We start from the raw sequence: 230686 nt of genomic DNA on the forward strand, positions 1-230686 counted from the left end.
CTCGACTATTTCAAGGCCAATCCCCAGTTCATCAAAGCGGCAAAGGACGAGGCTTTGAAGCATCTCAAAGCCGCCAAGGACGTCATCGCCGACACCAAGTACCCGTCGATCAACGCCGGCACCGTCAAAGCCTTGACCGGCGTCATCGACAAATACATCAAGACACTCTGAGTTCCAGACGTCGTCGGTATCGAACGGCTGCTTCGATGCCGCACCGGTTATCGCCATGATGAAATCATTGACGGGTGGATACGCAACTTGCCTATCCACCCGTCAGTTCAAATCACTCAAGTTCGGCTTGCGCCGGACTCTTACCGCGCCATTTCCAGCTCGCCTACGTCAAGGCGGTAGAGTTCACGGAACCGCTCATTGGTGCGGTAGAGCTCGGTGGGAGCACCCTGCATAGCGATCTTGCCGTTGTCAAGGAAGATGACCTTGTCGGATTGCTCGAGGCCTTGCAGATGGTGGGTGACCCAGAGCATCGTGCGGTCGCCTGCGGCGGAGAAGATCATCGACATCAGCTCGCGTTCGGTGATCGGGTCGAGGCCGATGGTCGGTTCGTCAAGCAAGATCACCGGGGTTTCCTTCAAAACGATGCGCGCGAGGGCGATGCGCTGGCGCTGGCCGCCAGAGAAACGTTGGCCAGCCTCATCGACTGAAGTGTCGATACCGTCGGGAAGCGCACGGACGGTTTCGTCAAGCTGCACGGCCTTGAGCGCCGCCCACACGTCCTCGTCGGTGGCGTCGGGAGCGCCCAGACGCACATTCTCGGCGATGGTGGAATTGAACAGGAACGCCTGCTGGTTGAGGTAACCGAAGACGCGGGCACGCTCGTCCTGCAATGCCGCGACGGGAATGCCATTGATGGTGATACTGCCTTGTTGCGGAACCAAATCGCCAAGCAGAAGCTGCAGAATCGTGGTCTTGCCTTCGCCGCTGGGGCCGAGCAACGCGACCTTCTCCCCCGCCTTGATATGCAGGGTGAAGTCATCGAGCAATGTTGGCTGGCCGGGGCCGTAGGCGAAGGTGACGTGGTCGAAGGCAATCTCCTCAACAGGCCCATTGAGCTTTTGCTGCTCGACAGGAACTTGCTGGCGCGCCTCGACGCGATCGGTAAGGTCGTTCAGGTGTTCGAGCGAATCGCTGTACAGCGGTATCTCGGCGGTGGCCTGGGCCACGTTGATGAAGCAATCGACCAGCGGGAAGACCGCAAGCACGATGGAGGCGGACCAGTCGGCGATGGATTTGGAGCCGGTCATGGTCAATCCCGCGCCGACCATCAGGCCGATGGCGATGACACCGAAAATGACCTGGATGGCGAAGTTACGCCAGCGTTCGAAGATCTTCTGTTGATCCTTGCTCTCCTGGATACGCCGGTATTCGTCGACGCCGATGGAGACAAAATCCTTGTCCTTGTGGGTGATCACCCAATCGCTCAGACCGAGATAGCTTTCGGTGACCTTGGTGTATTCCTGTGCCTGCTGTTGCTTTTCCAGCGCGAAATGGCCGGTCGAGAAACTCAGCGAAACCAGCGGGATGAGGATCAGCACCAGCGCCAGCATCACGAAGAGCAGCAAAGAGGAAACCCATGAGAAGACGCCCATGGCGATGGTAACGACGATCCAGAGGATATAGGCCACCACGGTCGGGAAAATGGTGCGCAGGTAGAAGTTCTCGAGGTGGTCGAGATCATCGGCCAGAAGACTCAGGACGCTGCCGGTACGCTCATGCTCGTTCAAGAACGCGGCATCCTTGGAAAGCGTGCGGTAAAGCTGCACACGCAGCTTGGAGATGACGTGCAGCACCCAGTCGTGGCTTTTGAGCTGTTCGACGTATTTGAACACGGGCCGGCCGATGCCGAAAGCGCGGGTCAGGACGATCGGCACGTAGACCATGAGGATGTTGTAGGGCATGCGCGCCGAACGGTTGATGAGGTAACCGGCGGTGAACATCAAGGCCGCGGCGCAGATGAAGGTCATCGATCCCAGGAAGAAAATGAAGGCAAGGGTACCCTTGTTTTCCTTCAAATACGGCCAGAACCAATGGTCGTTATTCCAGATTTTCAGGTAATCGCTCAGTTTCGACTTGTCTTTGGCCGAAGACGAAGACGATGACACAGCAGCCGTAGCGGTCTCGTCGCTGCCGCTATTGGCCTTGCCGTTCCGACCGTTCTCAGCTTTCAAGTTCTTCGCGACTTCCGTGTCCGGCGAGACTTCCATACCGTCCATAGCTTTCGTACCGGTTGTGGGCTTCGTGCTGGTTGAGACTTGTGTGCTGTCGTTTTCGTTCATGTCGGTTGGGTTCATGGTCGTCTTGGATGGGGTCGCGTTCGGATTGTCTTGCGATTCAGTTGAGATACTGGTCAATCTGGTTACCTCCCATCTCGCTGATCAGGCGGTCCAACGGACCACCCGCTCCGATCAGTTCCTTTGGTGTTCCGGATTCGACCACTTGGCCTTCGTCCAGCACCAGCACCTGGTCGACGTTCGCCAGCCAGTGCAGGCGGTGTGTGGCGAGGATGACCAGATGGTTCTCCATGATCGGCAGCAATGTCTTTTTGAGGTCGTATTCGGTTTCGATGTCAAGGTGCGCGGTGGGCTCGTCGAAGAGCAAGACCTCGCGGGACTTGTCGAGAAGGACACGGGCCAAGGCGATGCGTTGGGCCTGCCCGCCGCTGATGCCGCGGTTGCCCTCCCCTATCAAGGTGTCAAGCCCATCGGCAAGCTCCGCCAGCCACTCGTCCAAACCGGCTTCGTGGGCAGCGGCCTTGACATCTTCATCGTTGGCATCATTGACATAGAAACGGATGTTGTCGGCTATGGAACCGCTGAAAATGTATGGCGTCTGCGGAATGTAGCTGATATGACGCTGCCAGACTCGAACATTGAAATTATCGAGTCTGTGTCCGTCGAGTTCGATGGAACCGGCGTGTGGGATGTTGAATCCGGCCAGCAGATTGACAAGCGTCGACTTGCCGGCACCAGATTTGCCGATGACTGCGATCTTGCCATAACCTTTGAAACTCATCGAAACGTGATGCAAAGCATCAGGTTGTGTTTCGGCCTGTTCCACGATCGTGCCAGCACCGGCCTTCTTCGGCTCGACATCTTTTTCATCAGAACCAACTGAGGCATTCGAAGGAGCAGAAGCGGACTCAACGCTTGATTGCTGGTCTTGTGCAGCAACTTTCTCACCACGACCACGGCGCCTCTTGGACTTGGAGTCGCCGGAACCGTCAGGCTTCTTGCCGTCCTCACCTTCACGTTGCTGTTCCACGGCGTTCATGGCGACATTATGGCTGGCCACGCTTTGAACGTCATCGTCACCTTGCAGTTTGCTGCCTGCGGGATAGGCAAAGTCGACATCCTCGAGCTTGAGCTCGCTGTCGGCTTTCCAGCCGTCCCATTGGGTTTCGGTATCCTGCGGGGTTTCGGAGCTGTCGATGAAGCTCATGATGTCATGCAAGGCGTTCTTGCCGTCGAGCGTGGCGTGGTAGTTGTCGCCGAACTGACGCACCGGCAGGAAGTAATCAGGAGCCATAATCAGCGCGAACATAGCTGGGAAGAGCGGCATGGTGCCATTGACCAGTCTCAGGCCGAGGAACACGGCCATGATGGCAATGCCGAGCGTGGTGAACCAGTCGAGGGCGAAAGTCGAGGTCATAGCCACTTTGAGCACGTCGATGGTGCGTTTGCGGAAGCGTTCGCTGACGCTGTAAATCTCACCCTCGTATTCCTTGTCGACACCAAGCATTTTCAGCGTCGGCAGGCCGAGGATGCTGTCGACGAATTTGGTATTGAGGATGTTGAATTGGGCGTACTGCTTGTTGGAGCGGTCTCGGGCGGCGAGGCCCAGAATGACCATGAAGAAGATGATCAGCGGATACATCAGCAGCAGAATCAGTCCGCTGACCCAGTCCTGCCACCAGACGGCAATCAGGATGACCAAGGAGATCAGCATCATGTCGGTCATCTTCGGCAGGAGGATCTCAATATAGCTTTTGACCTGGTCGAGGCCGTCGATCAGCATCGTCACCGTCGAACCAGTGCCGCGCGAAGCCAACGCCTGCGGCCCCAAACGGAAAATCTTCTCCTGCAGCTGCGGGCGAATCTCACCAGCCACATACTTGCCGTATTTACTGGAGATACGTTGTTTGGCCACATCGCACAAGTGACGCAACGCGTAGAAGGCGAGGAATTCGATGGCCGGAGAGACCAGCGCGGAGACGGCATGCTGCTTCCAGATCTCGACCAGCCCGCGGGCCAAGCCATGGGCCTGTCCGACGATGCACAGCGCCTGCGCCAAGGAAAGCAACGCCAGAAGCCCCATGCGTTGCCGCACCCCGTCGAACCTGAATAGGCTTTTATCAATCACAGCCAATCCCCTACCTTATGGATATTCTCAAGACAAAGAAAGCCCGATGCTCTCGTGGCAATGAACATTATCGCATGTTCATGCCGCGCATGAGACATCGGGCATTGATTTCAGCTTCCCATTGGAAACGGATGTCAATCCGTTACTGCGCCAACGCCGCCTTGATGGAAGCCGGCGAATCGTCCGTGATCAGACGCTTGCGCTGGATGTAATACGACCAGACGAAGTAGACCAAGACGATCGGCAGCAGGCAGCACAGCACGATGGTCATGATCTCCAACGTGTACTGCGAAGACGAGGCCACATGCACGGCAAGGCTCTTGGCCGGATCGGTCGCGATCATCACGTTCGGGAAAAGCCCGTTGAAGATGAAGGCGATGATGCCGGCAAGGGTGACGCCAGAGGACACGAAGGCGAAACCGCCGCGCTTCTTGTATGCGGAGATATGGCCGCAAATGGTCGCGGCCAGGATGACCACGGTGATCAGAAGCGTGGACCAGGTGCGACGCTGGTAGAAATCAGTGAAGAAGAACGCCAGGATCACGAAGACCACAAGGGCCGGGTAGGCGATCCAGTAGACCTTCTTGGAAGTGTTGAGCATCCTCTCGGACGTCTTCTTGTCGAGCTTCAGGCTCAGGAAGTGCAGTCCGTGCAGGAAGCTGAAGAACACCACAGCCACGCCGCCGACGATGGAAAGCCAGTTGACCACGTCAAAGAATCCGGCGCGGACGTTGCCAGCCGCGTCCATCGGGACGCCCTGGATGACGCTGGTGAGCATCATGCCCAAGCCGAATGGCGCGATGACGCTGCCGGCAAAGTTGGCCCACTGCCAGACGCTGCGTTCACAATCTGTGACCGAATGGGCGGCGAACTCAAAGGAGACGCCACGCAGGATAAGGCCAACAAGGACAATGAAGAGCAGCAGATAGTAGCCGGAGAACAGGCTTGCGTACCAGAGCGGGAATGACGCGAACATCGCGCCGCCGCCGGTGATGAGCCAGACCTCGTTGCCGTCCCAGTGCGGGCCGACCGCGCGCATGTACAGCGCACGCTCGTCGCCGTTGTGGGCCAGAACGCGGGTGGCCATGCCGACACCGAAATCGATGCCGTCGAGGAAGAGGAAGATGGCGAACACCAGTGCGATCACAAAGAACCACAGCAATTGCAGGAGATTGTTGCCATCGATCAATGGCTTAGCGAGAAACTCGGTCATGCCAACGCCACCTTTCTAGTAGTCGCATGGGCACCTGCGGGAGCGACCTCCGGCACAGGTTCCGCCTTGGCGGCCTCGGGATCCGGCTCCGGCCCTTGATGGAGCACACGGCGGGAGTAGAAAATCATCACGCCGCCCATGAGGCAGAAGAGCAGGAAGTACACGATATTGGTGATCAGCAGGCTCGGGACGGTGGCCGTCGGCGAGACGGCATCGGCGATGGTCTGCAGGCCATAGACGATCCACGGGTAACGGCCGAGCTCGGTGATGAGCCAGCCACCGGTGGTGCCGACGAACGGCAGGTAGGTGCAGATGCCCAGGATCCAGAGCTTCCAGCGGCTGTCCGCCAGGGTGTTCTTGGACTTGCGGGTGAACCACAGCGTGCAGATCGCGAGGATCAGCACGGCGAAACCGACGGCGGCCATGAAGCGGAAGCTCCAGAACAGCACGTTGGCGGGCACGTAGTAGTTCGAGATCTCAGGATGGGCGATGCCGTTCTTGATGATCTTGCCACGCTCGCCGAGGAACTGCTGGTTCAGGGTGTTCATGCCCTGAATGGTGCCGCCATAGAGCTTGTGGAACGCAAGCAGGGAGAGCATGCCGGGAATCTCGAGGCCGGCGGCCGTGTGGCTGCCTTCGTTCATGAAGCCTACGACCATCCATGGCGCCGGGCTCTTCAGGTCCTCGTAGATGCCTTCGGTGGCGGCGAACTTCATCGGCTGGTCCTTGATGATCTCAAGGGTCTGCAGGTCGCCGGTGATGATGACGAGGATGGAGCCGATCAGCGCGATGATGGCGCCGACGCGGATCGAGCGGGTGAAGAAGGCGCGGTCGGCGTTCTTGTGCATGAAGCCGAAAGCGCTCATGCCGACCACGACCATGCCGCCGAGCATCAACGCGCCGGTGGCCACATGCGGGAACTCACGCCACAGCTGCGGATTGCCGATGACCGCGGCGAAGTTCGTCATCTCGGCGTGGCCCGTCTTCTTGTTGATGCCATAGCCCACAGGCCGCTGCATGAAGGCGTTGGCCGCGAGGATCCAGATGGCGGAGACCGTGGAGCCAAGCCAGGTCAGCCAGATGAAGATCACGTGCAAACCCGGCTTGAAGCGGTTCCACGTGAACATCCACACCCCAATGAACGTGGATTCCATGAAGAACGCGAGCAAAGCCTCAATGGCGAGCGGGGCGCCGAAGATGTCGCCCATGAAACGCGAGTAGTTCGACCAGTTCATGCCAAACTGGAATTCCTGGATGATACCGGTCACTACGCCAACAGCGAAGCCTAAGAGGAAAATCTTCCCCCAGAACTGCGCCATGCGCTTGTAGATGTATTTCCTCTTCGCTACGTATAACGTTTCCATAATGGCCACAGTAAACGCCAAGCCGATCGATAACGGCACGAAGAAGAAGTGGAAGACCGTCGTCATCGCGAACTGGAATCGCGACAACCCTAAAACAGTCATGTCAATCCTTTCTTCCCAATAATTCCTCTACTAAAAGGTATGGAATCAGTCACTTTCCAGCATAGTACGAATATCAGCCAACTCAAGCGCCGAACGGTCCGCGATCATCTTTTTGGCGACTGCGGCGAGCCATCCCTTGAGGTTCCAATGGCCCATCATGTCAATGGATGCAATACCGGTCTTCGGACCCAGAGAGCAAACCGTTCCCAGTGACTTGAAAACGAACTTCTTCGTGGTTCCCCCATTGATGAGGGCGACAAGATTGTCCGCGGCGCAATCGGCCTGGGCGATGGAGATCTGCGCCGTGGTCGGATAGAGGCGGCCATTGTCCGGATTCGGCACGGCCGAGACATCACCGACGAGGAACTGGTCCGGCTGTCCCTTGACGCGCAGGTCATCCTCGACGACCACACGGTTGCGCTTCTGGTCATAACCCGAGTCCGCGATGATGTGGCTTCCCTGCACACCCGTCGTCCAAATGATCGTACCAGCCGGGAACGCGGTGTCGTTGCTCATGACGGCGTCAGGCTTGACCTCGGTGATCGGCGTCGAGACATGGAAGGTGACGCCCTTGCCCTCAAGGAACTTCACACCCCAATCGGCGAGATTCTGGTTGAACATCGGCAGAATCTTCGGCGACGCCTCAATGCAGTCGATCTTGACCTGGTCAAGCGGGAACCCATATTCCTTGGCCAAATCAGGCAGACGGTAAACCAGCTCACCCAGATACTCGATGGAAGTGAAACCAGCGCCACACACCACAATCCGAAGGTCGTTGGCATCATGGCTGGTCTTGTAACGCTTCAACGTGTCCTCGAGGTGCTTGCGTGCGGCGAGCGCGGTGTCGACATCGATCAGCGGCCAGCCGTTCTCCCGGGCGCCCTTGATGCCGAACGTCTCGGACTCGAAGCCCAACGCGTTGACCAGATAATCGTAGGAAAGGGAATCGGAATTCTTGAGCTCCACTTTTTTGGCGTCCTGGTCGACCTTGGTCACCTCGTCGATGACGACCCGGACATTCTTTTTCTTGGCGAATACCTGAGCTACGTCAAACGTAATATCCGCTGGCTCCTTGGTACCGGCCGCGACCTCATGCAGCTCGGTGGATTGGTAGTGATACGGATTCTTGTTGACCAGAACGATCTGCGCATCCACCTTGGCAGCCGCCAGCCGCTTAACCATTCTCATTCCGGCGTAACCGGCGCCAAGAACAACGATTCTTTTCATAATGCCACCTTTTCCTAGTAATCCAAAGGACTGAACGGCAGCATAATGAGATAGACGCCGCCATTGCCTACACAACCCAAGATTATATTGTCAGCCGAACAAAAAACGTTTTTCGGCACTACAAAATCGACATGTCAGACGTTAATCGATGGTTTTTATGGTCAATGTCACACTTGCCACCACGCAGACTTCGTCATCGGCCCGTCAAAACGCAAAACAACACCTAAAAGATGGACCTGGCCTACGGTGCTACTTCCTCATGATGTCCGGCACATCCGTCAGCTCGGCGACGGAGCGGTCGGCGACCATCTTCTTGGCGGCCGAGGCCTTGGCGCCCTTGAGCTTCCAGTGACCCATCACGTTCACTTCGGCGATGCCGGTTTTCGGCCCAAGTGAGCAGAGCGTCCCCAAGGACTTGTAGACGAACTTCTTGGGTTCGCCGCCCTTGATGCGCGCCACGATGTTGTCGGCCGCGCAATCGGCCTGGGCGATGGAGATCTGCGCCGTGGTCGGATAGAGGCGGCCGTTGTCCGGATTCGGCACGGCCGAGACATCACCGACAAGGAATTCCTCGGGATGGCCCTTGACCGACAGATCGTCCTCGACGACCACCCGGTTGCGCTTCTGGTCATAACCCGAATCCGCGATGACATGGCTGCCATGCACACCGGTGGTCCAAATGATCGTGTGCGCCGGGAAGACAGTGTCGTTGCTGACCACGGCGTCCGGCTTGACCTCGGTGATCGGAGTCGAGACATGGAACGTCACGCCTTTGCCTTCAAGGAACTTCACGCCCCAATCAGCTAGCTTGGGATCGAACATCGGCAGAATCCTTGGCGTCGCCTCAATGCAGTCGATCTTGACCTGGTCAAGCGGGAAACCGTACTCTTCTGCGAGATCGGGCAGGCGATAGACCAGCTCACCCAGATACTCGATGGAAGTGAAGCCGGCGCCACACACCACGATATGCAGGTCGTTGGCATCATGGCTGGTCTTGTAACGCTTCAATGTTTCCTCGAGGTGGTTGCGGGCCGCCACGGCTGTGTCGATATCCAGTATCGGCCAGCCGTTCTCGTCGGCGCCCTTGATGCCGAACGTCTCGGACTCGAAGCCCAACGCGTTGACCAGATAGTCATAGGCAAGGGGGTTGGAGCCTTTCAGATCCACCTTCTTGGCGTCCTGGTCGACCTTGGTCACCTCGTCGATGATCACTTTGACGCTGGAATCGACGGCCTTGCGGATGTCGAACGTAATCTCGTCCGGCTGCTTGGTGCCGGCCGCGACCTCATGCAGCTCGGTGGATTGGTAATGGTATGGATTCTTGTTGATCAGGATGATCTGTGCGCCCGTATTGGCCTTGGCCAATTGCTTCGCGGCACGCATGCCGCCATATCCAGCACCAAGAATAGCGATTGTCGTCATCGTAACCCCCTCCATTGGGAATCGTTGCAAGACAAAGACACCTACGATGTGCCCTCACTTGTGAGACTTGTCTACACTGTCTAATTTATCCAACGCGGGCAACAAATTATGGTCGACTTGCATAATCAGATACATTTCTGCACAAAACGGTGGTGATTTCACTATATCGGACACAAAAACAAGCGCCGCATCGCGTTTCAGAATCTGTGAAGAAGTACCCCCCAAGAGAGTCGAACTCTTGTTGTCAGATTGAAAGTCTGGTGTCCTAACCGTTAGACGAGGGGGGCTAACAACCTAACCAGTCTAAAATACGAACCCGACGCGGGCAAGTGTCGGCGTGTTGGCAAAGGCCGGAGTCCACGCACCAACTAAGCCGCAAAACGCGGGACGGTTCAGATTCAGCAGAACAGCCCAGTAAATCTCGAATCACCCGCAATAAGTCTCCCATGAATCATTCATCCGCCGAATGAATCCACGCCCGTCGGGTTCCGCAACGATTACTTCGCCTGATAGGTGAAATCATGGATGACGCGCCCCGCGGCCAGTCCCTTCTTCTCGAAGTTCGTCAATATCCTGCCCTCGTACCGTTGCGATTCCTTGAAATCGGCATGGGGCAACGTCGCGGCCTTGTCAGCCGTGCCCTTGCCCACGTGCTCGGTCGGCAAGGAGACCGTAAGCGTCCCGGCATTGGTGAAATCATCGCGCCCGTCCATCACCTCGTGGACGTGCAAGGCGTAGTCCTCGATGTCGGTGGCGAGCCGCCAGACACTCCCCTTGCGCAGGGCCCGGTGCACGTCGGAGGCGAGCGCCGGCTGAACGAGGCGCCGCTTATGGTGCCGCATCTTCGGCCACGGGTCCGGGAAGAACGTCCAGACCTCGTCCGCCACGCCGGACTCGCTTGCCGCGAACAATTCCGGTGCGTTGATCTGGGCGATGCGCAGGTTGGAAAGGCCCAGCTTGCCGGCCCGCAGCATCGTATGGGCCACGCCAGGGTCATAGACCTCCACGGCGAGGAAGTTCGTTCCAGGACGGTTCTGGGCGGCCGCAATGACGTTCTCGCCCTGCCCCGTGCCGATTTCGATGACCAACGGATGGCTGTTGCCCCAAGTCTCGCCCACAAACGCCCGATCAAAGACGAATCCCGGCCTCACGTCGAGCAGGCCCGGGCCGGCATTGACGTCGAGCAGGAAATCCGGCGCATAACGCTGCCAGGCGCGCCTCAGCCGGTCGTCGAGGCGTCCGGTCCGCCGCACGAAGGAGAGAACTTGGTGGATTCTATGGTCGTTTTCTTGCACGGCAGTCAAGTCTAGCGGAGGGCTGACCCGAGAACTTCACTTTCCGCGCGTAGACTGGTCCACATGAACAGTAACGATTTCGGCGGCGACACCCCGCAAGGTTCCGGACGTGGGGATTCCCAATATTCCGGTCCGCAGCAAAACCAGAACCCGTCTTACGGCCAGGCACCACAGTGGCAGGAGCCCTCCTACCAGCAAAACGCCGGATATCAGGCACCTTATTCCTATAACGCGGGTTACGGCGCGCAGAACAACCCAACGCCGGATTATGGGGCATACGGCCCCATGTCGATGGGACCTCAAAACTATTACTCCCCTGAGCCATATCAAAAATGGAACACGATGTGCATCATCGGCTTCATTCTTTCGTTCTTCGTCCCCGTCGTCGGTCTGGTGCTTTCCATCGTCGCTCTGATCCAAATCAACCACAGCGGCGAAAAAAGCAAGGCGATGTCCATCGCGGGCATCGTCATCAGCGTGGTGTCGACGATACTGAGCATCATCCTCGCCATCGCCCTTGTGGCCGCGTTGGGCTACGGCGTCAGCCATTATGGCGACACCGACTGCCACGGCTCCGATTACAGCTCCAATCCTTTCAACGATGACGACGACCCGGATGACGACGGCGAGGACACCGGTTACACCTATTATCGCTACGATTCACCGCAAGACCACATCGTCACCTCCTCCGATCTCGCAATATCTTGGTGATTTTCTAATGCCTTCCATGGTGGATCGCACAAATCACTGTGCCTATAGGCGACACGCTGAAATGGCTCAAGGGTTGCGCTTGGCTGGAATCTGAGTAAGATTAACACACGGCTGCTTGATGAAAGCAAGCCACGGCTCCGTAGCTCAGTTGGTTAGAGCGCCGCCCTGTCACGGCGGAGGTCACCAGTTCAAGTCTGGCCGGAGTCGCTCGAATGGTCTAGAACCCGGTACGCCGGGTTTTTGATTATTCATGGCTCTGTAGCTCAGTTGGTAGAGCGAACGACTGAAAATCGTTAGGTCAGCGGATCGATGCCGCTCGGAGCCACCACTAGGTCTCGAAACCTAGTAATTCCAACGGTTTCGAGACTTTTTCGTTTTCTGGAATCTCCGCTATCAAATCCAACTCAGAAAATCCGTTTAATGCCACGTATCCATATCATCTAACAACAGTACGTTTTGCAATCCCCGCTCCTGAAGTGAAAGACCATAAGAGCAGTGAAAACACAGTTACGAAAGTAGCAACAGCAAGAACAGCCACAATTGCAGGCTGAATAACACCAGATCCTTGAGATGGGTAAAGGCGCAATGCGAAACCGGTATGAGCTTGGAATGGTTGTGTCAGTAGATTCGCCAATACAAGCATGATTCCGAAACCAAGTCCGTAGAATTGGCCGAACAGCGACATACCCAAGAGAATCAAGGCTATGTCGACGAATACATTGGCAAGAATAATCGGGATTGGCGCCTCTGTTGGACGGAAAGCGGCCACGAACGCGCCGACACCTAGTGGAATGGCCAGTGACATGGATGAGGCCAGAAGCGAGTGCAGGAACGAGCGTCTCGGTGCGAACCGTTCCCAAAAAGGCATACGAGATGTGAAAAGCACAAGGCTGGCCGTGATACAGAGTACACAGAGCAGTTCGAGCAGCGGGACGGTCATGACCGCCTGTCTGGTACTCTGAGGGCATCCTACATAGCCGGCACCAGTGTAGACGGGTTGTGACGAAGACGGATCCGGGAAACAGACATTGTCCACGTAAACAGGCGTGTACGAGATCGAATCAGGCAGGACGGCCGGAAACAGGGCAGTGCAAAACGTCGCGCAGAGAAGCATGATGATTGCTGCGATGCCATATCTGCCTTCAAGCCATGCCGGATGAAACGATAACGACTTTCCTGCCATCGGGATCCTCCCCCCCTACTTTTCATTCCGGCCTATTGAATCCGTCAGCACCTGTTCGGGAGTCAGAGTGCAGGTATCGAGGGCCGCTGCGTTGCGCTTGATGAATCCTTGCAATTGGCTGTCGGTTGCCGAGCCCAACGTCTTGATGGTCTTATCACCAGTTCCTTCAATGTAATACATGGACGACAATCCTGTGCCTTTGCTGCCATAGGCATGATCCCTCATGGCGATCGGCAGCTGACCCAATATGAATGCGGTCACGTCAGCCCCGTTTCGCAGTGTCTTCTGCTCGAAAACGGTTTTGCCGGCAGCCTGTGCACAACGTGCAGGCAAATATTGGCTGACGATGACCTGCATGACCATCGACAGGTCACTATAGTCACGGTTTTTCTGGGTGGCGGTATCGGTCATGATTTCAATCGCTTTGGTATTCGGACCGTTCATCGGAATCATGCGTTTGCCTTCATCAGTAATGTTCCATCGTTCCTGATTTGTTTCAGGCGTGAAAGCATTGCCAAGCAGCAAGTAGAGTTTTTTCGCCGGAACCCGCCCGCCGTTTATCTGATCAGCAGGCATCCATTGTAAGGCGGAACGCACATAGGCCGCATATCGGAGGTGATGAACCTGATCATCCGGATGTGAGCAGACCGTCACACCGGATTGTTCGATATCCTCACAGACCGGCGTAAACGGGTCCGTTCGCCGCCAGATGCCGATACCGGATAACGCAATCGAGAATCCCAACGCCACCGGTATCACGACAATCGCGCATATCGCCTTCGTCGCCGCGGCCCTGTGCCGAGTAATCGTGGATTGTGCCACATACAGACAGGCAAGAAGGCAGGTTGCCGCTACAGCCAAGAAGAACACGGTACGGACGATGAAGCCGGGAACGGACATCCGCAATCCCGGTTCGGCACCGATGCCGGAGTCGGAAACCGGCAACACTGCCGACAGACCACCTCCCCATACCCGCGGCGAAGTGGTGCCTTCCGGAACTTTTGGACGGACCGCAAAGAACCCGCCCAAGCACAACAGCGCCAATGCAATTCCCACGCCGGCTACAGACCATTTGCTGCCGGTCATCGCGCCTATGGCATAGCCAAGGCAACAGCAGACGAACAATACCGTCATGCCGCCAATAATCGGGAGCAGCGGGAACGGGCCGGGGGACACATTCATCGTCCTGATAATGGCAGGCAGACACGCGAGCGGATACGACAACGCACACAACAAACCGGCTTTGACCATCGGCACCACGTACCGGCTCGCACGCACACCTTTCCACAAGGGAGCAATCATGCTTTGCGAGCGGTATATCGCGCATGAAAGCCAGGCGCCATACACGCCGGCAAGCACATCCGAGAACACATGCATCCAAGACAAGTCAAGCTGCAAATGGGCGTTACTTACCCCTACCGTGCCCGCAGCGTCAAGAATGCCGTAGTTACGAATCCCCAGCATCAATGGATAGGCCATCATCAGCGCAAAGAACAATATCGTGCTAAAAAGCGGCAACGGCCACAGCAGGGCACCCGGATGGAACCGTTTGTGCCCAAATGAACGCGTCTCATTCATCGCGAACCTTCTTCGGATCGTCGGATTGCACCGGTTTGGAAACGGCCCCACCGCCTTGCCTACGCTCCGCATCCATCAATGCTTCATAGCCCAGTTCCCATACCGAGGCCAGCGCATCCGATCGTCCTTTACCACGAGCTGCAAGGTCATCCATATTCCCCTGCATGATGACTTGACCGTGATCCATCACAATGACCCGGTCGGCAACGGCCGCCAGATCCTCGACCATATGTGTACTCAACAGCACAATCTTCGTCTGAGCATAAACGTCCAAGAATCTGCGAATGTCAATTCTCTGCATAGGATCCAGACCAACCGTCGGTTCATCCAGCAACAGCACCGAAGGCTCGGTAACCACAGCGCACGCGATGCCTGCTCTTTGTCTCATACCACCGGAAAGACTGTGTACCGGACGCCGCTCCATATCGGCAAGCCCCACCAACGCAATTGCCTTGTGAGCAGTCTCATCCGCCATATCGTAAGACAGACCATGAGCCCACGCCGCGTACCGAACGTTGCGCAACAGACTCGAAGATTCCATCAACTCGAAACGTTGAGGCAGATAACCGATTCGTGGACGAGCCTTTTTTCTACCCTCGCCAGTAATGATGCTCTGCCCGTCTAAAAGGATTGCCCCACCCTGAGGCGTATCCAACGTCGAGAGCAGATTCATCAATGTTGTCTTACCGGCACCGTTAGGCCCCAACAAGCCAACAACCCCAGGCTGCAAAGAGAACGAAACATCATTCAACGCCTTGTGTCCGCCGTACGAAAAACAGACGTCCTCGACCCGAATCTCGGAAACCGAAACAGCAGCCATGCGATTTCATTCCTTTCAAATAACCTTCAACTCGAGCTCCACAACGCGCCCGGCATAAATGTCTATATAATTCAGGATAAAATACAAAGTTGGATAAAGCAATCTGGCGTAGACCTCTTCAATATCGCAAACCAGCCAATACAACGTCAAGCGCGCCACCATCTACCGCGTACTCGACAACACCAAAACAAAGACAAGGGGCAGAAGGAGGAAGTGCCCGACGCAGGTCGCCCTGCGCCGGGCCGGCCCTAGCTATCGCCTGCGGCACCTCCAGATGACGACCAGCCCGCAACCTACAACAATCACGAGCAGCACGTCCACCACCGCGTTGTCCGCGTTGGCCGCCAAAACGACGACCAACGCCACGATGGCCTGGATGGCCTCAGGATAGTCAGAACCCTTCCTATTCTTAGGCATGTTGGATACCTAACTTTCAATGTGGCCGCGCCACGACAGGCGCGGCGAGGTCGATACGGCCGAAAGGCCGCACGGTTGCATCCTGCGCAAACAGGACGCGACTGTCTCATTTTACTGCGAAAGAGGAATATCCCAAGCCAGGTGATATACTGTGCTTGTTGGTTGTGGCATCGCAAACCTTCCGGATCATTAGGCGGGCAATAAAGCTTTTACCGGGAGGGGTCACGATCAGCATTAGGCATTACGCCTAATCTTCAATGTGGCCGTCGGCCCCGATATCTGGAAACAAATACTGGGGCCGAGGTGTATCACATTCACATATCTCGATCAATAACCACTGATTAAGAGTAACCGAAAACAGCGCCACTGCCATCACCTGAACGCCCAGCATTTACTCAGCAGATTCAATAGCAAACAGTGAAAATCAAAAATAAATAATAGCAACCTTAATCTCAATTGGGAGAAGCTCATAGCAATTCATGGCACCCAGCAGTAACTCTTGAGAATCCTGAAAACTAAATCGTTAGGTCAGCGGATCGATGCCGCTCGGAGCCACCACTCAGGTCTCGAAACCAAGCAATCCCAACGGTTTCGAGGCTTTCTTGTTTCTCAGAGCTGTTTGGCTACCCAATCGACGATGTAGGGGGCGACGCCGTCGATCTGGTCGATGGCGATGTCGAAATCGCGCGGGCCGCCGTACCACGGGTCGACCAGGTCGATGTCGCTTTCGTGGCCCGGCGCGGGCTTGGGCAGGTTCGGGTCGAAGCTGCGGTAAAGGTGCACTTCCGGCTTCTTGTCCGCCGGCAACAGGCGCAGCAACCCCCTTTCGTGCGACCATGTCATCGGCAGGAACAGGTCGCTTTCGTCGATCTCCTCGGGGGTGATGCGATGCGCGAAATGGTGCTTGGGAATCTCGTAGCCGCGCTGGCGCAGCACGCGCACGGCACGCGGGTCGATTGGATGGCTGTATTCCTCATCGCTCACGCCGCTGGACATCACGCGCACCTTGTCGCCCAAACCGCGCTCCTCGAAGTTGGCGCGCAGGATGATCTCGGCCATCGGGGAACGGCAGATGTTGCCGGTGCAGACGGTCATGACGGTGTATGGATGGTTGGACATGGTACAGTATCTTTCTCCTATAAAACTACGAATGACGTCAATACAGCCATCATAACGAACCGGCCGTAATAGGCTTCATCGAACAAATCATACATAAATGTATTACATCGAATGTCAATGACATAACGCAGCCATCGTTACATACCCACTTGCACGCGACCTGTCAGACTTGATATCGATGTGCTTCAATTCGAAAAATGCAAACCCAACCACACGGCCTATGCCAGCAACCCGGCGAATCGGAAACCGCATCGCTCGAATATGAATGATGCGGACACAGCCGCTACAACGACCATATCCGCATCAAAGCTAAAACAACACCGACCGTTATGAGTTCTTCTGATAGGTGACGAAACGGAAGGCTTCGATGGCGCCTTCCTGCTTCGCCGGAGAGGTCCAGGAACCATTGTCCTTGACGCTCCAAGCCCCATCGCGCACCAACTCATTCATGTCGGGCGCGTAGGTGTCGGCGTCGAAACGGCCACGGATATAGGTGACGTAGGCCTTGTTGGCAAAGGGCATGATGGAATGGAAGAGCTGCGCTCCCCCGATCACCCAGATCTCGCTGCGGTCGAGGCCATCGTCGGGAATGGCTTCCTGACGCGCGTAATCGAGCGCCGCGTCGATGTCGTTGGCCGCCGTGGCACCGGCCGCATGCCAGTTCGGATCATGCGAGACGACGATGTTGTCGCGATTGGGCAGAGGACGGAATTTCGGATTAAGTGAGTCCCATGTCTTGCGTCCCATGATCACAGGATGCGAAACGGTCAACTCCTTGAAATGCTTCATGTCTTCGGCAAGATGCCAAGGTATCCCACCTTCGAACCCCATCGCACCCGGACGGCCTTGCATATCCTGCGCGCACGCCCAGATGAGATTCACCGAGAACGTCTTGACGACATCGTCCCCCCAGTCCTCGATGGCTGTTTGCCCGGCAATTCCGGGCTCGGGTTCGTGATAGCCGCTACGGCTACTGTCATGCTCCATTTCATGTACTCCTTGAATTAGGCAATGTATCCAGTCTAACCAACGGTTGAGACGCATTTCGCGCCGGTTGAAACCACATCTCAACCCAAGAATGTCAACATATCAATAAAGCGATCTCAGCCACTCCTGACGCGACCTTAGCTGGCACAAACAACAGCCCGCAACGCGTCAAACCGCAACCGCGCAAATGCCGCCACCACTTAGTCGGCAACGCGTTTTTCAGACCGCGACCGGTGCCTTGATGGCCGGGTGATGCTGGTAATTGACGATCTTGAAATCCTCGTACTGGTAGTCGAAAATCGAATCGGCCTTGCGGATCTCGATCTGCGGGTACGGGTAAGGTTCGCGCGAAAGCTGGGTCAGAACCTGCTCGATGTGGTTATCGTAGACATGGCAATCGCCGCCGGTCCAGACGAACTCCCCTGGCTCAAGCCCCGTCTGCTGCGCCATCATCAAGGTCAAAAGCGAATAGGAGGCGATGTTGAACGGCACCCCAAGGAACATATCGCAGGAACGCTGGTACAGCTGGCAGGAGAGCTTGCCATCGGCCACATAGAACTGGAAGAGAGCATGACAGGGCGGCAACGCCATCTGCTCGACCTCGGCCGGATTCCAGGCCGTGACAATCATGCGGCGGGAATCGGGATGGGTTTTGATGAGATTGAGCACATTGGAAATCTGGTCGATGGTGCGGTTCGGGTCATCTTTGGTCGGTGCAGGCCAGCTGCGCCACTGCACCCCGTAAACCGGTCCCAAATCGCCGTTCTCGTCGGCCCATTCGTCCCAGATGTGCACGTTGTGCTCCTGCAGCCAGCGCACGTTGCTCGAACCCTTGAGGAACCACAACAGCTCGTAGGCGATGCCTTTGAAATAGACCGTCTTGGTGGTCAACAGCGGGAATCCCTTGGAAAGATCAAAACGCATCTGACGGCCAAACAGGGAAATCGTGCCCGTACCGGTACGGTCGGTCTTGAGCGTTCCGTTGGTCAGGATGTCGCGCACCAAATCCTCGTATGGCATGGGGATGTCGGTATTGGGACGTGCGGGGATCTTATGACGAATTTCTTCAAGTTGTTCTCGGGTCAGCATAATCACTCATTCTAGCAACCAGTATCGGCCTTGCAATTCCCGAAAATGAACTTTTCTATGCAACAGGCCACATGCTTTCATTTCACTGATAGAAAAGGGACGGATTCGGATGTATCCTGTTTCGTCCACAAGTTCTGCAGAGCGAATATGCAAGGCGGTACTTGGGGATAGATTGGTAGGGACACGCCTTGAGTGCAAGGCACAAACGCGAGGAGGTACGCAATATGGCAAAGAAACTGTGGGTGGAACGCAACAAGGACGGTTCCTGGGACGCATTCAGCGACGAGGGCGCACATCTGAAGTTCGGGCATGGCAGGGGCCAGTTCAACCCCGGCGACCTGATGAAGGTGGCGCTGGCGGCCTGCGGCGCGCTTTCCAGCCAGATGACCATCGAGAATTCACTGGGCGAAGGCAAGGGCGCGAAGATCACCGTCGATGGCGATTACGACCGTGAGGCCGACGGCTACACCGCGTTCCGCGAGCAAGTGGTCGTCGACGCGCAAAGCGCCGGCATTCATGGCGAGGACGTCGAGAAGCTCAAGGACCGCGTCAAGAAGCACATCGACAAGTCCTGCACGGTGATGCACACCTATGAGGTGGCCACGCCAGTGACGATGGACGTCAAGGTGCTCACCAAGTAGCCCCCAACCACCATTACAAAAGAACGGTGCCAATTCCTTTTGCGAAAATCGGCACCGTTCTTTGTTATCCGAACGATAATCAGTTCTTGTGTTCCGGATCGATCGAGGACTCAATCTCCTCGGCGGCGGAGCTGCCAGCGGTTTTGACGGAGACCTGCTCGACGCCTGGGATGCCCTCGATGGCACCGTCGGAGCGGGACTTCTCGGCTTCCACGTACTTGCGCGGCACCACGAAGACCGGGCCTGCCGCATGCTGGATGAGGCCTTGGCTGGTGGAGCCGACCAGAAGGCCGGTGAACCCGCCCTTGCCGCGGGAGCCGACGACCACGATGTCGTGATCGTAGCTGGCCTTGGTCAAGGCGCTGACGGCGGATTCGGGAACGATGGTCTTGGTGATCTTGAGCTCCGGATGCGCCTGGCGAACCGGGGCGAGCTGGGTCTCCAGATCCTCCATATAGGAATCGTAAACGCCGTCCTCGTCGCTCACGCCCTGCAGGCCCGCCACGGCGTCGATGACGTCAAGTTCGGCGCCACGGTCGGCGGAAAGGTCGGCGGCGATCTGCAGCGCCTTAAGCCCCCACGGGCTGGAGTCGATGCCGACGGCCACACGCTTGATGGTGTTGTTCAGATGCATGGTCTTGCCATCATCATCGGTGTAAGGCACCACGATGATCGGGCAATAGGCGTAGGCAGGTAGCGAGGAACTGGTGGTTCCGAGCAGACGTTCGGCCAACCCGCCCTTGCCGCGGTTGCCGATGACGATCAGGTTGTAGTTGCGCGAAAGCTCGACGAAGACCGAGGACGGGTCGCCGGTGACGATGAGCGTTTGCGCTTCGACGCCCTGCTCGTCGGCGATGGCCTTGGCCTTGGAGAGAATCTCCTGCGCGTCGATGTGGGCCGCGTTGTCATCGCCCATCGACGTGTAGGTGGAATCGAACGAAACCGCCGCGTAGCTCGGCAATGAATAGGCGCAAACGATCTGCAGCGTCAACCCTGCGTGCTTGGCATAATTCGCCGCCCACCAGGTTGCCTTGTAGCTGGCTTGCGACCCATCAACACCTACCAAAATAGCCTTGTCGTTTACCATGGCTACCTCCTTGACATACATGAGGCCGATTCATAACGGCTCTTTCTCAAGGATACCAGCCTTATCACCATCGTGTAAATTCTGCGCTATATAAAAAACGCGCCCCGTGCTGGAACGCGTTCAAAAAAAATCCGGAATACTACAGAACCCTGCGGATGGAATATGGGCTGCCGAAGGCGTAGCGAACGGGGGTGTAAACCGTGCCCGCACTCGGATTGAGCGCATTGACCACCATGCCATTGCCCACATAGATTGCGGCATGCTCCGAATTGGCGAGGATATCGCCAGGCATCGCCTGGGAAATATCGGCCACGGCAAGGCCAGCGGAAGCCTGTGCGCCAGAACTATGCGACAGCGAGATGCCAAAATTGGCGAACACATACTGCACGAATCCTGAGCAATCCCAACCAGCAGGCGTGTTGCCGCCAAGCCTATAAGGCACCACACCGACGAACTGGTTGACGAAGGCGAGCAGGCTGGCGACCGATTGCCCGTTGGGAGGGGTTACGGTGAAATTCTGCGATCTCGAGGAGGCCAAAGGGTCACGCGCGGCGGAACGCGAAGCGGCCGCGGCGGCATCTGCGGCACGTTGCTGCGCCGCGGCGGCGTCCTTTTCGGCCTGGGACTGGGTTTGCGGCACATCGAGGGACTCGATGCCGCCCCAATTCGACTGGGCGTCGACATCGGTGGAAGTGGATTCCTTCAGCAAATCCCTACGCACGGTGTTGACCTTGCGGAACGAACGTGAGGATGTGACAGGATCGTTGTCTTCATTGGCAGCGGAAGCGATTGGAGAGAATGCTACCAACGCCGATGCCGTCAAGGCGACCGCCGCGATTGATGCACAAATCTTCGAAGGTTTCATCATTCCTTCATCCTATCAGATAGAGGAAACATTTCTGGGCCATTCCGCGACGGACGATATCGGAAAAACGCCACGTAAATCAGTGTGATAAACACCTGAAATCACGTATACGAAGTTCAAAGCCAAGACATGCCAAACCAAGCGTCAAAACACCTGACACAATAAAACGCTTGCTGCGGCTAACAACCAGAAGGACTCAGTAGTGGATGACCTGATGGGCCGCGACCTGGGCGGCGGTGAAGGTCCGGGAGAACGTCTTGCCCTGGAAGGTGACGCCACATTCGGAGGTGACCACCGAACCATCGGGATTGACCTGCTCGATGATGGCGACATGGCCACAAGTCGGGCTGGAACCATCCTGACCCGGCGCGAAGACCATGATATCGCCCGCATGACGGGCAGTGTTGTCGACCCAATAGCCCAAAGCACGCGCCGAGGCGGCCCACTGGCCGCCATTGCCCATCTGCGAGCCGGCGGGAAGGCCAAGCTGGTGGCGGCGGACATAAACCCACCACGTGCATTGGCTGAACGCATAGCCATTGCCGGAATCACCGGTGGCATGGTTGGGGTTGAAACCGGCTGGCAATATCGAATAATCCTGATCCATCAACGCCGCGATCTGGGGGTTGTTGGCAATCGACTTCGACATTGAGGACACATCCAACGACGTGTTGTCCGAACCCAGACTCCATGTGCCCTCACGCGACATGCTCTTGACACCAGGCTCCTGCAACGGGGCACGACTTTCCGAGCGCGAGGCCGCGCCTACAGGACGCAACGTGGAGGTGGTGGTCGTCTCCTCGCCGGACGCGAACGTGGGCCGGCTGGGGTTGCCCGACATCACCGCAGTCGCGGTGGCGCCCACAAGGGCGGCCAAGGAAACCGAGACCACAGCGGCATGGCGCCGGTTCTCGCTTTCGCGGGCCAGGCGGATGGAACGACGGGTTGGAGGAACGATCTCATTAAGTTTATCGACGACCTCCGGAGCCAGACCGACCATGGCGCCATTCGTCGCCACAGCCTGGGCCTGCCGCACGGCCTTGAGAGAGTGTGTCGCTTTGGCGGGTGCGAAAAGGGAGGCGACAATACCGGATTGACGCTTCGTACCTCTCCGTGCCTTATGCGCACCGTGACTCATAAATCAACTCCTTGCGGAAACTACGTAGTGGCAGATGCCTTGCCAACTTTACCGGAACAACACCGTAGCAATAAAGCCCTGAAAGTCACACCGCCACTTCTTAAATTCTGCTACCAGAATACTTCAACCTCGGATTTTCCGCCAGCGATTCAACCGACAATGACTGGAAAACCGCGGAATAATATTGCTTGTTCGGCGTGTCACATTTCCTTCACAAATAGACAATAATTATGACGATGCATGAAAGAAATTTTCGAATCCGGCTCTATGTTCCCACCCTTCACAATTTTCAAGCGCGCACGCGCTCACACTTGTGTGGAGACGACGATGAACGAGCCCGTCCCCTCGTCTGGGCCGATCTGGATGCGCCCATCGCTGGCGGGAACGAAAACCGCCTCCCCACCTTGCAGGACCCTGCCCTGCCCAGTACCGCTCACCCGCACGGATCCTTGCAGGCACACGACGATCCTCGGACCGAAATGCCGGGTGTACCGCGCGCCCAGCGTCACCAACTGGCCATAGCGACGGGTGAGACGCTCGACCATGGGCCAAGGCCTCCGGCCTGTACCGACACGCCCGTAGCTCAGCATGAACTCGTCGATGCGCGGCCGGTAGACGACCCGGTTGCTGAACATCGAGCCCAAGTCGCCCATCCAATTGACGCCCGGGTCGATGGGCGGCGACGGGGTGCAATCCAGGCTTTTCAAGACGTTGACGATGTCCTTGTGCTTGACCGTCATTCCGGCGCGCAGCACGTCGTCGGAATTGGTCATGACCTCCACACCGGTGCCGTGGATATAGGCGTGTGGCGTGCCAGCGGGAATGAAGACGGACTCTCCTTCGTCCAGCTCGAGCGGGTTCATCATCAGCAGCGCGAGCACGCTCGGGTCATCTTCAAACGCCTCGGAGGCGGCGAGCGCAAGACTGAAGGCGAGTTGCGAACGGTCATCCGAGACTTGAGAGGCGGCCTTTTTCAGCGCCGCGTGCAGACCGGGGACCTCGCCTGCCGTCACCGCGGCATGGAAGGCCCTGAAAATCCGTTTGTGGGAGTCCTGCCAGACCATGGAGGCCATAGGCATCATCGCGTCGGCCTCGGCGAAATCCTGGTCTGTGGCCGTGGAATTGATTGGTTGCGCGCCCTCGAACACGCCACGGGGCGATTGCGGGGTCAGCGCCTCGACCATACGGGAGGCCACAGGATGGTCGACCAGCGTGAGGTTCGCGAGCATGAACGCCGGCGAGGCGAACCCGACGCAGGCCTTGAACGGCTCCAAGGCGACCACCATCTCGTTCTTCGCCACCGGATCCTTGAAGGAACGGTCCGGGGCGTTTATGGGCTTGCGCTCGGCGTTTTCGGCGTTGAAACCGGCACGGGCGCGGAAATCGACGGGATGGACCTGCAGGGAGAGTGGAATCCTCGCGGAAATCACTTTGAGTAGGTACGGCAGCACCGGCCCGAATTCGCCCGAACACCGTGCGCCCAGCATGGATTGCGGGTCGCTGCGGATCAGGTCCGTCAGCGCCATCGAAGCCGTACCCGGTTGGGTGTTCCTGGTCTTGGGCAAGGTCGAATCCGGTTCGGCCGCGACCATGAATCGCTTGTGTCGCGGCTGTTTTACAGTTCCCTCTTCATCACCGGTATCCACCATCGAAGGCCATTGGGCATGGCCGCTGAACCACATCTCCGCGATCGGACCACTATCGATACGGGCTGACCCATCGACGCGCTCCTCCCCCACTGGCCCGGTTTGCCTGGCAAGCTCCGAGGAGAACATCTCCTGCAAGTGGGTATACGAGCCCCAGGCATACCGCTTGACGACCGGGTGAATCGAATACACTTGGCAGTGCTCCTTGTGGGATTGGTGCTTCTGTTCCGTCTGCCGCCTTGTGCAGACACCGGCTATCAGCTTACCGGTACCCCAAGGTTAACCCCAGCTACTAAAATCGCTGGTATGAAGTTCGCTCCGATCATCAACCCCGACGTGTGCAAGCCCGCGCCAAAACCCGTCCAGGTCGATTTGCGCAAGACCTTTGCCATCATCACCAGCTGGTGGGTCATCGCGTTGGTGGTGAGCGTCATCCTGTTGACTTGCGGATTCCACGTTTTGAAGGCCGTCATCCTCTGTTCCGCCGGTGTCATCATCGGCGTGCTGATGTTGGTTTGGGAGCATTACGATCGCTGGGATTACCGCAGGCTCGGCGCCAACTGACGGCAGGCGTGCCTCCTTCATCCCATTCATCACCACCTTATAGCTTTCACTATCGTAAATTTTATCCATCGTCAACCAAACCCAACGCATAACCGCCACATCCAACCACTACGAAAGAAGCTTATATGCGCGTCATCTACAACGAAGAACTCAAGGCGGTAGCCGACGATCTGGAAGACATGGCCACCAGGGTTTGCGCGGCCATGCACGGAGCCGGGTCGGCTTTGATGGACGGCGACATGGAAAGCGCCAAAACCGTGATTGACGGCGACGAGACCATCGACGCGCTGGAAAAGCGAATCCTCGACCAATGCGTGCGACTGCTGGCGCAACAAAGCCCTGTGGCCACCGACCTGCGCGTGGTCGTCGCCACGTTGCGGTTGGCGTCGACCATCGAACGCATGGGCGATCTGGCGCAGCATATCGCACAGACCGCGTACCGTGCGCGCCCCGCTTCCGCTTTGCCTCAAGACGAGAAGACCCGTCGGATTTTCGATTCGATGCGCGAGCTCCTCGATATCACCGCCGACAGGTTGCCGGAAATGCTGGCCGACCGGGACACCACGCTGGCCCAGCAGGTCATCGCCGACGACAACAAACTCGACGAGCTGCATCATCAAAGTTTCGAACTGGTGCTCGACGACTCATGGAAGGGCACCAAGCAGCAGCTCATCGATGTAGTATTGACCGCGCGGTTCATGGAGCGGCTCGGCGACCACGCGGTCTCCACAGCCCGCCAGGTGGTCTACATCGTCTCCGGCTTCGACCCGAGCAAGGAGCCCCAGGACCTGGACGAGGACTGATTACCGGAAGTCTTGAATTATTTCCATAGACGGTCCATTCCGACCCGCTTATAGCAATACGAAAAAGGCGAACCGCAACATCTGCGCGGTTCGCCTTTTCTATTGAAAGTAAATCAGGCTTACTTCTTGGCCTGGCCTTGTGCGGCCACGGCGGCGGCACCAGCGGCGGCGGCTTCGGGGTCGAGATACTCGCCACGAGGCTTGATCGGTTTCATGTTCTCGTCAAGCTCATAGACCAGCGGGATGGCCGTCGGAATATTGACCTTGGAGATCTCCTCTTCGCTCAAGCCGTCAAGCATCTTGACGATGGCGCGCAGCGAATTGCCGTGCGCGGCGATCAGGACGGTCTTGCCGCTCTTCAACTCAGGGACGATCTCGGACTCCCAATACGGGGTCACGCGCGTGACGACGTTGGCCAAGGCCTCGGTCTCAGGCACCGGATCGCCAGCGTAGCGCGGGTCGTTGTTCTGCGAGAACTTGTCGCTCGGATCGATCTCCGGCGGCGGGGTGCCGTAGGAACGGCGCCAGATCATGAACTTCTCGTCGCCGTACTTCTCGCGGATTTCGGACTTGTTCTTGCCTTGCAGGGCGCCGTAATGACGCTCGTTGAGCCTCCAGCTGCGCTTGACCGGGATCCAGAGGCGATCGGCCTCGTCCAGGGCATAGTTGGCGGTGTTGATCGCGCGACGCAGCAGCGAGGTGAAGACGATGTCGGGAAGGACGTTCTTCTCCTTCAAAAGCTGGCCACCATGCTTGGCTTCCTCGACGCCCTGCTCGGTGAGCGGAACGTCCACCCAGCCGGTGAACTGGTTTGTTTTATTCCATGCGCTCTGGCCGTGCCGGAGCAATACTAATTTATAAGACATAGTTTAATGGTAGGCGATGAATGGGACGGTTGAGCCAGGAAATTGTGAACGTTCACAATCACCAAGCCAACGCAAGCTCCGCGATGATGAAGATAAGAGCGAACAACAGCAGGGTCATACTGCACATCGGCAGAGCACGCACGAAATTCCCGACGTTGACGCTGTTAACCATATCGATGGCGATCTTGATGATGAGCAGGCCAAGAAGCAGCGCCAGCACCGTCAGGACCATGCGGATGATGCTCACACTGCCCGTGAACAATGCCAGGCTGGGAACGAAGGACGCCAGAACGTAGACCAGCGGATACAGCGCGAAGACCACGGTGAGGACCACCGAGAGCAAGTAGATGACGAGCAGCACCGTTTTCACCGTCTTCGCCCCGAGGATGACACCGAGCGTCATCTTGCCGCTGGCCTTGTCCTCCTCGACGTCGCGCAGGTTGTTGACCATGAGGATGGCGCAGGAATAAAGGCCGCAGAGCACTGAGCCGATGACGCCGGCGATGTTGATGCCGCCGGTGAGCACATATTGGGTGCCGAGCACCGCCACAAGGCCGAAGAAGATGAAGACGCCGACTTCGCCGTAACCGGCGTAGCCGTACGGATGCTTGCCACCCGTGTAAAACCATCCGGCGAGCAGGCAGAGCACGCCGAGGATAATCATCCACCAATGGCCGGTAAGCGCGATGGCTGCGAGACCGGCGAGGCAGGCGATCAGGGCGTTGACGCCCGCAGCGGCGAGCACTTGCTTGGGCGCGACCAGGCCTGAGGCGGTCAGGCGTTGCGGCTTGGCGGTCTGGAACTCGCTGGCGCCTCTACCGGCGTCGGTGCCGCGGATGCCGTCGGAATAGTCATTGGCGAAATTGACCGCGATCTGCAGGAACAGGGCGATGATGATGCAGAGCACGGAAACCAGAGCGAACCTGCCCGACGAGACGCCGACAGAGAAGGCATCGGAAGCCGTGGTCGTCGGCACCGCCGTGCATCCTTGAAGCTCGCTGGGTTTAGTCGTGCAGCCTGCGGCCGCCTTCGCCTCCAGAAGGCGGTAAGCCGCGACCACGCCGACCAGAACCGGCGCGATGGACGCCGGCAACGTTTTCGGACGAAGCCCGTTGATCCACAAATCCATGTTCTTCAATGCAATCACATCTTTCTCGATCGCTGTCGACCGGAATTCCCATATACCAGTAACTGTGCAACTTTAAAAACTATAGCAGTCCGGCCTCAACCTTCGCCTTACACCGTCTTATCACAAACGAATGTTGCCGGCCCATTGGCAGGCCGGCAACATATCTGCGTCAATTGATGGTGTTCAAGGCCATCACCACACATCACCCGGCAAGCACGCTTTGCACCAGAAATCATCCAGTGCGCAACATGGATGGACAATGGATTCATTGCCCGCCGCCCGGCTTTGCGGCGATCAGTTCAACGGTTTCACCAGCGGGAAGGTGATGGTCTCGCGGATGGTGGCGCCCGTCAGCGCGATCAGCAGGCGGTCGATGCCCATGCCCATACCACCGGCAGGCGGCATGCCGACGCCCAGGGCCTCGAGGAAGTCCTCGTCGATGTCCATCGCCTCGACGTCACCCGCGAGCGCGTCCTTGGCCTGGTCGACCAAGCGCTGACGCTGCACCACAGGGTCATTCAATTCGGAGTAGCCGGTCGCCAGCTCGAAGCCACGTACGTAGAGGTCCCACTTCTCCACAACGCCCTTCTTGGAACGGTGAGCCTTGACCAGCGGACTGGTCTCGACCGGGAAGTCACGCACGAAGGTGGGGACTTCGGCACCCAAACCTGCCTCGTAGAAGTGCTCCCAAAGGTGCTCGACCAGTTTGCCATGGTTCTCGACCTCGTCGCGCTCCACGCCGAGTTTGTCGGCGATGGCACCCAGGTGTTCCACGGATGTTTCCGGGGTAATCTCCTCACCCAGCGACTCGGAAAGCGAGTCGTACATGGAAATCTGCTTCCATTCGCCGCTGAAATCGTATTCGCTGCCGTCAAGCAACGTCACCTTGGTGGAGCCGAACGCGTCGATGGCGGACTGCTGGATGAGCTTCTTCGTGAGGGCCGCGATGGTGTCGTAATTGCCGTAGGCCTGATAGGCCTCGAGCATGGTAAATTCCGGAGCGTGCGTACCGTCGACGCCCTCGTTGCGGAAGTCGCGGTTGATCTCGAAGACGCGCTCGATGCCACCGACCAAGCAGCGCTTGAGGAAGAGTTCCGGCGCGATGCGCAGGTAGAGGTCGATATCGAAAGCGTTCATGTGGGTGATGAACGGACGAGCGGCCGCTCCCCCGTGCACCGTCTGCAACATCGGGGTCTCGACCTCAAGGAAGTCGTCCTTGGCGAACGTATTACGAAGCGAGGTGACGACCTTGGAACGCTTGCGAACCATGTCGCGGATCTTCTCGTCGGCGATCATGCCGATATACGGTTTGCGTGTACGAGTGTCCTCAGTGAGCTCCTTGTGCAACGCCGGAAGCGGCTGCAGAGCCTTGGCGGCAATCTTCCACTCGCTGGCGAAAACGGAAAGCTCGCCGGTCTTGGACGCGACGACGCGGCCCTTCAAGTAAAGGTGGTCGCCCAAATCGACAAACTGCTTGAAGGCCTTGAGGGAATCCGCGCCGATCTCCTTCTTGGAGATCATGCCCTGGATCTTGGTGCCGTCGCCCGCGGCAAGCTGCACGAAGCACAGGCCGCCGCCGTTGCGCAGGAAGAGCACGCGGCCTGCGATGGCGACCACATCCTGGGTCTCGTCGCCCGCATTGAGCTTGCCTTCGTATTTCGCGCGGACTTCCGGAATCGTGTCGGTGACCTCGACCACGACCGGATACGGCGCGACGCCGTCCTTCAACATCTGGGCACGCTTGGCCACACGCATCTGCACCTGTTCGGGCTGGCCTTCCGAGCCGAATTCTTTGTTGGTCGGGTCGATGGACTCGTCGAAGGACTTGCCCTCGTTGATGTTTTCGGCGATGGCCTCGTCCTGCTTGAGACGCAGTTCCGCACGCTCGACAGTGGACATTACCGGGGTCTCGGCCTCTTCTTCATTCCGGTTTTCGCCGGTTTCATTCGTTTCGCTCATAATCCCCGAGTGTACCGAGCAGCCGATACACGCCATTATTTTGCCGTCAAGTGACTAATAAAGCATGAATGCAAAGATGCATGCCGACACGCATGATGGACTCGTCGACGGGGTCGTTGTATCATGATTGCTGTTGTTCATCGGGCTGTAGCGCAGCTTGGTAGCGCGCTTCGTTCGGGACGAAGAGGCCGCGAGTTCAAATCTCGCCAGCCCGACCAACTAGAAACCCCTTGTTTTGCAAGGGGTTTCGTCATATCCGCACGTCCGCACACCTCAATGCCGCACCTTGTCTCCGCTGGCGTCGACGAGGGCTGACGTTGCCGGGAAGCTTTTCAGCCACGTCGCCCTCTGCCCTTATGAGGCCTCTGTTCCCTGCCACTGCACAGGAAACCAATCACCATGGGCGTCAGGAGAACCAGCTGGAACACGAACCGCGTCGGCGATGGGCGGCCTGGCCGCGAAAGGCTTTCGGCGCAGACGTAAAGGCTGGCAGCGGTCAGCAGCCACGGCAGACATTTGAGCAGCAGGCTACGGCCGGAAGCAATGGCACCGATGGTGTCGGGATCGCGCTTCCGCTCTTTCCGGCGCCGCCACAGGTAATACAATACGAATCCCGGCAGGACCGACGTCCACAACGCCATGAAGAACGGGATGTTGACGCCAGGCGTATCGACGATGATCCGGTAAAGCTGTTTGACCGTTTCGCTGGCTTCGGTGGGCGGGGTGTGCGGCTGAAGCAGGCCGTAAGTGTAAGTGGCGGTGTCGGAGGTGGTCATCGGCAGCATCACCACCGACATCGGCTTGGGAATCGGCTGATTCTTGACGCTGAAGGCATCGAAGGTCATCCATCCACTCTCCAAGCAGAAGAAGCCCTGAAGGTACGAATCGGGATGGCGCAGGCCGACATCCAACCACGCCTTGGCGAAACGCGAAACCGGCACCCGGCCCTTCACCGTCCAACCGATGGCCGGAACCGCAAGCCACGGGTCGTAATTCCGGCTGATCACGTCCCATGGATATTCGAGATAGGCGTCGACGATATCACGGTCCTCATCACTGATGTCGTCGGGATGGTCGTGCGCGGCGCGGGCCATCATCTGGATCGGCAGGGCGAGCGCGGCCTCCGGCGTGCCAGGCACCACGTTGAGGCGCTGGTAGGCGAATTTCGGCAAAGCCATGTCCACGATAACGAACAACACGACTCCGAGCGCCACGGCGGCCGCCTTGAGTTTCGCGGCGAACTTGCCGATAACCAACGCAAGCAGGCACAGCACGACGATATACAATCCCAGTTTCTTGGTCAGGGCCACCAACAGCCCATCCAGCGCGAAGGCCGTGACGAACCCAGGGCTGCGCATCAGCTCGAGTTTGCTGTCGACCAATTTGCAATACATCACCGCCCATGGGACGAACAACATCGCGCTCGTCGTGTCTTTGGCGATCGACATGACGCACATCGGCACCACAGGGAAGAAGCAGAAGAACGCGGCGAAAGCATGCAGGAGCCTGCGATTGAGGTCGGTTTTGGCGAGATAGGCCAACAACCAGGCGATGCCGAACGCGAAACCCACGGCTTGCAGGAGCGCGTAGACATACATGCCGATGTTGTAATTGTCGAAAAGCGCCTTGCCCAGCGACGCGAACCAACCATACAAATAGGTGTCAAGGAATGGATGGTGGTCCCATATCTTGCCGGTGTTCATGCCATAAAGCGGCATGCCATAATATTCGGCGATTTGATCGCCGGTATCGAAGTGGATCACTCCAGGAAACAGCAGGATGATATACGGCAGCCAGCAACACAGCAATACCGAGGCGTCGGCGGCAATCGCGGCGGGACGCTCTGTATAGCGGAAATGGAAATAACAGCGGACGGCGGCAAACCTGGACTTTTGCGCCGCTACAAGCCCGGAAGCGCTTTTGTCGTCATCCTCAGAAATACCATTCGGAGACTTGTTTTCAGCGGCACTTTCCCCGAAGCCGTCGAATACACGGGTCCTCACAAATTCCACACCGCGGTACACGACCATATATAACAGAGCAAAAAGCACGGCATAGCAGACCGATTGCAGATAAAGGTAGACATGGTCGAAAGGAACCCAACCGAACTGGGCGGCCTGGCTCGAACAGGCGACCATGAAGCCAAGCACAGCGGGAATCGCCAAACCCACTTTCGAAGGCCGCAGGAATTTTCGAAGCTTCGGCCACACGCTCTCGTCTGATTCGGCAGTGATTGGCAAACGTTGACGGACGTCATCATTCGCTACGCCATCACGCGATCTGGCCGCGACATCGGCGGATGATCCCCTAACCGGCAACATATCGCCGGATCGGCCAATTCCCTTAACCTTCACGCTGCTCCCCTGCCACTTTCGGCAAAGCCGTATCAAGACTTTCCATATATACGGTCAGTCTAGCGTGCGGCTTGTCGAAATACGGATTGCCTCGCATACGCCCTTCTGTACGCCATTCAACCAAAACCCATTGCTGTGATATAGCTCACATCGACATAACGCTTCCGATATCGTAACCGCAATAGACTTGGAATCAGCGGACACAAAGGAGCAGTCATGGACGACAATGCACACGGCAAGACGCCGGAAGAGCTGTTGCAGGCTTTTAGCGAGGCGCATTCTTCGGTTTCAGGGGAACCTGACGACGCCAGCGACCCGAACAACGCCACTGCGCCCACACCAAACGCGACATTCGACACCGACGAGTTTTTGAAGGGGCTCGATGCCCTGTTCGACGCGCACGAGGCCAAAGACAAGGCCGAACCGTACCTCAAACAGGCGATGGTCGACGCTGAGAACGCTGGCGATGACGCAGGGCTATTGACCGTGTTGAACGAGACGATGGGCTTCTACCGTTCACACGGGCGGCATGAGGACAACCAGTGGGTCATCCAGCGGGCGCTCGAACTGGGATTGAAGATGGGCATCGAAGGCACTGAGGCTTGGACGACCACGCTCATCAACGCCGCGACCGGGATGCGCGCGGCCAAGCGGTATGACCAGGCCGAGGACCTGTACAAACAGGCTCTGGCATCGGCGCAGAAGACGTTGGCGCCCACCGACCGCCGGATGGCTGCGCTGCACAACAACATCTCCATGCTCTACAGCGAGACCGGGAAACTCAAGGAGGCACAAGCGGAACTCGAAAAAGCGCTTGCCATTCTCAAGACTTCAAGCACCGACCCCGAGACCGATATCGACGTGGCCTCTACGCATACCAACCTTGCGCTCGTGTTGCTGCAACGGGCGACCGAAGCTGCGCAGGATGATCAGAATGGGCAACAGACCTCACCATCCACATCGACGCAATCGCAGAACCAAGCGGAATCAGGTGATGCGGCATCGTCCGAAACCGTCGATTCGCTGCTCGATCAGGCGATGAAGCACTCACTGAAAACGCTGGAAATCTACAAGAACGGACATCTTGAGCACAGCGCCCATTTCGCCTCGGCGTTGGCGGGATACGCGCAGGTCTGCTTTGCCGCAGGATTATTCGACAAGGCCATTGACTCTTATCGCAAGGCGCTCAAAGTCATCGAAGAATGCTATGGGACTGACACCGATTACTACCGAATCACCGCGGGAAACCTGGCACAGGTCGAGGAGACCGCAAGGGCGGCGCGGGAAGCATCCAGAAACGCAGACGAATCGGCGGCCAACGGCGCTGGCCTGGGTCAAGATGAGGGAAAAGCGGCAAATGAGGCTTCTTCCGCAAAACGGGATGAATCCGCGCAAACAGCCGGAAACACGACACACACCGCCAACAAGGCTGCCACCGAGAACAAACCAACTATTTCAGGTCTCAAACTCGCACGCGCTTACTGGGAACAATGCGGCAAACCGATGATTGAGGAAAAATACCCCGAATATCAGGGGCGCATCGCCGCCGGCCTGGTCGGGCATGGCTCGGAATGTTATGGATTCGACGATCAATATTCGCAGGACCACGATTTCGGACCTGGCTTCTGCCTATGGCTCACGGATGAGGATTATGCGGCGGTCGGCCAGAAGCTGCAGGCCGACTACGAGGCACTGCCACAGGAATTCATGGGCTTCGGTCCGCGTGAATCCACGGCGCGGGCGCAAGGTGGTTCACGGCGCACCGGCGTCTTCCGCATCGGCGACTTCTTCGCAGGTATCACCGGCTACCCTACCGCGCCCGCCGACGACAAGCCACACGAATGGTTGCTGCTGGACGAACCGACGCTCGCCGCGGCGACCAACGGCGAGGTCTTCGCCGACCCGCTCGGTGCGGTTTCCAAGACGCGGCAAGGTTTCAAGATGATGCCGGACGACGTGCGGCTTTCCTTGATCTCTCGCCGGCTCGGCATGATCGCACAGGCCGGGCAATACAACCTGCCCCGCATGCTCAAACGCGGCGACGGGGCGGCGGTATGGCTGTCCATCCGCGAATTCACCACCAACGTCTGCTCGTTCATCTTCCTGATCAACGAACCGATCCGCGCTGGATACATGCCGTATTACAAGTGGCAATTCGCGGCGCTGCGACGGCTTTCCGGAAGAATGTCAACAGTCTTACCTGACGTCTGCGAACAACTCGAAGTCATCCTTCGACTTTCCTCGGCGGCCTGCTTCGGCGGCGCCGGATTCGGCGAGGGCGGGAAGGGCTCCGCACCCGCTCAGGAACAGGTGCAATCCACCATCGAGCACATCTGCGGTGAAATCGTCACGGAGCTCAAAGACGAAGGTCTGACCAACAGCGACGAGGAATTCCTCGAGTGGCAGCGACCTTATGTCGAGGCGCATATCGGCAGCGATGATCCGGTATTACATAGCCTATAAGCCAACGCAATGAACAATCATCCGCAAAACCGCTAGAGTTGATACCAGATATTCACGGATGAACCGTAACGATATGCAAAGCAGGCATACCAGGAAAGAGCATCATGGAAGACAACGCAACACAGCAACGCACACAGGAAGACGCCACTTCCACGGACGACCAAGAGCGGCTCGATTTGCTGGAACGCGTGGTGAAGCACGAATGGGACCAGTTCCAGAAGACCGACAACGAGGGCGGACGCGCGGCCTGCCAAGGCAACTGGCCGACGTTCCACCAGATGCGTTTGAGCCAGTTCATGACCTGGCCCGTGCCGTTGCTCAAGAGCTATGCCGACGATCTGGACGAGGCGGACCGTGTCGACCGCAACCTCATCACCGAGAAGTACGGGCGCATGATGATCTCGACCTGGCCACAGGAATACCACGCCGATATCGAGCCGTACATCCCCGCACGTTCCGCCGAGCGCGTGGCAGAACAGGAGAAAGTCATCACGCAGCAATTGGCGTGGGCCGACGATTTCCGCAGCCGCTACCCCAAGCTCGGCCGTGAGATGCGGGTGCTGCACACGTCGGAGGACACCCACGAAAAAACGTCGTTCGAGACCTACCTGCGCGGCGAACTCGGCACGTATTCCGACAAGACGTTCCGGCTGTATCAGGATTTCATTGAAAGCCTTGCCGCAGCCAATCGCAACCTCACGGAAGAGACCATCCGCAACACCGTATTGCTTGGAGGATTCAAGTCGCTGGACGAGGCCGAGGTGTTGCAACAGTAGACGTAAAGATAGAAGCGATGCGTTAGAGTGGCACGCATGCGATTGCTGAAACGATTCCTACCATCCGTGGCCATCTTCGTCGCGCTCGTCGCCGTTTTAGCGGCGTTGGGTGCCGCGATGATGCCGCAATGGAGCGTGGAACCGTTGACACAGCATATTAAGGTGGCATCCACCGATTCCACCATCCAAGCGCGAAGTACGGTAAACACACAAGGTTCGGCAAACACTCGAGACCCGGCAAACAAGCGTAATACAGATAACCAAGCCAGGAAACCAGACAACAACACCAATGCCGGAAACGTGCTGAAAACCGACCAAGAGGGCACATATCAGGTCAAAAGCCAAAACCTGCGCATCAAGCTCGCCCCAAACGTCACTATCAACGCCATCCTGCGCTCCCCTGTTGGGGCGCGGGGCTTGCGACCGGCGACCCTGTTCATCCACGGGGCCGGCACCGGCAAGGCCAACGAGGTTTACGGCGACATCGCCTCGGCCATGAGCTCGGCCGGCATCGTCACGCTGGTGCCCGACAAACGGCTCGACACCTACACCACCTTCCACCGCGACTATTACGCGATGGCCGAAGACTATATGACCTCGCTCAGCATCCTGCGAGCGCAACCCGACGTCGACCCCGCGCAGGCCGGCATCTATGCGGAATCCGAAGGCACCTGGATCGCCGAGGCCATGGCACACCGCCATCCGGGTGCAATCCCCTTCATGATGCTGACCTCGCCGCCCGCGGTTTCCGGGCGCCGGCAGATGGCGATGGCCGCCAACACATACGTCGATTACATCGGCTCGCCCAAAGGACTCAGCCGCGACATCGACAAGTTTGTCGGGCTTGACTTTGCGCCACTTGGGCTGCAATACGCCGATTTCCCAGCCGAAAGGTACCTGAAGGACCTCACGATGCCGCTGTTGATCAGCTTCGGCACCGACGATCTTTCCATGCCCATCGAGCAAGGCGCGACCGACATCATCAACGCCGCCAGCGCGGCAGGAAACAAGAACGTATCAGTACGCTATTACCACGCCAACCACCAGATGCGCGTCGGTGCGCACACCTCCGTGCCCGGCCTGCCGCTGGATATGCATTACACACACGACCTTGAGGACTGGACGAACGCCATCGCCGCCGGAACCAAATCCGGCGATTGGATCACCCCGCAAATCGCCGGAGACCAGCCACATCAACGGTTTGACGTTCCTGGCAGCGTCAAACCAGGCCTCATCGGGTCGCTGAGCACGATATTGGCGCTGCTGGCCGCAATCATTGTGTGCGCCGCAATGGCAGGAATCGTCGGGCTTGTTATTGCTATGGGGCATCTGAGGAAACGTTGCAAGCAAACCGAACGAGGCTTCTCAGCCTCGTCTGGCAAGAACGGTATAAAGAAGCCCCTGATACCCAACTCAACGACTGGAAAGACCTATTCCGACGTGAGCGATATGAAATATTCGGCGGCAACCGATTCAGCGATTTACGAATCCATTCCCGGCACTACCGATAACCGATTCCCTCATCGACTCACAACGGCGTTGGCCTTGAACGGCTGCTGCGCGGTATTGGGTATCATCGCGTTCTTCGCTTACGTCGTCATTGCGGCGAAATCAGCGTTGACGCTCACTCCCCGCGGTACGTTGCTCGGCTGGGGTTGGGCGCTGTTGCACGTCGTCGCGCTGGTCAACGTCGCCCTGCTGACCTGGCTTATCATGGAACTTTGGCGTTCACGAAGCAGCAGACGTTTGCAAACCAACCGTTTCCAAGGCTTCTGGACCCCTGCGCACTTCATCGTCGCTGCGTTATGCGCCATCGCCGCCGTGGTTTCGCCGGTGTTGATCGCGTTCTTCGGGCTCTATACTTTGTAAACCGGAAGTCGATTCACAGGCCTGTCGACATCGTATCGCCACACGTACCATGATGCCGGTGCAACGTCATCTTCACATTGCACCGGCATCATTATCACAGCCACGTTATTGCGTGCCAACTCATTGTCGGCTTTTTGTCTTCCGTTTCGCCGCGAACCCGTGAATCAGCGACGCCATACCAAGCAACACAGCAAGCACAATCAGCAACGCACCCAGCACAACAAAGCCCAGCGCGATCAGCGAGCGCGCATCCACACCTCCGGATATCGGTGCGAACACCATCGGGAACGCCACTCCGACAATCAGCGTCACCGCTCCGAGGAACAGCGGCAACAAACTCAGCACAATCGTCGCCTTGCTCGGCCCAGCAGGCGGCAGTGGTTTCGGCATCTGCTGCGGCAGGTCGCGCGGCACACGCACGTATGTTCCGGAAGTCGCAGGACCGCTGGCAAAATTCGACGGTGGCACATATCCGGCCTGCTGCGGCGACGCAGATGACACGCTGCCCGTTTCAGCCTCGGTTTTCGCTACCTCTGGCGGTTCATTTTCAGCATTATCGATTTGTACCTGATTATTGTCCTCGACGGCAGCCACATCTACGCCAGTGTTCTGGTCCAGCATGGTCTCAGTAGTATCGTCGTCAACACTTTGAGCCGTAACGACCTCGGTAGTATCATGGTCAACACTTTGAGACGGTATGGCCTCAGTAGTCTCGTCGACAATGTTCTGAGACGGTATGGCCTCCGTCTCAGCCATGCCGTTATCGGAAGTCGGGTTCGTCATTTCGTTCTCCTCATTCGATTCGTTGTTCATTGCCATCACCTCCAATTCGCGTCCGCTTCGCCTTTGGCGAATCGCTCATAGGTCGGCACAGTGCTTTCCGCAGGATATTGCACTGTCACACGGCCTTCGACGATGTAAGGGGCGTCGATGGTGAGTTCAGGGCCATTCTTCGGCATCTTTTTCGTCTCGGTGAGCCACTGGTAGTCTTGATTGGCGCCATAGCCATTGCCGTCACCGATACGCTGGTAACTCATTCCCCCGATACCGGTCTGCGTGTCACGGCCAATGGCCACATAGCCGCTGCCCAACGACTTTGTACCCACTTCACTGCCCGCATACACTCCGTCGACAATGATCGCCCCGTCTTCGGTCTCGACCCTGACCACACTGCCGTCAACCCTGGAATTGGATTCATGGCTCAAGCCGTATGAACAACCCGCCGGAAGGGTGACGAAAACCGTCGTTCGACTGTTGGTCAAATGAATCGTTCCGGTCGGGCAACCGGACTTGACCGTGCTGCCGTCCTTCAACGTGACATCGTGGGTACCGTGCGTTTTGGCGTAATCGCTCAAATCGATATTGACCGCGTCATCGTCGAGCCGATGGCCTTTGATGGCGGTTCCCTGTTTGAGTTTTTTGAGCTGCTGGTCGTTGCTGCCGTCGATGGCTTTGAAACCGCTGACGTCGACTTGGTGATAGGACGCGCTTTCCTGCTCCAAACCGGTCAGCACAGAGGAATAATTAATATCACTAACGATGAAAACTATCGCTACGAACGCGGCAATCCAAACCAAAGGGTGCAAGCCTCCTGCACGATGTCCGGCCAGACCGAGCACCACGATAATCACACCCAGCACTATCAGCACACCGGCAATCCAGCACGTCCCGTATTTGAAAATCGTGCCCATATATCCGCCGTGAATGAAGCAGTTTATTGCGACAAGCGCTCCCGAAAGAAGGATGGCACCCAGCGTGAGCAGGACGATTACAAATCCGGCCGGCTTGCGTCGTGCGCGCCTCGGTCCCCACGTTTTCGTCGCGCTCTGAACCGGAGCTTGTTGGTAAGGCTGCGCCGGCTCGGCCATATAGGTGGGCGGAGCGGCGTAAGCCGGCGACGGGCTTGCGGCGAACGGCGAAGAAGGTTGCGCGGAAGGCTGTCCGTTAAAGCCGGACCCGTTTGGACGTTCATTTTGCGGATTATTCTGCGCGTTTGGAGCGGCAGCGGAATATTCATGATAGTCATTGCCAAAAGGACGCTGTTCGGCGGCATCCTCAGAGCGGTTTTCACCATTTCCCCCATTGACGGAACGATCGGCATTCATATCGCCATTTGACGTATCCTGTTTTAAAACCGCATCATCTTGACGCTTATCCGCATCAGCTCCATCAAAAGGGTCGTCCGCCCTCACATTCCCGGGTTCGCGAAACGTCGCCTCATTGTTTCCTTGCGTCGCAGCTTGTGCATTGTTCTGCCCTTGCTGCCAAGTTTGAGGTGCATACGGAGCTGAGTTCGTATTCGCGTAAAAGGCAGGATTCGCATTGCCGGACTGGCTATACGGCATTGGTCCAGCCTGATATTGACTTTGCGACGGTCGCCATTGCCCTTGATATTGCGTTTGTTGCCCATTATTGGCGAAAGCCGCTCCGCGCTGCTCTTGCGCCTTGTTCGCAAGGCTGTTGATCATGACCAGCAGCACCACCACCGCGATGACGGCGAGCAATACGCCAATACCAGGGAAACAGAACGCGATGACCATGAAAATGATCGGCCCCAGCAATGACCATTGCCAGTGACCGTAAACCAGCTCCTCGCCGGAAATCCTGCCATCGCGGCAATCTGGCAGCAGCACCCAAGCCGCCGCGTAGAAAGCCGCGCCGAAACCGCAAATCAGCGTGGAGGCCGCGACCACCGCACGCACAAAAACGGGGCTCAGCCCATAACGCACCGCGACGCCGTCGCACACGCCGGCAATCCAGCGGTTGTTGCCGCGCATCAACCCGCTGCCGCGGATCCACGCGAAGAATCGGTCGACCTTGTCGTGACGAGGCGGAATGGGATTGTTCATATTGGTCGGCTGTTGGTAGCCGTTGCCGTACGTGTTGTTACTCATGGTTCCATTACAGCACCCGGAAACGCTCGAAAGGGTCAGGGAACACCCTGATTTAACCCTGATTTTTGCTTCGAACGCACCCTGAATCCCGCAAAATCATGCACAATGGAAGTATGAAGCCATCGAACCACGCGTATAGCGACGAACCGAACGCACCACAGACCGCACCCGCAGCAGGTTTTAACAATGCGTCGAATCAGCCGCAACACACGCCTATGCCAAGAACCGACAACGCACCGAATTCACCGCAAAATCCGCAAGCGTCGAGATCTGGCAATACATCGAAACCATCGCAGAATACGCCGTCTTACCAATATGTCGGTCCCCGACAAAACCGGAACGTGCCTTTTGATTCAGCCAACAACCAGGCCTCTCCGCCATCCGGCAACCGGACGCACGCATGGCGGCAATACACGCCCACTAGCGGGTTCCCAGTGACTCCAAAACGCCGTTTACCACTGTTGCGCCCCAAAAAGAAACGCATCTTTTGCGGGGTATGCCGAGGTTTGAGCCTGCATTTGGGTGTGCCCGTGGTTTGGATCCGCTTGGCTTTTGTCGCCGCAACGTTCCTTTTCGGCGCGGGTATCGTGGCCTATATCTTTTTGTGGGCGTTCGTTCCCGTCGGAGACCCGCTTACTGCGGAACGCGACCAGCGTGAGGCGCGCTGGAAAGCCGAGCACGCGCCGTTGTCATACGGGAATGCCGACAATACGGTGACTGGGCAAAACAGGGCTTCCGACGATTCCGAAGCCAGAGATGCCGCCAGCGCCAATAGCACACGGCAATCCCAGTCATCGTCCACTACCAACACCGCCAATGCCGAAAACAACGAAACAAGCAATGGTCCAGAAAACCTCGCCCAAGCATTCAAAAGCGCTTCAAAACCCTCGATTATCGCGTTGGTAGGCATCGCGCTGATCGCGTTGGCCTTGGTTTTGGAGGTCAGTCCTTTACCTGGCGATCTGACGTTCGGCATTTTCATGGCATTGTGCGGCATCGGGATATCCTGGATCCGCTTCAACGCCGAGGACGGGCAGATACGCTATCTGCTGATTGGTGTGGTGCTGATGGCAATTGGCTATTTCATTTGCGCCGATTCCTACACGTTCAGCCATCACCTGCCTCTTTCCGCAGCAATCGCCGGTGTGGCGTTGCTTATTGGTGTAGCGCTGGCCATCATTCCGCTCGCGAACCGGTTCATCCACGAACTGAGCCACGAGCACGCGCTGAAAGAACGCGAGGAAGAACGCGCCGACATGACCGCCCATCTGCATGACGGCGTATTACAAACACTCGCGCTCATCCAGTTGCACAGCGACGAGCCGAAAACCGTGTTCACGCTGGCCCGCAAGCAGGAACGCGAGCTGCGGCGGTGGCTCTATCAGGAACGGATACCCTCGGACCGTTCGGTGAGCAGCGGGCTCAAAGACATAGCGGCGCATATCGAGGACGAATTCGGCGAACCCATCGACGTGGTGACCGTGGGCGACACACAGCCCAGCGCCCAGACTGACGCGCTCCTGAACGCCAGCGAACAGGCCATGTTGAACGCCGCCCAGCACGGCGCTGAGCCGATTTCGGTCTATTGCGAGGTCGGCGGGACGCAGGCCGAGGTCTTTGTGCGCGACCACGGCGACGGGTTCGACCAGGATGCCATTCCGCCGGACAGGCTCGGCATCCGCCAATCCATCATCGGCCGCATCGAACGTCGTGGAGGCAACGTCAACATCGTCTCACGACCGAATTGGGGCACGGAGGTGCACATGACCATGCCGATACCCAAGGAAAACGGCAACGCTGATGGCACAATGGCAGAAGAGACGCAAACGGAAACAGGACAATGAGCGACAGAAGCCGAGACCGAACCATGGTAAACCGCTAAGTACTGAGCAAAAGTGGACGAACACGATCGGCAACAACGCCGATAGGATAATGATGACGAGGAGAAAATGAACGGCGACAAATCAAATGAGACTACGACCGGCATAGGCGAAATGGCCGGCAACGGCGCACAACGCGGGAACGAATCAGACACCAATCACCACGATATCCGCGTGGCGGTGGTTGACGACCACGAGATGTTCCGCGCCGGGGTCATCGCGACGCTGAGCCCGCATTTCACCATCGTCGGGCAGGCGCCGGACGTGGAAGGTTCGGTGGCGATGATCGCCGACACCAAGCCGGACGTGGTGCTGCTCGACGTCCATGTGCCCGGAGGTGAAGGCGGAGGCGGCGCGGAAATACTGCTCAAATCGCACCCGCTCTCCCCTGATTCCGCATTTCTCGCACTTTCCGTTTCCGATTCGCCGAAGGACGTGGGTGCGGTCATCCGTGCGGGGGCTCGCGGCTACGTTACCAAAACAATCAGCGGCGACGACCTGATTTCCTCGATTATCCAGGTCTACGAAGGCTATGCCGTCTTCTCGCCGAAACTGGCCGGATTCGTGCTCTCCACCTTCCAAGGTGCGGGGCAGGCGGAGCACGACAACGAACTCGACAAGCTCTCCCACCGCGAGCAGGAGGTCATGCGCCTCATCGCCCGCGGCTACACCTACAAGGAGATCGCCGCGGAACTGTTCATCTCCGTCAAGACGGTGGAGACGCACGTCAGCGCAGTGCTCAAAAAGCTCCAGCTTTCCAACCGCACCGAGCTGACGCGCTGGGCCGCCGACCGACAGATTGTGTGAAAATGGACTTATTGCGGCTTTCCACGGCTCGACACGACCGATCCCGGCCAGGTTTACCTCAAGCCGACTGCTACCACATACCATCCATCACTTAATTTGTACGATTCTGAATTTACTGGTTTACATTTCTAGATACCAGCAAAAACACATATTCAAAACCAAATTTGGAGCGTAGTCACAGTTAAGCAAACGAGGGTTTCGAATGCTTCTGCGTCAATCTAGGGTATGCGTTTCTGCCGGTATCTTCACTTTTCGGTTTTAGTTTGTTCGCCTATTCACTTCGCGCTCTTGGCTTTTCGGGCATCCAGGAAGCGCAAAATGAACTTGTAGACTTCCGAAACCACCAAGACGGCCAGCGAAAGGCCGATGCATTCCAGCCATTCCATGGGTGTCAGGGGAACCGTTCCGAAGGGCACGTTGAGGAACGGCACATAGACGACCACCAATTGCAATACAATCGAGAGGCCGATCGCGCCCCAAAGCCACTTGTTGGAGAATAAGCCTTTAAAGACGCTTTGCGTGTGCGAACGCGAGCAAAGAGCGTTGACCATCTGTGCGAAGACAAGAATCGTGAAGCCCATCGTGCGCGCCTGCGTCATCTGCGAGGTGTGGCCTCCGCCGAGCGAGCGGTCGGTGAAGAGGCCTCCCGCGAGGTGCATATCCATGCCGATCAGGGTGACCAGCGCCATGGTGATGCCGATGACGATGATGTCCATCCACATCGCGCCGTCGATCACACGGTCGGTGGGCTTGCGCGGACGCCTGCCCATCACGTCCTCTTCGCTCGGGTCGACACCCATCGCCAAAGCCGGCGCCGCATCGGTCAATAGGTTGATCCACAGAAGCTGCGTGGCCAAAAGCGGCACGGTGACGCCCGTGGAGCCGGGCTGCGTGATTCCCAAGAATCCGGCGAGCACCACACCGCCGAACACGGTGAACACCTCGCCCATGTTCGAACTCAGGAGGTAACGCAGGAACTTGCGGATGTTGTCGAAGATGCCGCGTCCCTCGCGCACCGCGTCGACGATGGTGGAGAAGTTGTCGTCGGCCAGGATCATCTTGGCGGATTCCTTGGTGACCTCGGTGCCGGTGATGCCCATCGCCACGCCGATGTCGGCCGCCTTGACGGCCGGAGCGTCGTTGACGCCGTCGCCGGTCATGGCCACGATGTTGTCGTGACGCTGCAGGGACTTGACGATTTTCAGCTTGTGTTCCGGAGCCACGCGCGCGAACACGCTGGTCGTGGCCACTGCCTCGTCAAAGGCCTTGTCATCGTCGTCACGGGCGAACAATTCGTCAAGCTGCGGACCGCTCAGGGTCTTGGGCATGTTTGACATGCTGCTATCTGAAACACCGGCCTTTTGCACGGATTCAGCCATAGCCGTATCCGAGGATTGCGTTGACCCGACGGAATCGACCACGCCTAAATCCTCGGCAATGCGGGCGGCGGTCAGCGGGTGGTCGCCGGTGATCATAATGGTGCGGATGCCGGCGCGGTGCGCCTGCGCGATACTGCCTCGGACTTCGGTACGCGGCGGGTCGATAATGCCGACCGTTCCAGCCCAGATCAGGTCGGATTCGACGGCATCCTGTTGTGCCTCCAAATCGCCGTCGTCTGGGCCATCGTCGAAGCCGTCGATATTGCTCAGGCTATCGGTTCCCAATGGCCTATAAGCCTGACCCAGCGTACGGAAGGCTTGGGAAGACAGACGTTCCACGTCGCTCAGAATGCGTTCGCGGTCCTGCTTGATCAGCGCACGCACTTCAGAGCCGTCGACAATCCGAGTGCAATGGCTGAGCAACACATCGGGGGCGCCTTTGGCAAACACGGAAAGGTTGCCATCTCGTGTGTCCGTCGCTACTACCGACATCATCTTGCGCTCAGAAGTGAAGGGGAATTCCATCTCGCGGTGGAAATCTGCGGCACGACGTTGCAAACCGGCCTTGCGTCCAGCAACAATCAGCGAGACTTCCGTGGGATCGCCTACCGCCTCCCAGCGGTTCTGGTCGGTCTGGTCGTTTTGCCTGTTCTGGTTGGCTTGTCCGTTATCCCCGTATGAGGAACCCTTACTGTCGCCCTTATCATTCTGTTCGTTATGGCCAGCGTTTTCAGCTACGGAATCCTTGACTCTGGCTTTATCGCTTTGTATAGCAACATTGCCGTTGACCTTATTATTAACACTTTGCTGCTGCTCATCATCTTGAACGGACTGCTTATCGTTGAGCTCACCGTCATTGGCCAACATACCGGCCAACAGGACGGCCTCGATCTCAGCAAATTGGGCATCGTCAATACGTCCAGACGCAACAACGTCCATCGACGCCGCCGATGTGGCTTCGCCGTTCGATTCCGTATCAGACTCGTGAGCGTTAATAACGGCAGAATCGGCAGTACCAGCGCCACCAGCGCCCTCAGTATCCTTGTCATCAGTGATCGAAACACCAACAATCTCACCGACCGGCGCATAGCCCGTGCCGGTAATCTTGACCTCGCCACTGGGCGTGACCACCAGTTCCACGGTCATCTCGTTGCGTGTCAGCGTGCCCGTCTTATCCGAGCAGATGACCGAAGCGGAACCTAGAGTCTCAACCGATGAAAGCTTCTTGACGATGGCATGGTGCTTGGCCATGCGCTGCACGCCGAGCGCCAGCACCACCGTCATGATGGCGGCCAGCCCTTCGGGCACAGCGGCGACGGCGAGCGAAACCGCAAGCAGCAGCGAGTCGATGACGTCCTGCGCGCTGTGGAAGCCTTCCATCACGGCGAGCGCGATGATGACCACAACGGCGATGGCGCAAACCGCAAGCCCGAGAATCTTCGAGACGTTGTCCATCTCGTTTTCCAGCGGCGTCTTGCCCTCGTCCGAGGCGGAAAGCATGTCGGCGATCTTGCCGACCTGCGTGTCCATGCCGGTGGCGGTGACCACGGCACGCCCGGCGCCCTGCGTGATGGCGGTGCCATTGAAGACCATGTTGGTGCGGTCGCCGAGTGCCTTGGCCTCGTCAAGTTTTCCAGCCTGTTTGGCCACGGGCACCGATTCGCCGGTCAAGCTGGCTTCGGCCGCACGCAGGGAGGCCGAAAAGACCAATCTGGCATCGGCACCTACCGCGTCGCCCTCGCCAAGCACAAGGACATCACCGGGAACCAGTTGCGTGGTGTCGATGTGCTGCACCTGCCCGTCACGAAGCACCGTGGATTGCGGAGCAGTCATCTTGGCGAGCGCCTCGACCGCCTGCTGGGCGCGCGCGTCCTGAACGTAACCGATGACGGCGTTGACGATAAGGATGAGCACGATGACGATGGCGTCGAACGGCAGCGCTTCCCCGCCTTCGGCTCCCGGATGCGGCATCGCTTTCTCGACGCCCCACGCAATCACCGAAATAACCGTGGCCGCCAAAAGCAAGTAGACCAGCGGATCCTTAAACTGCTCAAGGAATTTCTTCCATTTCGGCACCGGCGGTGCGGCCTTGAGCTTGTTTGTACCGAAGCGTTCGAGACGGCGTTCGGCTTCTTCCGAACTCAAACCGGTTTCGGGATTGACGTCAAGCGCTTTAGCGACGTCATCGGAGGTTTTGAGCGACGGGTCGCCGTCAAGAACCTGCTGCGGATTATTGGATTCGCCTTGGCCGTCAAGCTCCGTGCTTGAGGCAGGCTGCTGGATGTGATCAGTCGAAGGACCAACCATGGTGTTCCCCTCGTTAGCCGCGGAGTAGTCAACCGGACGATGGATTCAGATATCCAATCGCATCGGCTGCGCGGTTATGTGCATGAACGTCCTTATTCTTTCACAGGGGTCTCTACATTCAGCCGAGAACCGCAATCGCAGGCTTTGACGAAACAGTTACGCATAGTTTCGAACCGTTTGGTTCATAAACGTTCAGATTAGACTATTTGCCGATAAACTATTGCATTACAGACTGAAATATGGCTTTAGGAAAATTTGGCTTTACATCACGCACAGGTCGACCGCAAACTTTTGCGCAGGCTATCGGCACCTTTGAACACCACAGCATTCAACCCCATGCCAGACAAGGATTTAACGATTCGTGCATCTTTATATACGAATAACGCACTTTCCGGATCAATACCGAAATCACGAATGGCACCACGGACGAATACCGGATCAGGCAGACGTAGACGGCCAACGGAAGAAGCCCGAAAATCCCGTAATTTCGAAAGCTCAGGGAACTGGCTCTGCGCCAGACGAACATGTTTCGTAGTGGTATTGTCCAATCCCCAAAGCTTTACGCCAGCCTTGTCGAGCTCGCTCAGCAACTCCGCCATTCCTAGCATCATCCCGACGAACCCGTCCTCTTCGTGGTCAAGGTACATTTTGAGCACCCAAGCGATGGCCGGCCCGTGGTGCTTCTCGTAGGAGGCGAGCACCCGTTCCTCGCTCCACCCGCTTTCGAGCATCGCCAGGTAAAACTCCATCCCCCACTCGTCGCACGGGTCAAACATCATATCGGCAATGCCTTCAGGGTATTGCTCGGTAATCGGCCTCCGCCCGTCCCATTCAACGAGCACCCCATCGAGCCCAAACACCACGTCGGTTATTGCCATTTTGATAGCCGAAAGTCCTTTCGTAATTATCAGAAAGTCAAAACCAAATCTGCCCATCGCCATAGTCAAGATGCAAATCTAGTAGACTCGTCCGCCTAACCCATCGTCAAACATCTCTGATTCCGCCCGTTCAGCATTTTGCTCGATCTTCTTCTCGGTTATACCAAACTACTCGAGCAATTCCTCATCACGTTTGCTCACGACGATGCCATAAGCTCGCGATCGATGGCACGACGGATGAATTCACTACGAGAGATGCCCTGTCCTTTGGTCACGCGGTTCATTGCCTTCACACGGGACTCCGCCACCGGCGCTGAAACCGTCTCCATGCGCTCCTTCTCCATGGGCCGTCCCTGCATGACTTGCGAAAAATCAAAATCAGAATAATCACCGGCTTCCACCTTGTCGACCGCACGATTCACATCATCCTCAGTCGTTCCGAAAAGCCTGTACAGTTCCTCATCGCTCATTATCTGCTCCTTCCAAAGCCTAGTCTTCGTTTGATGTCTTGTCGCGGCGGTGTCTGCGCATGTATGACCAGCCACAGGCCACCCGCCTTGCGAATGACGACCAGCTCGACATATCGTCCTCTGCCATCGATGCCGATCGCAATGTAGCGATTCGAATCCTTGTCGAATGCAGGCGTGCAAGCAAGACAGTGGTTCACATCATTGCCACCATACATTCCCGATCGACGAGCCTGCAGGAAGGTAGCCTCTTATAACTCTTCCCGACCGCATGTCACCGGCTCCCATGTCTCAGACCGGGACATCGTCAATTGTTTCATCGCCCGTATCAACCACATTCACAGCACATCATCGTGGCTGCCGGTGCGGGTGAGAGTAAGTGTGAGCGTCTTGTTGACGATTTGATAGACAAGCAGCCAATCTCCCTCGACGTGCAACTCACGGAACGATTTGAGGTTACCTTTCAAAGCGTGATCGCGATACCGGGTTCTCAGCACTTCCTTGTCCTGAGCCTGCAGCACGTCCAAGGCCCGATTGAGTTTACCCATATCGTAATGTTTACGTTTGAGCTTACGGACGTCACGCAGAAACGCCGGTTCATAAGCCACTTCAAACATTGTCAATGATGTCCTTCATCTCATCCATGCTTCCCACATAGACCGGCTTCTCGCGCGCTGCTTCAAGCACGGCGTTCTCGAACGGGGAAATCGAGGTAGGACGGAACGGCAAACCCCCATCCTTCACCGACTGCGCCAAAAAGAGATTGACCGCCGTTCCCAAATCGATTCCCAACGAATCGAAAAGCGCCTCCGCCTGTTCCTTAAGCGTCTTTTTAGTACTGATTTGGATACGCGTACGTGCTGCTGAGACTTGCATGATTTACTCCTTTTTAAGTTAAATTTACTCTTGTTTACGTTACCTTTCAAGTTATTACTATGACTACCCACTTCCTTAAAAGAACTCAGCTTAACTTGCCTGCACACAGGTAGGACAGCTCACTACAAAAACTCCCACAAACAGGAGCCATACGGTTACAAGCCCAGATTGGCATATTACATTTTCCTGCGAAATCACCCAATTGCCGAGAAGAGGGGCAAGCTCAATGAACGCAATTTTCTCGCCCCGCATTTCGCCCCGTTAGAGAAAGCTATAGAAGTATATCGACGAGGATATATACAGTTACTGCAGATGAACGCGCATAACACCGAAATCGTTGCCGTCACTGGCTTTTCGATAAAGAAAATAGGCTCCGGATAGACCTAGTATCCGGAACCTATTTTATAATGCGGACAGGGCGAGATTCGAACTCGCGGAGGATTGCTCCTCAACGGTTTTCAAGACCGTCTCTTTCGGCCGCTCAGACACCTGTCCATGTTGCATTAACGGCTTGCACCGCAAACGCAACGAATGAAATTATAACAACCGCCCGCAGACAGCAGGCGCATCGTCGTACGAGTCGTTAGACGAGTCACTGCTACAGCCATTAAACAAACAACCGTAGCAATGAAAGCTCAGCCTCACGCCTCCCACTTGGTGGGCTCGATGACCTCGCGGCCGCCCATGTAGGGGCGCATGGCCTTCGGGATCTCGATGGAGCCGTCCTTCTGCTGATGGTTCTCGAGAATGGCGACAAGCCAACGCGTGGTGGCCAGTGTGCCGTTCAACGTGGAAACCGGACGGGTGGAGCCGTCCTCGGTGCGCTCGCGGATGTTGAGGCGGCGCGCCTGGTACTCGGTGCAGTTGGAGGTGGACGTGAGCTCGCGGTAACGGCCCTGAGACGGCACCCAAGCCTCGTTGTCGAATTTGCGCGCGGCGGAGGAACCGAGGTCACCAGCGGCGGTGTCGATGGTGCGGTAAGGCACCTCGACCTTAGCCAGCATCTGCTCCTCCATGCCGAGCAGCTGCTTGTGCATCTCACGGGATTCCTCCTGCTTGCAGTAGACGAACATCTCCACCTTGTCGAACTGGTGGACGCGGATGATGCCGGAGGTGTCCTTACCGGCAGCACCGGCCTCGCGACGGTAGCAGCTCGACCAGCCGCAGTACTTCAGCGGGCCGTTGCCAAGATCCAGGATCTCGTTCTCATGCATGCCGGCAAGCGCCACTTCGGAAGTACCCACCAGGTACTGGTCATCAGGCTCACGCAGGCGGTAGATCTCATCGGCGTGTGAGTTCAGGAAACCGGTTCCAGCCATGACCTCGGGGCGCACCAGTGTCGGCGTGATGGCGAGCGTGAAGCCGTTCTCCTCGGCTTGGTCAACGGCCATAGTGAGCATGGCGATCTGCATGCGGGCGACGGCGCCGCGCAGGAAATAGAAGCGCGAGCCGGAGACCTTGACGCCACGGCGCATGTCGATGCCGGCCACGCCGACACCCAGCGTCAGATGGTCCTTGGGCTCGAAGCCCTCGGCCTTGAAATCACGCGGCGTGCCGACCTTCTGCACCACCACGTAATCGTCCTCGCCGCCTTCGGGAGCCTCGGGCTCGACGACGTTGGAGAACTGCCACATGGCCTTGGTGTAAGCCTCGGCGGCATCGTCCGAAGTCTTCTTGTATTCGGCGACCTTGTTGGCGAGGTCCTTGGTCTGCGCAATCAGCGCGGCCTTCTCGTCGGGCGCCGCGGAGGCGACCTTCTTGCCCATGGCCTTCTGGCTGGCACGCGCCTCCTCGTACGATTTGAGCGCGGAACGACGGGTCTCGTCCTGCTTCAAGACCTCGTCGACGAGTTCTACGGATTCGCCGCGCTTGCGCTGGGATTCGCGCACAACGTCGGGATGTTCACGGATAAATTGGATATCTAGCATACTTCAAGCCTACTTGTGTAAAAGGACACCTACGGCGGGTTTGCGGCCCTTCCGTAGGTGAGGTTTTGACTTCATTACCTATTGATTAGCGTTATCAGTTAATAACAGTGTTACTATCAATTTTTGATAACGCCTGGCACCACGAATCACATGAATAACTCGACGATGTTGTAGAAAATCGCGCTGACCGCGACCACACCGACGACCACGATGAAGACGTTGCTGATCTTGTGGGAGTACTTCTTGAGCGCCGGCACCTTGTGGACGCCGTACATCGGCAGCAGCAGGAGCACGAAGGCGATCAGCGGTCCGGCCATGGTCTCGATCATGCCGATGGCGGATGGGTTGGCCCAGGCGACAAACCAGCAGGCAAGGAACATCAGGATGTTGACGACGACGTTGAGCTTCTTGCGCTCGACCACCACGCCTCTGGCATGCGTTATCTTGCGGATGATGCCGCCAAGGCCCTCTTCAACCCCAAGGTAATGGCCAAGGAACGCCTTGAAGATGCAGACGAACGCGGTGATGGAGGCGACCCAGGAGATGGCCGGCGTATTGAGCACGTTAGCGAGATAGCTCAGGATGGAGACGTTCTGCGCCTTGGCCTTCACCAAGTCGCCGGGCGTCAGCGCAAGGTCGCTGCTCAACACGAAGAAGAGCACGACGGTGACCATCATGGGCTCGCCGAGTTTGAGGATCTTGCCGATCTTCTCGTCGGAATACCTGCCATAGCGTTTGCGGACGTTCACGGAGAATGAGGAGACGATGGCGGAGTGGTCGAAGGTGAGCACGATGACGGGAACCAGAAGCCACAAATCGAGCGCGAGCGTGCCGAAATCGAACGCGCCGGAAGCGTTTCTGGGGAAGCTGGTGAGCATGGAGGGGTTCCAGCGCGGGATGAGGTAGAGCGCGAAAATCACCAGAACGGCGATGACCGGCCAGGTCAGCCAGCTCATCACGCGGGTGACGGCGCGGGTGCCGCAGGTCATGATGAGGATGAGCACCGCGACGATTACGAGGGAAAGCAGCCAACGAGGCGGCGTGGACATGTGCAGCTGGTTGACGATGAAGCTTTGCGCGGTGTTGGTGATGGAGACGGAATACATCAGAAGAATGACCAGAACCTCGACGAAATAGATGATGGTGAAGGCCATGCCGAAACCAAAGCCGAAATGCTGCTCGACGACGTCAGTGATGTCGTCGCCGGGGTTCTTGGCCGAAAGCACGAACCGGCACATCGCCCGGTGCGCGAAATAGGCCAGCGGGTAGGCCACGAGCAACATGAGCACGATGCCGATGATGCCCGCACCGCCCGCGTCGATGGGCAGGAACAGGACGCCCGCGCCGATGGCCGTGCCGAATAGGCTCAGCATCCAACGCACGTCCTGTCCGTGCCACTTCAGCGCGTACGCTTTGCCATCCTTGTCGGTCTGCGCCTCAGTCGATTCGCCGACTTGTGCGCCGTCCGCTCGTCGTTTCACCGGTTGTTCTTCTGCTCTCGTCATGGCAATCCACTTTCCCTCATGTTTGTTGGATTTTTGAAAATTCGCTCCGATGGGTCACTGCCCAATAAGAGGCAAAACATCACAGTTTACCGGGCAGATCATGCCGTTGCGATATGCGATATTCGAGTGTCTACTTAAATCCGACGAATCAATCCGAAATATCGCCGCTTACGACGACCGACGACGAATGCGATCGGCTGGTCGAAGCGAAAATGCTCATGTTTTGGGCAATCAAGGAGCGGCACACGGCGTTTGCTGTGGTGCCAAACTCATTTCCCAAATCGAACATGGCTCCAACGATAATGGCGGATGTCGAAAAAAGACAAATATCATGACATATTTTGAGACGGGGGCGTGTAGGGTTCGTTCATTTTTGTTACAGCTTTGGGCGCAACGTCAGTGAGGCGCGTCACAATAGAGCCATGCCTAGGACTGTGCTTTACATCATCATCGCCGTGGTCGCGGCATGCGTTCTCGCCGTCGCCGCAGCGTTGATATGGCGCGCCTGGAAGCGCTGGCGCAGGGTGCAGAAGCTCAACGAACGCGACGATGACCAAGTCCGTTACGCCTTCATCATCAACCCTTCCAAACCACAGGCCGCGCGGGCACGACTGCATATCGAGGAATTCTGCAAAGACCACAGGATTACCGACATCGAGTTCATCGAGACGACGCTTAAACGCGACGGACGCGTTTGCGCACTTGAGGCGCTTGGACGCGGTGCCGACGTCCTGGTGGCGGTTGGTGGCGACGGCACCGTGCGCACCGTGGCGAGCGCGGTGAGCGGCACAGGCCACACCTTGGGCATCATTCCCATCGGCACCGGCAATCTTTTCGCACGTAACATGGGCATTCCCGTCGACGACATCACCGCGGCCCTGACCATCGCGACCTCGCACGGCGAGCGGATGGTCGACATGGGGCGCATGGCCCTGCTTGACCGGCCCGAAGACGACCACGCCCACGCTTTCCTGATTATCGCCGGCATCGGCTTCGACGCCGACATGATCAGCGACACCGATCCGCAGCTCAAGAAAAGCATCAGTTGGCTCGCCTATTTCTCCGGTGGCATGAAGCACCTGTTCGCACCGAAATACCGTGGGGCCGTCACCATCACCAGCGCCGACGGCAGCTCGCACACCGTCGGGGAGGTGCATTTCCGCACCTTCATGGCCGGCAATTGCGGCCAGATTCCGGTGTTCTCGCTGATGCCTGACGCCTCGTTCGACGACGGCTTGCTCGATTTCGAGATCATCGACACTTCCGGCGGCATCTTGGGCTGGATGAACCTCTTCGGCGATGTCATGCATCAAACCATTACCGGCAAGGCGCAGCAAAGCCCGCTTTCCACCAATTCCACCATGGACCAGATCCAAGGCGTCAGCGCCGAGATCAGGCTCGAAAAGCCGGCGCTGGCCCAGGTCGACGGCGACATGCTCGGCTCCACCAGCCACATCCGCTTCAGCGTCGAGCAAAAGTCGTTGCGCGTGCGCGTTCCGGCCAAGGCGGAACTCGAACAATAACGCGCAACGCAGGCATTATGCCTCGTAATCGGATTCCTCTTTAAACTCAGCCACTCAACAATGAAGGCAGACATCGTTGCAATGCCTGCCTTCATGTCGAATCGGAAACCGAACAGATACGTCTATTTCGAAATCGTCGAACCGGAATAGCTTCTACTTCACTTCGCATAACCAGTCAGTTCCAGCTTCTTCGAGACATATTCCCCGATATACACGCCGTTGGTGCCTTCGTAGCCCTGTTTCTTGACCTCGCCCTCGAGCCATTCCTTGTCATGGCCGATGGCCTCGAGCACGTCGGTGTCGACCTGACCGTCGACGATCAGCGGCAGACGCAACGTCTCGTCGCCGTAGCAGATGACGGTCAACTGGCCGTTCTGCTCGAAGTAGGCCTTCAGAACCTTGGAAATCTCGTAGACACCCTGTGCGCGCAGCTTGAGCATGAGGTCGCTGGCGGAGACGCCCTTGCGCATGCAGGTGGCGACATCGACCTTGCCGTGCGAGATGAGCATGACCGGGCTGCCGTCGATGAGTTTCTTGAAGAACCGGCTGTTTTCCTTGGCGAACTTGATGATCATGCACAGCAGCATCCATGTGACCAGCACGAAAACGAACTGGAGCACGGTGATCTGCTCGTTGTAGATCACGCCGCCGATGATGGCGCCGAGCACGTAGTTCTGGATCTGGTCCATGGCGCTGGTGGGCGCGAGGTTGGATTTGCCGAAGAGGTTGATGTGGACGATGAGGAAGACGATGCCCACGACGAGCTTGATGATAAGTGTGGTGCTGATAAGCATTGCGGTTCCTTACTTTTCTATCTTGACGTCGGTGAGCATGTGGGTTTCGGTGAGCTTGTATGCGGTGTAGTCCGTGTTGAGGTTCACCGTGTAATACTTTTTGCCGATTTTGACGATCACGTCCTGGTTCAGGTACTTCGAATTGACCAACACATCATCTTCGGAGACGTGCCGCTCCTTGGCGACGTGCTGCACGAAACTGACCATCTGCTCGCTTTTCGCGCTGGCCGTCTCGCTTTGCTGGAACTGCGAATAGCCGCTGCCCAGCATCACAACGACCAATAGCAGCGCGATGATGCCCAAGTCCCGGTATTTCGTCTTGAGCCGGTGCCGCAGGTACAACACGAAGAACGCGACCAACGCCACGCACAGCACGATGATGATGGTGAAACGGATGACCTGGTTGATGCCATGCTGGCTTTGCAGGTAATTGATGCCGTAAAATGTCATGGAGACGCCTCAAACGTAGGTTGACAGGTGATTTCTCCGTTTCATCGTAGGTTTGGAGCGATACGTAGCGGGTTTTTCGGGCTGAGAGAAGAATTTATATGACATTACCCAGCCAATTGACCGCCATGGGCACCAAACCGTTTAACAATACCCCTCCATCTAGCTTCGCATTTTCGACGCTATTATTGCCAATCACGACACAGCACACAATGGTATGGAAATCTAAGGCATCAATCTATGAATTAATGACGGAAATTGGACGCCACAAGGAATCAGAATCCGTTTACCGCCACCAATCTGTCAACTGACTGCACAACGGCTGTGTGCGATTGGTTGTGATAGCGCACAAACCTCGCGCTTTCGCCCGGCAACTGTGGCACAATGGAACTATGGTTGCAAACAATGCGGGCAAACCCGCCACACAAGCCGACCTCATCGACGTCAACGAGGTCATCGGACAGTACTATGACGCCATCCCAGATCCCGCCGATCCAGCGCAACGCGTCTCTTTCGGCACCTCCGGACACCGTGGTTCGTCGCTCAAGACCTCGTTCAACGAGGCGCATATCGTCGCGATTTCGCAAGCCATCGCCGAATACCGCAAGAAAGCCGGCGTGACCGGGCCTCTCTATCTAGGGCGCGACACCCACGCGCTTTCCGGCCCAGCGATGAAAACGGCCATCGAGGTGCTCGTCGCCAACGGCGTTACCGTGCGTATCGATTCACGCGACGATTTCGTGCCCACCCCGGTCATCTCGCACGCGATTCTCACCCACAACCGCGCCGCCGATGGCTCGCAGCGCTTCGAAGGTGACGGCCTTGCCGATGGCATCGTCGTGACCCCTTCGCACAACCCGCCCACCGACGGCGGTTTCAAGTACGATCCGGTCACCGGCGGGCCGGCTCCGGCCGAAGCGACCGAGGCCATCGCCAACCGCGCCAACGAGCTGCTCGGCTCGTTCCGCGACGTCAAGCGCGTGCCCTACGACGAGGCCATCAAGTCGCCGCTGGTCGAGCGCTTCGATTACCGCGACCACTACGTTTCCGACCTCGGCAACGTCATCGACTTCGATCTCATCCGTTCCTCGGGCGTGCGCCTGGGCATCGACCCGCTCGGCGGCGCTTCGGTCAATTACTGGCCGCTGATCAACGAAAAGTACGGCCTCAATATCGGCCTGGTCCGCCCAGACGTAGATCCGACTTGGCGGTTCATGACCATCGACCATGATGGCAAGATCCGCATGGATCCGAGCTCGCAGTACGCAATGAAGGGCCTCGTTGACGAACTCAACGCGGGCGCGTGGAGCAAGTACGACCTCGTCGGCGGCACCGATCCCGACGCCGACCGCCACGGCATCGTCTGCCCCGACTGGGGCGTGATGAACCCGAACCACTACCTCGCCGTGTGCATCGCCTACCTCTTCGGCGGCGCACGTCCGGGCTGGCCCAAGGGCACCGGCGTGGGCAAGACGCTGGTCTCGTCCTCGCTGATCGACCGCGTGGCCGCTTCCATCGGCGCACCGTTGGTCGAGGTGCCGGTCGGCTTCAAGTGGTTCGTCGACCCGCTGTTCACCGGCAAGGTCGCGTTCGGCGGCGAAGAGAGCTCCGGCATGAGCTTCCTGCGTCGCAACGGCCGTGTGTGGACCACCGACAAGGACGGCATCATCCCTGACCTGCTCGCCGCGGAAATCACCGCGAAAACCGGCAAGAACCCGGCCCAGCTTCATCAGGAGCAGGTCGCCAAGTTCGGCGAAAGCTGGTACAAGCGCGTCGATACGCCGACCACGCTCGAGCAGAAGCAGAAGTTCGCGGGCTTGACCCCCGAATCCGTTTCCGCCACGACGCTGGCCGACGAGGACATCACCGCCAAGCTCACCCGCGCGCCCGGCAACGACGCGCCCATCGGCGGCATCAAGGTGACCACGAAGAACAACTGGTTCGCCGCCCGCCCCTCCGGCACCGAGAACATCTACAAGATCTACGCCGAGTCGTTCGTCTCACCCGAGGCACTCGACCAGGTGCTTTCCGAGGCCACGGACGTGGTCGACAAGGCGCTCGGCGAATAATTCGTCATAGGACATCGCACAAGTCGGTAGATAGGAAAATAAGAATGGCGGATTTCCGCCATTTCGAAAAACCTATCTACCGACCTGCGCGTTATGTGTCCCGATTTCGCCGGCAAAACGTAGGCTTGGGACTATGACTATTACGGTTTCTACGGACGGCAGCGCACTCGGCAATCCCAACGGCCCCATGGGTTGGGCTTGGGCGGATCACGCGGCGAACGCAGCACGCACAGACGGGCATCAGCACGACGGAGACAGCGACGCGGGCGGCGCCACCAACGGCACCAATCAGATCGGCGAGCTGTGCGCGGTTCTCGAGGCGCTGAGGGCGCATCGCGGGCCGGAACCGCTGACCATCGAAACCGACTCGCAGTACGCCATCAATTGCTCGACTACCTGGGTCAAGGGTTGGAAGAAGAACGGCTGGAAGAACTCGCAAAAAAAACCGGTGAAGAACGCGCCGCTGATCAAGGCCATTGACGCCGAAATCGGCCGACGCGAGGGACCAGTAAAATTCGTCTGGGTCAAGGGGCACAACGGCAATCCCGGCAACGAGAAGGTCGACGACCTCGCCCACACCTACTCCGGCGACGCACGCAGTGGGGTCAAGGACGGCTATCTGCCGCTGGAAGGCTGGCAGTCGCTGCTCGTCTCGCCGTACGCCAAAGGCGTGGATATCCCCGCCGACGCCAAAATGCTCATCGATGGCAAAATCACTGCAGAACAATACCATCTTGGTCGCGGAGCGGAGTCCGCCGGCAGTGACGATGATGATTGGAACAATTCCGAAGATATTGAAAACCCGTCGGCAAACTCCGGAAACGCCACTGATCACGCTGCAGGGCAAAACGGCCACAAACCAACGCTGGCTGAACGACTCGCGGAACCGGAGGGCGTGCCTGAATATGATTTCGGTCCTCGCAAGCCGATAGTCGCGCATCATCGCGCGGCCGAGAACGACGAGTGGTCCGACGGAAACAATCATCACGAGGACAATGACAATGAAGGGCAGCCCCACGGCATCGGACGCACTGTGCGTTCCAACCCTGATTTCAGCGCATCGCCGGTAGGCGACGATGTCACCATTCCCGCCTACAAAAGCGACAAAACCGCCACCGAGACACAATTGCCGGTTACCGACAACAAGGCGAATGGATCCGATAAACCAGACGAGACAAACGAATCAGGCGTACTTTCACAGCCAAAGAAGCCATCTCTGGCCGAAGCAGGCGAGCCTTCGACAAACCATGACGTCGCCGGTACCAACGAACCGAGCGAACCAACCAAGGCAAACGAATCTTCAAAATCCGACGACAACGACGATTTTGACGGCGATGAGGACAATTTCGATGATGTCGATGAATCCGATAATGCCGGCCAACCCGATGACAACGATGCTGATACCGACGAATCTGACGAAGCCAATAACGACGACAATACCGACCAAGACACGGAAAATGTCGTTGCCACGCAGGACGCGAAGTCGGCCCCAAAGGAGGATCAGGCGCCGCCCTATCTCAACAGTGGTCTGAGCGTGAATGGGACATTGCGCTTCTTCCCCGCCCCGCAGACCAGCCCGACCTACAACGGCCGGCCGCGCCATATCCGCGGGGTCATCGCCATCGACGGGTATGTGGCCGGAGACGGCACCATCGTGCTCGACAATGCACCATTCCTCATCGCCAACAACACCAACAAAAAGTGACAGAAACGAACAAAACCCGAACAACAGGAAAAGTATCGGAACACCGATACTATGGAAAGTGACGCTCGTCACTACATGACGGAGCAAAGCCTTTAAAAGGAGTATCAATGGATAAGCAAGAGCAAGACGCGCTGAAGAAGGCGGCCGGCATCGAGGGCGCAAAGTTCATCAAAGACGGCATGATCGCGGGCCTCGGCACCGGTTCGACCGTACGCTTCCTGGTCGATGAGCTCGGCCGCCGCACCCAAGAGGAAGGCCTCAAGTTCACCGGCGTGACGACCTCCCGCCGCACCGCCAAGCAGGCCGAGGGCTACGGTATCAAGATCGTCGACATCGATGACGTGGACCACATCGACCTCACCATCGACGGCGCGGACGAAGTGGACAAAAACTTCAACGGCATCAAGGGCGGCGGCGCGGCTCTGCTCTGGGAGAAGATCGTCAACGAGAACTCCAACTACAACATCTGGATCGTCGACGAGTCCAAGGTGGTCGACACCATCGGCAAGTTCCCGCTGCCCGTCGAGGTCATCCCCTTCGGCGCCGGACATGTCATCAAGAAGTTCGAGGCCAAGGGCTACAAGCCGGTCCTGCGCAAGAACGCCGACGGCACCGACGTGCGCACCGACGAGAACAACTACGTCGTCGACCTGCACCTTGAGCGCATCGATCACCCGCAGGATCTCGCCGAAGACCTCATCAACACGGTCGGCGTGGTGGAGCATGGCCTCTTCCTCAACCGCGTGGACAAGGTCATCGTCGGCAACCCCAACGGCCCGCGTATTCTGACCGTTTCCGAAAACTGAGTTCGATAAAACATCGGCTGACTTCGGCCGATAAACCAAAAGGCACGCAATTGCTCAATCCGCAATGCGTGCCTTTTTTGTATTGCTTATTACAGCGCTTCGACCGCCTTGCGGGCAGCATCGTAATCGGGCTCGTCGTGAATCTCGGGAACCTGCTGGGTGTACGCAACGTTACCGTCAGCGTCAACCACGACGACCGCGCGCGAAAGCAGGCCACGCATGCCGCCGTCGGCGATGGTCACGCCGTAATCCTCGCCGAACGAGGAACGGAAGGCGGAACCGGTGACGACGTTCTTGATGCCTTCGGCGCCACAGAAACGGGCCTGGGCGAACGGCAGATCCTTGGAAATGCAGATGACGGTGACATTGTCCAGATCCTGCGCCATCGTGTTGAACTTGCGCACCGACATCGAGCAGACGTCCGTGTCGAGCGAGGGGAAGATGTTCAAAATCACCTTGTGGCCGGCGAACTTGTCGAGGCCGAAATCGTTGAGATCGCCGTCAGCGAGAGAGAAAGCCGGGGCTTTGGAGCCGACGGCGGGGAGATTTCCTACGGTGCGAGTGGGCGCACCACCCAAAGTAATTTGTGCCATGACCCCATGGTGCCATGAAACGGTCGGATATGCCAACGGTTTACGCTACGTGACAGTTACATCACGCGCAATGGCGCAGCAGGCCAACATATTGAGTTTACAGCCGCAGTCTGAGGCCATAAACCAACGTATTTGCGTATAAGCGAGGTTTGACCTTAAGGAGGCAGACGTATGACGCTTCTTCTCCCGACCCAAGCCAAAACAAGCCAACGACAAAACAAAAAGCCCGGAGCCAAACGACCCCGAGCCTTGTAAAAAGCTGATACTACTTGCGCTGATGACGAGTCTTACGCAGCAGTTTGCGGTGCTTCTTCTTGCTCATCCGCTTGCGGCGCTTCTTGATGACGGAACCCATCTGAAGCCTCCAATCCTTGACTGTAAGTTTGCAACTTGACCTATATTACTCGCTCTTGCCGACTTAAAACGCCATGTATCCTGATTTTTGCCAATCAACAGGAAATCATACCAACAAAACAGATTGATTCCGCCAATTCAAGACCACTTACTGACATGAACACACCCATCAGGCCGTTTGCGTGTTTTCAGAGCGGGAACTTCGAATAGAACCGTTGGATCGAGTCCTTGGGACCGGTGGCCTGGAACACCACGGTATCGTTCTGCCAGACCGCCGTCGCCGCCTTGCTCTTCGTATCCGTGACCTTCACCACATATTTCCCAGTGGCGTTACCGGAGACCTTGACATCACCACTGGCCAGATCCGTGCCTTTGAGCGCTCCGCTGAGCGAGTCGTACTGAGCCTTCGCACTATCGCTACCTGACCATTGCGCCACCACGAGCGTGACGTCCTTGGGCAAATCACCCGTCGAATAGGTGAGCGTGTACTCCTCCAACGGCGTGGCCGAAGTCCAGTTGGCGCTGGGAGCAGCCTCTGTGCGGGCAAAATTCAGCACGCTATCGGGCATCGCCTTTAAAAGCGGCGAAGCGTCTTGCGGCAGATCCTTGGCCTTGATGCTTGGTGCGGTGGGCGCGGGCTTGCTGGCAGCGACCTGTTGCTTCTGCTCACCATTCCCTCCCTTGTTCATCGCCCAGCCCGGCCATACAAACGCCGAAAGCAGGGCAAGTGCGATCACCACCGCGGCCGCGACCACGACAGCGATCAGCTTTCCATGGGAAGAAGATTTCTGTTCGCTCGACATAGTCGCAATTATTTCACAGCGGGGTGACGCTGGTTCGCCGCCATCAGCCCTGTTGCTCCCTGAACCTTGAGCGAAATATCAACTTGAATTTCAAGGTGATATCATCGCCTGCACTTGCTCTTGTCGGCGAAATTGGCTAGCGTCAGCATCATGGCAAAGATTGCGACACAGTACGTTTGCTCGGAGTGCGGCTGGAACGGCGTGAAATGGTACGGGCGTTGCCCCGAATGCGGCGCGTGGGGCACCATCGAGGAGTTCCATGAGGCACGGCCCGCCGCCGCATCGCGCACCGCAGCGCCCGGACGCACCTCACGCACGCAGGCCAGTTCCGCCGTCATGGCCGGCAGCGCCGCAGCCAGGCCGATCACCGAAATCTCGACCGACAGCGTCAAGAGGATCCCCACCGGCTTCGGCGAGTTCGACCGCGTGCTGGGCGGTGGCATCGTGCCGGGTTCGGTCGTTCTGGTCGCAGGCGAACCGGGCATCGGCAAGTCGACGCTGCTGCTCGAGACCGCCGGCAACGTGGCACGAAATTATCCCAAGAAATCAGTCCTTTATATATCCGGCGAGGAATCGCAGGCGCAGGTGCGTATGCGCGCCTCCCGCATCAACGCGCTGGAAAGCAATCTGCTGCTGGCCTCGACCACCGACCTCGCCACCGTGCTCGGCCTGATCGAGCAAGAGAAGCCGAGCCTCGCCATCGTGGATTCTGCGCAAACCATCGTCTCCCAAGACGTCGATGGCATCTCAGGCGGCTCCACGCAGGTGCGTGAGGTAGCCAGCGCCCTGATCGACACCGCCAAAACGCTTGACATTCCAGTGATGCTGGTCGGCCATGTCACCAAGGACGGCTCCATCGCCGGCCCGCGCACGCTCGAACATCTGGTGGATGTGGTCTGCCAGTTCGAGGGCGATTCCCAGACCGCGCTGCGCCTGCTGCACGCTGCCAAGAACCGCTTCGGGCCCACCGACGAAGTGGGCTGCTTCGACATGAGCGGCGACGGTATTGAAGAGGTCAGCGATCCTTCCGGCCTATTCCTTTCCACCGAGGACGCACCGGTCGAAGGCACTTGTGTTACGTTCACGCTTGACGGCCACCGCAGCCTGCCGATCGAAGTGCAGGCGCTGGTCACGAAATCCGTTTTGCCGACACCTAGGCGTAATACAAACGGCATTGATTCCAATCGTCTCGCCATGCTCTCGGCGGTCTTGTACCGTCACGGCCGCGTGAACCTACTGGCCAACGATCTTTACGTTTCGACCATCGCCGGCGGTTTGGCCAAGGAGCCAGCCTGCGATCTCGCCATCGTCGCCGCACTGGCAAGCGCCGCCACCAGCAAACCCATCGCCCGCACCACTTGCGCCATGGGCGAGATTAGCCTCACCGGCCAAGTACGTCCCGTTCCCCAGCTTTCCCATCGCTTGAACGAAGCCGCAAGACTGGGCTTCACCCGCGCCGTAGTTCCCACCCATCGCGGCCGTCGCGGCATCAAAGCCGTCAAGGGCCTGGAAATCGTAGAGGTCTCGTCCCTGCGCGACGCACTGGATGCGCTAGGCGTCTCCAAAGGAAGATAACGAATCAACCATCTTTCCATTTCATCGCAACAGGCAAATTGATAACATTTTCATACTGAATCGAAATCGAACCACATTTACGAGTGAGCGCCTCAAAAGAGCCTCACCCACGCAATAATGAAGGGCAGCATAATGAGCGTCGCATATGAGGATATGAGCGAGTACGCGCAGCATGTGATCAAGGCGCTGAATCTTGAGGCGCACCCCGAAGGCGGATGGTACCGGCAGACCTGGCTGAGCCTGCAGGCCGCAGCGGGGATGGCGACGCGACAGGCTGCGGAACACGAGGACGTACAGCGTGGCGTCAGCGCTACCGTCACGTCAGCAGATTCCGACGCTACCGGCATCACCACCACACCGGCGGATCCAGATAACGCATACGCGGCAACGGAAGCGGATTTGAAATCGATGAAGGCTACGGAGGGTCGACCACTAGCTTCGCTGATCTACTTCCTGCTTGCGGAAGGCGACGCAAGCGCCTGGCACAAGGTGGACGCCACCGAGATCTGGCTCTGGCACGGACCTGCCACCGTCGGCCTTGAGCTGGGCGGCTACGGTGACGCCCCGGCCGAGGAGTCCGGCCGCACGCTCTACACGCTCGGACAAGGCATCGCCTCAGCCGGTTCAACAAACGACGGCATAGCATCCGCAGCGGCACCTATCGGCCAAGTGGTCATCCCTGAAGGCTGCTGGCAACGCACTGTTCCCGGCAAAGGCGACGCGTTGGTTTCCTGCGTGGTGAGTCCCGGTTTCACCTTCGATGGTTTCACACTTGAGTAGGGCAGAACAATGGACTATTCCAACCATTCCTATCGGGATTTCGCTTCGTGGGCACACACGTTTTCGCAATACACCAATCAATCATTAGCTGGAGCCAGTTTGCTTGTTGACGAGGCCGGCAGCAACAACGCCGAAAGCAACACCCGGCTCCGCAATCAGGCCGAAGCTTGGGGAATGAATGTCATCGAATCGGATTCATCGGCTGTTTCTAAAGACACAAAGGGCGATTCAGCAGCACCTTCACAGCGTTCAAATGTGGATTCCGATTTACCAATTGCCGATAATTCCATAAACAGCAAGCCATTCGTTTACCGCTACATTCCTGAATCCGACAACGCTGACACGCAAGACAGCAACCTCTTGAATGCCGGAACCCCAGCGATTCCCGATATGCGACAGGCTAGCGGACTGGAAGCGATGGACTACGCGCAGGCGCACATGCCCGTCACCCGTGAACTGATGAAAAGACTTACCGGACGCGGTTCGGCAAACCATAACGAATGTAATACATACGCCAAACATGGCACGACAAACGAAGCCAACAATCAGCAGCCGGAAACCGTCATGAATGCCTCACCCATTGATTTCAGCGACGCCCGCATAGCAACCTGCCTGATTCTCGAACCCAAAACCGCCGTGCTGCTGCGTGAGCTCAAGGCGGCTAGAGCTCAAGTTGGCGTGTGTTGTGAGCCCGGCGGCGTGGACGAGCGCGTCGCCGAGCAGTTACGCGCCGAAGGCATTGCCGTAGAGGCCAAAAACGACTGGACTTCTGAGCAATACCATGACGGGGCACTGCGGCTCCTGGACACGCTCAATCCCAACATCATCATCGACGACGGGGCCAGTTTCGCCCGTCTCGCCGCCCGCGAGCGCCCGGAAATCGTCGAAAACCTCATCGGTGTGGCCGAGGAGACGACCAGCGGCGTCCGCGCCTTCCAAGCCATGCAGGACGACGACGCACTGCCCTACCCCGTCGTCGCCGTCAACGACAGCGCGCTGAAAACCGACTTCGACAACGCCCATGGCACCGGCGAGACCTGCGTGACCACTATCCAGGAACTCCTTGGCGCGCAATGGTTCGCGGGCAGGAACGTCACCGTCATCGGCTTTGGACCGGTCGGGCGCGGCTTCGCGTTGCGCGTGCGGGCGCTCGGCGCACACGTCACCGTCTGCGACATCGATCCGGTCGCCTGTCTCAAGGCGGTATTCGAAGGCTTCCCCGCTGCCGATATCGATGAGGCCCTGCCCGAAACCGATATGGCCGTCTCCGCCACCGGCGTGCGGCACACACTTGCGCTTGAGCACCTGCGTTTGATGAAACCGAACGCCATGCTCACCGTCGTCGGCGGCATTGCCGACGAGATCGCTCTGGACGATATCCCCTCGTTCCACCGCCAGCCCGGACGCGACGTCACCACCATCCGCGTCCCCGACGGGCCGGAACTCACGCTGCTCGCGCAAGGCGACGGCGTCAACTACACTGCCGGCGGAGGCAATCCCATCGAAATCATGGATCTGAGCTTCGCCGTCCAGCTGAGCGCGGTCGCCCACCTCATCAAAAACCAAGGAAACCTGCCGAACGAGGTCATCCGTCTCGATGCCGCCACCGACCGCGAAATCGCCGGCATCGCCTTGCAGGTCCGTGGCTACCAGGCAAGCCACGCGGTCGCCGACAATGGTTACAGCTGGAAGACCACCCGTTTCGACGCAATGCAGGACTGATACTAAGTCCTCCGCAAAACGCAATGTAGTATTGCAATCGGAACGAACGGCGAAAACCTGCCACCATTCATTTCCAACAGCCGTTTTTGCCGCATAATAACCCATCAATACTCCACGGCAAGATGCACATACCTTGCTTTCGGACGTCCGCGCAATCGGCGATGCATCCACAATTTCTATGAGATAATCATTTCCAGTATCAAAGCAACGAAAGCGACTTATGAACCCGTCCCCCACTTCCCACGACATTGCCGCTAACGACCATGCCGGCGACCAAACCGTTTATCTCTACTCGGCGAAACTCGTCATTCCCGTGACCGCTCCCGTCATCCCTAACGGTGCGGTGGCCATCCGCGGCGAACGGGTACTGCACGTCGGCACACGGCGCTGGGTGCTCGGCGAGCTCAAGGAGGAGGGCATCGATCCAAGCGACGTTGTGGAACGGCACTTCAACGGGATACTGATGCCGGGCCTTGTCAACGCGCACACCCATTTGCAATACACCGGTATGGCCAGCGTCGGGCAAGGCCACTACAAGGATTTCCATGGCTGGGAACTGGCGTTCGACAAGGTCTATGCGCAGGCCAAGCAGACCAAGCCATGGAGGCAATGGGCATTCGACGGGGCGCGGCAGCTCGTGGAAAGCGGCACCACGGCGGCCGCCGACATCGTCACCGACATCGAGGCGGCGGGGGCGCTGGCCGCGCAGGGCCTGCACGGCATCGCCTACTGGGAGGTGATGAACTGGCACAACAAGGACTGGGAGGACCACGGCAAGAAGGCGCTCAGGGAAAGCCTCACCCGGCTCGAGGCGCTGAACCTGCCGAGTATCGGCATCAGTCCGCACGCGCCCTATACCCTGGATTCCGAGCCGTTCATCGATCTGCCGGACATCGCCCGCCGCCTCAACATGCGCCTGCACATCCATCTGGCCGAAACGCCACTGGAAGCCGGCTCGCATCCCGCGATCCTCACCACCTACACGGCCAAGGACTGGAGCGACGAGCGCTGGGCCAATTACCTTGAGCTCAAGAAACACGGCAAAGGCGCCTCGGCCATCCAGTTCGTCGATAGCCTCGGCTCGCTTGGCCCCGATGTACATATCGCCCATGGCGTCTGGGCCAACCGCGAGGACCGCCGTATCCTGCGCCAGCGCGGGGTTGCCGTGGCCCTGTGCCCGCGTTCCAACGAGATCACTCACACCGGCAAGGCCGCGCCCGTGCGCCGCTATATGGACGAGGGCAACATCCTTTCCATCGGCACCGATTCGCTTTCCAGCTCCCCAAGCCTCGACCTTTTCGACGAGGCCGCGATGGTTTACGCCATCGCCCGCGAACAGGGTTATGCCAAGGATGACCTAAGCCACCGAATCATCCGCATGATGACGCTGGGCGGGGCGGAATCGATGGGCATGCACGTCGGAGCCCAGCGCATCGGGCAGATCAACGCCGGCGCGCTAGCCGACCTCGCCTTCATCGACATGCCAGCCGAAACCCACACCCCGCGCGAAATCGAGCACGCGCTGGACGAGCTGGTACGCCACGGCGCCGGCCGCAACCGCGCGACGGTGATTTCCGGCAGACTCACCTATAACGACAACGCCTTCTGACTTGCACGAACATCCTACGAAGCCCTGTCCAAAGGCCACAAACCGCACCTTTCGAATATCAAATAACCCGTTATCAATTATCCAAATCATCCAAACGTGTGTCTGCGTATTTAAAAGTGATGATAAATGCTATGATGCAAACGTCAAACCTGTCGCGAGAGCACATTCGCACTTGCCGGTATGGTTTATGTGTATTCACTTCCCAAATAGCAAGAGGTCACCAATCATGTCATCACCATTGTCCAAACGCCTTGTCCGCACCCTCGCCGCCACGCTGAGCGTCGCCGCCCTGGCCGTGGGTGCCGCGGGCTGCGGTTCCGGAAAGTCCAGCAATACCGCGAGCTCCGCCAATTCGAACGACATCACCCAGCAGACCATGACGCCGGGAACGCTCACCATCGGCACCGGCCAGCCCACTTACGAACCATGGGTCATCAAAGACAAGCCCGAGTCCGGCAAGGGCTACGAGGCCGCGGTCTCCTACGCGGTGGCCGAAAAGATGGGCTTCAAGAAGTCGCAGGTCAAGTGGACCCGCACCACCTTCGACCAAGCCGTCGCACCGGGCGCGCAGAAGGACTGGGACATGAACATCCAGCAGTTCTCCATCACCCCGGAACGCAAGAACGCCGTCGACTTCTCCCCCAGCTACTACAACGAGACGCAGGCCGTCGTCGTCCTCAAAAACGGCAAGTACGCCAACACCAAGTCCCTTTCCGACCTGAAGTCCGGTGCCATCGGCTCCATGGTGGGCACCACCAGCTACGACTTCACCGTCTCCAAGATCAAGAAAGACGTCAAGACCTTCAACGACAACGCGGCCCTGGCCCAGGCGCTCGACAGCAACCAAATTGACGCGCTCGTGGTCGACACCCCCGACGCCGTCTACATGGTGCAGAGCGGCCAGGTCAAGAACGCCAAGGTCATCGGCCAGATCCCCGGCTCCGAGGACAAGGACGGCATGGGCATCGTTCTGCCGAAGGGCTCGAAGCTCACGCCGGCGGTCACCAAGGCCGTCAACGCCCTGCAGAAGGACGGCACCATCACCAAGCTGCAGCACGAGTGGCTCAAGGAGTACACCACCGACATTCCGATGCTCGAAAACTGAGTGCCAGGAACCTTAGCGATTCCGTTGCTTTGTGACCCTTTGACCAGCCAAGACAGCAATGTCGCAGCGGTTAAAGGGTCACACTATAATCATCATGTCAGGCCGTCATTCTCTTACAAGATTGGTCATCAATGCCGCAGACTGCAACACAGAACATCAGCGCCGTCGAGCTTGAGCGCGAAGGCTACCTACGCAAACAGAACCTCCGTTCCGTCGGCATCAGCATCGTCAGCACCCTCGTTCTCGCCGCACTCATCGTGATCGGCCTCAAGGTCTCCCCCGGCTGGCCAAATGTGCGCGAATCGTTCTTCTCGGGCAAGTACTTCGTCCAGTCGTTCCCGGCGGTGCTCAAAGGCCTGTGGCTGAATCTTGAAGTGCTGCTCTTCGCCACCGTGGGCGTGGCGATTTTGGGCACGGCGCTGGCGATGATCCGCATCAGCACTTCGCCATTGCTGTTCCCGTTGCGCGCGCTGGCGACGCTGTATACGACGTTCATGCGTGGCATCCCGATGATCGTACTGCTCTATCTGATCGGTTTTGGCATCCCCGGCCTCAACATTTTCGGGCGCATCCCCTCCGCAGTTCTCGGAACCATCGCGATAACCCTTGATTACGCCGCTTTTGTGGGCGAGGTCCTGCGTGCCGGCTTCCAGGACGTGCACCCCTCGCAACGCGCCTCAGCACGCTCCCTAGGGCTTACCAGCGGGCAGACCATCCGCATGGTCATCATTCCCCAGGCGCTGCGCAACGTCGCCCCGGCGCTGATGAACGACTTCATCTCCATGCAGAAGGACGCGGGCCTGATCTCCACGCTCGGCGCGGTCGACGCGGTGCGCGCGGCGCAGATCAGCGTGGCGCAGACCTACAACTTCACCCCTTACGTGGTCGCCAGCGTGCTCTTCATCTGCACCAGCGTGCCCTTCATCCTCCTGAACGACTGGTATTCCAAGCGCCTGCGCGGCCGTGAGCAGGGCATGGGTGTGGTATGAGAAAAACCACCATCAACCCACCAATCCGTTTCGGCGTCGAATTCTGAAAGACAGGCACCAATGAGCGAGACCAACACGCAGACGCAAGATACATTGTCGCAGAACACCCAGTCGCCGAGCACGCAGACGGATGTAGCCACCGATGCCGTCAAACCCGTATTGCATCTCGACAATGTGAAAAAGACCTACCGCAACGGCAAGGTCGAAAACCAAGTGCTCAAAGGCATTTCCTTCAACATCAACCCGCACGAAGTCGTGGCGCTGCTCGGCCCTTCCGGCTCCGGCAAATCAACGCTGATGAAATGCATCAATCTGCTCGAACGCGTCGACGACGGGCAGATCTGGCTCAACGGCACCGACATCACCGACCCGCGCGTCAATGCGGACAAGTCCCGCGCACGCATCGGCGTGGTCTTCCAGCAGTTCAATCTTTTCCCGCACATGAGCGTCATCAAGAACGTGACGTTGGGCGCCATCAAGGTGCACCACTGGCCCAAGGAAAAAGCCGAGGAAAAGGCACACGAGCTCTTGAAGCGCATCGGCATGGACAACAAGGCCAAAGCCTACCCCGACCAGCTTTCCGGCGGCCAGCAGCAACGCGTCGCCATCGCCCGCGCCCTGATGACCGACCCCGAGCTGCTCCTGCTCGACGAGATCACCTCCGCGCTCGACCCGATGCTCGTGGGCGAGGTGCTGGAAATGGTCACCGAACTTAAGGATCGCGGCACCACCATTCTGATGGCCACGCACGAGATGGAATTCGCCCATCACGCCGCCGACCGCGTGGTCCTGCTGCAGCAAGGCGTCATCGCCGAGAATGGCACACCCAAAGAAGTCATGGAGGAATCACAGAACCCTGCCACCCGCGAATTCTTCAGCCATTTCCGCGAAGTGTAAGCAATAGAAGCAGTAGAAAATGCTGTGCGGATCCACGCGGAAACGCAAAACCGCCAGTAACAATAAAACGCCGTACTCACATCAGCCATCAAACCGCGACATGATTACGACGTTTTGTTATTCGATATAAGCGTGGCTATCCCAGATCAATACCTAATTCACCACGTATTGTCAGGTTTCACTTCATTTCGGTAATCTCTAACGTCTGGTCGGCGTAATCCTGCAGCGCCGCCTTCAATTCGTCGGTATCCTTGAACTTGACCTGGCCACGCAGGAACTGCGTGAATTCGACGCGCACCTTATGGTCGTAAAGCTCCAGCCAATCTTTGGTGACGCAATACGGCTCGATGACACGCTCGTTGATGCCGGTCTCGTCGCTGTAGGTTGGTTTGGTACCAATCGAAATCGCGGCCGGCCAACGCCACGGCGAGCCTGCCGCCATGCGCATCTCATCTGAGGGCGCGGCAAGATTAGCGGCATTGACACCACTGGTCGCGTTGCCCTCGCTACCGGTACTTGTCTTCACAGCATCGCCGCCATCAGTACCTTTTCCAACGTTCTCGCCATTATCAATCGGCCCCAAATCAACCAGCCAACCGGCGTACACGCCGTCGACCGGCACATAGCCTTCGACCACCTGCGCCAGGTTCGCGGTCGGGAATCCGATTTCGCGCCCGCGCTGCTCGCCGTGCACCACCGCGCCTTCCACGGCATGGTCATGGCCCAGAATCTCGGCGGCGGCCTTCACACAGCCCCGCGAAAGCAGGAAGCGCACGTTGGTCGAGCTCCACACTCGCACCTTGCGGCAGTTGTTCTTCTTCGTCCATGCGCGCAGTTCGGCCTTGTTCATGCCTTCCCGCGGGTCTTGCGGCTCGCCGGTGCCTTCCGGCATCTTCGGCTCGAAATGCATGGGAACCCACGTATAGCCTGGTCCCAAATCATCAACCACATCGAGCTCGAAGACGCGTGTAGCTTCGCAAAGCTCCTGAATGGCTTTGATATCACCCTTGCGGTTCGCGCCCAAAGCCGCGTCCTGCCCGAGCACGAGCGTACGCATGCCGAGCTTGCCGACCATCTGGCCCAAGAAGAAGCGGAACGATTTAGCCGCGAACGCCATCGTATAGCGCAATACGAGCACACGGTCGACGCCGAGCTCGCCCATCATGCGGATCCGCTGGTCGACGGAACTCAGCGCCTGCGTGTCCACGAAATCCTTGGGCAGATCCATGTCGTCATGTTCGTCGGCGTAGGTGTGCGCGAGCGCCGGACGCGGGTCGAGAATCATCACCACGGCAAGAGAATCGGTCTGCTTCGCCAGTTCCACGACGCGCTTGATGACGGCTTGATGTCCCTTGTGCATGCCGTCGAACACGCCGATCGTCATCACCGCGCGCTTGTGCGAGCTCAGGGTGGGCCAATCCACCAATCCGTTTTCGTCGGGTGTCAACCTGGTGATCTTCATCAAAATCCTTTGTCTTGTTTATCGGAAGCCAATCCTATCAGCCATGCCGCATGTGCGGAAGACCCCTTTTCTTGAGGCTTTACCCAACTGCGGGAAAAACCACCACGGATTTCAGCTCATGGTTGTTTGCAGGCTCCACAATGCCAACGACTTCGCCAGTTTGTGGAAGATATACCGCCGCTGTACCACTGATCCCATCGTCTTGACCACTGTCGACATTGGACGAAGTCCTCTTATTTGTAGTGTCAACAATCGTGGTGTCAGCAATCGCCGACAACCTGTTGATCGATTCGATACTGGAATGATGCTCGGTATTCGCTTCAGTGGTCAATGTCATCGGCAGTCTACGGCCGAAACGCAGATTCTGGGCATCCTCATCACTGATGGGAATGGTTGGCATTGTGCGTTGGGCGGCCTCGAGCATCGTCAAGGAGCGTCGCCTGAGCTTATCGGCATCAACATCCAACACGGCCTTGTTCAAGGTCAGCGTCACACCCTCGCGATTGGTGAACGTGTGCGGCTTGGCGTGTGCCGTGACCACGCGTTCGGCCAATTGCGAATCGGCCAAATCGAACTTACCAACCCGCGTGCGACGCAACTTCGTCAGGTAGCCACCGACCCCTAAAAGCTGTCCCAAATCACGCCCAAGCGAACGGATGTACGTGCCCGTCGAACAGCTGATACGCACATCCACGTCAACAACAGGAGTTGTTGCATCTGCAGACCCATTCACGTTATTTTCAGTATCAAAATTATCGGTACTTACATCAACATTGCGAGCGCCCAGTACGGTGAACTTGCTGATGGTAACGGGACGTGCGTCAAGCTCTACTTCCTTGCCTTGACGGGCCAACTCGTAGGCGTGACGGCCGTTGACGCGAACCGCGGAATAGGCGCTCGGCACCTGCTCGATATCGCCAGTCAGATGTTCGTTGATGGCTTGTTCAATCTGCTGAATCGTCAGTACCCGAACTCCGCCAGAATCTCCGGCACGGGTTATTCCGCTATCGAAAGGCAGCGTTAAATCATTTGCCATCGCCAGCTCCGAAGAAGCGTGGGATGAACGCTCATGGGAATCATGCCCGTTCTTTGATTCAGGGTCAATGTCGCGTTGATTGACAACATCGTTACCGAAATCATCCGCCAATCTTACCAGCGCAACCGTGGTGATCTCACCTTCGGAATCATCGGTAGTGCTTCTCTGCCCAAGGCGAATGGTGGCCTCGTAAGTCTTGGTGTGATCGACGATGTAATTGAGCAAACGTGTGCCGTGGCCGAAACCGATGACCAGCACCCCCGAGGCTTGCGGATCAAGCGTGCCCGCGTGGCCGACGCGGCGCATGTGCAGTTCCCCACGTACGGCGGCCACCACGTCGTGGCTGGTCACGCCAAGCGGCTTGTCGACCACAACCAGCCCGGAAAGCTCCGGTTGTTTACTCTTCTTCGACACCATCATCCTCAAAGTCGGCGGCGGTCTTCTTCTTGCGAGGTTCGACATACGGATTCTCGTCACCAGCATACTTCGCGGACTCACGGGCCTTGTCGAGCTCCTCGTCGCGTTTATGCGCGGTGACCAGGATGTCCTCGATCTCGTGCGCCTCGCTTGGCACTTCATCATAGATGAACTGCAGTTGCGGGGTGAGCCGCAGACCGGCCTTCGCGCCAACCAGCGAACGAAGCCTGCCGGTGGCCTGCTTCAGCGCCTGTTCCGCACGCTTGCGCTCTCCCTCGGCCTTGCCCTCCTGCCCGAGCTGGGTCCAGTAGACGCGGGCAATCTGCAAGTCGCCGGTGACGCGCACATCGGTGATGGTGACGCCGTTCAAGCGTTTGTCATGCAAAGTGCGTTCCATCGACGAGGCAATGACGCGCTGGATCAACGCCGCGATACGCGCGGCCCGTGGATTGGTTCCTGCCATAACGTTTCCTTGATTTCTTTAAGGCACAACGCAACTCGCGCCGCCTTGACAAATATACGAATATATCTCTAAACATAGCGCTGTCGCCCGTCGCACACAACCAACAGCGCGACGGGCGACTAACGCTCAAAATCAGTTCGGCCTAACAATTAGACCGCCCTATTCAGTTCTTCTTGGAATCAGCCTTGGGAGCCGGTGCCTTGAGATTGTTCTTGGCATCGTCGGACTTGTCGGAGTCCTTGTCGTCCTTCTTCGAAGGCTGGCCATCCTTGCGCTCGATTTCCTTCATCTCGAAGGTCTCGATGATGTCGCCTTCCTGGATGTCGTTGAAGTTGCCGAGGTTGATACCGGCCTCGTAGCCTTCCTTGACGGACTGCACATCGTCCTTGAAACGACGCAGCGAGGAGATCTCGAGATCGTTGACCGTGGTGACGCCGTTGCGCAGGATGCGCGCCTTGGTGCCACGCTTGACCTCGCCGTCCTGAACCATAACGCCGGCGATATTGCCGAACTTGGAGGAACGGAAGATCTGGCGAATCTCGGAATGGGAGGTGGTGACCTCTTCGTATTCCGGCTTGAGCATGCCCTTGAGGGACGCCTCGATGTCCTCGATCGCCTTGTAGATGATGGAGTAGTACTTGATCTCCACGCCCTCGCGCTCGGCGAGATCGGCGACCTGACGGTTCGGGCGGACGTTGAAGCCGATGATGACGGCCTTGTCCACGCTTGCCAGGTTGACATCGTTCTGGGTGATCGCGCCGACGCCGCGGTGGATGACCTGGATGCCGACCTCGTCGGACACCTCGATCTTCATCAGGGAATCTTCCAGCGCCTCGACGGAACCGGAGGAATCGCCCTTGATGACGATGTTGAGCATATCGACCTCGGACTTGGCGAACTGCTCCTTGAGGCTCTCGAGCGAGACGACCTTGCGGCGCTTGGCCAGCTGAGCCGCACGTTCGGAAGCCTGACGCTTTTCGGCGATCTGGCGGGCGGTGCGGTCGTCGGGGGCGACCAGGAAGAGGTCGCCGGCGCTCGGCACGGAAGTCAGACCAAGCACCTGAACAGGTGTGGAGGGTCCTGCGGCCTTCATCTGCTTGCCGTCCTCGTTGAGCATCGCACGCACACGGCCGTATGAAGTACCGGCCACGATGGCATCGCCCACATGGAGCGTGCCCTGCTGCACCAGCACGGTCGCCACGGCGCCACGGCCCTTGTCGAGCCTTGCCTCGACGGTCGCGCCGCGCGCGTCCATGTCGGGGTTGGCCTTCAAATCAAGTTCCGCGTCAGCGGTAAGAAGAATCGCCTCGAGCAGCTTGTCGACGTTCGTGCCCTGCTTCGCCGAGATGTCGACGAACATGGTGTCGCCGCCGTATTCCTCAGGAACCAGGCCGAATTCGGTAAGCTGGCCGCGCACCTTTTCGGGGTTCGCTCCGGGGACATCGATCTTGTTGACCGCCACGACGATCGGCACCTTGGCCGCCTGCGCGTGGTTGATGGCCTCGACTGTCTGCGGCATCACGCCGTCATCGGCCGCTACGACCAAGACCGCGATGTCGGTGAGCTCGGCACCACGGGCACGCATGGCGGTGAACGCCTCGTGGCCAGGGGTATCGAGGAAGGTGATCTTGCGCGGCTTGTCCTCAAGGTTGACGGTCACCTGATAAGCGCCGATGCGCTGGGTGATGCCGCCGGCCTCGCGTGCGGAGACATTGGTCTTGCGGATGGTATCGAGCAGGCGGGTCTTGCCGTGGTCGACATGGCCCATGACGGTGACCACGGGCGGACGCGGCTTGAGGTTCTCGTCATCCTGCAGCTCTTCCTCATCAAGATTGATGTCGAACTGCTGGAGGATTTCCTTGTCTTCCTCCTCGGAGGAAACGATCTTGATGTTCCAACCGATTTCCTCGCCCAGAATCTGGAAAGTCGTTTCGTCAAGGGACTGGGTGGCCGTGACCATCTCACCCAAGTGGAACATGACCGTCACCAAAGCGGCGGGGTTGACGTTGATCTTCTCAGCAAGGTCGGCCAACGTCGCGCCTTGACGCAGCTTGATGGTCTGGCCGTTTCCGGTAGGAATGCGGACGCCGCCGATGGTAGGAGCTTTAATCTCCTCGTAATCACGACGTTTCGCGAGCCTGTTCTTGCGGGCTCTCGAGGACTTGCCACCCTGACGACCGAACGCGCCTGCGGCACCGCCGCGACCGCGGCCGCCACCACGGGACGGACCGCCGCCCTGATAGCCACCGGTGCTGGGGCCGCCGCCGAAGCGGTTGCCGCCGCGCCCTTGGGATTCGCCCTGGCCTTGGCCGGGACGATTGTGCCCCCACTGCCCTGGCCTTGCGCCTTGTTCCGAACGCCCGTTACGGAACCCTCCACGGCCGCCGTTGCGCCCTCCACCATTGCGACCGCCACCACGGCCATTGCTGACGGTGGGACGGGCCATCGGGTGCGGACGCGGGATGCCGCTGGGCATGGGCACATGCATGCCCTGCTTGCGGCTGAACGGATTGTTGCCCGGACGGGGCCCGGAACCGGCATGCTGGGAATGCGGAGCCGGCTGTGCACCGCCGTTGCCGGGACGCTGAGAACCGTTGTGCGAACCGTTTGCGCCCGGCCTCATACCTCCGTTGTTGCCGCCGAAATGCTGGTTGCCACGAGGCCCTGGCATACCGCCTTGACGACGCCCGTGATCGCGCCCACCATGCTCGTTATGGCCACGGCCGCCTTCGTATTCGCGGTTGCCGCCCTCATGATGTGAACCATGTGTCTGCTCGCCACGCGCGGATTCGCCGCGTGAGCCTTGCCCTGGCTTCGCCGAGAAATGCGGACGCGCCTCTTGACCGGGCCTGGCCGCTGTCGCGCCTTGGCGCTGATGACCATTGCTCGGCTTGGCACCGTGTGCGTTGGTCTTGGATTTTCCGGAATCCCCATTTGCTCCGGAACCGTCATTTTGAGGGAACGCGGCCCGCAATTTGCGGACGACCGGCGCTTCCACTGTGGAGGATGCGGATTTGACGAACTCCCCCATGTCCTTCAGCTTCTGAAGGACGGCTTTGCTATCTACGCCAAACTCTTTAGCGAGTTCATATACGCGCTGTTTTGCCACTCAGTTTTCTCCTACTATTGTGACCGCGCGTACATGCACGGTCAATGTATTGTTACGGCGAGCTTACCCAGACTCATCGTGCGACCATGATTGTGTTACCTCGTCTCCTGCCGACATGCAGGCACACTGCGTGCTCACATTCGGATTGCTTTAATCCAGCATACTCGTCATGCTGGATTGCAGACTATTGCTCGTTTCCTGCCGTTTCGCCGGCTTCGGTGGTCTTGGCAGCGGCCTGCGCCTGCGCCGCCGCATGCGCCTCGCTGGACTCGATGCCGATCTTCCAACCGGTGAGTTTGGCGGCGAGACGGGCGTTCTGGCCCTCCTTGCCGATGGCGAGCGAAAGCTGATCGTCGTGGATGTAGGCGATGGCCGTCTTGTTCTTCTCGCTGACGATGTCGACGCCGGTGGCGACAGCCGGCGAAAGCGCCGAACCGACGAACTTGGCGGGATCTTTCGACCAATCGACGATGTCGATCTTCTCCGGGCCGAGGTTCTCCATCACCGCGCGCACGCGAGCACCGCCGGGGCCAATCAGGGCACCCTTCGGATTGACGCCCTCGGTGTTGGCGCGAACGGCGATCTTGGTGCGGGCACCGGCCTCACGGGCGATGGCCATGATCGAGACAGCACCGGAAACCAGTTCCGGAACCTCACGTTCGAACAGCTTGCGCACCAGTTCGGGGTGCGAACGGGACACGACGATCTCAGGGCCCTTCAAGCCACGGCCGACGGTGACGACATAGACACGCAGGCGGTCGCCGTGACGATAATGCTCGCCAGGCACCTGCTCGCGCTTGGGAAGGATGGCCTCGACGTCGCCCACGGCGACATGCACGTTGGCCGGGTCCTTCGTGTCCTGCTGGATGACGCCGGTGATGAGCTTGCCCTTCTGCCCGGCGAAGGCGCCGAGCACGCGCTCGTCCTCCGCATCACGGAAGAGCTGGCGAATCACCTGACGGGCCGTCGAAGCCGCGAGCCTCCCGAAATCATGCGGGGTGTCGTCGTATTCCTCACCGAGTTCAGGACGCGGATGCGGGTCCTCCTCGGTGGGTTCCACGGGCTTCTCGTCCCTCGCCCAGATGGTGAAGGTGCCGGCACGCTCGTCGAGTTCAACGCGAGCGTGCTTCGCCGCATGTGGTGTTTTGCTATAAGCCAATAGCAACGCTTCGGAAAGTGCGTTGTCAAGTGTTTCAGAATCGATTCCCTGCCCCGCCGCGAGCTGATGAATACCTGTCAGGTCCAGTTCCATGGTCGCAAGACCTCCTATATGAAATTATCTGCCGAGCTCTTCTAATAGCCCTATGAAGTCATAATCATTCGATATTCTAGTGGTTTATGAAGACACGTGGTATTTTTCCCTCCTTGCTCAATTTTCTAGGAAGACGTGTCCTGCCGAGCGCCACCATCATGGCTTTCGCCTTGCCTCTGGCCGCTTGCAACGCCCCGAGAATCGAGTCCCCTGTCGAATCCGCCGGGCCTTGCCGAACGACCTATATCAGTGCCGCGACGGTGACGACCAATGCCACCGAGGGGAACCCGTTCATCGCCCGCTATCTTGCCGCCGGAGACGCCGCGCAATCCTGGCGGCAAGCGGCCACGCTCTGCCCTTCCCAGTTCAGCGTGTACACCATGAAAAGCGCGCAGATGCAATGGTTGCAACAGAGCCTTTCCCCTATCGTGGGAGCCAGCCCGACCCACGCCAAGGCGGCGCTGGCCAATCTCAATGACATCGTCGCCTTGAATGTGAGCAACGACGCCCTTGCCTCAATGGCGTTGGCCGAGGATCGGGCGGGTTTCGAAATCGAGGTGCTGGCAGCCAGGGGCGTCGGCGGCGCGACATTGCAATTAAGCGACGATCACAAGGCCATCGCCTCGCGTCTCATTTCGCTTGAGGCCAAAGACTCTTCTGCGGCAGCGGCTCCCAACGATCCACGGCAGAAAGTCTATGATGTGGGCAACCTTCTCGCCCACCCCGACACGATCACCGATCCGAGCACCGGCCTTCAGGCTCCCACCGTGGCCGTCGCCGAGATGAATTGCGCCCGTGAATCGCTGACGGCCCTTGCCAATACATTTCCTACTTCGAATACCGCTAAAAACAACGGAAGCAGGGACAAGACCCCACGCAGCACCGGCAGCAGCAAATCGTTGGCGGTGCTTTCCGACCTTATTTCCTCGCGCATCTACCTCGCGCTGTCACTGGGCTATCCGGCCTTTGACCACGCCCTGTACGAGTAGTTGCATGCACCGCACCTGGCCACGTTGCCACGAGCTGACGGTATGAAAACGCCTCCGAAACCGAAGCTCCGGAGGCTTGACGCGGATGAAGCGAGATTCGAACTCGCGGAGGATTTCTCCTCACACGCTTTCGAGGCGTGCTCCTTAGACCGCTCGGACATTCATCCACTGCTGCGCAAAACGCAACTTTTCTAGTATAAGACAACGTACCAACCACCGCAACCGGGCGTGGCGTGCTTCATTCCAACGTACGACGCGCGCGAATCGAAGCAGCCCTACTCGTCAACCCGGCATCCGGCGGGTAAGCGACATGTTCGAGAGTCAAGCCACAGGCGGCGATGGGGCCCGTTGAACCTTCGCGAACCGGATTGGCCATTTTCTGCGCGAACCAGTCCAAGGACTTGCGGTGCCTTCCGACCTGGACACAGGCGTTGACCAACGAACGCACCATGTTGTGCGCAAAAGCATCGGCCACGATGGTGAAGCACACAAGACCGGATTCCAGCGTCGGTACGGAATAACCCACATTCTCCGCGTCGTTTGCGGTCATTTCCATTCCAACACCGGACTTTTGGCTGGAACTTACGATTTCCGCCTTTTCTCCGTTTCCGGGATTTCCAAACATATCCTTCACCGGTACACGCTGCCAAATGGCTTTCTTGACCTCGCGAATGGTGGTGCCACCGGGATTTGGCGTGGCGAACGAGCCGAAATCATGCAGGCCGATGGTCAAGGCTGCGGCCTCGTTCATCGCAGGAACGTCAAGCGTGTCTTCAAGTTTCCAGACAAAACCGCGCATTCTCGGATCAGCCGGCCTCGCCCCGTCTGCAATCCGATAGACGTACGTCCGTTCCAAGGCCGAGAAGCGTGCATCGAAACCCTTCGGGGCGACACGCACATTATGTAATGCAATATCATCCGGCAAGTCGTGGCTTAGCCGTCGGCGCAACGCTTCGACCGCAGGCACTTCCATGTGCCCCACGCAGCGCTCAAGCGTCTGCTCCCCCACGTCCAAGTGGCAGACTTGATGAGCGGCGTGCACGCCGGTGTCGGTGCGTCCGGCAACCACCAACCGCAACGGCTCACCGGCATCATCAACAGGCACACGCAGAACGGTATGCAGGGCGTCCTCCACGGCCCCTTGCACGGTCCGCAGGCCGGGCTGCTTGGCCCAACCATGGAATCCGCCGCCGTCGTATGCCAAGTCAATTCGTAATCTCATCGTTGCCAGTATACGTGGTCTACCGTCACGAATCCGTATCCACATACGCAAGAAGGCCGGAGACTCGCATCTCCGACCTTCTTTATGAAGAAAAACTCAAGCGAATCTAGCGACTCACTTCTCTTCCTTGTCAGCCTTCTTGGCGGCTGGCTTCTTGGCTGCAGGTTTCTTCGCAGGAGCCTTCTTGGCAGCCGGCTTCTTGGCCTTGGCGGCCTTCTTGGCCTCAGCGTCGACGTCCTTGGCTTCGGCCTTCTTGACCTCGGCCTTGTCCGCGGCGACATCGGCGTTGACCTCAGTCTCCTTGGCCTCAGCCTCGTCAACGGCCTTATCCGTCTTGGTCTTGGCGGTCTCGGCTGTGTCCTTCTGGACCTTGGCTTCGGCCTCTTCGACCGCGGCCTTGTCCTCGGCGACCGCAGCGGAAGCCTCGGCTTCCTTGACCACGGATTCCTTGGCGCTCACCGGTTCGGTGATGAGCTCGATGATGGCGCGCGGCGCGTTGTTGCCCTTGGAGGGGGCGATCTTCACGATGCGGGTGTAGCCACCCTCGCGCTGCTGCATCTGCTCGGCAATCTCGGTGAAGAGCTTGTGCACGATGGACTTGTTGCGGATGACGCGCATCACGCGACGGCGGCTGGCCAGATCCCCGCGCTTGGCGAAGGTGATGAGGCGCTCGGCCACCGGGCGAAGGCGCTTGGCCTTCGGCAACGTTGTGACGATGCGGCCGTGCTCGAACAGGCTGGTCGCCATGTTCGCGAGCATCAGACGCTCATGAGCCGGGCTTGAAGCCAGGTGCGGCCCTTTTCTAGGTGTAGGCATTATTACTCCTTAACGCCCCGGTTTTACACCGTTCAGGTGGGCATACGCCCGAACATCCAAACGATTACCGAAGCTTAAAATGAAGTTGGCTCTCACTCGTCCTCAGGCGAGAAGAAAGTGCCACCTTCAAGGTTGTTGGTATCGAAGCCCAGCGGCGAGGCCTTCAACGAGAGACCCATGCTTTCGAGCTTCTCCTTGACCTCATCGATCGACTTCATACCGAAATTACGGATGTCGAGCAGATCCTGCTCGGTGTGGGACACCAATTCACCGACGGTGTGGATACCTTCGCGCTTCAGGCAGTTGTAGCTGCGCTGGGTGAGATTGAGTTCCTCGATCGGAATCGACATCTCCGGGTTGACTTCTTCCTCAACCGGAGCCGGGCCGACCTCGACGCCTTCCGCTTGCGTGTTGAGCTCGCGGCACAGACCGAAGAGCTCGACAAGGGTGGAACCGGCGGATGCGACGGCGTCGCGCGGCGAAATCGCCGGCTTGGTCTCCACATCGAGGATGAGCTTGTCGAAGTCCGTGCGCTGTTCGACACGGGTCGCCTCAACCTTGTAGCTCACCTTGAGGACTGGCGAATAGATGGAATCGACCGGAATACGGCCGATCTCATCGCCGTCCTGCTTGTTCATCTGCGCGGGGACATAGCCACGGCCGCGCTCGACGGTGAACTCGATCTCAAGTTCGCCGTCATCCGCGAGGGTGGCGATATGCATATCCGGATTGGCGATGGTGACGCCGGCCGGAGGGGTGATGTCCCCCGCGGTGGCCTCGCCCTTGCCGCTTTTACGCAGATACATGACAACCGGTTCGTCATATTCGCTGGTGAGTACGATTCCCTTGATATTGAGCAGGATCTCGGTGACATCCTCCTCGACGCCTGGCAGAGTGGTGAACTCGTGCAGGGCACCGGAGATGCGCACCGAAGTGACTGCCGCTCCGGGAATGGAGCTCAGCAGGGTACGACGCAACGAATTACCGAGCGTATAGCCGAATCCAGGCTCGAGCGGCTCGATAACAAAGCGAGAACGCTGCGGATTCAGTGATTCCTCAGTAAGTTGCGGACGCTGTGCAATAAGCACTGTGTTATCCTTTCAGCTTCTGATCGGTGGTGCACTCACTGGTCATAAGCGGGTTGGACGGATGGTTAAATGAAGTGCTTCAGACGCGACGGCGCTTCGGAGGGCGCACACCGTTATGAGCCTGCGGGGTGACGTCGGTGATGGAGCCGACCTCAAGGCCTGCGGACTGCAGGGAGCGGATGGCGGTTTCGCGACCGCTGCCCGGACCCTTGACGTAGACGTCGACCTTCTTGACGCCGTGCTCCTGCGCCTTGCGGGCGGCGGACTCAGCGGCCATGCCTGCGGCGTAGGGGGTGGACTTACGTGAGCCCTTGAAACCGACATCGCCACCGGAGGCCCAGGCCACGACAGCGCCCGAGGGATCCGTGATGGAGATGATGGTGTTATTGAAAGTGGACTTGATGTGCGCCTGACCGACCGGGACCGACTTGCGGTCACGGCGACGCGGCTTGCGCACGGCTTGCTTTGCAGCTGCCATTGATCCTCGTTTCCTAATTACGAATGATTCCTACGTCACGAAGAGCCTGGAACGTAATCTTTACTGCCAACAACGCCCCGTCCCTCTTCATAACTGCTTAAGGCTGATTACTTGACGGCCTTTTTCTTTCCAGCGACGGTACGCTTCGGACCCTTGCGGGTGCGGGCGTTGGTCTTGGTGCGCTGACCGCGCACAGGAAGACCATGGCGGTGACGCTGGCCCTGATAGCAGTTGATCTGAATCTTGCGACGAATATCCGCATCGACTTCACGACGCAGATCGCCTTCAATCTTGTAATTTGCCTCAAGATAGTCGCGCAGCGTAATAAGCTGCTCATCGCTCAGATCCTTGACGCGGGTATCCGGATTCACACCGGTTGCGGCAAGCGTTTCCTTCGCGCGAGTACGGCCGACACCAAAGATATAGGTGAGGGCGATCTCGATGCGCTTCTCATTGGGGATGTCGACTCCGGCAAGACGTGCCATTGCGATTCCTTCTATGTTTCCGTAGGTTTGTACCAAGTCATCCGGTTTCCCGGCTCGGGCCTACGTACCCGGGGTTCAGCTTTTGGGCTGCGACTCAGTACCTTTTCTGGTCGGAGGTTTTCCGCTCAGCCTTGACGCTGCTTGTGGCGCGGGTTGGAGCAGATCACCATGACGCGACCGTGACGACGGATCACGCGGCAATTCTCGCAGATCCTCTTCACACTAGGGCTGACCTTCATGGTTTTCCTTTTCTGTACCTTTTACTTATAACGGTACGTAATACGACCACGGTTCAGATCGTAGGGGCTCATCTCAAGGACCACACGGTCCTGCGGGAGGATGCGGATGTAATTCTTGCGCATCTTGCCTGAGATCGTGGCCAGCACGATGTGCTTGTTTTCAAGTTCGACGCGAAACATCGCGTTCGGCAGTGCTTCCACCACCTGACCTTCGACTTCAATCACACCGTCTTTAGCCATGAGCCTCATTCCGTTCTTTGGCCGATATTACAGTTTCGGCGCATCCGAAAACACACCAACTTATTACTATAGCAAAAGAAGAGACCAGATGCGACACGGCGTGTTGCATTCAATCTCTTCTTGTGCTAATGGCGGATTTCAGTGTCAGGTGTCGGTCGCATAATCATGCCGCAACCAACCACATGAAAGAAATGCCCTATCAGTCGAGCGCGTCGAAGATGGACTTGGAGATGTCCTCGATATCACCCTCGCCATCGATGGGGACCAGGCAGCCACGGGACTTGTAGGTGTCGAGCAGTGGCGCGGTCTCCTCGTCGTAGGTCTTGAGACGCTGGGCGATGGCCTCGGCGTTGTCGTCGGCACGGCCTTCTTCGGCGGCGCGCTTGGCGATACGCTTCATCAGGATGTCGCGGTCGGCGTCGAGCGCCACGACCTTGTCGAGCGGGGTGCCGAGCCCTTCGAGCATCTTGTCGAGCGCCTCGACCTGGGCCGCGTTGCGCGGGTAGCCGTCGAGGATCCAGCCGTTCTTGGCATCGTCCATGGCGAGGCGGTCCTTGACGATCTTGTTGGTCAGTTCATCAGGCACGAGCTGACCTTTGTCGGTATAGCTCTTGGCTTCCTGCCCGAGCGGGGTGTTGTTCTTCATGTTGTAGCGGAAGATGTCGCCGGTGGAGATGTGCGGGATGCCGTAGTGCTCCGCGATCAGCTTGGCTTGGGTTCCCTTGCCCACTCCTTGCGGGCCCATAATTAATAGACGCATGTAATCCACTTCCTTGGTTGTTGTACCTAGCAAATGATGCCCACCCGTTTCAAAGACGGATGAGCATCATTTCATTGTTTTTTCTTTACAGCTGTTTTCAACGGCTCAACCGAATATCGTCACTCGGACTTGTCGTCGGTGTCGTCATCGTCCTTGGAGGATTTGTCATCGCTGGTCGCATCCTCTTCGTTCGATTCGCCACTCTCGGTGGTTGAATCTTCGGAATCGGTGGTCTCGGTGTTCTCAACCTCTGAGTTTTCGACCGCTGAGGTATCTGTGGCATCTTCGTCGGTCTTGGTGGCTTCCTCATCGGTCGTCTCGGACACGGCGTCTTCGCTTTCGTTGGAGGTGCTCTCCAAAACGGCCGTCGCGGAGCTCTTGGACTTCTTGGACGTCTTGACGTCCTCGCCCTCGATATGGTCGGTGTCCTCAAGCAGGAAGCCGGTGTATTGGAACTGCTCGGTCTGGGCCTTGGCCTGACGCAGGGTATCGAGGCCGACGCCCGCGATGATCAGGATGGTCGTGCCACCGAACGGAAGCTTGTTGTTGAGCTTCAGCATCATGATGAGCATGGTCGGAATCAACGCGACGAAGAGCAGGTAGATGGCGCCGACCGTGTTGAGCCTGTTCATCACATAGCTCAGGTAACGGCTGGTGGCGCTGCCGGCGCGGATGCCGGGGATGAAGCCACCGTACTGCTTCATGTTGTCCGCGGTCTCGTCAGGGTCGAAGGTGATCGACGTGTAGAAGAAGCAGAAGAACACGATCATCACGGCGTAGAGCGCGATGTACCAGACGGAGGTCGTGTTGGCCAGGTTGGTGTTGATCCACTTGACCCACTTCTGGTCGGACTTGCCGAACTGCGCGATCAGCGTCGGGATTGCCAGGATCGAGGAGGCGAAGATCGGCGGGATGACGCCGGACATGTTGATCTTCAGCGGAAGGTAGGTGGAGGAACCGCCGTACATCTTGCGGCCGATCATGCGGCGTGTGTACTGCACCGGGATGCGGCGCTGCGCGAGCTCGACGAAATCGACGAAGATGAGGATGACGATGAGGACCGCGACGACGATGCCGAAGTACGTCCAGTTGCCGTTCTTGCCGTTGGTGCCCCAACCGATGCGCCAAAGCTGCGGCAGGAAGCCGGAGCAGATGGACATGAAGATCAAAATGGACATGCCTTGGCCGATGCCCTTGTCGGTAATCAACTCGGCCATCCACATGATGAGACCCGTGCCACCGGTCATGATCATGACCATGACCGCGAGGTTCCACACCGAGCCGTCAGGAACGACCTGGCCGCACTGGTAGTTGAACAACGCGCCGGAACGGGCGGTGACCAGGATGGTGGTGGACTGCAGGATCGCCAGGCCGATGGTGAGATAACGCGTGTACTGCGTCAGCTTCGTCTCGCCGGACTGGCCTTCCTTATGCAGCGCCTCGAAACGAGGGATGACCACGCGCAGCAGTTGGATGACGATGGACGCCGTGATGTACGGCATGACGCCCAATGCGAAGATCGATAGCTGCAGCATGGCGCCGCCGGAGAAGAGGTTGACCAACCCCACGAAGTTCTCCTGGGCCGTCTTCATGGTGCCCACGCATTGCTGGACCACCTTGTAGTCCACTCCCGGTGTCGGTATGAACGAACCGATGCGGTAGATGACAATGATGCCGAGCACGAAGAGGATCTTATGGCGAAGTTCCTTCGTCTTCAGGGCCTGGATTAACGTCCTCACCTAGATTTCCTTCCCTATTCGGCACATCTGCTGTGCCGATGCAAACACACTAAGCGATAATCTTAGCGTCAAGCGTCTACCAAATAACGTGCACCACTCCGGCAATTGTGAAGTTCACCGTTATTTTGCGGATTGCCGATTCCCGAGCCGTTTCAATCGTGCGCACTCTGGCATATCTCAATGAGTGTGCATCATGGTGAGCACAATGCCCAAGAATGGCAAAAACAAGTGGTCCCCTTCGCTGATGCGAAAAGGACCACCATGCATGCGAACCCTAAAGGCTCACATTACAGACATCCGAATTACTCTTCGGAAATGGTGCCGCCTGCAGCCTCGATCTTGGCCTTGGCGGACTTGGAAGCCTTCACGCCCTTGAGCGTGAACGCGACCTTGGTCTCACCGTCGCCCAGGACCTTGACAGGGTATCCGGCGCGAACCGCACCGGCCTTGACGAGATCGGCGACCGTGACCTCCCCACCCTTCGGGAACAGCTTGGAGAGTGCGGAGACGTTGACGACCTGGAACTCCTGCTTGAAGGGGCTCTTGAAGCCGCGAAGCTTCGGCAGGCGCATGTAGAGAGGCAGCTGGCCACCTTCGAAGCCAGGACGAACCTGGTAACGCTTCAAAGTGCCCTTGGCGCCACGTCCCGAGGTCTTGCCCTTGGAACCCTCGCCACGGCCCACGCGGATGCGGTTCTTCTTGGCACCCGGAGCAGGACGCAGGTCATGCATCTGCAAAATCGTGTTTTCTTCTTGTTCTGCCATATCAGGCCTCCTCAACCGTGACCAAGTGGCGAACCGCATTGATCAGACCGCGGGTTGCAGGAGTGTCCTCACGGACAACCGTCTGACCGATCTTGTGCAGGCCGAGCGTGCGAACGGTGTCGCGCTGGGCGGGCTTGCGGTTGACCAGACCTTTTGTCAGTGTGATCTTCAGATCTGCCATTACTCTTCACCATCCTTGGCTTGTTCGGCTTCGGCCTTGGCGTCCTCACGGGCCTTGCGGGCCTCGGCGATGCCTTCGGCGCGAGCACGAAGCAGGGTGTCGGGAGCGACTTCCTCAACGGTCAAGCCACGGCGCGCCGCGATCTCTTCCGGCTCCTCGAGCTGCTTCAAGGCATCCACAGTGGCGCGAACCACGTTGACCGCGGTGGCGCTTCCCATGGACTTGGTAAGGATATCAGAGATGCCTGCGCACTCCATGACGGCGCGGACCGCACCGCCGGCGATTACGCCGGTGCCGGGAGCGGCGGGACGAAGCAGGACGGTACCTGCGGCGTCATGGCCGATGACCGGGTGGGTCACGGTGCCGCGAACGCGCGGGACGGTGAACATGTGCTTCTTGGCGTCAAGCTGGCCCTTGGCGATGGCGGCAGGAACCTCACGGGACTTGCCATAGCCAACACCGACGGTGCCGTTGCCGTCTCCGACCACCACGAGAGCGGCGAAGCTCATGCTACGGCCACCCTTACGGGTCTTGGAAACGCGGTTGATGGTCACGACGCGGTCGAGCAGCTCGTCGCCACGATTTTCCTCGCGACGGCCGCGGCGTTCACCGCGACGCTCCCCTCGACGGCCTTCACCGCGGCCTTCGCCACGTCCGCCGCGGCGTGAACCACGACGATCGTCATTGCGCTGGCCCTGCTTGTTATCGTTGGACGCCTGCGTGTTCTGAGTTTCTTCAGTCACTTGGGTTTCCTTTTCGTTGTCGCTCACAGTGCAAGACCTCCCTGACGGGCGCCTTCAGCTACGGCTGCGACGCGACCATGATACTTGTTGCCACCACGGTCGAAGACGACGGAATCGATGCCCGCGTCCTTGGCCTTCTTGGCAATCAGCTCGCCGACCTTCTGAGCGGCTTCGGTCTTGGTGCCCTTGAACCCATCGAAATCATGGGTGATGGTGGACTCGCTGACCAAAGTGACGCCCTTGGTGTCGTCGACGATCTGAGCGACCATGTGGCGGTTCGAACGGGTGACGACCAGACGCGGACGCTCTGCGGTGCCGGTGAGGTGCTTGCGAAGACGTGCGTGACGGCGAAGCCTTGCGACTTTCTTGCCTTTACCGAAAATCTTGACTGTCATATCACTTACCAGCCTTTCCAGCCTTGCGCAGGATGTGTTCGTCGGTGTACTTGATGCCCTTGCCCTTGTAGGGTTCCGGCTTGCGAAGCGCGCGGATATTGGCCGCGGCCTGACCGACCGCCTGCTTGTCAATACCCTTGACGACCACCTGGTTGGCATTCGGCAGCTCGAAGGTGATGCCTTCGGGCGGGTTGACGGTGATGGTGTGCGAATAGCCGAGCGAGAACTCGATGCCCTTGCCCTTCATCTGCGCACGGTAACCGGTGCCGACGATGTCCAGCGTCTTGGTGAATCCTTCGTGCACGCCCTGGACCATCGAAGCGACGATGGAACGGGCCAGACCATGGTCCGCACGGGTCTGCAGCTGGTCATCGGCCGGGTCGAAGTAAATGGTGTTGTCTTCGACGCGGGCGGTGATGCCGTCGGGAATAGTGTAGGAATCAGAACCCTTGGCGCCTTTGACGCTGAAGTTCTGTCCGTCGATCTTGACTTCCACGCCTGCCGGAATGGTGACGGGGAGCTTACCAATATGTGATGCCATGTTTAGCTCTCCTTTCTCACCAAACGAAGGCGACGATCTCGCCGCCGATGCCCCGGTCGAGGCAATCTTTCTGGGTCAACAATCCTGCACTGGTCGAGATGATCGCGACACCCATGCCACCAAGTGGCATCGGCAGCGCGTCCGACTTCGCATAGCGACGCAGGCCGGGCTTCGAGATGCGCTTGATGCCCTGAATGGCACGCTCGCCATTGGGACCGTACTTCAGCGTGATCTCAAGGTTCTGGCCGACGCGGGCATCCGTAGCGGTGAAGTCCTTGATATAGCCTTCACGCTTCAGGATCTCGGCGATCGCCGCCTTGAACTTGGAGTACGGCATCGAAACGGTCTCATGCTTCGCCGCACTCGCATTACGCAGACGCGTAAGCATGTCTGCGATTGGATCTGTCATTGTCATGTGGGCTAACGCCCTTTCTCGCCGTGGTTTCCTCCGCCGGAGCAAATCGATAGGACCTGCCCCGGCCGAGGACCTTCAGCGTCGATGTTTACCAACTGGACTTCGTAACTCCGGGCAGCTCGCCACGATGAGCCTTCTCGCGAAGGCAGATGCGGCACAGGCCGAACTTGCGATATACGGAGTGGGGACGGCCGCAAACCTGGCAGCGCGTGTAGGCGCGCACCTTGAACTTTGGTTTGGCAGCAGCCTTGTTTCTAAGAGCGGTTTTTGCCATTTCAGTTCTCCTTGAAGGGGAAGCCAAGGTGCTTGAGCAATGCCCGAGCTTCCTTGTCATCCTTGGTGCTGGTCACCACGGTGATGTCCATGCCGCGCTGATGATCGATCGCATCCGGATCGATCTCGTGGAACATGGACTGCTCGGTGAGACCGAAGTTGTAGTTGCCCTGGCCATCGAACTGACGATCGCTGATACCGCGGAAATCGCGGATACGCGGCAGAGCCAGAACGAGCAGCCTGTCGAGGAACTCCCACATGCGGTCGCCGCGAAGCGTGACGTAGGCGCCAATGGCCTGGCCCTCACGCAGATGGAACTGCGCGACGGACTTCTTGGCCTTGGTGACCTTCGGCTTCTGGCCGGTGATGGCCGTGAGATCCTTGACGGCGCCCTCGATGAGCTTGGAGTCGCGGGCCGCGGCGCCGACGCCCATGGAGACGACGACCTTCTGGACCTTGGCGACCTGCATCGGGTTGGAATGCTTGAATTCCTTCTCAAGCTCGGGCACGATCTTTTCGTTGTACTGCTGCTTCAGGCGCGGTGTTGCCGGCGCTTCGACTGACGTATCGGTCATGCCAGCTCCTTTCCTGATTTCTTGGCGATGCGGGTGCGCACGGTCTTGACCTTGCCGTCCTGGGCCTTGGTCGTGACCTTGACGCCGACGCGGGTCGGTTCCTTGGTCTCCGGGTCGATGACCATCACATTGGAGCGATGGATCGGCGCCTCAACGGAGACGATGCCGGACTGCTGACCCTGCTGGGTGGCGCGCACGTGCTTCTTGACGATCTGGACACCTTCGACGATCAGACGGTCGTTGGCAAGCACCTTGGTGACTTTGCCTTCCTTCCCGCGATCCTTGCCGCGGATGACCTTGACCTGGTCGCCGGTCTTGATCTTGGCTACCATCTCAGATCACCTCCGGGGCGAGGGACACGATCTTCATGAAGCGCTTGTCGCGCAGTTCACGTCCGACCGGTCCGAAGATACGAGTGCCCTTTGGCTCATGGCCGGAGCCAAGAATAACCGCAGCGTTCTCGTCGAACTTGATGTATGAGCCGTCCTTGCGACGATGCTCTTTTACCGTGCGGACGACAACGGCCTTGACCACGTCGCCCTTCTTGACCGACCCGCCAGGGATCGCGTCCTTGACGGAGGCGACGATTACGTCGCCGATGCCGGCATAGCGTCGCTTCGATCCGCCGAGCACTCGGATGGCCAAGATCTCCTTGGCACCCGTGTTGTCGGCGACATGAAGCCGCGTTTCCTGCTGAATCATTGATTCTCCTTAGCCGCGCTGGTTCTCCCCTGCCACCCGTGAGGGTGAGCAGCGGAGCCTTGCCGAACTTGTTACTTGGCGCGTTCGACGATGGAGTCGAGACGCCAACGCTTGGTCTTGCTCAAAGGCCGAGTCTCCATGATACGCACGAAGTCGCCGTTGTGGGCGTCGTTGTGCTCGTCATGAACCTTGACCTTACGAGTGGAACGGACGACCTTGCCGTACAGGGGGTGGGTCGAACGCTGCTCGAGCTCGACGGTGATGGTCTTGTCCATTGCGTCGGACACGACGTAACCACTACGAGTCTTGCGGAAGTTGCGCTCTTGCTTTTCAGCCATGCTTACTTCTCCTCAGTCTTCGTGTCGCCCGACTCAGGCGCCTCGCTGATACCGAGTTCACGTTCACGCAGGACAGTGTACATCCTGGCGATGTCATGCTTCACGGCCTTGAGCCTGGCGGAGTTGTCAAGCTGACCGGTGGCGTTCTGGAAGCGCAGGTTGAAGAGCTCTTCCTTGGACTTCTTGAGGAAGCCCTCGATCTCGCCATTGGTCTTCTCGTTGAGATTCTTGATGCTGTAGTCAGCTGTTCCGACTGCCATCAGATGTCACCGCCTTCACGTGCGATAATGCGGCACTTCATCGGCAGCTTGTCGATGGCGCGGCGAAGGGCTTCCTTCGCGGTCGCCTCGTCGACACCGCCGATTTCGAACATCACGCGTCCGGGATGCACATTGGCGATCCAGGACTCCGGGGTGCCCTTGCCGGAACCCATTCGGCTTCCGAGCGCGTGCTTGGTCAAAGGACGATCAGGGAAGATCGTGATCCACACACGACCACCACGCTTGATGTAGCGGGTCATGGCGATACGAGCGGCCTCGATCTGGCGGTTGGAGATGTAGGCAGGGGCCAGAGCCTGGATGCCATAATCGCCGAACGCGATCTCGTTGCCGCCCTTGGACATGCCGCGGCGCTTCGGACGCTGCTGTTTACGGTACTTAGTCCTCTTTGGGATAAGCATATCTGCTCACTCCTTTGCTTCCGAGGCGGCAGGTGCTGCGGCTGCTGCGGGTTCGGCCGCCGGAGCGTCGGCCGCAGGGGCCTTGGCTTCTGGCTTGGAACCACGAGCACCGGCGGGACGGCCACCACGGCGCGGGCGACGATCGCCGCCACGGCGTCCACGGTTGTTGTCCTGCTGGGCCTGCTGCTCATCGAACTGACGTTCGGTCATGTCGCCCTTGTAGATCCAGACCTTCACACCGATACGGCCATAGGTCGTACGGGCTTCGAAGAAGCCGTAATCAATCAGGGCGCGAAGGGTCTGCAGCGGAACGCGACCCTCACGATAGAACTCGGAACGGCTCATCTCGGCGCCTCCAAGGCGGCCGGAGAGCTTGATGCGGATACCCTTGGCACCAGCGCGCATCGCATCCTGCTGAGCCTTGCGCATGGCACGACGGAACGTGACACGGTTGGTCAGCTGCTCGGCGATGGACTGAGCGACAAGCTGGGCGTCCAGAGCGGCGTTCTTGACTTCGAAGATGTTGAGCTGAACCTGCTTGCCCGTGATCTTCTCGAGCTTGGCGCGAACACGTTCGGCTTCCGCTCCACGACGGCCGATGACAATGCCCGGGCGGGCGGTGTGGATGTCCACACGCACGCGGTCACGGGTGCGCTCGATGATGATGCGGGACACGCCTGCACGCTCGAGGTCTTTGTTCATGGCCTTGCGAATCTTGTCGTCCTCGAGGACGAAGTCGCTGTAACGCTCACCAGGCTTGTTGGAATCGGAGAACCACTTGGAACGGTGGTCTTCAGTGATACCCAGGCGGTAGCCTAACGGATTGATCTTCTGACCCATCTTTAGCGGGCTCCTTCCTTGCTGGCGACAACGACGGTGATGTGGCTGGTGCGCTTGTTGATGCGTCCGGCGCGGCCCTGTGCACGAGCACGGAAACGCTTGAGCGTCACGCCCTCATCCACATAGGTCTCTTTCACATACAGGTCGTTCTCACGGAACGCCTCGCCGGCCTTGTCGGCCTTGACGCGTGCGTTCGCGGTGGCGCTCTGCAGAACCTTGAGCACTGGCTCAGAGGCGTCCTGCGGGGCGAATTTCAGGATGGTGACGGCTTCGCTCACTTTTTTGCCTCGGATGAGGTCGACCATGCGGCGAGCCTTGCGCGGCGTCACACGGACGTGACGTGCGATTGCTTTAGCTTCCATAATCTTTCTCTTCCTTTAGCGGCGAGCTTTTTTGTCGTCATGAACGTGACCACGGAAGGTCTTCGTCGGGGCGAATTCACCGAGCTTGTGGCCGACCATGGCTTCGGTCACGAAGACCGGGACATGCTTGCGACCATCGTGCACGGCGAACGTGTGACCGATGAAGTCCGGGGTGATCATCGAACGGCGCGACCACGTCTTGATGACGTTCTTCGTGCCCTTCTCGTTCTGTTCGTCGACTTTCTTCTGTAAATGGGCGTCGACGAAGGGGCCCTTCTTGATGCTACGTGACATCTATTCGACGCTCCTTACTTACGGTTCTTGCCATTGGGACGACGACGAACAATCATCTTGTTCGAAGCCTTCTTCGGACGGCGAGTACGAACTTCGCCCTTGCCCCACGGCGACACTGGCGGCTTGCCACCGCGAGTGGTACCACCATGCGGGTGGTCGACCGGGTTCATGGACTCACCACGGGTGATCGGGCGCTTGCCCATCCAGCGGGCGCGACCGGCCTTGCCAAGCTGAACGTTGGCGTGATCGGAGTTACCGACCTCACCGACGGTGGCGCGGCAGCGTGCGTCGACGTTGCGGATTTCTCCGGATGGCATACGCAACTGGGCGTAGGCACCGTCCTTGGCGACAAGCTGAACGCCTGCACCAGCGGAGCGCGCGATCTTGGCGCCGCCCAGAGGACGGAGCTCGATGGCGTGGACGATCGTACCGGTGGGGATATTGCGCAGCGGCAGATTGTTGCCGGGCTTGATATCGGCATTCTCGCCGGTCTCGATGACGTCACCCTGCTTGACACCCTTCGGCGCCACGATGTAGCGCTTCTCGCCATCTGCATAATGCAGGAGAGCGATGCGGGCGGAGCGGTTCGGATCATATTCGATCTCAGCAACCTTGGCAGGAACGCCGTCCTTGTCCCAACGCTTGAAATCGATGAGACGGTACTGGCGCTTGTGGCCGCCGCCGCGATGGCGGGAGGTCACACGGCCGTAAGAGTTACGACCGCCGGTGCTGTTGAGTTTGCGTACCAGCGACTTCTCAGGCGTGGAGCGCGTGAGGTCGGAGAAATCCGACACAGACGCGTTGCGGCGGCCCGGAGTCGTCGGCTTATATACGCGGATAGCCATAATTAGTTCTTCCTTTGACTTTTTCGGCTATTGCTTCACTTGCCGAAGATGTCGATTGACTGACCCTCGGCGACCGTGACGATCGCGCGCTTCTGATTGACGCGAGAACCGAATCCGGTGCGGGTGCGCTGGCGCTTGCCTGCGCGGTTGAGGGTGTTGACGTTCGTCACCTTGACGTTGAAGATTGTTTCGACGGCCTGCTTGATCTGAACCTTGTTGGCGTCAGGAGCGACCACGAAAGTGTACTGGCCACGGTCACCGGCGGCGTAGCTCTTTTCGGAGACTACCGGCTTGATGATGACATCGTGGGCGGGATTGTGAATAGCTACCATATCGTTCAGGCCTCCTTGGGCTCAGTCTTGGCGGCGACGAAGGCATCGAAGCCTTCCTTGCTGAAGACGACATACTGAGCGGTAACCACATCGTAGGTGTTGAGCTGATCTGCGAAGAGCACATGCACCGTCGGGATGTTGCGAACGGAAAGCCACTCGTTCACGTTGTCGCGTGAAAGCACGACGGTGGTGAACTCGTTGCGGCTTACCGGGGTGAGCGCTGCGACGGCGGCCTTGGTGGACGGAGTGTCCTTGATGCCAAAGTCGACGACGGCGACACGACCGGCGTTCGCGCGGTTGGAAAGCACATAGCGCAGAGCGCCGGCCTTCATCTTCTTGGGAGTGCGCTGGGAATAATCGCGCGGCACTGGGCCGTGAGCGATACCACCGTGAACCCACTGGGGAGCGCGAATCGAGCCCTGACGAGCGCGACCGGTGCCCTTCTGCTTCCACGGCTTCTTGCCGCCACCAGAGACATCGCCACGGCTCTTGACCGCGTGGGTGCCCTGACGTGCTGCGGCGAGCTGAGCGACGACCACCTGATGAATCAGCGGGACGTGAGCCTCGACCTCTTCATTGGAGATGCCGAAGATCTCGACCGGCGCCTCAACGGTGCCAGCGGACTTGCCCTTGGCGTCGGTGACATTGAGTGTTACTTTTGCCATGGTTTATCAGGCTCCCTTCACAGCCGAACGAAGCAGGACGATGCCACCCTTGGGCCCTGGAAGAGCGCCCTTGATGGCGATGACGCCGTTCTCCTTATCGGAGGAAACGACCTCAAGGTTCTGCACGGTGGAAGTGACATGGCCCATACGACCGGCCATACGCTTGCCCTTCAAAATACGGCTCGGCGTGGCGCATGCACCGACTGAGCCGGGGCGACGCTCGTTCTTGTGGGAGCCGTGAGTACGACGATAGGACTTGAAACCCCAACGCTTGATGGTTCCGGCGAAGCCCTTGCCCTTGGTCGTACCGGTGACGTCCACTTCCGAACCATCGGCGAACAAGTCGGCGGTCAGTTCCTGACCGGGCTTGAAATCGTCGACGTTGTCCGTGCGGACCTCGACCAGATGACGACGCGGGGTGACGCCCGCCTTCGCGAAATGACCAGCCATGGGCTTGGTCACCTTGGTGGGATCAATCTGGCCATAGCCGAGTTGGACGGCCTTGTAGCCATCACTCTCTTCGGTCTTGACGCAAGTGACCACGTTCGTGGACACATCAACGAGCGTCACGGGAACGAAGAAACCCTGCTCGTCCCAAACCTGCGACATACCAAGCTTGCGGCCCAGCAGTGCAGAACGATTTGCTTTCTGCAACGACATGCTTCTCCCCTCCTTTACAGCTTGATCTCGATATTGACATCCGCAGGCAAATCGATGTGCATCAGTGAATCCACGGCCTTGGGGGTCGGGTCCACGATGTCGATGAGGCGCTTATGAGTGCGCATCTCGAATTGCTCGCGAGAATCCTTGTATTTATGAGGAGAACGAATTACCACAAAGACGTTCTTCTCAGTAGGCAGAGGAACCGGGCCCACCACAGTGGCACCCGCGTTCGTGACCGTCTCGACGATTTTCTTCGCCGATTGGTCGATGACCTCATGGTCATAGGACTTAAGCCTGATGCGGATTTTCTGTCCCGCCATTGCCGTCCGCCCTTTCTAGCGATTGTTGACATTACCAACCCGTTTTAAGGACACCGGCGCGTACAGCCCCCGGGAAATCCCGTGGCCGAACCACATCAGTGTGCAGCACTACAGCGCCTTCGAGAGGACGGCACCGGGCTGCACTCGCTCTTTTTCTTACAATTTGCGAGCCCAAAACAGGCAACTGTTCTATTAAAGCATTCGGGGGCTACTAGAAAAATTCGGGCGTGTCGTTGGCATTGCTTGCATTTGCATGGCTTTGCATACTACTTCCATGTAGTTTCCATCGCGTTTGGGCAATTCCGTTTTCCCCAAAAAGCAGTCCATACAATATTCAAATCCTGGATGATAAACCATACGAATATCATCGAAAATACCAATTATGCCTACCGTTGCGAAACGGCAGGCATAATGATTTTCCTGTTTTATGCTCTCAGCTTTCGACGATCTCCACTTCAGCGACGGCGGTTCCGCCCTCGCGCTCCTGGCGACGGGCGTGGCCCTCGGCCTGGGAGACGCCGTAGTAGGCGGCGATGGCGATGTCTTTCATGTCCTCGATCTGCGGGATACGAGGATTCGCTGGGGTGCACTGGTCCTCGTAGGCGCGCATGCCGATCTGGTCGAGGATGCTCCAGAAATACGTCTCGTCGACGCCGCATTGCTGGAAGCTGGAATCCATGTGAAGCTTGTTGTCGCGGTAATCCTCCACGGCGAGCGCGAGGTTCTCCACACCCTGCTCCGGCGTCTTACCAGGGTCGATGCCCAGCACACGGGCGAATTCCTGATAGCGCTCGGGGGCGACGTACTTATTGTACTTCGGCCAGCTTGTCGGCTCCTGCGGGATCGAGCCGTTGTAGCGGATGACGTAAGGCAGGAGGATCGCGTTGGTGTGGCCGTGGGCGACGTCGCACAGCGCGCCGATGGTGTGGGCCATGCCGTGGCACATGCCAAGGAACGCGGAGCCGAAGGCCATGCCGGCCATCGTGGCGGCGTTGTGCATCTTCTCCTGCGCTGCTTTCTTGGCCTCACCGGGCTCGGCGCGAACCGAGGTCTCGAGGTTGTCCCAGATGAGCTTGGCGGCGTGCAGGGCCATGCCGTCGGTGAAGTCGTTGGAGTAGACGGAGACGTAGGACTCCATGCAGTGCGTCAACGCGTCGAAGCCGGTGTTGCTGGCCAAGGTCGGCGGCTGCGTGCGGGCGAGGACGGGATCGACGATGGCGACCGACGGGGTCAGCGCGTAATCGGTGATCGGGTACTTGTAGCCGGTCTTGTGATCGGTGATCACGGCGAACGGCGTGACCTCAGAGCCAGTGCCGGAAGAGGTCGGGATGCAGACCAGCTTGGCCTTGCTCCCCAGCGGCGGAATGCGGAAGGCGCGCTTGCGGATGTCGAAGAACTTCTCGCGCACGTCGTCGAAAGAGATCTCGGGGTGTTCGTAGAGGAGCCACATGATCTTGGCCGCATCCATCGGCGAGCCGCCACCCACCGCGATGATGGTGTCGGGGCGGAACTCGTCGCGCATCATGGCCGCGCCGCGCTCCACCGTCTCGACGGACGGCTCCGGCTCGACGTAATCGATGGTGCGGAAGGTGACCGGATCCGGACGGCTACGTAGCTGGTCGATGACCTTGTCGACGACGCCGAGCTGCTCCATGACCTTGTCGCAGACGATGACCACGCGGCGGATGTTGTACATGTCGCGCAGGTAGCGGATGGCGTTGGACTCGAAATAGGTCTTCGGCGGGACTTTGAACCATTGCATGTTGTTGTTCCTTCGAGCGATGCGCTTGATGTTCAGCAGATTGACGGCCTGGACGTTGCCGGAGACGGAATTGCCGCCGTAGGAGCCGCAGCCGAGCGTCAGGGACGGGGCGATCGCGTTGTAGATGTCGCCGATGCCGCCAAGCGCCGAAGGTTGGTTCCAGACGATGCGGCAGGCGTGCATGCGCAAGCCGTAGCGCTTTACGAGGTCTTCGTCGTCGGAATGGATGACGGCGGTGTGGCCGGCCCCGAATTTGAGCATGCCTTCGCACATCTTGAAGCCTTGTTCCTCGGTGTCGAAACGCAGCATGGCGTGGACCGGGCAGAGCTTCTCGAGCGTCAACGGCTCCCGCTCCCCCACTTCCTTGCATTCGGCGACCAGGATCGTGGCGTCGTCGGGGACGGTGAAACCGGCCTCGCGGGCGATATATTGCGGCGACTTGCCGGGAACGATGGAGTTGAGTTTCGGTTTGCCGCCGGAATATGCGGTGCAGCCGAACATGTACTGTTCGAGCTTGGCCTTCTCATCGGCGTTGACGAAGTAGGCCTTGCGGCGCTTGAGTTCGCTGGCAAGACGCTCGTAGACGTCGGTGTGGGCGATGATGCCCTGTTCGGTGGCGCAGATCATGCCGTAATCGAAGTGCTTGGAAAGCACCAGGTCGTTGGCCACGCGCTTGACGTCGACATTCGCATCGACGTAGGCGGGGGCGTTGCCGGCACCCACGCCGAGCGCGGGCTTGCCGGAGGAATACGCGGCCTTGACCATGCCGGGGCCGCCGGTGGCGAGGATCGTGGCGACATCGGGATGGGTCATCAACGCGCCAGTGGCCTCGACGGAAGGATGTTCGATCCACTGGATGCAATCCTTGGGGGCGCCGGCCGCCACCGCAGCGTCACGCACGATGCGCGCGGCCTCAACCGAGCACTTCTGAGCGAAGGGGTGGAAGCCGAAGACGATCGGGCAACGGGTCTTCAAAGCGATCAGCGACTTGAAGATCGTGGTAGAGGTCGGGTTGGTGACCGGGGTGACGCCGGCGACCACGCCGACCGGCTCGGCGATCTCGTCGATGCCCATCACGTCGTCCTCGCGGATGATGCCGACCGTCTTCTGCCCGGCCAGGTAATGAGTGACATGCTCGCAGGCGAAGATGTTCTTGGTGGCCTTGTCCTCGACCAAGCCGCGGCCGGTCTCCTCGACGGCCATGTCCGCCAGCACCAAATGCTTGTTCAGCGCCGCGACCGAGGCCTTGGCGACGATGCGGTCGACCTGCTCCTGGTTGAGCCTCTCGAATTGGTTCAACGCCACGACGCCGCGGGCGACCAGTTGGTCCACCTCGCGCTTGACATCGGGCTTTTCGTTCGTTGTGGTTTTTGTGGTGGCTGTGGCCCCAGCGTTCTTCGGTTGTGTCGTCATGACTTCCCCTCCTGTTCGCAGTCATGTTCGCGTCACATACGCTTCTGAAATGTGAATCAAGTCACAATATAACGGGAGAACGCTACGTTTGTTGTTTTGTTTTAGCTTGGGGCGTTAAGCGGTATCTCCTGTTCGTTTTTGCACGATATCTCTCTCGAATCTGCGCGGATTTTGTTCGAAATCACCGAAAGGATGTTCAAATGAACAAAATAGGACATTCCTCGTCTTTGGAAATCAAATGATGTGAGCGCTCACAGGCAACCTGCCCATCAAATCCGGTAATCAGAAGACGGCATACGAAACGGCGGCAATCATGAATGAACATCATCATGATTGCCGCCGCAATGAACCAGTCAAAAGCATTCAGACGCTACGCCGGAATAAACCTCGATGCGCGATGCGCGCCACACGCTGTCATCTCAGACAATCTGGCAGAATTCGATGGTCTCGCGATTAGGACCATAAATGTTGAAATAACGGATGCCGTTCTTCCAGAAGGTGGGAATGGACTGGATCTCCTCGTCCTTCAATTCGAGCCCAAGCGCCTTGGCGTTTTCGAACGCGGCCTCGATGTCGGGGGTGTCGAAGGCCCAATGGTTGATGGCCCCGTCCTTCATCGCCACCGGATCGCCTTCCCACGTCTCGATGGTCAGGTGGCCATAACGCAGGAACGCGCAACGGTTCTCGCCGTTCGGGAAAATGCCGACCAGCTCAAAGCCGAGCTTCTTGGTATAGAACTCGATCGTCTCGTCCAAATCCTTGGCTGGCATACCGGAGTGCTGCAGGTCCGTGGTGAAATCCGACATTGGCTTCATGATGAACTCCTTTGTAAATTCGTTGGAGCGCAAATCTATCAAGCGCTGTTACGCCGAATCTACTTGCCGACCTTGACCAGAAGCCATGCTGGCGAGTGCCGGATATACAAAAACCTCCCGAACCCGAAAGGATCCGAGAGGTTTTGATGAAACGATAAAATCAACGCTTCGAGAACTGAGGCGCACGACGTGCCTTGTGCAGACCTGCCTTCTTGCGCTCCACGACGCGGGCGTCGCGGGTGAGGAAGCCGGCCTTCTTGAGCGCAGCGCGGTTGGCGTCGCGGTCGATGGCGTTCAGCGCACGGGCCACGCCGAGGCGGATGGCGCCGGCCTGACCGGTGGTGCCGCCGCCCTCAACGAGGACGATGACATCGAACTTGTTCTCAAGCTTCAACAGAACGATTGGGGAGTTGACCTCACGCTGCTGCAGGCGGGAGGGGAAGAACTCCTCCAGGGTGCGGCCGTTGATGGTCCACTTGCCGGAACCGGGAACCAAGCGCACGCGGGCGATGGCTTCCTTGCGGCGGCCCGTACCGTAGCCCGGGGCGATCGTGGAAGCACCGGTGCCAGCACCGGCGTTGGTTTCGGTAGTGAATGAAGTAAGTTCCTCTTCGGTCTCTTGAACCGCGGAGTTGTTGGTGTTTTCAGCCATGATTCGTTATCTCCTCTCGGTTCACTTGGCCTGCTGCGAAACCGCAGCGATCTCAATCGGCTGGGGCTTCTGCGGGGTGTGCGGGTGATCGGGACCAGCGAAAACGTGGAGACGATCGAGCTCGACCTTGGACAGACGGTTCTTCGGCATCATGCCCTTGACCGCTTCGCGGATGATGCGCTCAGGGTTGCGCTTGAGCAAATCGGCGTAGCTGTCGGCTCGGAGGCCGCCAGGACGACCGGAGTGCGCATAGAGCACCTTGTCCATCTTCTTGCCAGTCAACGCGATCTTTTCAGCGTTGATGATGATCACGTGATCGCCCAGATCGGCGTTCGGAGCGAAGGTCGGCTTGTTCTTGCCGCGCAGCAAAAGCGCTGCCCTGGTTGCAAGCTTGCCCAGCACCACGTCGGTGGCGTCAATGATGTACCAGTCGTGAGTCAGATCAGCTGGCTTCGGTGTGAAAGTTTTCACGAGTGTACCTTTTCTTTATATTGTGTTCCCGGCCAAATCGGCAAAACCTTACGATGATGCCTTTCCGACCGCTTTATCCGTGGGCTCCCTGAAAGTCCTAGTGCGAGTGGGAAAGCGCTTTGAAGGACCCCTCTAGGGAAACACAACAACTTACCATTGTACCTAAACCCCTGACTAACCGCAACACGGCGAATCGCGCACTCGCTCTCGCGCCAAGAATCACGGGATGACCGCCCGTCACGATGACTTTCAAACGTGCACATATATTCGGGGCTGATTCATAGGGCATTCAATCCCTCGTATTCAAACGCGCGAACGACTACTCCGCCAACCGGCCGGTCGCGGCGTGCTGGACGTCGCTCGCCTCGTCTTTGACGAGCCGGGCCAGCGTGGCCTGGGAGCAGTTGGGATTGAGCGCCGCCGCACGACGAACCATCGTCGCCAACACCACGGGGGCCTTCGGCTCCTCCTCGACGCCGAGCTTGGCGAGGAAATCGAGCGTGTCGGCGGAAGTCTCCAGGTTTTCCGCGCCCTCGAGGCGCATCTTCCAAGAGGCCTGCGGGTTGCGCAACGCGGCCTCGCGCACCACGGCCGCCTTGTCCTTGGTAAGCCTGCCCACCAGCCAGTTCTTGTCGTCCGGATTGCCGGCGACGGCCGCGCGCACCTCGTCGTTGCCATCCTCGGAAAGCTTGACGAGGATGTTCGGGAACGGCATGGTGGAGGCCAGGAAAACTCGGTCCTCCAGCGGGGTGTGCTGGTTGCCGGCCACCGCCTCAAGCAATGCCGTGGCACGGGAGAAGGCGGCCTGGTTCTCCTTTGGCGGCAACGGCTCGCGGGCGAAGTGGCTTAGCTCCGCGGAATCCTCTGAATGGCGCAGCTCCTCGTAAGTGTTGGTCAGTGGCTCGAAATTGGCGCCGCCATCGTTCGTATCATTCGTATCGGCCGCATTGTTTGATTGTGCGTTCGTCGCGTCCTGTGGCGCCGTGTCTTGATCCTGGCTTGTCGTGTCTTGTCCCGTTTCGCTCATGGTTCCAGCTTAACGCGAGCCGCAGAGCCGACCTATTGATGTGACGCCACCACCGTCAATCAGGAAATACGATTCCATGTGTGGTAAAGCAGACATTCGGCATTGCGCGCAAACATCCAAGATCCGCCTCAGCACCATTCAAAGCATCGACATCACAGGTGGGTCAACCTCGCACGAGCATTGAACGCTTCGCGAATCCGTTCCTCGAAACTTTCGGACTTCGATCGCGGAACATGGAACCTTACGACGACCCGATCGGTGAAATCTCGCTTTTCCTCTTGGCCACCCACGCCAGCCAACAGCTGCTCGAAGCGGCCAAGCCATGGGTATTCCAGCACGACTTCATAATGCCGCATCGGCACGATGCTGACGACACGAGCCGCCTTCACCGCCATCGACGCGGCCGTGGAATACGCGCGGATGAGGCCACCGGATCCAAGCAGAATGCCGCCGAAATAGCGGGTGACGGTGATGACGCAATCAGTGAGCCTGCCCATGCGGATCACGTCGAGAATCGGCTTGCCGGCGGTGCCGCTCGGCTCGCCGTCATCGCTCATCCGCTCCTTGGCGGCACCGTTGGCGGCCCCCAGAATCGCGGCGAAAGCGACGTGACGCGCCTTCGGGTTCTGGTCGCGGACGGATTGCACGAACGCGAGCGCCTCGTCCAATGTCTGGATATGGCAGGCGTCGCCGATGAACTCGGACTTCCTCTCGATGAACGAATCGTGCGCGGGAGTCTCGACGGGATCGGAGAGCGTCGAAAAGCCCTCGATGGTCCCGTTTCGTTCGCTGCCTGCGCTCACTGATCCGTCTCCTTGCATCAAGCTTGATTACCTTGCCTTGCCGTCTTGATGGCTTTCGTCCTTATAATCTTATAATCCTTAAAAACATGCACGTGCGGTGGCATCCAAGTTTTATTGCGGAATGCCCAGGAAACAATGGATTCGGAAACGCTCCGGTTTCCTTGCCTTCACGCAGCCTTGGCACCTCATGTTCGCCGCGTGTCGCAGGATTCCACCCGATTAACCGAATGTAAAATATTCCATCTGAAATTTCAAAACCTGAGACGGGCGACAGATCGAAGCCATATCTTGCTAGACTTGCCGCAAGGAGCAAGGGACAAGGATGTTCCTGCGCTCCCCATACAACACCCCATAGCAAATACCGCAGAACCGGGTTATTCAATGCGGAATCAGAAAAACTCATACGCTTAAACGAAACGAAAACGCAACTTATCCAGCTTATTTGACGAATCAGCACAGTAAGAAACCGCACATTTTCGTGATGGGCATTTGATGAAAACTCACCATTATTTAATGTGATTCAGCATGATTTACGATGATATCTGCACCGTGTCGAATATCCAAAACACAAGTCGGGAGTAAGCCTGAGCCTACTCCCGACCAGTCTTCATTTATACCTCTAAAGCGGAGCCGGAGAGATTCGAACTCTCGAACCGCTTGCGCAGTTAACACCTTAGCAGGGTGCCCCTATCGGCCACTCAGGCACAGCTCCGAGCTGCGCACGACAACGCCAAGCGCAACATTTGATTACTATAACAGCATCGGGCGACGCGCGCCACTCCGAATTTTCACTGTGTCCCGCCTTCTACCTCGTTTCCAAGTCCAGCGATGGCAATGGATACAACCACGACGTATACCGGCGCTCCCGCCTCCTACATCGTTTCCGGATCCGGTGCACGATGGCCGGAGAACGTGATCACCACGGCGATGATGACCAGCGCGACGCCCGCCAAATCGCCCAATGTCGGAATCTCACCGATAATCAAGCCGACAAGCAGCGCCATGACCGGATTGATGGCTTGGATGACGGAATAGCGAGCGGAGCTGACGCGGCGCATGATGACCTGGTCGATGATGTAGGGCACAAACGACGCGAAAATCGCGACCACCAACATCACTCCAAGCAATTTCAGCGCGCCGAATTCGCCACGCGCCCACGTCGCGCCCGGCTTGGGGCTGATGACGCCTTTGACGGCCGGGACGGCGAGGAAAACGGACTGCACGAGCCAGCCGATGAACATGCTCACCGTCAGGGAATCGAGCGGGTTCGAGCGCTGGGCTACCATGCGGCCGAAGATGATATAGCAGCCCCACATCGCCCCATCGATGAGGATAGCGATGAGGCCCAGCAGGAAATGCGGGTATTTGCCGGGGTTCGCGAACGACACACCGGCGAGCAGCACCACACCCGCGGCGGCGAGCACGATGCCAAGCCGCTCGCGCCAACTATGGCCGGTGATGACGGCGACGCCAAGCGGCCCGACGAATTCGATGGAGACGGCAATGCCCATGTCCATGTTGCTCATCCCCAGATAGAACAGCGTGTTCATCAGCATCACGGAAATGCCCGCGAGCGCGACGATCCACCAATCGCGGGGGGTGCGTGGCAGGCCGCTTCGTTTCGCCTTCGAAAACGGGCGGCGCCAGACCATCATCAGGACGGCCACGAAACCGACACGGTACCAGGCCGCAAGCAGCGGGTCAAGCTGGGTGAACGCCAGCTTGGCCACCGACGTGGCCAGATAGATCATCAGGCCCTCGCCCATGATGATGAGCACCACAGGGATGCGGTTGAAGACGGCATCCAAGCGAGAACCGGATAATTGGACATGCCTGGAATCCTTTGGTTCAGGCTGGTTCTGGAGAGATGATGAAGACGACATAATCACCTAAACTACACCACAATGCCCAATAGATGAAGAGGCGTTGTTAAAACGTGATACGTCATACATTTCTGTTGGCATAGCCATGGACTTTCGGGTTGGAAGCCGTTTCACACGCCTAGTGAACGGCATGGCCCGCACTTAGAATGGAAGCATGAGCACAGCACCAAGGAACGCCGCCGCGAAACGCGACTGGGGTCACGACGAGACCGGTTGCACGGTGCTGCATATCGACATGGACGCCTTCTACGCCTCACTGGAAATCGCGCGGCATCCGGAGCTAAGAGGCCGGCCCGTCATCATCGGCTGGCCAGGGCCACGAAGCGTGGTGTCGGCGGCCAATTACGAGGCACGAAAATACGGTGTCAATTCGGCGATGCCAATGGTACGGGCGCGGCAGCTCTGCCCCGGCGGTGCGTACGTGCGGGTCGACATGACCTACTACCGGATGATGTCGAAGCGGATTTTCGACGAGGTGTTCAGGCAGGTCACCGACCAGATCGAGCAGGTCTCCGTCGACGAGGGTTATATGGACGTCTCAAGTGCGTTGCTGCGCTGGAAGTCGCCGAGCGTCATCGGGGCTTGGATTCGCGCGCAGGTCGCGGCGCGGTTCAGCATCACCTGTTCGGTGGGTATCGCGGCCAACAAACTGGTGGCGAAAATGGCCTCGACCAACGCCAAGCCTGACGGGATGCTACTGATCCCCAAGGCGCGGCACGCCGAATTCGTGCAGATGATGCCATTGCGAGGAATTCCTGGCATCGGGCCATCGCTGGAAAAGCGGCTCAACGAATGGGGCGTCAAGACCGTGGCCGACCTGGCCGATATGGACGAGACCGCACTGCTGCAGGCGACGCGCTCGAAAATCACCGCGCATAACCTCTATCTCGCCGCCCGCGGGCAGGACGAACGGCCCATCGTCACCCACGCGCCAGAGAAATCCATCGGAGCGGAAATCACCTTTGAGCACGACACACGCAATTTCGAGGAGGTGCGGGAGCTCCTGCACCACTGCAGCAATGAGGTCACACACGCCTTGCGGCAGAAGGGGTTGGTGGCGCGCACCGTGAACGTGAAGCTGCGGTTCGCCGACATGAGCTACTCCACCAAGGCGCACACGCTCGAACGGCCCATCGACACCACAGCGGCGATGTATCCCGAATCCGTGGCGCTTTTGAAGGCCATGCTCGGGATGCCGGCGGACGCCGCCGACGACACTCCCCTGCCGCGCGAGGTGCGTCTGGCCGGTGTCAGCGCCAGCTCGTTGAGCGACAAGGACGAGACCCCAGTGCAGCTGACCATCGACGATTTGCTGGGCGATTCTGCTGGGCCTGGTAATCAGGGCGACCAAGACCACAGCAACGACGATCTCAGCGCAGTCGGCAATGGCGACGATAGCCATGGCGACAGTGACAGCAACGTCAAACGCGGCAAGACAGATAACGCCGCCCGCGGCGATGACGCTCACGGAAATGACAACAATAACGAGGAACGTATCCGCAGCGCCGAAACCGTGCTCGACGCCGTCCGCGAACGCTATGGCACAGGCGCGGCCACCCTCGGCTTGGAGCACGTCGACTGGAAGGCCAAGCAGATCGCCGGCAACAGCAAACCCGAGTCCTGAACGACACCACTTCTCAACACCATGCGCGCCCAAAGCACTTGTAGGACTACGGCTCGTTCCTAACCAAACATGCGATGAAAATCAACAAAATCAACCCTGAATCCTGAGTTTGCTCGCATGTTCAACTGAACATGCATGAGAATCAGGATCCGACAGACAAAACGCTACTTTTTACAGAACGTTGAGTGAATCGGCTCTGTCAGCCACGAAGGCGGGAGACGACCTCGGCGATCGATGTGTCAGTGGCGGTGGCGGAGAAACGCAGGTAGGCGGGGGCACCGTAGAACTCGCCGGGGCTGGCGATGATGCCTAGGCGCGCGAGGTCGGCCATGTCCTGCCAGCAATCGTCGCTTTTGGCGCGAACCCAGACGTAGAGGGCGCCCTGGGGCATGTGCGCGTCGTAACCGTATGCGCACAGGCCGTCGACCAGTTGATGCAAGCGTTTGGCATAACGGGCGCGCTGCGTTTTGACCGCCTCGGAATCACCCAACGCCACGGCCATCGCGGCCTGGATCGGACCGGGAATGATCTCGCCAATCTGCTTGCGGTAGACGGTCATCGGGCGGACAAGCTCGGGGTCGCCGGCGATGAGCGCGGTGCGGTAGCCGGCCATGTTCGACTGCTTGCTCAACGAGTAGAGCACGAGAATGCCCTCGGCGCTGCCGTCGCAGACGTCAGGTTGCAGCATGCACGGAGCCGGGGTGGGTGCCACTCCATTCTCTCCCGTCCATGTCAGCAGGCCGTAGCATTCGTCGGAAAGAACCACCGCACCGATCTCGCGGGCCGCAGCGACGATGTCGTGAAGCTGCGCGGCCAAGAGGACCTCACCAGTGGGGTTGCAGGGGGAATTGACCCAAATGGCTTTGACACCGGGAATGGAGCGCCACGAGTTGACGTCGGCGATGTCGGCGGCCTTGTAGGTCTTGGCTCCGGCCAGTTGCGTGCCGATATCGTACGTGGGGTATGACACCTCGGGTTGCACGATGACATCACCCGGGCCGAAATGGAGCAGCGAGGCCATCAGCGCGACGGCTTCCTTGGAGCCGACCGTGGGGACGAAATCGGCGTTGATCGCGTCGAAATCTACCCCGCGGTTGACACGGAACCATTCTTCCACGGCTTTGCGCAAGGTCCCGGTTCCAGCGACCGTCGGATAACCATGGGCATTGGGCAGATCCGTCGAGCCCGCGAGCGCCCGCTGCACGCTGGCCGGCACCGGATCGACCGGCGAGCCGACGGAGAGGTCGACCATGCCGCCGGGAGCCTTCTTCGCCGTTTCCTTATAAGGCGCGACACGATTCCAATCGTATGGAGAATCAAACCTGTAGAAACCCATTGCGCCGCCTTTCGCGTATCTTATTCAAAGAAAATGCCTACTTGCGATGATACCGGCGGCAATGCCAAATCGTAATCCGCACTTCGTTGCGCTCATCAATCACAAAACCCACGTACCTTGACGTCTGAAAGACGAAGATATGTGGGTTTGAAAAACCTACGCAGAAAAATCAGTCCTGATTCTGCGGGGGCAGGGCGGCGATGCGGGCCTCGTCCTTGCCGGACGGACCAGCGGCCTGGGCACCACCCAGATCACCGATATCGTTGAAATAGGTCACAGCGGCATCCTTGTACCACGCCCATTCCTCGGGAACGTCGTCCTCGTAGAAGATCGCCTCGGTGGGACACACGGGCTCGCAGGCGCCGCAATCCACGCATTCGTTGGGGTTGATATAGAGCGTGCGCTCACCCTCATAGATGCAGTCGACCGGGCATTCGTCGACGCACGCCTTGTCCTTGACGTCGATGCAGGGCTGAGCAATCACATAAGCCATTGAGGCCTCCTTACAACCTGAGCTTTCTTTAGGTTACGTTAACGCGACGACGGTCATTCGCCAGGTTCGGCCTTGGCTGTTTCCGCTTTGGCCGTCCCGGCTTCCCCAGCCACGGTTTTCTCGACCTTGGCTTGCTCGGCCCTCGCGGCCTTCACCTTGTTGAGGTCGGCATCGAGCTCGCCATTGCCCAGACGGGAATGCTTGTAGGAGTAGCCGAAGTAGATGCAGAAGCCAATCAACAGCCAGACCACGAAACGGATCCAAGTAAGCACCGAAAGATTGAGCATCAGCCAGAGGTTCGCGATGGCGATGAGGATCGGGATCCACGGATTGCCGGGAATCTTGAACGAACGGTGCAGGTCGGGACGCTTCTTGCGCATGATCGGCACCGAAATCGCGACCAGGGTGAAGGCCGAAAGCGTGCCGATGTTGATCATGTCGGAAAGGACGTTGATGTTGAAGCAGGAGGCGACGAAGGCGACCAGGACGCTGGCGGCGATCTGCAGCTTGGCGGGCGTGCCGTGCTTACCGACCTTGGAGAGGCCACGCGGAAGCAGGCCGTCACGGCTCATTGCGAAGACCACGCGGGTCAGGGAGAGCAGCATGACCATGACCACGGTCGTCAAGCCCAGCACGATGGCGAAGGAGATGATCTTGGCGGCCCATGTGGCGCCGACCAGCTCGAAACCGGTGGCCAGCGACGGGTCCTTGGCTTTGGCGAGGTCTTTGTAGGAGACCATGCCGGTGGTGACGACGGTGACGAGGACGTACATGACGATGACAAGCACCATGCCCAGGCCGAGGCCGAGCGGCACGTTGCGCGCGGGGTCCTTGGTCTCCTCGCTGACGGTGGCGACCGCATCGAAGCCGATGAACGCGAAGAAGACGAGGGCGGCGCCGGAGATGATGCCGGAGATGCCGTAGATCGTGGGTTGTTGTCCGATAATCCATTGGAAGAGCGGCTGGGTCATGATGCCGTTGGACGCGGCCCCCGGCACCGAACTGGCGGGCTGGGATGGCGGGATGAACGGAACATAGTTGGACGGTTTGATATAGAAGAAGCCGACGATGACCACGAAGACGACGATGCCGATCTTGAGAATCGTGAACGCGCCGTCGACGCGGGCGCCGATCTTGGTGCCGAATACGAGCAAGACAGTGAAAAACGCGACGACGATCAGCGGGGCCCAATCGAAGGTGAACCAGCCGAAATTGATCTCGGTGCTCGAGTTGAAGCCGATGAGGTGGAGGAAATCGTTGAGGTAGACGCTCCAGTATTTGGCGATCACCGAGCTGGCCATGAGCATCTCGAGGATGAGGTCCCAGCCGATGACCCATGCCATCAGCTCGCCCACTGTGGTGTAGGTGAAGGTATAGGCCGAACCGGCCGCGGGGATCATCGAGGCGAACTCGGCATAGCACATCACGGCCGCCGCGCAGATGATGCCGGCGATGAGGAAGCTGATGATGGCGGCGGGGCCGGCGTGGAAGGCGATGGCCTGCGCGCCGACGGAGAAGATGCCAGCGCCCACGGCGACGGCCACGCCCATGACGGCGAGGTCCCAAGCCCCAAGATTGCGCACCAGTTTGCGGTCACCGGTGGCGGTTTCGGCGAGCGTCTGCTCCACTGACTTCGTTCTGAACAGATTCATTGGTGTTAACCCTTCTCATTTCCTCGTTGTCTTCATAAAAAAGACCTACCGAAAGGATAGGAATAAGGCATGACGATAATGCCACTTGGTTCGTATATCGAACATTTTATTCGACAGAAATGAAAGAACTATCGAATAATAGACACCGAGACGAATATGGCATAATAGGCATCTCTATCGCTGAATAATTCGCAGTGAAGTGGAATCCATTCCCGGCACGCGATATTCTGCGCTTCCGTTCACCGCAGATCCATGCCGACGACCACAGGCTCGGGAACCAAGCGGATGCCGAATTTCGCCTCCACGCCGTTCTGGATGGCACGCGCCAGCTCGGCGACATCGCTGGCCTTGGCGCCGCCACGGTTGGTCAGGGCGAGCGTGTGCAAGGTCGAGAGGCCGGCTTTGGCGTCGGGGCGCACCTTGTAACCCTTGTGGAAACCGGCATGGTCGATCAGCCACGCGGCCGAGGTCTTGACACCAGGTTCGCCGTCGGGCAAGGTCGCGTCGAAACGCGGGGCGTCTGGCGGAAGCTTTTCTGCCTGGGCCTTGGTCAATATCGGGTTCATGAAGAAGCTACCGCAACTGTGGCGGTTGAGGTTCGGCTGCGATCCGGCTTCATCATTCATGTTGGCCGGTTGCTCACGACTCGCCAACGAATTCGCCGACAACGCATCGGCAACGATATGGAAATTCTTGCAGCCGCGCATCAATGGCAACAGGTATCGGCCCGGGTCCTCCAACATGCCTTTGGCGGCACGCACCTTGAGCACGGCCCGACGAATGTCGGCAATCGGCATCCGCTCCCCCACTGCAACGCCGAGGGCCTTGGCCAGCTGGCCGAACGCGACCTCGTCGGTCCCGTTGCGCCGCAATGCAAAAGTGACCGAAAGCACCACATAGCGCGGTGTCGGAAAATAGTCGCCGGACGGAACCGCCGGAGCGCTATACATGCTGGACTTCAGAGCCGAACTACGGTATCCAAAACGCATATCGTCACGATCAAGCTGGCGTATACTGCCACTTTCGCGATCGAAAATGCGGACCGAAGACACGGTTGAGGCGACCTCCTGGCCGTAGGCGCCGATGTTTTGCACCACCGAAGCCCCGACGGAACCAGGAACACCGGAAAGCCCTTCCACCCCGGAGAAACCGGAAACCACGCAAAAGTCCACGAAATCGTCCCAGTTCACACCCGCCTGGGCCACGATGGCGACGACACTGGCGTTCGCACCGGCATGGGCATCGTCGTCCAACACGGAAATGCCCTGCCGCTTATCGCGTACCACGACGCCATGGAACGGCTCATCGGCGATCAACAGGTTCGATCCGCCGCCAATCACCAAAAGCGGCGATCCCGCGGCATCGGCATCACGCACAGCGGCGATGAATTCCTCTTCGCTTTGCGGCTCGATGAAGCGGCCAACGGCTCCGCCCACGCCAATGGTGGTCAATTGCGCCAATGTGGGGGTTGTCGTTTTTAACGAGTCTGCATGCGTGGTCATGACGTGGTATCCATCTTTCCGTGTATTTGCGGGCAAATATGAAAAAAGCCCGACCGAAGTCAGGCTTCAATACCGCTAGGACTCAACGAGTCTCGCGGTGCACGGTTTCCTTGCCACAACGCGGGCAGAACTTCTTCAGTTCGAGACGATCCGGCGTGTTGCGACGATTCTTGGTCGTGATGTAGTTACGCTCTTTGCACACCGTGCATGCCAGCGTGATGCCCGGACGGACTGCTGCGCTCTTGCTTGCCATTGGTTCACCTTCTGCGTGTCGTTCCTGCCGACGTATGTCGGAAGTTTGTAGCGGGAAAGAGGCTTGAACTCTTGACCTTACGATTATGAGTCGTACGCTCTAGCCAGCTGAGCTATCCCGCCAGAGAGCCTCGGGTGAGAATCGGACTCACGACCTCTTCCTTACCAAGGAAGTGCTCTACCACTGAGCTATCGAGGCGTGGCGGATAGTGGATTCGAACCACTGAAGCTATCAGCGGCTGATTTACAGTCAGCTCCCTTTGACCGCTTGGGAAATCCGCCAATCACTCACTTCTTGGCTTGAAAGCCTCGAAGCAGGCAACTTGACTATAATGGCACGGACCGCAGACGGATGCAAGCCCACGACACGCCAAGTGTGTCGGGAACAGAACGCCGCCAAACCAGCGAAACGTTGGAATGACGGCGTTCTGTAACGATTTTCACATCAGGACAAATGCCTGGCCTGACCTTGAGCTTCGCCTCAGGCGATGCCGTCGGCTTTGAGGCCCTTGCAGACCTCGATGACCCTGTCGTTGGCCTCGGTCTCGCCGATGGAGATGCGGATGCCCTCGCCGTCGAAGACGCGGGTGGAAAGGCCCTTGGCCGTGAAACGCGCGGCGGCCTCGGCGGTTTTGTCGCCCAACGGCAGCCAGAAGAAGTTCGCGTACGGTTCCGGGAAGTCCCATCCCTGCTCGCGCAGCGCCTTGACTACGCGACCGCGTTCGCCGATGATCCCCTGCACACGCTCCATAAGCTCGTCCTTGGCATCGAGCGAGGCGATAGCCGCGATCTGGGCTGACTGCGTGACGCCGAACGGCAGCGACATCTTGCGCATGCCGGTGATCACGTCGGGCTGGGCTACGCCGTAGCCGATGCGCAGACCAGCCAGGCCGTAGGCCTTGGAGAAGGTGTGCGCCACGACGATGTTCGGGTACTCGCGATAGAGCTTCATGCCCACGCTGGTGTCCGGGGCCGTGTTGAAGTGGATGTAGGCCTCGTCGAAGAGCACAATGACGTCACTGGGAACGGCTTCCATCAGGCGGCGGGCATCCTTGTCACTGACCGAGGAGGAAGTAGGGTTGTTGGGGTTGTTGACGATGATCATGCGGGTCTTGTCGTTGATCGCGGCGATCATGCCGTCGATGTCGTGGCCGCCGTCGGGACGGTTGGGGATCTGGACGCTGGTGGCGCCGGCGCCGGAGACGATGATCGGGTACGCCTCGAAACTGCGCCACGGGTAGATCACCTCGTCGCCAGGGCCTGCCAGCAGGTTGGTGAGCTGGGTGATGACCTCGGTAGATCCGCAGCCGAGGACGATCTCGTCCTGACCGACCTCATAATCCTTGGCAAGACGTTCGATGACCTGCCAACCACCCATGTCCGGGTAGCGGTTGATGCGGTCGAGCGCATGGTCCTCGATGGCCTTCTGCACGCTTGGCAGCGGCGGGTTCGGATTCTCGTTGCTGGAGATCTTGTAGGAACGCTGGCCCGCGACTGCGGGGGCCGGCTTGCCCTGCTTGTAGGCGGGGATGGTATCAACTATGGCACGATGTTTGAAAGTCATACCCGTCATTGTAAGCCGCAAAAGAGATATTGCCTACGTTGCGGTTCGCTTTCAAGACGGAACAAAACAAAAATGCGTCCCAGCCGTTTACATGGCTGGAACGCATCTGATAAAACTTGGCGACTACGCGATCAGTTCATGATCGCGAGCACGTCGCGGGCGCCAACGATGAGGTAATCCTCACCCTTGTAGTGCACCTCGGTGCCGCCGTACTTGGAATAGAGCACCTTGTCTCCGACCTTGACATCCATCGGGATGCGCTTGCCGTTGTCATCGCGACGACCTGGGCCGACGGCCAGAATCTCGCCCTGCTGCGGCTTTTCCTTGGCGTTGTCCGGAATGTAAAGGCCGGATGACGTCTGCGTCTCCGCTTCAGCTTGCTTGACAATAATCTTGTCTTCCAACGGTGTAAGTGAGATCGACACTGTGGACCTCCTCTTTCTTAAGTGAGAGTTTATTTCCTCGCGCGAGGACACCGCTTTCAGAGGCTGACGATCACTTTCGGCACCGTCCCTTTGCGCTTACCTGTCTATCGTAGCGCGAAAATTAGCACTCTGCCAACCCGAGTGCTAACGCTCTGAGTGAAACCTTCACAATTGAGGGTCACAAACGTTGGTATTCCAACAAACAAACCATGTAACAAGTAGAGAAATAAAATCTTGAGTCTATTGCTCAGACGTTGCGACGCTCGAGAATCTTCTCCAACCCCGTTCCCAAGGAATCGGAAGACACCGCCGGCGCCTCGGCATCGGCCGAGAGCTCAGAGGCGTGGAATTCCTCAGGATCGCTGGCGTAAGCGCGGGAATCGTCATTCGTCTTGCCGTTCTTCTTGGTGGCGACTTTGGCACGCTTGCGGCTCTTCTTCGCGGATTTCCTGTTCTCGGAGGCGTCTTCCGGTTTCGCTGTGGCCTTGGCCTTGGCGACCTGGCGGGTGGACTTGATCTCGAGGCTCTTCGGCTCCTCGCTCTTGACCTCGACGCCGTTGCGCGGCGCCCCCAAGGAGAAGGAGATGAGGTCCTGGTTCGACGCCAGGTCAACGACATCCAAAGCCGGGGCTGGATGGACCTGCTTCAACTCGTGGGTGGCGTCGCTGGGCTCTTGGGGTTGCGTCTTCGACGCCGCAGCATGCTGCACGGGAAGAGAATCGGCTGGAGAGGTATGTTTGCGGCTCTTAGATGCTTGACTCGCCTGCTTTACTGGCTTTACCGACTTCGGAGCGTCTTGCCCTTCTTTCGACTGCTGAGACTTATTGACGGACGGCGATGCCGCCTGCAATTTACGCTGTTTAGTCTTGGCCGGCGAAGAGGATGGCGCGGCCTTCTTGCTGCTGGAAGTCACACCCACATCAGCGGCCTGACGCGAGGCACCCTTTTGGGAATCCTTACGGTCTTTCGTCTGCTGATTGCGGGCACGCTGACGCTCGATACGCTCTTTCTCGGCCTTGGTCTCACGCAAAGCCTGCTCGATCTCATGCTCGGCCATCATGCCGGTCGGCTGCTCGTCCACCGAAACAAGAGCCTGGGCGGCATCGCGAACGGCGACATTGTTTTGCTTGGCGGGCCGTGAACCACTCTTTTGAGCCTTGGCTGCCGTCTGGCGCTTGGCCTTCAGATTGCGTTCCCACGCGCGGGCGTGATTGGCGGTGCGTATGCCGAGCGCCACCACCACGGCCAGCAAAACCGCGGGAATCAAGGCGAACAACGGGCTGAACTTCAACGGGAACGAAATGCCGAAAACAAGCAGTGTGACGACCAGCAATGAAGCGGAAATGATGGCCCGACGATGGGCGGCTTCACGGCGCAACTTGCGGATATGGGCGACCTTCGCGCGCTCTTTGCCGGCTTTTGCAGGGCCGGCGATCGACCGAGCCGATGACCCCGTCACGATATTTGTCTGTTCCGAACGCATGAGAACCCCTTCCGACAAAGGCTGACGATCATCGCAGAACCGTGTGCCGCTGCGCGCATCCACCAGATGCAACGACGGCGAGTACTTGTCCTCACGGTGCTCGACCACCCTGTTCATGCTATCCGCCGTACGACGTGGCAGCCAGCCAAGTATCAGAATCGCGAGAATGACCAGCACAACAATGCTGCTCACCCACGTATAATCCATACACCCAAGAATAGAGAGTGTTAGTGACTTTTTACACGCGTGTAATTCGGCGTGTCATGCAAGCAAACGGCGCGCGAAACCCTGCGGCGCATCCTCGGCCAAGAGGCTATAGACATCGTGGTCGCGCCACTGGTTGTGGATGAACATGCTTTTGAGACGCAAGCCCTCGTGATGAGCCTCAAGTTTCTGCGCGACACGGCGGGAACGCTCGTTTTCGGGCAGCATCGAGATCTCCAAACGGTGCAGACGCGGGCCGGCGGCATCAAGCATCGCCCAATCCGCGAGGATCGCCACGGCCAAAGGCGCCACGCCAAGACCTGCATGACCCTGGTCGACCCAATAACCGATATTGGCCGAGCGCATCGACCCGTAGCACACCGCGCCCAAAGAAATCTGGCCGATAATGGCCATCTGGTATTCGATGACGAACAGGGCGCCGGCCCCGGATTCCTCGTCGAGGCGCTGCCGCTGGAGCCAGGTGTTGAACGTCAGCCTCGGCCCATGCATCGGATCGCTGGAATCCCAAGGCGTAAGCCACGCCATATTCCGTTGCCGGACATCGTTCCACTCGGCCTCGTCCTCGGCGACCATCGGACGCAGGCGAATCTGGATGGCGCCTTCGGGCGGCACCAGCTCGCGGGGCATGGAGATGGCATGGGGATTGGGCGTAAGCGCGTTGCGTAGCGAGCGGAAGACTGACACACGTTCATAGTACGCGTATGCGCCTTACTTCACGTGAATCGGAAAATACGCCCTATTTCACACGAGTCAAAGAGATATACACGCCTACTTCGTGAGAAACCGAAAATAAGTTTCCTTGACACCACTCCACCACCTGCGTCTAGCATGGAGGCATGGGAAACGATACGGACACGACGATGGAAACGCTCAAGGGACGTATGCGCCACGCCGCCATAGCCAAGCGCAAGACGGTGAGCGAAGCCGAACGCGCCGCGGCTGGGAAAACGTTGGCAGGCCAAGCGAAGGCGTTGCTCGCGGGTGGGCGACCTGTGTCCCGTGGAGTTGCGATACGCGCCGCGAATCATGATCAGCACTGCATCTCGCTGGTCGCAGGCGACACCGTGGCGGCGTACGTTTCGATGGGCACGGAGGTGCCGACGCTGGATTTGTTGGAATGGCTGCTGGAACGAGGAGCACGCGTACTGGTGCCGCGACTCGGCGCCGGACGCGATATCGGCTGGAGCGAATACACGGGCCAGAACGGGCTGCGCGAGATGCCACGCACCGCCACCGGCGGGTTGCGGCCGGAAGAACCGAATGGTGAGGTCCTTGGACCGGAGGCGATTGAAAACGTGAAAATCGTGTTCATCCCTGCGTTCGCCATCGACCTTGACGGGACCAGGCTCGGACGCGGCGGAGGCTGGTACGACCAGGTTCTCGGGCTTTGCCGGCCCGACGCGATCAAAGTCGGCGTCTGCTGGGATTGGGAATGCATCGACGAGCACGATGCGGCGCCCCACGAGGCGCACGATCTGCCGGTAGATGCCGTAATCACACCCGAGCGCTCACTTTGGCTTCACCCGCGACGAACAGCGTCGGGGCTTGGACTAGGATATGAACAGTCGAGTCGTTGAGTTTTTTACTTTTGCTGGAGGGACCGTTGCCTACCTATCATTACCGTTGCAAGAATTGTGGATACGATTTCACCGAGCAGCAGTCATTTTCCGACGACCCCATCACCGTCTGCCCGAAATGCGGCAAGGAACAGGTGCGCAAGGTCTATTCGGCGGTCCCCATCGAGTTCAAGGGGCATGGCTTCTATCGTACCGACAAGGGCGGGTCGTCTTCCACGTCCAAGAAGTGATTGGCAGATAACCCTGTAAATTCCAAGCTTTTTACGGATTTCTCACTGCGGGTTTTCATCCTTTTCGGCCGATGCATCGCCTATCTGGGCGCATCGGCTTTTCATATCCTCACATCGCGTAAAACTTGCGTATTCATACGAGACGTTGGGTGTGGATAACTCCTTTCATCACTCCACCGCGACACACCTGTGATGTGCATAAGCCCTAGCGTTCGACCACAGTGGTCGTTTTTCCCTCGGAAATTTTCGATTATGGTCCATCATGGTAGGCATGACGAACCATTTTCATATTGGCGGACAACCCGGCGAAGGACGAAAACCAACGCTCAAACAGCGACGCGACATGCGGCGGTTGCGAACGCTGTTGGCGGCGTTGTGCGCGGGACTGGCGGTGTTCTTCGCATTGCAATCGGTGACGAGCAGCATGGCCACCAAATCCGTGGTCACCGCCGTGCACGCCATCAAACGCGGCCACACCATTAACGCCGATGACGTCCGGCTCGTGAACATCGCCGACAGCCCCGCATTGTCGACGATGTTCACGTCCAACGAAGCGGTGGATGGATTGGTGGCGCAGGTCGATATCGCCGCCGGCAGCGTCATCTCAAGGCCGATGGCACGGGCCTCCCCGATAGTTGGCCATGGCTTGACGGTCATCGATGTGCGCGTCAGCGGCTCACAGGCCTCGCTGATTGTCGGCGACAAGGTGTCGCTGGTCGGCAGCGCGGGATGCGAATCCGTGCCCAATCCGATAAGCCAGCCCCAGCCGCAGGGCCAGCAACCGGCGAATGCACCGAACGCAGAAAATCAACCGACAGCCGATGACGCTGGGAGTGACGGATCTGGAAACGGACAAACGCCGGCTGACGCCGGAGAGACGGGAGAAACCGATGGCGGCAGCGACGCGGCGCCAATGGAATCGACGGGCCGGATTTGCACATTGGCGCCGAAGGCGACCGTGACCGGCAACCCGCACCGCGATGACGGCGGAATCACCACCGCACGGCTGGCCATGCCACCACAGGACGCCTCACGGGTGATGGCGGTGCAGGAACGCATGCCCATCATGGCAGCGAGACTCTAAGGGCGAATGCTGAAGCAATGATCTTTGAGGAGACGCTATGCGGGACCATAGGGAAACATAGGAAAAGGTGACAGCCTGATGAAGCCATCACCTTTCCGTATCTGTTGTGTACGAACTACCTACTTGTCCCGCTCGCTGAAAATGCCCCAGTGGGGCGGCAGCTCACGCAGGATGCGGTTGTCGTCGTCACGCTGCTTGCTGCCTTGCGGACGGCGGTCCGACGGGTCGGGTTCCACGCCATCGACGTCGAAGCGCTCGTTGCCTTTGCGGACCACGCGCTTGTGGACGCGCGGCGAGCGGCGATGGGGGTCGTAAGCCATCAGCGGGCCTCGCGGTACATGTCACTGATACGGGCGACGATGCGGTCGACTTCCTTGTCCGGATTGACGAACGCGGCGACGCTCCAGACGGTGATGACCGACCAGCCGAGCGTGGTGAGGTCCTGCGGGAGGACACGATGGCGCTTGCGGGTGGACTGGATGCCCATGAACTGGGCATTGTCCGTCATCACCGCCAGCGAGAACGGCTTGTCCTTCAGGCCGACGACCAGAGGAATGGAGGCGCCACCATCGAAACCATAATTGGCGGCCACCTTGAGCCCACGCGCGCGGATGCGGTCGGCGAGATCGTTGAACAGGACGTTGTCGCCCTTAAGCGACATCGAAGGGCGCACGACCTCCTTGCCCAGCTGTTCGGCCCAATGAAGCATGACCTTCAAGAGCTTCGGCCCCGGCTGGTGGAGACGGTCGTCCTCCATGTCCTCGGCACCGAAAGCGGAGACGATGTCGACATTGCGGGAAGCCAGGGCGAGCGCGTCGAGCAGCTTGCCGTCGCCCCCCTCACCTTCCAGCGAGCCAAACTGCTGGAGCAGGCGACCATGGGCCGTCTTGGCGAAGCACAGCGAAAGGACGACGTCGGTGGCACGGACACCGGCCACCTCATCGACATCAACCAAACGGACATGGCGCAGGAAGCGGCCCATGGTTTCGTTCTTGGCGGCCAGCGACTTCAGCTCGGCGCCAAGCCGGGTGCGGAACACCGGCGTCAACGTGACCACCGCGAGCAGATAACCGGTCGGCACGACGGTGAAGCTGGAAGCACGCCTCTTGATGATGGCGATGACCTCGTCGATCTCCTGCTGGCTGCTTTCGACCAGTCCGGTGGCAAGCACGGGCACGCCATTGGCCTCGACCCGGTGGAAACGAACCCTGCCCTGCATGGCCTCAGTGGCCACATCCTTGGGCGCGCTGCCATAGCCTTGCGCGGCAAGGAACGCCGAAAGGCGCGGGTCGCGGCACACCGGACGCGCATCGACGGTGACCTTCGGCAGCAAGGCGACCAAATCGTTCAACGCCTCGGAAGTGATGGTGGACTGGTGGGCGATGACGACCACGCGCTTTGCGCGGCAGATGATGCCGAGCAATTCAAGCGACGGCAGGTGGGATGCGGCGTCGATGATGGCGACGTCGGCCAAGGGTGCGGGGTCGCTCAGTACCGCAAGCGTGGATGGCGTGGCCATGATCACCGGTTTGGCGGCGGCAAGGATCTGCGGATACTCGCGGATGATGCGGCTCAACGGCACGCGGGCGTTGCTCGCCAGCAGCGTGTGCAGCTGGTTGGCCTCCTGGGTGTGGGAGAAGAGCAGGTCGCACAGGCGGCGCATCGACTCCTGGTCGATCATCGGCCCGATGGAGTTGACATGGTCGATGTCGACCTGTACGAAACGGTCGGCTGCGGATTGCAGCGCGGAGCCGTCCTGATTGGAGATGATGGCGGAGGAACGCACGATGTCCTCGAAAACCGTGGTCCACCAAGAGAGCTGGAGCTCGCCTTCCACCGCGTCGACGGACACCCGACGTGTGCGCATATCGCCAATCAGGGAATCAAGCCCGATGGAATGGAAATCACGTTCGAGGCAGGCGCGGCCCGGCAGGGTGTCGAGCGCCTTGCGGTCGGAATACAACGCCTTGAGGCGTTCCTCGAGCCGGCCCAAATCAACGGACTCAAGGTCGCCGCCGGCGATGGTGGTGGCGAGGACGGCGTCAAGCGCCGTGATCCCCTGCATCAGGGATTCCTGCGTTTCCACAATGGCGTCGAGCTTGGGCGGCAGCACCGGCCAACCGCCATGGGGCACGATCTCGTGCCATTGCTCGGACTGCTTGGCGACCACCTGCAACGCCTCGTGCAGGTCCTCCACCTGGGAACCGGCCCGCAACAGGCCTTTGGCCTCCTTGACATGCCGACGACGCTCCCAGAAGCCCATGCTGGTGCCTTCGGCCTTACGCTCGGCCTTGGGTTTGCTGGCCTCGATCATCGCGTCGATGTCACGCTCGAAGATCTCGGGTTGGAAAACATCGAGCACACGGCGCAAGTTCTTCAGGACGGTGACCTGGCGACCCCACTCCTTGACGGTGTTGGGAACGGGGAACCCGCAGGTCTCGGCCGTGGACGCCACCTGATCGCGTGTGGCCGGCAACAGGCGTTGCAAGAGGTTCTCGACGTTCTGGTAGGCCGCGACGGCCTCGTTCTCGGAAAACAGCGAAGCGCCGTACCAAGCGGTGTCTTCGGGGCCGACGGTGAATTCACCGTACCGGCCGGCCTCACGCAGCTTCTTGATCCAGTCCTCCATGTGCGGGGCGATGGCCCTCGCGGTCTCCTTGGAAAGCCGGACGTGCGTGGCCGGATGGGTCGGCATCGCCGAGATGCTGGCGAGGTTCTGGATGGTCTGGTAGGCGGAGACGCCCCATTCCTTGCTCACGCCGTGCAGGTCGCCAAGATAGCGGGTCAAACGCGAGCGCACCCCCACCAGCTCGTCGGCCACCTGGTCGAAACGGGCCACCGAGGCGCCCGGCTGGTAGCCGACGGCCGCGATCAGCTCCTGGTCGATCTCCTGCGCGCCCTTGGGGTCGGCCATGTCGATGACACGGCTGCCGAGACGGTGGGACTCCATGACGTGGACGAACCGTTTCTTCGCTCCGGCGACACCGGGCACATAGAGCACCGTCTTGCCTTCGGCGATGCAGCGCGAGGCGATGGCTCCGGAGATCTGCGCGGTGTCGGCGCCCGAGGCGTCATCGACGAACAGCGAATGGCCAAGTGCCGCCATATTCGCCGCATAACGCACCACGTTGTCAACGTCCCCAGCCTCGTGCTCACTGTGCGGGTCGGCGTCGAAGGGGCTGTATCCCGCCAGTTTGCTGTCTTTGAGCGCACTGATCGCCTCGCTGTTGCCAGCCAGGGCGTCGAGTGCGGCGTTGCCGCTGGGCCTCTTCTCCAGCGCGTCGATGATGCGGCGGCCTTCGGCGAGCATCTTGGTGGAGGGATCCATGAAACAGCCCAGCACGATGTTGCGCTCGATGTCGAAATCAGGCAACACCGGCTTGACCTCGTCGGTGATGGCGGTGAAGACCGAAGACGTGTCGGGAGTGCCGCTGGCGTAGTTCCTGCCGTCGAACAGGGCGACCTCATCGAGGTCGACACGCTGCTCGTGCATGGCCGTGGTGAACGCGAGATTGAGGCTCACGTGGCCGGTGAATCGGATGACGGCGTCGGTCTCACGCCCGCCCGGCTTGCGGTGCACCTCGACCGGATAGAGCAGCACCGGCACGGAGTTGCCCTTCCACGCTGCGACCCCGACCACCAGCGAAAGCTCGGCGACCCCGGCGGCCCTGGCCTTGACGGCCTTGTCTTCCAAGACCCGTTCGAGCCGGCGGCCCGCCGCGCGCAGCATGCCCGCGTCGCGGAACATGGAGTCAAGCGTGGTGTGGCCGCTGGCGAAAAGCTGGGCGATGCCCGAGGGATGGGCATGGGTCAGGTCGAGCTGGGCGGTCAGCTGCCCGACGTCCTCCAACGGTGAGGGGACAAGCCCGCTGCGGTAGCTGTCATACCATTGGCGCATACGCGGGATGCCGTTCACTGCCTGTTTCGTGTCACTCATTGTTCACGTCCCTCCGCAACCTCTTTGCGATATTCGATATATCCGGAATTGGCGGCCAGCGCGGCGTCGATGTCATCGTTGCCCACCGTCGCAAGCCACTCGTACAAATCGTCATACAATGAAGGATTCATCGCCAGGAACGGCAGCAGCTCCGGATGCTTCGCCATCTCGAACTGCTCGGAGAAATCAGTGGTCCGCTTGGCGTCGTCGGAGCTCATGCCCTCCACCTCGATCTCGGGCGTCATCTGGTCGAATTCACCGTTCGACACCTTCTCGAAAATCGAACCAGGCTCGAACGTGGGCTTGAACGCCTGGGTCTCATCGAGGCCCGACGTTCCTGAAACCGGCGATGAGCCCATGTCGCGCACCACCGGACGCATGAATTTGCTGCGTTCCTCGTCATCTGGCGTGGCGGCATCCCCGGGTCGCGGGTTGCCGGAAATGGGCCCATTCCCATTGCGTGTATTCGCCGTCCCAGCACCTGTCCCGGCGCCTTGGCGGGGACCTTCATCCATGGGAACGAACACCGCGTCATCGGAACCCGAACGCGAGAACCTCCCTACATACTGGGCGTTGGAGCTCACGGTTCCATTGGCATTGGCACTATTGTCGTTACGGGGCGTTCGATCAACGCCAGCGGCCATCTGCTTCACACCAGTAGCCGTACCGGTGTTATTCCCAGTAGCCTGTTGTGCTCCAGCGTTCTGAGCCGGAACCCGCTGCTGCAGAGGTTGGGAGGAAGCCTGGCTGCCCCGCCCGTCATTGCGACGCGAAGGCAGCGAGACCGGCTTCGCCTCCGTCTTGCCCTTCGCCGGCAGATCGACCAACGGGCCAGCGGAACCCTTGGCTTGAGCGGCTCCAGTCGTTTGGACCGGAGCTTGGGTTGGTCGCGCCGTTTGCGCTTCCCCGCCCTTTCCTGCATCCGAATCCCGGCTTTCCGATTCGCTTTCCATCGCGTCCTTGAACAGATCGCGCGCCTCGACGCCACCGGATTGCTCGTTGGGAGCCATCACATTGAGCGAGATGCGGTCGACCGCGTGGTTGGCCTCCTCGCGTGCAGCCTTCTTCGCGGCCTCAGCCTCGGCGCTGGCGGCCGCGACCGCCGCGGCGACATCGGTATCGCCATCATGCCGAGCGTCTTTTTCGCCGTTCGTTCCGGTACCGTCATCGTCCTTATTATCGGCGTTACCGGCCATATCGACATGCGCATCATCCTGCCGGGACGTGGCACCCTGAGAAGTCCGCCCATCCTCATTTTCCGCGGCAACCGGAGAAGCGGATTTCAAACGGCTGGCCACATCCGCCGCACTGAACGCCGTGGTCGGCTCGCCGGCGCGCAGGTTCAGGATGTCGTCGACGGACATATCGGCCATGTCCGGCTCAAAATCAGGGCTTTGCGCCCCACTCGACGCGTAATCGAACAAATCGGTGACCGCATTGCCGCCTTCGGCGCCTTCCTCGGCGTCGATCCGCACGAAATCAACCGGCACATCGCCGAACTGCAAACGCATCGGCGAATCCGGGAGTATGAAATCCTGGTCGGCCTTGAGTCGCCGCAAACCCTTCTCGTCGACGACATACGACCCGTTGGTGGAGTTGAGGTCGGTGACCGAGGCTCCCCCATTGTCGGCGACGGTGAACACCGCGTGGCGCTTCGACATCGAACGGGTCTTGTCGTCTATCTCCAGACGACGGCGCCCATCATTGGCAAGCGGGCGCAGGGGCCTGCGTCCGATCTCGACGTTCTCGCCGGGACCGACATCGACTTTCGTGGAGCCATTGACCTTGATGACCCAATGTTTCGTCGTTCGCGGATCAGACACCTTGCGGCCTCCCCTTATACACTTTTGTTGCGCTACTGCCATTGTGCCATGTTTCTGTCGGACCTAGCAGAAAAATGACGGACATTGACAACACTCACGCATGCGCCGTTCCCGCTTTTTATCGGAAACACACGATACCCACTACGATAGCCGACAAAATGAACAAACCCTGCGAGCGGAGATTCCGCACACAGGGTTTGCAACGTTTTACCGGGCTTTTAAACAATCGGCGACTTCATGCGCCTTTGCCTCAAGCCCGCAAACAGGAAAGAACTACTTGAGTTCGACGGTGCCGCCGGCCTCTTCGATCTCGGCCTTGGCCTTCTCGGCGTCGTCCTTCTTGGCCTTCTCGAGGATGGTGGCAGGAGCGCCATCGACGAGCGCCTTGGCGTCAGCCAGGCCCTTGCCGGTGATGTTCTTGACGGCCTTGATGACCTGGATCTTCTTGTCGCCGAAGGAGGAGAGGACCACGTCGAACTCGGTCTTCTCTTCTTCGCCGGCGCCTGCGCCAGCGGCGGGGGCAGCGGCAACGGCAACGGCCGGAGCCGAAGCCTCGACGTCGAACTCGTCCTCGAACTTCTTGACGAAGTCGGAGAGTTCAACCAGGGTCATTTCCTTGAACGCATCGAGGAGCTCATCGCTTGAGAGCTTAGCCATAATGGCTTCCTTTCAATCATGATGACGGATGTTTTGTTGGGTTCCGTCACCTAAATTTTTAAATATCTTTAATTATTCACTACTAAACTGTCTGAAGTCTACGCGGCCGGAGCCACGCGGAAATCAAGCGGCCTTTTCCTGCTTCTCGCGCAGGGCGTCGAACGTACGCACGGCCTTGGTAGGCAGAGCGACGAACGTGCGAGCGGCCTTGGACATGGAGCCCTTGAGGTCGCCTGCCATCCTGGAGAGCAGGGTTTCGCGAGATTCGAGGCTCGCGAGTTTCATGAAGCCTTCGGCGTCGTACATGGTTCCGTCTGCGAAACCACCCTTGATGACGAGGGCCTTGTTTTTCTTGGCGAAGTCACGCAGGACCTTCGCAGCCTCGACGTAATCACCCTTCACGAAGGTGATCGCGGAGGGGCCGGCGAGCGCTTCATCGAAGCCCTCGTACCCAGCCTCTTTGGCGGCGATGCGAGCGAGCGTGTTCTTAGCCACTGAGTAGGAAGTATCGCGGCCTAGCTTTTCGCGCAGATCGGAAATCTGCGGAACGGTAAGCCCGCGGTACTCGGTAAGGTAAACCGCATCGGCAGCGCGGAATTGTTCCGTGAGCTCGGCGATCACCGCTTCCTTTTCGGGCCTTTTCATGGCGTTCCTTCCTGAGTCGACCATTGATCGGGAAATTCAGAACGTTTCGGCTTGACAGGCGATTTTTGGCATTGCCGCAATGACTTGCAACCCTACAAAAAAATGCCCTGCACATAGGCAGAGCACCATACCGGCCGCTTGCGCGACCCGCCTTTTACGAGGCTTATGACATTCAACCTATGCTGGCTTGGCGAACCAAACTTCGAGAGGCTTGCGTCTCTAACCAACAGTCTGTGGTTTACAGATGAACAGTATACGGATGGTGCCCGACCGCGCGACACGCCACGCTATAAACCAGGGTAGATGGCACCTGCGAGGAGGATTGTCACCGCTTTCCTGCCGAACGTTGCTGCGACGAAAAGCACGAAAAATAGGCAGAAAACGTGCTTTTCGACGCACTCTAACGATTCATGCGACCAAAAGCTCGAAAAACGGGCCCGAAACGTGCTTTTCGTCGCAACTTGGGAGAAACGACGACGAAAAGCACGCGATCAGCGAACCAGAGGCCGGCAATCCGCAGCCAGCGCTCAGAGCACGGCCTGCAGCGCGAAGTCGAGGATGAAGAGGGCGGTGACGATCCACATCACCGGATGGACTTCCTTGGCTTTGCCCTTGCAGATCTTGACCAGGCAGTACATGACGAAGCCTGCGGCGATACCGTAGGAGATCGAGTACGAAAGCGCCATGAACACGGACGCGAACAGAGCCGGGATGGCCTCGGCGAGGTCGCCCCAGTTGACTTCCTTGAGGCTGGAGGCCATCATGCAGCCGACCACGACCAGCACGCCTGCAGTCGCGGCGGACGGAATCGCGGAGACCAGCGGCGAGAGGAACATCGAGATGATGAAACAGACGGCCACCGTCACCGAAGTCAGGCCGGTGCGGCCGCCCGCGGCGATGCCGGCCGAGGATTCGACATAAGTGGTGATGTTGGAGGTGCCGAAGAGGCCGCCGACGGAGGTGGCGATGGAATCGGCGAAAAGCGCCTTGTCCATCTTGGAGCTGAAGCCGTGGCCGTTGGCCATGTTCTTGATGTCCTCGTCGGAGAAGATGCCGGTCTTGCGGCCGGTGCCGACCAACGTGCCGATGGTGTCGAACATATCGGACATCGAGAAGGCGAAGATGGTGACGATCACGAGCGGCAGGCGGCCGAGGTTGCCGAAGAGCGCCGGGAAGCCCTTCGGGCTGAAGATCGCGAGGAAGGTAGTGGGCAGCTGGGCGAAAGTCGAGCCGATCGAGACGGAATTGGACATGGTGGTCACACCGAAGGGGATGCCGATGATGGCGGCGGCGATGATCGAGATCAGAAGCGAGCCGCGCACGTTGAGCAGGGTGAGCACGATGGCGATGGCCAAGCCGATGAGGAAGACCCAGAGCTCAGGGTTATTGAGCATCGAAAGGCCAGGAGTCGCGTGGATCGGGCCGCCTTTGGCTGCGGCTTTCGGGTCACCAGGAGTAAACGAGATAAAGCCGACGTTCAACATGCCGACGTACATCACGAAGAGGCCGATGCCGCCGCCGATGGCGTGCTGCAGGGATTCGGGGATGCAGGCGATGATGAGCTTACGGATGGAGGTGACGGTGACGAGGATATTGATCAGGCCACACAGGAATGTCATACACAACGTTTCCTGCCACGAGAAGCCGAGGCCGGCGCAGACGGTGTAGGCGAAGAAGGCGTTGAGGCCCATGCTCGCGGACTGCGCGTAGGGAACGTTGGCGAAAAGCCCCATCACGAGCGTGCCTGCGACGGAGGCGATGATGGTGGCGAGGAACACGGCGCCCCACGGCATGCCGGTGGTGCTCAGGACCTGCGGGTTGACCACGATGATATAGCTCATCGCGAAGAAGGTGGTGATGCCCGCTGTGATTTCAGTGGATACGTTGGTGTGATTTTCTTTGAGATGGAAGAACCTGTCCATCGTTCTCTCTTCCTTGGTTTGCGCTCGCCAAGTCAGATTGCAGAAAAGGGCGGTCGGCGCTCATGGCGTTCAACACTACAAGACCGACGACTTCACTAACTGTTGATAGATGAATTGACGATACGGAGGTTGCTGCGACTCGCCCGCGTTCCCACGGACACCTCGAATATAGCACCCGTCATGGCCAAGGTTCTTCCTAAGTACCCGGTATTATTCCGTGTTAAAAATCTTTTATTCATCATCAAACAAAACATTATATTCTTCTGAACTTTGCTTGAAAACAAGAACATCACAGATAGACAGATCGGGTGAGACCACTATGGCCCGATCTCACATATTGCTAAAACCTGCCATGTTCCTATATGAAAAAGGGGCCTACGCTGATGACTCAGCATAGGCCCCTAGACATTAATAGGATTTAGCGTCAGCACGCTTCCAGACGCACAGCCTCCGGAACATGCCCCAATGCCTCTTCACGCCACGAATCGGCATAAGGACCATAAACGGACCTTACCGTTGACCCGACAGGCAACGAAGGACACTCATTCTCACCATTCGTCCCCCAGTTGACCCATCCGGACTGCGGACGCTGAACTATCTGGAACGCGGAAGACGGCGAAGAAGTCAGCCAGATCATGCACTGCCCTGTCCCCGTATTGAATTCGGCGCTGTAGCGCGCAGGACCCGCAAAGATTGTCTGATCAGTGACTTGGGAGACGTTGATCGGCGCTTCCGGGAACTGCCAGACACGATCTTCCTCATCCGCGACCACGTGGGCGACTGAACGCACATGTCCAAGATGCTCGTTGAGCGATTCCTCATCGAGCGCATGTTCCCAATAAGAGAACAGACGCCAATAAAGGTCCCAATGAGCGTTTTCCAGATCCCGGTTAAGAAGCTTCTGGAAATAACCGAACCGCTCATTGCCTGGCTCGTCGGACGAAATGGTGCGCTTGACTTCCTGCTTCAGCAGTTCGGCATAGGGATCGCCACTTCGATACGGCGTGCGGTTGAAGGAATCGAAGCGATCGAACGCGAGCGCGTTCTGGCCACCTTCAAATTCATCGCCGACCGTGATTCGATCAGTGACACTCCTGCCGTTGACCTCCGTCTGGAAATGATCGACATGGTAGACACGGTCGAAGCAATCCGCTCCTGCGTAGAACGTGAAATCAATGGCAAAGGACTTGCCTCTCAGTTCCGGCAACAATCCGTCTGGAATCCGGCCGGAAAGACGATATCTACGCACTATCGGGCCGATCTCCACCGCCGTGACATCGGCAACGACATGCTCGGGAGGATTGATCAGACCGTTGTCCGGAGTGAAGAACGGCCCGTAAAATCCTCCTATCGCGTTATTGCCACTGGCCAGAAGGTCGAAGTTCTGCGCAAGCGAGCTGAAATGGCGGATGCCCCATTTCGAAGCCCCCTCGCCTTTGCCGGTTCCCCGGCAGAGTTCGAGGTCGAAATAACCAGTATTCAGCCGGCAAATCGCATCCCGTTCGCGGGTATCAGACACTTCAGTGATAACAGGGCCATCAACGGATTCTTCAGCCACCGGCGCGTCCTCCAACTGCACGGACAGGCCATCGCGCGGTGTAAAAACACCAATATACACCGATGAATCATCCGTACTCTGTGAGCCGATGCGCTGGGCGACAAAAGTCTGCCCGTCATCGCTTGTCCCACGGACCAACAGAGAAGTCCATGAGGCTGGCAGCTTTATGGTCACCGGCTGAGGACGCGAAACTCCTTTCTCCGTATTATGGACGGTAAATTTCATAGTTTGCGTTTTCATCGAATGTGATTCCTCACTCGCTAGCTAGCTCTGACTTTTTCTTGAACAGATTCAAAGAGAACGAATGCTGCTTCAATCCATCAATCAGTACCGCGATAATGATGACGACGCCCTTGATGAGCTGCTGCGTGAAGAACGGAACATCCATAAGCACCAAGCCCGTGGTGAGTACGCCGAAGATGATGGCACCAACAAGGGTACCAGGAATCTTTCCTTTACCACCAGCCATAGCGGTACCACCAAGAATGGTGGCCGCGATCGCATCCATCTCATAACCTGTGCCTGCGGTGGGCTGTGCGGAAACAACACGTGCAGCGAAGATGCACCCTGCCAAGCCAGCGCAGATACCGGAGATGACATAAACGGCAAGCAACACACCTTTGACATTGATACCGGCCAGACGAGCCGCTTCCGGATTCCCACCTACAGCATAGACATGGGAGCCAAAGCGGGTCTTGTCAAGCAAAATCCACATCAGGATATAAACGATCACCATGATGATGAACGGGATCGGGATATGGAAAATATATCCGTTGCCGATGGCACGGAACGACAGACCGTTGTTGACGATCGGCAAGCCACCGGTAATCGTATAGGCAAGACCTCTTAGGAAGGTCATCGTGCCCAGTGTGACAATGAACGCCGTAAGATCACAGTACGCGATCAGGAATCCATTGACGAAACCCGCCACCGCGCCTACGATCACACCAATCAGCACAGCCGCCACCGGATTCATGCCACTCCCGGCGGCCAGAACAGAGACACAACCGCTCACTGCCACTATGGAGCCGACGGACAAATCGATGCCGGCGGTGATGATGACGAATGTCATGCCTGCAGCAAGAATCGCGTTGATGGAGATCGAACGAGCCACGTTGAACAGGTTGCTGAGCGTGCCGAAGTTCGGGGCCTTGATCAACATGAAGACAATCATGACCAGAAGAACGAAGGGCATGCCCACTTTCTCCCAGATTCCCGCAAAATCAACCTTTGAATTATTATTTACTTTCATTCTTGTTCCTTGAAATACGAGCCGGACATCGCGCCGCTCACGCGTGTCGCATGCCTCATTTCGATTGAGCCTTCGATACGCCTGTGGCGTATAGCATGACTTGCTCTTCAGTCGCTGATTCAGCGGGAAGATCGGCGGAAATCATGCCTTGCCTCACAACGAGAATTCGGTCACTGATGCCCAGTACTTCAGGCAAGTCCGAGGAAATGACCAAAATGGCTTTCCCCTCGGCAGCTTGTGCGTTGATCAACTCATAGATCTCTTGCTTGGCGCCTACATCGACACCACGGGTGGGCTCATCGAGCAACAGCACGTCCGAATTGCGAAGCATCCATCGAGCGAAAACAGCCTTCTGCTGATTGCCACCGGAAAGATTACTAATGGGCAGGCGAATCAGACGCTCGGCGATGTTCACCGATTTCATTTCCGTTTTCACAGCGCCGCGAAGCTTGTGCTTCTCAATCAAGTGGAAACGTTGGAACTTCTCCAGCGAGGAGATTGCGATGTTGTCTTCAACACTGCGAACCGAGAAGATACTTTGTGTCTTGCGGCTCTCCGGCAGATATGCGATACCATGACCAATCGCCTGCTTCGGGGATTTGAACGTCATTTCCTTGTCGTTCAAGTAAATCTCCCCTGAATCACGCGGATCAGCACCGATAATGGCTCTGGCGATTTCCGTTCTGCCTGCTCCGACCAGACCAGACATACCCACCACTTCACCTGCGTGCAGGGTGAATGATACCGGTTCGTCAAAGCCGGGAACCTTAAGGTCCTTAATCCTCAAGACAGCCTTTCCGGGATTACGCACAGGATGTTCATAAAGCTTCTCGACCTTACGACCAACCATCTTGGCTACAACGGCGTTCTGATCGGCCTGTTCCATGTTCGTGGTCATGACCGTCTGCCCATCGCGCAGAACTGTAATGCGGTCTGCAAGACGCCAGACCTCCTCCATACGATGGGAGATGTAGATCAGACCGGTGCCACGTTTGCGCAAGCCTTCGACCAAGGTGAACAACTGCTCCGATTCGCGCTTCGAAAGAGACGCAGTCGGTTCGTCCAGAATCAGCACCCTCGCCTTTTGGGCCAAGGCCTTGGCGATTTCGACCATCTGCTGCTCACCGGTCCCCAGATCGCCAAGTTTGGCGCGGGGATCGATGTCAGCATCGATGACCTTGAGCTTTTGCACCGCATCGTCGTTAATCTTCTTCTTATCGATCAAACCGGTATGCGTTTTAGGCTCGTTGCCCAAGGCCATGTTCTGGGCAACCGTCATCGTCGGAACCACATTGAGCTCCTGATGAATGATGGCGATGCCCAGATCAGCGGCGGCTTTCGGGGTGTCGATTTCGACAGGCTTGCCGTCGATGAATATACTTCCGGAATCCATCTTCAGATTACCCGAAAGAATATTCATCAACGTGGATTTACCTGCCCCATTTTCGCCCATCAGCGCCAGGACTTCATGGTCATAAAGGTTTAGGCTAACATGGTCGAGAACTGTCACACCCGAAAAGCTCTTAACGATATCCTTGAGCTCCAGCAGTGGTGAACGTTTCGAATCCATAATCACCATCCCTTGTACTCGCTGACATTATCGCGGGTGACCATCTTACTGGGGATGAGGATGGTCGTCTTCTTGGGCTTCTTGCCCTTGGCGACATCCTGACCGAACTTGACCGCCTGGCGAACCATTTCAGCAGGATTCTGCGTCGCAGTGCCGACGAAGGAAGAACCGGAACGATGGAGCTCGTCCACAGCTTGCGGGCTGCCATCCACGCCGGTGACGATGATCTGCTTCTGGCGACCTGCCTGCTCAACCGCGAGCGAAGCGCCGAGAGCGGAAGGATCATTCATACCGAAGATGCCTTGCACATCCTTATTTGCGGTCAACATATCAGTGGTCACCGAAAGACCGGTTGCTCGATCGTTCTTGGAAGCCTGCTGGCCCACGACCTTGACGCCCGGATACTTTTTCAGCGCCGCCTTGCAGCCCTTGATACGATCGGTAATCGTCTGAATCGGAGTGCCGTCGACGATAAGGATGTTGCCTTTCCCGCCGAGTTTCTGGGAGAGATAAGTGCAGGAAAGATTACCGGCCTGTACTCCGTTTGTGGTGATGATCGCATCCGCACCCTTGGCAGGCGTATCGACCGCGACCACGATGATGCCCGCGTCACGGGCACGCTGGATTGCCGGCTTAAGACCGGACTCATCAACGGCGGAGACGATAATCAGATCGACCTTCTGCTCAATGAACGCGGAAATCTGATTGTCCTGGTTGGCCAGATCGAGCTGGGCATCCTGAACGTTGAGCTTAGCTCCGATCTTCTTCGCCTGAATCTTGGCTTCCTTCTGCATGGACGAGAAGAACGGGTTCGACATATCCTGCACCATGAGGCCGATGCTCTTGATCTCCTTTGGCGTGGAATTTGCCGTCTTGTCTTCATCTCCGTTGTCGCAACCAGCCAACAACATCGTGGCGGCCAGAAGCGCAGCACATGCTACGGTGAGCTTATTCTTGATCTTCATTGATATTCCTTTTCTCGATGCGCGACTGTTTCGCTACTTTGCTCCATCAGCTTGTTGATGTACACAGCCGCACGATTCCCGAATCTTGAGCGTTGCCTCAAATGATTCGTGGATTGAATGCTTATGTGCCGGTTCCCCGGTCTTGTCTTCCGCCTCCTTTCTTGATTCGATGAGATCCAATAGAAGTTCTGCAGATCTGGCACCAATGCCGTGGCTGTCTTCGGCGACGAGCGTGATTTTGGGAGAGAGCAGATCCGACCAAGCAAAATCATCAAACGCTACCAATGGCATATCTTCAGGTACTCGAAGATTCCTATGGTTCAGGGCCTTAAGCACGCCAAGAAGAATAGGGTTGTTGGCCGCTATGGTGACATCGGGATGATAAGAACTGTTGGCCAAGAAATCCTCATAGACCCTGCATGCATCACGCTGATCATTGGGACATTCCAAAACGTTTATTTCTGCTCCGCAAGCTTTGGCAGCCTCGCGCAATCCGCTTTCGCGGACAAAACGGCTGTTCCAAACGCCGGGATAGATGGCCAATAACCAACGCTTGTAATGATGGAAAGAGAGATGCTCCCCCAACATGGCCGAAGCGGCCGCATTGTCAGTCGCGACATACGAAAAATCACTTTTCCCGTCTCCGGGCACCGAGTCCACAAAGACGACAGGGACTTTCCAATCCAAAAGTTGCTGTCTGCTTGCATCACTGAGGCCCAGAGTCGAGATGATGCCACCTGGACGATTCTCAAGAACCTGCTGCAACAACATCGTCTCATTGGCTTCACTATATTTGCCGTTGACGGCCATATCAGCAATCAGCAAGCTCTCATCTTTATCCTGGAACACGCTTTCGATGCCGCTTATCAAATCAAGATAGTAAGGATTGGAAGTCTCAGCGGTTAACAGGGTTACTGAATGGTGCACACCCTTGCGCAGATCACGCGCATTGGCATTAGGGATATAGCCATGACGTTCGGCGGATTCCAGCACAATGGCACGCGTCTTTTTCGACACGCCGCTCAATCCGTTGATTGCACGCGAAACCGTGTAGATCGACAGATTCAGTTCATCGGCAATGTCGGTGAGCGTCACTCCGTAATGCTTCTTCATTGAAATCCTAAACGTTTATGTTTGTTGTTATAATTAAATATACTACGTTCTGTGTCTATCGTCAAATCGATAGTTTTTCTCTACCGAGACCACCATAGAAAAGAGCCATTTTAAACAGAACACGCCTAGAGAAGTCTCGTCCACTTTACCAAGACTCAGCCGAAACGGCCGGAGATGTAGCGCTCGGCCTCCTCGTTCTGCGGGTTGTTGAACATCGTGGTGGTGTCGGCGAAGTACTCGAGGTGACCGGGCTTGCCGACAGCCTTCAAGTTGAAGAACGCCGTGTAATCGGCCACGCGGGCAGCCTGCTGCATGTTGTGGGTGACGATGACGATGGTGTAGTCGCGCTTGAGCTCGTTGATCAGATCTTCGACGGCGAGCGTGGAGATCGGGTCGAGGGCGGAGCATGGCTCGTCCATCAGGAGCACTTGCGGATGGACGGCGACGGCGCGTGCGATGCACAGGCGCTGCTGCTGCCCGCCGGAAAGCCCGATGCCCGGCTTGTCAAGCCTGTCCTTGACCTCGTTCCAGAGGTTCGCCCCGCGCAGGGCCCATTCCACCAGATCGTCGGCGTCGGACTTGGAAATGTGCCGGTTGTTGAGGCGGATGCCGGCCAGGACGTTCTCACGGATGGACATGGTCGGGAACGGGTTCGCCTTCTGGAAGACCATACCGACATCGCGGCGCACGGCCACCGGGTCGACGCCCTTGGCGTAGAGGTCGTTGCCGTCGAGCAGCACCTTGCCTTCGACGCGCGCGCCCGGCGTGATCTCGTGCATGCGGTCGAGCGTGCGCAGGACGGTGGATTTGCCGCAGCCGGACGGACCGATGAAGGCGGTGACCTTATTGGCCTGAATGTTGATGTTGACGTCCTGGACGGCCAAGAAATCGCCGTAGTAGACATTCAAATGTTCGACATCGATGCGTTGCCCCATGATGACTCGCTTTCTAAAGATTAACGACGCTTAAAGTAATTGTTGTTGGTGATTTTCATCATTTTGTCTCCACACTGAAGAGGTGCTGGACCAAGCGGCCGACGAGGTTCAGGACCAGGACGATGGCAATCAGCACCAGTGCCGCGGCCCATGAACGCTCGGACGGGATGGAGGCGACGCAGCCGGGGCCGGCGGTCGGCGGGCAGGTCACGGACATCTTGCTGTATTCCTGATAGACGAAGACCGGCAGCGTCGTCATCTGGCCGCTGAACAGGTTCCAGTTGGTGGTGACGATGAAACCGGCGGTCATCAGAAGCGGCGCGGTCTCGCCGATCACGCGGGCGATGGCGAGGATGACACCGGAAACGATGCCGGGCAGAGCCGTTCGCAGCACGACTTTGACGATGGTCCGGGATTTGGTGACGCCGAGCGCATACGAGGCCTCGCGCAGGTCGTCAGGAACGATACGCAGCATCTCGACGCTGGAGTTGACCACAGTGGGAATCATCAGGATCGAAAGCGCGACCGAGCCCTCAAAACCGTTGGAGACGCCTGGCCCCATCAGAATCGCGAACAGCGAGAAGGCGAACAGACCGGCGACAATCGAGGGAATGCCGCTCATCACGTTGACCAGCAGCGAGATGGCCTTGGCGAATTTGCTGCCGCGCGCGTATTCCGTCAGATAGATCGCGCACATCAGGCCGACCGGGACGGAAATCAACATCGCGCCAAGCGTGACCTCGAGCGTGCCGATGATGGCGTGTTCGATACCGCCGTGGCCCCCGGTTGGTGTCGGCATGCCACCGATGACACCGGACATGTTGTAGGCGAGGAAGTTGAGATTGAGCCGCTTGACGCCACGCGCGATGGTGGTCCAGAGCAATGAGATCAGCGGAATCATCGCGATGACGAACGCTAGGCCGATGATGCCGGCCATGATCCGGCTCTTCCACTCGCGTTGTTTCAGCAACGCCTCTGAAGACTTGAATTTCGAGAAATCGGGAGTCGGGCGTTCCGAAACCGCCATTGCCGTTTCCTCCGACTTGCCCGTATTCGCAGCCTCATAAGAGTCGCCCGGCACATCCAAGGGAGCACGTTGCCCGACGGATTGACCGTTACAGTTATCACGACCGTCGCTTTTGTTTCCCATGCTCATCGCGCACCTCCCTTCCTTGTAATACGTCGAGCCAAGAGATTGACCACGAAGGTGATGACGAAGAGCACCAAGCCAGTGGCGATCAGCGCCGAGACACCGAGCGAATCAGCCTCGGGATATTGCGCGGCGATGTTGGCGGCGATAGTCTGGCTCTTCGAGGCCTGAAGCCAGTGCCACGAGTAGGTCATGCCCGGTGAAAGCACCATCATCACGGCCATCGTCTCCCCCAGCGCGCGCCCGAGCGCAAGCATCGAGGCCGAAACCATGCCGGACTTGGCGAACGGCAGGGCAGTGAGCTTGATCATCTCCCATTTTGTGGCACCTAGCGCGAGCGCCGCCTCCTGGTTCAAGCGCGGGGTGGCCGCGAAGATGTCACGGGTCATTGAGGTGATGATTGGCATAATCATGATGGCCAGGATCACCGCCGCGCTGGCGACGGTACGTGGCGGGTTGGCGGCGGGACCGGCGAACAGCGGAATCCAGCCCAGATGGACGCTCACCCAGTTCCAGAACGGGTACGTCGCCGGAACCAGCACCAGCGCACCCCACAGGCCGTAGATGACCGAAGGAATCGCGGCCAGCAGGTCGACGACGTAATTAAGTATGGTCTGGATGCGTTTGCGGGCGTAGAAGGTGATGAACAGGGCGACGCCGACGGCGACAAAAAAGGCGATTGCCAGCGCGAGCGCCGCAATCACCACAGTACCGAAAACCAGAGGCCCGACATATTGCCAGAACCCGTGCGCCTTGCCTCCGCTCAGGGAGGCGAAAACGGCTGAGGTCTGCGCGTGCGGGCCGGCGAAAATCGGCCAGGCGCGCAAAAGCAGGAAGAGCACCACCGCGCCCAACGCCACCAATATCAGCGCCCCGCAACACAAGGCGACCGCATGGAAGATCTTGTCCTGGCCGTGCCGACTCGTCTTGGCGCCGGCGAAGGCCACGGGCGCCACTCCCCTTGCGCCGCCATCTTTAGATGTCATCGTCATACTGTTCCTTAAGTGTGAATGTGAAGCCATGCCACACCGAACTGGCGATGGCTCCGGTTGTCTCGATATCCTCAGGAAAAATGTTGTACGGGTTGATGTTGCTTGCGTTATTTCGTTTGTATTGCATTCACGGATTTCAGGGCCCTTTGCGTCAACGCTCCGCCAAGCGCCGCCGAACCAGTGTTGTCCGCCGCGACTTTCTGGCCGTTGTCGCTCAGGACATAGCTCAGCCAGTCACGCACAAACGCGCCGGTTTTCGCATCTTTGTAGGCCGGGCACGCCACGGCGTACGACGACGAGACGACCGGGTAATCGCCCGCGGTGGCGGTGGCGTAATCGACGTTCACCACCACACGCTTGCTGCCCTTGGGCATTTGGTGCAACGGCGAGGCATTGACCGTCCTCGCGGCCGCGTCCGAAGCGGGCGCGATGTAATCGGAGCCGACCTTGACCGAGACAGTCCCGAAATTGCCGGCCTTGGCGAGATCCGCGTAACCGATGGTGCCGTCGGCCTGGCCGATGCTGCTGACCACACCGTCGGTGCCTTTGGCGGCCTGCCCGACCTCGTTGGGCCAGTTCTCTTGCGCTTCATAACCCCAGTCATTCGGCGCGGCGGCCTTCAAGTACGAAGTGAAATTGTTGGTGGTGCCCGATTTGTCTGAACGGTGGATCACGGTGATCGGCGTGGCCGGCAGCGTCACCTTGGGGTTTTCGGCCTTGATGGCTTCGTCGTTCCAGCGCGTGATCTTCCCGTCGAAGATGCGCGCGATCACGCCGGCGTCCATGTTCAGGTGCTTGCCTTGCCCGGATACGCCTTTGAGATTGAACATCACGGCGATCGGCGAGACGTAGACCGGCACGTCGAAGGCGGTGCCGGACGCGCAGATGCCTTTGGATTGCTCGACCTGCTGGTCGTTCAACGGGGCGTCGGTCCCCGCCCAGGCGATGGCCCCGGTCAAAAACGTGCTGACACCGGCCCCGGAACCGGAAGGGTTATACGCGATTTTCGCGTTGCGGTTGTGGTTCTGGTACGTCGCGATCCAGGCTTCCACCGCGCCCTGCTGCGACGAGGCCCCGGCGCCGTGAAATTCTCCGGAGATGCCGGAATTCCGGGCTTTGGATGCGTTCGAGGAATCGGCCGGGCTGGTATTGTCACCGCAGGCCGAAAGCGCGGCCATCATCGCGAACGAGGAAACAACGGCGATGAGGCGCTTCAGCGCTGTGCTGTGCATGATGTTGCTCACCATTTCATTATGACAGAAGGCCTGCCGCCGGCGGATAGACATTCCCCGCGCCGCACGCCGCGTTTGCGGGTTGCCCCGCCGACCAAACCGCAATCCGGACGCCGACCTTGCGGCGGTTGCGTCTCCGACCGTTTTGCGTCGGCAGGTAATTGACAGGTTGATAAACAGCGTTACCAGATTATTTTTGACGTATTACATTTCGGCCAAGCGTTCGCCGCGCCGCCGACCAAACCATCGTTACACTGCCGACCAAATCGCGCGGGAACCGTTCGCGCGCAAGAGTTCCGGGCCTCTCTTTTTTCTCATTGGGCGAACAACGGAAGCCACGGAAATCGAAATTCACGCATCACGCAAGCCCTTGAACATATCGATCGTTCCAGTTCGCAACCCAACTGGAACGATTACGACACTCAGACGGAACCAACACACCGAAAGTTCCAGTCCACGACCGAAATGGAACTTTCACGACACTCACCGAAGCCTAGCGCACCAAAAGCTCCAGTTTGCGACCCAACTGGAACAATCACGACGCTCAGAGACGGGTGACGATGTCAAGCGCGAGGCGGGCGGCGGTGTCGGCGTATTCGGAGATGTCGAATTCCTTGAACTGCTCGTATTCGGTGTCGGCCTCGTCGGAAAGCGCGCGGATGACAAGCGCCGGAACATCGTTGCGCGCGGCGACGTGGGCCACGGCCGCGCCTTCCATCTCCACCGCGTCGGCATGCGTCTTCTCGGCCACGACGGCGGCTTGCTCAGGGGTGCCGATGAAATTGTTGCCGGAGGCGATGACGCCGGTCATGTGTTGGATGCCCATGTCGTCGAGCGCGGCTGAAGCCACGTCGAGCAGGTGCTGGTCACTGTGGAATTCCTCGGTTTGGGGCTTCCATTGGGCGATCATGCGCATGTCAGAATCGAGGTAGCGCAACGTGCCGCCGAGCACGACGTCGTTGATGTGCATGGACTTGTTGAGCGAGCCGGCGATGCCGGAGAAGATGACGGCGTCGGGATGGTAATTGTCGACCAGGCATTGCGTGGTGGCGGCCGCGTTGACCAGGCCCATGCCGCCGACCGTCGCGGCGACGGCGATTTGCTCGCCGGACTTGGAGGCGAGCGCCCCCTCGTTGATGTCAAGACTCGCGGTCTTGTTGTGCTTGACGTCACCCAGCGACTTGGCGATGAGCGCTACTTCCTCTTCCATGGCCCCGATGATGGCGACGGTCTTCATGTTTCCTCGTTTCTGTAGGTTCGTTGTTCTTATTTCGCTTATTTTTTGATACGGATTTGTTGCTTCTATTACTTTACGACAGCGCTATATGGAGAATATCAGACACATCCTCGCAAGCGACATCCAGATAGAGTTTGGCAATATTGTCTAGCCACAATATTCAACTGCACTATCCAACCCCACTCACACACCACGGCGGACGTCCACGGCGTTGGCAAGCTCTCGCAGCAGCCGTTCCGTTTCCGGCCACGCTATGCACTTGTCGGTGATCGACTTGCCATACTCAAGCTGCGAAAGCGGGGCCGCAGGTTGGTTTCCGCCGGCGATGAAGCTTTCCATCATCAGGCCGGTGATGTCCGGTTCACCGGTGGCGATGCGGCCGGCCAGCTCGCGCGCGACCTCGGCCTGGCGGATCTCGTCCTTGCCGGAATTGCCGTGTGAACAGTCGATGATGAGGCCGTGGCAGGCGGCGGAATCCTCAGGCATCTCGCCACGGATGGATCGCATCGCGTTCTGAACCGAGGCGGTGTCGTAATTGGGTCCGTGCGAGGAGCCGCGCAACACGACGTGGCAGTCCGGATTACCGAGCGTCTCGACGGCGCTGGCCCGGCCGAGGTGGTCGATGCCGAAGAACGTGTGCTGCTGGGCAGCCGTATAGCATCCGTCGATAGCGGCACGAACCGATCCGTCGGTCGCGTTCTTGAAACCGATCGGCATCGAAAGCCCGCTGGCCAGCTGGCGATGGATTTGCGATTCTGTATTACGTGCGCCGATGACACCCCAGCTCACCGCGTCGGAGATGTATTGCGGGCTGGTCGGCTCCAGGAACTCCGTGGCGGCCGCGACGCCGTGGTCGAGCACGCCGAGCAGGGTCTTGCGGGCGAGCAGCAGACCCTTCTTGATGTTGTGGCTGCCGTCGATGTCGGGGTCGTTGATCAGGCCCTTCCATCCCACGGTGGTGCGCGGCTTCTCGAAATAGACGCGCATGACAATCAAAAGGCGGTCGCCCAGTTCGTCCTTCATCTTCGCCAGACGGCCCGCGTAATCGAGCGCGGCTTGCGGATCATGGACGGAACAGGGACCTGCGATGACCAGCAGCCGGTCATCCCTGCCATACAGGCAATCGCGGATCTCGTTACGGGAGTTGACGACCAGATCCGTCGCCTCGGGGCTCAACGGCATGTTCGAGAGCACATCGGCCGGTGTGGGCAGCGGCTCAAGCTCGAAGACCCGGCGGTTGACGATGCGGTTGACGCCGACCTCGTCCTCCCAGCGCGTCACACCTGCGGCCTTGAGCGGGTTCTCCCCGTTCTTCAGCGCCTTTTCGAAAGCGGCGCGGTTCTTGGCGTCGTCGACACCCTGATCGTCTTCAAGATCGCCGTTCGGCTTGTTTTGCGCGTTCGCCATCGCCAAATCCTTCTTCATCGTCGTCGCCCGACATTCCTACCATTGCCAACTTACCGATCATAGCGCCAACAAGCCATATTCGAGCGCATGCATGGCAAGCATGAAAATGCGACCAAAAGCACGAAAACAGACGATAAAACGTGCTTTTGGTCGCGTTAACGGTTGCGCTCACTCCCCGTCGAGCTTGCGGCGGGAGGCGACGGCGTCGGCCAGCGTGTGCAGCAGCTCGTTCGTGCGGTCCCACGGGATGCAGGCGTCGGTGACCGAGCGCCCGTAGACCAGCTGGTCGAGCGGCGCGGGCGACTGGTGGCCGCCGCGGATGTTGCTTTCCATCATCACCCCGAAAATGCCAGGCTCGCCCTTGGCCAGCCGGGCGGCGATCCGTTCGATGACCTCGGCCTCGCGCACCTCGTCCTTGCCGCAGTTGCCATGCGCGGCGTCGATGACCAACCCGTGCTCGCTAGGGCCGGTGACCTTGGATTGCTTGAGCGTCTCCAACGCCTCGGCCACAGATTGCGCGTCGTAGTTGGGCCCGGAAGTCGAGCCGCGCAGGACGATGTGGCAGTCCGGATTACCCTTGGTCTCCGCGGAGATCACGCGCCCGTCGAGGTTGATCGAAAGGAAATGGTGCTCGTTGGCCACGGCGTAGCAGGAGTCGGCGGCGGCCTTCACGGAACCGTCGGTCGAGTTCTTGAACCCGATGGGCATGGACATGCCGCTGGCCAGCTCGCGGTGCACCTGGCTCTCGGTATTACGCGCGCCGATCGCGCCCCAGCTGACCATGTCGCAGATGTATTGCGGGCTGATCGGGTCGAGCCATTCGGTGGCGGTGGGCAGGCCGAGCTCGAGCACGTCGGAAAGCACCTTGCGCGCCAGGAACATGCCCTTGCGGATGTTGAATTCGCCGTCGAGGTCCGGGTCGTTAATCAGGCCCTTCCACCCCACGGTGGTACGCGGCTTCTCGAAATAGACGCGCATGACGATCATCAGCCGGTCCTTGAGCTCCTCGTTGACCTTGGCGAGCCGCCCGGCGTAATCCTTCGCCGCCTTGGGGTCGTGGATCGAGCAGGGCCCGACGATGACGAGCAACCGGTCGTCGCGCCCGTGCAGGATGTCGCGGATCTCCTGCCGCGATTTCAGGACCAGGTCGCTCATGGGTTTGGTCAACGGCCGTTCCTTCAGGAACTCGCGCGGCGCGGGAATCGGGTCGAGCTGGCGGATGTTGACGTCCACGGTCTCGGGGTAGACGGCCTTCTCGCTGAACCGCCGGGCGTCCTCCGAACTTCCAGGCCCTCGCATAATCGCCATATTCCCTCCTCTGCGCTCATGAATATTTGACTATAAACGTCAGTAGATTTCCAGTATAAACATTTTATTGTCGTGACATTGGCTTGGACCACTATATACGCAAACATGCAATACTGTGTGTCCTCGTTGTAGGACGAGGACACGTCGCTCTCGCACAAAATCTTACGCGAGAGCCCTCCGGGCCCTGCAATTATTGAGTTCGCTTACACGAACACTCAAGCCTGCGTGGCTCCGCCATGGGGCGAAGCCACGGGCACTTGCAAGAAAAGCCCACAGGGCTTTTCTTTTATGCAAGTGCCCCCATTGGATCCCAAGCCGGGAGCATCGTGGCGGGCTCGGTCAGGGCGGCCTGGTATTCGGCGGGAAGCATCGACTTGGGGACGGCGACCTCATAGACGTACTCGCTGAACCAGTCGTCGCTCATCGTGAAGTAGCCCTTGTCGGCCACCTTCGAGCCCCACGAGTTCTCGACGCGCCAACGGTTGGTGGTCTTGCCGTCGTCGGCCACGTCCACGCCGACGAACGCCATCGCGTGGTTCATCGCGGAATCGCCGTAACGCACGCGGGCCTCCTTGTCCATGTCGAAATCGACGCCGTAGACCTTGCCGTATTCGTAGAGATCGGTGGCCCAAGCGCCGTTGTCACGGTCCATCATTGGGTGGCAGTCCGCACCGAACCAAGCCGGCATCCCGAGCTCAGACAAAATGCGCCGCACACAGTCTTTCATGAACTGGTTAGGGACGTTCAGATACTCGGTCGCGTCTCCCCCGACGACGTTGCCCAGGTGCTCGATGCCGATCTTCTTGCCCTTGGCGTGCTCGGCACGCGGGTCGTCCACGAGGCAGACGTAATCCTCAAGATCCGCGGACCCGACGTACTTCTTCCAGAACTCGACCGGCGTGGTCTCGCCGTCGCGATGGAAGTCGCCGTCCTTGTCGGTCCATTCCCAATCGAAGCTCTTCGGCGGCTCGCCCAAATGGATGGTGAGCATGCGATGGCCCGCCTCGACGGTCTCGTCCACCACGCGGTCGATCGCGGAAGGATCGGCGTACATGTGCGCCACAGCGGTGTGCAGCAGGCAACGCAGCTGCGTGTTCATCTCGCTGGTGTTGGTCGAGGAAGCGGTCTCCGGGAAGAAATCCTTCGGGACGGCGCCGTACTTCTTGTAGACGTTCATGGCCATCGTCCACTGGCCGCCATCACCCATCACGTCAGAGAGCAAATGCTGCATCAACTGGGAATCGGCGGGCTCGCCGGCACGCACCAGATTCGCCACGTCGCGCAGGAAATAGTTGATGCGCTCAAGCTTATCGTAATACATCGCGTAGTTCTGCGAGAACTCGAATTCATCCAAGTTGAGGCTCTTCTTGGCCACGAAGCGCGCCACATTAAGCGAGCTGAAGAGCCAGCAACGCCCGGAACGGTTCTGGTTGGTGACCTCGCCGTTGTCGACGGTCACCGAGAAGCGGCGCTGGAGCCTGCGGGCGCGGTCGTAGTTGTGCGCCACCGGGTTGATGCCGGAGGTGGTGACGGCGTTCATCGCCAGCGTGTTGACGGGCTTGGCCTCGAAGTCCTCACCCAATTGCTCCAAACGCTTGGCGCTCAACGGCTGCATGTCATTCATCAGATAACTCTCCTTATATTCAACACTATCCTTATCAATTCTAACCATCGCTTTCAACCCACGGGATACGCGCCATATACAAACGAACCATATACAAAAGTACGCCACAGCGTATGCTGCAGCGCACCAATGGTAAAAGCTACGGATGCCACATCCGGAGACGAAGGCTAACGACGCTCCTGGGCACCGTTCACGGGCTGGTCACCTGCGGTCTGTCCAGCGCCAGCGGCGCCTTCCTTGCTCACCAAGTGGGAAAGCGCGCCCTTGCCATCGCCCGACTGATTGCCGCCCTGTTGGGGCTGCGCCGGAGCCGGAACCGAAGCCTGAGGCTGAGCAGAGACCTGCGGTGCGGGAACGGCCTGCGCCGAGCTTTGAGCGGCACCAGCGCCAGCGACGCCACCCTTGCCCTCACCGTTCTTGTCCTGCTGGGCGGCATCGTCGAGGTCGTTGGCCACGGCGTTGACCACCGGGACGTTCACGCCATCCTGCTTGTTGTCGGCGAAACCGAACCCGGAGAACGCGTTGGTGAACATCGAACGCAGTTCGGTGACGCGCTGGGTGATGGTCGACTCGCGCTCCTGCAGGTCCTTGATACGCTTCTGCAGGCCATCGAGCTCGCCCTGCGCTGCCTTGCGGCGCTCCTCGACGCGAGCCTCGGCGTCCTGCTTGGCCTTGGCGATGATGGCCTCGGCCTGCTTGTCGGCCTCCTGGCGCTTCGAGACCGTGTAGTTGTCGGCCTCGTCGCGAATGTCCTTGGCCTTGGCGACCAGGCTGTCGGTCTCCTTCTTGGCGGCGGCACGGCTCTGCTCGAGCTGCTTCAGGAGGTCGTTGACCTTGCCGGTCGCCTCCTCCTGCTGCTTGGAGATGTCGGTGCGGATCTGCTCGACCTCGGCGTTGACCTGGCTCAGCGTCTTGGTGCGCTGCACCTCGGCCTCGTCGGTGATGCCCTGGGCCTTCGCCTTCGCGGCATCGGTGATCTCCGTGGCCTTGCGCTGGGCCTCGGTGGTCTGGCGGGTGACCTGCTCGCGCACGTTGGCGAGCTTCTTGTTGGCCTCGGCCAGAGCCGTCTCAATCTGGTCGTTGGCATCGCTCTTGAGCTTGGCGACCTCGTCGCTGGCGGCCTTGCGCTGCTCGGCGACCTGCTGGGTGGCCTGTGCCTTGAGCTCGGCGATCTCACGGTCCTGCTTGGCCTTCTCGCTGGCCAGTCGCTTGTCGTGCTCCTCGCGGGTGTTGGTCAGCTCGATCTCGATGGTGTCACGCTGCTCAGTGACCTTCTTGGCGGTCTCCTCACGCAGTCGGGTGGCGTCCTGCTTGGCGGAAGTGGTGATTGACTCGGACTCGGTCTGCGCCTTGGCCAGGATGGTGGCCGCCTTGGAATTGGCCTCGTCGGTGATGTGCTGGGCGTCGAGCTTGGCGTTGTTGATCAGCGTCTCGGCCTGGTGCTGCGCGGCGGCGCGGGTGCTCGAGGCGTCCTGCTTGGCGCGGTTGACCAGCTCGGTGCTGGTCTGCTCGGCGCTGGCGAGCATCTGCTGGGCGTTGGCGCCAAGAGAGGCGAACGAACTGCCCTTCGAGGCTTTCGAGGCCTTGTTCTTCTCCTCGGCGAGCTGCGCACGCAACTGGAGGATGGTCTGATCGCTCGAGGCGACCTGTGCGCGCAGGCCATCCAAGGTCTGCTGCAACTCGGACAACTTCTGGTCCACCTGCTCCTTGTTGTATCCACGCAACTCTGTCAGGAAGCGATCCGCCATGGTGATTCCTTTCGATTTGCGGCCTCAGCCGCGGTTCTTGAAAGCCTATATATACCGATATTTAATAATAGTGTATGGAATGAAGGCGACTGGCCGCGTCCGCCCAATCCTCACAGACACCACGCGAAAAGACACGCCGCGAACAGAGTGCAAAAACGTTGGTCAAACAGAAACAGCCTTCACAAAAACAAAGGCTCATACGGTAACAAAATCCACAAGGCAACGAAGACCAAGCAAAAAGCAAAATCTCAGGCGATGAGGATGCTCGACGATGACGGCTCGAGGAAATACCGCGCCGTCTGGCGCACCACCACACGGCACGCCTCGACCTGCTGGGTCAGCGGAAGACCGTGCTGGAGATGCGGCGCCTCGTTGATGACCGGGAGGCTGACGAATCCCGAAAGCACCTTGTGCTGGGCGGCGGTCCATTTCATCAGGTTGTAGAACAACGAATTGCAGACGAACGTGCCCGCGTCCGAGCTCAGGGCCGAAGGAATCTCCTCGGAAGCGAAATCGTTCAGGATGGAACGCAGCGGCAGCCTGGTCCAGAAGGCGGCGGGGCCGTTCGAGGTGATGGGCTCGCGCAGGGGCTTGTCAGGGGCGTCGGCCTGCATGCCCATGGTCTCGTCCTTGACCTCCGGACTGACGGTGTCGATGATGTTGTTGGCGCAACGTTCCAGCAGGATGCCGCGCGCCGCGGTTTTCAAGCCCGTGGCGATGACGATGTCGGGGTGCGTGGCCTCCAGCGTCTCTTTGAGCCGGGGCCAAGCCTCCTTGACGCTCACCGGCAGGTCGACGGCGTTGATCGAGATGTCGACGTCGCGCAACGGGTCGTCGACATCGCCGCCGGCGCGCTCGCCCAGCCCGTCAGCAGCGAGCGCCTGCGGCACCACGTGCGAGGGATTGCGTTCCACCCCTTCGTAAGGGTCGAAACCTGAGATGACGACGTTCAAGTGTTCCATGGCATCCAGTCTAGCGCAGCGGTGCGTAAATCATGCGCTGAGTTTGCGTATGACAAAAACGCCAAATGTAGCACGTTGGGAATTGACCAATACCGGCTATCGATAAACGTAATACATAACGCTATAGCGTTCCCTTGCTCCAACAATATTGAAGTGAACCCATGCCCGATACAATCGAAGTGAATGATTCCACGCGCAAGAGGATGATCACTCGCGCACGATCAAGGCGAGCAGGCGGCCTTCGTGCTCTTTGTGCGCGAGGCTCGCGCGGCGATGGGAGTACCAGAGCGGGTTTTCCAGCGTGCACAGGCTATGGCGTACCCCGCCGATACGCTCGGCCAGGTCGGGGCTGCCTTCGCCGTCGGAGGCGCACAACGCGGCCAGCTCCGCGTCTTGGTCGAGATATTGCGTGGCCGCGCCGACCCGTGGCGTCGAATCGATGACGTTGTCGCGCGGGATACCGGCCTCGGCTAATTCCTGCAGCGCGGCCTTGGCGATGTCGATGCCCGGACCGCCGAAGCGGGTCAGCGTGAAGGTTCCCGGGAATTGCGCGTCGAACTCATCGGCGATCTCGTCGCCGACCTCGTAGCAATCGCCGCAGATGCAGGGACCGAGCGTGGCCACGATTCGTTCCGTCTTCGCCCCTTTGGCGACCATCATCTCGGCCGCCGAGCCGATGACCCCGCGCTGCAAGCCCTTGCGTCCGCAATGCGCGGCGGCGATCACTCCGGTTTCCGGGTCTGCCAGAAGCACCGGCAGGCAGTCGGCCGCGAACATGCCCAGCGCGATGCCTTTTTGTATGGTCACCTCTGCGTCGGCCTCGAGCCGTGGGTAAGACGCCGGGCCATCGCCATTACCGGAATCCATAATCGTGCCGGAAAAATCGCAGCCATAAGTTGCATTACATTCAAAGAAATCGTCAACGTCGACGGCACGACCGGAATGGACCTGCGCCACCAACGAAAGCGGCGCGCCAACGGACTTGGCCAGCGCCACGCGGTTCGCCTTCACCGTCGCCGGGTTGTCGCCGCTTTTGCCGCCAAGGTTGAGGTCTCCCCAATCACCGGCGCTCAAGCCCCCAAGACGGGTGGTGTAGATGGCCTTGATGCCCGGCGCCAGGTCGATGGGAATGGTGACGGGAATGGGGTTGCCTTCCGCATCGGTCGGCGAGACGGCGCTGCTGTCAAGGATCGTTTCGTCGTATTGTCCGCTTCCAGCGGTTTCGTTCGTGGAATTGCTCATGCGTCCAACTCTAGCGGGCCGCACTCACCTCGTCATTCAGCCTTGAGCGTGCGTTGTTTCGCGTGGGAGCGGATCATCGAGTTTTCGGGCACCGCGAACGGCAGCGGCATCGAGAAGACGTGGGCGGGGTTGTTGATCTCCTCGACCGGCTGGCCGTCGGCGTCTTCGATACCGCCTACGGCCACCGTATAGTCGACCGGTTCGCGGCCGGGGACAAGGAATTCGATCAGCTGGCCGGATTCGATCTTGTTGCGGCTCATCAGAGTAAGACGTTGTGTCGCCTCGTCGTAGCCGATGACCTCGCCGACCACGAGCCAGTCACGGAAATACCCGCCGCGGTCCGTGTTTTGACCGACCTTGTGCTCGGGATAATAGAACCCGGTGGAATAGTCGCGATGCGAGACTTTGTAGGGTTCATCCTTAAGCCATTGCGGCAGTTCGACGTGCTTGGGTTCGGCATACCCCTGCGCTTTTGTGGCCTCCGAACCCACCAACGCGGGCACGTAAGCGGAAATCGTCGTCTTCGCGGCGGCCTCGGCACCGGCGCTCTGCACACCATGGAAGCCGATGGAACCGCTGGATTCCAGCTGACCGACGGCTTTGGTGACGCGCACGACGTCGGAGCGACGCACCATATCGTGGAACGGCTTGAGCTGGTTGCCATCCGCGTCTTCAAAACCACGCTGCACCATATATTCATTGACCGCACACTTGTAGGCGTTAGCCATCGACGCAACGTAATACGCACTTTTGGCGCGGCCCTCGATCTTGAGACTGGTGGCGCCAGCGTCGATCATGTCGTCCAGGTGATCAAGCATGCACATGTCCTGCGAATTGAACAAGAAGGTGCCTTCGTCGTTCTCCTCGACCGGGAAGAACTGGCCGGGGCGCTTCTCCTCGACGACATGGTACTTCCAGCGGCAGGGCTGCGAACATTCGCCGTGGTTGGCGTCGCGGCCGTTCATGTAGTTGGAAATCAGGCAGCGACCGGAGAACGCCATGCACATCGAGCCATGCACGAAACACTCGATGTCCATGTCCTCGGGGATGTTGGCACGGATGTCGCGGACGGCCTGCAGGTCGAGCTCGCGGGCGAGCACCACGCGGCGGGCACCCAGCTCGTAGAGAGCGTTGGCGGCCAGATAGTTGGTGACGCCGGCTTGCGTGGAAACGTGCAACTCGAGCTGCGGGGCGATGGAATGGGCGGCCATCATCACGCCGATGTCGGTGACGATCAGCGCGTCGATGCCGGTTTGGGCAAGGTGGGCGATATAGGTCTTGATGTCCTCGACCTCATTATTATGCGGCAAAACGTTGCAAGTGACGTAGACCCGCGCCCCGCGTTCGTGGGCATATTGTGCCCCCGCCTTAAGGTCGTCCATCGAAAGGTTCTTCGGCGCCGAACGCATGCCAAATTCCTTGCCGCCGCAGTAAACCGCGTCCGCGCCAAAGTCGATGGCCGTCTTCAAGCTACGCAGATTCCCCGCCGGAGCCAGCACCTCCGGCTTCCGCCGCCGCACCATCTTCGTCTGAACCAGCTTGCTTTCATCGTTTTCGGCCATCACATCACCTTTATTATCCTCGTACCCGCCAATTGCACCGTTCTAGTTTAAACCTCGTTCAGGCGTTGAGCTTGGCGAGTTCGTCGGCGGTGAGTTCGAGATCGCCGGCCTTGAGGCTGTCGAGGATCGTTTCGGGGCGATGGGCACCGGGGATGACGAAGACGTGACGCCCCAAGCTCAGCTCCCAGGCGAGCACGACCTGCTGGTGGCTCACCCCGTGGGCGCGGCCGACCTCGCGGAACGGGTCGTACTTGGCCTCGTCCTTGGCCTTGCGGAAGCCTCCGAGCGGGCTCCAGCAGACAAACGCAAGCCCCAGCTTCTCGCAATAATCCAACGTATCCTGGGTGGAACGGTAGGTCGGCGAGAACTGGTTCTGCACCGCGATGAGCTTGTCGCCAAGGATGCCGCGGGCGATGTCGATTTGCTCGACGGAGGCGTTGGAGATGCCGGCCTCCTTGGCCACACCCTCGTCCAGAAGATCCTTGATGGCCTCGATGGATTCGTTATAGGGAACGGATGGATCTGGGCGGTGGAAATAAAGCAGGTCGATAGTGTCGACACCGAGCGCGTGCGCCGACTGCTTGCAGGCTTCGATCAGGTGCTCGGGCTGGCCATTGACGCCCCAGGTCGGGGTCTTGCCGTCGTCGGCGAAGTTGCGGAAGTGGCCGACCTTGGTGGCGATGGTCACCTCATCCTTGGGCCCGTCCCAGCTTTCCATGGCGCGGCGCACCAGCTTTTCGCCGGTCTGCTCCTCGCCGCCGGAGCAGTAATAGGACCAGGCGGTGTCGATATGACGGCATCCGGCGTCGAGCGCCGCGTGGATGGTCTCGATGCCCTTGGCCTCGCCCAGGTTGTTCTCAATGGTCAATGGCATCTCGCCCAGACCGATGGCCGTGGTGTCGAACGGACCCAAATCACGATGTAATACCATTTTGCTCCTTCATTGACGTAACGCTTACGATGCCTCTAGCCTACGAAACCAAGCGGATTTTCTCGGCCGCGTTCGGGTGTCTAATAATAAGGTCGACAAAACCGAAAAAGTTGACCATCCAGCGTAAAATGCATGGCAGTTGGTTGACGAGAAGAAGAGAGGCAGCGATGGCGCCGACGATACCCGATTGCGATTTCATCCGTGGGCTTGGCTCGGGTTCCACGGCCGACGTCTACCTGTACCGCCAACGCGACCTCAACCGCGAAGTCGCGGTCAAGGTGGGCAAATCGCGGCAGGACCGCAGTTTCGACGAGGCGTTCAAAAAAGAGGCCAACATCATGGCCCAGCTCTCGACCCACCCTTATATCGTCTCCATCTACGGCTCCGGCCTTACGCCGGAGACCCGCCTGCCGTACCTCGTCCTTGAATACGCGCCGCACGGATCATACAAAGAGATCATGCGCAGCCGCAGGCTCGGGGTCTTTGAGATGCTCGACCTCGGGGTCAAGCTCGCCGGGGCCCTGCAGACCGCGCACCGCCACGGCATCATCCACCGCGACATCAAACCCGCCAACATCCTGATCACTTCCGCCAACCAGCCCGCGCTTTCGGATTTCGGCATCTCGACGAGCATCTACGAGTCGAAGTCGCGCACCGGATTCTCCGTGCCGTGGGCGCCGCCGGAGGTGTTGACCGGCAAGGGCGGCGGCAACGAGACCGCCGACATCTATTCCCTGGCCGCCACGCTTTATGGCCTGATGGCCGGCAAATCGCCGTTCGAATACGTCTTCCACCCACGCACGCAGAATGAGCTGGCCCAGCACATCGTCTCCGATCCGCTGCCCAAAAGCGCGCTGCCCAACGTGCCCAAAGAGGTCGAGCAGGTCCTGCTGAAGGCGATGAACAAGGACCCGGACGCCCGCTACCTTTCCGCGTTGCAGTTCGGCCGCGCCCTGCAGCAGGCGCAGGAGGACTGCGGCTTCAACATGACTCCGCTGGTGGCCGAGGACTGCCCGGAGTTCCCGTCGCATCACTCGCTGCCTGAATCGGGACGCCGGGGCCGTGGCAAGGCCACACCGAACGCGCCGAAACCGAAGCGTTCCAAAAAGCCATTGGTCATCGCATTGGCCACAATCGCCGTAGTGGCCATCATCGCCGCGGTGTTCGTCTTTGCCGTGATACCGCACATGGACAGCGGCAAATCCGCGCAACGCACCCATGTCAACACGATGCAGACGCCGCCCTCCCAAGGCTCGTCCAAAGCCAAGAAAAACAGCGGTCAGAAGGATGACGTCACCGCCGAGGACGCCGGGGCCGCCGTGCCGCAGGTCACGAACCTTTCTGGCACATCCGACGGGCAGAACGTGACGTTCACCTGGAGCAACCCCCAGCCCAAGGCCGGTGACACATACGCCTGGGCCGAAGTGCAGGACGGCAGCGCCGCCCCCGGCTCCCAGACGACGATAGCCCATGACACCAAGGTCACCCTCAATGTAACGGATCAGAAACCGCAGACGTGTATTCAGGTTAGTATTGTTAGAGCCGATGGGCACATGTCCGCCACACCGACGATGGCCTGTGCCGTAACAAAGCGGTAGAGCGCACATACAAGCCATTTTGAACTTGCGGACGAGGTCGTTTTAAGACCATCGGCATCGGCAATGAAGTAGAGAAAGAAGCAGTTGATGAAGGCATCACGCAAACCACGGGGCGAGCATTCCATCCGCCTTGCCTTGAGACGCCTGAACTCGCAGACGAACCGCCGCTGGCTCACCCCCGTCCTTGTCCTGCTTCTGCTGCTCGGCATCGTGGCCGGGGCCATCATCATCAACACCCTGACCCGCACGCACGTCCACCTCGACGACGGCACGGTGTGGGTCACCTCGCTTAAGGACCGCAAGGCCGCGCGGTTCAATGTGAAGCTCCAGCAGGCCAACGGCGCGGTCTCGCCGACCACACCGACCTTCGACGTCAGCCAGCACGACGACGATGTCATTCTCTCCGACGGCGCGAAGGCGCAGGGCATCGTCTCCTCGAGCCTCGGCATCCACGGCAAAAGCGAGATCAGGAACTCCACCACCACGCTCATCGGCGGCGGCACCGCGGCGTTCCTGAACCACAAGACCGGCAATGTGTGGGCCGGGGACTCCAGCAACCTCGACTCGATAGCGCCCAAGACGACGCCCGCGCAAATGCAGCTCGGGACGCACGGGCTGCTCGCCGTCGACCGCAACGGGGCCATTTACGGCTACCGCCCGGCGGACGGGGCCGTGCTCAAGATGGACAACAGCCACAGCGCGCCCAAGACCCTCAAATCCATCACCGGCGGCAAGCAGGTCAACGCCGACAGCTTCACCGTCATCGGTGACCGTCCGGTGATCGCCACCAAGCAGAGCATCATGTGGCAGGGCGGCAGCGCGCAGATCGATTCGCGCGGGCCGGTGACCCTGCAGGCCGCACCAACCGACGACGCCCAAGGCGACTGGGTGGCGGCGAGCGCGCGCAACGGCGTCTTCACCGTCGATTTCAAGCACGGCAACAAGGTGACGCCCTTTATGAACAAAGGCACCGCAGAGGCCGCACAACCGGTCTCCTCCAAGGGCTGCGTCTACGCGGCGTGGTCGCAGCAGGCCCACAACTACATCCGCCTGTGCTCGGCCGATGGCGCGACGCAACCCGATGGCGGCAAAGGCGGGGCCAAGGCCACCTGGCAGACCCTGCAATCCATCTCGCCGACCTCCCAGCTTGTCTTCCGCACCAACCACCGGCTCGTCGTCTTGAACGACGTGACCAACGGCAACGTGTGGAACCCCGACGAGTCCAACAAGGTCATCAAGATCCAATGGCGCCAGATCGAGACCAAGAAGACCACCAACCAGCAGCAGAACTCCGATTCGGCGAACAACCAGACGCAGTTCAAGCCCAACTGCTCCGCCAAATCCGGCGAAATCAAGGCCGAGGACGACAGCTTCGGCGCGCGCGTCGGGGGCCAACAGATCCTGGATGTATTACGTAACGACGAGCAGACCGATTGCTCGGTGCTGCACATCAGCAAAGTCGGCCCGGTGACGGGCGCCGGCATCACCGTCTCCCCCATCTACTCCGGGCGTTACCTGCAACTCGACGCCACAGGGGCCAGCGCTGGCAGGACCAGCTTCACCTATGAGATCAACGACGGCCGCGGGCAGATCAGCAGCGCCACCGTCGAGCTGACCATCGCCGGCGGCGCCGCCAACCTGCCTCCCGCCCAGACCGACACCCCGCCCGAATACGACGTCGAGCAGGGAGCCACCTTCACCGTCAACGCCCTGGGCAGCTTCTCCGACCCGGAAGGTGACCCGATGACGCTGGTCTCCGCCGTGGCGCAGAACAACAACCAAGTCGCCATCTCCACCCGCGCCGACGGCCAGCTCGTCTTCAACACCGGCTCGCTGACCGGTGGCCGCGTAGGCGTCGAGGTCACCGTCTCCGACGGGATGCACACCGGCAACGGGCTCATCTACTTCTCCGTGCGCCCGGCGAACACGCTTCCGGCGCTGATCGACGCGGTGACCAAGAACACCACGCCCGACACCTCCACCACGGTCGAGCTCAAGCAATACGTGCACGGCACCAGCGCCCAGCCGCCCGTGCTTTCCGCAGTCAACACCCCGACCGGCACCACCACCGCGACCAATTCGGCCGACCTCTCCTTCACCTTCAAGGCCAGCAATCCCGGAACGTATTACGTTCCCTACACCATCAGCCAAGGCAGCGTCGAGGCGCAGGGCCTGGCGCGCATGGAGGTGCAGCCGGTGACCGGCGAATCCGCGAAACCGGTGGCCGCCAACGACGTGGCGCTTCTGGGCGCGGACCGCACCGCCATCGTGGAGCCGCTGAACAACGACACCGATCCGATGGGCGGCGTGCTTTCAGTGACCTCGGTGGACGTCGACCCGAAGCTCGGAATCAAGACCGGGCTGGTGGCGCACAAGCGCGTCTACATGACCGCGCGCCAAATTCCCACCAAGCCGGTGAAGCTCACCTACACCGTGGCCAACTCGGCGGGCTCGACCCGCGGCACCATCGTGCTGCAGCCGCCGGCACTCACCACCGCCAACGCGGCGCCGAAGGCCGCGAACGTCAACGCCAACGTGCGCACCGGCGGCATCGTCAGCGTCGATGTGATCGACCACGTCTCCCACGCCGACGGCACCACCGTGAAGCTGCAGAACACGTTGCAGTTCAGCAAGAAGACCTTCAGGGGCCTCGTCTTCGTCTCCGGCGACGACGTGCGTTATCAGGCCTCCGAGACGCCCGGCGTCTATCCGGTGACCTACACGGTGCGCGACAACCTCGGCAACGCGGCCTCCGGCATCATCACCATCACCGTGCACGCCAAGGACGCCAACAACAAGCCCGCCCCCACCCCGCAGGACACGCAGGCGCAGGTGGCCGCCGGCCAGAAAGTCCGCATCCCGATCACCCTGACGGGCATCGACAACGACGGCGATGACGACACCCTGCTCGGCCTGGGCGACAAATCCCCGAAGATGGGGCGCATCGACGAGGTCGGCGCGAACTACATGGTCTATGAGGCCTACAACGATTCGTCAGGCACCGACACCTTCTCCTACGCCGTCGAGGACTGGACCGGCCAACGCGCCCAGGCGCAGATCCGCGTGGGCGTCTACAAGGGCGCCTCCGATTCCGGCGTGTACGCGCGCGACGACCAGGTGACGCTACGCCCGAACACCGCGGCCAACGTACCGGTGGCGCAGAACGACATCTCCGGCGACAACACCGACCTGACCGTCAACAAGAACCTGCAGATGCAGGGCATCAGCGGGGCGAGTGTCGCCGACAACATGGTCTCGTTCAAGACCCCTGGACAGGCCGGAACGTCATACATCGTCTACACCGTGCAAGACAAGGCTGGCCTTTCCGACACGGCGACGCTGACGGTGATCACCGATCCGAACGCGCCGATCGAGCCGCCCACGGCCTACGATTACCGCGTGCCCTCGGCCGCCACGCTCGACAAGAAATCCGTGGACGTCGACCTCTCGCAATGGATCGCGAACCCTTCCGGCACCGCCGACGAGCTCAAGGTCGACATCGACCCGACCGCCACCGAACACGCCCGCGTCAAGGGCGGGGCCAAGTCCACCACGGTGACCGTCGACCTCACCGACGAGGCGCGCAGCGTGCCCTACACGGTGACGAACACCACCTACCACATCACCTCCACGGCCTTCGTGCAGGTGCCGCAATACGGCGTCTTCCCGCCGATGCTGCGCCCGAAGGCCCCGCCAATCAGGGTCAACGCGAAACGCAGCGTCAACATCAACATCGCTGATTACGTGCGTGTGGGTCCCGGCAAGACCCCGTACGTCGATAAGGATTCGATCAGCGCCACCAAGAGCGATAATTCTGATTACTACGTCAACGACCAGACCCTGAAGTTCGCCGCCCCGAAGGATTACGCGGGCCCAGCCTCCATCACCTTCACCGTCTCCGACGGCAAGCGTGACGACAACAGCAAGGACAAGAACGGCTCCAAGCAGGCCAAGATCATCAACTCGTCCGTGTTGACGCTGCCCATCACCGTCATCGGCCGCAACGTGCCGCCACCGACCTTCTCCTCCTCGACCATCAGCGTCGCGGCCGGCGAGGACGCCAAGACCATCGACCTGACGGCCCTGACCCACGCTCCCAGCGGCTTGGACGAGGACGAGAAGGACTACACCTATTCCGGCGGCGAGGCCTCCGGGTCGATCGAATCGCACCTGACCAGCGGCGGCAAGCTCACCGTGAAGGCCCCGACCGACGCGGCCGTGGGGTCGATGTCGAGCATCCCCATCTCCATCAAATACTCCAACGGCACGGTCTCCGCAGGGCTGACGGCGCAAGTGGTGCAATCCACCCGCCCGCTCGCCCAGATCTCCGGAGTCAGCAAGCGCATGAACGCCGGCGACTCCACCACCGTCGACATCGTCTCCGGAGCGTTCAACCCGTTCCCGGGCACGCCGCTGAGCGTGGTGAGCTGCCAGGCCGACGACACCGCGAAGCTCAAGGTCGACTGCGGGTCCAAGGGCTCCATCGGCATCCACGCGGCCGCCGACATCGGCGCCTCGTCGAACACCGTGGTGGTCAACGTCCAGGACGCCACCAAGACCAAGGAGCGCGAGGTCAGCGCCACCATCACCATCTCGGTGATCGACAAGCCCGCTGCCCCACTGCTCTCCCCGGTCGCCGGCCAACCCGCCGACGGCGCGGTCAACCTGAGCTGGACGCCGGGCACGGCCAACGGCAGCCCCATCAGCGACTACGAGGTGGATTACGACGGCAACGCCAAGTCGTGCGGCGCGGTGACCACCTGCAACATCACAGGACTCACCAACGGCAAAAACTACAGCTTCAGCGTCAAGGCCAAGAACGAGGCCGGCTGGTCGAAGCCGTCCAACAGCGTCGAGGCCATGCCCGACAAGGTGCCCGACGCCCCCAGTGGCATCAAGGTTGAAGGCGGCTACAAATCCGTGACAGTCAGCTGGGACGCACCAAGCTACACTGGCACCAAACCAGACGACTATACAGTAACAATGAACGACAAGGTCAAACACACCAGTAGCCTGAGCTGGACATTCAAACTAGACAATGGCGAAATCAGCGATGGCACAGCCTTCAGCGCCACTGTTCGTGGGCATAACCGCGCAGGCGACGGTCCGGTAAGCTCCACAGTCTCAGCTGGCAACAATGTCGCCTGGGGAGATCCGGATTCTCCAACGGTTACCATGACTCCTCACAACGATCAAATAGATGTCAAAGTCGTTCTCAGCAATATGCGCAACGCAGGTTGCGGCAGCATCTCAGTATCCGGCGATCTCTCGCCGGAGCTTTCCTGCGATACCCTCAATGCCTCGGTAACGGTCAACAAATCACAATATAATAAAGAACAAAAAATAACCGTTACTGTTAACCCGCAACATTCTGCCAAAGCCGCTGAAGCCTCCGCAAGCGCGACGCCCACTTATACCATCAAGAAACCGACCATCAGCATCTCACTCAACCATGGAAATGGCGAATGCTCAGTGAACATGACAGGCAACGGGGAATACGACAGTTTCGTAGTCAACTCGGCAGATGTCAACGATAATCCCCATATATACGGAACCGCGAGTCCATGGGGCACTTGCGCTGGCGTAAGCGTAGCACAAAAGCTCAATGGGACCGCTGGGACCGCTGAAACGGTCCAATCCAATGATGTCTATAAGAAGAAAGCGGAAATCACCAACAACTTCACTATGACTTGGGATGGAACCAACCGTAATATCATCAATGTCACCGGTGGAAACAGCGACAACTACAACAACCATGTCACTTATAACCTCACCATCAGCGCCAATCATCTTGATGCCGTTTGTGCGGGCTGGCAACCGGGTAGGGAGATGGGTTGTAACGTCTCAACACTCACTCCCCATGACGAGAATTTATTAAATAGTGATTATACGTGGAAAATCACCGCTACCATAGCCGCTGCGGGATCAGACACCCAATACAATGCCACAGCTTCCGGCGACGGACTCACCGGTAGTCGTGTAGCCGCCGCTGGAATAGGAAGCGAATCGTTGGAGACCCAAAGTCTGACGGAACCATTCCCGACTTTGCAGAGATACGTCATGAGGCACAATATCGCTACCACCTCATTAGCGGAACAGGGAATCACGCGATGACAACAATCAGAGCAAAGACCAGCGTGGCTATGAAATCATATGAGCTTTTCTGCACTGACATGCACAGACTCAAATGCCTTAGCAACCGAAACAAACACATAAGCAATCATCAATCGGCTCATCACATCATAAAGGAGAACCTATGAGCACACACAAGAGCGACCCGTCCAACGATGAGACGAAGATCTCGGATGCCACGCACCTTTCCGACGCAACTCATCTTTCGAAGCTTTCAAATGGCAAGGACGCCAAACCCAACGACAACACCATGTTCCCTTCGCTGCCGAAGCGTTCCAAGTCCAAGGGCAGGCACACCGACCCGGGCGATGACAGCACTGTGCTCGGCTCCATCCATGGCATCGGTGAAGGCAACGACATCAGCGAGGCGACAGTACTGAGCTCCTCGACGCCGCAGACCGGTGTTGTCTCCCCCGCTCTGCCCACCCAGAACGCGGCCTATGCAGGTACGGCCAATCCCGGCAACGCCTATGCTTCCCCGGCGAACACCACTACGGCCACAGCGGCGCAGACGCCTGCCGCCCGACCCATGGGTGCACCGGCGAACACCTACCAGCCCACACCGTCGGCAGGTTACGCGGCACAACCGCAAACTCCGGCCGCCTCATCCGCCGCGGACGCCTCGCGACTTTCGGCCCCTTATGCCTCGGCGACACCAACCTCAAGCATCATCGAGCCGCCGGACGCCACCATCCTCGATTTCAAGCGCTCCTTCGACGCCCTGGTCGACAACATCGGCAAGGTCGTCGTCGGCAAGCCCGAACCCATCAAGCTGTGCGTGACGGCGCTGATGGTCGGCGGCCACGTCCTTCTGGAAGACAACCCCGGCACCGGCAAGACCCAGCTGGCGCGAGGCCTGGCCAATTCCATCGCCACCTCGTTCAAGCGCATCCAGTTCACCCCCGACCTGCTGCCAAGCGACGTGGTCGGTGTGACCTTCTACGACCAGAAATCCGGCGAATTCGAGTTCCGTGAGGGCCCGATTTTCGCCTCCATCGTCCTGGCCGACGAAATCAACCGCGCCTCGCCGAAGACCCAGTCCGCGCTGCTGGAAGTGATGGAAGAGCAGAAGACCACCGTCGACGGCAAGACCTACCCGATGCCGCAACCGTTCATCGTCATCGCCACGCAGAACCCGCTGGAACAGCTCGGCACTTACAAGCTGCCCGAGGCGCAAATGGACCGCTTCCTCATCAAGACTTCTGTGGGTGCGCCCGGCCACGACGTGTCGATCAGCATTCTGAAGGACATCGACATCACCGACCGCGCCCAGACCGTCTCCTCGGTTTTGAGCGGCGACGACGTGATTAGGATGCGCAAGACCGCCAGCAGGATCCGCGTCGACGAGCACATCCTCGAATACATCGAGCGCCTTATCGAGGCTACCAGGCTGAGCGAGAAACTGCGCGTGGGCTCGTCCATGCGTGGCGCGCTGGCGCTGACCCGTTGCGCCCGCATCTGGGCCGCCGCCGACGGACGCGACTACGTCATCCCCGACGATGTGCGCGACCTCGCCGTGCCGGTACTCGCCCACCGCATCATCCTGAACGCCGAGACCGCCTTCAAGGGCGAGACCGCCGAACAAATCGTCGCCGAGATCGTCGAAACCGTCCCCGCGCCGAACATTGGAGCCTGAAAGCCGCACCATGCACTTCTCCACACACCGACAACAATCGCCAGCGACACCCATAGCGGCGGCAGAGGCCATACCATCCCAGACGGCCTTTCCCTCCGCCGGCTCCCGCAGCTCAGGGCGGGCGGCCAACAAGCGCCGCAAGGGCCATCGCCCGCGCTTTTCGGGCACCGGCTCGCCGAAACGTAACGGCGGCGGCAACAGCGGCAAAGACAACGTCCGCCTGGCCCGCGCCGCGCTCAAGGTGCGCCGTTTCGCCGCCAAGCTACGCAAACGTCTGCCAGGCTGGCTGACGGCCTACGTCTCGCCGCTGGGCTGGTCCGTGACGGCCATGGGCGTGGTGTGTCTGGCCGCCTTCCCGTCGCTGGGATGGCACGAGTTGCTGGTCTGTGGCGTCATCGCGATGTTCATGCTGCTGTGCGGCATCGCCATGTCACTTGGTAATACAAAATTCCATGCCACGCTCGGCGTCTCCGACGACCGCATCACCGTGGGCGACACGGTCCGCGTCGATGTCAATATATCCAACCCCGGCAAAAGCCCGACCGTGAGCGTGCGCGGCGACCTGCCGATGGGCGAGACCCACCAGCGCTTCCGCATCCCCGCCCTGGCGCCCGGCAAGGCCAAAGACGAGCAGGTCGAGTTCCGCGCCACCTCGCGCGCGGTGCTGCCCGTGGGCCCGTTGAAGATCAGCAAAGGCGACCCCTTCGGCATCGTCCGGCACGAGCAGTCGCTCTCCGAGTCCGTCAAGGTGTTCATCCACCCGAAGACCATCGTACTCAACACGCTCAATTCCGGCATCTTCCGCGACCTGGAAGGCAGCCCCTCCGGCCAGGTGGTCGACGACGACCTCGACTTCTACGGCCTGCGCGAATACCGCCCAGGCGATGACATGCGCAACGTCCACTGGCTCTCCTCGGCCAAGACCGGCACACTGATGGTCCGGCAATACGAGGCCACCAAACGCACCGACACCTCGATCACCCTCGGCGTCAATCCCGCCGATTATTCCAGCGAGGACGAGTTCGAGCTGGCCGTCAGCGTCGCGGCCTCCATCGGCACCGAATGCCTCATCGAAGACCGTCCGCTGGCCATCCAGGCCTCGTCCGATTCGTTGATCCCGCGCGGCCCCACGCCGTTCCTCGACTGGATGAGCGGGGTGAGCCCCGACATGGACGAGAACCCGAACCTGGCCGTCACCACGCTGGAGACAAGTCCCAGCGCCTCGTTCTATTTCTTCGTCGTCGGCGCGGGCACGAAACTCGAGCGCCTCCGCCACATCGCAGCGGCGCTCAGCAAAGAGTCGATTTGCGTCATGCTGCAGATCGACCCCGTTGCCGGCAACGCCATCCACCAGTACGACGACTTCACCCTGGCCACGCTTTCCAGCCTGGATGAGCTGCCTTTGATCATGGAGGCGCTGAAATGACGGATATCTCGTCTCTTGCCAACAACGGCACGGCAGCAGCCAACACGGCGTCCGCGTCCGCGTCCGGCGCCGCGTCCGCGTCCTCCCTCCCCGACTTCACCGGCACCACCAACACCACCGGCTCCTGGGCCAGCACCACCCGCTCACCCATCGCCCTGACAGCCACCAGCAACGGCCAACGCCAGATCTTCGTCACCGTGCGCCGTCCTTGGGCCACGGCGATCGTCGGAGCCCTGCTCACCCTCGTGGTCATCGCCCTCAACTCGGCCAATCTGATCGATGTCTACGGCAGTCCGCTGGTATGGGCCATGGCCGCGATTCCGGCCGCGTTCATCGGCGCGCTCATCGCCCTCGCCGGCATCTTCCCGGCCCTGAAGCTCTGGTGGCAGATCGTATTCCTCATCCTCGCCCAGTTCATCGTCGGCCCGATCATCGCGCTCAACGACACGACCATCGCCCATATCGTGCCGACCTTGCGGACGCTGAGCCAAGGCTTCACGCAGACCTTCGGCTCGTTCAAGTACGTCATCGCCGTCATCCCGCCGCTCGGCTCGGCCAACGGCAGCTTGATGGCCCTGTGGACGCTCAACCTGTGGACGGCGTTCCTCGCGGGCGTCTTCGCGGTCTCGGTGAGCAACAAACTCAACCTCATCACGGTTCTCCCGCTGGCCCTCAACCTGGCGGTCAGCGCACTGCTCGGGACCAGCCATGGCACGGCACGCCCGGTCTGTGGCATCATCGCCATGCTCGCGGTGGTCATCTGGCTTTCGTGGCGTTGGCAATCGCTTGATTATCAGCGTTTCATCAGTATCATCATCATTCTCGTGCTCACCGTGGGCCTCGCCTTCGGAGCAAGCCTTATCGTCCCGCAGCACCGCCTGACGTTGCGCGACCGCTACAACCCGCCGCTCGACCCGCACCAATACACAAGCCCGTTGAGCGAGATGCGCTCCTACGTCAAATACCACAAGAAAGACAAACTGGTCACCGTCACGGGCCTGCCCGCCGGCACACCGGTGCGCCTGGCCGTGATGGACCGCTTCGACGGCAACGTCTGGAACCTCTCCGACTCCTCGGACGCCTCGGATTCCTCCGATTACCGCAAGGTCGGCAGTGGCATTCCCTCCAGCCAGGACGGCGAGAAGTTCAAGGCCACCTTCAAGCTTCACAAAGGCTTCTCCGAGCAATGGCTGCCGTTGGCGGGCGACGCCACGGCCATCGGCCTGGACGACAATGACCTGTATTACAATATCGGCACCCATTCCGCCATCGTCCCCAACGGCACGCTGGCCGGCCAGACCTACACGGAATCCGGCAGGATCACCGCCGTGCCGAGCCAGCAGGAGATAGCCCACGCCAGCGCCCGGAAAGTCACGCAACCCGAGGCCAAGGACATCCCCGACAGCGCCAGCAAGCTCGCCCCCGCGCTGACCGGCAAGCAGTCCACCGACGGCGCCACGGCCCAGACGCTGGCCACGGCGCTCAAGACCAAAGGCTGGTTCTCCCACGGACTGACCGGCGACTACCCGTCGCTGCCCGGACACGGCAACTTCCGCATCGACTCCATGCTCGGCGGCACCGCCATGGTCGGCGACAGCGAGCAATACGCCTCGGCGATGGCCATGATGGTCCGCGAGCTCGGCCTGCCCAGCCGCGTCGTGCTCGGCTTCGTGCCCAAGGACAAGGACGGCAACATCTCCAAGACGCGCACCACGCACGGCAAGAACGGCGTGACGCAGACCGAATTCACCGGCAACGACATCGAGGCCTGGGTCGAGATCAACCTCAAGGGCTACGGGTGGGTCGCCTTCTACCCCACCCCCAAGGAGACGAAGGTCCCCAACAAGAACCAGAACCTCACCCCACCCAACCCGAAGACGCTGGTGCGCCAGCCTCCGGTGCCATTGGTAGACCCGCTGCACGACCAGAACCAGGCGCGCGACCAGTCGGCGCTCGACGGCGCGGACGCCGGCGACCTGAACGGCAACGCGATGCTGATGAAGATCCTCGCGATCGCCGGCAAGGTGGCCGTCTACGGCAGCCCGCTGTGGATCATCCTCATCATCTGCGGGCTGATCCTCCTGATCAAGGCGGTCCAGCTGGCCTTCATGGCCCGGCGTGGCAGCCCGCGGCAACGAATCGTCTCCGGATGGCGCGCCATCGACATGCTCGCCGACCAAAGCGGCATCAAGACCAGCGGCACCCGACGCGACCAAGTCGCCCAGATCGACGCGGCTCTTCAGGCCGCGCGGCTTGGCGCCGAAGCAACCCCGACCCCGCTAACCGCAACGGATGCAAGTGACACCAACAGCAGGAAGCGTCGCAAGGCGAAGGCCGCCGCCAAAGCCGAGGTCAAGGCACGCAAACGCGCCGCGGCCCTAGCCGCCAAGCCTGTCGGCATGGGCCAGTTGGGGCTCCTGTGCCGCGAAGCCGATTGGGTGGCTTTCTCCGGCAAGTCCCCCAAGGATACGGAAAAGGCGTCCAAGGACTACTGGAAGCGCGTCAAGGCCGCACGCAAGGCCATGCTTGCCGCCCAGCCACGTTTGCGCCGCCTGCGCACCAAGCTCTCGCTGAAGGGCGTGTTCCATAAACCGCATATCGATCTCAAGGCGATCTGGCGGAAAGTGGCCAACCATGGCCCCAAGTCCAAGGGCAAAGTCAAGAAAAACCCGACAAAATCGAAGCCTATACTGAAAGGTATGCGTCGAAAAGCAAGCAAAGCCGCCCCGCACGGAAAGGTGTCAAGTCATGAGTGATCATCCGCATATCCGCGTGGGCATCGGCAGCGACATCGGCAAGCGCCGCCACAACAACCAAGACAACGGCCTGGCCGCGCAGGGCGTCTACGTGGTCTGCGACGGCATGGGCGGCGGCGTCGGCGGCGAACGTGCGAGCGCGCTAGCGGTCGAGCGGTTCCGCGCGCTGGCCGACAAGCCGGTCCGCTCCCGCGAGGCCATCGAATCCGCGCTGAATGAGGCGCAACGCGAGGTCTACGACCTGGGCCAGGACCTTGGCGGTGTGGCCGGCACCACGGCGACCGGCATTATCCTCCCCTCGCGCCCGGAGCCGCCTCAAGACGAGGAGCAGGCCCCGCTCTGGTATGTGGTCAATGTCGGGGATTCGCGCACCTACCATTTCGATTGCGACGCCCAAGGCAGGCCCATCGCGGCTTCGATCAGCCATATCACCAAGGACCATTCCCAGCGCCAGCAGGCCATCGATTCAGGGCTTATGCTGCCGCAAGTGGCCAACGCCACCATCCCGCGCAACGTCATCACCCAGTGCATCGGGGCGCCGCAGGGCATCAAGCCCGACTTCTACGCCGTCGTGCCGCAAGGCCGGTTCGTCGTCTGCTCGGATGGCCTCTATTCCGAGGTCGATGACGTGCATATCGGCGCCATCTGCGAGGCGAACCCCGACCCCCAGCAGGCCGTCGACGCCCTGATCGCCGCGGCCCTCGAGGCGGGCGGGCACGACAACATCACCATCATCGTGGTGGATGTGTGGCCCAGCTCCGAGGCGATTGCCCAAAGCCCTTGGAACGCCAGCAAACTGGACGCCGGCGAAGAGCTCGAGACCATCGGCGACATCACGCTGGACAGCCTTCATACCACATAAACCCCTGCGTATGCGCGAATATGCTCCGGCGCATGACACAGCGACCTTTGGCCCCTATAATTGGAACAATACAGCATCGATACTTATACAAAATAAAAACGATGAAACCATAGATTCATCGTGAACAAGAAAGAGAAGTGAAGGCAACATGGTTGATTACGACACCGCCGTCGCCACGGTTCAGGATTCCAACGCAGATCCGGTCATGCTGGCGAAAGTCGCCTACGAAAACCCGGACTTCGGTGCCAATGTCGCCGCGAACCCCCGCGCCTACCCCGGGCTCAAGCGTTGGCTCGCGCAGTTCGGCGACGACCGTGCCCGCGAGACGCTCAAATCCATGGGCTTCGACGTGCCGGCCCAGGCAGTGACCCCGCAGGAGGCGCAGCCACAGGCCGTAAACACGGGCACGCCTTATATCGCTGACCAGCAGCAGGCCGGCGCCGGATACACGGCCGCGCAGGCCCAGCCCGCCGCCAATGCCAACGCCTATGCCGCCCAGCAGACCCCGGTGGCCACGAACGCCTACGGCTACACCGCCGAGCAGGCCCTCGACCCGAACACCGACCAGATGACCATCGCCAGCATCGCCCAATACGCCCCGGAGCTGCGCCCGTGCCTGGCCCGCAACCCCAACACCTACCCGGAGCTCTTGAACTGGCTCGCCCAGCTGCATGACCCGGCCATCGACGCCGCGCTGGCCACCAGGCAATAAGCGGGAGTTTTCTGTCTGTCAAACGGCAGCGCGTTGAAGCTTTAGCGCAAACGCACATAATAATGCTTCAACGTGCAACGCAAAAGGACCTACCCACACGGATAGGTCCTTTTGCTATATGTTCGACGTCTTGTCTTGTCACGCGCTCACGCGCACTGCTCACGACTCTTCGGTGAGCTTGAAGAACTGATCTCCGATACGCAACGTCGTGGGGGCCACAAGCTGGACGGGATGGTCCTTGACCTGCACCTCGTGATCGTGGTCGATGATATACGTGCCGTTCAGCGACCCGTAATCCTCGATCCACAGCACGCCGTCCTTGTCGTAGCTGACGGCGGCGTGGTTGCGCGAGACGGTGCGTGTGGGGTCGGCGAGTTTGATCGACATCGCGCCTTGCGGCACCGTGGCCGAGACGTTGCGGCCGAGCAGGGCGCTCTTGTCAAGCACGATGTCCTGGCCCGTCGCGTCGTTGTGGAGGCGATAACGCTTCTTCGGCTTCTCGGTCATGAAGGCGGTGGACAGCACCGTGCCGTCCCAATCCTCGATATCGCCCTCGCTGTTGGTCTCGGGCATCGAAGACGACCACCCGGCGTCGGCCGAGGGCTGTTGCTGCGCCACCTGTGCTGCCGCCGTTTGGGCGGGTTGACTGGCCGCTGGCTGGTCTTCTGCGACCTGGTTCGCGGACACGACTGTGGCATCATCGTCATACCATCCGAGCTCCGGTGGCGGCGGAAAAGGCAAAGTACTCATAAATGCCATATTACCGCGAAACCCGGATACCTTGATAATCACGCTCAGCGTTCATGCGAGCCACCGTTTCTTTCCTCACGATACCGATATTCTTGCACGGCCATCCTTGCACGGCCATTCTCGGCGGACAGGACCGACCTCATCCATGCCACCATCAATTGGCCGTTCCGCAATCCGGAAACAACGGCATCAACGTCGGCTCGAGGTCCGGGTCGAAGTTGTCCGTTTCATGCCCGTCGGACATACGCACCGGCAAGGTGTAGGTGAGCCGCACATCCGAATCGTGATTCATCCTTTTGATCAACACGTCCACCAGGGTCTTGGCGAGCTGGTCGAAAGGCTGGATGATCGTCGGGAATGGCGGGTAGCCGGTCTGGTAGACGAAAGAGCCGTCATAGCCGCACATGAACAGGTCGTCGGGTACCTTCACCCCATGCTCCAACGCGGTCCTTTGGAACGCGAGGATGACCAGATCGGAGGCGAAGATCCCGTCGATCCCGGGATTGGAGGCGAAGAAGTGGTCGGCCATCCCCAGATACGTCGAGAACTCGAACTGGTTGAGCTTGAGCTCGAAAGTGGAGCACTTGATGCCGTGGGCGCGCATCTGCTCGGCGAAGACGCGATGCCGCTGGATCGAAGGGGACCTGACCTTGGTGTTGCCGATGATCTGCGCGACGTTCTTGCAACCGTGCCCGATCACGGCTTCGGAGGCCAGGATGCCGCCTTGCGTATGGTTGGCGTTGACCACGGGGATGGTGTCGGCGAGATCGCGGTCGAGGGCGACGATCGGCGCCTCGATGTTCTTGTAGTTGATGTCGATGGAGTGGCTGCCGATGATAATCCCGTCGACCTTGTTGGCCGTAAGCATGCTGATGCATTTCTTCTCCTTCTCCGAGGAGTGCATCGTGTTGCACAGTATCATCCGGTAATCATGCGCGGCCAGCTGGTCCTCGATTTTGGAGGTCATCGTGGCGAAGAACGGTTGTATGACATCAGGGATGACGAGTCCCACGATGTTCGTCTTGTTGTTGTAGAGGCTGCGGGCGATCTGGTTCGGCTGGTAGTGCAGGGAATCGATGGCGTCCTGGATCTTGCCGCGGGTTTCCTTGGAAATGTAGCCGCGGTTGTTGAGATACCGTGAAACGGTGTTTTTTGAAACGTTCGCACGATGGGCGACATCGGTTATGGTAGCCATTTTCGCATCCTCTATCACATCAGACATGTAAGCCGAATCCAAAAGACACCCTGACGCCCTTGAACCCGCGCAACCATCAGGAATATCACAGAATATCGGTTTTCATCACAGTTTGACCGTTGGCTCAACACTTTCGTACCACAATATACGCGTCGAACCAACGGTCTGAAACTACACTATTCCATCGCTATTGTATCGGCGCGTCAGCCATTCCGCACCATGAGACGTCCTCAAGGGCGAGCGGGCCGCCATGTGAGCGAACCGATACGCCATTCTGCGACGAGGGCGCAAAGACGTTCATGGAATGGACGTTGGTGCCGTTGTCGGCGAAGACCTCGATCGAGCTCTGGTCGGAATAGACCGTCACGTCAAGCTTGTCGCGCCCACACAGATCAAGCGTGCTGCGGCTGGCGCCACGGCTCCAACCGTCGGACCCATCCCTGCACAGCCGCAGTTGCGCATGCTCCAAATCAAAGGTGCAAACCACCTGGCGGCCGCCCCCCTGGCGCAACAGCAAATCGAAAGACGAGCAATCGCTGGCACGCAGGTCGATGTCGAAGGACAGGCGGAACGCGACGCCGTCGCCGGCCTCAATCTTCGCGTCCTCGCCGCCCGCGAGACGCAATCGGGGCATCGAGCCTTCGTCGCGGGCGAGCAGGGATAGCTCACCCACGGGCCTGCAACTCAACAACCCATCATCGCTCAAGGTGACTTCCCTAGGCAAGGTCAGCGAGCCGCACCACCCATCGTGGTACGTGGGCCCCCAATCCTTGAACTGGGTCATCCATTGCCAGCCATTGGCCCATCCGACCATGATCCTGCGGCCATTGGCGTCCAGGAACGTCTGCGGCGCATAAAAGTCGAGGCCCCAATCCACCTCGCCTTGGCTGCGCGGGCAGAACACGCCCGTCCGGTAGTCGAAGTCGCCCACGAAATAGACGACCTTGCGGTCCCCCATGCCCATCGGCGAGCAGATGAACACCCATTTGCCGCCCAGCTCGAAGAAATCAGGGCACTCCCACATGTACCCCAACTCGCCGCGCGACTCCAGCAGGACATTGAAGAACTCCCAATGAAGCAAGTCCGGCGAACGATAGAGCAACGCCTGCCCGCGGTCGCCTTTCTGCACCCCGCAGACCATGTAATAGCTGCCATCGTGCTCCCAGACCTTCGGGTCGCGGAAGCAATCTGGCTTGACGCCCTCCGGGGCGCAAAGGACGGGGTTGCCTTCGTATTTGCGAAAATGCACGCCGTCCTCGCTCACCGCGACATTCTGGGTCTGCTCGAGGCCGTCGCCTCGGTTCGCGGTGCCCGTGTAGATCAGATAGAGCTTGCCGTCCTTTTCGATGGCCGAACCCGAAAAGCAGCCTCCCTGCTCGTGGTCGTCGTAGGCCTCGCTGGGCGCCAAGGCGATGGGAAGCGACCTGAAATGGACCAGGTCGTCGCTCACCGCATGTCCCCAATGCATCTTCCCCCAGAAGCTGGAGAAGGGGTTGAATTGATAGAAGTAATGGTATTGCCCTTTATAGTAGATCAGGCCATTGGGATCGTTGATCCAACCGCACGGCCCCATGAAGTGGTATCGCTGCCTCATGGGCGTTCGCGCGACCGGTCCGGCGTGCTCATCGATGTATCGCTGGGCGCGCCCGATCGAGGCCTGCATGCTTTCCTGTGACATTATTCGTTTACTTCCTTTCGTGCCGCATCAGTCCGAATGTCCCGCTCATCCCTTGATCGACCCGGCCAGCATCCCGGAGACCAGGTAACGCTGCAGGAAGAAGGAAATCACAATGACCGGCAGCGAGAAGAGCACCGCCGCGCCCGTCATCGGCCCGAGATCGAGGTTGTAGGAGGTCAGGAACTCGGAGAGGGCGACGGGAACGGTTTTGGCGTTGCTGCTGGTGAGCAGCAAGGCGACAAGGAAATCGTTCCACGCCAGCAGGAAGGTGAAAATGCCGGTGGAGATGAGGCTTGGCGTCACCACAGGCAGGATCACGCTGGTGAACGTCTTCAGCGGGCCGGCCCCGTCGATGGCGGCGGCCTCGTCCAGGTCCACGGGCACGTCCTTGAAGAAGCTGATCATCATCCATAGCACGAACGGCATGTTGACCCCCGCGTAGACGATGCACAACACCGGCAGGTAATCGTAAAAGCCGAACTGCTGCACCAAGGTGTAGATCGGGACGACGATGCTCGACATCGGGATCATCTTGAGGCACAGCACCAGCACCAGGAGGACGTTGCTGAACTTCGACATCGCCGTGCGCGAGATCGCGTAGGAGGCCAGGGAGCCCAGCAACAGGCAGATGATGGTGCTCACCGTGGCGGCGACGAAGCTGTTGACGAAGTACTTGCCCATGTCGGAGGTCGCGAAGACCGTCTGGTAGTTCTCCAGCGACCACGACTTCGGGAAGAATGTCGGGTTGACCGAAATGACGTCCTTGGACGGCTTGAACGACGAGAACAGCATGTAGAGGTACGGGAAGATGAAGACCAGCAGGAAGATGACCGCCAAGGCGTACATGGCGATGATCCAGACATTGTCGCTTTTGTTGCGGCCGAATTTCTCATTGAACATTTTCGATCAGTCCTTGTTCTGCTTGCGCTGGGAAAGAAGCGTGATGGCTATCAGCACGACGATGAAGATGACCGCCATGGCGCTGGCGTAGCCGACATCCCCGTAACGCTGGAGCATCTTGTAAATCAGCACGCTCAACAGCTCGGAGGAACCTTGCGGGCCGCCTTGCGTCATCGCCCAGATGATGTCGAAGGTCCTGGCCGCGTCGATGACACGGATGACCAGCGCGCTGAAGAGCACGCCCCTGATGTTCGGGATGATGATGTGGATGACGATCTGCCACTTGTTGGCGCCCTCCACCGCGGCGGACTCGTAAAGGCTGCTGGGGATGGATTGGATACCCGCCAGGAACATCAGCATCATGAACGGCGTAGTGAGCCAGATGTCCGCGATGATGCAGGATATCAGCGAAAGCCTTGAGTCGGAAAGCCATAATATGCTGCTGGTCGAATGGATCACGCCCAACTTCACCAGCAGGGTGTTGACGATGCCGAACTGGCTGCTGAGCATGAACTTCCACACCAGGCCGGCGACCAACGGCGCGATCATCAGCGGGGAAAGGATGAATGTCCTGATCGCCTTGAAGCCGCGGTATTTGTTGGTCAGGATCACCGCGAGCGCCAGGCCCAGGATGGTCTCGAAGCCGACGGCGATGATCACGTAGATCAGCGTGTGCCAGGAATCCGCCAGGAACTGCGAGGAAGTGAACGCCTTGATGTAGTTCTTCAGGCCCACGAACGTGCGGCCATCATAATTGTCCCCGACATTGAACAGGCTGTCATAGAAAAGTTTAAGCAGGGGGAACAGCAGGAACACGGCCATGAAGATCCCGGCCGGCAGGAAGAACAGGCATACCGTCCTCTTGTCGAGCGTCGAGGAAAGCATCGTGTTCCGGTGCTTCTTGGCCACAGAACCATCGCCCGCCTGTATCTGTGTTTTTTGTTTGTCTTTCATATTTTCCTCGTTTGAAAAATGCGGGAGATGACCCAGGCCGCGCCCTCATAGGAGGTTTCTGGTTTTCGGGCACGGCCCGGATCATGTCTCATTCACGCATCACTCAGCAAGCAGCGAATCGACGGCCTTCTGGGTCTTGCCCAGCTCGCTTTCGGAATTCGCTCCCTTGAGCACGCTCTGGACCATCGGGGAGAGGTTCTCGGTCTCGATCTGAGTCCACATCTTGGTCGCCGGGCGGTTCTGGGTCTGGGGAGCCGCCAACGTGGTCTCCAGGGCCTTCACATGCTCGTACTGCGGGTTGTTCTCGTACTTCTTGAACACGCTCTTGCGGGCCGCGACGCCCAGCGCCTTCATATAGCCCTCATTGTGGCTGTACATGAACTTGAGGTACTTCTTGGCAGCGTCCTGCTTCTTGGAGTTCTTCATCACGACCTGGTACCAGGGTCCGGGGATGGCGCCGATTCCAGCGCTGCCGCCGATCATGGGAGCCGCGCCGACCTTATCGTTGCCGAGGGCCTTGGCGCTGGCCAGATAGAAATGACCCCAGGTCAGTTCCATGGCGATCTTGCCTTGGTTGAACATGTTCGAGATCTCGCTGGTGCCCAGTGAGAGGTAGTCGGAGGGGATGGACCCGTCCTTGACGAGGGACTGCATGTAGTCCAGCGCCTTGGCGTAGGCCTTGTCCTGCAGGTCGGACTTGCCGTCCTTGCCGATCACCAGGTTCTTCGCGCCCGCCTGGGTGGCGAACTCCAGCCAGCCGGTCACGGAATCGGCGCCGGTCTGCCCGATCAGGGCCGTGCCGTACATGCCGTCCTTGGTGAAGAACTTGGCCGCGTCGCGGTACTGCTCCCAATTGGTCGGAACCTTCAGGTCATAGCCGTACTTCTGCTTGAACTCCTGCTGGTTCTGCGGGTTGTCGAACAGGTCCTTGCGATAGAGCATGACCTTGGAATTCGTCCAAGTCGGCACGCCCATCATCTTGCCGTTGACCGTGGCGCCGTCCTTGAGCTTGGGCATCAGATCGGCCTCATCACTCTTGGAAAGCACGCCATCGACGGGAGAAAGCCCCTTGGCGAGCGCCGGGAACCACAGGACATCGATAACCGCCAGGTCATGGGTGGCCTTGCTCGAGTCCGTCTCGGCCTTCAGCTTGTCATACAAGCCGGAATACGGGGAGGTGTCGATCTTGATCTTGTAGCCGGATTGCTTCTCGAACTCGGCGGCGGTCTGGCGGGCGACCTTTTCGGCGGGGCCACCACCCTCGACCAGAATGCTCAGCGTCTTGTCTCCGCTTTCGCTCGAGTTCGAGGACCCGCAAGCGGATACGGACACCATCGTCGCGGCGGCGAGGGCAATCGCTGCCACGCTTTTCATCGTATGTTTCATCATTGAACCTTTCCTACAGGCGGAAACGTCCCGGTTCCCGTCTGAAATATGTCACCAGGCCTCGCATGGAAGTCTTGCCGACATCCCCTAGCCAGCACTATTGTTTAACCGGTTATCAGGAATGATCTAAAAGTATTCTCACGCTCAGCCTAAGAAATAATCCTCTCGCTCTCCTTTCGAGTTGACTTCATTGACTTTTGTAAAATCATTGTCATTTCAACTGACACCATGAGAATAACGCTGTTTTATTTTTATGTCAACCGGATAATACATTGGTTAAATGCTAAATCAGGGCGTTTTTAGCTGTTTTTCCTTCAAATAACGCCTTTTTTTGAAGAGAAACACCGTATTTTGAAAATAAATGAATTTCATTTTTTGTAATATATTACTCGGTTGTCATATTGGCGTTTATCTACTATACTCGGATTTGTTCAATGCCGAGATTACCTGCTTGACTCGTATCATTGTTGTATTAAGGAGTGCAAATGATATCCGAAAACCACTATGACGTGACCACTTGGCCCATAGGCGACGCCCATGAGGACATCGGAGCAGTGATCAACAGCATCATCGACGATATCAAGAAGCGCCAATCCTCCACGAACGGCGATCTGGGCAAGCCGGGGGCGGTGATCGACATCCCCGTCGGCGATTTCCATCTCAAGACCCAGGTGCGCATCGACATCAGCTACCTGAAAATCGAAGGATCCGGCCACGGCTTCGTCTCGTCGAGCATCCGTTACAACACGCCGAAAGAGGATTGGGGCACGTTGCACGAGGTCTGGCCTGGCGGGAGCCGGATCCTCGTCGACCTTGAGCCCTCCCCCGATGGGGACGAGCGGGACGGGGCCGCCTTCTACGTCGAACGGGACGGCGATCCGCGCATCAGCTCGGTGGAATTCTCCAATTTCTGCATAGACGGCCTCCACTTCACCGGCGACGACGAGAACCGGCAGGACCCGGAGAACACCTACCTGAACGGAAAAACCGGCATCTATATCGCCTCGGCGCAGGATTCCTTCAGAATCAACGACATGGGGTTCGTTTATCTCGAGCATGGGGTGACGATTTACGACGCGGACGCGCTGAGCATCCACGACAACTTCATCGCGGAATGCGGAAACTGCATCGAGCTGCGCGGCTCCGGGCAGGCCTCGAAGATCACCGATAATCTCATCGGCGCCGGATACCGGGGCTATTCCATGTACGCGCAAAACTTCGGAGGACTCTTAATCAGCGGCAACAACGTGTTCCCCAGGGGCGCGAGCACCATCTGCTTCGATGGTGTCATACGTTCATCGATCACCGGCAACAGGCTTCACGCCTTCTACCCGGGCATGATCGAGCTGCGCCACGGAAGCTCGGAGAACCTCATCGCCGCCAACCACCTCTATCGGACCACGGAGCCCTGGCCCCCGATGAAGCGATACGACAACGGCTTGGATGACCGGCATGGGCTAATCCGCGTCGACGGCAGCAACAATTCCATCATCGCCAACCACGTTTCCGCCTCGCTCAACGCCGCAGACATCAAGCCGCAGGGCGCAAAACCGGTGATCATCCGCTTGGTGGAGGGCAACGGCAATTACATCGCGTCCAACCACCTGCTGGCCCTGACCCAGGGAATCAGCGAAAGCGGCGATGACAACGACCAGTCCTGCTTCTCAGCGCAAGTGGAGTCGACGCTGTCGAACAAGGCCGCGACGACGGTGCCGACGATCAACATCCAAGTCGATGGCGCTTCCGCGGCCAACACGATCCTGGATTCGGCAACCGCCGACCAAGCCGTCGTGGACACCTCGAAAAACGCGTTCAGGCCGCTTCCGGCTGTGCCGACGATATAAGCGGTATGTGAACCGGATAATATGACCGGTTTACATCAAAAAATGGTTTTGCCCCGGATTCATTCATACGATATGAATCCGGGGCAAAACCATGTAAAACCCGTTACCCCGCGTTGGCGGACCGACCTTATGTGGCCGATCCACCTTCAGCGGGATTCGTTCGGTCAGGCCTGCGAGGCGGAATCGTCCGTTCCGCTGCCTGAGTTGGCGTCAGAGCCAGCGCCGAAATCAGTGTCGCCACCGAGCTCGCTGGCACCGCCCTGGTCGTTCAGGAAGTCATCGGGGTTGAAGTCGTCGCCGAGCTTCAGGTCGCCGAAGTCGATGTTGGAGAAGTCCACATCGTCCATGCCGCCTTCGCCGAACTCGCCGTTCGCGTTGTCGCCGCCCAAGCCGAAGTTCGGGTAGATGGTGTCGCGGATGGCCTTGTCGGGCTCGACCGTCGCGTTGCGGTAACGCGCCAGGCCGGTGCCGGCGGGGATGAGCTTGCCGATGATGACGTTCTCCTTCAAGCCCTTGAGCTCGTCGGACTTCTGCTCCAGCGCGGCCTCCGTAAGCACACGGGTGGTCTCCTGGAACGAAGCGGCGGAGAGCCAAGAATCAGTGGCCAGCGAGGCCTTGGTGATGCCCAGGAGCTCCGGACGGCCGGCCGCGGGCTTGCCGCCAGCCTTCACCGCGTTCATGTTGGCGTCGCGGAACTTGGCCTGGTCGACCAGCTCGCCGGGCAAGAGACTCGTGGTGCCGGAATCGATCACCGTGATGCGGCGAAGCATCTGGTGGACGATGACCTCGATGTGCTTGTCGTGGATGTCCACGCCCTGGGAGCGGTACACGTCATGCACGCCCTCGACGATGTTGACCTGAGCCGCGCGGGGTCCCAAGATGCGAAGGATCTTCTTCGGATCGACGGAGCCTTCGATCAGCTGGGTGCCGGTGTCGACGTGGTCGCCGTCCTTGACCAAGAGCGGCGCGCGACGGGTCACCGGATAGGTGATCGGCTCGATGGTCGTGTCGTCCGGGGTCAGCGTGACCTGGCGGCCGTGGTCGGAATCCTCGACCTTGACGGTGCCGGGATACTCCGTGATCGGCGCCTCGCCCTTAGGCGTACGCGCCTCGAAGAGCTCGGTGACACGGGGAAGACCCTGGGTGATGTCGGACGCGGAAGCGACACCGCCGGAGTGGAAGGAACGAAGCGTCAGCTGCGTGCCAGGCTCGCCGATGGACTGCGCCGCGACGACGCCGACGGCCTCGCCGACATCGACCAGGCGGTTGGTGGCCAGCGACCAGCCATAGCATTTCGCGCACACGCCGCGCTTGGACTCGCAGGTCAGCACGCTGCGCGCCTTGACCTCTTCGACGCCATGCGCGACCAGATCACGCAACACATCCATGGACAGGGCATCGCCGCGCTTGTAAAGCACGGTCTTGCCGTCCTTGGGGTCGATGACGTCGTTGGAGAGCAGACGGGAGTAAGGACCGCCGTCAGCGTCCTTGACGAGCACGAGATTGCCGTCCTCATCGCGGTCGGCGATCTTCATCGGCAGTCCCTTCTTGGTGCCGCAATCCTCCTCGCGCACGATGACCTCCTGGGCCACGTCCACGAGACGACGGGTGAGGTAGCCGGATTCCGCGGTACGAAGCGCGGTATCGGCCAGACCCTTGCGGGCGCCGTGCTGGGAGATGAAGTACTCCAAGACGGAGAGGCCCTCACGGTAGTTGGACTTGACGGGGCGGGAGATGATCTCGCCCTTCGGGTTTGCCACAAGACCACGCATGCCGGAGATCTGGCGGATCTGCATCCAGTTGCCACGGGCCCCGGACTGGACCATGATGTTGACGTTGTTGTCGTCCTTGAAGTTATCACGCATGGCGTCCGCGACCTTGTCGGTGCATTCGGTCCACAGGTTGATGAGCTCCTGGCGGCGTTCCTCTTCGGTCAACAGACCCATGTCGTACTGGTCGTTGACCTTGTCGGCCTGGCCTTCGTAGTCATGGATGATCGAGAGGCGTTCCGGCGGCTCGACGATGTCGGAGAAGGACATTGTGACGCCCGACCAAGGAGCGCGGGTGAAGCCGAGGTCCTTCAGGGCGTCCAAGGTCGCTGCCACCTGGGCGGTGGAATAACGCGTGGCGATGTCGTCGACGATCGTGGAGAGCTTGCCCTTGGCGACCTGCTCGTTGATGTACGGGTAGTCGACCGGCAGGGTCTCGTTGAACTTCAAGCGGCCGTAGGAAGTGGCGAAGAGGACGGAACCGTCCTTGAAACGCTCTTCCTTCACGACGTCGGGGCTGCCCGGCTCGGGGTCCACGACCTTGAGCTCGCCCGGCTCCCAATCGGTGGGAAGCACGAAGTCCTTGGGCAGGCGCACGAGCACCTTGGCCTGGGTGTCGACGTCATGACGGTCGACGGCCATGCGCAGCTCCTCGGGGGAACCGAGCACGCGACCCTGGCCCTTGGCGCCTTCCACCACGGTGGAAAGGAAGTAGAGACCCAGAATCATATCCTGGGAAGGCATGGTGACGGTGTGGCCGTCTGCCGGCTTCAGGATGTTGTCGGAAGCCATCATCAGGGAGCGGGCCTCAGCCTGCGCCTCGACGCTCAGCGGAAGGTGGACGGCCATCTGGTCGCCATCGAAGTCCGCGTTGAAGGCCGCGCACGCCAGCGGCGGCAGGTGGATGGCCTTGCCCTCGACCAGAATCGGCTCGAAGGCCTGAATGCCGAGCCTGTGCAGCGTAGGTGCACGGTTCAGAAGCACCGGGTGCTCGGAAATAACGTCTTCAAGCACGTCCCAAACGGACGAATCCTGACGATCGACCAGACGCTTGGCGCTCTTCATGTTCTGCGCGTAGTTCTGGTCCACGAGCTTCTTGATGACGAAGGGCTTGAAGAGCTCCAAGGCCATCGGCTTGGGGAGACCGCACTGGTGCATGCGCAGCGACGGGCCGACGACGATCACGGAACGACCGGAATAATCCACGCGCTTGCCGAGTAGGTTCTGGCGGAAACGGCCCTGCTTGCCCTTGAGCATATCGGAAAGCGACTTCAGCGGGCGGTTGGAGGCGCCGGTGACCGGACGGCCACGACGGCCGTTGTCGAACAGGGAGTCGACGGCTTCCTGCAGCATGCGCTTCTCGTTGTTGAGCATGATCTCGGGGGCGCCGAGCTCGATGAGCCTCTTCAAACGGTTGTTGCGGTTGATGACGCGGCGATAGAGATCGTTCAGGTCGGAGGTGGCGAAACGGCCGCCATCGAGCTGGACCATCGGGCGCAGGTCCGGAGGGATGACCGGAATGGCGTCAAGCACCATCGCCTCGGGCTTGTTGTCCGTGGTGAGGAAGGCGTTGACGACCTTCAAACGCTTGAGGGCGCGGGCCTTGCGCTGGCCCGAGCCGCTGTCGATCTCTTCGCGCAGCTCCTTGGCGGCGCCTTCGAGGTCGAAGTCCTGCAGGCGCTTCTTGATGGCCTCGGCACCCATGGAGCCTTCGAAATAGTCGCCGTAGCGGTCGACCATTTCCTGCCACAGGTCGACGTCGCCTTCCATGTCGCCCGGCTTCAAGGTCTTGAAGCGGTCGAACACGGCGGCGAGGCGCTGCGCCTGGTCGTCGTAGCGCTGGCGGATGGCCGCCATCTCGCGCTCGGCGGAGTTGCGGATCTTGGTCTTGGCGCTGCCCTTGGCCTCACCACTCGCCTCGAGCTCGGCCATGTCGGCCTCAAGCTTCTTGGCGCGCTCCTCGATCTCGTTGTCGCGGCGCTTGTTGAGCTGCGCGATCTCGGTGTCGAATTCGTCCTGCAGATCCGGCAGATCCTGCTGGCGCTGCTCCTCATCGACGCTCGTGACCATGTAAGCCGCGAAATAGATGACCTTCTCGAGGTCCTTCGGCGCGATGTCGAGCAAATAGCCCAAGCGGCTCGGCACACCCTTGAAGAACCAGATGTGTGTTACCGGCGCGGCCAGCTCGATGTGGCCCATGCGCTCACGGCGGACGCGGGATTTGGTGACCTCCACGCCGCAGCGCTCGCAGACGATGCCCTTGAAACGGACGCGCTTGTATTTGCCGCAGGCGCACTCCCAGTCGCGGGTCGGTCCGAAGATCTGCTCTCCGAACAGGCCGTCCTTCTCAGGCTTCAAAGTTCTATAGTTGATGGTTTCCGGCTTCTTGACCTCGCCGTAGCTCCAGTTGTGGATGTCCTCGGTGGTGGCGAGTCCGATCCTCAGTTTGTCAAATGCGTTGACGTCCAGCACTATGTTGTCCTGTCTTCCAATTGGTAACAATTACGATTTTCGGCCGGCTTGCGGGCTTGACACTTTTATTCGCCAAGCCCTGGCTAAGCCGTATGTTTTAGCGTTGCCTCTAGCGGTATTCCGGCTGAGGTGCCGCCTGATCGTCCTTGGCCGAGGCGTCCGGGCGGGCGCCAATGTTGAAGCCGAGATCGTTGGAGGAGCCCACAGGGTCGTCCTCGGCGTCGTTCAGGTCGATGGCCACGCCGTCGGCGTTGAGCACTTCGACGTTGAGCGAGAGGGACTGCATCTCCTTCAAGAGCACCTTGAAGGACTCGGGGATGCCTGCCGGCGGCAGGTTCTCGCCCTTCACGATGGCACCGTAGGCGCGCACGCGGCCGTCGACGTCATCGGACTTGGTGGTCATCATCTCGTGCAGCGTGTAGGCGGCGCCGTAAGCCTCGAGGGCCCACACCTCCATCTCGCCGAAGCGCTGGCCGCCGAACTGCGCCTTGCCACCCAACGGCTGCTGGGTGATCATGGAGTACGGGCCGGTGGAACGCGCGTGAATCTTGTCGTCCACGAGGTGGTGCAGCTTGAGCATGTACATGTAGCCCACGGAGATCGGCTTCGGGAAAGGCTCGCCGGTGCGGCCGTCGAACAATGTCGCCTTGCCGTCCTCGCCCACGAGCTTGTTGCCATCGCGGTCGGGAAGGGTGCTGCGCAGCAGGCCCTGGATCACGTCCGGGCGCACGCCGTCGAAGACGGGGGTGGCCACCGGGGTGTTCGGGTCGCCGTGCTCGGCGCCCTGCGGCACGTACTTCTTCCATTCGGCCTCGAGATCCGGGTCGAGCTTGATGTCCCAACCGGCGTGAGCGATCCAGCCCAGGTGCAGTTCCAGCACCTGGCCCAGGTTCATACGGCTCGGCACACCCAGAGGGTTCAACATAATGTCGATTGGGGTGCCATCGGGCAAGAACGGCATGTCCTCTTCCGGAAGGATGCGGGAGATGCAGCCCTTGTTGCCGTGGCGGCCGGAGAGCTTGTCGCCCACCGTGATCTTGCGGTGCTGGGCGATGTAGACGCGAATCATCGAATTGACGCCATTAGGCAGCTCGTCGCCGTCCTCTTCGGCCTCGTCGCGGGTGATCTCCTTGATGGAGATGACCGTGCCGGTCTCGCCGTGGGGCACGCGCAGCGAGGTGTCGCGGACCTCGCGGCTCTTCTCGCCGAAGATGGCGCGGAGCAGGCGCTCCTCAGGGGTGAGCTCGGTCTCGCCCTTGGGCGTGACCTTGCCGACCAGGATGTCGCCGGCCTCGACCTCGGCGCCGATGCGGATGATGCCGCGCTCGTCAAGGTTGGCCACCGCTTCCTCGCCGACGTTCGGCAGGTCGCGGGTGATCTCCTCGGCACCAAGCTTGGTGTCGCGGGCGTCGATTTCATACTCTTCGATGTGGATCGAGGAAAGGGTGTCGTCCTTCACCAGACGCTGGGAAATGATGACGGCGTCCTCGTAGTTGTAGCCGTTCCAAGGCATGAACGCGACCAGCACGTTCTTGCCCAGCGCCAGGTCACCCTTCTGGGTGGCGGGGCCGTCGGCCAGGACGCTGCCGCGCTCGACGCGCTCGCCGTCCTTGACAAGAGGCACCTGGTTGTAGCTGGTGGTCTGGTTGGAACGCTGGAACTTGGCGAGCTTGTAGCTCGACTGGGTTCCGTCATCGTTGGTGACGCGGATGATGTCGGCGGAGACGTAGGTGACCACGCCATCCTTGTCGGCCAAGATCGTGTCGCCGGAATCGTAGGCGGTGCGCCATTCGGCGCCGGTGCCCACCAGCGGACGCTCGGACTTGACGAGCGGGACGGCCTGACGCTGCATGTTGGTGCCCATCAGTGCGCGGTGGCCCTCGTCGTGCTCGAGGAACGGAATCAGCGAGGCGCCGACGGAGACCATCTGGCGCGGGGAGACGTCCATGTAGTCGACTTCGGAGACCGGCACATCGACGGCCTCGTCCTCGCCCGCACGCACGAGCGCGGTCTTCTCGACGAAGTTGCCGTTCTCGTCCAGCTTCTGGTTGGCCTGGGCGATGACGTGCTCGGCGTCGCGGTCGGCGGTCATGTACTCGATGTCGTTGGTGACGTGGCCGTTGACGACCTTGCGGTACGGAGTCTCGATGAAACCGAACGGGTTGACGCGGCCGAAGGTCGCGAGCGAGCCGATCAGGCCGATGTTCGGGCCTTCAGGGGATTCGATCGGGCACATGCGTCCGAAGTGGGACGGGTGGACGTCGCGGACCTCCATGGAGGCGCGGTCGCGCGAAAGACCACCGGGGCCCAACGCGGAGAGACGACGCTTGTTGGTCACGCCGGAAAGCGGGTTGTTCTGATCCATGAACTGCGAGAGCTGGGAGGTTCCGAAGAACTCCTTGATCGTCGCGTTGACCGGACGGATGTTGATCAGGGACTGCGGGGTGATGGCCTCGGCGTCCTGAGTTGTCATACGTTCGCGAACCACGCGCTCCATACGGCTCAGGCCGGTGCGCAGCTGGTTCTGGATGAGCTCGCCGACCTGGCGGATACGACGGTTGCCGAAGTGGTCGATATCGTCGGTTTCGACACGTAGGTCGACGTCCTTGCCGTCACGCTTGCCAGGGAAGGTCTTGTCGCCGGCATGCAGCGCCACGAGGTACTTGATGGTGGCGATGATGTCTTCGCGCGAGAGGCTGCGATCGGTCGGGTCGGCTTCGAGGCCGAGCTTGCGGTTGATCTTGTAACGGCCGACGCGAGCGAGGTCGTAACGGTGGTTGTTGAAGTAGAAGGACTCCAGCAGGTTCTTGCCGGCTTCGGGTGTGGCGGTGTCGGCCGGACGGATCTTGCGGTAGAGGTCGGTGAGGGCCTCGTCCTGCGTGTTGATGGTCTCCTTTTCGAGGGCATCGAGCACGAGCGGGTAATCCTTGAAGGACTTGGCGATCTCGTCCTTGGTCATGCCGATGGCCATGAGGAAGACGATGGCGGACTGCTTGCGCTTGCGGTCGACGCGAACGCCCAGGACGTCACGCTTGTCGATCTCGAACTCGAGCCACGCGCCACGCGACGGGATGATCTTCGCGCCGAAGATCTCCTTGTCGCTGGTGCGGTCCGGCGTGCGGTCGAAGTAGACGCCGGGCGAACGCACGAGCTGCGAGACGATGACGCGCTCGGTGCCGCCGATAATGAAGGTGCCGTGCGGGGTCTGCAGCGGGAAATCGCCCATGAAGACGGTCTGGCTCTTGATCTCGCCGGTGTCGCCGTTCTCGAATTCCGCGTTGACGTAAAGCGGCGCGGAATAGGTGTAATCCTTCTCCTTGCACTCCTGAACGGTGTGGCGCGGTTCCTCGAAGTACGGGTCGGAGAACGTCAGGCTCATGGTCTGCGCGAAGTTCTCGATCGGGGAGATCTCCTCGAAGACCTCCTGCAGCCCGGAGGTATGGGCCACGTTGTTGGTGCCGGCCTTGATGTCGGCTTCGGCCTTCTTCTTCCAACGTGCGTTGCCGATGAGCCAATCGAAGCTATCGGTCTGCACCCCCAGAAGGTAGGGCACATCGATGGGTTCCCTGATGGAACCGAAATTCACACGGTCCGACGCCTTATGCAACTTGATGTCGTGCTCATCGGCGCGTGCGATGACTTGTGTGGTGTTCGTCTTGAGCTTATTTTCAGCCAATGGACGTTCCTTATCGCTCGCTAGTTCTTTGAATATTCATATCGAGGAAACGCGCCGCAAACGGCTACACTACGCGGGCGCTTCGTCGTTAGAGCATGCCCGCAATATGACACACCTTATGCAAAGTTTCATTCTAGCATAGATGTGGACATTCCACCATACATCTTCAAGGCAAAATGGAAAATATGGGAACGATTGAATAGCCCTTTTACGAATCGGCCAAGTTTGCTGGATTACCTTATATATAAAATATAACCTAACCGGTTATTTGACGACGACGGGAACCTTCTCGCTCTTGACGCTCGGCTGGTCTTTCAGGCTCAGTTGGGCCATGTACGTGCCGCGTTTCACTCGCGGAAGCTGATCGTCGGGTACGCAGGTGGAACCGGTTTTGTCGGCAGGCCATGTGATTTTCTGCTCGTCCTTGTCTCCCTTGGCCATCAGCAGTTTGCGGGAATCCGCGGGGCAGGCGGCGGAACTCCAGATAGTCTCACCGCTGGAAGCTGTATTAGCGTCCGAATTGGAATTCGATTTGGAATCTGAACCTTGTTTGGAATCTGCACCCGAACCGTTGCCCGAATCCGAATCGGCAATCGAGGAAATGGTGAGGATACGCGAGGCGTTCGAAGCATCGACCAAGCAGGAACCGGAACCTTCGTAACGAATCGTCGCCTTGAAATCAAGCGAGCCGCCGACCTCGACACTTTGCGAAACGGGACTCAACTCAAGCTTCACGTCCTTGGCTCCGCATTTCTTGACGCTGCTTTGGTCAGCGTTCCCGTTTTGATTGTTCTTATCGGATTTTTCCGACTTGGCATCGCCGGAACCATTCGATTTCTTCGGTTTCGGGCTCTTTTTATGGGACTTGGCAATCGACGAACTCGAGGCTATATGCCCGGCCTGTGGAACGATGACCTTGGTAACAAGCGCGTACACCCCGAAGCCGACCAGCGCCAGAATCACCAGTGCCGCAACGCCTACGACGATACGCCGGCGAAGATAGACGCGCTGCATCTGCTTGCTGGGCTTGCCTTTGGTCGGGCGCTTCTGCGGCTGCTGAGAGGTCATACCTCACCAGTGTAAACGACCTTGCTGAACTTGGGATTTAAAACCCAGATACGTCCGGCAATCTTTTAACCAACAAGAATATCAATTTTTTTAATCTGAATTGTCTCCACCTTTACACAATCCCAATCATTAGGATCAAAGAAGCAATAGTTCATGTGCGGTGGGTGCATAGTACTCTTAAAGCAGACACCATCGATTCGTTGTCTCTTAGTATCATTTAAAGACTTGATGAACTCGGCAATGTACTGCGTTGGCAGATAGTTAAGTTCCGCATTGGGGTTGGAGCTAACTGGCTTTGCTACCTCTTGCGCAAAATCATGCAATAAGGGCTTATTAACAGCAAGTAATCTCAAAGCATGTTGATTACTAAAATCTGGAACAATATCATCAATCTTGGAAAGATTAAGTACTTTCTTTTTATTCTTATCTTTGCACTTGAACTTCCCAATAGTCACATAATCAGGAACCGTAGCCCTAACTTCATAAGGCACCGTATCCTTGTCGCCGCATAAGTACAGTTCTCTAATTCCAGATGGGTTGACCCGACCGGCAGAAACCAATACTTTTTGAGGCGGAGCTCCCATCTCATTTTCTTTGAAACCGGCCTTGTCATCCGCAATCCTACCCCGATAAAAAATGCCATCTGAATTCGTATCATCGACATCCTCGACAAGACTTAACAACAATTCTTGAATCGCCTCAAGGTGAATAAACGGAATATGAAAACGGTTTTTATATTTAATGTGATTTGAGAAATCATCCCAGCTTCCATTTTCCAAGAAAGGTTTTTCTTCAGAACGTCCGAGCTTGAACTTTTGTGTAGGAAAATTGCTAGGTTCAAGTTTCTTTTTCATCAACGAATCAAAGAGCGTTGATAGCAATCTTTGTGGATTGTTTACCTTGTTGCTGAAGATATTCCAGTCACTTTGTAAAATTGTTGACATCGGTTCTCCAGCCTTTGAATCCAATACATAAAGACTGATTACATTGTAGAGAGCCGTTTGCAATTCATCATGCTTTTCAATCTCGTATAATCGAATGTTGGATGAACCGCAATAGGGGCAATCACCAAGAGGACTCTTTGCATCGTAAGCCCCTTCAACTATGTCCTTCATTCCTTTTCCGAAACAATTACTGCAACAGAACATGGTGTTATCAGACATTGTCTTACTCCTCTGCAGAATTCAGAAAAGCGTTCATCAATTCCAAATGATGCATAATGGAGAGCCGTTTAATCATCGCCAATCCAGGGAACAGACCATTTTCAAGATAATATCGGAATCGATCCGCTGCGAATGTCGTCATTGCCTTATTGTCGTTTACAAGTTTCCAAACAGCTTGATCAAATTTCTTGCCGGGGTCTCGAAAATCTTCATTACTGTCCGAAACATAATGATGAATCCTCAACACTTGATTATTATCAAAATAAACCCAGTGAATAACAACAGCATATGCAGCAAATCCACCTGATGGACGTTCCTCCCCAATCACTGAATAATCGCCGAATCCATTATCACCGAAATTTCGATAGAACAAATGGTCTCTCGAAAACATCTCATCAGGATGCTCGGAATAATCAACATTTCTCGGTAATTTATGGAAATGATCCGTCAAAGCAGCTCTCGAAAAATTGTTGAATCCCTGCAAAGCCATTTGCGAACCCAAGACATCCTGTTTAACCGCGTTGCCACCTTCATAAAGAAGTACAGAAAAATTAATGGCTCTAAGGCCTTGAATCTGTGGCAGTGACCCATCTTGAAGCTGATAACGACCTTCTCTGGCAACCACAATGTATGGATTATAGAATTTATATTCTTTTACAGTTTCCAAATTGTCGCTGGCATCTTCAGAAAGGACAATTACCGGAACAACAGAACGATTACCTCTAAGACCAACCAAACGAAGCAAAGATGGAGTGGAAATGCCCTCAACCGGATTAATGACCACCCCAATATGCAGATCATGCTTTCTAAACGTCTCGATGACACTTCTTAATAGATATATCGAGACTTTGGAATTGCTAACCGGTTCCACGATTGGCAACACATTGTCACTGATTCTGTCCTCTTCTGCCAGATTCCGCAGAGCATAAAGTTCCGACTGCCTGCCGTAAAGGTACGGATAGTAGCACCCGCTCATGTTTATCTCCTTCGATAGTCACTCCTCAGTAATGCATTCAGCTTCTTTTCATCATAACGCCAATCGGAAAAATACACCAAAGATTGAAGCCCATCTTGAATATTTTCAGATATCTGGAGATTGGCCAACTTGCGTCGCTTCAACATTTTCATAACGTATTCCTGTTGTTTCAAAACAGGCAAGGTCGAAAACCATTCCAGACAAGAACTGAAATAATGTACCGGCGTAACTTCGGGCAGCCCTCCAAACGCCTTAAGCAAAACCTTCTCATACTCAGGTTTCCGCAACATGTAGAACAAAGACTTCGAATCGAGAAAATCGGTACAACACTGCGCCTGACGAATGTGTTTCGCGCTAATCGCATTGCGCCGTGTAATGGTGTACACCCCGATATAATTTCCATACCCAGCGAAGGTGCTGAGCAAATCCAAGACCTCCTGGAATCTAGTTTCAGGAACGACTACATAGACATAGGAAAAGACCGTTAGATAATGCAGTAATTGCTGTTCCAATCGATCGAAAGTGTCCAAATCAGACTTAATCTCGTATGCCCTTCCACAACCATTGATCATCACAAAATCCGCAATGGAATCTCCTACCGGAAGTTGACGAAAAGCAACTGTCGTTCGAGGACTATGCTTTTGCAGAAGCTTACGGAATAGCACATCCTGATAAACGAATTCATTGCGCTGGTTACGATAAAGATATTTGTAAATTCCCGTAAATATCTGGCCATAGGTCATTGAACCAAAGTCACTGACACTTTTATCCGCAGCGATCTGAAACGTCTTACTAAAACCAGACTCCAACAAATCTTCAAGAACATGAGTACTGAACACATGGTTGAGAGCGCGAACAGCATCTGCCATAGCCCCTCCTGTTCACAATTTCGTTTGATGAAGTCATATTGCTTCTTCCTAATTTTACTATCTTAGCTATTCTGAATGACTCGCTCTCATGGAATCATGACCGAGTCTTTACGCCTCGTTTCATTGTGGCAAACGCAACGAACCGTCAAGGCCGATTTCTATCAGGCCATCCTCATCGAGGCTGGCGATACAGGCGTCAAGCTGGATTTGGTCTGGCCAGAGCTTTTCGACCTCCTCGCGCGACAGACTCGGCAAGACAGTACGTTCTTCGCCGCGAACCTTTTTTGCTGCCGCGTGATCGGATTTTCTGCTTGTTGACGTGGAAGTTGCGGAAGTCACGGAAGAAGCAGTGTCCGCAACATTCCTAGGCAGCATCTCTGCGGAAGGCGAGTCAGCGAGCGCGCGCAGAGCGTTGAGGACGATGCCGCGCACCTGGCGGTTCGTGCCCTTGAAGCTCTGACGCGGACGGGTGCGCTTCTCCCCCATGTGCGGGCAGCCAGCGGCGTAGAAGCGGCTGTGCGAGGCCCACGGGTCCTCGTCAATTTTCGGATTTTTGGCGGTGCAGACCAGCGCGCCCAGCTCGATGAGCGCCTCGTTCCAGATCACGCTTTCCTTGGGCTTTTGCGGCAGCACGGCGTTCGCCAGCTTGCGCTCCTCCGGCTTGGTGGCACCGCCGAAGGATTCCTCGCCCTCGAATGTGCGCCAGAGCACGCGGCGGACGTTGGTGTCGAGCACGGCGATGCGCTCGCCGAACGCGAAGCTCATCACCGCGCTGGCTGTGTAGTCTCCGATGCCGGGAAGCGCGACCAGTTCGTCATACGTTTTCGGAAGCTCGTCGTGGTATTGCTCCGCGACCACTTTCGCGCATTCCTGAAGCCGCAATGCGCGGCGCGGATAGCCCAGCCTGCCCCAGGCGGTGATGACCTCGGCCGTACTCGCCTTGGCGAGGCTTGCGGCGTCGGGCCAGACGTCCATCCAATTGTTCCAATACTGCGCCACGCGACTCATCTGCGTCTGCTGGCTCATCACTTCGGAAATGAGGATGCCCCACGGCGTCGTGCGACCGAACCGCCACGGCAGATCGCGCGCGTTGACGTCCCACCAAGCAAACAGTTCCTGCTTCATGGCGTCAAGTTCGTCAGCGTTAAAACCCTTGACCACCCCGTCCAAGTTATCGCCAGCACTATGCGAGTCTTCGCCCACTTCACGGGAACTTTCGGCTTCACTATGCAAGCTCTTACCCAGATTCCGCGTGCTTTCAGCGGCTGACGTCATATCCCTATCCTCCTGAACCATCCGACCATTCTGCCTTGACGCCAATACAGTCCTAGGACCAAATATTGTTAACGTTAACGCGACAAACGGAATCATGACAATATAATGGAAATGTTGTGAGCTATATCACAGAACCATATAAGGAGTAACAATGGTGTATCGTATGATCTTCAACCAGGAAGCCTATTTCGGGCGCGGCGCGATCAAGGAGATCCCGAACGTCGCCAAGACGCACGGCTTCCACAAGGCTTTCATCGTCACCGACCCGGTGCTGCTTAAGACCGGAACCGTCAAGAAGGTCACCGACGTGCTCGACGCCGCCGGCATGCCTTACGAAATCTTCGACAACGTCAAGCCGAACCCGCCGGTGGAATGCATCCAGGACGGCGTGGCGAAGTTCAAGAGCGCAGGCGCCGACTTCCTGATCGGATTGGGCGGCGGCTCGCCGCAGGACACCTGCAAGGGCATCGGCATCATCGCCGCGAACCCTGAGTTCGCCGACGTGCTTTCGCTGGAAGGCACCGCAGCCACCAAGAACCCGTCCGTGCCAATCTTCGGCGTGCCCACCACCGCCGGGACCGCTTCGGAGACCACCATTAACTATGTGGTCACCGACACCGCCAAGAAGCGCAAGTTCGTAGCCGTTGACCCGCATGACATCCCGCTGGTCGCCTTTGTCGATCCGGACATGACCGACTCGATGCCGCGCAGCCTCAAGGTGGCCACCGGCCTCGACGCCCTGACCCATGCCATCGAGGGCTTCGTCACCCCGGGCGCCTGGGAGCTTTCCGACTGCCTCTCTCTGCAGACGATTCGTATGATCGCCGACAATCTTGCCAAGTCCGCCGACGGCGACGTAGAAGCGGGCGAGAAGATGGCCTATGCCTCCTATATCACCGGCATGGCGTATTCCAACGTCGGCCTCGGCCTCGTGCACGGCATGGCCCACGCGCTGGGCGGTCTGCTCGGCGTCGCGCACGGCGTGGCGAACGGCATCCTACTTGCGCCCGTGATGGAATACAACAAGGATTACACCGGCGAGAAGTACCGCGCCATCGCCCATGCCTTCGGCGACCAGGATTCCTACAATCCCGACCGTTCGATCGAGGAAGTGCGCGAAGAGGCCGTACAGAGGATCCACAAGCTCACCGTCGACCTCGGCAACCCGACCACCATCAGCGAAGTCGGTGCCAAGGAAAGCGACATCGATGGCCTGACCGAGAACGCCTTCGTGGACGTCTGCACCGGCGGCAACCCGCGCAAGCCCACCAAGGAAGACATCCATGCCATCTATGAGAGCCTGATGTAAGGACTCTGTTTAGCCGCGTAAAACCCGGCCATCCTCAAAAGCCCGTCGACAACCTCGGCGGGCTTTTGCTATGCCGAATTATCTTTATTCTCGACAGGGCAATTGCTGACGACCGACATCGTGCTATCATCTATCCGCACAAAACGTAGACGTAGCCAGACTCAGTGTCGCTTCACGGGGTTAGTTTTGAACCATGACAGATGCAGCGCAAACGGCGGGGAACGCCGGAAATCCCGAGAACAAAGTCACCGATATGTACGAATACGGCTATCGCAAGTCCAATTACGGGCCAGACGAGCTCGTGACCGACGCGCATGGCAACCCCATCAGCGTGGTCGACGCGATGATGAGCGCCAAGGACGCCAGCGAGGCCAAGACCGTGACGCCGCACCTGTGCTACTACTCCCCTCGCATCCCCGGCAACACCGGCTCCGCCATCCGTCTGTGCGCCGTGACCGGGACGATCCTGCACCTGATCGAGCCGCTCGGCTTCAATCTCAAGGACACCAAGCTGCGCCGCGCCGGCCTTGATTACCACGACATGGCCCACGTCGTGCTGCATCCCGATTTCGACGACCTCGTCAAGTCCATGCCCAACTCACGCATCATCGCGTTCACCGCGCACGCCACCAAGCTCTACACCGACGTGCAATACAAGCCGACCGATATCCTCCTGTTCGGCCCGGAGCCGGGCAACATCCCCGACCCGATGGACATCATGGCCGGCCCGCACGTCGCCGAGCAGGTGCGCCTGCCGATGCGGCCATCCTTGCGTTCGCTGAACCTTACCAACTGCGCCTCCATCGCCATCTACGAGGCCTGGCGTCAGCTGGGCTTCCAAGGCGGGGAATAAGTAGAAATCCGGCAATGAAATTGATATAAAAAAAACGGCGGCAGATTGCTCCACCGCCGAAATCCCGCCTCACTACCCCATTAGGGGCAGTTCGGTACCAGCGCTACTCCATCTTCCAGATCGCCAACAGCAGGCAACCTGCAAGAATTGCAGCTTCCCAGAGGGGATCAACTCTGGATACCATCGCAAGCAAAACCACAGCCGCGAGCTGGCAGAGCCCGGAGTTCCCAGGCTTCTTCTTATTGGATGCCATCATAGGCTCCCATCTCATGTTACGTCAGCTGACCTTATGGTCCCAGCCGGTCGCCTGCACGTTTCCGGTTCTCCGTCTCACGGGATTGCCGTGCCGCGTGCATGCGGCACATCCAACGTGACATATTGAGGAACGAATTGCAAATTAGAACAATAATGTCAAGGAAAAATCAAGATTTCTTGATATCAGAATCAAGAAACCTTGAGAAAATTTGAGAACTGGACGCCGTTGTGATATGTTCAAAATGTCGGTTGGAGTCGTCTCACCTCGGGGCATCAGCCCGGGTCTTCAAAGCTTCGCTCCGTTGGGCTTCACCGGTAGGGCGTTTTTATTATTTTTTCGTCCTCTTATGTTACGGAGTTGGGCCGCTGAAAATTTCCAGCGGCCCAATCTTATCAATTACGGTAATTGATACTTATATCCCCATTCGCAACACTCAGTTCTTGAAGCTGTGGATGGGGGCGGGGATGCGGCCACCGCGGGTCACGAAGGCCTCGCAGGAGGTCTGGTTGACGGGGATGATCGGGGCGTAGCCCATCAGGCCGCCGAAATTGGCCACCTCGCCGACGCCTTTGCCATAGACCGGAATGACGCGCACCGCGGTGGTCTTCTGGTTGACCATGCCGATGGCGGCCTCGTCGGCGATCATGCCGGAAATCGTGGAGGCCGTGGTCTCACCGGGGATGGCGATCATGTCAAGGCCGACCGAGCAGACGCAGGTCATCGCCTCGAGCTTTTCGATGGTGAGGCAACCGGAGGCGGCCGCGTCGATCATGTTCTTGTCTTCGGAGACCGGGATGAAGGCGCCGGAAAGTCCACCGACGTATGAGGAGGCCATGATGCCGCCCTTCTTGACCTGGTCGTTCAACATCGCGAGCGCCGCGGTGGTGCCGGGGGCGCCGACCTGATCGAGGCCGATCTTCTCCAAGACCTCGCCCACCGAATCGCCGACGGCTGCCGTGGGAGCCAGCGACAGATCGATGATGCCGAAAGGCACGCCGAGCCGCTTCGAGGCCTCCTGCGCCACGAGTTGGCCGACGCGGGTGATCTTGAAGGCGGTGCGTTTGATGGTCTCGCACAGAAACTCGAAATCCTTGCCCTTGGCCTCGTCGAGCGCGCGAGAAACCACGCCGGGCCCGGAAACGCCGACGTTGACGACCACATCGCCTTCGGTGACGCCGTGGAAACCGCCGGCCATGAACGGGTTGTCGTCGGGAGCGTTGCAGAAGGCCACGAATTTCACGCAACCGTAGCTGTCGTTGTCGCGTGTGGCGTAGGCGGTGTCTTTGATGGCGTGGCCAAGCAGCTCGACGGCGTCCATGTCGATGCCGGTTTTGGTCGAACCGACGTTGACCGACGAGCAGACGATATCGGTTTCGGATAACGCCTGGGGAATCGATTCGATGAGCATGCGCTCTGCCGGCGTCATCGACTTGGAGACCAGCGCCGTATAGCCGCCGATCAGGTCGACGCCGACCTTCTTGGCCGCGCGATCGAGCGCGTGGGCGATCTTGACAAAATCGGCCGGCGACTTGCAGGAACTCGCGCCCACCAAGGCGATCGGGGTGACGGTGATGCGCTTGTTGACGATCGGGATGCCGAAGTCGCGCTCGATGGCCTTGCCGACTTTCACCAGATCGCGGGCTTTGTCGGTGATCTTGTCGTAGATGTTGTCGCAGACCGTGTCCACGTCCGAGGCCGCGCAGTCGAGCAGCGAAATGCCCATGGTGATGGTGCGCACGTCGAGCTTTTCCTGCTCGATCATCTGATTGGTCTCGCGGACCTCCATAATGTTCAGCATTGCTTGCCTCCGCTCAGACCCGGTGCATCTTCGTGAAAATTTCCTCGCGCTGGCAGCGGATGCGCACGCCGATCTTCTCGCCGAGGGCCTCGAGGCCGTCTACCAACGCCGAGAACTCCTCGTCGGACTTGCTGTAGTCGACAATCATCATCATGTTGAAGAACCCCTCGATGATGGTCTGCGAGATGTCGAGAACATTGACTTTGTGCTGCGAAAGATACGTGCAGACCTGCGCGATGATGCCGACCGTGTCCTGCCCGACCACCGTGATGACCGCTTTATCCATGGGAACCCCTTAAACCGATGTGTGAACCGCCGATGGCCAACTACGCCATGCTGTTCCAGTATAAATGAAGGGTGTCATTGAAGCCGGGAACGTCCGGAATAATAACAAATAACCAAATATATTGACTATTGCCAGATGGTAATCTCATCGATACTGCCGTTCATGGTCCTTAATACCGGTGAGATAGTGCGTGGCGGCTTCGCTGTGATCACTGCGGCCAAGGTCCTGTTCGGAACCATCCGTGACAAGTTGGGCACTGAACATCGCTTCGTACTCGGGCATGCTCAGGCGCTCGCGATGATCAAGTAAATCGCGGTGAGCTTGCGCATCCAGACGCTGCCGGTAACCGGGTTGCAACGTGCCGAAATAGAGCTCGGCCACGGAACCGGAACCGTAGGAATACAAGCCGATGCGATCACCTACCTTGAGGCTTTCGTCGTTTTCGAGCAACGAGAGCAAGGCGAGATAGATCGAGCCCGTGTAGATGTTGCCAACCTCTTTGCCATAGACGATGCTTCGCTCGAATCGCTCGGTGAGGCGGGTGTAATCAGCCTCGGCGATTTTGCCGTTGCCCAGTGTTCGCAGGCCCTTGCGCCCCATTTTCGAGAATGGGATATGGAAGAGCAGCGCCTGCAGGGTTTCGGGATTCGCCATTCCCTGCCTTTGCGCCTTGCCCCAGACCTCCTCGAACATGCTGACATAGATCTCCTCCGAGAACTTGCCGCGCGCGAAGGCGACGGTGGAGTAATTGGGACGCCAGAAATCGCCGGTGCTGCGGCTTTCGTAGATGGATTCCGGTTCGATGGCAAGGATGGCCGGATTGCTGGTGATGAGCATGGCCACCGCACCGGCTCCCTGCGTCACCTCACCCGGCGTGTCAAGACCGTAGCGGGCGATGTCGGAGGCGATGACGAGGGCCTTGCGGCCGGGGTGGCTGCGCACGTAATCGCAGGCGAGCTGGATGCCGGCGGTCGCGCCGTAGCAGGCTTCCTTGATTTCGATGGCGCGGAGATTGCCAGTGAGCTTCAGCAGGTCCTGCATGAACAGCGCCGCGGCCTTGGACTGGTCGATGCCACTTTCCGTGGCGACGATCAGCAGGCCGATTTGTTGACGGTCTTCGGCGGAAAGCATGGGTTCCGCGGCGTTGGCGGCCATGGCGACGATGTCTTGGTCGAGCGCGGCGACCGACATTTTGCTCTGCCCGATGCCGATCAGGTATTTGTTCGGATCCACGCCGCGAACCTTGGCCAAATCAACCAAATTGAGGTAATGATTGGGCGTGTAGAAGTTGATTTTGTCAATGCCGGCCTTGACATTGGCGGCTGCATTATTGTCATACATCATGTTCATCCCCTGTTGTCATTGGTTGTTTTGGGCGCTACGGAGTTGGTTCAGGAGTCTTTTGGCGGTTTCCAGATTGGCATTCGCCGGGTTGGCGCGAAGCGCTGCGACGACTTGCTCAAGTTCGTCCGGCTTGGCTCCGGCGGACATCGCGAGGCTTTTGAACTGGAGGTTCATGTGGCCTTCCTGGATGCCGCGCGTCACAAGCGCCCGCATCGCGGAAAGGTTGGAGGCGAGGCCGACGCTGGCGACGATGCCCATCAGCCGCTTGGCGTCCGGATGGTGCAGCAGCTTGAGGCTCAACTTGGCCATCGGCAGCGTCGACATCGCACCACCCACACTGCCCAACGGCAGTGGAATGTCGATGCTGCCGACCAGCTGACGATGTTCCTCGTCGATAGACCATTGCGTCCAAGTCCGGCGTTGCCCGTTGAGGTCGGCGTAGGCGGCGGCATTGATATTCCTGGTGTCGTTGCCAGTCGCCAGCACCACAGCGTTGATCCCGTTCATAATGCCTTTGTTGTGCGTGGCCACGCGCAACGGCGAGATCTCCGCGAACCGAGCGGCCGCAACGATACGACGCGCGACCTGCTCGCCATCCATGTCGCGGGTCGACAGGTTATCGAAATCGATACGCGCCTCAGATTGTGCACGCTGGTTTTGGGCATAGTTGGAAAGTATCGCCATCAGCAAGTCAAGCCCGTCAAGCTGCTCGGCACAATACTTGGCGACCGCCTCGGCGATGGTGTTGACCACATTGGCACCCATCGCGTCGCCCGGGTCGATCAACAAATCGATTTCGGAAAACTCTTCGTCGGACACCGAAGCAGTGATCTTGCGCAACCCTCCCCCATGCGTTTCCAGGCTCGGATGAGCGTCCTGCGCGACCTTGCGGATTTCCGCCTCATGCTCACGCACGAATGTCGCAAGACCACCATTATCGGTTTGTGATAAATCATGGCTTTGTGTCTTAGTTGCCATGAAATCGCCATTGCCTCCATCGGGCTCTCCGACCCGGCCCGGCTTTTCCGCAGGCATACGCCCACCATGATTGCCCAAAGACGATGCGGAACCGCTTTTCATAAACACAATCTGTGCGGTGATACCATCGCGGCGCACCGATGTGCGGAAGCCTCCGGCACGGGCGATTCGATGCGCGGCATTGCTGGCGGCGGCAATCACCGACGGCTCCTCGACGGCCATCGGCACCCGCAACGCCTCGCCGTCAATCACAAAATGATCGGCCAAACCAAGCGGCACAGGGAAATTGCCGATCTGGTTCTCCACCATATTGGCGGCCACGGCGGTCGGCAGCGCCGGTTCGTCGGTCAATATGTGCAGGTCATCGTCATCGATCACGCCTTCGCTGCGTAATTGCGCAAGCCGCTCACCCGTGGAAAGCTCGTAGAATTTCGTCATCGTATATTCTCCACCTCCATGGCCACGCCCTGCCCGCCGCCGACGCACAGCGCCGCGACGCCGAGCGCCTTGCCGGTTCGCTGCAGGTTATGGACCAGCGTAGTCAATATCCTTGCGCCCGATGCCCCAAGCGCGTGCCCCAGCGCGAGCGCCCCGCCGGAGATGTTGTACCGCTCCGGGTTGATGCCCAACTGCTCACGCGTCAGCCACGCCTGGGTGGCGAACGCCTCATTGACCTCATACAGATCGATGTCGGCGACCCTCTGCCGGCAACGTTCCAGCACTTTTTTGACGGCGGGAATCGTGGCGTAGCCCATCTGGTCGGGCCGATAGCCGACCTCGGCGTACCCGCGAATCACGGCCTGCGCCTTCAAGCCAAGCTCGCGCGCCTTGCCTGCGGTGGTGACCACCATAACCGCCGCCCCATCACTTAACGGCGATGTATTACCGGCAGTGACCATGCCATCGGATTCGTAAACCGGCTTGAGCTTGGAAAGCGCCTCAACGGTCGTTCCCGGCCGCATCGTCTCGTCACGTTCAAGCCCGCCGACCGGCAGCACTTCGTCTTCAAAATATCCGGCATTCCAAGCCACAGCGGCCTTGCGCTGGGACTCGACCGCATACCGGTCCAAGGCCTCGCGGCCCACGCCGAAACGCTTCGCTAGGTTCTCGGCGGTGACTCCCATGGCGTAATCGCCGAAGGCGTCGTTGAGCGCGTCGTAATGCAACGTGTCGTGCCAGTGGTCGAGGTCGAATTCGTTCTTACCGGTACGACGAGCGAAAGCGGTCGCGTTCGACATGCTTTCCGCGCCACCAGCCAGCACCACATCCGCGTCGCCCATCGCGATGGCACTTTGGGCCAAGCGGATCGCCTTGAGCCCGGAACCGCAGACCTGGTTGACACTCATGGCCGTGCCGGTGATCGGCATGCCCGCGCCGAGCTGCACCTGCCGCGCCACATTCTGCTTGGAACCAGTGCCGAGCACATTGCCCAAAATCACCTGGTCGAAGATCTCGGCGCTCAAGCTGGAGCGCTTCAACCCGCGTTTGACCAGATCAGTCGCCATTTCCACCGCGCTCATGCCGCTCAACGCGCCACGGAATCTGCCGGTTCCGGTACGCCACGAAGCGGCGATGACCACATCGTCATCATTGATCCTGGTTTTGTCCGCGCTCATCGGGCGACTCCACCGAAACCAAGCTCCACAAAAACCACGAACCGCGTCAAATTCACATCTCGCAAGCGCATACGCTCAATCCTCCTAGCGTCTGCAAGATTAAATGAGGACCATAGAGACGCGAAAGGAGCTGTGACGCTATCTCCACCAGCGTTCACAGCCCCTTTACGGATATCGCAACTTCATCACAACTTCGGTGCGGTTGCCATCAATTTACACGACAATCCACGCATCATTCTTGCAATATCATCACAACTTCGGTTCAATTATCGGTTTTGCCGAGTGCGCTTACGCCTCGCGGTGCGCCGAATCCGAGGCGACGGCCGCCAAGGCACGCGGGGCATGGAAGCCCTGATGCGCGAACTCGTCGGCGACGGCCTGCGCCACGGCACGGCCCTGGCCCTTGTCGACCAGCGCGATGATGGACCCGCCGAAACCGCCGCCGGTCATGCGGGCACCGTACGCGCCGTGCTTGCGAGCGACATCAACAGCCACATCCAGCTCGGGAACGGTGACCTCGTAATCCTTGGCCAACGAATCATGGGAGGCGTTGAACAGGCGTCCTGCCTCCTTCACGTCTCCGGCGGCGAACGCCTTCACAAACTCCGGCACGCGCCAAATCTCGGTGACGACATGGCGCACGCGCTTTCTCATCGTCTCGTCCGGCAGCCGGTCGAGCACCTCCTGCAAGCCGGCTTGGGCGGCGTCGGAATCATCGCCGGCGCTCTGCGAAATGCGGTCGGCGACCACGCGCAGGTTATCGACGCCCAGCGCTTTTGCCGCCTCCTCGCACATGCTGCGGCGAGCCTCGTACTGACCGTCGTTGAGCTGGTGGTTCGCCTGCGTATCGACCACGAGCAGCTCCAACCCAAGCGAATCCAAATCAAACGGCTGCTGCGAGACGCTGTGCAGCGCGTCGAGCTCCGGACGGCAATCCAGCAACAGCGCATGGTTTGGCGTGCAACGCATGGAGGCGTTCTGGTCAAGCCCGCCCGTGGAGGCCCCAGCCATGTCGTTTTCGGCCTTCATCGCGGCCTGAATCAGCGTGACCCGACCCTCGTCGCTGCCGCCAAAGCCCAAGTCGAAGATGTCGTCAAGCGCGAGCGCCGTGGAACAGGTCATCGCGGCAGACGAGCTCAGCCCGCCGCCGACCGGCACGCACGAGACGAACGCGGCGTCAAAGCCCTTCACCGCGTCAAAACCGGCCTCGCGCAACGCCCAGGCCACGCCGATCGGATAGGCGGCCCAGCCGTCGACATCCCGCGCCTTGAGGCCATCCAAATCGGCGACCACCGGCTTGCGGTCGCCGAAACTGGAGACAACGCGGGCCACGCCGCTTTCCTTCGGGGCCACGGCGACAAACGTGCGGTACGGCAGGGCGATAGGCAGGCAAAGTCCGGCGTTGTAGTCGGTGTGCTCGCCAATCAAGTTCACGCGCCCCGGCGCGGACCATACCCCGGCAGGCGCCTCGCCGAACGTATCCACGAACAACTCGGCGACCTGTCCGACGGCGTCCTTGGCATCAAGCGGCTCAAGGTATTGCACATCTCTGATGTTGCTGGTCATTTGATTTCCTCCATGAAATGAATGTTGCAGTATAACTGTGTAATACAAAAATCAATCGATGTCGATCGGACCGAGCTCGTGGAAGCGGGCGGCGATGCGCTCCGGCGTCGTGTCCGAGACCCAAGCGGCCATGCCCGATTCGGAACCGGCCAGGTACTTGATCTTGTTGGCGGCGCGGCGGAACGAGAAGAACTGCAGGTTGAGCCGGTAGTTCTCGCGGCGCGAATCATGGACGGGCGCCTGGTGCCAGGCCGAGATATACGGCAGGTCCATGCCCTTGCCGTCGCCCTTATCGAAGAAGGCGTTGCCGCGGCGCAGCAGGTGCGAGTACATCGAGGCCAAGTCCCAGCGTTCCTGGTCGTTGAGCTCGTCGAGGGTCTTGACGTCGCGCACCGGGGCGACATGGACCTCCAACGGCCAGCGCGCGGCGGCCGGAACGTAGGCCACCCAGCTGGAATTGCGCATCACCACGCGCGTTCCGGCCGCCATCTCGGCGTCCATGATGTCGCGCAGGAGGTTGCCGCCGGTCCGCTCGAAATAAGCCTGCGTATGCTGCAGCTCGGTCTCCATCTTCGGAGGGATGAACGGGTAGCAATAGACCTGGCCGTGTGGGTGCGCCAGCGAGACGCCGATCTCGGAGCCGTGGTTTTCAAAGGGGAAGATCTGCTCGATGCCGTCCAAATGCGAGATCTCAGCGGTGCGGAAAGCCCAGGCCTCCACGACGGTGCGCAGGCGCGAGACCGGCAGGTCGGCGGGCAGGCCGTCCTCGTTGGGGTCGAAGCAGATGACCTCGCAGCGTCCGGCCGCGGGCTTCTGCTCCCAAAGCTCGTTGTCATCGACCTGCGTGACGATATTGGGCACGCCGGGCACCTGCACCATCGAGGGGAAACGGTTCTCGAAGACGACCACGTCGTAATCGGTGTCGGGCACTTCCCCGTCCTGGTAGGGGTCGCCGGGCTTGCGGGCGGCGAGCGGGTTGCCTTTGGCCGTGGCTCCCGGCCCTGCGGTGATCGGCCGGTTCATGCGGGCCGCCGCCATCGGAATCCACTCCCCGGTCAGCGGATCGCGGCGCATGATCGGCTCGGCGTAGGGCACCTCATGTCCCTCGGCGTCGCGATGCGGGGCGAACCGGTCGGTCAACGGGCGCGGGTCCTTGAGCTCGCGGGTCTTGGCGCCGCTGACGTATTCCGGGTCGTCATCCAGATAGAAGAAATCGCGCCCATCCGCCAGTTTCGTCGGCGTGATGCGGATATGCTCCGACGCATACTTTCCAGGATGGTAATACTTGAATTCCTGTTGCTTCATTGCTGTTTCCTTTGCGTTGGTTTTCGTGCCATCAGGCCATCGGCCTCGCCTTCAGAGCGCCGGGTCAATGGCTTAGCGGTTATTGCGGGATGGCCACAAACGATTGAAAGCCTCAATCATCGTTGGCGTCAATCCTCAAGCTGGCCCGGCCCTTTGGTCAGGACGAGATGATTGACCAGCTTGCGCGTCTCCTCGACCGAGGTGGGGTCCAGCCCGTCATCGGTGATGAGGGTGTCGACCTGGTCAAAGCGGGCGAAGAGGGAAAGCGAGGTGCAGCTCCACTTGGTGTGGTCGGTCAGGATGATCGTCCTGTCCGCGATGTCCATCATGGCCATGTCCGTGGCGGCCTCCAGCGAGTTGGGCATGAGGAACCCGCGCGGTATCGAGACCGAATGGGTGCCCAGGAACACGGTGTTGACGCGCAGGGATTCGATGACCTTGTCGGAGATCGGGCCGACCAGCGAGTTCGAGCGGGTGATCACGCCGCCGGTGACGATGACCTCGACGTCCTTTGATTCCAAGGCCTGCACCAGTTCCGCCACGGGAATGGAGTTGGTGAGGATGGTGATGTTGCTCGCGCGCTGGCTTTCCAAGAGGTGCTGGGCGAAGATGTAGGACGTGGTGCCGCCGCCGATGGCGATGACGTCGCCGGGTGAGACGTATTTGACGGCCTCCTGCGCGATGGAGTCCTTGAGCCCGATGTCCATCTGCGATTTGACGGAGAACAGCGGTTCGCTGAGCAATGTGCTTGTGGTCACCGCACCGCCGTGGACGCGCTTGAGCAACCCCTTGTCGGCCAGGTCCGCGATATCGCGACGCACCGTCATGGCAGAAACACCAAGCTCCTTGGAAAGCGCGGTGATGCGCACCGCGCCTCGGGTACGCAGCCGGCTTAAGATCAAATGCTGACGTTGTGAGGAAATCATACGAACATTATCGCACAAATAAGAGCATGAAACAAACCCACTTGAGCGTTTCATCTGGTAGGTTTACCAAAACCGAACATTTCAACCACAAAAAACGAAACAAAAACCCACATCATATAAGTCCATTGACAGATACGATGTGGGTCTGAAAAGAAAATCTCGCCGGACCGCGGCAGGTGTCACTGCCCTCCGGTGGTCTGCTGTTGGCCTTGGTCGGGATTCTCCTGCTGGGGAGCCTGCTGCCCCTGATCCTGGCCTTGGTCCTGGGTCTGCACGCGTTGCCGGCCGGGGTAACCGCCGGAAGTCGATTGTCCCGCCGTGTCTGCGGAGACGCTCGAGCCGCCCATGAACTTCGGGTCGGGGTTGCCATAGCTGTTGTCTATGGGGATGTTGGCATCGGCCAGATACTTGTCCATGAACTCTTTCCACGCCGGCGTCGCGATATAGCTGCCGTACCAAGTGCCGTGGGACTGGTGGTTGATGGTCCTGCCGTTGAAGGACACGTCGCCCTCGGCGTTGCCGACGGAGACGAACGCCGCCACCTGGTTGGGCACGAAGCCCGAGGTGAGCAGGCGGGTGTCGTTGTTGGTGCCGGTCTTGGCGAAGGTCTTGCGCCCGTTGTCGAGCTGGGCGGCCTTGGCCTGGCCGTCCCCACGGATGACACCCTGGTTCATGGCGTAGGCCGTGGTCTGGGCGATGGCCGGATCGATGGCCTGATGGCAGTTGGCGCTGGGCACCTTCAAGGATTTGCCTTCCTTGGAGACGACCTTCTTCAGCGCGATTGGCGTGCATTCCACGCCGTTGGCCGCGATGGTGGCATAGACGTTGGCCATCGTCAGCGGCGAGGCACCGACGGAACCGATGATGATCGGTCCGGTCCAGCTCTCAGGCGCCAATGTCTTGTTGGCCACGGAATTGTGGTACCCCATGGTCTTCGCCGCGTCGATGATCGGGCACAGGCCGATCTGGTCGGCCATCGCCGCCTGGGTGGTGTTGTGCGAATGGACGAGGCCGTCGAGCACGGTTTCGGTGCCGCTGCTTCCGCCTTCCGAATTGTGGACCGACCAAGGCGTCAATATGCCGCTGTAGCCGGGGCAGGCGAACGAGTGAAGCGGATAGGTTCCCTTGGGGGTCACCGCTTGGGTGATGGAATGTCCCTGCTGCATCCACGCGACCATGTTGATGGGTTTCCACGTCGAGCCGACGCCCCACCCACGGCCGCCGCCATCGTTCTCGTCGACCGCGTAGTTGACCGCGGTGCGGGTCTTGTCGCCGTTCGCCTCATCGGTCGGGTCGTAGGTGCGGTTGATGCCGAAGCCAAGCACCTCGCCGGTGCCGGGCTTGATGGCCGCGATGGTCACCTCGAACCCGCTCGGGTCGTTGGGCGGGATGGTGTCGCGCGCGGTCTGCATGGCGTCGGCGTTGGCGTGCACGTCCATCGTCGTGTAGATGTTGAGCCCGCCCTCGTTCAGCAGTTTGCTGCGGTCCTTGGAAGTCTTGCCGAACTCCTTGGAATTGAGGATCTGCTTGGTGGCGTAGTCGCAGAAGAATCCCGCGTCGCCGGCGACCTGGCAGCCGATCAGCGTGCTGCTGTTCTGCAGGTTGAGCGTCTGCGCTATCGGCTGGTCGTGGAACTTGTCGTGGTCGGCCTTGGAGATGAAATGCTGCTGGTACATCAGATCGAGGACGATGTTGCGCTGTTTCTGCGATTCCGGTTGGTTCGCCGGCACCGAAGGGTCATAGCGGGAAGGGTTCTTGGTGATCGCCGCGATGGTCGCGGCCTGCCCGACGTTGAGGTCGGCCGCGGAGACGTTGAAGTACCGTTTCGCCGCGGTCTCGACGCCGTAAAGGTTGTTGCGCCCGAACTGGGCGATGTTGAGGTAGCCCTGGAGGATCTCGGCCTTGTTGTATTGCTTTTCCATCTGCACCGCGATGAGCATCTCGCGTATCTTGCGGGCAATGGTGTCTTCCGAGGCGTGGTATTCGGCGATGGGGTCGTTCTTCTCCTTGGCCTCGACCAGCAGCACGTTCTTGACATACTGCTGCGTCAGCGAGGAGCCGCCCTGGGTGTCGCCGTGCTTGATGAAGGTCTGGATGAATGCACGCAGCACGCCCTGCACGTCCACGCCGGAATGCTCGAAGAAACGCCTGTCCTCGCGGGCCACCACAGCCTGCTGCATGGGCTGCGAAATCTGGCGCAGCGGCACCACGGTGCGATTCTGTGCATAGAAGGAGGCGATGACGGTCTTGCCGTCGGAGGCGTAGATGGTGGATTTCTGCGGGAGGCTGGTGACGTCGAAATCGATGTCCTCCACCTTGAGCGACGGAGCCACCACGCGGGCCATGCCGTTGATGCCAAGCACGCCGGGTATGAAGAACATGCCGCCGACGACGCCACCCGCGATGCAAAGGGTCACGTAGGTCAAGAGCAGCGCGATCACGCGGCGCACGGTGAGGTTGTTCTTCATTTGAGGCATGGTGTCATTCTAGGATATCGCCTCTACCGAAACGGCCGATCTGATGGCGTCATCGCCCAATGTTCACCGTGTATCGGAGAGTCCGGAAAATCACCGAAAACAAGCTGGGAACTTGCTATGAATACGCGGCCCGAACCCACTTGGCAACGAGCCGCGAAATCCACGGAAAATGCAAGGCGCGATCTGATCAGTGACGCGAACGGCGGATCAAGGCCCCCGGCTGGTAGATGATGATGGAACGGCCCTCGCGGGCGATCCAGCCGCGGTTGGCGAAGTCCATCAGCGCCTTGTTGACGGTCTCGCGCGAGGAACCCACGAGCTGGGCCATCTCCTCCTGCGTCAGGTCGTGCGGCACCTTCACCCCGGACTCCACAGGTTCGCCGAAGCGCGAGGCCAGGTCGAGCAGCGTCTTGGCCAAGCGGGCGGGGACGTCCATGAAGACCAAGTCGGAGATTTGCTCGTTGTTGGCGCGCATGCGGTTGGCCATCACTTGCAGCATGTCCACGGCCACACGCGGATGCTTGTTGAGCCAGGCGAACAACGTGTCGTGCTCGAGCCAGCCGACCTGCGTGCCGTTGTTCATCGCGATCGCCGAAGCCGTTCGCGGGCCGCCAGCCGGGTCGAAGACGGGAATCTCCCCCAGGATCTCGCCGCGAGTGTGGATGCTCAACAGCTGCACGCGGTTGTCGCTGGCCTCGCGGGTCAGCTTGACCTTGCCACGTTCCAGCAAATACATGCGCTGGTCGGTGGAACCCTCATGGAAGATGTAATCCCCCTTTTCAAATTCAGCACGCAGCATGTACGGCATGAGCTCTTCTGCCTCGGCTTGCGAGACATGCTTGAACAATGCCGTCTGCAGAAGCTCGTTGTTCGCATCTGCTGCCCCATTCGGACTAGCCACGAGATCGCACCTCCAAAATCTTGCCTGTGTACCGCCAGAAACATTCGCGCTTTACTGGCCAACCTCTTAAAAAACGTACCCTAATTGTAACGCCGTTCGATATATGTTTCGAGGTGGGAGGAAACCGCTTCAAACCCCATTCGCGTTTGCCGTTTGAGCGGGGCGACGCGTTTGACGGAGGATTTGACGGCTTTGTCGCGCATCTTCTCCGGCGAGGTCTTCAATATCCTGCCCATCCTTTCGACATCGATGCCGTAAGCGATGGTGGCATGGTGCAGCAACGCGCCGGGGCCACCATCGCGGGCCGGGAAAAGGCGTTGCGCAGCCCCGCCGATCTTGCCGTCCGCGCAGACGATGTCATTGGTTCCGCCAAACCTCGCAGCGATGCCGAGCTCGTTCAACGCGTCGATGATCCAGAAATCGCACAGACGGAATGACTGATCTACGGAAAGCCCTTTTACGAAGTCCTGTGGGGCATAGAGCGAGTAAGTGATGACGTCATCGGGCTCGATGAACATCGTGCCGCCGCCGGTGGTGCGCCGCACGACGTCGAACCCCTCCTTACGGGCCTGATCGGCATCGACCTCGTGGTCGACGGACTGGAACCTGCCGACCACGACGGCCGGGCGCGACCACCGCCAGAAGCGCACTGTGGCGGGTCTTCGGCCCCCGGCCACTTCACGGGCCCACCGCTCGTCAAGCGCCATCTGCTCGGCGGGCTCACGGGCGATGTCGCGCACAGCCACCGGGCGCATCGCCTTCCAACGCTTTTGACACAGTTGATGGAAAGCGTCATTATTTGACGTCAATTTGTCTGAAACCCCAAGGCCATTATCATTTGCACAAATTGAGCGGCCGTTTTCGCTTGAAGAACCCTTTTTGCCGTTTTCCAGGGCCCTCAGATACGCGGTTTGTATCGCATCGCCGTCGACACCCACCAATTCCAACGATGGATGGGAACTGAAAACGACATCCAATGGCCGGCCATCAATCAACGCCTGTTCGATATCCGAAATCAAGGATTGCGCGTCCCCGTCATCGCCCATGACGAAGAAATCGCCGTCGATCTTGCATGAGAGCGGATTGCCTGCCTGATCCACGTCAACATCGACCCCTACCAGCTTGCCTCCTGGAGTCTTGTATTCACCACGCATGCGCATCACCATATAATATGCGGCGCACGGAAACGCCTTTGGGACGCTTCCATGCACCGCATCGAATCAACCAATAATCATCAGATACCAGTAATCGTGTGGCCACGCTTGAAATGCGCGTACACGGATCACGCTATTCGCGCAGTTCAACGCCTTTGGCGTCCCTGTGCCACGGCGAGCCGTAGTTGGAGCTCAAAATCAGTATCCCCTCAACCAAGCCCCAGATGAAGGCGGCCACGGGGCCGAGGCCGAGCAGGATCCAGCCAAGCAGCGTCAGGAGCAACTGGGCCACGGCCTTGCCGTAGAAGCCCAGATAGAAGTTGTGCACGCCAAGCCACCCCAAGAAGATGCCCAGTAATCCCGCGGCCATCTTGCTGCGGGGCTGATAGCCATAAGGCAGGGGCTGGGGCTGGCCTGGCTGCGTATATTGCGGAGCGTAAGGCTGTCCGGGCTGGCCTTGCGGATAGCCGTTCTGGCTGGCATACGGCTGGCCGGCGCCGCCCGCGGCATAGCCGTAACCCGTTTGACCCGCCTGTGACTGGGCATAATGTGGCTGGCCGTAATTCGGTTGCGTATAGCCAGTTTGCTGGTAATTGGGTTGGCTATATGGTGCCTGAGGCGCCGGTTGCGGTTGCCCGGACGCGCCGTTTGGCCCATAACTGTTCTGCGGATACTGCTGGTTTTGGCCCTGATACTGGCCGTAAGGCTGCTGGTACTGGTTCTGGCCGCCGCCATTGCCGGGCTGAGGGGCGTTGAAACCTTGCCCTGAGCGCTGGTCAGGCTGGCCGTTGGGTGCATCTGGTGTGTTGTTCATGGTTTTAAGCTTAGCCCAAACAGTCGAGGCAATATGCGAAATGACTGGGAATTGGCTGTAAATCCTTTTCGCACCGCGAACAAAGGCATATAGACATATACGTTCGGGCGCACCCCTCTTGGAAAGTGCGCCCGAACGTAATACATCAATGCAGGCTTCGGCCGTGACTCACGCCCGACCTCGGCCGGATAGGTCAGATTCTATCCAATATGGCCTTGCCGACCTCAGCGGTGGTGCGTTGCTTCTGCCCGTTTTCGGCGATATCGGCCTCGACGACCTCCTCGATATGCTTGGCCGGCTCATCCATGCCAAGGTGACGCAACAGCATCGCTGTGGAGAGGATGGTGGCCGTCGGGTTGGCGATGCCCTTGCCGGCGATGTCGGGGGCGGAGCCGTGGATGGGCTCGAACATCGAAGGATACTCGTTGCTGGCGTTGATGCAGCCTGAAGCCGAATAGCCGACTCCGCCGACCACGGCGCCCGCCTCGTCGGTGATGATGTCGCCGAAGAGGTTGTCGGTCAGGATGACGTCGAAACGGCTGGGATCGGTGACCATGAAGATGGTGGTCGCGTCGATGTGCAGGTAGTCGTGGCTGACCTCGGGGTATTCTCGGCCGACCTCGTCGACGATGCGCTGCCACATGTCGCCGGCGTTAATCAAGACGTTCTTCTTATGGACCAAAGTGACGTGCTTCTTGCGCTTCATCGCCAGGTCGAAGGCGTAACGCACCACGCGCTCGACGCCGTAGGCGGTGTTGAGGCTGACCTCGGTGGCCACCTCGTGCGGGGTGCCCTTGCGGATGTCGCCGCCGGCGCCGCAATACAGGCCTTCCGTGCCTTCGCGCACGACGACGAAATCGATGTCACCGGGGTTCTTCAGCGGGGACTCGACACCCTTGTAAAGCTTGGAGGGACGCAAGTTGACGTACTGGTCGAGATCGAAACGCAGCTTCAACAGCAAGCCGCGCTCAAGCAAGCCGGCCGGCACATCGAGCCGGGGGTCGCCGATGGCCCCCAACAGAATGGCGTCGGTCTTCTTGATCCGCTCGAGGTCCTCGTCGGGCAGCACCGCCCCATCACGCACATAGCGTTGGGATCCAAGATCGAAGTCCTCATACTCGAAGTCGGCCACGCCCTCGGTGGCCTTCTCCATGACCTCTTGGGCCGGTGGAACGATTTCCTTGCCAATGCCGTCACCGGGGATGACGGCGATGTGATATGTCTTTTTAGTGCTCATAGCCGTGACAATAGTCGCGAAAATCACACTGTCCACTATATGGTCCGAAAAATGGACATTCCTATCCTGAATACAAAACCAGCAAAATATATCTATTTGCATCGTTTGCCGAAACAAACATGCTCCCCTCTTCTAAAGAGCGCGGAAATGTATAATTTCATACAAAAGAGCGCAAATATCCGATTTTCCCTCACAAATACATCCAACGCCACTACAATCAGAGGTAACGCTATTAACGTTTTTAGGCAAGGAGGCCTTGATTATGGTTAAATGGTTACGCACAAGCAAAAGCGGCATGATTGTCGCCACCATCGTCCGCATCTATCTCGCCATCGCGTGGTTGCAGGCCGGCTGGGAGAAAGTGGTGGGCTTCTGCACGGGAAAGTTCAGCGCGGCAGGCTTCATCCAGATGGGCATCAGCCACCCGGTTCCCGTTGAGGGGACGAGCGGCCCCGCTGAATACCCTTGGTACACCTGGTTCCTGCAGCATATCGCCATGCCTCAAGTCAACGTGTTCTCGTTCATGGTGGCGTTCGGCGAAGTCGCGGTGGGCTTGGGGTTGCTTTTCGGCACTCTGACCACAGCCGCCGCCTTCTTCGGCATGCTGATGAACTGGGCCTACGTCCTCTGCGGCGTCGTTTCTTCGGGCCCGATCGACATCATCTGCGAATTCATCATCCTGGTCGCCGGCTTGAACGCGGGCAAGATAGGTCTTGATCGCTGGATCATTCCTTGGCTGCGCAGCAAGATTCATTGGCTGGGCAATTCGGTCTTCGACGAGGAAAAGACCACTTGGCCGTTGCAGAAGGCCTGAGGCAACAACCAAAACAAGATATCGCATTCTCCGTGTCCGTATGACTGCAAAAAACGTAGTCATACGGACACATACTTTTATTCGTCAATACCCATCGCGTTCAGGCACCAGGCGTTTTCGTCGCTGACTTCCTGCCACTGTTTGTAACGGCCGGAAGTGCCGCCATGCCCGGCCTCGACCTCGATGCGCGCGATGGCGTCCACGCCCTGCGCTTGCAGACGGGCGACCCACTTGAGCGGTTCCACATAGAGCACGCGGGTGTCGTTCATCGACGTGGTGGCGAAGATCCTGGGATAACGCGAAGTGGCAGCATCGGGAACGAAGCCATCGGTATCTGGGCCGTCGGCATCGTGGCCTTCACCCTTTTGGTTCAAGGCGTTTTGGGCTTGTAGCGGTTTCTCGGATTCGTCATCGCCCTGCCAAGGCCCGAACGGCGCATTTTCATACGGCGAATACGACTTCATATAGTCGTAGACGGTTTTGTCGTGGAGCGGATCGCCCCACTCGTCCCATTCCGTGACCGTCAACGGCAGCGACGGATCGAGAATCGAGGTGAGCGCGTCCACGAATGGCACGTCCGCCTCGATGCCCGCGTAGCATTGCGGAGCCATGTTCGCCACGGCACCCATCAGCAGGCCTCCTGCGGAGCCGCCGTTACCGACGGTGCGTTTAGGATCTGCCAGCCCCGCCTGTTGCAAGGCTTTGGTGGCATCAACGAAATCCTCGAATGTATGACGTTTGTTAAGCCTGCGCCCCTGTTCGTACCAGGCGCGGCCCATCTCGCCGCCTCCACGGACATGCACCACGGCGTAAAGCACGCCACGGTCGAGCATGCTCACGCGAGCCACGGAGAAGCCCGGGTCGCTGCTGATCTCGTAGGCGCCGTAGCCGGTGATGAACAGCGGACCGGCGACAGGGCACGATTCATGGTTCTGCTTCAGCCCGGCATCATTCGATTCATCGTGACGTTCAGAAGTGCCCCCACCAAGCGAAACAGGACCACCATCAGCCGGACTTTCAGCAACATCCAGCAAGTCGATGCGGCTCAAATCGTCACCCAAGGCCGCCATGGCTTTACACCGATCCGGCCGCCAAACCAACGAGACCGGCACCAGCTCACCGTCTCGCACGCGCACCCAGACGCGCCGCTCGCGGTAGTTGGCGGCATCGAAACCGCCATGCACCTTCGCGCGCTTGAGCAGCTTGCTTTGGCCGGTGGCCACGTCAAGCTCGCGCAACTGTCCTGGTTGCGTATAGCTCGAGAACGAATAACGCATACGCGGCACGTCGTAGGAGGGGTTGCCGCCGGCGGAAATCGAATACAGCCGCTCGTTCCGGCTATCCGCATCCGGCTTCAACTCGCGGAACCGCCATGGCCGCCGCACCAGGAAATCTTCAAGCGCGTCCCGTTTCGTCATCACGGCGACATGGGGCAGGCTGTCCTTGCGATAGCTCAGCACCACGAAATTGCGATACATCGCGATGCCCTCGATACCCAGCCCGCGAGCGCCCCGCAGAATCTCAGGATTGTCGGGATTATCGTACGGAGTATTCACCCGCTTGGCAGCCGCACCAGCTTCGACCTCATCGCCCCGCTCGCAGCCATACGGCGAGCCCACGGCCACAGCCACGCCCTCACCCAACGCGTACGGCGGCTCGTGCGAACGCAAATCGACCATATCGACCTCGAAATTCGGGTTCCTCGCATTGTGATACACAAGCGCCAGCGGGATGTCGGAGCCGTCGTTGCCTGCGCCCTCGAACCGCGCGAAGCTCACATCGTATTCGATGCCCTCCTGACGCGGGATGAACGCACGGAATTCACCTTCCGGATCGTCGACCGGCAATGTCAGCACCTCACCGGTGGTTTTGGACGAGGTGCCGATGACCACGTTGCGTTCGTCGAAACTCGTGCCGACCCCGACCCAAAATTTCTCGTCACGCTCGTGGAAGACCTCGACATCCTCGTCGACGCTGGTGCCGACCTGATGCCGCCGGACGGCGTACGGACGCCACGATTGGTCGAGCAACGTGTAGAACACCCACTTGCCGTCGGGCGTGAAGCAGGCTTCCGAGATCCCTTTGAACACCTCGGGCAGCTCATGGCCGTCCTCGAGGCTGCGGATGCGGTAATCGTAACGTTCGCTGCCGGCGGTGTCGACGCCATAGAGCAGCCAACGTCCGTCGCGGGTCAGGTCAAGCCCGCCCAAGCGGAAGAAATCATGGCCTTTCGCCTCGACGTTCGGGTCGAAGACGACCTGCTCCCCCGGCATCGAGCCAGGTGCGTCGCCCGCTTTGATCTGCGGCGGATCCCAGTCATCCGGCCCGGCGATCGGCAGACGGCACTGCACCCCGTATTGCAGGCCCTCCTGCGTCCGTACGAAATACCAATAACCATCCATTCGTGTTGGAACGGACATATCCGTCTCATCGACCCGCGACTTGAGTTCCTCGAACAACCGGTGCTTCAGCCCGTCGAAACCAGCCGTGTGCGCACGGTAATACTCGTTTTCCTCGCGCACGAACCGTTGCAGGTCCGGCGAAGCCTTGTCGCGCATCCACTCGTATGGGTCGATGAAGGTGTCGCCGTGCGCCGTGCGCGCCTTTGGTTCGCGTTTGGCTTGCGGAACAGGCGGAATACCAACGGTTTTCGACGATGTCGGCGTGAGGTTCGATTCTTCGGTCATACCACACAAGCCTATACTCATCGAACGAACAACGGCGGGCCTTTGAGCGCGAGGCGACTATCTCAGGGCTGGCAAAGCCCCATGACATTCAATGCGCAGAATCGTAAGAAAAATATCTGAGGAACGTTCGCGCTATTCGCTTTTCGCGGATTCCAGACCCAGTGTATGGCGCAGGTAAGGCAGCATGGTCTTCATGATGTTGGAGCCGGTGGTGCCGGTGAAGACGGGGACATCGGTGACCGGCATGGGCTGGGTGGCGGTCAGCCCCGCGACCTCGGCCAAGGGCGAGGCCTCCTTCGGGCTCAGCTCGCGGATGGCGATGGCCAACACCCGCCCTGGGTAGCGCCGCGCGATGGTGGCATAGGTCACCGGATCCTTCTGCCCGTCGTCGCCGATGAGGATGAATCTCATATCCGGGAAATCCTCCATCAGCTGCTCGGCGAACTCCAGCTTGTGCTCGACGCCCGTGGGTATGAACGCCTTGGGCCTCGGGTCGAGATCGCGCAACAGCAACGGCCCGGCCGGATAACCCTGTTCGGCGATGAAATTACGTATCGAGCTCTCGACGTTCCACGGCGAGGTCGACAGATAGAAGAACGGCGCATCCGGCAGCATGTCGGAAAGGCGCGTGAACAAGGCGCTCATCCCCGGCACGGTGCTGCGTTTCTTGGGGTTGAGCAACAACAGATTGTAGGCCGCCTTGACCGGACTCGGCGCGTGGGTCACCATGATCGTGTCGTCGACGTCGGTGATGATGCCCACTTTGGCTCTTTCGGCCACGACGAACAGCTCGGAGTCGACCTTCCTTCGTCCGGCGACCTGATAGGAGACGTGGTGGACGCCGGGTGTGTTGCCGCGTTCGGCGACGAGGTCGAGGTAGCCGGCGCTGTCGGAAATGGCGTACGCCGAACTGATCTCGCGCGAGGTGTCGTAACGGTCGTAAACCTCGGAGACCCCCACCTGCACCGAATTGACCGGCACGCCATCGATCTCGATTTTCACCCGCACCCCGGCCGCCGGCACCGCAAGCATGCCACGGATGCCGCGCATCAGCTCACCGGAACGCGAGCCGCCGGGAGCCATCACCGTCCGGCACACCAGCCGCGCGTAATCGTCTGTTCCATAGCCCGCGTAAGGCTCGACCTTGGGGAACCATCCCCATCGCCGCACCAACTTGGTCGAGAACCTCGCCCATAGCCCGAACCCTTGGGTGACGGCCTTTCTCGCGTGCCGCAGCAATGGCTCGATGTCACCATGGCGCGGGATGGAGGTCTTGCGCGAGTCGAAGGAGGTGGAGGCGCGATGCACCTCGATCGGCACCGTGGGCATATCGTCCGCGCGCGCCGACCCAGCGTGTTCTTTCAACCGTTTGCGTGCCATGTGTTTCCGTTCGTTCGCGTGTTCATAGGTTCTTGATTATTGGCATTGGTATGTTCCGCGCCGAAAGCCACGCAGGTCACCGCGCCATCTTTTCAAGCCCGGTCTCCGTTGTCCACCGAAACGGGACCCAGCCACATCATTGGGCGCGACGAACCATGGCGGCATACTGCTCGGCGTCCATCAGCTCCGGCTCGTCATCGTCGAGCTCCACTTTGAGGATCCAGCCCTCACCGTAAGGGTCGTTGTTGATGACCTGCGGATCGTCGGCGACCGCCTGGTTGACGTATCGGACGGTGCCCTCGACCGGCGAGATGAGGTTCTGGACCGTCTTGGCGCTTTCCATCTCGACGATCTCATCGCCGGCGCGCACCGGGGTGCCGGGTTCCGGCAGATCGACATAGACGATCTCGCCCATCTGGTTGGCCGCGTATTCGGTGATGCCGATGACGGCAATCCCCTCGGCGTCATCGACCCACGCATGGTCGCCGGAATACTGCAGATGGTCAGGCACGTCCAAGGAAACGGGTTTGGCGGTGGCTTCGGTGGTGTCGTCGATCTCGGTGTCGTTCATGTTGTTTTCGCTCATGTTGCCAGATTAGCGCATCACAGCGCCCGATGTCTTGCTTGCCGCGAAATAAAAACGCGCCCCGCGAAAAACCGCAAGACGCGCCTACAAAACAGGAAAGGCCTTTAAACCGCCCGAAACTTACCTCACCGGACCAGTGGGCTGGCCGCCCACAACCTGCACTAGCGAACCTTGCGGGCAGTTGTCATAAATCCACTTGGCATCGGACACGTTCATGTTGACGCAACCATGCGAGCCGTGGCCGGCCGGGTCGCCCGTGCTGATGCCGGTGGGATTCCAAGGAGCGCCATGGAAGCCCTGTCCACCATTGAAATAGCTGATCCAAGGCACACCGGGAGTCACATAATCCGGCCCGCGCATGGTCTGCGTGGCGTAGCGCAGGTTGATGACGTAGGTCCCCGTGCTCGTCTGGTGGTCGGCCCTGCCCGTGCACACCGGGAAGGTCTGCACCACTTGGTCGTCCTTGTAGACGGTGACGGTCTGGGAGGATTTGTCGACCACGAGCCTCATCTGCGGCTTGGTCTGCTTGACGTCGAATTTGGTGATGTCGGCCGCCGCCTGAATGGTGGCAGGCTGAGAGGAGGTCAAGGCGCTGTAGACCTGATCGGCCACCGGGCCCACGTCCTTGATCTTGACGCCATCGACGCCTTTGGTCGTGGTCAGCAACACATTGCCCGCGGTGTCGATGATGTCCTGCTGGCTGACCATCTCCTGATTGAGCTCTTTGGGCATCTCCATGTTGAGGTAATTGGTGATGGCGTCTTTGTCGATGTCGAGCGTGATGGTGCCTTTCGCCAGATCGGCGTCAGGCTTGATCCACGAGGCGAGTTGCGCCACAGGCACCTCGAATTTGCTCGCGTCGCCGTTGTTGATGACGATCTTGTTGGCCAACAGCTTGTTGGCCGACGCGGCGGCCGCTTCCGCGGTGTTCTGCGAAATGGGGGTGTCGACGTTCTTGTAGGTGATTTTCGCGGTCTGCACCTGGCCGGGATCGGCGATCAGAGCGTTGACGCAACGCTTGACGCTGCTCAGCTCGGGCGCGCGACCGCCACGGCCGGCCTGCACCACGAAGGCGTTGCTTCCGTTGAAGGCGATGGACGAGGGAACGGCCTTTTCGTTGTCTTTGACGAACGCGTTGGTCAGATAGGTGTCGATCGGCAGATCCGTGACCTTGGCGACCAGCTTGACATTCGATTTCGAGAACGGGATGACGCGGCTCGCGCCGTCGCCTTTCGCCGCCAACAGGTTCTGGACCGTCTTGTCAACATTGACGGTGACACCGAAATCCTTGAAATTCGCGGTCGTCTTTTTGCCTTGGCCGTCGGAGACGAGGACCTTCGAGTTCTTCGCCTCACGGTCAACCGTTTGCTTCAGCTGCGCGGCGTCCTGCCCCGCCACCGCGACATTGCCCAGATGAACGCCCGGGGCCGCCTTATCTTTGTAATACCAACGAGTGCCGAAGAACGCGGCGACCAACGCCACGATAAGGACCACGAGCACCACGGCCGCGATGATAATCGGCAGATGCCGCTTGCCATGACCCTCATGCTTTGCCGGGGCATCGACACCCAGGGCTGCGATATCGGCTTGGCTGAGCTCGCTCGTCAATGCCTCAGGCTCGCTATCGCTGCTGATCACGTCGTCCATTCTTCCTCCAGATGCCCTTCTCGGCGTACCGGTTAACTAGAATATCGCAACGATTTGACTATCGCTCATACCATGGGCGATAAACGAACGAGGAATTCATATTACGAAAATCCAGGCCGGAAAAACAACGAACAGAACGGTTGATAACGATTTTCCCCAACAGAAGAACAGAATATTTGCATTACAATTTCTGTCCATACCATTCCTCGATCATGTAGCGGGCGACGGTCGATTTCCCCGGCCAGGCCACCCGGCCCTCGGTGAGGGCATCGGCGAACTCGTCGCGCGTGAAGAAACGGGCATCGACCGTCTCACGGTTGTCCACATCAATATCGGTGCCCAGCGCACGGGCCTTGAACGCAACCATCAACGAGGCCGGGAAAGGCCAGGGCTGCGAACCCAGGTATTTGAGCTCCCCCAGTTTCAGCCCGGTCTCCTCGCTGGCTTCGCGCCGGCAGGCATGCTCGAGGTTCTCGCCCGCCTCGACGAACCCCGCGCAGACCGAGTAGCGGGTGGGATTCTTCCATGCCTTGTTATGCTGCAAAAGCAGCCGGCCCTGGCCGTCGACGATGGAGACGATGACCGCCGGCTCGATACGCGGGAACAGCAGCGAGCGGTGTGATGGGCAGCCTTCATTGACGCATCGCTGGGCCCATCCGGCATTGGCGGGACGCACCGGGGAACCGCATCGCGGGCAATGACGCTGCGAGGCGTGCCACATGCACAACGCCACAGCGGTGGTGGCCTGCCCGACCTGACGCGCCGAGCCATGCGCGGCGAAGCCCCGCAGAGAGACCCAGTCAAAACGTTCCAGCGCCCGTTTCAGCACCGTCGGCAAAACCGTCGAGGAGGACGCGCCGGCATGGTCATCGCCATTCGCCTCGGCGGCATCCGCCAACCCGGACACATCGAGGGCGACCACGGCCTGGGGATGCGCCGTGCCCACGCCATAGCTGCCAAGAAACATGGCGATCACACCGGTCTCTTCAGAATCGCCAAGCGCGCCGCCAAACCCGCGCAGGACATACTCCCCCGGCACCTCGGCCAAGCGTATCTTCGCGGTCTCGTAATCGACCCGGGCCGCCTGTCCGTCGGGCACCGCCACGAGGCCGTCACGCACGAAAACGACCGTCGTCCCCGTCTGCGCGAGCACCGCGTCGATCAGCCCCGGCTCACCCCTACGATCGGTCTGGTAATCGATGTCGCCCTGCGCAAGCGGTAAAAACGGCAGCACCTGAGTCAATGCCAACGATGAGAACGAAGCAGCCATTTGATCCCCTTTAAGTCCTGCAAACTTGTCTATTCCCAAAAACTTCCAGCGCCGTTACATGAAACGCTATATCAGATTATTCATTATCACACAGCAACAATAGATTTACCGAGCATCGTGCATTTTTCAGACGCTAACGTCAGATAAGTGCAAGTTAGCCAACCCAACGTGCATCTTTTTGACGGTGACGTCAAATAAATGCACCTTGCCACCCCCAACATGCACTTTCCCGACAGTGTCGTCAGAAAAGTGCACTTTGCAACTCAGATACGGGCAGTAAAAGACAGATAGCACTCAGACGCGCTCGACCAGATCAAGCAGTGCATTCGCCACGGCATCGGGATGCTCCACCGCGCTGAAATGCCCGCAATCCGGTATCGCGGTGAAGGCGACCTGCGTGGAGGTCATGGCCGCGGCGATCGGACGCATCTTCTCGGGCGGGCTCGAAGGATCGTTCCGCCCACTGACAATCGCGGCGGGAGCAGTGACACGCGACAACTGGTCGGTGGTGTCAACGCGTCCGGCGGCCATGCGCTCGCGCCAGGCCAACCCTTCCGGACGCTGGTCGTGAATCCAACCGGCCAGCAGATCCTGGAACCGCTGGCTCCGTTTGATGGTGGAATCGCCAGATTGCGGACGCGCGAAATGCATCACCGGCTCGACGGTGTTGTCGCTTTCGCAGGTCTCGGCGATTTTCAGTCGGTTTGCACGTGCTTGAGGACTATCCGCAGCGGTGGTGGTGTCGCACAAGGCAAGTCCAGCGACAGTTTCGGGATACAGGCGCTGGATATCCATCGCGATATAGCCGCCCATCGAAAGCCCGGCCCAGATGGCCTTGTCGTGACCGGTGATATGCAGCACGGAAACGTAGGCCTCGGCCACCTTGTCCATCGCCTCGGCGTAGGCGCCGTCATCGGCGATCGGACCGGTGGCATGGGCATCGGGAATCGAGGCGTCGCCCGCGCCCGGCACATCCGACGCCCAAATGGGGAACGGGGCGATCCCGCGCTCATCGCCCAATCTGATCAGGCTCGCCGCGCAATCATCCCACATTCTCGCGTCCACCGGGAAGGCGTGCAGCAGGATGAGCGGAACGCCTTTCCCGGAACGATAGATCTTATTGCTGATGCGAATATTCATGCATTCCTTCTGACTGACTACTCACCCACGCCGGCCCACGAGAGCGCACGGCGGATGATCTGGCCGTGTCCACCCGACATCTGGTCGACGAACGTGTCGAGCCGCTTGCTCTCCACGTCGCACCATTCGACGTCCAACGTGCGGTCAAGCGGCTTGCAGTCGCCGGAGATCTGCACCACATAGCACAGCGCGATGGCGTGCTGGCGCGGGTCATAGAACTCCGAGATGCCGGGGGTCGGGAAGAACTCCGCCACCGTGAAGGGCTGCAGGCTCGCGGGCAGGATCGGCAGGGCGAGATCGCCGAGGTCCTTGGCGATGTTGCGGGCGATGGCTTCGCGGATGGTCTCGTGGAAGAGAATGCGGCCGGTGATCAGCGTGCGTTCCACCGAGCCGCTGTCGCGCACGCGGAGCAGCGAGCCGACTTCGGCGATACGGCCCATGTCGTCGCAGCGCACGGGAACCACCTCGACATAGACGATGGGCAGCTTGGCGCGCGCCTCATCGATGTCATGCGGCGAAAGCCACCCGGGAGGGTTGCCGTTGCTGCCTCCGCGCACGAAATCCTCGGGCGTGATGCCGTCGAACTCGCCACGGCGCCGCCCCGCATCGAAATCGCCCTCGTCGGGCACTTCATCATTCAAGACTGGCATGGTTCCATTATCGGCCGGCTTGCTGACGAATGCGCGAAACGTCCATTGTTTCGTCACCGGCTTAGCGATGTTGGGGTTTACTGCGAGACTGGATACTAATCGAATCCACAGCTGTCAGGCAACCGGATTCGACGCAACGGACAAGCGGAAGGAGCCATGATCATGGCAACGCAGACTTTGACGGCAAAGAACTTTGAAGAGACCATCACCAACAACGAGCTGGTCCTGGTGGATTTCTGGGCCACCTGGTGCGGCCCGTGCAAGGCCTTCGGCCCGGTCTATGAGAAGGCCAGCGAGGCCAACCCCGACATCGTCTTCGGCAAGGTCGACATCGACCAGAACCAGGAGCTTGCCACGGCGGCCGAGATCCAGGCCGTTCCCACGCTGATGATCGCCAAGAAAGGCCAGATCATCTTCAAGCAGGCCGGTGCCCTGCGCGCCTCCGACCTGGATGAGGTCATCAAGCAGGCCCGCGCCCTTGATGTCAACGCCAAGGAAGACGCGAACGCCTGAATGGATTGGAGTTCGGATCCAACCTTGCGATGGGCGCTACAGTGACCTGTTTTGAAGTTTGCTGCGGCGTATGTTGATGCGTTTTAGATTGATATGCCGATAGCCGACCTGTTTGGCTATCGGCATACTGCTATTCAAAACCAAGGAATAAGGCGATTCCAACGCCATCGGCCGAACCCCAAAACCGGCATGCGGCCACGGGAACGCCCAACGGCCAAAGTTTTCCGCGCGACGCGTTATAATTATGACAGTTTTGTGACGTATTGATATGTCCGCCAAAGCGGAACGCGAAAGTTGCGGCGTCACATCGCGCATGTGCATACATGCGATGAGCAGTCGAGAGTTGAGAGAGAACGCACGCCGTTGTTTGGCGCGATAGGAACTGTAGGACTACCTAGGAGTATTAAAGGCTAATGGCTAAGGCTAACCACCGTAAGCAGACCAAGACCTTGAGGTCGCTGAGCAAGCGCCAGTGGATCAAGATCGCGGCGTCAGCGACAGCGGTCGTGGCATTGGTGGGCGGCAGCGTGTTCGCCGTTCATGCCCATAATGCGCAGCAGAGTTCCCTGAATCGCATCACCTCGTATTCGGCCACCGACGCCAACGCGCTCGGCGTCTCCCGCGGCGCTGACCGTGAGGACCTGCGCGGCGGCAAGGCCGGCGACACCTACGTCACCGTCAAGATCAACGGCAAGAACCGCGCCGTGGTCGGCTCGCATTTCACCGACGTCAAGTCCGTTCTTGATCAGGGCGACATCACCCTTGAGACCGGCGATGTCGTCAAGCCCGACCTTAAGACCAAGGTCAAGGAATCCACCGTCATCACCATCGAACGTGCGGACGCGAATCTCGAGACCTCCGACTCCCCCATCGGTTTCAACGTCGTGACCAAGGAGACTTCGGACCTGCCCAAGGGCCAGCAGAAAGTGCAGACCGAAGGCCAGGAAGGCGTGATGGAGACCACGAGCCTGGTGACCAAGGCCGGCAAGAAGACCGTCTCCTCCAACGTGTTCACTTCATTTGTCAAGCAGGCGCCTGTCGACAAGGTCATTCTTATAGGCACCGGCTCTAATTCGAGCGTCTCCAGCGCAGCCGCGAACATCGGCTCCACGGTTCCTGTCGGCGACATGCAGCAGTGGGCGCATGATTACCTGCTTTCCACCGGCGGCTCGGAAGCCGACTTCACCGCCACCGTCTACATCATCAGCCATGAATCCGGCTGGCGTATCAACGCGCAGAACCCTTCCGGCGCTTACGGACTTCCGCAGGCCTTGCCGGGCAGCAAGATGTCGAGCGCCGGCGCCGATTGGGCGACCAACTACCAGACCCAGCTCAAGTGGTTCTGGGGCTACTGCAACGGCCGCTACGGCAGCGTACAAGGCGCCTACAACCACTGGCTGAGCGCGCACAGCTACTGAGTTTCATATAGCGTAGATCTTTAGAATTGGGGCTTCCAATCAAACTGATTGGAAGCCCCAATTCGTATCTCACGTATCTTTACCCACCACAACAGTTTGTTTATGTTCGTAAACAATTTGGTTTGTTTATGAACATAAACATTTTGACAAACACTAGATTAGAGAAAGAATAATCTCGCTTATTCAACTTTCGTTGCTTGCGACGAATATATATAGGCTGTTCTGATGAAATCATCCAATGACAAAGGAGCCGCCACCATACGTTCAAAATGGTGGCGGCTCTTCAGCGATTTATCAAAAGACAGTCAGTCCTTGCGGAAGCCCTTGGGGTTCTTGGTCTGCCAGTTGAGGGAGGAAGCGGCCATCTCGTCGATGCCCAGCTCGGCCTTCCAACCCAGCTCACGTTCGGCCTTCGAGGAATCCGCGTAGCAGGCCGCGATGTCGCCGGGGCGACGCGGCTTGATGACGTACGGAATCTTATGCCCGGCGGCCTTCTCGTAGGCCTTGATGACCTCGAGAACGGAGTAGCCATGGCCGGTGCCGAGGTTATAAGTGTAGACACCCGGCTTCTCAATCTTGTCGATCACCGCGACGTGGCCCTTGGCCAAATCAACGACGTGGATGTAATCGCGCACGCCAGTACCGTCCGGGGTCGGGTAATCGTCGCCGTAGACCTGAACTTCCTTGAGCTCGCCCAGCGCCACCTTGGCGATGTAGGGGGTGAGGTTGGCGGGAATGCCCTTCGGATCCTCGCCCAAGAGGCCAGAGGCGTGGGCGCCGACCGGGTTGAAGTAGCGCAGCAGCACGATCGTCCAGGTGTCGTCGGCAACGTAAACGTCGCGCAGGATTTGCTCCTGGAAAAGCTTGGAGGTGCCATACGGGTTGGTGGTGCCGCCGACGGGGCTCTCCTCGGTGAGCGGCAGGTGTTCGGCCGCGCCATAGACGGTGGCGGACGAGGAGAAGATGATCTTCTTGACGCCGTGGTCGCGCATCGTCTTCAGCAGCACCATCGTGCCGGTGAGGTTGTTGTCGTAGTACTCGATCGGCTTGGCGACGGACTCGCCCACAGCCTTGAGGCCCGCGAAGTGGATGACCCAGTCGACATCGTTCTCTTCGAAGATGCGGTTCATCAGCTCTTCATCGCGCACATCGCCGTCGTAACGCTTGACTTCCTTGCCGGTGATCGTCTTGACACGGTCAAGCGCTTCCGGCACTGAATTGACGTAATTGTCGACGCTGATGACGTCATAGCCCTTGTTCAGCAGCTCCACGTCGGTGTGCGTGCCGATATATCCGGCTCCCCCGGTAACCAACACAGTTGTCATTTTTGCTCCTTGTTGTGTCGTAACCTAACAAAACATAACATTAGCACACATCTAGTACACATGTTTTGTAACAATACGAAACATTTATATTATTTGTCATTTATCGGGAAGAATGCTCAAAATGCCGTCAATACCAAGTGTGGGTGAAGACGAGACAAACCCACTTTCACCCATACAACAAGCCAAAAACAACGGCTTATTGACCGTTCATCGCTATGAGCTGGTCGATGGTGACGAACTCGAAGCCTTGCGCCTTGAGACCGTCAATGATGCCCGGCAGCGCCGCGATGTCCTCCGTGCGGTCGCCGCCGCCGTCATGCATCAGCACCACGGCGCCGTTATACGCCTTGGAAAGGGCCTCGTTGGAGATCGCCGGAGCGCCTGGCAGCTTCCAGTCCTTGGTATCGATGGTCCAAATCACGTTGTAATCGACCAGCCCGTTGGAGTACCGCCACTGGTCGGCGCCGAAATTGCCGTAAGGCGCGCGCAGCATCTTCGTGGTGGTGTTCGAGGCCTTTTTGAGATTATCCAAGCCTTGCGAGATCTCGGACTGCAACTGCTGCTCGTTGAGCTTCCACATGTCGGGATGCGTGTTGCTGTGGCTGGCCACCTGGTGCCCCTCGGCCAACATGCGCTGCTCCATCTGCGGTTCGGCCACGGCGTGCTCGCCAACATCGAAGAACGTGGCCTTCACGCCCTCATTCTTCAAGATGTCGAGAATCGGGCCGCTGTATTGGCTGGGACCGTCATCGAAGGTCAGCGCGATCACCTTCTTGCCTTGAGGCTGAGGCGAGAACGTGTCGACGATGAGGTCCTGAGGCTTTTTGACCTCGCCTTTGTCAACCTTTTCGCCGGAGATCTTGCCGGTCCAGACCTCGTTGGAACCATCCTTGCCGACTTGCCTGAGTTTTTGGATGACACCATGGCCGTTGATGACGACGTTGAAGGGAACCGGCGTCCCCTGGACGTCATGCTTCTCGGTGACGTCCTTGCCGTTTTTCACGGTGATCTTCGCGTTCTCAGACAGCTTGACTGAGTCGGCATCGCCGGCCGCGATCTTTTGGCCATTGAGCGTATACGCCACCGGGTCTCCCCCGGCGGCCTTGAGGACCTTGCCCGACACGGAGAGTAGCTTGCCGGGCTTGGCGTCGAAATCGTTGTTGTCCCTCATCAGTTTGCCAAGCGTCGTATCGGCGCCCACCTGCTGATCGGCGCCGTTGACGCTCACCGGAATGTGGCGGAAATGGCCGTAGCCCCAAGCGCCCACGCCAGCGAGCGCCACGACGACAACCACCACCAACGCGACAATAATGAGTACACGCGCCCACCGTGACCGCTTGGGCGATTTGGCGGGCTCAATGGTCAGTTCCTCGATAACCGGCTCGACTGGTGGCTTAACGAAAGATGAGGCGTCTTGTGAAACTAGCTGATTATTGTTTCCAGGAACATCATTATAACCAGCGTTAGTTGTGAGACTAGTCATACTAACGGAGTTCTCAATGTTGCCTTTATCAGCGGTATACGCATCGTTATCTCTAGTGTCGGTTTTTCCGTCTCGTCCCATGTCGATATAAGAGGCATTAGTCTTGTTGCCGTCTTCCCCGTCATAATCATTATTAGAATCTCTACTTATCGAGGTGCCATCGTCTTGGGCATAGACGCTATCAGACTCAGCACCGGTTAGAGAATCGTAATTAGCATTGTAGCCGACATCAGTCTTATCATCATGCAGAGGATTGGATTCAGCACCTTGACCGCTACTGTATGTATCGTCTGATGTAGGTTCCCCATGTTCATCCTCGCCGCCCATCGACCGCTCCTTCACATCTGCACCTCTACGGACTTCCCGCAAAGCTCAAGAGTACTCGCAACTCAGGTAAAAACGTATATACTTGATAGGAAATGAGAAAATCTCAGAAATTCAAAGAAAAACACCCATATTCTTCGAGCGTTGAATTGATATGACAATTCACCTATAGACAGAAGACTGACACAATAATTCCACCAGCAATACTATTTTTAATACTACAGCTTCCCATCTGTTCATTTCGTAATACAAAAACCATTATGTACCACAAGAGTTCAAATCATCACTAGTAAACAAAAACTCCGGCAACGGAACATCGATCACAGAATCTGTCACAGGCATCAGGCAAGAAAGTTTAGAAGAACAAACTCAACAACGAAAACGACAACACCAACCAGCAACAACTTCCACCATCGAGGTCCAGAATTATCTGTTGAGGCCGGTTTATCCACATCCTCGTATCGCGAGTTACCTCTTATTGCATCCTGGGCGGACGTATTCAACAATGTCGAAGACATTCCAGAATCAACAACCTGTGCGAAATTATCCTGTCTCGATTCCCGATCAGCTTTCGCGTTCTGCTTCTGAAAAGCTGACGACCGCTTCTCAGATTCAAAAACTGACAATATTTCGGAAGGCTTAATATCATCAAAATCATAAAGTGTATTTGGCTTGGCACTACATATCCCGTCAGAATCAAATGACGCTAGTGGCGGGAACTCAATAACCGGTATGGACCATCCGGTTGCCTTCACAGAATTATTCTGTTGCGCAGCAGATCCAAATCGTCCGACTTCCCTAACTTGCGCATTCGACACTTTGCTTTGAGCAATATCGTCTGCTCTGAATCGTTCGTGAGTCAAAGTTATTTTTTGACTGCTCTGAGTCTCCTGACGCGGACTCACATCAGTAGATTTGGCTGTAAAGTTATTAGCACTCAAAGCCTCATAACGCCGAATACTTGAATCTTCTGCGGTCTTTCCCGAATCAGGACGAATCGAAATAGGAAATAAAAACTTGCGTTCTTTACCAACATCAGAGGAAACAGATGACAAATCCCCTCTTACCTCTTTAGAAGCTAACGGAAACGAATAGAGAGAGGAGTCAGTATGTCTATCAGCGGGCCAATCTTGTGGCGAAACATTCACAGAGGTTCCCACGGACTCCGGTGAATCATGGTATCTGGAAACGATCGGAAAATTGACTACCAGCTCACGACTCCGCTGTTCCCACCCACCATCATCCTCAGATGCGGAGGGAAAAAGGAATGAATCATTGTCTTCCGATTCCACAGAGTCTTCAATGCCTTTCCCCGAACTCGTCATACGTTCAGCCCTTCCTTCGACTAATACCCACGTAGTTAAACCAACTTGAGAAGGATTCACTTGCATCCAACGTGAACAATACAAAACATGACCGATTCAAAGTCCGGGGTATAGCCAAATAAATAAACATGGCTATGAAAAAGCCCATTCAATACTTTCGATCACACTTTGAAAGTGTCTCTATCTCTTATTGCCTTTCTTATGACTCGCAGTGCTATCGTCTGTATAGTAATAGTAATTCTTAGAGTCAATCTTTGCCTGATCGGCGAAATTGAGAACAAACCCAAGCAACGGCACTCCAGCAGTCTTCAGATTATCGACCGCCGACTGCAATTCCTTCTTTTCCGTGAGCTCTTTGCCAACAACCATGACAACGCCATTTGCCCACTGACCGAATACCGTTCCGTCATTCGAAACGGAAAGCGGTGCAGTGTCAATAATCACGTAATCATACTGCTTTCTTGCCTGCTTAACGAGCGCCTTCATCGTTTTCGAACCCAACAGAATGCTGGCGTTGCCAGGACGCTTACCCGCAGGGAAAATCTGAAGATTACTCTTCCAATATTCCTGCACCACATCCATAGGTGTAGCCTGGCCGGAAAGTACCGCCGAAAGACCAACATAGCCTTCGATATTAAGTCGATGGGCGACCGAGGGATGACGCAGATCCGCATCAATCAGCAACACTGTTTTGTCATCTTCTGCTAGCGCTGCGGCAAGGTTACAAGTCACCAACGTCTTACCCTCCGAAGGTCTTGATGAAGTAATGACAATCAACTTCCCATCCTCGGCGTTAGAATCCGGAGTTAGAAAACCAATATTGGAACGTATCCTACGGAAATCCTCAGCTTCAGCGCTGTTGGGGTTCGAAATGACGACCGGACGGCTACTCTTGAGCAAGTCCGTCTTTGGTACCATACCCAATGAAGAACCTTGCGTCACAGCATGGGCATCCTCGACACTTCCGACCTTGGTGTTTAGCACTTCTAGCAGCAACGCCAACAGCACAGCCGCAAAGATACCAATTAATAGTCCGGCTAACAAATATAATGGTTTATTAGGAGAGCTCGGCTTTTTAGGAGTTTGGGCCCTTTGCACGATGGAAAGATCTACCGGAGATTGTCCCTTCTGTCCACCATAGATACTATACATCACCTGTTTACGAAGACTCCCAGCGACGGCATTAGAAATCTTTGCCGCATCAGCTGAATCATGCGTTTGTACTGTGATATTAAGCATAAAGGTGCCGGCAGGATTAGTCGCAGTAACTTTACTTGACAAATCAGAAACACTCATACCCAAATTAAGATCATCAATCACAGGCTGCAAAACCGCCGCAGTTTTTACCAATTGAGGATACGTCTTGATCTGTGTTGTAAGATAAGTAGCCCCGGAATTCATTTCACTTGAATTCAGAGCGGATACATCTTTACCTGAATATGAAGCAAATAACTCAGAAGTTGCTCGATATTGAGCAGGGACAAGAAAAGCGAACGCCGCGGCTGCCGCTACGAATACAAAGCAAACGCACACAGCTGCCCACAGATGCTTACGAATAGCTGCTAACACATCAGCTATAGCCATTAACCCTCACTCCCCCAATATTCCAATACATTATTAGAAAAAACTAATCTAAATATTATTTATTATAACCAGCTACGTCTGACACAGATATAATAGAAATTAGACAATGCATTTCAACTATATTGATATCCAAGATATATAACTTCATTTATTTTTGCGCAATAGCCGTCCCTTAATTTTTGAACGTTCGGATTTCGTAGCAATACAAAACCATGCTGCCGTGACAAATAACGAAACATAGACAAAACCATCGAATAAAAAAGTAAGAACACTATTTACTGGAATTACAGCTGTGACAAACATACTGACACTCAATACACCTGCACTAACCAGCAAAACTGGCACCATCTTTCTCCAGAAAAATCTCATGTTTAATCCAAGCCGAGAATTGTAGTACCAATTCATAAACAGCCCGGTACTTAACAATAAGCTCACCACATAGCCAACTACCGTGGCCCAACAACCATATTTCGGTATAAAAATGACAGAAATAGCAATATCTACTAAGGCAGCCGCGATATAAATCAGACTACGAGCCTTTTGTTTATTTTTCGCTCTTTGGATTGCCAGTCCTGTCGTCTGCGTTAAATCAAAAATCAGAGGTAATACCATTATCAGAATCATCAAATACGCGTCATCAAATTCTGAGCCTGCCCATAATCGAATAAAAAAACGTCCAACAACGACAAACCCGCAATACAAAAAACAAAAAACTATAAGCTGGTATCTGCCGACACGGGCCATGAGCCGAGTCAATTCTTCATTATCGCTGCCTTCTGCAACCATCTTATTAATCTTAGGCACGAACACACTGGAAAGAGCTAAAGATAAAGGAGCGAAAAGGTTTCTAATTTGCTGCGCAACAGCAAAAATAGCCACTTGTGTTGAATTTCCCAATGCTCCCAATAAAAAATTAGGAGCATAATTATTCACGGCATCAAATAGTTGGTGTAAGAAAATCCAAAAACTAAAAACTGCCAAACTCTTGAATATCGAAAATCCGAATTTACTGAAGCTAAATCTCATATCAAGCTTCCCAACTGCATATCGAATATTCATCCCTAACAATATCGTTGACATAAAGGCCTTCGCAAGAGCAACACCAATGGCACCCATCCCAGTATAAAGTGCCAGTAACGCCAAAAAGGGAACAGCTATATTGGTTAATATTTGACGAGATTGTTGAAAAATGAACCGCTCATGCACGGTAATATATGAATCGAAAACAGTACCCGGAAAAGATATGGCAACACTGTAAATCATAATTACGATCAATTTCTTACTAAGCGTACGCTCGTGATTTGTCAGGCCGCGCGAAAATAAAAAATCTACATTTCGAAGAAGAACCAATCCGCATAGTGTCGCCAATAATGCTATGCACAAAAAAATAATAAGATACATACCATTTAATTGACGCACCCTGTCTTTTCTTTGATGAGCAACGTAATCCGAATAAAACTTCACGTATGCTGAATCAAAACCCATACTAAGAATAGTCAATGCCTGAATTACCGAGTTTGTCATCTGGAATACCCCATAATCCGATTGCCCAAGCATACGAATCAATACAGGAGTATATAACAAATTTATTCCGGAGTTTATGACAATGTTTGCATACCCAAGTAGGGCTCCTCGGCTTCTTTCCACTGACATTATCTAAACCATCCCACAACTATTTCTTCATTCTATTACCAATTGCCATTGTTTTATTTAACAGTCCAAAGATAAAGTAATGTATTGTATTTTAGACATAATCTTACTTGTATCCGAACTATATTTTACCCACATGACATCTGCTGTGCATATATTCTATCCTATTCGTCAAAGCTCGAAAAACATCTTCTCGACCGCCTTTTCCCTATACACATTCAATGCAGTATGCAGTTGATATTCTCGGGTTGTTACGAAATATCCTTGCTAACAAAGCATTCTTTCACCTTTTGTGCTCAGCGAGACCTATATCAGCCTATGCAAAAGATGTGGGTCAAATTGTACAATGCTCCCACCAGCATTCATATATCGACAAATACTTTTCATGAACGAGCACGCCCGATTTCTAAATCTCTCAGAGCACCTAGCTATTAATCGATCTTCCCCAGTCCGCATTCATCACTGGATTCTCGTTGAATTATTCTCTAATATCCGACTTATCGTAAAATCCAAATCTTCATCTCTTTGCTTATTTTCCTATCCTTCTTACATGTATTATGCGACAATATTCGGCAAATTCTTTATAAAATGATCGTCTTCTTTCATTTAAGACATCAGCAGAATACTGTTTGGCATGCAAAAAATTCTTTTGCGCTTGTAACGTCAAAAAAGTAGAATCAATCTGACGCAGCATATGCGCTATTTGTCGAGTATTTTTATTACGAAAAATACATTCAGGGGAAATTAATTCATTAATTCCTCCGACATCAGATCCAAGTGCCGGACATCCTCTACTTATTGCTTCTGCCAACGCTCGCGGCAACCCTTCAGTCTTACTCGGTTGAATGTAAAGGTCTAGAGAGTCCAGCCATTTAAAAACCTCATCATGAGGTAGCAGACCTATAAAATGGACTTGATCTTCAACATTATTTTCACGCGCAACTTTCTTTAGGAAATAACCATCACCTGAACCAGCCAGTTCATAATCGACCCTTATCCCGGACTTCTTTAAAATGCCTAGCGCTTTAATCACATATTGCTGACCTTTGTATCGCATATCGACCTGCGCAAGAGTACCTATTCTGCTCACAGAACCAAAATGCCGTATCGCATCTAATCTATGATTTAATACATCATTTGCCGCTACCGGAATAATAACATCTGAGCATCCGACCCAACGTCCTTTAGTTGGATATCGACTCTCTAAATACTTATCCGTTACGTATAAAACATAAGGAGCACGCTTGATTTCCCGTTTCGTAATTATTGTCATAAAAGGGGCAACTAGCTTCCCCAATACGCTGTAATTCCAAAACGAATACCATGGATCCGCTACAGACTCAACAAGATATGGTATTCCATGCTTACGAGCAAAATGAATTGCGAATTCAGCTATTACGCTGTGTAACTTCACGATTAATGCATCTGCTCCAGCAATCGTCTGCTCCATTTCAGAGAGCATAGCCGAGGAGGGTTTTAAAGATCCATTACGAGATACCGGTCTAATCGTTATCCGTTTTTCTGTAATTTCGGAAAGATTATGATCCGCTTTTTGCATAGGAACTGACCGACAAAACACTGTAACGGTATCAAAAAAATCTAAATATTTTCCTAAAACCTCATTTGACAAACCACCAGTAGTAAAATATCTCCCTTCATGAAACCGCAATTTATGATCATGAGCAAAAACCAATTTCATTATTAATCCTTAAAAAACTATTTTTTCAATAGATCTATTAAATCTGTCCGAAGCATCTTCACCGAAGCATTGTAAACAGCAATTTTTTGTTTTACATCTATTGTATTGTCAACTAACTCAATAAATTTTTTAATTAACTCATTAGCTGTCACTTTAGATATATCTATAACATAACTATCAAGTGACATATCATGCATAATCCCTTGGGCCTTATTACCAACATAAGCAATTGCAATACTAGGCACACCAGAAGCTAATGAGAAAATAACTGAATGGAACCTTGTTCCTATCGTATAATCGCACATTGCATAAACAGCTTTAAGATCTTTACAATCGAAATTTTTATCCGAAATCAGCCGATATTCTTCTGGATCAAGCATCTTCATCACTTCTGACAAACACGCAAAATCATCTTCGTGCTCATTAACAGCTAATGTATGCACAACAAGTAAGGGTAAATATCCATTTTCATATAACCAGCGAATAAAAATACCCATTTCTTGAACGTATTTTTTATAAGCAAGCTCAGGATTTTCAGCTCGAGGAAATCTATAAGGCCTCATAGTTATAGCCACCAATTTTCGTTCTCCAGCAATTCCAAATCTTTCAAAGATGTCGGAACGTGTTAAATCCGATTTAGCGAGTGAAAAAGCCAAATCCGGGAAATTGGGACAATCTAAATTTAAATCCGTTTTTACCATTTTCTGCGAATATGTTTCACGTGTCGTCACTACTTGGCACTGACTCAATATCCGTTGTGCAATTCGTTTTACGAACGGACCCTTAAAGGGGCCAAAGGAATTCGGTAGAACAAATACTGGCTTGCCAAGTTTAATAGCAAACCGAAGAGGATACGTCCAAAAATACATACTATAAGTGGAGACAAAACCTCCCGAAGTTTGCAATAACCCACCACCTTTTAAAAAAATAGCATCTGCAGTTTCAAAAGTCTTTATTGATTCTTGTTTTTCAAGAGATAAGAATGGCATTAATGTATGCCGAAAAGCCGGTATTAAGATGAACAGGCTGAAAATAAAATCCCCCAAGGCAATAATGCCCCACCGCAGCTTAAGGCCAAATGTATATTGAATATTCTTATTTTTTTTGTATTTTCTTGAAGGATGTTCCAGAATAGGCGTAATGATGCGTAAACCTTGTGATCTACTTTGTTCTACTGGTTCATTTTTTTCAGCAGTAAGGTAATATTCACCTATATATCCTGCATCTTCCATAATTTTTTTAGTTTCCCACGCAAGGGCCTGGTCCCCTCTATTCAAATCAGAACAGCCAGGTACGATAATGAATTTCCCCATCTACAATCTCCTTACAGTCTCAACTTAAAACTCACAATTTAATATCTTTTACAATCAGATTGTCTTACTTGATGAATTTAATAGCAATTCTCCATTTTTTTCAGAAATCTTTTTCTTATGCTTATTAAGCAATAAGGAAAGACAATATATAAACGGAACAAAAAACAATACACTGCTGAATACATAGCTTCTCCCATACCAAACAATCCTAGGTATCGAACAGAGCAAAACCAAGAACTCATATTTGAAGAATTTATTACCCGATCGCAAAAAAATAAAGAAGAAGAAGAAATCAAGCACACCTATTATTGGCAAAGATACCATGCCGAAGTCCATTATTGGTTCCGCCAGTAAAGGTTCACCACCCGGATTTGGATATAACCCGTTGATGATATCGGTGAATCCGGTCTTCTGCTTGAAGAATGGGATTGCGCTTAAAATATTGGTTATTAAAATCTGACCATTAGTATGGCCTATAGAAAGACCATAATCAATTGATACATTAAATAAATATGCGACATCGGAAATCGTAGCGGTGGTCAACAAATTAAGTAACAACTCTCGAATATCTGGAATTACATGATATATACGTATATAACCAACGCAACCCAACAATGCGACTAGCACAAAACCAAATAACAAAATTACAAATTTTTTTAAAATTCCGTTATTGAATATTCCCTTTTTTTGCGTTGCCAGCCAATAGAAAATGAGGCCAGCAAAAATTCCTGCAATATCTGCACGTTCTCCATGCGACAAAAACCAGAAAATTACTAACAGATATGTCAATCTCACAGAATGGCTTTTCTTAAGGTACGGAAGGTTAAAGAGTAGAGCCACCACTGAAAGCTGATTCCAAGCCTTACCAGGAAGTAACATATCAAAGCGTTCGTCTGCAGACACTTGCCCAAAGCCCCTTGGAAAAGCCACAATTGCAAAAATCAAAGCTATGAAGTTTCTAATCCAAATAGTAAATTGCTCATCTTCTAAAAATGAAGAATTCCATAATACCTTTTCATGACCGGAAAAGTTAAATACGAAAGAAAGAATCAAAAGAACACTGTCATATAGATATAAATTATTAATAACTTCCGATATATGTAATGTAACATGACTGATACTTAAAATTCCATACGAATGACCAGTGTAATATTGTATTAATATAGGGACCAATAATACATTTAGACAGATAATAAGTAAAGAGATAAGACTTGCTTTATTCACTGCGATGAGAATAAACACTATAATTCCTATACCCAAAACCGCAAAAAATACACCCTTATCACTCACCGTTGTCAAAGAATACTCATTTACGATGAACAGAATGCTCAAAACAACCCACAAAAAAAGCATTAAAAAATCTGATGATTTTTTATAAATCATGAACATTCTCCCTGAAACAAGCTCTAACAAAATCAATAAGACAGCACAATCTAAGTTGACTATTTTTATAATGTCTGCCCTTATCGTGAATTGCGGAGGACAAGATCCGTGTTCCTTTTCTGAAACAAATCCCAGTACCATCGTTCTAAATCTAAAGCACTTTGTCGAAGATCATATCCAAACTTGAAAAATTCAGACAACACAATATCACCTCGAATATGCTCGGACGATTTATCACATATTTTCTGACATTCATTCGCCCATTGCTTTGACGAACAACTTAAATTCACTCGATCAACGAGTCGTGAAATAATCGTGGCCTCTTTGGAAACTTTTGTTGACATTACAACTGGTAGGTCAGCAATCTGAGCTTCTATAGCAGTCAAAGGCAAACCTTCATAGTTCGAGGGAAACATCAAAATATCAAATGCTTGATAAAGCATATCCACATCATCCCTATGTCCAAGAATGCGTACTTTGTCATCGAGACACAGCGCCTCGATTTTCTGTTGAATCTGTCCACGCAATTCACCATCACCGACGAGAACGAGAAGAGCATCAGGATGCATCCTTATAAATCGTGCAAAAACATCGATTGTGAATAACTGATTTTTTTGGAAACAAAATCTGCCGACTTGACCGATAACGAGCTGGTCATCTGCAACACCCAAGCTTCTTCGCATGTCTGCACGAACCAGTGGATCGAATTTATATTTGTCTAAATCTATGGCGTTCTTGATGATATGAATCCGTCCTTCACGGAATGCTTTCTCGCCAAACAGCCATTTCGCTGAATCATCTGAACATGCTGCCAGATCCGTAGGAAATACTTTAGAGAAAGGCCGCAAGATATCCTTCGCGATAGTCTTCACGTGTTCTTTTGGATTGGCAGTACTATGGCTATGGGCAATGCGTACTTCGATACCAGCTTTTTTGGCAGCCGCCAACGGAAAAACGCTCAACGCATTGATATTGGAATGCACGATATCTGGTTTTTCTTGACGGAACAGGCGTTCGCATGCCTGCATATACTGCGGTAGATGCTTGTAAGGAGGCAC

At 58.2% G+C, this 230686-nt stretch carries 190 protein-coding genes, 10 tRNA genes and 5 pseudogenes (2 of these 205 running past the window's edge); 42 read left to right on the forward strand and 163 right to left on the reverse strand.

What is annotated here, in order from left to right:
- Window positions 1-171, forward strand: the end of a protein-coding gene (locus tag OZX73_RS06600; protein ID WP_277148718.1) for a polyprenyl synthetase family protein. Its footprint begins 801 nt before the window's first position; 171 of the gene's 972 nt are visible here — the last part of the coding sequence; its start codon lies off the left edge, out of view; the stop codon is at window positions 169-171.
- Between the two features lie 140 nt (window positions 172-311).
- Here OZX73_RS06600 and cydC read toward each other — a convergent pair whose 3' ends face one another.
- The 8 genes from cydC to trmB all read right to left on the reverse strand — a co-directional run bounded on the left by cydC (window position 312) and on the right by trmB (window position 11006).
- Window positions 312-2366 (reverse strand): thiol reductant ABC exporter subunit CydC, encoded by a 2055-nt coding sequence (cydC, locus tag OZX73_RS06605; RefSeq protein WP_277148720.1) that lies wholly within the window; start codon window positions 2364-2366, stop codon window positions 312-314.
- On the reverse strand, window positions 2347-4374 hold the full coding sequence (locus OZX73_RS06610) for an ABC transporter ATP-binding protein/permease (RefSeq protein ID WP_277150951.1): 2028 nt from the start codon (window positions 4372-4374) through the stop codon (window positions 2347-2349). The genes cydC and OZX73_RS06610 overlap by 20 nt, the downstream gene beginning before the upstream one ends.
- A 142-nt stretch (window positions 4375-4516) precedes the next feature.
- Complete coding sequence (gene cydB / locus OZX73_RS06615) at window positions 4517-5587, reverse strand: cytochrome d ubiquinol oxidase subunit II (RefSeq protein ID WP_277148722.1); 1071 nt, start codon at window positions 5585-5587, stop codon at window positions 4517-4519.
- Window positions 5584-7053: a cytochrome ubiquinol oxidase subunit I gene (locus tag OZX73_RS06620; protein ID WP_277148724.1), complete on the reverse strand. Its 1470-nt coding sequence runs from the start codon at window positions 7051-7053 to the stop codon at window positions 5584-5586. The genes cydB and OZX73_RS06620 overlap by 4 nt, the downstream gene beginning before the upstream one ends.
- Window positions 7054-7098: 45 nt before the next feature.
- Window positions 7099-8280, reverse strand: a complete 1182-nt coding sequence (locus tag OZX73_RS06625) for an NAD(P)/FAD-dependent oxidoreductase (RefSeq protein ID WP_277148726.1) — start codon at window positions 8278-8280, stop codon at window positions 7099-7101.
- A 249-nt stretch (window positions 8281-8529) separates the two neighbouring features.
- Window positions 8530-9702, reverse strand: coding sequence for an NAD(P)/FAD-dependent oxidoreductase (locus tag OZX73_RS06630; RefSeq protein ID WP_277148728.1), 1173 nt, complete (start codon window positions 9700-9702; stop codon window positions 8530-8532).
- 215 nt (window positions 9703-9917) lie between these two features.
- Window positions 9918-9989: transfer RNA gene (locus OZX73_RS06635), tRNA-Glu, on the reverse strand.
- Window positions 9990-10199: 210 nt separating this feature from the next.
- Window positions 10200-11006, reverse strand: coding sequence for a tRNA (guanosine(46)-N7)-methyltransferase TrmB (trmB, locus tag OZX73_RS06640; RefSeq protein ID WP_277148730.1), 807 nt, complete (start codon window positions 11004-11006; stop codon window positions 10200-10202).
- A gap of 54 nt (window positions 11007-11060) precedes the next feature.
- Between trmB and OZX73_RS06645 the strand changes: the two genes are divergently transcribed.
- From OZX73_RS06645 to OZX73_RS06655, 3 genes are all read left to right on the forward strand, one after another.
- Complete coding sequence (locus tag OZX73_RS06645) at window positions 11061-11708, forward strand: DUF4190 domain-containing protein (RefSeq protein ID WP_277148732.1); 648 nt, start codon at window positions 11061-11063, stop codon at window positions 11706-11708.
- Between the two features lie 133 nt (window positions 11709-11841).
- A tRNA-Asp gene (locus OZX73_RS06650) sits at window positions 11842-11915 on the forward strand.
- A gap of 45 nt (window positions 11916-11960) precedes the next feature.
- Window positions 11961-12036: transfer RNA gene (locus tag OZX73_RS06655), tRNA-Phe, on the forward strand.
- Between the two features lie 108 nt (window positions 12037-12144).
- Here the strand turns inward: OZX73_RS06655 and OZX73_RS06660 are convergent.
- The 7 genes from OZX73_RS06660 to OZX73_RS06690 all read right to left on the reverse strand — a co-directional run bounded on the left by OZX73_RS06660 (window position 12145) and on the right by OZX73_RS06690 (window position 18904).
- Window positions 12145-12891 (reverse strand): hypothetical protein, encoded by a 747-nt coding sequence (locus OZX73_RS06660; protein ID WP_277148734.1) that lies wholly within the window; start codon window positions 12889-12891, stop codon window positions 12145-12147.
- 15 nt (window positions 12892-12906) lie between these two features.
- Window positions 12907-14469: a hypothetical protein gene (locus OZX73_RS06665; protein ID WP_277148758.1), complete on the reverse strand. Its 1563-nt coding sequence runs from the start codon at window positions 14467-14469 to the stop codon at window positions 12907-12909.
- Entirely contained in the window at window positions 14462-15289 is an 828-nt protein-coding gene (locus OZX73_RS06670; protein WP_277148760.1) for an ATP-binding cassette domain-containing protein, read from the reverse strand. The genes OZX73_RS06665 and OZX73_RS06670 overlap by 8 nt, the downstream gene beginning before the upstream one ends.
- A gap of 252 nt (window positions 15290-15541) precedes the next feature.
- A complete protein-coding gene (locus tag OZX73_RS06675; protein WP_277148762.1) occupies window positions 15542-15706 on the reverse strand; it encodes a hypothetical protein in 165 nt (54 codons plus the stop codon).
- A gap of 609 nt (window positions 15707-16315) precedes the next feature.
- Window positions 16316-16825 carry a low molecular weight protein-tyrosine-phosphatase gene (locus OZX73_RS06680; protein WP_277148764.1) on the reverse strand — a complete coding sequence of 170 codons (510 nt, stop codon included), beginning with the start codon at window positions 16823-16825 and terminating at the stop codon, window positions 16316-16318.
- A gap of 327 nt (window positions 16826-17152) precedes the next feature.
- Complete coding sequence (locus OZX73_RS06685; RefSeq protein ID WP_277148767.1) at window positions 17153-17812, reverse strand: dihydrofolate reductase; 660 nt, start codon at window positions 17810-17812, stop codon at window positions 17153-17155.
- A 219-nt stretch (window positions 17813-18031) separates the two neighbouring features.
- Window positions 18032-18904, reverse strand: coding sequence for a thymidylate synthase (locus OZX73_RS06690; RefSeq protein ID WP_277150952.1), 873 nt, complete (start codon window positions 18902-18904; stop codon window positions 18032-18034).
- Window positions 18905-19125: 221 nt separating this feature from the next.
- Here OZX73_RS06690 and OZX73_RS06695 point away from each other — a divergent pair, with 221 nt between their 5' ends.
- Window positions 19126-19542, forward strand: a complete 417-nt coding sequence (locus OZX73_RS06695) for an OsmC family protein (RefSeq protein ID WP_277148769.1) — start codon at window positions 19126-19128, stop codon at window positions 19540-19542.
- Between the two features lie 79 nt (window positions 19543-19621).
- Here the strand turns inward: OZX73_RS06695 and OZX73_RS06700 are convergent, their stop codons facing one another.
- From OZX73_RS06700 to OZX73_RS06715, 4 genes are all read right to left on the reverse strand, one after another.
- Window positions 19622-20629, reverse strand: a complete 1008-nt coding sequence (locus OZX73_RS06700; RefSeq protein ID WP_277148771.1) for a universal stress protein — start codon at window positions 20627-20629, stop codon at window positions 19622-19624.
- A gap of 139 nt (window positions 20630-20768) precedes the next feature.
- The gene (locus tag OZX73_RS06705; RefSeq protein WP_277148773.1) at window positions 20769-21497 is read right to left on the reverse strand and encodes a C40 family peptidase; all 729 of its coding nucleotides are present in this window, start codon (window positions 21495-21497) and stop codon (window positions 20769-20771) included.
- A 193-nt stretch (window positions 21498-21690) separates the two neighbouring features.
- Window positions 21691-22632: a CHAP domain-containing protein gene (locus tag OZX73_RS06710; RefSeq protein WP_277148775.1), complete on the reverse strand. Its 942-nt coding sequence runs from the start codon at window positions 22630-22632 to the stop codon at window positions 21691-21693.
- A gap of 305 nt (window positions 22633-22937) precedes the next feature.
- Window positions 22938-24470, reverse strand: coding sequence for a type I phosphomannose isomerase catalytic subunit (locus OZX73_RS06715; RefSeq protein WP_277148777.1), 1533 nt, complete (start codon window positions 24468-24470; stop codon window positions 22938-22940).
- Window positions 24471-24584: 114 nt separating this feature from the next.
- On the opposite strand from OZX73_RS06715, the gene OZX73_RS06720 reads away from it, so the two are divergent.
- Window positions 24585-24842, forward strand: coding sequence for a hypothetical protein (locus OZX73_RS06720; RefSeq protein WP_277150953.1), 258 nt, complete (start codon window positions 24585-24587; stop codon window positions 24840-24842).
- Window positions 24843-24967: 125 nt separating this feature from the next.
- Window positions 24968-25645 (forward strand): phosphate signaling complex protein PhoU, encoded by a 678-nt coding sequence (phoU, locus tag OZX73_RS06725; protein ID WP_277148779.1) that lies wholly within the window; start codon window positions 24968-24970, stop codon window positions 25643-25645.
- Between the two features lie 119 nt (window positions 25646-25764).
- On the opposite strand, the gene OZX73_RS06730 is transcribed toward phoU, so the two are convergent.
- From OZX73_RS06730 to lysS, 3 genes are all read right to left on the reverse strand, one after another.
- The gene (locus OZX73_RS06730; protein ID WP_277148781.1) at window positions 25765-26511 is read right to left on the reverse strand and encodes a phosphoglyceromutase; all 747 of its coding nucleotides are present in this window, start codon (window positions 26509-26511) and stop codon (window positions 25765-25767) included.
- Between the two features lie 58 nt (window positions 26512-26569).
- On the reverse strand, window positions 26570-27640 hold the full coding sequence (menA, locus tag OZX73_RS06735; RefSeq protein ID WP_277148783.1) for a 1,4-dihydroxy-2-naphthoate octaprenyltransferase: 1071 nt from the start codon (window positions 27638-27640) through the stop codon (window positions 26570-26572).
- A gap of 294 nt (window positions 27641-27934) precedes the next feature.
- Window positions 27935-29599 carry a lysine--tRNA ligase gene (gene lysS / locus OZX73_RS06740; protein WP_277148786.1) on the reverse strand — a complete coding sequence of 555 codons (1665 nt, stop codon included), beginning with the start codon at window positions 29597-29599 and terminating at the stop codon, window positions 27935-27937.
- Between the two features lie 141 nt (window positions 29600-29740).
- Here lysS and OZX73_RS06745 point away from each other — a divergent pair.
- Window positions 29741-29817 (forward strand) — tRNA-Pro (locus OZX73_RS06745).
- A 114-nt stretch (window positions 29818-29931) separates the two neighbouring features.
- Here OZX73_RS06745 and OZX73_RS06750 read toward each other — a convergent pair.
- Window positions 29932-31764, reverse strand: coding sequence for a DUF6020 family protein (locus tag OZX73_RS06750; protein ID WP_277148788.1), 1833 nt, complete (start codon window positions 31762-31764; stop codon window positions 29932-29934).
- Window positions 31765-32169: 405 nt separating this feature from the next.
- Between OZX73_RS06750 and OZX73_RS06755 the strand changes: the two genes are divergently transcribed.
- From OZX73_RS06755 to OZX73_RS06765, 3 genes are all read left to right on the forward strand, one after another.
- Window positions 32170-34416, forward strand: coding sequence for a DUF4037 domain-containing protein (locus tag OZX73_RS06755; protein ID WP_277148790.1), 2247 nt, complete (start codon window positions 32170-32172; stop codon window positions 34414-34416).
- 104 nt (window positions 34417-34520) lie between these two features.
- Complete coding sequence (locus OZX73_RS06760; RefSeq protein ID WP_277148792.1) at window positions 34521-35192, forward strand: DUF4125 family protein; 672 nt, start codon at window positions 34521-34523, stop codon at window positions 35190-35192.
- 36 nt (window positions 35193-35228) lie between these two features.
- Complete coding sequence (locus OZX73_RS06765; RefSeq protein ID WP_277148794.1) at window positions 35229-37061, forward strand: acyl-CoA thioester hydrolase/BAAT C-terminal domain-containing protein; 1833 nt, start codon at window positions 35229-35231, stop codon at window positions 37059-37061.
- Between the two features lie 120 nt (window positions 37062-37181).
- Here the strand turns inward: OZX73_RS06765 and OZX73_RS06770 are convergent, their stop codons facing one another.
- Complete coding sequence (locus tag OZX73_RS06770) at window positions 37182-37874, reverse strand: hypothetical protein (RefSeq protein WP_277148796.1); 693 nt, start codon at window positions 37872-37874, stop codon at window positions 37182-37184.
- 5 nt (window positions 37875-37879) lie between these two features.
- Window positions 37880-39955 carry a PspC domain-containing protein gene (locus tag OZX73_RS06775; RefSeq protein WP_277148798.1) on the reverse strand — a complete coding sequence of 692 codons (2076 nt, stop codon included), beginning with the start codon at window positions 39953-39955 and terminating at the stop codon, window positions 37880-37882.
- 434 nt (window positions 39956-40389) lie between these two features.
- Here OZX73_RS06775 and OZX73_RS06780 point away from each other — a divergent pair, with 434 nt between their 5' ends.
- Together OZX73_RS06780 and OZX73_RS06785 are read left to right on the forward strand one after the other, a co-directional pair.
- Complete coding sequence (locus OZX73_RS06780) at window positions 40390-41799, forward strand: ATP-binding protein (protein ID WP_277150954.1); 1410 nt, start codon at window positions 40390-40392, stop codon at window positions 41797-41799.
- Window positions 41800-41949: 150 nt separating this feature from the next.
- On the forward strand, window positions 41950-42642 hold the full coding sequence (locus tag OZX73_RS06785; RefSeq protein ID WP_277150955.1) for a response regulator transcription factor: 693 nt from the start codon (window positions 41950-41952) through the stop codon (window positions 42640-42642).
- Between the two features lie 275 nt (window positions 42643-42917).
- Here the strand turns inward: OZX73_RS06785 and OZX73_RS08820 are convergent, their stop codons facing one another.
- The 9 genes and pseudogenes from OZX73_RS08820 to OZX73_RS06825 form a co-directional block, all read right to left on the reverse strand.
- Window positions 42918-44960, reverse strand: a complete 2043-nt coding sequence (locus tag OZX73_RS08820; protein WP_348519477.1) for a cation-translocating P-type ATPase — start codon at window positions 44958-44960, stop codon at window positions 42918-42920.
- 126 nt (window positions 44961-45086) lie between these two features.
- Window positions 45087-46328 (reverse strand): annotated as a pseudogene (locus tag OZX73_RS08825) (HAD-IC family P-type ATPase); the annotation flags it as partial.
- A 266-nt stretch (window positions 46329-46594) separates the two neighbouring features.
- Window positions 46595-47275 carry a hypothetical protein gene (locus OZX73_RS06795; protein ID WP_277148802.1) on the reverse strand — a complete coding sequence of 227 codons (681 nt, stop codon included), beginning with the start codon at window positions 47273-47275 and terminating at the stop codon, window positions 46595-46597.
- Window positions 47276-47403: 128 nt separating this feature from the next.
- A complete protein-coding gene (locus tag OZX73_RS06800; RefSeq protein WP_277148804.1) occupies window positions 47404-47676 on the reverse strand; it encodes a hypothetical protein in 273 nt (90 codons plus the stop codon).
- Window positions 47677-48011: 335 nt separating this feature from the next.
- On the reverse strand, window positions 48012-48290 hold the full coding sequence (locus tag OZX73_RS06805; RefSeq protein WP_277148806.1) for a type II toxin-antitoxin system YafQ family toxin: 279 nt from the start codon (window positions 48288-48290) through the stop codon (window positions 48012-48014).
- Window positions 48283-48549, reverse strand: coding sequence for a type II toxin-antitoxin system RelB/DinJ family antitoxin (locus OZX73_RS06810; RefSeq protein WP_277148808.1), 267 nt, complete (start codon window positions 48547-48549; stop codon window positions 48283-48285). Before OZX73_RS06810 ends, OZX73_RS06805 begins: the two co-directional genes overlap by 8 nt.
- Window positions 48550-48959: 410 nt before the next feature.
- Window positions 48960-49044 (reverse strand) — tRNA-Ser (locus OZX73_RS06815).
- 146 nt (window positions 49045-49190) lie between these two features.
- A complete protein-coding gene (gene serS / locus OZX73_RS06820; RefSeq protein ID WP_277148810.1) occupies window positions 49191-50477 on the reverse strand; it encodes a serine--tRNA ligase in 1287 nt (428 codons plus the stop codon).
- A 146-nt stretch (window positions 50478-50623) separates the two neighbouring features.
- Window positions 50624-51982, reverse strand: coding sequence for an aromatic amino acid transport family protein (locus tag OZX73_RS06825; protein ID WP_277148812.1), 1359 nt, complete (start codon window positions 51980-51982; stop codon window positions 50624-50626).
- 422 nt (window positions 51983-52404) lie between these two features.
- On the opposite strand from OZX73_RS06825, the gene OZX73_RS06830 reads away from it, so the two are divergent.
- Entirely contained in the window at window positions 52405-53505 is a 1101-nt protein-coding gene (locus OZX73_RS06830) for a diacylglycerol kinase family protein (RefSeq protein WP_277148814.1), read from the forward strand.
- Between the two features lie 158 nt (window positions 53506-53663).
- Here the strand turns inward: OZX73_RS06830 and OZX73_RS06835 are convergent, their stop codons facing one another.
- A complete protein-coding gene (locus tag OZX73_RS06835; RefSeq protein WP_277148816.1) occupies window positions 53664-54299 on the reverse strand; it encodes a DUF421 domain-containing protein in 636 nt (211 codons plus the stop codon).
- Window positions 54300-54308: 9 nt separating this feature from the next.
- Window positions 54309-54749 (reverse strand): DUF3290 domain-containing protein, encoded by a 441-nt coding sequence (locus tag OZX73_RS06840; protein ID WP_277148818.1) that lies wholly within the window; start codon window positions 54747-54749, stop codon window positions 54309-54311.
- Between the two features lie 389 nt (window positions 54750-55138).
- Between OZX73_RS06840 and pgm the strand changes: the two genes are divergently transcribed.
- The 3 genes and pseudogenes from pgm (at window position 55139) to rpiA (ending at window position 59326) form a co-directional block, all read left to right on the forward strand.
- Window positions 55139-56815: a phosphoglucomutase (alpha-D-glucose-1,6-bisphosphate-dependent) gene (gene pgm / locus OZX73_RS06845; RefSeq protein ID WP_277148821.1), complete on the forward strand. Its 1677-nt coding sequence runs from the start codon at window positions 55139-55141 to the stop codon at window positions 56813-56815.
- Between the two features lie 133 nt (window positions 56816-56948).
- Window positions 56949-57557 (forward strand): annotated as a pseudogene (locus tag OZX73_RS06850) (ribonuclease H); the annotation flags it as partial.
- A 1070-nt stretch (window positions 57558-58627) separates the two neighbouring features.
- Window positions 58628-59326, forward strand: coding sequence for a ribose-5-phosphate isomerase RpiA (gene rpiA, locus OZX73_RS06855; RefSeq protein WP_277148823.1), 699 nt, complete (start codon window positions 58628-58630; stop codon window positions 59324-59326).
- 89 nt (window positions 59327-59415) lie between these two features.
- Here the strand turns inward: rpiA and tpx are convergent, their stop codons facing one another.
- The 3 genes from tpx to OZX73_RS06870 all read right to left on the reverse strand — a co-directional run bounded on the left by tpx (window position 59416) and on the right by OZX73_RS06870 (window position 61076).
- The gene (gene tpx / locus OZX73_RS06860; RefSeq protein WP_277148825.1) at window positions 59416-59919 is read right to left on the reverse strand and encodes a thiol peroxidase; all 504 of its coding nucleotides are present in this window, start codon (window positions 59917-59919) and stop codon (window positions 59416-59418) included.
- 265 nt (window positions 59920-60184) lie between these two features.
- Window positions 60185-60274 (reverse strand): AURKAIP1/COX24 domain-containing protein, encoded by a 90-nt coding sequence (locus OZX73_RS06865; protein WP_004268639.1) that lies wholly within the window; start codon window positions 60272-60274, stop codon window positions 60185-60187.
- A 187-nt stretch (window positions 60275-60461) separates the two neighbouring features.
- A complete protein-coding gene (locus OZX73_RS06870) occupies window positions 60462-61076 on the reverse strand; it encodes a hypothetical protein (protein ID WP_277148827.1) in 615 nt (204 codons plus the stop codon).
- Between the two features lie 150 nt (window positions 61077-61226).
- On the opposite strand from OZX73_RS06870, the gene radA reads away from it, so the two are divergent.
- From radA to OZX73_RS06905, 7 genes are all read left to right on the forward strand, one after another.
- The gene (gene radA, locus OZX73_RS06875) at window positions 61227-62651 is read left to right on the forward strand and encodes a DNA repair protein RadA (RefSeq protein WP_277148829.1); all 1425 of its coding nucleotides are present in this window, start codon (window positions 61227-61229) and stop codon (window positions 62649-62651) included.
- 153 nt (window positions 62652-62804) lie between these two features.
- Window positions 62805-63431, forward strand: a complete 627-nt coding sequence (locus OZX73_RS06880; RefSeq protein WP_348519478.1) for a cupin domain-containing protein — start codon at window positions 62805-62807, stop codon at window positions 63429-63431.
- 9 nt (window positions 63432-63440) lie between these two features.
- On the forward strand, window positions 63441-65153 hold the full coding sequence (locus tag OZX73_RS06885; protein ID WP_277148834.1) for an adenosylhomocysteinase: 1713 nt from the start codon (window positions 63441-63443) through the stop codon (window positions 65151-65153).
- Window positions 65154-65373: 220 nt separating this feature from the next.
- Window positions 65374-66762: an amidohydrolase family protein gene (locus OZX73_RS06890; protein WP_277148836.1), complete on the forward strand. Its 1389-nt coding sequence runs from the start codon at window positions 65374-65376 to the stop codon at window positions 66760-66762.
- A 226-nt stretch (window positions 66763-66988) separates the two neighbouring features.
- Window positions 66989-67867, forward strand: coding sequence for an ABC transporter substrate-binding protein (locus OZX73_RS06895; protein WP_277148838.1), 879 nt, complete (start codon window positions 66989-66991; stop codon window positions 67865-67867).
- Between the two features lie 131 nt (window positions 67868-67998).
- Window positions 67999-68856, forward strand: coding sequence for an amino acid ABC transporter permease (locus OZX73_RS06900; protein WP_277148840.1), 858 nt, complete (start codon window positions 67999-68001; stop codon window positions 68854-68856).
- Window positions 68857-68916: 60 nt separating this feature from the next.
- Complete coding sequence (locus OZX73_RS06905) at window positions 68917-69753, forward strand: amino acid ABC transporter ATP-binding protein (RefSeq protein WP_277148842.1); 837 nt, start codon at window positions 68917-68919, stop codon at window positions 69751-69753.
- Between the two features lie 178 nt (window positions 69754-69931).
- Here OZX73_RS06905 and OZX73_RS06910 read toward each other — a convergent pair whose 3' ends face one another.
- The 6 genes and pseudogenes from OZX73_RS06910 to nusA form a co-directional block, all read right to left on the reverse strand.
- On the reverse strand, window positions 69932-71215 hold the full coding sequence (locus tag OZX73_RS06910) for a riboflavin kinase (RefSeq protein WP_277148844.1): 1284 nt from the start codon (window positions 71213-71215) through the stop codon (window positions 69932-69934).
- Between the two features lie 79 nt (window positions 71216-71294).
- The gene (locus OZX73_RS06915) at window positions 71295-72251 is read right to left on the reverse strand and encodes a hypothetical protein (protein ID WP_348519479.1); all 957 of its coding nucleotides are present in this window, start codon (window positions 72249-72251) and stop codon (window positions 71295-71297) included.
- A 132-nt stretch (window positions 72252-72383) separates the two neighbouring features.
- Window positions 72384-72668, reverse strand: a pseudogene (locus OZX73_RS08830) (tRNA pseudouridine(55) synthase TruB); the annotation flags it as partial.
- On the reverse strand, window positions 72649-73131 hold the full coding sequence (rbfA, locus tag OZX73_RS06920) for a 30S ribosome-binding factor RbfA (protein ID WP_277148848.1): 483 nt from the start codon (window positions 73129-73131) through the stop codon (window positions 72649-72651). The pseudogene OZX73_RS08830 and the gene rbfA, both read right to left, overlap by 20 nt.
- 268 nt (window positions 73132-73399) lie before the next feature.
- Window positions 73400-76240, reverse strand: a pseudogene (gene infB, locus OZX73_RS06925) (translation initiation factor IF-2); the annotation flags it as partial.
- 184 nt (window positions 76241-76424) lie between these two features.
- Complete coding sequence (gene nusA / locus OZX73_RS06930; RefSeq protein WP_277148851.1) at window positions 76425-77492, reverse strand: transcription termination factor NusA; 1068 nt, start codon at window positions 77490-77492, stop codon at window positions 76425-76427.
- Window positions 77493-77578: 86 nt separating this feature from the next.
- On the opposite strand from nusA, the gene OZX73_RS06935 reads away from it, so the two are divergent.
- On the forward strand, window positions 77579-78481 hold the full coding sequence (locus OZX73_RS06935) for a hypothetical protein (protein ID WP_277148853.1): 903 nt from the start codon (window positions 77579-77581) through the stop codon (window positions 78479-78481).
- Window positions 78482-78563: 82 nt separating this feature from the next.
- Here the strand turns inward: OZX73_RS06935 and OZX73_RS06940 are convergent.
- The 39 genes and pseudogenes from OZX73_RS06940 to OZX73_RS07130 all read right to left on the reverse strand — a co-directional run bounded on the left by OZX73_RS06940 (window position 78564) and on the right by OZX73_RS07130 (window position 104184).
- Window positions 78564-78648 (reverse strand) — tRNA-Ser (locus OZX73_RS06940).
- Between the two features lie 71 nt (window positions 78649-78719).
- Window positions 78720-79703, reverse strand: a complete 984-nt coding sequence (locus OZX73_RS06945) for a tRNA pseudouridine synthase A (RefSeq protein ID WP_277148855.1) — start codon at window positions 79701-79703, stop codon at window positions 78720-78722.
- A 114-nt stretch (window positions 79704-79817) separates the two neighbouring features.
- On the reverse strand, window positions 79818-80519 hold the full coding sequence (gene rplQ / locus OZX73_RS06950; protein WP_277148857.1) for a 50S ribosomal protein L17: 702 nt from the start codon (window positions 80517-80519) through the stop codon (window positions 79818-79820).
- A gap of 92 nt (window positions 80520-80611) precedes the next feature.
- Window positions 80612-81607, reverse strand: a complete 996-nt coding sequence (locus tag OZX73_RS06955; protein ID WP_277148859.1) for a DNA-directed RNA polymerase subunit alpha — start codon at window positions 81605-81607, stop codon at window positions 80612-80614.
- A 79-nt stretch (window positions 81608-81686) separates the two neighbouring features.
- The gene (gene rpsK / locus OZX73_RS06960; RefSeq protein WP_277143872.1) at window positions 81687-82085 is read right to left on the reverse strand and encodes a 30S ribosomal protein S11; all 399 of its coding nucleotides are present in this window, start codon (window positions 82083-82085) and stop codon (window positions 81687-81689) included.
- 107 nt (window positions 82086-82192) lie between these two features.
- Complete coding sequence (rpsM, locus tag OZX73_RS06965; RefSeq protein WP_277143870.1) at window positions 82193-82570, reverse strand: 30S ribosomal protein S13; 378 nt, start codon at window positions 82568-82570, stop codon at window positions 82193-82195.
- 125 nt (window positions 82571-82695) lie between these two features.
- Window positions 82696-82809, reverse strand: coding sequence for a 50S ribosomal protein L36 (gene rpmJ, locus OZX73_RS06970; RefSeq protein ID WP_043164480.1), 114 nt, complete (start codon window positions 82807-82809; stop codon window positions 82696-82698).
- 21 nt (window positions 82810-82830) lie between these two features.
- Window positions 82831-83049 carry a translation initiation factor IF-1 gene (infA, locus tag OZX73_RS06975; RefSeq protein ID WP_003808114.1) on the reverse strand — a complete coding sequence of 73 codons (219 nt, stop codon included), beginning with the start codon at window positions 83047-83049 and terminating at the stop codon, window positions 82831-82833.
- 199 nt (window positions 83050-83248) lie between these two features.
- Window positions 83249-83809 carry an adenylate kinase gene (locus tag OZX73_RS06980; RefSeq protein ID WP_277148861.1) on the reverse strand — a complete coding sequence of 187 codons (561 nt, stop codon included), beginning with the start codon at window positions 83807-83809 and terminating at the stop codon, window positions 83249-83251.
- Window positions 83810-84216: 407 nt separating this feature from the next.
- A pseudogene (gene secY / locus OZX73_RS06985) lies at window positions 84217-85548 on the reverse strand (preprotein translocase subunit SecY); the annotation flags it as partial.
- 302 nt (window positions 85549-85850) lie between these two features.
- Complete coding sequence (gene rplO / locus OZX73_RS06990) at window positions 85851-86312, reverse strand: 50S ribosomal protein L15 (protein WP_277148863.1); 462 nt, start codon at window positions 86310-86312, stop codon at window positions 85851-85853.
- A 1-nt stretch (window position 86313) separates the two neighbouring features.
- A complete protein-coding gene (gene rpmD / locus OZX73_RS06995) occupies window positions 86314-86493 on the reverse strand; it encodes a 50S ribosomal protein L30 (protein ID WP_277146295.1) in 180 nt (59 codons plus the stop codon).
- The gene (gene rpsE, locus OZX73_RS07000) at window positions 86493-87263 is read right to left on the reverse strand and encodes a 30S ribosomal protein S5 (RefSeq protein WP_277148865.1); all 771 of its coding nucleotides are present in this window, start codon (window positions 87261-87263) and stop codon (window positions 86493-86495) included. The genes rpmD and rpsE overlap by 1 nt, the downstream gene beginning before the upstream one ends.
- Window positions 87260-87631, reverse strand: coding sequence for a 50S ribosomal protein L18 (gene rplR, locus OZX73_RS07005; RefSeq protein WP_277148867.1), 372 nt, complete (start codon window positions 87629-87631; stop codon window positions 87260-87262). Before rplR ends, rpsE begins: the two co-directional genes overlap by 4 nt.
- Before the next feature lies 1 nt (window position 87632).
- Entirely contained in the window at window positions 87633-88172 is a 540-nt protein-coding gene (rplF, locus tag OZX73_RS07010; RefSeq protein ID WP_277148869.1) for a 50S ribosomal protein L6, read from the reverse strand.
- A gap of 16 nt (window positions 88173-88188) precedes the next feature.
- Entirely contained in the window at window positions 88189-88587 is a 399-nt protein-coding gene (gene rpsH, locus OZX73_RS07015; protein ID WP_277148871.1) for a 30S ribosomal protein S8, read from the reverse strand.
- Between the two features lie 88 nt (window positions 88588-88675).
- Entirely contained in the window at window positions 88676-88861 is a 186-nt protein-coding gene (locus OZX73_RS07020; protein WP_277143851.1) for a type Z 30S ribosomal protein S14, read from the reverse strand.
- A gap of 1 nt (window position 88862) precedes the next feature.
- Window positions 88863-89435: a 50S ribosomal protein L5 gene (rplE, locus tag OZX73_RS07025; protein WP_277148873.1), complete on the reverse strand. Its 573-nt coding sequence runs from the start codon at window positions 89433-89435 to the stop codon at window positions 88863-88865.
- Window positions 89432-89767: a 50S ribosomal protein L24 gene (gene rplX / locus OZX73_RS07030; RefSeq protein WP_277143846.1), complete on the reverse strand. Its 336-nt coding sequence runs from the start codon at window positions 89765-89767 to the stop codon at window positions 89432-89434. The genes rplE and rplX overlap by 4 nt, the downstream gene beginning before the upstream one ends.
- A gap of 1 nt (window position 89768) precedes the next feature.
- Window positions 89769-90137 carry a 50S ribosomal protein L14 gene (gene rplN, locus OZX73_RS07035; protein WP_091847708.1) on the reverse strand — a complete coding sequence of 123 codons (369 nt, stop codon included), beginning with the start codon at window positions 90135-90137 and terminating at the stop codon, window positions 89769-89771.
- 71 nt (window positions 90138-90208) lie between these two features.
- Window positions 90209-90475: a 30S ribosomal protein S17 gene (rpsQ, locus tag OZX73_RS07040; protein WP_277143842.1), complete on the reverse strand. Its 267-nt coding sequence runs from the start codon at window positions 90473-90475 to the stop codon at window positions 90209-90211.
- Window positions 90476-90477: 2 nt separating this feature from the next.
- Window positions 90478-90735 carry a 50S ribosomal protein L29 gene (gene rpmC, locus OZX73_RS07045; protein ID WP_277148876.1) on the reverse strand — a complete coding sequence of 86 codons (258 nt, stop codon included), beginning with the start codon at window positions 90733-90735 and terminating at the stop codon, window positions 90478-90480.
- Complete coding sequence (rplP, locus tag OZX73_RS07050; RefSeq protein ID WP_277143838.1) at window positions 90735-91154, reverse strand: 50S ribosomal protein L16; 420 nt, start codon at window positions 91152-91154, stop codon at window positions 90735-90737. Before rplP ends, rpmC begins: the two co-directional genes overlap by 1 nt.
- 6 nt (window positions 91155-91160) lie before the next feature.
- Window positions 91161-91994 (reverse strand): 30S ribosomal protein S3, encoded by an 834-nt coding sequence (rpsC, locus tag OZX73_RS07055; RefSeq protein ID WP_277148878.1) that lies wholly within the window; start codon window positions 91992-91994, stop codon window positions 91161-91163.
- A 2-nt stretch (window positions 91995-91996) separates the two neighbouring features.
- The gene (rplV, locus tag OZX73_RS07060) at window positions 91997-92356 is read right to left on the reverse strand and encodes a 50S ribosomal protein L22 (protein ID WP_277143833.1); all 360 of its coding nucleotides are present in this window, start codon (window positions 92354-92356) and stop codon (window positions 91997-91999) included.
- 15 nt (window positions 92357-92371) lie between these two features.
- Window positions 92372-92650 (reverse strand): 30S ribosomal protein S19, encoded by a 279-nt coding sequence (gene rpsS, locus OZX73_RS07065; protein WP_277143831.1) that lies wholly within the window; start codon window positions 92648-92650, stop codon window positions 92372-92374.
- A 14-nt stretch (window positions 92651-92664) separates the two neighbouring features.
- Window positions 92665-93495, reverse strand: a complete 831-nt coding sequence (gene rplB, locus OZX73_RS07070; RefSeq protein ID WP_277148880.1) for a 50S ribosomal protein L2 — start codon at window positions 93493-93495, stop codon at window positions 92665-92667.
- A 35-nt stretch (window positions 93496-93530) separates the two neighbouring features.
- Window positions 93531-93827, reverse strand: coding sequence for a 50S ribosomal protein L23 (rplW, locus tag OZX73_RS07075; protein ID WP_277148882.1), 297 nt, complete (start codon window positions 93825-93827; stop codon window positions 93531-93533).
- A 5-nt stretch (window positions 93828-93832) separates the two neighbouring features.
- Window positions 93833-94492, reverse strand: a complete 660-nt coding sequence (gene rplD / locus OZX73_RS07080; protein WP_277148884.1) for a 50S ribosomal protein L4 — start codon at window positions 94490-94492, stop codon at window positions 93833-93835.
- 6 nt (window positions 94493-94498) lie between these two features.
- Complete coding sequence (rplC, locus tag OZX73_RS07085; RefSeq protein WP_277148886.1) at window positions 94499-95152, reverse strand: 50S ribosomal protein L3; 654 nt, start codon at window positions 95150-95152, stop codon at window positions 94499-94501.
- 14 nt (window positions 95153-95166) lie between these two features.
- On the reverse strand, window positions 95167-95475 hold the full coding sequence (rpsJ, locus tag OZX73_RS07090) for a 30S ribosomal protein S10 (protein WP_277143821.1): 309 nt from the start codon (window positions 95473-95475) through the stop codon (window positions 95167-95169).
- A 433-nt stretch (window positions 95476-95908) separates the two neighbouring features.
- Window positions 95909-98650: a bifunctional acetaldehyde-CoA/alcohol dehydrogenase gene (gene adhE, locus OZX73_RS07095; protein WP_277148888.1), complete on the reverse strand. Its 2742-nt coding sequence runs from the start codon at window positions 98648-98650 to the stop codon at window positions 95909-95911.
- A gap of 419 nt (window positions 98651-99069) precedes the next feature.
- Window positions 99070-99468: a VOC family protein gene (locus tag OZX73_RS07100; RefSeq protein ID WP_277150956.1), complete on the reverse strand. Its 399-nt coding sequence runs from the start codon at window positions 99466-99468 to the stop codon at window positions 99070-99072.
- Window positions 99469-99625: 157 nt separating this feature from the next.
- Window positions 99626-100117, reverse strand: coding sequence for a 30S ribosomal protein S9 (gene rpsI / locus OZX73_RS07105; RefSeq protein WP_277148890.1), 492 nt, complete (start codon window positions 100115-100117; stop codon window positions 99626-99628).
- Between the two features lie 21 nt (window positions 100118-100138).
- The gene (gene rplM / locus OZX73_RS07110) at window positions 100139-100588 is read right to left on the reverse strand and encodes a 50S ribosomal protein L13 (protein WP_277148892.1); all 450 of its coding nucleotides are present in this window, start codon (window positions 100586-100588) and stop codon (window positions 100139-100141) included.
- Between the two features lie 319 nt (window positions 100589-100907).
- Window positions 100908-101615 carry an AbrB family transcriptional regulator gene (locus OZX73_RS07115; RefSeq protein WP_277148894.1) on the reverse strand — a complete coding sequence of 236 codons (708 nt, stop codon included), beginning with the start codon at window positions 101613-101615 and terminating at the stop codon, window positions 100908-100910.
- Between the two features lie 152 nt (window positions 101616-101767).
- A complete protein-coding gene (locus OZX73_RS07120; protein WP_277150957.1) occupies window positions 101768-102388 on the reverse strand; it encodes a YigZ family protein in 621 nt (206 codons plus the stop codon).
- Between the two features lie 655 nt (window positions 102389-103043).
- Window positions 103044-103130 (reverse strand) — tRNA-Ser (locus tag OZX73_RS07125).
- A gap of 160 nt (window positions 103131-103290) precedes the next feature.
- Window positions 103291-104184, reverse strand: a complete 894-nt coding sequence (locus OZX73_RS07130) for an EamA family transporter (RefSeq protein WP_277150958.1) — start codon at window positions 104182-104184, stop codon at window positions 103291-103293.
- A gap of 271 nt (window positions 104185-104455) precedes the next feature.
- On the opposite strand from OZX73_RS07130, the gene dinB reads away from it, so the two are divergent.
- Entirely contained in the window at window positions 104456-105925 is a 1470-nt protein-coding gene (gene dinB / locus OZX73_RS07135; RefSeq protein ID WP_277148896.1) for a DNA polymerase IV, read from the forward strand.
- 199 nt (window positions 105926-106124) lie between these two features.
- Here the strand turns inward: dinB and dapC are convergent, their stop codons facing one another.
- The 12 genes from dapC to OZX73_RS07195 form a co-directional block, all read right to left on the reverse strand.
- Window positions 106125-107261 (reverse strand): succinyldiaminopimelate transaminase, encoded by a 1137-nt coding sequence (dapC, locus tag OZX73_RS07140; protein ID WP_277148898.1) that lies wholly within the window; start codon window positions 107259-107261, stop codon window positions 106125-106127.
- 169 nt (window positions 107262-107430) lie between these two features.
- On the reverse strand, window positions 107431-107754 hold the full coding sequence (fdxA, locus tag OZX73_RS07145) for a ferredoxin (protein ID WP_277148900.1): 324 nt from the start codon (window positions 107752-107754) through the stop codon (window positions 107431-107433).
- Between the two features lie 53 nt (window positions 107755-107807).
- Window positions 107808-109406 carry an amino acid permease gene (locus OZX73_RS07150; protein ID WP_277148902.1) on the reverse strand — a complete coding sequence of 533 codons (1599 nt, stop codon included), beginning with the start codon at window positions 109404-109406 and terminating at the stop codon, window positions 107808-107810.
- A gap of 239 nt (window positions 109407-109645) precedes the next feature.
- Window positions 109646-110908, reverse strand: a complete 1263-nt coding sequence (locus tag OZX73_RS07155; protein WP_277148904.1) for a UDP-N-acetylmuramate dehydrogenase — start codon at window positions 110906-110908, stop codon at window positions 109646-109648.
- Window positions 110909-110990: 82 nt separating this feature from the next.
- Window positions 110991-111161, reverse strand: a complete 171-nt coding sequence (gene rpmG / locus OZX73_RS07160) for a 50S ribosomal protein L33 (RefSeq protein WP_277143788.1) — start codon at window positions 111159-111161, stop codon at window positions 110991-110993.
- A 48-nt stretch (window positions 111162-111209) separates the two neighbouring features.
- Window positions 111210-111283, reverse strand: a tRNA-Met gene (locus OZX73_RS07165).
- 4 nt (window positions 111284-111287) lie between these two features.
- A tRNA-Thr gene (locus tag OZX73_RS07170) sits at window positions 111288-111359 on the reverse strand.
- Between the two features lies 1 nt (window position 111360).
- Window positions 111361-111442: transfer RNA gene (locus tag OZX73_RS07175), tRNA-Tyr, on the reverse strand.
- Between the two features lie 199 nt (window positions 111443-111641).
- On the reverse strand, window positions 111642-112724 hold the full coding sequence (locus tag OZX73_RS07180; protein WP_277148906.1) for a histidinol-phosphate transaminase: 1083 nt from the start codon (window positions 112722-112724) through the stop codon (window positions 111642-111644).
- 131 nt (window positions 112725-112855) lie between these two features.
- Complete coding sequence (gene groES, locus OZX73_RS07185) at window positions 112856-113149, reverse strand: co-chaperone GroES (RefSeq protein WP_277148908.1); 294 nt, start codon at window positions 113147-113149, stop codon at window positions 112856-112858.
- Between the two features lie 247 nt (window positions 113150-113396).
- A complete protein-coding gene (locus OZX73_RS07190; RefSeq protein WP_277148910.1) occupies window positions 113397-114824 on the reverse strand; it encodes a hypothetical protein in 1428 nt (475 codons plus the stop codon).
- Between the two features lie 69 nt (window positions 114825-114893).
- Window positions 114894-115484 carry a GNAT family protein gene (locus OZX73_RS07195; protein WP_277150959.1) on the reverse strand — a complete coding sequence of 197 codons (591 nt, stop codon included), beginning with the start codon at window positions 115482-115484 and terminating at the stop codon, window positions 114894-114896.
- Window positions 115485-115693: 209 nt separating this feature from the next.
- Here OZX73_RS07195 and OZX73_RS07200 point away from each other — a divergent pair, with 209 nt between their 5' ends.
- The 3 genes from OZX73_RS07200 to OZX73_RS07210 all read left to right on the forward strand — a co-directional run bounded on the left by OZX73_RS07200 (window position 115694) and on the right by OZX73_RS07210 (window position 117748).
- Window positions 115694-116434: a 5-formyltetrahydrofolate cyclo-ligase gene (locus tag OZX73_RS07200; RefSeq protein ID WP_277148912.1), complete on the forward strand. Its 741-nt coding sequence runs from the start codon at window positions 115694-115696 to the stop codon at window positions 116432-116434.
- 26 nt (window positions 116435-116460) lie between these two features.
- A complete protein-coding gene (locus tag OZX73_RS07205; protein WP_277148914.1) occupies window positions 116461-116664 on the forward strand; it encodes an FmdB family zinc ribbon protein in 204 nt (67 codons plus the stop codon).
- Window positions 116665-116935: 271 nt separating this feature from the next.
- A complete protein-coding gene (locus tag OZX73_RS07210; protein WP_277148916.1) occupies window positions 116936-117748 on the forward strand; it encodes an SAF domain-containing protein in 813 nt (270 codons plus the stop codon).
- Between the two features lie 119 nt (window positions 117749-117867).
- Here OZX73_RS07210 and OZX73_RS07215 read toward each other — a convergent pair whose 3' ends face one another.
- The 25 genes from OZX73_RS07215 to OZX73_RS07335 all read right to left on the reverse strand — a co-directional run bounded on the left by OZX73_RS07215 (window position 117868) and on the right by OZX73_RS07335 (window position 149520).
- On the reverse strand, window positions 117868-118071 hold the full coding sequence (locus OZX73_RS07215; RefSeq protein WP_277150960.1) for a hypothetical protein: 204 nt from the start codon (window positions 118069-118071) through the stop codon (window positions 117868-117870).
- Window positions 118068-121685 (reverse strand): helicase, encoded by a 3618-nt coding sequence (locus OZX73_RS07220; RefSeq protein WP_277148918.1) that lies wholly within the window; start codon window positions 121683-121685, stop codon window positions 118068-118070. The genes OZX73_RS07215 and OZX73_RS07220 overlap by 4 nt, the downstream gene beginning before the upstream one ends.
- Window positions 121682-123550, reverse strand: a complete 1869-nt coding sequence (locus OZX73_RS07225) for an FHA domain-containing protein (RefSeq protein ID WP_277148920.1) — start codon at window positions 123548-123550, stop codon at window positions 121682-121684. Before OZX73_RS07225 ends, OZX73_RS07220 begins: the two co-directional genes overlap by 4 nt.
- Window positions 123551-123781: 231 nt before the next feature.
- On the reverse strand, window positions 123782-124165 hold the full coding sequence (gene rplL / locus OZX73_RS07230; protein ID WP_277148922.1) for a 50S ribosomal protein L7/L12: 384 nt from the start codon (window positions 124163-124165) through the stop codon (window positions 123782-123784).
- A 123-nt stretch (window positions 124166-124288) separates the two neighbouring features.
- Window positions 124289-124810, reverse strand: a complete 522-nt coding sequence (gene rplJ / locus OZX73_RS07235) for a 50S ribosomal protein L10 (protein WP_277148924.1) — start codon at window positions 124808-124810, stop codon at window positions 124289-124291.
- Window positions 124811-125337: 527 nt separating this feature from the next.
- Window positions 125338-126732 carry an NCS2 family permease gene (locus OZX73_RS07240; RefSeq protein ID WP_277148926.1) on the reverse strand — a complete coding sequence of 465 codons (1395 nt, stop codon included), beginning with the start codon at window positions 126730-126732 and terminating at the stop codon, window positions 125338-125340.
- A gap of 424 nt (window positions 126733-127156) precedes the next feature.
- Window positions 127157-128530 carry a hypothetical protein gene (locus tag OZX73_RS07245; protein WP_277148928.1) on the reverse strand — a complete coding sequence of 458 codons (1374 nt, stop codon included), beginning with the start codon at window positions 128528-128530 and terminating at the stop codon, window positions 127157-127159.
- 13 nt (window positions 128531-128543) lie between these two features.
- The gene (locus OZX73_RS07250) at window positions 128544-129542 is read right to left on the reverse strand and encodes an ABC transporter permease (RefSeq protein WP_277148930.1); all 999 of its coding nucleotides are present in this window, start codon (window positions 129540-129542) and stop codon (window positions 128544-128546) included.
- A 55-nt stretch (window positions 129543-129597) separates the two neighbouring features.
- A complete protein-coding gene (locus OZX73_RS07255; RefSeq protein WP_277148932.1) occupies window positions 129598-131112 on the reverse strand; it encodes a sugar ABC transporter ATP-binding protein in 1515 nt (504 codons plus the stop codon).
- 2 nt (window positions 131113-131114) lie between these two features.
- The gene (locus OZX73_RS07260) at window positions 131115-132077 is read right to left on the reverse strand and encodes an ABC transporter substrate-binding protein (RefSeq protein ID WP_277148934.1); all 963 of its coding nucleotides are present in this window, start codon (window positions 132075-132077) and stop codon (window positions 131115-131117) included.
- Between the two features lie 33 nt (window positions 132078-132110).
- Window positions 132111-133190 carry a LacI family DNA-binding transcriptional regulator gene (locus OZX73_RS07265; protein ID WP_277148936.1) on the reverse strand — a complete coding sequence of 360 codons (1080 nt, stop codon included), beginning with the start codon at window positions 133188-133190 and terminating at the stop codon, window positions 132111-132113.
- Between the two features lie 155 nt (window positions 133191-133345).
- Complete coding sequence (gene pstB / locus OZX73_RS07270; RefSeq protein ID WP_277148938.1) at window positions 133346-134125, reverse strand: phosphate ABC transporter ATP-binding protein PstB; 780 nt, start codon at window positions 134123-134125, stop codon at window positions 133346-133348.
- Between the two features lie 58 nt (window positions 134126-134183).
- Window positions 134184-135152 carry a phosphate ABC transporter permease PstA gene (pstA, locus tag OZX73_RS07275; RefSeq protein WP_277148941.1) on the reverse strand — a complete coding sequence of 323 codons (969 nt, stop codon included), beginning with the start codon at window positions 135150-135152 and terminating at the stop codon, window positions 134184-134186.
- Window positions 135153-135277: 125 nt separating this feature from the next.
- The gene (gene pstC / locus OZX73_RS07280) at window positions 135278-136261 is read right to left on the reverse strand and encodes a phosphate ABC transporter permease subunit PstC (RefSeq protein ID WP_277150961.1); all 984 of its coding nucleotides are present in this window, start codon (window positions 136259-136261) and stop codon (window positions 135278-135280) included.
- Window positions 136251-136394 carry a hypothetical protein gene (locus tag OZX73_RS07285; RefSeq protein ID WP_277148943.1) on the reverse strand — a complete coding sequence of 48 codons (144 nt, stop codon included), beginning with the start codon at window positions 136392-136394 and terminating at the stop codon, window positions 136251-136253. Before OZX73_RS07285 ends, pstC begins: the two co-directional genes overlap by 11 nt.
- On the reverse strand, window positions 136375-137499 hold the full coding sequence (gene pstS / locus OZX73_RS07290) for a phosphate ABC transporter substrate-binding protein PstS (RefSeq protein WP_277148945.1): 1125 nt from the start codon (window positions 137497-137499) through the stop codon (window positions 136375-136377). The genes OZX73_RS07285 and pstS overlap by 20 nt, the downstream gene beginning before the upstream one ends.
- Window positions 137500-138043: 544 nt before the next feature.
- Window positions 138044-138736, reverse strand: a complete 693-nt coding sequence (gene mtnN, locus OZX73_RS07295; protein WP_277148947.1) for a 5'-methylthioadenosine/S-adenosylhomocysteine nucleosidase — start codon at window positions 138734-138736, stop codon at window positions 138044-138046.
- 183 nt (window positions 138737-138919) lie between these two features.
- Window positions 138920-140143 carry a 3-deoxy-7-phosphoheptulonate synthase gene (locus tag OZX73_RS07300; RefSeq protein WP_277148949.1) on the reverse strand — a complete coding sequence of 408 codons (1224 nt, stop codon included), beginning with the start codon at window positions 140141-140143 and terminating at the stop codon, window positions 138920-138922.
- A 168-nt stretch (window positions 140144-140311) separates the two neighbouring features.
- Entirely contained in the window at window positions 140312-141451 is a 1140-nt protein-coding gene (locus tag OZX73_RS07305; protein ID WP_277148951.1) for a 3-deoxy-7-phosphoheptulonate synthase, read from the reverse strand.
- A 286-nt stretch (window positions 141452-141737) separates the two neighbouring features.
- The gene (locus OZX73_RS07310; RefSeq protein WP_277148953.1) at window positions 141738-143075 is read right to left on the reverse strand and encodes a C1 family peptidase; all 1338 of its coding nucleotides are present in this window, start codon (window positions 143073-143075) and stop codon (window positions 141738-141740) included.
- A 167-nt stretch (window positions 143076-143242) separates the two neighbouring features.
- Window positions 143243-144823: a cell division protein gene (locus OZX73_RS07315; protein ID WP_277148955.1), complete on the reverse strand. Its 1581-nt coding sequence runs from the start codon at window positions 144821-144823 to the stop codon at window positions 143243-143245.
- A gap of 248 nt (window positions 144824-145071) precedes the next feature.
- Window positions 145072-145785 (reverse strand): pyroglutamyl-peptidase I, encoded by a 714-nt coding sequence (locus OZX73_RS07320; protein WP_277148957.1) that lies wholly within the window; start codon window positions 145783-145785, stop codon window positions 145072-145074.
- A gap of 207 nt (window positions 145786-145992) precedes the next feature.
- Window positions 145993-147027 (reverse strand): polyphenol oxidase family protein, encoded by a 1035-nt coding sequence (locus OZX73_RS07325; protein WP_277148959.1) that lies wholly within the window; start codon window positions 147025-147027, stop codon window positions 145993-145995.
- A 32-nt stretch (window positions 147028-147059) separates the two neighbouring features.
- The gene (locus OZX73_RS07330; RefSeq protein WP_277150962.1) at window positions 147060-148550 is read right to left on the reverse strand and encodes a U32 family peptidase; all 1491 of its coding nucleotides are present in this window, start codon (window positions 148548-148550) and stop codon (window positions 147060-147062) included.
- A gap of 97 nt (window positions 148551-148647) precedes the next feature.
- Complete coding sequence (locus OZX73_RS07335; RefSeq protein WP_277148961.1) at window positions 148648-149520, reverse strand: aldo/keto reductase; 873 nt, start codon at window positions 149518-149520, stop codon at window positions 148648-148650.
- Between the two features lie 167 nt (window positions 149521-149687).
- Between OZX73_RS07335 and OZX73_RS07340 the strand changes: the two genes are divergently transcribed.
- From OZX73_RS07340 to OZX73_RS07370, 7 genes are all read left to right on the forward strand, one after another.
- Window positions 149688-151118, forward strand: coding sequence for a serine/threonine-protein kinase (locus OZX73_RS07340; RefSeq protein ID WP_277148963.1), 1431 nt, complete (start codon window positions 149688-149690; stop codon window positions 151116-151118).
- Window positions 151119-151205: 87 nt separating this feature from the next.
- Window positions 151206-157232 carry an Ig-like domain-containing protein gene (locus OZX73_RS07345; RefSeq protein WP_277150963.1) on the forward strand — a complete coding sequence of 2009 codons (6027 nt, stop codon included), beginning with the start codon at window positions 151206-151208 and terminating at the stop codon, window positions 157230-157232.
- A 142-nt stretch (window positions 157233-157374) separates the two neighbouring features.
- Window positions 157375-158886 (forward strand): MoxR family ATPase, encoded by a 1512-nt coding sequence (locus OZX73_RS07350; RefSeq protein WP_277148965.1) that lies wholly within the window; start codon window positions 157375-157377, stop codon window positions 158884-158886.
- 328 nt (window positions 158887-159214) lie between these two features.
- Window positions 159215-160312, forward strand: coding sequence for a DUF58 domain-containing protein (locus OZX73_RS07355; protein WP_277150964.1), 1098 nt, complete (start codon window positions 159215-159217; stop codon window positions 160310-160312).
- A complete protein-coding gene (locus OZX73_RS07360) occupies window positions 160309-163068 on the forward strand; it encodes a transglutaminase domain-containing protein (protein ID WP_277148967.1) in 2760 nt (919 codons plus the stop codon). Before OZX73_RS07355 ends, OZX73_RS07360 begins: the two co-directional genes overlap by 4 nt.
- Window positions 163061-163930: a serine/threonine-protein phosphatase gene (locus tag OZX73_RS07365; protein WP_277148969.1), complete on the forward strand. Its 870-nt coding sequence runs from the start codon at window positions 163061-163063 to the stop codon at window positions 163928-163930. Before OZX73_RS07360 ends, OZX73_RS07365 begins: the two co-directional genes overlap by 8 nt.
- A 148-nt stretch (window positions 163931-164078) precedes the next feature.
- A complete protein-coding gene (locus OZX73_RS07370; RefSeq protein WP_277148971.1) occupies window positions 164079-164642 on the forward strand; it encodes a hypothetical protein in 564 nt (187 codons plus the stop codon).
- Between the two features lie 159 nt (window positions 164643-164801).
- Here OZX73_RS07370 and OZX73_RS07375 read toward each other — a convergent pair whose 3' ends face one another.
- The 6 genes from OZX73_RS07375 to OZX73_RS07400 all read right to left on the reverse strand — a co-directional run bounded on the left by OZX73_RS07375 (window position 164802) and on the right by OZX73_RS07400 (window position 171508).
- A complete protein-coding gene (locus tag OZX73_RS07375; protein WP_277148973.1) occupies window positions 164802-165392 on the reverse strand; it encodes an FHA domain-containing protein in 591 nt (196 codons plus the stop codon).
- Window positions 165393-165546: 154 nt separating this feature from the next.
- Complete coding sequence (locus OZX73_RS07380; RefSeq protein ID WP_277148975.1) at window positions 165547-166587, reverse strand: LacI family DNA-binding transcriptional regulator; 1041 nt, start codon at window positions 166585-166587, stop codon at window positions 165547-165549.
- Window positions 166588-166774: 187 nt separating this feature from the next.
- Window positions 166775-168265, reverse strand: coding sequence for a glycoside hydrolase family 32 protein (locus tag OZX73_RS07385; RefSeq protein ID WP_277148977.1), 1491 nt, complete (start codon window positions 168263-168265; stop codon window positions 166775-166777).
- A gap of 45 nt (window positions 168266-168310) precedes the next feature.
- A complete protein-coding gene (locus tag OZX73_RS07390) occupies window positions 168311-169165 on the reverse strand; it encodes a carbohydrate ABC transporter permease (protein WP_277148979.1) in 855 nt (284 codons plus the stop codon).
- A gap of 6 nt (window positions 169166-169171) precedes the next feature.
- Window positions 169172-170119: a sugar ABC transporter permease gene (locus tag OZX73_RS07395; RefSeq protein ID WP_277148981.1), complete on the reverse strand. Its 948-nt coding sequence runs from the start codon at window positions 170117-170119 to the stop codon at window positions 169172-169174.
- A 99-nt stretch (window positions 170120-170218) separates the two neighbouring features.
- Window positions 170219-171508: a sugar ABC transporter substrate-binding protein gene (locus tag OZX73_RS07400; RefSeq protein WP_277148983.1), complete on the reverse strand. Its 1290-nt coding sequence runs from the start codon at window positions 171506-171508 to the stop codon at window positions 170219-170221.
- Window positions 171509-171990: 482 nt separating this feature from the next.
- Here OZX73_RS07400 and OZX73_RS07405 point away from each other — a divergent pair, with 482 nt between their 5' ends.
- A complete protein-coding gene (locus tag OZX73_RS07405; RefSeq protein ID WP_277148985.1) occupies window positions 171991-173349 on the forward strand; it encodes a right-handed parallel beta-helix repeat-containing protein in 1359 nt (452 codons plus the stop codon).
- Between the two features lie 164 nt (window positions 173350-173513).
- Here OZX73_RS07405 and OZX73_RS07410 read toward each other — a convergent pair whose 3' ends face one another.
- The 7 genes from OZX73_RS07410 to OZX73_RS07440 all read right to left on the reverse strand — a co-directional run bounded on the left by OZX73_RS07410 (window position 173514) and on the right by OZX73_RS07440 (window position 186467).
- Window positions 173514-177590, reverse strand: coding sequence for a DNA-directed RNA polymerase subunit beta' (locus tag OZX73_RS07410; protein ID WP_277148987.1), 4077 nt, complete (start codon window positions 177588-177590; stop codon window positions 173514-173516).
- 109 nt (window positions 177591-177699) lie between these two features.
- Window positions 177700-181266: a DNA-directed RNA polymerase subunit beta gene (rpoB, locus tag OZX73_RS07415; RefSeq protein WP_277148989.1), complete on the reverse strand. Its 3567-nt coding sequence runs from the start codon at window positions 181264-181266 to the stop codon at window positions 177700-177702.
- A 264-nt stretch (window positions 181267-181530) separates the two neighbouring features.
- Window positions 181531-182334, reverse strand: coding sequence for a hypothetical protein (locus tag OZX73_RS07420; RefSeq protein ID WP_277148991.1), 804 nt, complete (start codon window positions 182332-182334; stop codon window positions 181531-181533).
- Window positions 182335-182399: 65 nt separating this feature from the next.
- Complete coding sequence (locus OZX73_RS07425; protein ID WP_277148993.1) at window positions 182400-183497, reverse strand: RES domain-containing protein; 1098 nt, start codon at window positions 183495-183497, stop codon at window positions 182400-182402.
- 4 nt (window positions 183498-183501) lie between these two features.
- The gene (locus tag OZX73_RS07430; protein ID WP_277148995.1) at window positions 183502-184473 is read right to left on the reverse strand and encodes a sce7725 family protein; all 972 of its coding nucleotides are present in this window, start codon (window positions 184471-184473) and stop codon (window positions 183502-183504) included.
- Window positions 184474-184475: 2 nt separating this feature from the next.
- Window positions 184476-185342, reverse strand: coding sequence for a sce7726 family protein (locus OZX73_RS07435; protein ID WP_277148997.1), 867 nt, complete (start codon window positions 185340-185342; stop codon window positions 184476-184478).
- 120 nt (window positions 185343-185462) lie between these two features.
- Window positions 185463-186467, reverse strand: a complete 1005-nt coding sequence (locus OZX73_RS07440) for an A/G-specific adenine glycosylase (protein WP_277150965.1) — start codon at window positions 186465-186467, stop codon at window positions 185463-185465.
- A 301-nt stretch (window positions 186468-186768) separates the two neighbouring features.
- Between OZX73_RS07440 and fucO the strand changes: the two genes are divergently transcribed.
- Entirely contained in the window at window positions 186769-187926 is a 1158-nt protein-coding gene (gene fucO / locus OZX73_RS07445; RefSeq protein ID WP_277148999.1) for a lactaldehyde reductase, read from the forward strand.
- A gap of 193 nt (window positions 187927-188119) precedes the next feature.
- Complete coding sequence (locus OZX73_RS07450) at window positions 188120-188779, forward strand: tRNA (cytidine(34)-2'-O)-methyltransferase (RefSeq protein ID WP_277149001.1); 660 nt, start codon at window positions 188120-188122, stop codon at window positions 188777-188779.
- Between the two features lie 689 nt (window positions 188780-189468).
- On the opposite strand, the gene OZX73_RS07455 is transcribed toward OZX73_RS07450, so the two are convergent.
- The 13 genes from OZX73_RS07455 to OZX73_RS07515 all read right to left on the reverse strand — a co-directional run bounded on the left by OZX73_RS07455 (window position 189469) and on the right by OZX73_RS07515 (window position 205437).
- Window positions 189469-190833, reverse strand: coding sequence for a PFL family protein (locus tag OZX73_RS07455; protein ID WP_277149003.1), 1365 nt, complete (start codon window positions 190831-190833; stop codon window positions 189469-189471).
- Window positions 190834-190846: 13 nt separating this feature from the next.
- Window positions 190847-191119 carry an ACT domain-containing protein gene (locus tag OZX73_RS07460; protein WP_277149005.1) on the reverse strand — a complete coding sequence of 91 codons (273 nt, stop codon included), beginning with the start codon at window positions 191117-191119 and terminating at the stop codon, window positions 190847-190849.
- Window positions 191120-191263: 144 nt separating this feature from the next.
- Entirely contained in the window at window positions 191264-192463 is a 1200-nt protein-coding gene (locus OZX73_RS07465; RefSeq protein ID WP_277149007.1) for a hydroxymethylglutaryl-CoA synthase, read from the reverse strand.
- A gap of 15 nt (window positions 192464-192478) precedes the next feature.
- Window positions 192479-193879, reverse strand: a complete 1401-nt coding sequence (locus OZX73_RS07470; RefSeq protein WP_277149009.1) for a hydroxymethylglutaryl-CoA reductase — start codon at window positions 193877-193879, stop codon at window positions 192479-192481.
- Complete coding sequence (locus OZX73_RS07475) at window positions 193876-195057, reverse strand: thiolase family protein (RefSeq protein WP_277149011.1); 1182 nt, start codon at window positions 195055-195057, stop codon at window positions 193876-193878. Before OZX73_RS07475 ends, OZX73_RS07470 begins: the two co-directional genes overlap by 4 nt.
- 288 nt (window positions 195058-195345) lie before the next feature.
- Window positions 195346-196611, reverse strand: a complete 1266-nt coding sequence (gene galK / locus OZX73_RS07480) for a galactokinase (RefSeq protein WP_277150966.1) — start codon at window positions 196609-196611, stop codon at window positions 195346-195348.
- A 63-nt stretch (window positions 196612-196674) separates the two neighbouring features.
- Window positions 196675-197928 carry a galactose-1-phosphate uridylyltransferase gene (gene galT, locus OZX73_RS07485; RefSeq protein ID WP_277149013.1) on the reverse strand — a complete coding sequence of 418 codons (1254 nt, stop codon included), beginning with the start codon at window positions 197926-197928 and terminating at the stop codon, window positions 196675-196677.
- Between the two features lie 128 nt (window positions 197929-198056).
- On the reverse strand, window positions 198057-198854 hold the full coding sequence (locus tag OZX73_RS07490; protein WP_277149015.1) for a DeoR/GlpR family DNA-binding transcription regulator: 798 nt from the start codon (window positions 198852-198854) through the stop codon (window positions 198057-198059).
- 179 nt (window positions 198855-199033) lie between these two features.
- Window positions 199034-201331 carry a transglycosylase domain-containing protein gene (locus tag OZX73_RS07495; RefSeq protein WP_277149017.1) on the reverse strand — a complete coding sequence of 766 codons (2298 nt, stop codon included), beginning with the start codon at window positions 201329-201331 and terminating at the stop codon, window positions 199034-199036.
- Between the two features lie 187 nt (window positions 201332-201518).
- The gene (locus tag OZX73_RS07500; protein WP_277149019.1) at window positions 201519-202232 is read right to left on the reverse strand and encodes a Crp/Fnr family transcriptional regulator; all 714 of its coding nucleotides are present in this window, start codon (window positions 202230-202232) and stop codon (window positions 201519-201521) included.
- Between the two features lie 80 nt (window positions 202233-202312).
- The gene (locus OZX73_RS07505; RefSeq protein ID WP_277149021.1) at window positions 202313-203392 is read right to left on the reverse strand and encodes a lipoate--protein ligase family protein; all 1080 of its coding nucleotides are present in this window, start codon (window positions 203390-203392) and stop codon (window positions 202313-202315) included.
- A 127-nt stretch (window positions 203393-203519) separates the two neighbouring features.
- Window positions 203520-204200 carry a TM2 domain-containing protein gene (locus OZX73_RS07510; RefSeq protein ID WP_277149023.1) on the reverse strand — a complete coding sequence of 227 codons (681 nt, stop codon included), beginning with the start codon at window positions 204198-204200 and terminating at the stop codon, window positions 203520-203522.
- A 193-nt stretch (window positions 204201-204393) separates the two neighbouring features.
- The gene (locus tag OZX73_RS07515) at window positions 204394-205437 is read right to left on the reverse strand and encodes a 3-isopropylmalate dehydrogenase (RefSeq protein WP_277149025.1); all 1044 of its coding nucleotides are present in this window, start codon (window positions 205435-205437) and stop codon (window positions 204394-204396) included.
- A 262-nt stretch (window positions 205438-205699) separates the two neighbouring features.
- Here OZX73_RS07515 and OZX73_RS07520 point away from each other — a divergent pair, with 262 nt between their 5' ends.
- Complete coding sequence (locus OZX73_RS07520) at window positions 205700-206251, forward strand: DoxX family protein (protein WP_277149027.1); 552 nt, start codon at window positions 205700-205702, stop codon at window positions 206249-206251.
- 77 nt (window positions 206252-206328) lie between these two features.
- Here the strand turns inward: OZX73_RS07520 and OZX73_RS07525 are convergent, their stop codons facing one another.
- The 7 genes from OZX73_RS07525 to OZX73_RS07555 all read right to left on the reverse strand — a co-directional run bounded on the left by OZX73_RS07525 (window position 206329) and on the right by OZX73_RS07555 (window position 215611).
- On the reverse strand, window positions 206329-208938 hold the full coding sequence (locus OZX73_RS07525) for a prolyl oligopeptidase family serine peptidase (protein WP_277149029.1): 2610 nt from the start codon (window positions 208936-208938) through the stop codon (window positions 206329-206331).
- Between the two features lie 132 nt (window positions 208939-209070).
- Window positions 209071-210318, reverse strand: a complete 1248-nt coding sequence (locus OZX73_RS07530; RefSeq protein ID WP_277149031.1) for a phosphatase domain-containing protein — start codon at window positions 210316-210318, stop codon at window positions 209071-209073.
- Between the two features lie 136 nt (window positions 210319-210454).
- Entirely contained in the window at window positions 210455-210904 is a 450-nt protein-coding gene (gcvH, locus tag OZX73_RS07535) for a glycine cleavage system protein GcvH (protein WP_277149033.1), read from the reverse strand.
- 120 nt (window positions 210905-211024) lie between these two features.
- Window positions 211025-212542, reverse strand: a complete 1518-nt coding sequence (locus OZX73_RS07540) for a L,D-transpeptidase (RefSeq protein ID WP_277149035.1) — start codon at window positions 212540-212542, stop codon at window positions 211025-211027.
- Window positions 212543-212732: 190 nt separating this feature from the next.
- A complete protein-coding gene (gene nudC, locus OZX73_RS07545) occupies window positions 212733-213821 on the reverse strand; it encodes an NAD(+) diphosphatase (RefSeq protein WP_277149037.1) in 1089 nt (362 codons plus the stop codon).
- 294 nt (window positions 213822-214115) lie between these two features.
- The gene (locus tag OZX73_RS07550) at window positions 214116-214961 is read right to left on the reverse strand and encodes an alpha/beta hydrolase (protein WP_277149039.1); all 846 of its coding nucleotides are present in this window, start codon (window positions 214959-214961) and stop codon (window positions 214116-214118) included.
- A gap of 17 nt (window positions 214962-214978) precedes the next feature.
- Window positions 214979-215611, reverse strand: a complete 633-nt coding sequence (locus OZX73_RS07555; protein ID WP_277149041.1) for an NUDIX hydrolase family protein — start codon at window positions 215609-215611, stop codon at window positions 214979-214981.
- A 162-nt stretch (window positions 215612-215773) separates the two neighbouring features.
- On the opposite strand from OZX73_RS07555, the gene trxA reads away from it, so the two are divergent.
- Window positions 215774-216124 (forward strand): thioredoxin, encoded by a 351-nt coding sequence (gene trxA / locus OZX73_RS07560; RefSeq protein ID WP_277149043.1) that lies wholly within the window; start codon window positions 215774-215776, stop codon window positions 216122-216124.
- Window positions 216125-216537: 413 nt separating this feature from the next.
- On the forward strand, window positions 216538-217542 hold the full coding sequence (locus OZX73_RS07565; protein ID WP_277149045.1) for a G5 domain-containing protein: 1005 nt from the start codon (window positions 216538-216540) through the stop codon (window positions 217540-217542).
- Window positions 217543-217847: 305 nt separating this feature from the next.
- Here OZX73_RS07565 and galE read toward each other — a convergent pair whose 3' ends face one another.
- From galE to OZX73_RS07610, 9 genes are all read right to left on the reverse strand, one after another.
- Complete coding sequence (gene galE, locus OZX73_RS07570; RefSeq protein WP_277149047.1) at window positions 217848-218867, reverse strand: UDP-glucose 4-epimerase GalE; 1020 nt, start codon at window positions 218865-218867, stop codon at window positions 217848-217850.
- 196 nt (window positions 218868-219063) lie between these two features.
- Window positions 219064-220164 (reverse strand): polysaccharide deacetylase family protein, encoded by a 1101-nt coding sequence (locus OZX73_RS07575; RefSeq protein ID WP_277149049.1) that lies wholly within the window; start codon window positions 220162-220164, stop codon window positions 219064-219066.
- Between the two features lie 851 nt (window positions 220165-221015).
- Window positions 221016-221999 carry a hypothetical protein gene (locus OZX73_RS07580; RefSeq protein WP_277149051.1) on the reverse strand — a complete coding sequence of 328 codons (984 nt, stop codon included), beginning with the start codon at window positions 221997-221999 and terminating at the stop codon, window positions 221016-221018.
- Between the two features lie 180 nt (window positions 222000-222179).
- Window positions 222180-223583 (reverse strand): polysaccharide biosynthesis tyrosine autokinase, encoded by a 1404-nt coding sequence (locus OZX73_RS07585; protein ID WP_277149053.1) that lies wholly within the window; start codon window positions 223581-223583, stop codon window positions 222180-222182.
- A 144-nt stretch (window positions 223584-223727) separates the two neighbouring features.
- On the reverse strand, window positions 223728-225236 hold the full coding sequence (locus OZX73_RS07590; protein ID WP_277149055.1) for an oligosaccharide flippase family protein: 1509 nt from the start codon (window positions 225234-225236) through the stop codon (window positions 223728-223730).
- Between the two features lie 526 nt (window positions 225237-225762).
- The gene (locus OZX73_RS07595; protein WP_277149056.1) at window positions 225763-226932 is read right to left on the reverse strand and encodes a glycosyltransferase; all 1170 of its coding nucleotides are present in this window, start codon (window positions 226930-226932) and stop codon (window positions 225763-225765) included.
- Between the two features lie 17 nt (window positions 226933-226949).
- Window positions 226950-228245 carry a polysaccharide pyruvyl transferase family protein gene (locus OZX73_RS07600; RefSeq protein WP_277149057.1) on the reverse strand — a complete coding sequence of 432 codons (1296 nt, stop codon included), beginning with the start codon at window positions 228243-228245 and terminating at the stop codon, window positions 226950-226952.
- Window positions 228246-228299: 54 nt separating this feature from the next.
- A complete protein-coding gene (locus OZX73_RS07605) occupies window positions 228300-229628 on the reverse strand; it encodes a hypothetical protein (RefSeq protein ID WP_277149058.1) in 1329 nt (442 codons plus the stop codon).
- 80 nt (window positions 229629-229708) lie between these two features.
- Window positions 229709-230686: the 3' portion of a glycosyltransferase family 1 protein gene (locus tag OZX73_RS07610; protein ID WP_277149059.1), read on the reverse strand. It continues 192 nt past the right edge of the window; only the last 978 of its 1170 coding nucleotides appear in the window; its start codon lies beyond the right edge, outside the window — the gene reads right to left on this strand; the stop codon is at window positions 229709-229711.

Source organism: Bifidobacterium sp. ESL0775 (assembly GCF_029395475.1).
Classification (GTDB): Bacteria; Actinomycetota; Actinomycetes; order Actinomycetales; family Bifidobacteriaceae; genus Bifidobacterium.

Coding starts and splice junctions, on each gene's coding strand:
- cydB (WP_277148722.1), bottom strand. CDS start 5,587: ATGACCGAGTTTCTCGCTAAGCCATTGATCGATGGCAACAATCTCCTG.
- OZX73_RS06620 (WP_277148724.1), bottom strand. CDS start 7,053: ATGACTGTTTTAGGGTTGTCGCGATTCCAGTTCGCGATGACGACGGTC.
- OZX73_RS06625 (WP_277148726.1), bottom strand. CDS start 8,280: ATGAAAAGAATCGTTGTTCTTGGCGCCGGTTACGCCGGAATGAGAATG.
- OZX73_RS06630 (WP_277148728.1), bottom strand. CDS start 9,702: ATGACGACAATCGCTATTCTTGGTGCTGGATATGGCGGCATGCGTGCC.
- OZX73_RS06645 (WP_277148732.1), top strand. CDS start 11,061: ATGAACAGTAACGATTTCGGCGGCGACACCCCGCAAGGTTCCGGACGT.
- OZX73_RS06660 (WP_277148734.1), bottom strand. CDS start 12,891: ATGGCAGGAAAGTCGTTATCGTTTCATCCGGCATGGCTTGAAGGCAGA.
- OZX73_RS06665 (WP_277148758.1), bottom strand. CDS start 14,469: ATGAATGAGACGCGTTCATTTGGGCACAAACGGTTCCATCCGGGTGCC.
- OZX73_RS06670 (WP_277148760.1), bottom strand. CDS start 15,289: ATGGCTGCTGTTTCGGTTTCCGAGATTCGGGTCGAGGACGTCTGTTTT.
- OZX73_RS06675 (WP_277148762.1), bottom strand. CDS start 15,706: ATGCCTAAGAATAGGAAGGGTTCTGACTATCCTGAGGCCATCCAGGCC.
- OZX73_RS06680 (WP_277148764.1), bottom strand. CDS start 16,825: ATGTCCAACCATCCATACACCGTCATGACCGTCTGCACCGGCAACATC.
- OZX73_RS06685 (WP_277148767.1), bottom strand. CDS start 17,812: ATGGAGCATGACAGTAGCCGTAGCGGCTATCACGAACCCGAGCCCGGA.
- OZX73_RS06695 (WP_277148769.1), top strand. CDS start 19,126: ATGGCAAAGAAACTGTGGGTGGAACGCAACAAGGACGGTTCCTGGGAC.
- OZX73_RS06700 (WP_277148771.1), bottom strand. CDS start 20,629: ATGGTAAACGACAAGGCTATTTTGGTAGGTGTTGATGGGTCGCAAGCC.
- OZX73_RS06705 (WP_277148773.1), bottom strand. CDS start 21,497: ATGATGAAACCTTCGAAGATTTGTGCATCAATCGCGGCGGTCGCCTTG.
- OZX73_RS06710 (WP_277148775.1), bottom strand. CDS start 22,632: ATGAGTCACGGTGCGCATAAGGCACGGAGAGGTACGAAGCGTCAATCC.
- OZX73_RS06720 (WP_277150953.1), top strand. CDS start 24,585: ATGAAGTTCGCTCCGATCATCAACCCCGACGTGTGCAAGCCCGCGCCA.
- phoU (WP_277148779.1), top strand. CDS start 24,968: ATGCGCGTCATCTACAACGAAGAACTCAAGGCGGTAGCCGACGATCTG.
- OZX73_RS06730 (WP_277148781.1), bottom strand. CDS start 26,511: ATGTCTTATAAATTAGTATTGCTCCGGCACGGCCAGAGCGCATGGAAT.
- menA (WP_277148783.1), bottom strand. CDS start 27,640: ATGGATTTGTGGATCAACGGGCTTCGTCCGAAAACGTTGCCGGCGTCC.
- lysS (WP_277148786.1), bottom strand. CDS start 29,599: ATGAGCGAAACGAATGAAACCGGCGAAAACCGGAATGAAGAAGAGGCC.
- OZX73_RS06755 (WP_277148790.1), top strand. CDS start 32,170: ATGGACGACAATGCACACGGCAAGACGCCGGAAGAGCTGTTGCAGGCT.
- OZX73_RS06760 (WP_277148792.1), top strand. CDS start 34,521: ATGGAAGACAACGCAACACAGCAACGCACACAGGAAGACGCCACTTCC.
- OZX73_RS06765 (WP_277148794.1), top strand. CDS start 35,229: ATGCGATTGCTGAAACGATTCCTACCATCCGTGGCCATCTTCGTCGCG.
- OZX73_RS06770 (WP_277148796.1), bottom strand. CDS start 37,874: ATGAACAACGAATCGAATGAGGAGAACGAAATGACGAACCCGACTTCC.
- OZX73_RS06775 (WP_277148798.1), bottom strand. CDS start 39,955: ATGAGTAACAACACGTACGGCAACGGCTACCAACAGCCGACCAATATG.
- OZX73_RS06785 (WP_277150955.1), top strand. CDS start 41,950: ATGGCCGGCAACGGCGCACAACGCGGGAACGAATCAGACACCAATCAC.
- OZX73_RS08820 (WP_348519477.1), bottom strand. CDS start 44,960: ATGGACGTTGTTGCGTCTGGACGTATTGACGATGCCCAATTTGCTGAG.
- OZX73_RS06800 (WP_277148804.1), bottom strand. CDS start 47,676: ATGAGCGATGAGGAACTGTACAGGCTTTTCGGAACGACTGAGGATGAT.
- OZX73_RS06805 (WP_277148806.1), bottom strand. CDS start 48,290: ATGTTTGAAGTGGCTTATGAACCGGCGTTTCTGCGTGACGTCCGTAAG.
- OZX73_RS06810 (WP_277148808.1), bottom strand. CDS start 48,549: ATGCAAGTCTCAGCAGCACGTACGCGTATCCAAATCAGTACTAAAAAG.
- serS (WP_277148810.1), bottom strand. CDS start 50,477: ATGCTAGATATCCAATTTATCCGTGAACATCCCGACGTTGTGCGCGAA.
- OZX73_RS06825 (WP_277148812.1), bottom strand. CDS start 51,982: ATGACGAGAGCAGAAGAACAACCGGTGAAACGACGAGCGGACGGCGCA.
- OZX73_RS06830 (WP_277148814.1), top strand. CDS start 52,405: ATGCCTAGGACTGTGCTTTACATCATCATCGCCGTGGTCGCGGCATGC.
- OZX73_RS06835 (WP_277148816.1), bottom strand. CDS start 54,299: ATGCTTATCAGCACCACACTTATCATCAAGCTCGTCGTGGGCATCGTC.
- OZX73_RS06840 (WP_277148818.1), bottom strand. CDS start 54,749: ATGACATTTTACGGCATCAATTACCTGCAAAGCCAGCATGGCATCAAC.
- pgm (WP_277148821.1), top strand. CDS start 55,139: ATGGTTGCAAACAATGCGGGCAAACCCGCCACACAAGCCGACCTCATC.
- rpiA (WP_277148823.1), top strand. CDS start 58,628: ATGGATAAGCAAGAGCAAGACGCGCTGAAGAAGGCGGCCGGCATCGAG.
- tpx (WP_277148825.1), bottom strand. CDS start 59,919: ATGGCACAAATTACTTTGGGTGGTGCGCCCACTCGCACCGTAGGAAAT.
- OZX73_RS06865 (WP_004268639.1), bottom strand. CDS start 60,274: ATGGGTTCCGTCATCAAGAAGCGCCGCAAGCGGATGAGCAAGAAGAAG.
- OZX73_RS06870 (WP_277148827.1), bottom strand. CDS start 61,076: ATGTCGAGCGAACAGAAATCTTCTTCCCATGGAAAGCTGATCGCTGTC.
- radA (WP_277148829.1), top strand. CDS start 61,227: ATGGCAAAGATTGCGACACAGTACGTTTGCTCGGAGTGCGGCTGGAAC.
- OZX73_RS06880 (WP_348519478.1), top strand. CDS start 62,805: ATGAGCGAGTACGCGCAGCATGTGATCAAGGCGCTGAATCTTGAGGCG.
- OZX73_RS06885 (WP_277148834.1), top strand. CDS start 63,441: ATGGACTATTCCAACCATTCCTATCGGGATTTCGCTTCGTGGGCACAC.
- OZX73_RS06890 (WP_277148836.1), top strand. CDS start 65,374: ATGAACCCGTCCCCCACTTCCCACGACATTGCCGCTAACGACCATGCC.
- OZX73_RS06895 (WP_277148838.1), top strand. CDS start 66,989: ATGTCATCACCATTGTCCAAACGCCTTGTCCGCACCCTCGCCGCCACG.
- OZX73_RS06900 (WP_277148840.1), top strand. CDS start 67,999: ATGCCGCAGACTGCAACACAGAACATCAGCGCCGTCGAGCTTGAGCGC.
- OZX73_RS06905 (WP_277148842.1), top strand. CDS start 68,917: ATGAGCGAGACCAACACGCAGACGCAAGATACATTGTCGCAGAACACC.
- OZX73_RS06910 (WP_277148844.1), bottom strand. CDS start 71,215: ATGAAGATCACCAGGTTGACACCCGACGAAAACGGATTGGTGGATTGG.
- OZX73_RS06915 (WP_348519479.1), bottom strand. CDS start 72,251: ATGGCAAATGATTTAACGCTGCCTTTCGATAGCGGAATAACCCGTGCC.
- rbfA (WP_277148848.1), bottom strand. CDS start 73,131: ATGGCAGGAACCAATCCACGGGCCGCGCGTATCGCGGCGTTGATCCAG.
- nusA (WP_277148851.1), bottom strand. CDS start 77,492: ATGGAACTGGACCTGACAGGTATTCATCAGCTCGCGGCGGGGCAGGGA.
- OZX73_RS06935 (WP_277148853.1), top strand. CDS start 77,579: ATGAAGACACGTGGTATTTTTCCCTCCTTGCTCAATTTTCTAGGAAGA.
- OZX73_RS06945 (WP_277148855.1), bottom strand. CDS start 79,703: ATGAGATTACGAATTGACTTGGCATACGACGGCGGCGGATTCCATGGT.
- rplQ (WP_277148857.1), bottom strand. CDS start 80,519: ATGCCTACACCTAGAAAAGGGCCGCACCTGGCTTCAAGCCCGGCTCAT.
- rpsK (WP_277143872.1), bottom strand. CDS start 82,085: ATGGCAGCTGCAAAGCAAGCCGTGCGCAAGCCGCGTCGCCGTGACCGC.
- rpsM (WP_277143870.1), bottom strand. CDS start 82,570: ATGGCACGTCTTGCCGGAGTCGACATCCCCAATGAGAAGCGCATCGAG.
- rpmJ (WP_043164480.1), bottom strand. CDS start 82,809: ATGAAGGTCAGCCCTAGTGTGAAGAGGATCTGCGAGAATTGCCGCGTG.
- infA (WP_003808114.1), bottom strand. CDS start 83,049: ATGGCTAAAGACGGTGTGATTGAAGTCGAAGGTCAGGTGGTGGAAGCA.
- OZX73_RS06980 (WP_277148861.1), bottom strand. CDS start 83,809: ATGCGTCTATTAATTATGGGCCCGCAAGGAGTGGGCAAGGGAACCCAA.
- rplO (WP_277148863.1), bottom strand. CDS start 86,312: ATGGCAGAACAAGAAGAAAACACGATTTTGCAGATGCATGACCTGCGT.
- rpmD (WP_277146295.1), bottom strand. CDS start 86,493: ATGGCAGATCTGAAGATCACACTGACAAAAGGTCTGGTCAACCGCAAG.
- rplR (WP_277148867.1), bottom strand. CDS start 87,631: ATGACAGTCAAGATTTTCGGTAAAGGCAAGAAAGTCGCAAGGCTTCGC.
- rplF (WP_277148869.1), bottom strand. CDS start 88,172: ATGGCATCACATATTGGTAAGCTCCCCGTCACCATTCCGGCAGGCGTG.
- rpsH (WP_277148871.1), bottom strand. CDS start 88,587: ATGACAATGACAGATCCAATCGCAGACATGCTTACGCGTCTGCGTAAT.
- OZX73_RS07020 (WP_277143851.1), bottom strand. CDS start 88,861: ATGGCAAAAACCGCTCTTAGAAACAAGGCTGCTGCCAAACCAAAGTTC.
- rplE (WP_277148873.1), bottom strand. CDS start 89,435: ATGACCGATACGTCAGTCGAAGCGCCGGCAACACCGCGCCTGAAGCAG.
- rplX (WP_277143846.1), bottom strand. CDS start 89,767: ATGGTAGCCAAGATCAAGACCGGCGACCAGGTCAAGGTCATCCGCGGC.
- rplN (WP_091847708.1), bottom strand. CDS start 90,137: ATGATTCAGCAGGAAACGCGGCTTCATGTCGCCGACAACACGGGTGCC.
- rpsQ (WP_277143842.1), bottom strand. CDS start 90,475: ATGGCTGAAAAGCAAGAGCGCAACTTCCGCAAGACTCGTAGTGGTTAC.
- rpmC (WP_277148876.1), bottom strand. CDS start 90,735: ATGGCAGTCGGAACAGCTGACTACAGCATCAAGAATCTCAACGAGAAG.
- rplP (WP_277143838.1), bottom strand. CDS start 91,154: ATGCTTATCCCAAAGAGGACTAAGTACCGTAAACAGCAGCGTCCGAAG.
- rpsC (WP_277148878.1), bottom strand. CDS start 91,994: ATGGGTCAGAAGATCAATCCGTTAGGCTACCGCCTGGGTATCACTGAA.
- rplV (WP_277143833.1), bottom strand. CDS start 92,356: ATGGAAGCTAAAGCAATCGCACGTCACGTCCGTGTGACGCCGCGCAAG.
- rpsS (WP_277143831.1), bottom strand. CDS start 92,650: ATGTCACGTAGCATCAAGAAGGGCCCCTTCGTCGACGCCCATTTACAG.
- rplB (WP_277148880.1), bottom strand. CDS start 93,495: ATGGCTATCCGCGTATATAAGCCGACGACTCCGGGCCGCCGCAACGCG.
- rplW (WP_277148882.1), bottom strand. CDS start 93,827: ATGGTAGCTATTCACAATCCCGCCCACGATGTCATCATCAAGCCGGTA.
- rplD (WP_277148884.1), bottom strand. CDS start 94,492: ATGGCAAAAGTAACACTCAATGTCACCGACGCCAAGGGCAAGTCCGCT.
- rplC (WP_277148886.1), bottom strand. CDS start 95,152: ATGTCGTTGCAGAAAGCAAATCGTTCTGCACTGCTGGGCCGCAAGCTT.
- rpsJ (WP_277143821.1), bottom strand. CDS start 95,475: ATGGCGGGACAGAAAATCCGCATCAGGCTTAAGTCCTATGACCATGAG.
- adhE (WP_277148888.1), bottom strand. CDS start 98,650: ATGACGACACAACCGAAGAACGCTGGGGCCACAGCCACCACAAAAACC.
- rpsI (WP_277148890.1), bottom strand. CDS start 100,117: ATGGCTGAAAACACCAACAACTCCGCGGTTCAAGAGACCGAAGAGGAA.
- OZX73_RS07115 (WP_277148894.1), bottom strand. CDS start 101,615: ATGAGCGAAACGGGACAAGACACGACAAGCCAGGATCAAGACACGGCG.
- OZX73_RS07130 (WP_277150958.1), bottom strand. CDS start 104,184: ATGGGCGAGGGCCTGATGATCTATCTGGCCACGTCGGTGGCCAAGCTG.
- dinB (WP_277148896.1), top strand. CDS start 104,456: ATGAGCACAGCACCAAGGAACGCCGCCGCGAAACGCGACTGGGGTCAC.
- dapC (WP_277148898.1), bottom strand. CDS start 107,261: ATGGGTTTCTACAGGTTTGATTCTCCATACGATTGGAATCGTGTCGCG.
- fdxA (WP_277148900.1), bottom strand. CDS start 107,754: ATGGCTTATGTGATTGCTCAGCCCTGCATCGACGTCAAGGACAAGGCG.
- OZX73_RS07150 (WP_277148902.1), bottom strand. CDS start 109,406: ATGAATCTGTTCAGAACGAAGTCAGTGGAGCAGACGCTCGCCGAAACC.
- OZX73_RS07155 (WP_277148904.1), bottom strand. CDS start 110,908: ATGACCACGCATGCAGACTCGTTAAAAACGACAACCCCCACATTGGCG.
- rpmG (WP_277143788.1), bottom strand. CDS start 111,161: ATGGCAAGCAAGAGCGCAGCAGTCCGTCCGGGCATCACGCTGGCATGC.
- OZX73_RS07180 (WP_277148906.1), bottom strand. CDS start 112,724: ATGACTTTCAAACATCGTGCCATAGTTGATACCATCCCCGCCTACAAG.
- OZX73_RS07195 (WP_277150959.1), bottom strand. CDS start 115,484: ATGCCCCGCGAGCTGGTGCCGCCCGAAGGCGCCATCCAGATTCGCCTG.
- OZX73_RS07200 (WP_277148912.1), top strand. CDS start 115,694: ATGGGAAACGATACGGACACGACGATGGAAACGCTCAAGGGACGTATG.
- OZX73_RS07210 (WP_277148916.1), top strand. CDS start 116,936: ATGACGAACCATTTTCATATTGGCGGACAACCCGGCGAAGGACGAAAA.
- OZX73_RS07220 (WP_277148918.1), bottom strand. CDS start 121,685: ATGAGTGACACGAAACAGGCAGTGAACGGCATCCCGCGTATGCGCCAA.
- OZX73_RS07225 (WP_277148920.1), bottom strand. CDS start 123,550: ATGGCAGTAGCGCAACAAAAGTGTATAAGGGGAGGCCGCAAGGTGTCT.
- rplL (WP_277148922.1), bottom strand. CDS start 124,165: ATGGCTAAGCTCTCAAGCGATGAGCTCCTCGATGCGTTCAAGGAAATG.
- rplJ (WP_277148924.1), bottom strand. CDS start 124,810: ATGAAAAGGCCCGAAAAGGAAGCGGTGATCGCCGAGCTCACGGAACAA.
- OZX73_RS07240 (WP_277148926.1), bottom strand. CDS start 126,732: ATGGACAGGTTCTTCCATCTCAAAGAAAATCACACCAACGTATCCACT.
- OZX73_RS07245 (WP_277148928.1), bottom strand. CDS start 128,530: ATGAAAACGCAAACTATGAAATTTACCGTCCATAATACGGAGAAAGGA.
- OZX73_RS07250 (WP_277148930.1), bottom strand. CDS start 129,542: ATGAAAGTAAATAATAATTCAAAGGTTGATTTTGCGGGAATCTGGGAG.
- OZX73_RS07255 (WP_277148932.1), bottom strand. CDS start 131,112: ATGGATTCGAAACGTTCACCACTGCTGGAGCTCAAGGATATCGTTAAG.
- OZX73_RS07260 (WP_277148934.1), bottom strand. CDS start 132,077: ATGAAGATCAAGAATAAGCTCACCGTAGCATGTGCTGCGCTTCTGGCC.
- OZX73_RS07265 (WP_277148936.1), bottom strand. CDS start 133,190: ATGAAGAAGCATTACGGAGTGACGCTCACCGACATTGCCGATGAACTG.
- pstB (WP_277148938.1), bottom strand. CDS start 134,125: ATGGGGCAACGCATCGATGTCGAACATTTGAATGTCTACTACGGCGAT.
- pstA (WP_277148941.1), bottom strand. CDS start 135,152: ATGGCGGTTTCGGAACGCCCGACTCCCGATTTCTCGAAATTCAAGTCT.
- pstC (WP_277150961.1), bottom strand. CDS start 136,261: ATGACATCTAAAGATGGCGGCGCAAGGGGAGTGGCGCCCGTGGCCTTC.
- OZX73_RS07285 (WP_277148943.1), bottom strand. CDS start 136,394: ATGCAATACAAACGAAATAACGCAAGCAACATCAACCCGTACAACATT.
- pstS (WP_277148945.1), bottom strand. CDS start 137,499: ATGCACAGCACAGCGCTGAAGCGCCTCATCGCCGTTGTTTCCTCGTTC.
- mtnN (WP_277148947.1), bottom strand. CDS start 138,736: ATGAAGACCGTCGCCATCATCGGGGCCATGGAAGAGGAAGTAGCGCTC.
- OZX73_RS07300 (WP_277148949.1), bottom strand. CDS start 140,143: ATGGCGAACGCGCAAAACAAGCCGAACGGCGATCTTGAAGACGATCAG.
- OZX73_RS07305 (WP_277148951.1), bottom strand. CDS start 141,451: ATGGCGATTATGCGAGGGCCTGGAAGTTCGGAGGACGCCCGGCGGTTC.
- OZX73_RS07310 (WP_277148953.1), bottom strand. CDS start 143,075: ATGAATGACATGCAGCCGTTGAGCGCCAAGCGTTTGGAGCAATTGGGT.
- OZX73_RS07315 (WP_277148955.1), bottom strand. CDS start 144,823: ATGGCGGATCGCTTCCTGACAGAGTTGCGTGGATACAACAAGGAGCAG.
- OZX73_RS07320 (WP_277148957.1), bottom strand. CDS start 145,785: ATGGAACACTTGAACGTCGTCATCTCAGGTTTCGACCCTTACGAAGGG.
- OZX73_RS07325 (WP_277148959.1), bottom strand. CDS start 147,027: ATGAGCAATTCCACGAACGAAACCGCTGGAAGCGGACAATACGACGAA.
- OZX73_RS07330 (WP_277150962.1), bottom strand. CDS start 148,550: ATGGTGCGGCGGCGGAAGCCGGAGGTGCTGGCTCCGGCGGGGAATCTG.
- OZX73_RS07335 (WP_277148961.1), bottom strand. CDS start 149,520: ATGGTATTACATCGTGATTTGGGTCCGTTCGACACCACGGCCATCGGT.
- OZX73_RS07340 (WP_277148963.1), top strand. CDS start 149,688: ATGGCGCCGACGATACCCGATTGCGATTTCATCCGTGGGCTTGGCTCG.
- OZX73_RS07345 (WP_277150963.1), top strand. CDS start 151,206: ATGAAGGCATCACGCAAACCACGGGGCGAGCATTCCATCCGCCTTGCC.
- OZX73_RS07350 (WP_277148965.1), top strand. CDS start 157,375: ATGAGCACACACAAGAGCGACCCGTCCAACGATGAGACGAAGATCTCG.
- OZX73_RS07355 (WP_277150964.1), top strand. CDS start 159,215: ATGGGCGTGGTGTGTCTGGCCGCCTTCCCGTCGCTGGGATGGCACGAG.
- OZX73_RS07360 (WP_277148967.1), top strand. CDS start 160,309: ATGACGGATATCTCGTCTCTTGCCAACAACGGCACGGCAGCAGCCAAC.
- OZX73_RS07365 (WP_277148969.1), top strand. CDS start 163,061: ATGAGTGATCATCCGCATATCCGCGTGGGCATCGGCAGCGACATCGGC.
- OZX73_RS07370 (WP_277148971.1), top strand. CDS start 164,079: ATGGTTGATTACGACACCGCCGTCGCCACGGTTCAGGATTCCAACGCA.
- OZX73_RS07375 (WP_277148973.1), bottom strand. CDS start 165,392: ATGAGTACTTTGCCTTTTCCGCCGCCACCGGAGCTCGGATGGTATGAC.
- OZX73_RS07380 (WP_277148975.1), bottom strand. CDS start 166,587: ATGGCTACCATAACCGATGTCGCCCATCGTGCGAACGTTTCAAAAAAC.
- OZX73_RS07385 (WP_277148977.1), bottom strand. CDS start 168,265: ATGTCACAGGAAAGCATGCAGGCCTCGATCGGGCGCGCCCAGCGATAC.
- OZX73_RS07390 (WP_277148979.1), bottom strand. CDS start 169,165: ATGTTCAATGAGAAATTCGGCCGCAACAAAAGCGACAATGTCTGGATC.
- OZX73_RS07395 (WP_277148981.1), bottom strand. CDS start 170,119: ATGAAAGACAAACAAAAAACACAGATACAGGCGGGCGATGGTTCTGTG.
- OZX73_RS07400 (WP_277148983.1), bottom strand. CDS start 171,508: ATGATGAAACATACGATGAAAAGCGTGGCAGCGATTGCCCTCGCCGCC.
- OZX73_RS07405 (WP_277148985.1), top strand. CDS start 171,991: ATGATATCCGAAAACCACTATGACGTGACCACTTGGCCCATAGGCGAC.
- OZX73_RS07420 (WP_277148991.1), bottom strand. CDS start 182,334: ATGACCTCTCAGCAGCCGCAGAAGCGCCCGACCAAAGGCAAGCCCAGC.
- OZX73_RS07425 (WP_277148993.1), bottom strand. CDS start 183,497: ATGTCTGATAACACCATGTTCTGTTGCAGTAATTGTTTCGGAAAAGGA.
- OZX73_RS07430 (WP_277148995.1), bottom strand. CDS start 184,473: ATGAGCGGGTGCTACTATCCGTACCTTTACGGCAGGCAGTCGGAACTT.
- OZX73_RS07435 (WP_277148997.1), bottom strand. CDS start 185,342: ATGGCAGATGCTGTTCGCGCTCTCAACCATGTGTTCAGTACTCATGTT.
- OZX73_RS07440 (WP_277150965.1), bottom strand. CDS start 186,467: ATGAAGCAGGAACTGTTTGCTTGGTGGGACGTCAACGCGCGCGATCTG.
- fucO (WP_277148999.1), top strand. CDS start 186,769: ATGGTGTATCGTATGATCTTCAACCAGGAAGCCTATTTCGGGCGCGGC.
- OZX73_RS07450 (WP_277149001.1), top strand. CDS start 188,120: ATGACAGATGCAGCGCAAACGGCGGGGAACGCCGGAAATCCCGAGAAC.
- OZX73_RS07455 (WP_277149003.1), bottom strand. CDS start 190,833: ATGCTGAACATTATGGAGGTCCGCGAGACCAATCAGATGATCGAGCAG.
- OZX73_RS07460 (WP_277149005.1), bottom strand. CDS start 191,119: ATGGATAAAGCGGTCATCACGGTGGTCGGGCAGGACACGGTCGGCATC.
- OZX73_RS07465 (WP_277149007.1), bottom strand. CDS start 192,463: ATGATGTATGACAATAATGCAGCCGCCAATGTCAAGGCCGGCATTGAC.
- OZX73_RS07470 (WP_277149009.1), bottom strand. CDS start 193,879: ATGACGAAATTCTACGAGCTTTCCACGGGTGAGCGGCTTGCGCAATTA.
- OZX73_RS07475 (WP_277149011.1), bottom strand. CDS start 195,057: ATGAGCGCGGACAAAACCAGGATCAATGATGACGATGTGGTCATCGCC.
- galT (WP_277149013.1), bottom strand. CDS start 197,928: ATGAAGCAACAGGAATTCAAGTATTACCATCCTGGAAAGTATGCGTCG.
- OZX73_RS07490 (WP_277149015.1), bottom strand. CDS start 198,854: ATGATTTCCTCACAACGTCAGCATTTGATCTTAAGCCGGCTGCGTACC.
- OZX73_RS07495 (WP_277149017.1), bottom strand. CDS start 201,331: ATGCCTCAAATGAAGAACAACCTCACCGTGCGCCGCGTGATCGCGCTG.
- OZX73_RS07505 (WP_277149021.1), bottom strand. CDS start 203,392: ATGCGCATGCGTGGTGAATACAAGACTCCAGGAGGCAAGCTGGTAGGG.
- OZX73_RS07510 (WP_277149023.1), bottom strand. CDS start 204,200: ATGAACAACACACCAGATGCACCCAACGGCCAGCCTGACCAGCGCTCA.
- OZX73_RS07515 (WP_277149025.1), bottom strand. CDS start 205,437: ATGAGCACTAAAAAGACATATCACATCGCCGTCATCCCCGGTGACGGC.
- OZX73_RS07520 (WP_277149027.1), top strand. CDS start 205,700: ATGGTTAAATGGTTACGCACAAGCAAAAGCGGCATGATTGTCGCCACC.
- OZX73_RS07525 (WP_277149029.1), bottom strand. CDS start 208,938: ATGACCGAAGAATCGAACCTCACGCCGACATCGTCGAAAACCGTTGGT.
- OZX73_RS07530 (WP_277149031.1), bottom strand. CDS start 210,318: ATGGCACGCAAACGGTTGAAAGAACACGCTGGGTCGGCGCGCGCGGAC.
- gcvH (WP_277149033.1), bottom strand. CDS start 210,904: ATGAGCGAAAACAACATGAACGACACCGAGATCGACGACACCACCGAA.
- nudC (WP_277149037.1), bottom strand. CDS start 213,821: ATGGCTGCTTCGTTCTCATCGTTGGCATTGACTCAGGTGCTGCCGTTT.
- OZX73_RS07550 (WP_277149039.1), bottom strand. CDS start 214,961: ATGAATATTCGCATCAGCAATAAGATCTATCGTTCCGGGAAAGGCGTT.
- OZX73_RS07555 (WP_277149041.1), bottom strand. CDS start 215,611: ATGCCAGTCTTGAATGATGAAGTGCCCGACGAGGGCGATTTCGATGCG.
- trxA (WP_277149043.1), top strand. CDS start 215,774: ATGGCAACGCAGACTTTGACGGCAAAGAACTTTGAAGAGACCATCACC.
- OZX73_RS07565 (WP_277149045.1), top strand. CDS start 216,538: ATGGCTAAGGCTAACCACCGTAAGCAGACCAAGACCTTGAGGTCGCTG.
- galE (WP_277149047.1), bottom strand. CDS start 218,867: ATGACAACTGTGTTGGTTACCGGGGGAGCCGGATATATCGGCACGCAC.
- OZX73_RS07580 (WP_277149051.1), bottom strand. CDS start 221,999: ATGACGAGTTCGGGGAAAGGCATTGAAGACTCTGTGGAATCGGAAGAC.
- OZX73_RS07585 (WP_277149053.1), bottom strand. CDS start 223,583: ATGGCTATAGCTGATGTGTTAGCAGCTATTCGTAAGCATCTGTGGGCA.
- OZX73_RS07590 (WP_277149055.1), bottom strand. CDS start 225,236: ATGTCAGTGGAAAGAAGCCGAGGAGCCCTACTTGGGTATGCAAACATT.
- OZX73_RS07595 (WP_277149056.1), bottom strand. CDS start 226,932: ATGAAATTGGTTTTTGCTCATGATCATAAATTGCGGTTTCATGAAGGG.
- OZX73_RS07600 (WP_277149057.1), bottom strand. CDS start 228,245: ATGGGGAAATTCATTATCGTACCTGGCTGTTCTGATTTGAATAGAGGG.
- OZX73_RS07605 (WP_277149058.1), bottom strand. CDS start 229,628: ATGATTTATAAAAAATCATCAGATTTTTTAATGCTTTTTTTGTGGGTT.